General features: G+C 62.8%; 164 protein-coding genes, 4 tRNA genes and 2 pseudogenes. 78 read left to right on the forward strand and 92 right to left on the reverse strand.

Annotated elements, in window-relative coordinates:
- Position 1 precedes the first annotated feature (1 nt).
- The 5 genes from AC1RBA_RS22050 to AC1RBA_RS22070 form a co-directional block, all read right to left on the reverse strand.
- Positions 2 to 78: transfer RNA gene (locus AC1RBA_RS22050), tRNA-Met, on the reverse strand.
- A 59-nt stretch (positions 79 to 137) separates the two neighbouring features.
- Positions 138 to 214, reverse strand: a tRNA-Met gene (locus AC1RBA_RS22055).
- A 227-nt stretch (positions 215 to 441) separates the two neighbouring features.
- Positions 442 to 1,389, reverse strand: a complete 948-nt coding sequence (gene miaA / locus AC1RBA_RS22060; RefSeq protein ID WP_492419835.1) for a tRNA (adenosine(37)-N6)-dimethylallyltransferase MiaA — start codon at positions 1,387 to 1,389, stop codon at positions 442 to 444.
- Between the two features lie 98 nt (positions 1,390 to 1,487).
- Positions 1,488 to 3,401 (reverse strand): DNA mismatch repair endonuclease MutL, encoded by a 1,914-nt coding sequence (gene mutL / locus AC1RBA_RS22065; protein ID WP_230502188.1) that lies wholly within the window; start codon positions 3,399 to 3,401, stop codon positions 1,488 to 1,490.
- Positions 3,402 to 3,544: 143 nt separating this feature from the next.
- Complete coding sequence (locus AC1RBA_RS22070; RefSeq protein WP_070312284.1) at positions 3,545 to 4,483, reverse strand: peptidylprolyl isomerase; 939 nt, start codon at positions 4,481 to 4,483, stop codon at positions 3,545 to 3,547.
- Between the two features lie 248 nt (positions 4,484 to 4,731).
- On the opposite strand from AC1RBA_RS22070, the gene AC1RBA_RS22075 reads away from it, so the two are divergent.
- Positions 4,732 to 5,382 carry a VTT domain-containing protein gene (locus AC1RBA_RS22075; RefSeq protein WP_070223029.1) on the forward strand — a complete coding sequence of 217 codons (651 nt, stop codon included), beginning with the start codon at positions 4,732 to 4,734 and terminating at the stop codon, positions 5,380 to 5,382.
- 99 nt (positions 5,383 to 5,481) lie between these two features.
- On the opposite strand, the gene AC1RBA_RS22080 is transcribed toward AC1RBA_RS22075, so the two are convergent.
- A complete protein-coding gene (locus AC1RBA_RS22080) occupies positions 5,482 to 5,673 on the reverse strand; it encodes a hypothetical protein (protein WP_240453691.1) in 192 nt (63 codons plus the stop codon).
- On the opposite strand from AC1RBA_RS22080, the gene AC1RBA_RS22085 reads away from it, so the two are divergent.
- Positions 5,672 to 6,571 (forward strand): carbonic anhydrase, encoded by a 900-nt coding sequence (locus tag AC1RBA_RS22085; RefSeq protein ID WP_492419836.1) that lies wholly within the window; start codon positions 5,672 to 5,674, stop codon positions 6,569 to 6,571. The genes AC1RBA_RS22080 and AC1RBA_RS22085 overlap by 2 nt on opposite strands.
- A gap of 98 nt (positions 6,572 to 6,669) precedes the next feature.
- Here AC1RBA_RS22085 and AC1RBA_RS22090 read toward each other — a convergent pair whose 3' ends face one another.
- From AC1RBA_RS22090 to tsaE, 3 genes are read right to left on the reverse strand one after another with little or no spacing between them, the layout of a single operon-like run.
- Complete coding sequence (locus tag AC1RBA_RS22090; protein WP_492419838.1) at positions 6,670 to 7,506, reverse strand: D-hexose-6-phosphate mutarotase; 837 nt, start codon at positions 7,504 to 7,506, stop codon at positions 6,670 to 6,672.
- A 14-nt stretch (positions 7,507 to 7,520) separates the two neighbouring features.
- On the reverse strand, positions 7,521 to 8,918 hold the full coding sequence (locus AC1RBA_RS22095) for an N-acetylmuramoyl-L-alanine amidase (RefSeq protein WP_070223035.1): 1,398 nt from the start codon (positions 8,916 to 8,918) through the stop codon (positions 7,521 to 7,523).
- Complete coding sequence (tsaE, locus tag AC1RBA_RS22100) at positions 8,882 to 9,370, reverse strand: tRNA (adenosine(37)-N6)-threonylcarbamoyltransferase complex ATPase subunit type 1 TsaE (protein ID WP_070312279.1); 489 nt, start codon at positions 9,368 to 9,370, stop codon at positions 8,882 to 8,884. Before tsaE ends, AC1RBA_RS22095 begins: the two co-directional genes overlap by 37 nt.
- 78 nt (positions 9,371 to 9,448) lie before the next feature.
- Between tsaE and queG the strand changes: the two genes are divergently transcribed.
- A complete protein-coding gene (gene queG, locus AC1RBA_RS22105) occupies positions 9,449 to 10,540 on the forward strand; it encodes a tRNA epoxyqueuosine(34) reductase QueG (RefSeq protein WP_070223039.1) in 1,092 nt (363 codons plus the stop codon).
- 7 nt (positions 10,541 to 10,547) lie between these two features.
- On the opposite strand, the gene AC1RBA_RS22110 is transcribed toward queG, so the two are convergent.
- Entirely contained in the window at positions 10,548 to 10,892 is a 345-nt protein-coding gene (locus AC1RBA_RS22110) for a DUF3052 family protein (protein ID WP_492419840.1), read from the reverse strand.
- A 155-nt stretch (positions 10,893 to 11,047) separates the two neighbouring features.
- Positions 11,048 to 11,176, reverse strand: a complete 129-nt coding sequence (locus AC1RBA_RS22115; RefSeq protein ID WP_492419841.1) for a hypothetical protein — start codon at positions 11,174 to 11,176, stop codon at positions 11,048 to 11,050.
- On the opposite strand from AC1RBA_RS22115, the gene AC1RBA_RS22120 reads away from it, so the two are divergent.
- Both AC1RBA_RS22120 and AC1RBA_RS22125 read left to right on the forward strand, forming a co-directional pair.
- Complete coding sequence (locus AC1RBA_RS22120; RefSeq protein ID WP_492419842.1) at positions 11,171 to 11,722, forward strand: PadR family transcriptional regulator; 552 nt, start codon at positions 11,171 to 11,173, stop codon at positions 11,720 to 11,722. The genes AC1RBA_RS22115 and AC1RBA_RS22120 overlap by 6 nt on opposite strands.
- Positions 11,723 to 11,744: 22 nt before the next feature.
- On the forward strand, positions 11,745 to 12,572 hold the full coding sequence (locus tag AC1RBA_RS22125; RefSeq protein WP_492419843.1) for a siderophore-interacting protein: 828 nt from the start codon (positions 11,745 to 11,747) through the stop codon (positions 12,570 to 12,572).
- A gap of 98 nt (positions 12,573 to 12,670) precedes the next feature.
- On the opposite strand, the gene AC1RBA_RS22130 is transcribed toward AC1RBA_RS22125, so the two are convergent.
- Together AC1RBA_RS22130 and AC1RBA_RS22135 are read right to left on the reverse strand one after the other, a co-directional pair.
- The gene (locus tag AC1RBA_RS22130) at positions 12,671 to 13,255 is read right to left on the reverse strand and encodes a response regulator transcription factor (protein ID WP_070287725.1); all 585 of its coding nucleotides are present in this window, start codon (positions 13,253 to 13,255) and stop codon (positions 12,671 to 12,673) included.
- 26 nt (positions 13,256 to 13,281) lie between these two features.
- Positions 13,282 to 15,306 carry a sensor histidine kinase gene (locus AC1RBA_RS22135; RefSeq protein ID WP_492419844.1) on the reverse strand — a complete coding sequence of 675 codons (2,025 nt, stop codon included), beginning with the start codon at positions 15,304 to 15,306 and terminating at the stop codon, positions 13,282 to 13,284.
- 136 nt (positions 15,307 to 15,442) lie between these two features.
- Here AC1RBA_RS22135 and AC1RBA_RS22140 point away from each other — a divergent pair, with 136 nt between their 5' ends.
- From AC1RBA_RS22140 to AC1RBA_RS22165, 6 genes are all read left to right on the forward strand, one after another.
- A complete protein-coding gene (locus tag AC1RBA_RS22140) occupies positions 15,443 to 16,435 on the forward strand; it encodes a TRAP transporter substrate-binding protein (RefSeq protein ID WP_430886703.1) in 993 nt (330 codons plus the stop codon).
- 116 nt (positions 16,436 to 16,551) lie between these two features.
- Entirely contained in the window at positions 16,552 to 17,124 is a 573-nt protein-coding gene (locus tag AC1RBA_RS22145; RefSeq protein ID WP_034746865.1) for a TRAP transporter small permease, read from the forward strand.
- Entirely contained in the window at positions 17,121 to 18,401 is a 1,281-nt protein-coding gene (locus AC1RBA_RS22150) for a TRAP transporter large permease (RefSeq protein ID WP_070223052.1), read from the forward strand. Before AC1RBA_RS22145 ends, AC1RBA_RS22150 begins: the two co-directional genes overlap by 4 nt.
- A gap of 425 nt (positions 18,402 to 18,826) precedes the next feature.
- Positions 18,827 to 19,327: a methylated-DNA--[protein]-cysteine S-methyltransferase gene (locus AC1RBA_RS22155; protein ID WP_230502205.1), complete on the forward strand. Its 501-nt coding sequence runs from the start codon at positions 18,827 to 18,829 to the stop codon at positions 19,325 to 19,327.
- Positions 19,324 to 20,241, forward strand: a complete 918-nt coding sequence (xerD, locus tag AC1RBA_RS22160; RefSeq protein WP_257218035.1) for a site-specific tyrosine recombinase XerD — start codon at positions 19,324 to 19,326, stop codon at positions 20,239 to 20,241. The genes AC1RBA_RS22155 and xerD overlap by 4 nt, the downstream gene beginning before the upstream one ends.
- 80 nt (positions 20,242 to 20,321) lie before the next feature.
- Positions 20,322 to 20,528, forward strand: a complete 207-nt coding sequence (locus tag AC1RBA_RS22165) for a hypothetical protein (RefSeq protein WP_070223057.1) — start codon at positions 20,322 to 20,324, stop codon at positions 20,526 to 20,528.
- A 66-nt stretch (positions 20,529 to 20,594) separates the two neighbouring features.
- Here the strand turns inward: AC1RBA_RS22165 and AC1RBA_RS22170 are convergent, their stop codons facing one another.
- The 3 genes from AC1RBA_RS22170 to AC1RBA_RS22180 are packed head-to-tail and all read right to left on the reverse strand — an operon-like array spanning position 20,595 to position 26,080.
- Complete coding sequence (locus AC1RBA_RS22170; protein WP_492419845.1) at positions 20,595 to 21,872, reverse strand: TolC family protein; 1,278 nt, start codon at positions 21,870 to 21,872, stop codon at positions 20,595 to 20,597.
- Positions 21,859 to 24,963 (reverse strand): efflux RND transporter permease subunit, encoded by a 3,105-nt coding sequence (locus AC1RBA_RS22175; RefSeq protein WP_492419846.1) that lies wholly within the window; start codon positions 24,961 to 24,963, stop codon positions 21,859 to 21,861. The genes AC1RBA_RS22170 and AC1RBA_RS22175 overlap by 14 nt, the downstream gene beginning before the upstream one ends.
- A complete protein-coding gene (locus AC1RBA_RS22180; protein WP_492419847.1) occupies positions 24,956 to 26,080 on the reverse strand; it encodes an efflux RND transporter periplasmic adaptor subunit in 1,125 nt (374 codons plus the stop codon). Before AC1RBA_RS22180 ends, AC1RBA_RS22175 begins: the two co-directional genes overlap by 8 nt.
- 238 nt (positions 26,081 to 26,318) lie before the next feature.
- Between AC1RBA_RS22180 and AC1RBA_RS22185 the strand changes: the two genes are divergently transcribed.
- Both AC1RBA_RS22185 and AC1RBA_RS22190 read left to right on the forward strand, forming a co-directional pair.
- Entirely contained in the window at positions 26,319 to 26,999 is a 681-nt protein-coding gene (locus AC1RBA_RS22185) for a response regulator transcription factor (RefSeq protein WP_070287908.1), read from the forward strand.
- Positions 26,992 to 28,389, forward strand: coding sequence for a sensor histidine kinase (locus AC1RBA_RS22190; protein WP_492419848.1), 1,398 nt, complete (start codon positions 26,992 to 26,994; stop codon positions 28,387 to 28,389). Before AC1RBA_RS22185 ends, AC1RBA_RS22190 begins: the two co-directional genes overlap by 8 nt.
- On the opposite strand, the gene AC1RBA_RS22195 is transcribed toward AC1RBA_RS22190, so the two are convergent.
- The 4 genes from AC1RBA_RS22195 to AC1RBA_RS22210 form a co-directional block, all read right to left on the reverse strand.
- Entirely contained in the window at positions 28,381 to 28,692 is a 312-nt protein-coding gene (locus AC1RBA_RS22195) for a hypothetical protein (RefSeq protein WP_070287737.1), read from the reverse strand. The genes AC1RBA_RS22190 and AC1RBA_RS22195 overlap by 9 nt on opposite strands.
- Positions 28,692 to 29,411: an MgtC/SapB family protein gene (locus AC1RBA_RS22200; protein WP_205602420.1), complete on the reverse strand. Its 720-nt coding sequence runs from the start codon at positions 29,409 to 29,411 to the stop codon at positions 28,692 to 28,694. The genes AC1RBA_RS22195 and AC1RBA_RS22200 overlap by 1 nt, the downstream gene beginning before the upstream one ends.
- A gap of 361 nt (positions 29,412 to 29,772) precedes the next feature.
- Positions 29,773 to 32,892, reverse strand: a complete 3,120-nt coding sequence (locus tag AC1RBA_RS22205) for an efflux RND transporter permease subunit (RefSeq protein ID WP_492419849.1) — start codon at positions 32,890 to 32,892, stop codon at positions 29,773 to 29,775.
- A gap of 3 nt (positions 32,893 to 32,895) precedes the next feature.
- Entirely contained in the window at positions 32,896 to 34,134 is a 1,239-nt protein-coding gene (locus AC1RBA_RS22210; protein WP_492419850.1) for an efflux RND transporter periplasmic adaptor subunit, read from the reverse strand.
- A 391-nt stretch (positions 34,135 to 34,525) separates the two neighbouring features.
- Here AC1RBA_RS22210 and AC1RBA_RS22215 point away from each other — a divergent pair, with 391 nt between their 5' ends.
- Positions 34,526 to 37,060: a sensor domain-containing protein gene (locus AC1RBA_RS22215; protein WP_492419851.1), complete on the forward strand. Its 2,535-nt coding sequence runs from the start codon at positions 34,526 to 34,528 to the stop codon at positions 37,058 to 37,060.
- On the opposite strand, the gene AC1RBA_RS22220 is transcribed toward AC1RBA_RS22215, so the two are convergent.
- Positions 37,057 to 38,034 (reverse strand): endonuclease/exonuclease/phosphatase family protein, encoded by a 978-nt coding sequence (locus AC1RBA_RS22220; RefSeq protein WP_070287743.1) that lies wholly within the window; start codon positions 38,032 to 38,034, stop codon positions 37,057 to 37,059. The two genes, AC1RBA_RS22215 and AC1RBA_RS22220, sit on opposite strands and share 4 nt — an antisense overlap.
- Before the next feature lie 37 nt (positions 38,035 to 38,071).
- Between AC1RBA_RS22220 and ybaK the strand changes: the two genes are divergently transcribed.
- The 21 genes from ybaK to eutC all read left to right on the forward strand — a co-directional run bounded on the left by ybaK (position 38,072) and on the right by eutC (position 59,309).
- Positions 38,072 to 38,563 carry a Cys-tRNA(Pro) deacylase gene (gene ybaK, locus AC1RBA_RS22225; protein ID WP_070287745.1) on the forward strand — a complete coding sequence of 164 codons (492 nt, stop codon included), beginning with the start codon at positions 38,072 to 38,074 and terminating at the stop codon, positions 38,561 to 38,563.
- A 97-nt stretch (positions 38,564 to 38,660) separates the two neighbouring features.
- The gene (gene plsY, locus AC1RBA_RS22230; protein WP_254679406.1) at positions 38,661 to 39,305 is read left to right on the forward strand and encodes a glycerol-3-phosphate 1-O-acyltransferase PlsY; all 645 of its coding nucleotides are present in this window, start codon (positions 38,661 to 38,663) and stop codon (positions 39,303 to 39,305) included.
- A 90-nt stretch (positions 39,306 to 39,395) separates the two neighbouring features.
- On the forward strand, positions 39,396 to 40,067 hold the full coding sequence (locus AC1RBA_RS22235) for a DsbA family oxidoreductase (protein ID WP_070287748.1): 672 nt from the start codon (positions 39,396 to 39,398) through the stop codon (positions 40,065 to 40,067).
- 70 nt (positions 40,068 to 40,137) lie between these two features.
- Complete coding sequence (locus AC1RBA_RS22240) at positions 40,138 to 40,428, forward strand: DUF427 domain-containing protein (protein ID WP_070223083.1); 291 nt, start codon at positions 40,138 to 40,140, stop codon at positions 40,426 to 40,428.
- A gap of 48 nt (positions 40,429 to 40,476) precedes the next feature.
- Positions 40,477 to 41,436, forward strand: coding sequence for a DUF2157 domain-containing protein (locus tag AC1RBA_RS22245; protein WP_070223085.1), 960 nt, complete (start codon positions 40,477 to 40,479; stop codon positions 41,434 to 41,436).
- Positions 41,433 to 43,094 (forward strand): GDYXXLXY domain-containing protein, encoded by a 1,662-nt coding sequence (locus tag AC1RBA_RS22250; RefSeq protein ID WP_492419852.1) that lies wholly within the window; start codon positions 41,433 to 41,435, stop codon positions 43,092 to 43,094. Before AC1RBA_RS22245 ends, AC1RBA_RS22250 begins: the two co-directional genes overlap by 4 nt.
- Before the next feature lie 102 nt (positions 43,095 to 43,196).
- A complete protein-coding gene (locus AC1RBA_RS22255) occupies positions 43,197 to 44,441 on the forward strand; it encodes a metal-dependent hydrolase (RefSeq protein ID WP_070287750.1) in 1,245 nt (414 codons plus the stop codon).
- A 106-nt stretch (positions 44,442 to 44,547) separates the two neighbouring features.
- Complete coding sequence (locus AC1RBA_RS22260; protein ID WP_492419853.1) at positions 44,548 to 46,299, forward strand: cation:proton antiporter domain-containing protein; 1,752 nt, start codon at positions 44,548 to 44,550, stop codon at positions 46,297 to 46,299.
- A gap of 81 nt (positions 46,300 to 46,380) precedes the next feature.
- The gene (locus AC1RBA_RS22265; protein ID WP_070287754.1) at positions 46,381 to 47,289 is read left to right on the forward strand and encodes an ion transporter; all 909 of its coding nucleotides are present in this window, start codon (positions 46,381 to 46,383) and stop codon (positions 47,287 to 47,289) included.
- A gap of 37 nt (positions 47,290 to 47,326) precedes the next feature.
- On the forward strand, positions 47,327 to 48,307 hold the full coding sequence (locus AC1RBA_RS22270; RefSeq protein ID WP_492419854.1) for a 3-oxoacyl-[acyl-carrier-protein] synthase III C-terminal domain-containing protein: 981 nt from the start codon (positions 47,327 to 47,329) through the stop codon (positions 48,305 to 48,307).
- A gap of 10 nt (positions 48,308 to 48,317) precedes the next feature.
- The gene (locus AC1RBA_RS22275; protein WP_121670388.1) at positions 48,318 to 49,355 is read left to right on the forward strand and encodes an NAD-dependent epimerase/dehydratase family protein; all 1,038 of its coding nucleotides are present in this window, start codon (positions 48,318 to 48,320) and stop codon (positions 49,353 to 49,355) included.
- Entirely contained in the window at positions 49,348 to 50,178 is an 831-nt protein-coding gene (locus AC1RBA_RS22280; protein WP_492419855.1) for an MBL fold metallo-hydrolase, read from the forward strand. The genes AC1RBA_RS22275 and AC1RBA_RS22280 overlap by 8 nt, the downstream gene beginning before the upstream one ends.
- A complete protein-coding gene (locus tag AC1RBA_RS22285) occupies positions 50,175 to 51,470 on the forward strand; it encodes a F390 synthetase-related protein (RefSeq protein ID WP_492419856.1) in 1,296 nt (431 codons plus the stop codon). Before AC1RBA_RS22280 ends, AC1RBA_RS22285 begins: the two co-directional genes overlap by 4 nt.
- A complete protein-coding gene (locus AC1RBA_RS22290) occupies positions 51,467 to 52,105 on the forward strand; it encodes a phosphatase PAP2 family protein (RefSeq protein ID WP_492419857.1) in 639 nt (212 codons plus the stop codon). The genes AC1RBA_RS22285 and AC1RBA_RS22290 overlap by 4 nt, the downstream gene beginning before the upstream one ends.
- Positions 52,102 to 53,217 (forward strand): sterol desaturase family protein, encoded by a 1,116-nt coding sequence (locus AC1RBA_RS22295; protein ID WP_492419858.1) that lies wholly within the window; start codon positions 52,102 to 52,104, stop codon positions 53,215 to 53,217. Before AC1RBA_RS22290 ends, AC1RBA_RS22295 begins: the two co-directional genes overlap by 4 nt.
- Positions 53,214 to 54,329 (forward strand): fatty acid desaturase family protein, encoded by a 1,116-nt coding sequence (locus AC1RBA_RS22300; protein WP_492419859.1) that lies wholly within the window; start codon positions 53,214 to 53,216, stop codon positions 54,327 to 54,329. Before AC1RBA_RS22295 ends, AC1RBA_RS22300 begins: the two co-directional genes overlap by 4 nt.
- 67 nt (positions 54,330 to 54,396) lie before the next feature.
- Positions 54,397 to 54,951: a GbsR/MarR family transcriptional regulator gene (locus tag AC1RBA_RS22305; RefSeq protein ID WP_492419860.1), complete on the forward strand. Its 555-nt coding sequence runs from the start codon at positions 54,397 to 54,399 to the stop codon at positions 54,949 to 54,951.
- The gene (locus AC1RBA_RS22310; protein WP_099409669.1) at positions 54,948 to 55,589 is read left to right on the forward strand and encodes a DUF4166 domain-containing protein; all 642 of its coding nucleotides are present in this window, start codon (positions 54,948 to 54,950) and stop codon (positions 55,587 to 55,589) included. The genes AC1RBA_RS22305 and AC1RBA_RS22310 overlap by 4 nt, the downstream gene beginning before the upstream one ends.
- The gene (locus tag AC1RBA_RS22315) at positions 55,586 to 57,049 is read left to right on the forward strand and encodes a TIGR01777 family oxidoreductase (RefSeq protein WP_492419861.1); all 1,464 of its coding nucleotides are present in this window, start codon (positions 55,586 to 55,588) and stop codon (positions 57,047 to 57,049) included. Before AC1RBA_RS22310 ends, AC1RBA_RS22315 begins: the two co-directional genes overlap by 4 nt.
- Positions 57,050 to 57,137: 88 nt before the next feature.
- A complete protein-coding gene (locus AC1RBA_RS22320; RefSeq protein ID WP_492419862.1) occupies positions 57,138 to 58,526 on the forward strand; it encodes an ethanolamine ammonia-lyase subunit EutB in 1,389 nt (462 codons plus the stop codon).
- A 9-nt stretch (positions 58,527 to 58,535) separates the two neighbouring features.
- The gene (gene eutC / locus AC1RBA_RS22325; RefSeq protein ID WP_492419863.1) at positions 58,536 to 59,309 is read left to right on the forward strand and encodes an ethanolamine ammonia-lyase subunit EutC; all 774 of its coding nucleotides are present in this window, start codon (positions 58,536 to 58,538) and stop codon (positions 59,307 to 59,309) included.
- On the opposite strand, the gene tsaD is transcribed toward eutC, so the two are convergent.
- Positions 59,310 to 60,350 carry a tRNA (adenosine(37)-N6)-threonylcarbamoyltransferase complex transferase subunit TsaD gene (gene tsaD, locus AC1RBA_RS22330; RefSeq protein WP_070287772.1) on the reverse strand — a complete coding sequence of 347 codons (1,041 nt, stop codon included), beginning with the start codon at positions 60,348 to 60,350 and terminating at the stop codon, positions 59,310 to 59,312. It lies immediately after the preceding gene.
- Between the two features lie 210 nt (positions 60,351 to 60,560).
- Between tsaD and AC1RBA_RS22335 the strand changes: the two genes are divergently transcribed.
- A complete protein-coding gene (locus AC1RBA_RS22335) occupies positions 60,561 to 60,968 on the forward strand; it encodes a nitrite reductase (NAD(P)H) small subunit (RefSeq protein ID WP_070310537.1) in 408 nt (135 codons plus the stop codon).
- 169 nt (positions 60,969 to 61,137) lie between these two features.
- On the opposite strand, the gene AC1RBA_RS22340 is transcribed toward AC1RBA_RS22335, so the two are convergent.
- Positions 61,138 to 62,199: a 3-deoxy-7-phosphoheptulonate synthase gene (locus tag AC1RBA_RS22340; protein WP_070223112.1), complete on the reverse strand. Its 1,062-nt coding sequence runs from the start codon at positions 62,197 to 62,199 to the stop codon at positions 61,138 to 61,140.
- Positions 62,200 to 62,349: 150 nt separating this feature from the next.
- Positions 62,350 to 63,027: a hypothetical protein gene (locus AC1RBA_RS22345; RefSeq protein ID WP_141749880.1), complete on the reverse strand. Its 678-nt coding sequence runs from the start codon at positions 63,025 to 63,027 to the stop codon at positions 62,350 to 62,352.
- 159 nt (positions 63,028 to 63,186) lie between these two features.
- On the opposite strand from AC1RBA_RS22345, the gene ybiB reads away from it, so the two are divergent.
- The 10 genes and pseudogenes from ybiB to AC1RBA_RS22395 all read left to right on the forward strand — a co-directional run bounded on the left by ybiB (position 63,187) and on the right by AC1RBA_RS22395 (position 73,646).
- On the forward strand, positions 63,187 to 64,179 hold the full coding sequence (gene ybiB, locus AC1RBA_RS22350; RefSeq protein WP_492419864.1) for a DNA-binding protein YbiB: 993 nt from the start codon (positions 63,187 to 63,189) through the stop codon (positions 64,177 to 64,179).
- A gap of 56 nt (positions 64,180 to 64,235) precedes the next feature.
- Complete coding sequence (locus tag AC1RBA_RS22355) at positions 64,236 to 65,450, forward strand: BaiN/RdsA family NAD(P)/FAD-dependent oxidoreductase (protein ID WP_492419865.1); 1,215 nt, start codon at positions 64,236 to 64,238, stop codon at positions 65,448 to 65,450.
- Between the two features lie 183 nt (positions 65,451 to 65,633).
- Positions 65,634 to 65,846: a 30S ribosomal protein S21 gene (rpsU, locus tag AC1RBA_RS22360; protein ID WP_008451879.1), complete on the forward strand. Its 213-nt coding sequence runs from the start codon at positions 65,634 to 65,636 to the stop codon at positions 65,844 to 65,846.
- A gap of 195 nt (positions 65,847 to 66,041) precedes the next feature.
- Complete coding sequence (locus tag AC1RBA_RS22365) at positions 66,042 to 66,494, forward strand: GatB/YqeY domain-containing protein (RefSeq protein WP_070287781.1); 453 nt, start codon at positions 66,042 to 66,044, stop codon at positions 66,492 to 66,494.
- 129 nt (positions 66,495 to 66,623) lie between these two features.
- Complete coding sequence (gene dnaG / locus AC1RBA_RS22370; protein WP_070287782.1) at positions 66,624 to 68,420, forward strand: DNA primase; 1,797 nt, start codon at positions 66,624 to 66,626, stop codon at positions 68,418 to 68,420.
- Between the two features lie 464 nt (positions 68,421 to 68,884).
- Positions 68,885 to 71,125, forward strand: coding sequence for an RNA polymerase sigma factor RpoD (gene rpoD / locus AC1RBA_RS22375; RefSeq protein WP_070287785.1), 2,241 nt, complete (start codon positions 68,885 to 68,887; stop codon positions 71,123 to 71,125).
- Positions 71,126 to 71,235: 110 nt separating this feature from the next.
- A tRNA-Ile gene (locus AC1RBA_RS22380) sits at positions 71,236 to 71,314 on the forward strand.
- 329 nt (positions 71,315 to 71,643) lie between these two features.
- Positions 71,644 to 71,858: pseudogene (locus AC1RBA_RS22385) on the forward strand (tyrosine-type recombinase/integrase); the annotation flags it as partial.
- Positions 71,859 to 71,890: 32 nt separating this feature from the next.
- On the forward strand, positions 71,891 to 73,105 hold the full coding sequence (locus tag AC1RBA_RS22390) for a HEPN domain-containing protein (RefSeq protein ID WP_139142878.1): 1,215 nt from the start codon (positions 71,891 to 71,893) through the stop codon (positions 73,103 to 73,105).
- 205 nt (positions 73,106 to 73,310) lie between these two features.
- Positions 73,311 to 73,646, forward strand: coding sequence for an FKBP-type peptidyl-prolyl cis-trans isomerase (locus AC1RBA_RS22395; protein ID WP_070287787.1), 336 nt, complete (start codon positions 73,311 to 73,313; stop codon positions 73,644 to 73,646).
- A gap of 13 nt (positions 73,647 to 73,659) precedes the next feature.
- Here the strand turns inward: AC1RBA_RS22395 and AC1RBA_RS22400 are convergent, their stop codons facing one another.
- Complete coding sequence (locus AC1RBA_RS22400) at positions 73,660 to 74,139, reverse strand: DUF2726 domain-containing protein (protein WP_492419866.1); 480 nt, start codon at positions 74,137 to 74,139, stop codon at positions 73,660 to 73,662.
- A 97-nt stretch (positions 74,140 to 74,236) separates the two neighbouring features.
- Positions 74,237 to 74,950, reverse strand: coding sequence for a YjjG family noncanonical pyrimidine nucleotidase (locus AC1RBA_RS22405; protein ID WP_492419867.1), 714 nt, complete (start codon positions 74,948 to 74,950; stop codon positions 74,237 to 74,239).
- Positions 74,951 to 75,078: 128 nt separating this feature from the next.
- On the opposite strand from AC1RBA_RS22405, the gene AC1RBA_RS22410 reads away from it, so the two are divergent.
- Positions 75,079 to 75,804: a pyridoxine 5'-phosphate synthase gene (locus AC1RBA_RS22410; protein WP_492419868.1), complete on the forward strand. Its 726-nt coding sequence runs from the start codon at positions 75,079 to 75,081 to the stop codon at positions 75,802 to 75,804.
- A gap of 121 nt (positions 75,805 to 75,925) precedes the next feature.
- Here AC1RBA_RS22410 and AC1RBA_RS22415 read toward each other — a convergent pair whose 3' ends face one another.
- The 5 genes from AC1RBA_RS22415 to AC1RBA_RS22435 all read right to left on the reverse strand — a co-directional run bounded on the left by AC1RBA_RS22415 (position 75,926) and on the right by AC1RBA_RS22435 (position 79,026).
- Complete coding sequence (locus AC1RBA_RS22415) at positions 75,926 to 76,327, reverse strand: STY0301 family protein (protein ID WP_492419869.1); 402 nt, start codon at positions 76,325 to 76,327, stop codon at positions 75,926 to 75,928.
- Entirely contained in the window at positions 76,324 to 76,731 is a 408-nt protein-coding gene (locus AC1RBA_RS22420; RefSeq protein ID WP_492419870.1) for a BPSL0067 family protein, read from the reverse strand. The genes AC1RBA_RS22415 and AC1RBA_RS22420 overlap by 4 nt, the downstream gene beginning before the upstream one ends.
- Entirely contained in the window at positions 76,685 to 77,176 is a 492-nt protein-coding gene (locus tag AC1RBA_RS22425) for a DUF4265 domain-containing protein (protein WP_492419871.1), read from the reverse strand. The genes AC1RBA_RS22420 and AC1RBA_RS22425 overlap by 47 nt, the downstream gene beginning before the upstream one ends.
- Positions 77,177 to 77,464: 288 nt before the next feature.
- The gene (locus AC1RBA_RS22430; protein WP_175444717.1) at positions 77,465 to 78,127 is read right to left on the reverse strand and encodes a hypothetical protein; all 663 of its coding nucleotides are present in this window, start codon (positions 78,125 to 78,127) and stop codon (positions 77,465 to 77,467) included.
- A 179-nt stretch (positions 78,128 to 78,306) separates the two neighbouring features.
- Positions 78,307 to 79,026 (reverse strand): Crp/Fnr family transcriptional regulator, encoded by a 720-nt coding sequence (locus AC1RBA_RS22435; protein ID WP_035828139.1) that lies wholly within the window; start codon positions 79,024 to 79,026, stop codon positions 78,307 to 78,309.
- Between the two features lie 498 nt (positions 79,027 to 79,524).
- Between AC1RBA_RS22435 and AC1RBA_RS22440 the strand changes: the two genes are divergently transcribed.
- A complete protein-coding gene (locus tag AC1RBA_RS22440; protein WP_492419872.1) occupies positions 79,525 to 81,213 on the forward strand; it encodes a methyl-accepting chemotaxis protein in 1,689 nt (562 codons plus the stop codon).
- Between the two features lie 10 nt (positions 81,214 to 81,223).
- On the opposite strand, the gene AC1RBA_RS22445 is transcribed toward AC1RBA_RS22440, so the two are convergent.
- Positions 81,224 to 81,442, reverse strand: coding sequence for an oxidoreductase-like domain-containing protein (locus AC1RBA_RS22445; protein ID WP_492419873.1), 219 nt, complete (start codon positions 81,440 to 81,442; stop codon positions 81,224 to 81,226).
- Between the two features lie 375 nt (positions 81,443 to 81,817).
- Between AC1RBA_RS22445 and AC1RBA_RS22450 the strand changes: the two genes are divergently transcribed.
- Positions 81,818 to 83,362: a DEAD/DEAH box helicase gene (locus AC1RBA_RS22450; protein WP_492419874.1), complete on the forward strand. Its 1,545-nt coding sequence runs from the start codon at positions 81,818 to 81,820 to the stop codon at positions 83,360 to 83,362.
- Between the two features lie 316 nt (positions 83,363 to 83,678).
- On the opposite strand, the gene AC1RBA_RS22455 is transcribed toward AC1RBA_RS22450, so the two are convergent.
- The 20 genes from AC1RBA_RS22455 to pseB form a co-directional block, all read right to left on the reverse strand.
- Positions 83,679 to 84,920, reverse strand: a complete 1,242-nt coding sequence (locus AC1RBA_RS22455; RefSeq protein WP_070287804.1) for a GumC domain-containing protein — start codon at positions 84,918 to 84,920, stop codon at positions 83,679 to 83,681.
- 100 nt (positions 84,921 to 85,020) lie between these two features.
- On the reverse strand, positions 85,021 to 86,931 hold the full coding sequence (locus AC1RBA_RS22460; RefSeq protein ID WP_070287806.1) for a polysaccharide biosynthesis protein: 1,911 nt from the start codon (positions 86,929 to 86,931) through the stop codon (positions 85,021 to 85,023).
- 260 nt (positions 86,932 to 87,191) lie between these two features.
- The gene (locus tag AC1RBA_RS22465; protein WP_070287808.1) at positions 87,192 to 87,752 is read right to left on the reverse strand and encodes a sugar transferase; all 561 of its coding nucleotides are present in this window, start codon (positions 87,750 to 87,752) and stop codon (positions 87,192 to 87,194) included.
- 10 nt (positions 87,753 to 87,762) lie between these two features.
- Positions 87,763 to 88,701: a UDP-glucose 4-epimerase family protein gene (locus AC1RBA_RS22470; RefSeq protein WP_070287810.1), complete on the reverse strand. Its 939-nt coding sequence runs from the start codon at positions 88,699 to 88,701 to the stop codon at positions 87,763 to 87,765.
- 350 nt (positions 88,702 to 89,051) lie between these two features.
- Positions 89,052 to 90,746 carry a heparinase II/III family protein gene (locus AC1RBA_RS22475; protein ID WP_492419875.1) on the reverse strand — a complete coding sequence of 565 codons (1,695 nt, stop codon included), beginning with the start codon at positions 90,744 to 90,746 and terminating at the stop codon, positions 89,052 to 89,054.
- A 25-nt stretch (positions 90,747 to 90,771) separates the two neighbouring features.
- Positions 90,772 to 92,895 (reverse strand): bi-domain-containing oxidoreductase, encoded by a 2,124-nt coding sequence (locus tag AC1RBA_RS22480; RefSeq protein ID WP_070287812.1) that lies wholly within the window; start codon positions 92,893 to 92,895, stop codon positions 90,772 to 90,774.
- A 24-nt stretch (positions 92,896 to 92,919) separates the two neighbouring features.
- Entirely contained in the window at positions 92,920 to 93,714 is a 795-nt protein-coding gene (locus AC1RBA_RS22485; protein ID WP_492419876.1) for an AglZ/HisF2 family acetamidino modification protein, read from the reverse strand.
- A 1-nt stretch (position 93,715) separates the two neighbouring features.
- Complete coding sequence (gene hisH, locus AC1RBA_RS22490) at positions 93,716 to 94,330, reverse strand: imidazole glycerol phosphate synthase subunit HisH (RefSeq protein WP_070287815.1); 615 nt, start codon at positions 94,328 to 94,330, stop codon at positions 93,716 to 93,718.
- Complete coding sequence (locus AC1RBA_RS22495; protein WP_071654364.1) at positions 94,327 to 95,475, reverse strand: N-acetyl sugar amidotransferase; 1,149 nt, start codon at positions 95,473 to 95,475, stop codon at positions 94,327 to 94,329. Before AC1RBA_RS22495 ends, hisH begins: the two co-directional genes overlap by 4 nt.
- A gap of 43 nt (positions 95,476 to 95,518) precedes the next feature.
- Entirely contained in the window at positions 95,519 to 96,553 is a 1,035-nt protein-coding gene (locus AC1RBA_RS22500; RefSeq protein ID WP_070287819.1) for an acyltransferase family protein, read from the reverse strand.
- Positions 96,550 to 97,683 (reverse strand): hypothetical protein, encoded by a 1,134-nt coding sequence (locus AC1RBA_RS22505; protein WP_070287821.1) that lies wholly within the window; start codon positions 97,681 to 97,683, stop codon positions 96,550 to 96,552. Before AC1RBA_RS22505 ends, AC1RBA_RS22500 begins: the two co-directional genes overlap by 4 nt.
- A gap of 7 nt (positions 97,684 to 97,690) precedes the next feature.
- Complete coding sequence (locus tag AC1RBA_RS22510; RefSeq protein ID WP_070287823.1) at positions 97,691 to 98,935, reverse strand: hypothetical protein; 1,245 nt, start codon at positions 98,933 to 98,935, stop codon at positions 97,691 to 97,693.
- Positions 98,936 to 98,960: 25 nt separating this feature from the next.
- On the reverse strand, positions 98,961 to 100,352 hold the full coding sequence (locus AC1RBA_RS22515; protein ID WP_492419877.1) for a lipopolysaccharide biosynthesis protein: 1,392 nt from the start codon (positions 100,350 to 100,352) through the stop codon (positions 98,961 to 98,963).
- Positions 100,349 to 101,029 (reverse strand): glycosyltransferase family 2 protein, encoded by a 681-nt coding sequence (locus AC1RBA_RS22520; protein WP_070287828.1) that lies wholly within the window; start codon positions 101,027 to 101,029, stop codon positions 100,349 to 100,351. The genes AC1RBA_RS22515 and AC1RBA_RS22520 overlap by 4 nt, the downstream gene beginning before the upstream one ends.
- The gene (locus tag AC1RBA_RS22525) at positions 101,026 to 102,105 is read right to left on the reverse strand and encodes an N-acetylneuraminate synthase family protein (protein WP_254679409.1); all 1,080 of its coding nucleotides are present in this window, start codon (positions 102,103 to 102,105) and stop codon (positions 101,026 to 101,028) included. The genes AC1RBA_RS22520 and AC1RBA_RS22525 overlap by 4 nt, the downstream gene beginning before the upstream one ends.
- Positions 102,092 to 102,967, reverse strand: a complete 876-nt coding sequence (locus AC1RBA_RS22530; protein WP_492419878.1) for an SDR family oxidoreductase — start codon at positions 102,965 to 102,967, stop codon at positions 102,092 to 102,094. The genes AC1RBA_RS22525 and AC1RBA_RS22530 overlap by 14 nt, the downstream gene beginning before the upstream one ends.
- A complete protein-coding gene (locus AC1RBA_RS22535) occupies positions 102,964 to 104,184 on the reverse strand; it encodes a DegT/DnrJ/EryC1/StrS family aminotransferase (protein WP_070287833.1) in 1,221 nt (406 codons plus the stop codon). The genes AC1RBA_RS22530 and AC1RBA_RS22535 overlap by 4 nt, the downstream gene beginning before the upstream one ends.
- Positions 104,181 to 104,939 (reverse strand): cytidylyltransferase domain-containing protein, encoded by a 759-nt coding sequence (locus AC1RBA_RS22540; protein WP_070287835.1) that lies wholly within the window; start codon positions 104,937 to 104,939, stop codon positions 104,181 to 104,183. The genes AC1RBA_RS22535 and AC1RBA_RS22540 overlap by 4 nt, the downstream gene beginning before the upstream one ends.
- 52 nt (positions 104,940 to 104,991) lie before the next feature.
- A complete protein-coding gene (locus AC1RBA_RS22545; protein ID WP_175445133.1) occupies positions 104,992 to 105,924 on the reverse strand; it encodes an aldo/keto reductase in 933 nt (310 codons plus the stop codon).
- A gap of 85 nt (positions 105,925 to 106,009) precedes the next feature.
- The gene (gene pseB / locus AC1RBA_RS22550; RefSeq protein ID WP_070287837.1) at positions 106,010 to 107,008 is read right to left on the reverse strand and encodes a UDP-N-acetylglucosamine 4,6-dehydratase (inverting); all 999 of its coding nucleotides are present in this window, start codon (positions 107,006 to 107,008) and stop codon (positions 106,010 to 106,012) included.
- A gap of 1,074 nt (positions 107,009 to 108,082) precedes the next feature.
- Between pseB and wecB the strand changes: the two genes are divergently transcribed.
- Genes wecB through AC1RBA_RS22565 form a run of 3 tightly spaced genes read left to right on the forward strand, consistent with a single transcriptional unit; the run spans position 108,083 to position 111,776 of the window.
- Entirely contained in the window at positions 108,083 to 109,246 is a 1,164-nt protein-coding gene (wecB, locus tag AC1RBA_RS22555) for a non-hydrolyzing UDP-N-acetylglucosamine 2-epimerase (protein WP_070287838.1), read from the forward strand.
- Positions 109,247 to 109,265: 19 nt separating this feature from the next.
- Positions 109,266 to 110,534: a UDP-N-acetyl-D-mannosamine dehydrogenase gene (gene wecC, locus AC1RBA_RS22560; protein ID WP_071654365.1), complete on the forward strand. Its 1,269-nt coding sequence runs from the start codon at positions 109,266 to 109,268 to the stop codon at positions 110,532 to 110,534.
- A 57-nt stretch (positions 110,535 to 110,591) separates the two neighbouring features.
- Positions 110,592 to 111,776, forward strand: coding sequence for a glycosyltransferase family 4 protein (locus tag AC1RBA_RS22565; protein WP_070287840.1), 1,185 nt, complete (start codon positions 110,592 to 110,594; stop codon positions 111,774 to 111,776).
- Positions 111,777 to 111,837: 61 nt separating this feature from the next.
- Here AC1RBA_RS22565 and AC1RBA_RS22570 read toward each other — a convergent pair whose 3' ends face one another.
- Positions 111,838 to 112,734: a sulfurtransferase gene (locus AC1RBA_RS22570; protein WP_070287842.1), complete on the reverse strand. Its 897-nt coding sequence runs from the start codon at positions 112,732 to 112,734 to the stop codon at positions 111,838 to 111,840.
- 137 nt (positions 112,735 to 112,871) lie between these two features.
- On the opposite strand from AC1RBA_RS22570, the gene dnaE reads away from it, so the two are divergent.
- On the forward strand, positions 112,872 to 116,411 hold the full coding sequence (gene dnaE / locus AC1RBA_RS22575; RefSeq protein ID WP_230502684.1) for a DNA polymerase III subunit alpha: 3,540 nt from the start codon (positions 112,872 to 112,874) through the stop codon (positions 116,409 to 116,411).
- A 65-nt stretch (positions 116,412 to 116,476) separates the two neighbouring features.
- On the opposite strand, the gene AC1RBA_RS22580 is transcribed toward dnaE, so the two are convergent.
- From AC1RBA_RS22580 to AC1RBA_RS22595, 4 genes are all read right to left on the reverse strand, one after another.
- Positions 116,477 to 116,707, reverse strand: a complete 231-nt coding sequence (locus AC1RBA_RS22580; RefSeq protein WP_070224376.1) for a DUF6139 family protein — start codon at positions 116,705 to 116,707, stop codon at positions 116,477 to 116,479.
- Between the two features lie 117 nt (positions 116,708 to 116,824).
- The gene (locus AC1RBA_RS22585) at positions 116,825 to 117,823 is read right to left on the reverse strand and encodes a VirK/YbjX family protein (protein WP_175444718.1); all 999 of its coding nucleotides are present in this window, start codon (positions 117,821 to 117,823) and stop codon (positions 116,825 to 116,827) included.
- Positions 117,824 to 117,869: 46 nt separating this feature from the next.
- Positions 117,870 to 118,409, reverse strand: coding sequence for a universal stress protein (locus AC1RBA_RS22590; protein ID WP_492419879.1), 540 nt, complete (start codon positions 118,407 to 118,409; stop codon positions 117,870 to 117,872).
- A gap of 103 nt (positions 118,410 to 118,512) precedes the next feature.
- A complete protein-coding gene (locus AC1RBA_RS22595) occupies positions 118,513 to 119,334 on the reverse strand; it encodes a MipA/OmpV family protein (protein ID WP_070224379.1) in 822 nt (273 codons plus the stop codon).
- A 156-nt stretch (positions 119,335 to 119,490) separates the two neighbouring features.
- On the opposite strand from AC1RBA_RS22595, the gene AC1RBA_RS22600 reads away from it, so the two are divergent.
- The 4 genes from AC1RBA_RS22600 to AC1RBA_RS22615 all read left to right on the forward strand — a co-directional run bounded on the left by AC1RBA_RS22600 (position 119,491) and on the right by AC1RBA_RS22615 (position 123,875).
- Positions 119,491 to 120,177, forward strand: coding sequence for a response regulator (locus tag AC1RBA_RS22600; RefSeq protein ID WP_070310519.1), 687 nt, complete (start codon positions 119,491 to 119,493; stop codon positions 120,175 to 120,177).
- Complete coding sequence (locus tag AC1RBA_RS22605) at positions 120,174 to 121,562, forward strand: sensor histidine kinase (protein WP_083287510.1); 1,389 nt, start codon at positions 120,174 to 120,176, stop codon at positions 121,560 to 121,562. Before AC1RBA_RS22600 ends, AC1RBA_RS22605 begins: the two co-directional genes overlap by 4 nt.
- A 119-nt stretch (positions 121,563 to 121,681) precedes the next feature.
- On the forward strand, positions 121,682 to 123,277 hold the full coding sequence (locus AC1RBA_RS22610) for an ATP-binding protein (protein ID WP_070310518.1): 1,596 nt from the start codon (positions 121,682 to 121,684) through the stop codon (positions 123,275 to 123,277).
- On the forward strand, positions 123,264 to 123,875 hold the full coding sequence (locus tag AC1RBA_RS22615) for a response regulator transcription factor (RefSeq protein WP_492401795.1): 612 nt from the start codon (positions 123,264 to 123,266) through the stop codon (positions 123,873 to 123,875). Before AC1RBA_RS22610 ends, AC1RBA_RS22615 begins: the two co-directional genes overlap by 14 nt.
- Positions 123,876 to 123,890: 15 nt before the next feature.
- Here the strand turns inward: AC1RBA_RS22615 and AC1RBA_RS22620 are convergent, their stop codons facing one another.
- The 4 genes and pseudogenes from AC1RBA_RS22620 to AC1RBA_RS22635 form a co-directional block, all read right to left on the reverse strand.
- Entirely contained in the window at positions 123,891 to 124,991 is a 1,101-nt protein-coding gene (locus tag AC1RBA_RS22620; protein ID WP_070224383.1) for a glycosyltransferase family 9 protein, read from the reverse strand.
- A 58-nt stretch (positions 124,992 to 125,049) separates the two neighbouring features.
- Positions 125,050 to 126,783: a lipid A export permease/ATP-binding protein MsbA gene (msbA, locus tag AC1RBA_RS22625; protein ID WP_070287849.1), complete on the reverse strand. Its 1,734-nt coding sequence runs from the start codon at positions 126,781 to 126,783 to the stop codon at positions 125,050 to 125,052.
- A 51-nt stretch (positions 126,784 to 126,834) separates the two neighbouring features.
- Positions 126,835 to 128,046, reverse strand: a complete 1,212-nt coding sequence (locus tag AC1RBA_RS22630) for an O-antigen ligase family protein (protein ID WP_070287851.1) — start codon at positions 128,044 to 128,046, stop codon at positions 126,835 to 126,837.
- Positions 128,047 to 128,303: 257 nt separating this feature from the next.
- Positions 128,304 to 129,542: pseudogene (locus AC1RBA_RS22635) on the reverse strand (malic enzyme-like NAD(P)-binding protein); the annotation flags it as partial.
- A gap of 206 nt (positions 129,543 to 129,748) precedes the next feature.
- Between AC1RBA_RS22635 and AC1RBA_RS22640 the strand changes: the two are divergent.
- The 3 genes from AC1RBA_RS22640 (at position 129,749) to AC1RBA_RS22650 (ending at position 131,974) form a co-directional block, all read left to right on the forward strand.
- Positions 129,749 to 130,774, forward strand: coding sequence for a LacI family DNA-binding transcriptional regulator (locus AC1RBA_RS22640; protein WP_070224387.1), 1,026 nt, complete (start codon positions 129,749 to 129,751; stop codon positions 130,772 to 130,774).
- Positions 130,775 to 130,888: 114 nt separating this feature from the next.
- A complete protein-coding gene (locus AC1RBA_RS22645) occupies positions 130,889 to 131,368 on the forward strand; it encodes a hypothetical protein (protein ID WP_070224388.1) in 480 nt (159 codons plus the stop codon).
- Positions 131,369 to 131,434: 66 nt separating this feature from the next.
- A complete protein-coding gene (locus AC1RBA_RS22650; RefSeq protein WP_230502344.1) occupies positions 131,435 to 131,974 on the forward strand; it encodes a hypothetical protein in 540 nt (179 codons plus the stop codon).
- Between the two features lie 4 nt (positions 131,975 to 131,978).
- Here the strand turns inward: AC1RBA_RS22650 and AC1RBA_RS22655 are convergent, their stop codons facing one another.
- The 12 genes from AC1RBA_RS22655 to AC1RBA_RS22710 form a co-directional block, all read right to left on the reverse strand.
- Positions 131,979 to 132,608 carry a LysE family translocator gene (locus AC1RBA_RS22655; protein ID WP_070287857.1) on the reverse strand — a complete coding sequence of 210 codons (630 nt, stop codon included), beginning with the start codon at positions 132,606 to 132,608 and terminating at the stop codon, positions 131,979 to 131,981.
- A gap of 79 nt (positions 132,609 to 132,687) precedes the next feature.
- The gene (locus AC1RBA_RS22660) at positions 132,688 to 133,470 is read right to left on the reverse strand and encodes an AraC family transcriptional regulator (RefSeq protein WP_492419880.1); all 783 of its coding nucleotides are present in this window, start codon (positions 133,468 to 133,470) and stop codon (positions 132,688 to 132,690) included.
- A 2-nt stretch (positions 133,471 to 133,472) separates the two neighbouring features.
- Positions 133,473 to 134,936 carry a ribonuclease G gene (gene rng / locus AC1RBA_RS22665; RefSeq protein ID WP_492419881.1) on the reverse strand — a complete coding sequence of 488 codons (1,464 nt, stop codon included), beginning with the start codon at positions 134,934 to 134,936 and terminating at the stop codon, positions 133,473 to 133,475.
- Between the two features lie 43 nt (positions 134,937 to 134,979).
- Positions 134,980 to 135,600, reverse strand: coding sequence for a Maf family protein (locus AC1RBA_RS22670; RefSeq protein WP_070224393.1), 621 nt, complete (start codon positions 135,598 to 135,600; stop codon positions 134,980 to 134,982).
- Positions 135,601 to 135,608: 8 nt separating this feature from the next.
- Positions 135,609 to 136,079: a 23S rRNA (pseudouridine(1915)-N(3))-methyltransferase RlmH gene (rlmH, locus tag AC1RBA_RS22675; RefSeq protein WP_034747108.1), complete on the reverse strand. Its 471-nt coding sequence runs from the start codon at positions 136,077 to 136,079 to the stop codon at positions 135,609 to 135,611.
- Positions 136,080 to 136,085: 6 nt separating this feature from the next.
- On the reverse strand, positions 136,086 to 136,775 hold the full coding sequence (rsfS, locus tag AC1RBA_RS22680; protein ID WP_121670355.1) for a ribosome silencing factor: 690 nt from the start codon (positions 136,773 to 136,775) through the stop codon (positions 136,086 to 136,088).
- Positions 136,776 to 137,423, reverse strand: a complete 648-nt coding sequence (nadD, locus tag AC1RBA_RS22685; RefSeq protein WP_256267163.1) for a nicotinate-nucleotide adenylyltransferase — start codon at positions 137,421 to 137,423, stop codon at positions 136,776 to 136,778.
- A gap of 20 nt (positions 137,424 to 137,443) precedes the next feature.
- Positions 137,444 to 138,358 carry an oxygen-dependent coproporphyrinogen oxidase gene (hemF, locus tag AC1RBA_RS22690; protein ID WP_070310513.1) on the reverse strand — a complete coding sequence of 305 codons (915 nt, stop codon included), beginning with the start codon at positions 138,356 to 138,358 and terminating at the stop codon, positions 137,444 to 137,446.
- A 129-nt stretch (positions 138,359 to 138,487) separates the two neighbouring features.
- Positions 138,488 to 140,038, reverse strand: coding sequence for a class I SAM-dependent methyltransferase (locus tag AC1RBA_RS22695; RefSeq protein ID WP_492419882.1), 1,551 nt, complete (start codon positions 140,036 to 140,038; stop codon positions 138,488 to 138,490).
- Between the two features lie 70 nt (positions 140,039 to 140,108).
- On the reverse strand, positions 140,109 to 140,924 hold the full coding sequence (locus AC1RBA_RS22700; protein WP_492419883.1) for a hypothetical protein: 816 nt from the start codon (positions 140,922 to 140,924) through the stop codon (positions 140,109 to 140,111).
- Between the two features lie 113 nt (positions 140,925 to 141,037).
- Positions 141,038 to 142,306 (reverse strand): phosphoribosylamine--glycine ligase, encoded by a 1,269-nt coding sequence (gene purD / locus AC1RBA_RS22705; RefSeq protein WP_070287865.1) that lies wholly within the window; start codon positions 142,304 to 142,306, stop codon positions 141,038 to 141,040.
- A gap of 164 nt (positions 142,307 to 142,470) precedes the next feature.
- Positions 142,471 to 143,196, reverse strand: a complete 726-nt coding sequence (locus tag AC1RBA_RS22710; RefSeq protein ID WP_070224399.1) for a YebC/PmpR family DNA-binding transcriptional regulator — start codon at positions 143,194 to 143,196, stop codon at positions 142,471 to 142,473.
- Positions 143,197 to 143,339: 143 nt separating this feature from the next.
- Between AC1RBA_RS22710 and AC1RBA_RS22715 the strand changes: the two genes are divergently transcribed.
- From AC1RBA_RS22715 to AC1RBA_RS22730, 4 genes are all read left to right on the forward strand, one after another.
- Positions 143,340 to 145,823 carry an alkaline phosphatase D family protein gene (locus AC1RBA_RS22715; RefSeq protein ID WP_492419884.1) on the forward strand — a complete coding sequence of 828 codons (2,484 nt, stop codon included), beginning with the start codon at positions 143,340 to 143,342 and terminating at the stop codon, positions 145,821 to 145,823.
- 185 nt (positions 145,824 to 146,008) lie between these two features.
- Positions 146,009 to 146,929, forward strand: a complete 921-nt coding sequence (locus AC1RBA_RS22720) for a DMT family transporter (protein ID WP_070287867.1) — start codon at positions 146,009 to 146,011, stop codon at positions 146,927 to 146,929.
- A 29-nt stretch (positions 146,930 to 146,958) separates the two neighbouring features.
- Positions 146,959 to 147,348 (forward strand): methylglyoxal synthase, encoded by a 390-nt coding sequence (locus tag AC1RBA_RS22725; protein WP_034786684.1) that lies wholly within the window; start codon positions 146,959 to 146,961, stop codon positions 147,346 to 147,348.
- Between the two features lie 93 nt (positions 147,349 to 147,441).
- Positions 147,442 to 148,371, forward strand: coding sequence for a quinone oxidoreductase family protein (locus tag AC1RBA_RS22730; RefSeq protein ID WP_070224409.1), 930 nt, complete (start codon positions 147,442 to 147,444; stop codon positions 148,369 to 148,371).
- Between the two features lie 181 nt (positions 148,372 to 148,552).
- Here AC1RBA_RS22730 and AC1RBA_RS22735 read toward each other — a convergent pair whose 3' ends face one another.
- Positions 148,553 to 149,182: a DUF4136 domain-containing protein gene (locus AC1RBA_RS22735; RefSeq protein ID WP_230502363.1), complete on the reverse strand. Its 630-nt coding sequence runs from the start codon at positions 149,180 to 149,182 to the stop codon at positions 148,553 to 148,555.
- A 199-nt stretch (positions 149,183 to 149,381) separates the two neighbouring features.
- Between AC1RBA_RS22735 and pepN the strand changes: the two genes are divergently transcribed.
- The 3 genes from pepN (at position 149,382) to AC1RBA_RS22750 (ending at position 153,364) form a co-directional block, all read left to right on the forward strand.
- Entirely contained in the window at positions 149,382 to 152,036 is a 2,655-nt protein-coding gene (gene pepN, locus AC1RBA_RS22740) for an aminopeptidase N (protein WP_492419885.1), read from the forward strand.
- Between the two features lie 133 nt (positions 152,037 to 152,169).
- Complete coding sequence (locus tag AC1RBA_RS22745) at positions 152,170 to 153,171, forward strand: class 1 fructose-bisphosphatase (RefSeq protein ID WP_070287874.1); 1,002 nt, start codon at positions 152,170 to 152,172, stop codon at positions 153,169 to 153,171.
- Between the two features lie 117 nt (positions 153,172 to 153,288).
- Positions 153,289 to 153,364, forward strand: a tRNA-Thr gene (locus AC1RBA_RS22750).
- A 74-nt stretch (positions 153,365 to 153,438) separates the two neighbouring features.
- On the opposite strand, the gene AC1RBA_RS22755 is transcribed toward AC1RBA_RS22750, so the two are convergent.
- The 4 genes from AC1RBA_RS22755 to AC1RBA_RS22770 form a co-directional block, all read right to left on the reverse strand.
- Positions 153,439 to 153,849: a cupin domain-containing protein gene (locus AC1RBA_RS22755; protein ID WP_070310315.1), complete on the reverse strand. Its 411-nt coding sequence runs from the start codon at positions 153,847 to 153,849 to the stop codon at positions 153,439 to 153,441.
- Positions 153,850 to 153,926: 77 nt separating this feature from the next.
- Positions 153,927 to 154,748 carry an AraC family transcriptional regulator gene (locus AC1RBA_RS22760; protein WP_492419886.1) on the reverse strand — a complete coding sequence of 274 codons (822 nt, stop codon included), beginning with the start codon at positions 154,746 to 154,748 and terminating at the stop codon, positions 153,927 to 153,929.
- A gap of 98 nt (positions 154,749 to 154,846) precedes the next feature.
- Positions 154,847 to 155,935, reverse strand: a complete 1,089-nt coding sequence (locus AC1RBA_RS22765) for a porin (RefSeq protein WP_492419887.1) — start codon at positions 155,933 to 155,935, stop codon at positions 154,847 to 154,849.
- 9 nt (positions 155,936 to 155,944) lie between these two features.
- Complete coding sequence (locus AC1RBA_RS22770; RefSeq protein WP_492419888.1) at positions 155,945 to 157,819, reverse strand: amidohydrolase; 1,875 nt, start codon at positions 157,817 to 157,819, stop codon at positions 155,945 to 155,947.
- A gap of 245 nt (positions 157,820 to 158,064) precedes the next feature.
- Between AC1RBA_RS22770 and AC1RBA_RS22775 the strand changes: the two genes are divergently transcribed.
- Together AC1RBA_RS22775 and AC1RBA_RS22780 are read left to right on the forward strand one after the other, a co-directional pair.
- Positions 158,065 to 158,763, forward strand: coding sequence for a YoaK family protein (locus tag AC1RBA_RS22775; RefSeq protein WP_492419889.1), 699 nt, complete (start codon positions 158,065 to 158,067; stop codon positions 158,761 to 158,763).
- Between the two features lie 8 nt (positions 158,764 to 158,771).
- Positions 158,772 to 161,846 (forward strand): sensor histidine kinase, encoded by a 3,075-nt coding sequence (locus tag AC1RBA_RS22780; protein WP_492419890.1) that lies wholly within the window; start codon positions 158,772 to 158,774, stop codon positions 161,844 to 161,846.
- Here AC1RBA_RS22780 and AC1RBA_RS22785 read toward each other — a convergent pair.
- Positions 161,820 to 162,452, reverse strand: coding sequence for a response regulator transcription factor (locus AC1RBA_RS22785; RefSeq protein WP_070287889.1), 633 nt, complete (start codon positions 162,450 to 162,452; stop codon positions 161,820 to 161,822). The two genes, AC1RBA_RS22780 and AC1RBA_RS22785, sit on opposite strands and share 27 nt — an antisense overlap.
- Positions 162,453 to 162,650: 198 nt before the next feature.
- On the opposite strand from AC1RBA_RS22785, the gene AC1RBA_RS22790 reads away from it, so the two are divergent.
- Together AC1RBA_RS22790 and AC1RBA_RS22795 are read left to right on the forward strand one after the other, a co-directional pair.
- Positions 162,651 to 163,337 carry a hydrolase gene (locus tag AC1RBA_RS22790; RefSeq protein ID WP_035828118.1) on the forward strand — a complete coding sequence of 229 codons (687 nt, stop codon included), beginning with the start codon at positions 162,651 to 162,653 and terminating at the stop codon, positions 163,335 to 163,337.
- Positions 163,338 to 163,410: 73 nt separating this feature from the next.
- A complete protein-coding gene (locus AC1RBA_RS22795) occupies positions 163,411 to 163,689 on the forward strand; it encodes a XapX domain-containing protein (protein WP_121670343.1) in 279 nt (92 codons plus the stop codon).
- Between the two features lie 44 nt (positions 163,690 to 163,733).
- Here the strand turns inward: AC1RBA_RS22795 and AC1RBA_RS22800 are convergent, their stop codons facing one another.
- The 3 genes from AC1RBA_RS22800 to AC1RBA_RS22810 all read right to left on the reverse strand — a co-directional run bounded on the left by AC1RBA_RS22800 (position 163,734) and on the right by AC1RBA_RS22810 (position 166,274).
- Positions 163,734 to 164,378, reverse strand: coding sequence for a response regulator (locus tag AC1RBA_RS22800; RefSeq protein WP_121670342.1), 645 nt, complete (start codon positions 164,376 to 164,378; stop codon positions 163,734 to 163,736).
- An 8-nt stretch (positions 164,379 to 164,386) separates the two neighbouring features.
- A complete protein-coding gene (locus AC1RBA_RS22805; RefSeq protein ID WP_121670341.1) occupies positions 164,387 to 165,130 on the reverse strand; it encodes a sensor histidine kinase in 744 nt (247 codons plus the stop codon).
- 163 nt (positions 165,131 to 165,293) lie between these two features.
- Entirely contained in the window at positions 165,294 to 166,274 is a 981-nt protein-coding gene (locus tag AC1RBA_RS22810) for an alpha/beta fold hydrolase (RefSeq protein ID WP_492419891.1), read from the reverse strand.
- A gap of 184 nt (positions 166,275 to 166,458) precedes the next feature.
- Between AC1RBA_RS22810 and AC1RBA_RS22815 the strand changes: the two genes are divergently transcribed.
- From AC1RBA_RS22815 to AC1RBA_RS22845, 7 genes are all read left to right on the forward strand, one after another.
- The gene (locus tag AC1RBA_RS22815) at positions 166,459 to 166,872 is read left to right on the forward strand and encodes a DoxX family protein (protein WP_230502384.1); all 414 of its coding nucleotides are present in this window, start codon (positions 166,459 to 166,461) and stop codon (positions 166,870 to 166,872) included.
- 331 nt (positions 166,873 to 167,203) lie between these two features.
- Entirely contained in the window at positions 167,204 to 167,557 is a 354-nt protein-coding gene (locus AC1RBA_RS22820; protein ID WP_230502386.1) for an ElaB/YgaM/YqjD family protein, read from the forward strand.
- Positions 167,558 to 167,798: 241 nt separating this feature from the next.
- On the forward strand, positions 167,799 to 170,210 hold the full coding sequence (locus AC1RBA_RS22825; protein WP_492419892.1) for a catalase: 2,412 nt from the start codon (positions 167,799 to 167,801) through the stop codon (positions 170,208 to 170,210).
- A gap of 188 nt (positions 170,211 to 170,398) precedes the next feature.
- The gene (locus AC1RBA_RS22830; protein ID WP_070287897.1) at positions 170,399 to 172,093 is read left to right on the forward strand and encodes an MFS transporter; all 1,695 of its coding nucleotides are present in this window, start codon (positions 170,399 to 170,401) and stop codon (positions 172,091 to 172,093) included.
- Positions 172,080 to 173,279, forward strand: a complete 1,200-nt coding sequence (locus tag AC1RBA_RS22835) for an HlyD family secretion protein (protein WP_492419893.1) — start codon at positions 172,080 to 172,082, stop codon at positions 173,277 to 173,279. Before AC1RBA_RS22830 ends, AC1RBA_RS22835 begins: the two co-directional genes overlap by 14 nt.
- Entirely contained in the window at positions 173,276 to 174,670 is a 1,395-nt protein-coding gene (locus AC1RBA_RS22840; protein WP_492419894.1) for an efflux transporter outer membrane subunit, read from the forward strand. Before AC1RBA_RS22835 ends, AC1RBA_RS22840 begins: the two co-directional genes overlap by 4 nt.
- Before the next feature lie 95 nt (positions 174,671 to 174,765).
- The gene (locus AC1RBA_RS22845) at positions 174,766 to 175,506 is read left to right on the forward strand and encodes a hypothetical protein (protein WP_492419895.1); all 741 of its coding nucleotides are present in this window, start codon (positions 174,766 to 174,768) and stop codon (positions 175,504 to 175,506) included.
- A gap of 30 nt (positions 175,507 to 175,536) precedes the next feature.
- Here AC1RBA_RS22845 and AC1RBA_RS22850 read toward each other — a convergent pair whose 3' ends face one another.
- From AC1RBA_RS22850 to AC1RBA_RS22895, 10 genes are all read right to left on the reverse strand, one after another.
- Positions 175,537 to 176,508 (reverse strand): hypothetical protein, encoded by a 972-nt coding sequence (locus AC1RBA_RS22850; RefSeq protein WP_492419896.1) that lies wholly within the window; start codon positions 176,506 to 176,508, stop codon positions 175,537 to 175,539.
- A gap of 131 nt (positions 176,509 to 176,639) precedes the next feature.
- Entirely contained in the window at positions 176,640 to 179,756 is a 3,117-nt protein-coding gene (locus AC1RBA_RS22855; protein WP_121670336.1) for an efflux RND transporter permease subunit, read from the reverse strand.
- An 8-nt stretch (positions 179,757 to 179,764) separates the two neighbouring features.
- Entirely contained in the window at positions 179,765 to 180,934 is a 1,170-nt protein-coding gene (locus tag AC1RBA_RS22860; RefSeq protein WP_492419897.1) for an efflux RND transporter periplasmic adaptor subunit, read from the reverse strand.
- A 13-nt stretch (positions 180,935 to 180,947) separates the two neighbouring features.
- Complete coding sequence (locus tag AC1RBA_RS22865; RefSeq protein WP_492419898.1) at positions 180,948 to 182,363, reverse strand: efflux transporter outer membrane subunit; 1,416 nt, start codon at positions 182,361 to 182,363, stop codon at positions 180,948 to 180,950.
- Positions 182,360 to 183,082, reverse strand: a complete 723-nt coding sequence (locus AC1RBA_RS22870; RefSeq protein WP_070223491.1) for a CerR family C-terminal domain-containing protein — start codon at positions 183,080 to 183,082, stop codon at positions 182,360 to 182,362. Before AC1RBA_RS22870 ends, AC1RBA_RS22865 begins: the two co-directional genes overlap by 4 nt.
- Positions 183,083 to 183,344: 262 nt before the next feature.
- On the reverse strand, positions 183,345 to 184,706 hold the full coding sequence (locus AC1RBA_RS22875; RefSeq protein ID WP_070310347.1) for a hybrid sensor histidine kinase/response regulator: 1,362 nt from the start codon (positions 184,704 to 184,706) through the stop codon (positions 183,345 to 183,347).
- Positions 184,707 to 184,848: 142 nt separating this feature from the next.
- The gene (locus AC1RBA_RS22880) at positions 184,849 to 185,583 is read right to left on the reverse strand and encodes a 2OG-Fe dioxygenase family protein (protein ID WP_070223489.1); all 735 of its coding nucleotides are present in this window, start codon (positions 185,581 to 185,583) and stop codon (positions 184,849 to 184,851) included.
- A 103-nt stretch (positions 185,584 to 185,686) separates the two neighbouring features.
- The gene (locus AC1RBA_RS22885; protein WP_492419899.1) at positions 185,687 to 187,723 is read right to left on the reverse strand and encodes a TonB-dependent receptor; all 2,037 of its coding nucleotides are present in this window, start codon (positions 187,721 to 187,723) and stop codon (positions 185,687 to 185,689) included.
- 14 nt (positions 187,724 to 187,737) lie between these two features.
- On the reverse strand, positions 187,738 to 188,226 hold the full coding sequence (locus tag AC1RBA_RS22890; RefSeq protein ID WP_492419900.1) for a DUF6702 family protein: 489 nt from the start codon (positions 188,224 to 188,226) through the stop codon (positions 187,738 to 187,740).
- A gap of 263 nt (positions 188,227 to 188,489) precedes the next feature.
- Positions 188,490 to 189,065 (reverse strand): IS1595 family transposase (locus tag AC1RBA_RS22895; protein ID WP_492419901.1); only part of this gene is annotated, 576 nt, incomplete at its 5' end.

Below are 189,065 nucleotides of genomic sequence, written 5' to 3' on the forward strand. Positions count from 1 at the left end.
TTGGTGGTGATAGGTGGACTTGAACCACCGACCCCAGCATTATGAATGCTGTGCTCTAACCAACTGAGCTATATCACCAAACAGACCGGTCAGACCGGATGCTGGTTTTGACCAGGTGAAACCTGATCGATGTTCTTTGGTGGTGATAGGTGGACTTGAACCACCGACCCCAGCATTATGAATGCTGTGCTCTAACCAACTGAGCTATATCACCCAACAGCCGAGCATTATCCAGTCTTCCGATTTCCTTGTCAATGCTGGAGCAAAAAAATGTGCGGGTTTTTCGTGGTGGATTGTTGTATGGCTATTTCAGCAACGCTTGAATCTGCGCCAGCATGGCCGCGGCCGGGTCACGTCCCAGGCAATTGATGACGACGCGTTCCGGCATCGAGCGTAACCTAAGTCGAGCCTAGCGCTTGGCCAGTTGTTGTGTGGCGACGCTTATGTCAGCAAAGGGGCGATTTGTGCCAGCATGGCATTGGCCGGATCAGCTCCCAGGCAATCGATGACGATGCGCTCCGGCATCGAGCGCAGCCATGTCAGCTGCCGCTTGGCCAGCTGGCGCGTGGCGATGATGCCCGTCTCGCGCAGGGCGGCGCGGTCGATGCGGCCGTCGAGGTATTCCCAGGCCTGGCGGTAGCCCACGCAGCGCATCGAGGGCAGGCCCGGGTGCAGGTCGCCGCGCCGGCGCAGCTGCTCCACTTCATCGAGCAGGGCGTCGTTTTTCAGCATCAGGTCGAAGCGCGTGGCGATGCGCGCGTGCAGCACGGCGCGGTCGGACGGCTCCAGCGCGAACGATTGCAGCTGGAACGGCAGCACGGTCTTTTCGCGGCGGTCCAGCAGGGCCGACATGGGCTGGCCGGACAGGGCGATGATTTCCAGCGCGCGGCCGATGCGCTGCGCATCCTGCGGCGCCAGGCGCGCGGCCGTGACGGGGTCCTGCTCGGCCAGGCGCGCATGCATGGCGGGCCAGCCGATGGCGGCCGCGTCTTCTTCCAGCCGGGCGCGCAGCACCGGATCGGCGCCGGGCAAGTCGTCGAGGCCGTCGGCCAGGCCCTTGAAGTACAGCATGGTGCCGCCGACGAGCAGCGGCAGCTTGCCGCGCGCGGAGATGTCCGCCACCAGACGCAGGGTATCGTTGCGGAACTGGGCCACGGAATACGCATCGAGCGGGTCGATGATGTCGATCAGATGATGCGGTACCTGGGCCAGTTCATCTTGCGACGGCTTGGCCGTGCCGATATCCATGCCCCGGTAGACGAGGGCGGAATCGACGGAAATGATCTCGGACGGGATCGCTTGCGCGATGGCCAGCGCACTGGCCGTCTTGCCGCTGGCCGTGGGGCCCATGATGGCGACGGCCAGGGGGAGATGTGGGGTGTTTTGCATGTTGACTCGTGTAAGGTGGTGCGTAGGTCGGCTTAGCGCAAGCGTAAGCCGACGTGATGCCGCCGCTGCAGTGTCGGATTACGCTGCGCTAATCCGACCTACTGGCCGCGCAGGAATAGCTTGTCTAGCGCGTTGATCTCGACCTGCACCCAGGTGGGCCGGCCATGGTTGCACTGGTCGGCGCGTTCCGTGCTCTCCATCTGGCGCAGCAGGGCGTTCATCTCCTGCACCGACAAGATCCGGTTGGCGCGCACGGCTGTGTGGCAGGCCAGGGTGCCCAGCAATTCGTTCTGGCGCTCGATCAGCACGCGCGAGCCGCCGTATTCGCGCACGTCGCGCAGCACGTCGCGCGCCAGGGTTTGCGCGTCGGCGTTCTTGAGCAGGGTCGGCACGGAGCGCACGGCCAGGGTGGTGGGCGACAGGGCGGCGATGTCGAAGCCCAGCGCTTTCAAGGTGTCCTGGTTTTCATTCGCCGTCGACACTTCGATGGCGTCCGCATAGAACGTCACGGGGATCAGCAAGGATTGCACCTGCATGTCCTGGCCGGAGACCTGGGCCTGCAGCGCGTTTTTCAGCTGTTCGTACAGGATGCGCTCGTGCGCCGCGTGCATGTCGACCAGCACCAGGCCCTTGGTGTTTTGCGCCAGGATGTAGATGCCGTGCAGCTGGGCCAGGGCAAAGCCCAGCGGATATTCTTCGCGCGCCATCGCCTCGGGCGAGGCGATGTAGGGCTCCGCCTGCGTGACCGGCGAGTTGGCGGCACCTGCGCCGCCGCCGAACAGGGCGCCGTAGGCCGCCGTGTCCTGGGCCACGCCTGGCGCCTCGGCGAAGAAGGGGCGGGCCGCGCCGGGCGGGGCGGGCGCGAAGGTATTCGTAAATTGCGCGCCGAACGAGGTCTGCGTCTGCTCGCGGCGCCAGATGCCGGGGCCGCCGTTAGCTGAGCCGGCGTCGCCGCCGCCCAAGGTGGAGGCGGCAGGCAGCGGTGCCGGCACGCTGCCGAACGCCGTGGCCGATGTCTGCGCCAGCGCGCGCTGCACCGCGTGGAAGACGAACTGGTGCACGGAGCGGCTGTCGCGGAAGCGCACTTCGATCTTCGACGGGTGCACGTTGACGTCGACCAGGGCCGGGTCGAGGTCGAGCGCCAGCACGTACGACGGGAAGCGGTCGCCATGCAGCACGTCCTGGTAGGCCATGCGCACGGCGTGCACGAGCAGCTTGTCGCGCACGAAGCGCCCGTTGACGTAAAAGAACTGGCCGTCGGCGCGCGCCTTCGACGCCGTCGGCAAGCCGGCAAAGCCGTGAATGCGCAGGCTGCCGGCCGACTCGTCCAGCGCCAGGCGCGCTTCGGCGAAGTCGTTGCCCAGGATGTGGGCGCTGCGCTTGGCCAGTTCGCTGATATTCCACTGGTCGATGGTGCGGCCGTTGTGCGACAGCGAGAACGACACGTCGGGCCGCGCCAGCGCGATGCGGCGCACGACTTCGGCGCAGTGGCCGTACTCCGTCTGCTCGGATTTGAGGAATTTGCGCCGCGCGGGCGTGTTGAAATACAGGTCCTGCACGTCGACCGTGGTGCCGTGCGCGCCCGACGACGGCGACACGCTGCCGTTGTGCGAGCCGACGATTTCCCACGCATGGGCCGCATCCATCGTGCGCGAGGTCACGGTGACGGCGGCCACCGAGGCGATCGAGGCCAGTGCCTCGCCCCGGAAGCCCAGGGTGCCCACGTTTTCCAGGTCGTGCAGCGATGCGATCTTCGAGGTGGCGTGGCGCGCCAGGGCCAGCGGCAGCTGGTCTTTGTCGATGCCGCGCCCGTTGTCGGTGATCGCGATGCGTTTCACGCCCCCTTCTTCCAGCCGCACCGTGATCTGCGTGGCGCCCGAGTCGAGCGCGTTTTCCAGCAGCTCCTTGACCACGGCCGACGGCCGCTCGACCACCTCGCCGGCGGCGATTTGCGAAATCAACTGGTCAGGCAGGGCCTGGATCGGGCGGTGGGGCGTGATGGGAGCGTTCATGCGGTAATTATACCGGGGTCAGACCCGCAACGCCGCCTACGCAAAGCGTCGCGCCAACGTACTTGGGGTCAGACCCTCAACACCGTTAACACAAAATTTGGCGCCAACGTACCCGGGGGTCTGACCCCAGCCTTGGTCCCTATTTACTTCCCCACCTCCCGCACCGGTATCGGCGCATTGCACAGGTCGACGTGGCCGGCCGTGACCTTGCTCCACGGGCCGCCGCGGTGGCGCTGGGCTTCCAGCACGGCCTGGTAGGCGGCGCTGTCGGTGCGCATCACTTCCAGGTTCACGCGCTGTTCCGGTGGCACGCTGGCGGCCAGGCGGATGGACTTGATCGGCACGTTTTTCTCGGGGCTGTCGTAAAAGCCCATGGGCGCCGTGCCGCGCGGCAGGGTGGACAGCAATGGCATGCCGGAGACGACCCGGCCGACGACCGTGATGTCGCGGTCCAGGTGGCGCGGCGACTGGCCGATGACGGCGTACAGCTCGGTGCCGCCGCCGCTATCGCTGGCGCTGTCGCGGCCCACGCCCACGGTGGCATAGCAATGCGTGAGCCAGGCCGTGCCGGTTTTCGGGTCGCGCGCGGATGGGAAGCCGTTCGAATGGCCGACCTGCGGCGCATAGCCGTCAACGTCCGGCAGGCGCGTGAAGCTCTTGATGTTTTTCAATGGCACGGTGAATTCGCCGGGCAGGGTGCGCTGGGCGTGCTGGATGGGCTTGGGATTTTTCTCGTTCGGATCGCCCCACTGCGCCACCCAGTTGTCCTGCGCGCGCGTGATGGCCAGGCCGTCGTAATACTGTTCCGCCACCAGGGCCTTGATGTTGGCCACGTGCTTCGGTGCGAAGTCGGGCGCCAGTTCGATCACCACGCGGCCGGCGGGAATGTCCAGGTACAGGGTGTTGTCCGGGTCCAGCGCACGCCAGTCGGACGGTTTCGAGGCCTTGATCACGTCGGCCAAGGTTGCCTTGGCGGGCAGTTCGGCGGGCGCCTTGATCTGGACAGGGGCTGCGTGGGCCGTCAGATGTGCAAGGCCCAGTACGGTGGCCATGGTCAGGCCGCTCAATGGGTGTCGATACATGTTTTCTCCTGGTGGGCGCGGGTTGCGCCGTGGAGAAAGTGTATACCGGAATGGCAATATTTCGCTGTAAAAACATTGCAGATGGCAATCCTGGCAGTTGCCTGCCGATATGGCGTTTCCTTAACCTTTACTTAAAATGCCACATCGCCAAGGGCGCTGCCGAATTAATCACGAAATATCGGCCCGGGGACTGCCGTTGCGCTGGCCGGGTGGTGTATGATTCCGCCGCTACCTTTAGGGAAAAATATATGGATTTTGTGCAATTCCTCGACATGATCGTGCATGTCGACAAGACGCTGGGCCTCTTGATCGAGCAGTACGGTACCCTCGTGTATGCGGTGCTGTTTGCCATTATTTTTTGCGAGACAGGCCTTGTGGTGCTGTTTTTCTTCCCTGGGGATACCTTATTGTTTATCGCCGGCGCGTTTTGCGCGACGGGACAGATGCACCTGGGCTTGCTGATCGCCTTGCTGGTGACGGCCGCCGTCACAGGCAACACGCTCAATTACTGGATAGGCGAGGCCATCGGGCAAAGGGTGTTTACCCACGATTACCGCTGGATCAACAAGGATGCCATGCGCCGCACGCATGAATTTTTTGAAAAGCACGGCGGCAAGACCATCATCCTGGCCCGTTTCGTGCCGGTGGTGCGCACCTTCGCCCCGTTCGTGGCCGGCATTTCCGACATGACGCATGCGCGCTTCCAGATGTACAACGTGACGGGCGCCCTGTTGTGGGTGGTCGGTCTGGTGACGGCGGGCTACTTCTTCGGCAATATTCCGTGGATCCGCGACCACCTGACCTTGATCGTGCTGATCGGTGTCGGCGCCGCGGTCGTGCCGGTGGTACTGGGCGGCTTGTGGAAACTCTACAAGCGCATGGTCGGCAAGTCGGCCTAAGGCCGCATGGATCCGGGGCAAGCGCGCTGCGGCACAGCCCGCAGCCGGCCCCGGATCCCGTTTTTCTCTCCGTTGTTTCTGTATTACGCCTGCGCTGATTCAAGTTTTGTTGCTTTCCAGCCGTAAACCAGAAGGTATTCTCACTTTCTGGATTTCCATGCGACATTTGAGCGCCCTGTTAGCTTGCAGCCTTGCCGCGATGGCGGCCATGGCAAGCGCCAAAGATGCCCCCGCTTCGGCGAGCGCGGCCGCCTCCGCGCCGATGTCGGCGTCGGCGCGTGCGGCCGCCATGAAAACCCTGACCGAATCGGTGAAGGGCAAGGAGGCCAAGGCGCCTGTCGTCGTCGCGCCCACGGCGCGCGAGAAGGAAGAAGCGGCCGAAGTCGACCTGTCCGAACGCATCGCGGCGCGCCTGGCGGAAATGCGCGCCACCCAGGCGGCCCGCGCCGCCGCCCGCGCCAAGCGCGCCGCCGTGGTGAAGGCCGCGCCGCCGCCACCGCCGCCCGTGGCGCGCGGCACGCACTGGTCGTACGAGGGGGAGAGTGGTCCGGCCAACTGGAGCAAGATCAATGTCGACTGGGCCAAGTGCGGCAATGGCAACCGCCAGTCGCCGATCGATATCCGCGATGGCATGAAGGTGGAACTCGAGCAGATCAGCTTTGACTACCATCCGTCGTCGTTCAATGTGGTCGACAACGGCCACACGGTGCAGGTGGGCGTGAGCGGCGGCAATTACATCACGGTGCAGAATCGCATGTTCGAGCTGCAGCAATTCCATTTCCACCGTCCGTCCGAAGAGCGCATCAATGGCAAGGCATTCGAAATGGTGGTGCACCTGGTGCATCGCGATGCGGAAGGCCGGCTGGCGGTGCTGGCGCTGCTGCTGGAGCGGGGCGCGCCGCAAGCGACCATCCAGACCGTGTGGAACAACCTGCCGCTGGAAAAATTCGAGACCATGCAGCCGACCATTTTGCTCGACCCGGCCGAGATGCTGCCGGCGCGGCGCGACTACTACACGTATATGGGATCGCTGACTTCGCCGCCGTGCAGCGAGGGCGTGCTGTGGCTGGTGATGAAGCAGCCGGTGCAGGCGTCGCCGGCGCAGATGGCGCTGTTCAGCCGTTTGTATCCGCTCAATGCGCGCCCGGTGCAATCCGGTAATGGACGCATCATCAAGGAATCAAACTAAGAGCGCCTGAAAAAAGCCCATGGCGTTGTTGCCATGCCTCGTCGTACATGCGTACTGCCTTCGGCAAGGCGCCTAGCCCTGGACTTTTTCAGTCACTCTTACATAAATTCGAGGCGCTGGCGGCCGCTCCATGCGGCGCCGGCAGCCAGCGTATCGGGCTGGATCAGGGCAGGCTCGATGCAGATGAAGCGCTGGTACTCGTCGTCGCCCAGGTCGGGCAGGGCAGCCGCGTCCTGCGCGCCGGGGTTCCACACGACGGCATCCGTGAAGCCCTGCTGCTCCAGGCGCAAGGTGTGGCCGCCGGACTGCAGGGTCAGGGCGCCCGGCAACTGGTAATAGATGCGGTCCAGCTTGTCCGAAAATTGCAACTCCTCTTCCGCCTGCAAGGCATCTTGCGGCGTCTCATCCGAATAGCGCACGCGCTGCAGGCCGCCAACGCGGGCCTCGCTCAATCGATCGATCGCAAAATAGCTGTGCAGGGCGGCCGAGAACGGAAACGCCTGTTCGCCCGTGTTGTGCACGGACAGGTGCAGTTCCAGCGATTGGCCTTGCACCGCCACGCGCAGGCGCAGGGTGAAGGCCCATGGCCAGCTGGCGGCGATCGCCTCCGGCAGGTCCGTGTGCTGCAGGATGAATTGCGCCCATGCGGCCCCATCGGTCTCGCCCGTCGATTCCAGCTGCCAGGTCGCCACGCGCGCAAAGCCGTGGCGCATGCCCGTGCCGCGCGCGCCGAACTGGGGGAAGATCACGGGCACGCCGCCCCGGATGGCGCGGCTGCCGTCGAGGGCGGAATCGCGGCTGCAGAACAGGCGCTCCTGGCCATCGCTGGTTTGCCACGAGACCAGGTGGCCGCCGTACAGGGTGACGGTCGCCTGCGCGCCATCGGCGGCGCGGATGGTCACGGCCGGCAACTGGCCAAAGGTGCTGTTGCTCATGCTAGGCTTTCATGTCAGGTCAAACGGCTTTTCGCCAGCGGCGGATTCTTGGCAAAGTAATTCTTGATGCCCGTGACGATGGCGTCGGCCATCTGGTCCTGGTAGCCGTTGTCGGTCAGCTTGGCTTCTTCCTCCGGATTCGAGATGAAGGCCGTCTCGATCAGGATGGACGGGATGTCCGGCGCTTTCAGCACGGCGAAGCCGGCCTGCTCGACGGAACCCTTGTGCAGGCGGTTGATGCCGCCGATTTCGCGCAGCACGGCCTTGCCCAGCTTCATGCTGTCATTGATCTGCGCCGTCGTCGACAGGTCGAGCAGCACGCTGGCCAGCTGCTTGTCGTGGTTCTTCACGTTCACGCCGCCGATCAGGTCGGCCTGGTTTTCCTTGTTGGCCAGCCAGCGCGCGGCCGTCGAGGTGGCGCCTTTCTCGGACAGCACGAAGACGGACGAGCCGCGCGCCGTCGGCTGGATGAAGGCATCGGCGTGGATCGAGACGAACAGATCGGCCTGCACCTTGCGCGCCTTTTCCACGCGCATGCCCAGCGGGACGAAGAAGTCGGCGTCGCGCGTGAGCATGACGCGCATGTTCGGCTGCAATTCCAGCTTGGTCTTGAGGCGCTTGGCGATGGCCAGCACCACGTCTTTTTCGCGGCTGCCCCGGCTGCCCATGGCGCCCGGGTCTTCGCCGCCGTGGCCCGGATCGAGCGCGATGGTAATCATGCGCACCACTTTCTGGCCCGGCAGGGGGCGCGCTTCGGGGCGCTGTTCCGGACGCAGTTCGGGCACGGGCGGCACGGTGGGCGCCGGCGGCGTCACGGCGGCCACGGGCGGCTTGCCGCTCTCGGGCAGCGGCAGCGCGGGCGGCGGCGTATGCGTGTCGGCCATAGGCGGCTTGGCGGGGTCGCTCGACCAGTCGCCCTTTTCGATCATTTGCGCGATCAGGTCCGGCTCGCGCACGGGATACAGGTCGAAGATCAAACGGTGGTTGTAGGAGCCGGCCGGCGGCAGGGTAAACAGCTGCGGCGTGACTTCTTCCTTCAGGTCGAACACGAGGCGCACGACATTGGGCCGGTTCTGGCCCACGCGCACCTGCTTGATGTACGGGTCGTTCGACTGGATCTTCGCCACCAGGCCCTTCAAGGTGGGATTGAGTTCCAGCCCTTCGATGTCGACCACCAGCCGTTCCGGATCCTTGACGATGAAGTGGGTCGCCTTGAGGATGCTGTCGTTTTCCAGGGTGACGCGCGTGTAGTCCTCGGCCGGCCAGACGCGCACGGCGAGAATTTGCGCCGCCATCGCCGACATGGGCGCGAACACGGACAACAGCAGGGTGCCGCCGGCCTTGAGCACCGTGCGCCGGGTGATGGGCGAGGAGATCAAAGGTTCGGGGCGAATTTGAGACGGTGAAGGCATGACAGACCCAATTCAGAAGACGCTTGCAATTCTACATCACGTCCTGTACCCGCAACGTTCAAATAAATATTCAGGTCGGCCGGCGGCAGCACCGGTTCGGCTTTTTCCGGCCATTCGACGATGCAGATATTGCGCCCGTCGAAGTCTTCGCGGAAGCCCGCGTCGAGGAATTCCTCGGCGCTGCCCATGCGGTACAGGTCGAAGTGGATGACGTTGACGCTCTGGCCGTCGAGACGCACCGTGTACGGTTCGGACAAGGTATAGGTGGGGCTTTTGACGTGGCCCGCATGGCCGGCCGCGTGCAGCAGGGCGCGCGTGAGGGCCGTCTTGCCGGCGCCCAGGTCGCCGTGCAGGTAGATCGCCAGGCCGGGCGCCAGCGCGCGCGCCAGCGCGGCGCCCAGCGCGGCGGTGCCGGCTTCGTCGTGGAGGTGGGCTGTGAAGTGTTCGGTCATGATCTTCCGTATCGCATAAAATGGAGGCTGCTCTCATTGTAACCGCCCGCGCGCCTGCCGTTTTCCGTAAAGTCCCCTATGTCCGCCACCACCACCGATCTCGCCGTCCTGGCGCGCACCATCAAGGAATGGGGGCGCGAGCTGGGTTTTGCCGAGGTGCGCATCGCCGACGTGGACCTGTCGCACATGGAAGCGCCCTTGCAGGCCTGGCTCGATGCAGGGTATCACGGCGAAATGGATTACATGGCCAGCCACGGCATGAAGCGCGCCCGCCCGGCCGAACTGGTGCCGGGCACGGTGCGCGCCATCAGCGCGCGCATGAACTACCTGCCGCCGGCATTGGGCCCCGACTGGCGCGCGCACGAGGCGGCGCGCGACGCCGACCCCGCGGCGGCCGTGATCTCCGTGTATGCGCGGGGCCGCGACTATCACAAGGTGATGCGTTCGCGCCTGCAGCAGCTGGCAGACCGCATCAAGGGCGAGATCGGCGACTTCGGCTACCGCGTCTTCAGCGATTCGGCGCCCGTGATGGAAGTCGAGCTGGCGCAAAAGGGCGGCCTGGGCTGGCGCGGCAAGCACACTTTGCTGATCAACCGCCAGGGCGGTTCTTTCTTTTTCCTCGGCGAGATCCTCATCGACGTGCCGCTGCCCGTCGACCCGCCGGAGACCCCGCGCTGCGGCCAGTGCTCGGCGTGCATCACGGTGTGCCCGACGCAAGCCATCCTGGGGCCGTACCAGCTCGACGCGCGGCGCTGCATCTCCTACCTGACGATTGAGCTGAAGGGCGCGATTCCCGTCGAGATGCGTCCCCTGATCGGCAACAAGGTGTACGGCTGCGACGATTGCCAGACCGTCTGCCCGTGGAACAAGTTCGCCCAGCGCGCCGTCGTGCCCGACTTCGACGAGCGCCACAGCCTGGGCAGCGCCGGCATGGTGGAGCTGTTCGCCTGGACGGAAGAGGAATTCAACCGCCGCATGGAAGGCAGCGCGATCCGCCGCATCGGCCACGAACGCTGGCTGCGCAACCTGGCCGTCGGCATGGGCAACGCGGCCGCCAAGGCCCGGGGCCAGGCCGACATCGTCGCGGCCCTGCTGTCGCGCCGCGCGCATCCGTCGGCCATCGTGCGCGAACACGTCGAATGGGCACTGGCCTTGCACGGCATCGCTTGAGCTGCGTTTAAGTCTGCTTCAGGCGCAGCGCCGACCACTCGCTGTCGATGGCGATCATCGCCACGCTGTCGAGACCTGTTGCCTGCGCATACAGGCGAATATCGTCGCGGTGGATATCGCTGCCCGCCTTGATGCCACCCTTGCGGTACGCCACCCAGACCGCGCCGCCCGGCGCCAGGCGCGCCTGCGCCGCCGGCAGGAACTGCTCCAGTTCCGCGCGGCTGCGCGCGAACAGCAATATCCAGTCGGCGTTCTCTCCTTCGCTCACCCGCCGTTCGGCCGGCAACTGCGCCAGCAGGGCGGCATGCTCGCCGCCGTCATTGAGCACGGCCAGGGCTCTGGCATTTTTCACAACCATTTTTTCAGCAACGGTTTTGTCGGGCATGGCATTCACGCGTGGAGGGAGAAAAGACGAGCATAACAAATTTCTCCTTGACTTATCGATATATCGTTATAAAATAGCGATACCTACTAACGATATATCTTTAAAGAGAAAACATGAGAAACTCACACCACGCAGAACACGGCCATTGCGGCCAGCATCACCATCACCATCAAGGCGGGCATCGCCACGAACATCGCCACGAACATCGCCACGAACATCGCCACGAACACCGTCACGAATACTTCATGCACGGCCGCGGCCCGCGCGGCTTCGACGAGCGCGGCGACGGCATGGGCCATGGCGGCCCCGGTGGCCGGGGCGGGCGCGGCGAACGGGCCGAGCGCGTCTTCGGCCGCGGCGATCTGCCGCTGATCGTGCTGGCGCTGATCGAAATCAGCCCCCGTCACGGCTACGAAATCATCAAGGCCATCGAAGAGCGTTGCGGCGGCGCGTATGCCCCCAGCCCGGGCGCCGTGTATCCGACATTGACCTTGCTGGAAGAGCAGGATCATGTGACGTCCTCCGAAAGCGCCAGCGGCAAGAAGCTCTACACGATCACGGAGCTGGGGCGCGCCTATCTCGACGAGAACCGCGCCCAGGTGGACGGCATCCTGGCCCGCCTCGACATGTTTGCCCGCGTCCAGGCGCGCAACGCCTTGCCCGAGCGCGTGCGCCAGGCCATGCACACCCTCAAGCATGCGCTGTTGCTGAACAAGACCAACTGGAGCGAAGCGGAAGCCGAGCGCGTGTCCGCCGTGCTGGAACAGGCGGCGAACGCCGTCGTCGACGGCCACTGAGCCCACTTTACAAGGACAAGCAATGACTACTGCCTCACCTGCAACACCACGTCCGCATGCCATCGAGCGCGTGCGGCATGACTTGAAACTGCGCGTGCTCACCGTCGTGCGCACCGAACAGCTGACGCCGCACATGCGCCGCATCACGCTGGCGGGCGACGACCTGGACGGCTTCGTCTCGCCCGCGCACGACGACCACGTGAAACTGTTCTTCCCCGCGCCGGGTCAGACCACGCCCGTGTTCCCCGTACTAGGCAATGGCGCCAATCCCATCGAGTATGCGGAAGGGCCGCGCCCCATCGCCCGCAATTACACGCCGCGCCGCTACGACGCCGAACGGCGCGAGCTGGAAATCGACTTCGTGCTGCATGGCGACGGGCCTGCATCGTTGTGGGCGGCGCAAGCGGCGCCCGGCCAGACCCTGGGCGTGGGCGGGCCGCGCGGCTCGATGCTGGTGCCGCTCGACTTCGACTGGTATGTGCTGGTGGGCGACCAGACGGCCTTGCCGGCCATCGCCCGCCGCCTGGAGCAGCTGCCGGCCACGGCGCGGGCCATCGCCGTGATCGAGATCGTCGAAGACGGCGAACAGATCGCGCTCGATTGCGCGGCGCAGCTGGACGTGCGCTGGGTGGCGCGCAATGGCCGCCAGGGCCCGCTGCTGCTCGACGCCTTGCGCCAGATCGCGCTGCCGTCAGAGGGCGACGGCTACGTGTGGGTGGCGTGCGAGCATGCGCAGGTGCAGGGCTTGCGCGGGCATTTTATCGACGCCGGGGTGCCGAAGCAGCATCTGCATGTGGCCAGTTACTGGAAGCATGGGGCGGCGGAGCACCATGAGCATCACGATGCGTGATGGTGGTGATGGTGGTGGTGTCGGGTTACGCGCTTTGCGCTAACCCGACCTACGCCGACCTGCGTTGCAATATACGGCGTAATCCAACGTTACCGCCATTACTTCAACAACCCCGCCAGCTCCACCGCCGTCTTGACCTGCATCTTGTCGAAGATATGCGCGCGGTGGACTTCCACGGTGCGCATGCTGATGCCCAGCTTGTCGGCCACCACCTTGTTCATCTTGCCCGCCAAAATCAGGTCCAGCACTTCGCGTTCGCGCGTCGACAGGGTGGCCAGGCGCGCGTGCACGGCGGCCAGTTCGCCCGCCTGGCGCGAGTTGGCCAGGCCCTGCTGCACGCGGTCCATCAGGTCGTTGTCGTTGAACGGCTTTTCAAAGAAATCGAAGGCCCCCCGTTTCAGGCTGTCGACGGCCATCGGCACGTCGCCGTGGCCGGTGAGGAAAATCACGGGCAGGCGCGCCGTCAGGTCGCGCTTGACCAGCTGGTCGAACAGGGCGATGCCGTTCATGTCGGGCATGCGCACGTCGAGCAGCACGCAGTCGCCGGCGGCGTCGAAGCCGCCGTCTAGGCTATCGAGAAATTGCTGGGCGCTGGCGTAGCTGCGCGCCTCGATGCTGCGCGAGGCGGCCAGCCAGGAGAGGGAGTCGCGCACGACTTCTTCGTCGTCGATGATGTGTAGCATGGTGTCTCCGGCTTGTCGGTTATTCGTTATGCGTTATTGCCTGGTGCGGCGCGCGGCGCGGCCGGCACGCTGAAGGTAAAGATGGTACCGCCAGCGGGGTTGGCGCCGAAGGTCAGCGCGCCGCCGTGAAATTCGATGGCAGTGCGGCAGATGTTCAGGCCCATGCCCATGCCTTCGGACTTGGTCGAGAAAAACGGCGAAAACAGCCGCTCGGCCACGTCCACCGGGATGCCGTGGCCATGGTCGATCACGTCCACCGTCACTATGCCTTGCTGCGCGTCGTGGCTGGCCCGCAGACGCATGATACGCCGTCCGGGCGCCGCATCCTGCATGGCCTCGATGGCGTTGCGCGTCAGGTTCAGCAGCACTTGCTCGATCATCACGGGGTCGGCGCGCAGCAGCGGCAGGTCCGGCGGCAGCTCTTCCTGGATGGTGACATAGTATTTGCGCGCCTGCAGGTCGATCAGCGCGCGGATGCCGTCGATCAGGGTGCGCAGGGCGATATCCTGGCGCTGCGGTTCGCTCTTGCGCACGAAATCGTGCACGCTGCGGATGATCTGGCCGGCCCGCTGCGCCTGCGCGCTGGCCTGTTCCAGCGCCGGCTTCAGGGTGCCCGGATCGACGGGGGCGTCATGCTCGATGGCGCGGCGGATCAAATTCAAGGCCCCTGTCGTGTAGCTGGAAATGGCCGCCAGCGGCTGGTTCAGTTCATGCGCCAGCATCGACGCCAGCTCGCCCATGGTGGCCAGGCGCGAGCTCGTTTGCAGCTTTTCCTGCTGCTGGCGATTGAGTTCCTCGACGCGCTTGCGGTCCGAGATGTCGAGCACGGAACCCATCCAGCCCGTCTGCTGGCCGTTCTTGTCCACCAGCGGCGCTTCGAAGATCAGCACGGGCACGCGCGTGCCGTCCGGGCGCTGGAAATAGGTTTCGAACTGCGGCGTGGGATTGCCGGCCAGGGCCTTGACGAAGCGCTGCTGGTATTCCTCCAGCGCCTCCGGCACCCAGTAGGGCATGGGCGGCAAACGGCCCAGGATTTCCTCGGGCGGATAGCCGACGATCTGGCAAAACGCGGGATTCACGTAGGTGACCCTTCCTTCCAGGTCGCGCGCGCGCATGCCCGTCACCAAAGAATTTTCCATCGCCGTGCGGAACAGCATCTGCTGGCGCAGCGCGCCTTCGGCCACCAGGCGGCGCGAAATATGCCGCCACAGGGCCAGCAAGCTCCATAATAAACCCAGCGACAGGGCGATGACGGAGCCGACCAGCAGATTGGGCAGCAGCTTGGGCTGGCTTTTCACGCTGTCGGTAAACAGGGTGATGGTGGCGCCGGGCACGTCGAGTGCGCGCTTGTGCGTGTACACGCCGTGGCCGGGACCGGCGGCGGCGCGCCGCGCCAGCACCTTGTCGTCGCGGTCGATCAGCGAAATCTGGTTATCCTGCGCAAACCACCACGGCACCATTTCATCGAGCAGGCTGCTGATCTGATAGGTGGCCACCAGGCTGCCGACATAGCGCTGACCATCGAACAGGGGCTGGTGGTAATCCATCAGCATGGCGCCCGGCGGCGCGTCGGGAAAGCCCGTCTGCTGCGAAGGCTGGGCGTATTGGCCCCGGTGCAGGCGGCGCGCATTGTCGGCCGCCGTCAGCGAGGCCGGCGCAAACGCCAGGGCGTGCGGCAGATTGTTGTCGCTGGTGGCCAGCACCTTGCCGTTGGTATCGAGCCACAGCACGCGCTGCAGTTCGCGGCCATTGCGCAGCATCTGCTGCAGCCGTTCGTGCACTTTTTCCGCCGACAGGGAGCCGCTGGCGATGTCCACGCCCAGGTTGAACAGGCTTTCCTCGTTGCGCGCCAGCTGGAAGCGGATGGTCTGCTCCACCCACAGCGTATCGGCGATCAGCTGCTCCTGGCGCTCGTTGCTTTCCATCTGGCGTGCCTGCCAGGGTAGCCAGAACAGGATGGAGAGGAACAGCAGCAGCAGGATGACGGGCAGCAGCCAGCGCATCGGACTCGATAGCTTGAAGCGGCGCGCAAGGGTGGGGGGAGTCGGCATGGCTGGCAGGGTAGCGGCTTATCGGGAACCGGCTATTGTGGTTAACCACAATAGCCGAGGCAGTTTCTTTGGCACAATATTCAAGTAGACAAATAATAAAGTTTTTCTAAACACCATTCAGGAGACAAAAATGCAGATGAAAACCATGTTCGTCGCGCTGTGCGCGGCCATCGGCGCCACCGCCGGCGTCCACGCTTACGCGCAAGCCCCCATCGTCATCAAGTTCAGCCACGTCGTCGCCACGGACACGCCGAAAGGCCAGGCCGCCGAGCGCTTCAAGCAGCTGGCCGAAAAAGCCACGAATGGCAAGGTCAAGGTCGAACTGTACCCGAACAGCCAGCTGTACAAGGACAAGGAAGAACTCGAAGCGCTGCAGCTGGGCGCCGTGCAGATGCTGGCGCCATCGCTGGCCAAGTTCGGCCCGCTGGGCGTGAAGGAATTCGAAGCGTTCGACCTGCCCTACATCTTCCCCACCAAGACGGCGTTGTACAACGTCACCGAAGGCGAAATCGGCAAGAGCCTGCTGAAAAAGCTCGAGCCCAAGGGTATCACGGGCCTGGCCTACTGGGACAATGGCTTCAAGGTGATGTCGGCCAACAAGCCGCTGCATACCCCGGCCGACTTCAAGGGCCTGAAGATGCGCATCCAGTCGTCGAAGGTACTCGATGCGCAGATGCGCGCGCTGGGCGCCAACCCGCAGGTGCTGGCCTTCTCGGAAGTGTATCAGGCGCTGCAGACGGGCGTGGTCGACGGCACGGAAAATCCGCCATCGAATATGTACACGCAAAAGATGCATGAAGTGCAAAAGCACGTGACCGTGTCCAACCACGGCTACCTGGGCTATGCCGTCATCGTCAACAAGAAATTCTGGGACGGCTTGCCGCCCGATATCCGCACGCAGCTGGAAAAAGCCATGCGCGAGGCGACCACGTTTGAAAAAGCCATCGCCCAGCGCGACAACGATCAGGCCCTCGACGCCATCAAGAAAGCGGGCAAGACGCAGATCTACACGCTGACGGTGCAGGAACAGGCCGAATGGCGCAAGGCGCTGGCGCCTGTGCAGAAGGCCATGGAAGGGCGCATCGGCAAGGATCTGATCTCGGCCATCAACAAGGAAAGCGCGAAGTAAGCCGCGCTGGCCGCGCCGCCTGGCGCGGCAGGCAGGGCATCCCTGCCGGTCCGTTTGAACGACTCCCGCGCGTCCTGCGCGGGAGTGCGTGCACCCGCATTCTTTGAAAGTCCACCATGAAATTTCTGGATCACCTGGAAGAGTGGCTGATCGCGACCCTGATGGGCGCGGCCACCTTCATCATCTTCGTCGCGGTCGTGCACCGCTACCTGGCAGGCTTGCCGATTCCGGGCCTGCAAGACTTCCTGATTCAAATCAACACCAGCTGGGCCCAGGAACTGTGCATCTACATGTTCGTCTGGATGGCCAAGTTCGGCGCCGCGTATGGCGTGCGCACGGGCATCCACGTGGGCGTTGACGTGCTGATCAACCGCATGAACCCGCGCTGGCGCGACCGTTTCATCGTCTTCGGCCTGGGCGCCGGCGCCCTGTTTACGGGCATCGTCGGGACCCTGGGCGCCAGCTTCGTGTGGTCGATCGGCCACACGGACCAGACTTCGGCCGACATGGAAATACCGATGTGGCTGGTCTACCTGGCCGTGCCGCTCGGTTCCTACCTGATGTGCTTCCGCTTCCTGCAAGTGATGGTGCATTTCATCAAGACGGGCGCCCTGCCAAAACACGACCACTCGCACGTCGAGGGCCTGGAAGATGAACTGACGGCGGAAGAAAAAGGAGCCAAGGCATGAACGCGCTGATTATTTTTGTGCTGCTGCTGGCACTGATGCTGACCGGCATGCCGATCTCCATCTCGCTGGGCCTGACGGTATTGACGTTCCTGTTCACCATGACCAGCGTGCCCATCGAATCGGTGGCCCTGAAGATCTTCACGGGCATCGAGAAATTCGAGATCATGGCCATCCCCTTCTTCATTTTGGCGGGTAACTTCCTCACGCATGGCGGGGTGGCGCGGCGCATGATCAACTTCGCCAGCTCCATGGTGGGCCACTGGCACGGCGGCCTGGCACTGGCCGGCGTGATGGCGTGCGCGCTGTTTGCGGCCGTCTCCGGCTCCAGCCCCGCCACCGTGGTGGCGATCGGCTCCATCATCCTGCCGGCCATGGTCAAGCAGGGCTATCCGCGCGGTTTCGGCGCCGGCGTCATCACGACTTCGGGCGCGCTGGGCATCCTGATCCCGCCCTCGATCGTGATGGTGATGTATTCCGTCAGCACGAACACGTCCGTGGGCAAGCTGTTCATGGCGGGCGTGATTCCCGGCATGATGCTGGCCATGCTGCTGGGCCTGACCACGTGGTTTTTGGCGCGCAAGCACAATTATCCGCGCATGCAGAAGGCCAGCTGGGGCGAGCGCTTCGTCACGTTCAAGAAAAGCGCCTGGGGCCTGCTCTTGATCGTTATCGTCATGGGCGGCATCTATTCGGGCGCGTTCACGCCCACGGAAGCGGCCGCCATGGCTGCCGTGTACGCCTTCATCATTGCCGTCTTCGTCTACAAGGACTTGAAGATCAAGCAAGTGGGCAAGGTCTTGCTCGACTCGGCCGCCATGTCGGCGATGCTGTTGTACATCATCACGAATGCCGTGCTGTTCTCGTTCCTGATGACCAGCGAAAACATCCCGCAAGCGATGGCCGAATGGATCACGGGCAAGGGCCTGGGCGTGATCAGCTTCTTGCTGGTGGTCAACGTACTGTTGTTGTTGGCTGGTAACGTCATGGAGCCGTCGTCCATCGTGCTGATCATGGCGCCGATCCTGTTCCCCGTCGCCATGAAGCTGGGCATCGATCCCGTGCACTTCGGCATCCTGATCGTGGTCAACATGGAAGTGGGCATGTGCCATCCGCCCGTGGGCTTGAACCTGTACGTGGCGTCCGGCATCACCAAGATGGGCATCTCGGAGCTGACCGTGGCCGTGATGCCATGGCTGCTGACGATGCTGGCCTTCCTGGGCTTGATTACCTACGTACCACAAATCTCGCTGTGGTTGCCAAATTTAATTTACAACTAAAACAGTTGTCCCCTTCATGGTGCAAAAAAAGTCGATCCTGCCGAACAAATGCGCTATGATGGGCAGCCTTAAGGGGAAACACGTATATGCATATGCGCCCCGGTAGCAAGGCTGAAATACAGAATTGGCAACAAGGTTAGTGGGGGAGTGGTCTATAAAAACGGTATTGATACCGGGGATATATTGAGGAGACACACGTTTCACAGAAGTTGTTGAGTCATAGCTGTCTGCGGCCACAAGCCGGCACCGGCGGACCCAAACGACCGGGAACGTGAAGCAATATTTGAAGCGCACCGGCTGGTGCGCTTTTTTTTCGTGCGCGGGAAACGTCCGCCGGCACGCCCAAAGTCGGTGCATAATTCCCGTGGCGCGGTTTCCGGCGCCGGCAAGTTGCATATATGCCACACTTGAATAATGATCAGCAGATGAAAAAACAACAGGGCAGTGAACTGTTCAGCGCCATCGTGGCCGCGCCGTTCGGCGCCATGGGCGTGCGCGCGCAGGACGGCCAAGTATGCGAATTGGTCTACCTGCCGCCGCACTTTGCCGAGAAAGACGCGCAGGATGCCGTCTCCGAGCGGGCGTGCGAACAACTGGCGCGCTATTTCCGCGACCCCGATGCGCCGTTCGACCTGCCGCTGGCGGGCCTGGGCAGCGCTTACCAGCAACGGGTATGGGCGGCGATCGCCGGTATCCCGCGCGGCCAGGTGCGCACGTATGGCGACGTGGCGCGCCTGATCGGCTCGGCCCCGCGCGCCGTCGGCCAGGCCTGCGGCGCCAACTGGTTTCCCGTGGTGATCCCTTGCCACCGCGTGACGGCCGCCGGCGGCCTGGGCGGTTTTGCCCACCATGACGATGCGACCGGCTTCCACCTGGGCGTCAAGCGCTGGCTGCTGGCGCATGAAGGCGTGGAAGCTTACCGATGATGAACAGTCTGCTGGCGCCCGACAACGCCACCCTGATCGACGAATTCTGCGACAGCCTGTGGCTGGAAGACGGCCTGTCGAAAAACTCGCTCGATGCCTACCGGCGCGACATGCGGCTGTTCGCCCGCTGGCTGGAAGTGGCGCGGCCCGGGCGCGAGGGCCTGTACGAGGTATCCACGGCCGACATCGAGGCGTATTTCGCCGCCCGCCACGACGAAAGCAAGGCGACGTCGTCGAACCGGCGCCTCTCCGTGCTCAAGCGTTTTTACCAGTTGGCCTTGCGGCACAAGCATATCGCGGCCGACCCATGCCTGAAGATGGTGTCGGCCAAGCAGCCGGCGCGCTTCGTGCATACCCTGAGCGAAGCGCAGGTGGAAGCCTTGCTGGCGGCACCCGACGTGAGCACGCCGCTGGGCTTGCGCGAGCGCACGATGCTCGAACTCATGTATGCCAGCGGCTTGCGCGTGTCGGAACTGGTGGACTTGCAATCCGTGGAACTGAGCCTGAACGATGGCGTGCTGCGCATCACGGGCAAGGGCAGCAAGACGCGGCTGGTGCCGTTCGGCGAACAGGCGCGGCTGTGGATCGAGCGCTACCTGAAGGAGGCGCGCGGCGTGATTCTCGACGGGCAGATGGACGACGCGCTGTTCGTCACGCGGCGCGGCGGCGCCATGACGCGGCAAATGTTCTGGGTCATCATCAAGAAACACGCGCTGAACGCGGGCATCACGGCGCCGCTGTCACCGCATACCTTGCGCCACGCGTTCGCCACGCATTTGCTCAACCATGGTGCGGACTTGCGTGTTGTGCAATTGTTACTGGGGCACTCCGATATTTCCACCACGCAGATTTACACGCATGTGGCCCGTGAACGGCTGAAACTGCTGCATGCGCAGCATCATCCGCGAGGCTAAACATTTGGAGTTTGCTCCAACTACGTCATAATGTGCCTTATATGCTTATCTGTAACATCTAAAAACTAAAGAGGTAGTAAATGGCCAAGACAAATTTCCAATACGAAAAACGGCAAAAAGAGCTGGAAAAGAAGAAGAAAGCCGAGGAAAAAGCCAGGCGCAAGCTGGAAGCGAAGAACAATCCGAAGCCGGCCGACGGCAGCGAGGGCGATGAGCCGGAAGCGGACGACGCAGACGTCGACGCTGATCCAGCCGCCGCTGGCGACGCTCCTGCCCAGCCGCAGTAATTCCCCTGTTTCTGACGACCGGTGCGGCATGGCCGCGCCGGTCTCCCCGCGTTTTTCCTTCCCCCGCTACAAGCGCGGCCGCTGGCCGATCGCCAGTTGCAGCTGCGTGCTGGCGATGGCCGCATCGGCGCGCGCCTGCACATAACCCTGATATGCCTCATCGGCCGAACGCTGCGCCGCCAGCCATTCCAGCAGTGAGGCATTGCCACTGAAGTAGGACAGGCGCATGCCGTCGACCACCTTTTGCGCATCGACCAGCACGCCGTCGCGGTAGCGCGCCAGCCTGTCCTGCGCCGCACGCAGCTGCCGCTGCGCCGTGCGCACCTGCGTTTCCGCCGTCAGTTCCGTCTGGCGCAGGGCCAGCATCGCTTGCGTCACGCCCGCTTCGGCCTGCACCACGTCACCCTTGTCGCGCCGCGACAGGGGGATGGGGATGGCCAGCGATACGCTCAAGGCGCGCGAGCGCGGCGACCCGTCGACGGGATTGCCGCTGGCGTCAACGCCGTCATGGTAGCCGCGCGCGGCGGCCAGGCCCACGGTGACGGTCGGGTCGACCGAGCGGTTGGCGCGCACGAGCGCCGCGCCGTCGCGCAGATTGTCCACGGTGGCGCGGGCGATGCGCACGTCGCTGCGCTCGCGCAGCGCCTGCGGCACCAGGGTGCTGGCATCCTGGTCGGCATACGCGGCGAAGTCGCAGGCCAGCTGCGCGTCCGGAAACAGGCTGTCGAACTGGCGGCCCAAGGGGGGCGACAAATTCAACATGGCGCTGTCCGCCTCGCTGCGCGCCTGCGCCAGCTCGGCCTGGAACTGGTCGCGTTCCACGCGCGACTGCAGCAGCTCGATGCCGCCCACGTCGCCCGCCTTGCGCCGCACGGCATTCGCGTCGACGACTTTCGACAGGGCCGCCATGGTCTGCTCCTTGCGCGCGAGGACCTCGCGCGTGCGGCACGCTTCCGTGAACGCGGCGGCGGCCGTGCCATACAGTTCGCTTTTGAAGCCGGCCACCGCTTCCTCGGCCAGCGCGACATGGCTGTGCGCCGCCTTCAAGCGCGCGGCGCGCTTGCCGCCCGTCTCGATGGCCATGCTGATGGCCGGATTCCATGTAATTGGGCGGTGTTCGATGCTGCGCACGGTCTCGCGCGTGGCGCCCAGGGTGAATTCGGGATCGGGACGCAGGCCGGCGATGCCGATGCCGGCCTTGGCCGAGACGATGTCTTCCTGCTGCGCCTGCAATTCCAGGCTGTGGCTCTCCACGGCGGACAAATAGGTCTCGAAGGTCAACGGGGCGGCGCTGGCGCAGGGGGCGATCAGCCAGGCCGCCAGCAGGACTTTAAAACGTGTCATGGTTCACTCCTTCGGTATCGATCCGGCGTTGTTGTACATACGCCTCGATCAGGTAATACAGGGCAGGCAACAGCAGCAGGGTCAGCGCCGTCGCCGTCACCAGACCGCCCACCACGACGGTGGCCAGCGGGCGCTGCACGTCGCTGCCCAGGCCCGTCGCCAGCATGGCCGGCGTCAGGCCCAGGGCGGCCACGGTGGCCGTCATCAGCACGGGACGCATGCGGTCGCGCGCGCCTTCCAGCACGGCGTCGCGCAAGCTCATGCCTTCGTCCGCGCGCAAGCGGTTGATCTGCGCCAGCATCAGCACGGCATTGAGCACGGCCACGCCGAACAGGGCGATGAAGCCGACGGCGCTCGACACGTTCAGGGTCATGCCGCGCAGGTGCAGCGCGGCCAGGCCACCGAGCATGGCCAGCGGCACGGCCAGCAAGACCAGCGCGGGCTGGCGCAGGTTGCGGAACTGGCCAAACAGCAGCAGGAACATGGCGCCCAGGGTCATCGGCAGGATCAGGGCCAGGCGGCTTTGCGCGCGCTGCAGGTTTTCAAACTGGCCGCCCCACTCGACGCTGATGCGCTGGTGCTCGCCCGCCACGGCTTGCGCCACCAGCGGGCGCGCTTCGGCCAGGAAGCCGGCCAGGTCGCGTCCGCGGGCATTGAGGCGCACGATGATGTGGCGCCGCCCCATTTCGCGCACGATCACGCTTTCGCCCGAGGTGGTGCTGATGGTGGCGACCTGCGCCAGTGGCACCCTGGCACCGTTGGCGGCCGTGAGCTTCAGGCTGGCGATGGCGTCCGGGCTGGAGCGCGTGGCGGGCGGAAAGCGTACGGCGATGTCGTAGCTTTTCTCGCCCACGTAGACCTGGCCAATGGGCGCGCCGCCGATGCCGGTGGCAATCAGGTCGGCCACGTCGGCCGCGTTGATGCCGTAGCGGGCCGCCTTCGCGCGGTCCAGTTCCACCTTCAGGTTGGGCAGCGGCGGCTCCACGTCCACCGCCACGTCGGAGGCGCCGTGGACAGTCTTCAGCACATTGGCCACCTTGCCGGCGATGGCGCGCACCTCATCGAGGTCGTTGCCGAAGATTTTCACCGTCAGGTCGCTGTGCGCGCCCGACAATTTGTCCTGTACGCCATCGATCATCGGCTGCATGAAGGCGACTGTGACGCCGGGCATGCGCGCGAAGCGTGCGTTCATTTTCGCGATCAGCTGCTGCTTGCTCATGCCCGACTTCCAGCTTTTATAGGGATGCAGTCCCACGCTTGCCTCGATGTGCGACGGCGTCCAGTAATCGGTGCCGTCGTCGTTGCGTCCCGTCTGCGTGACGATGGTCGACACTTCCGGGAATTCCAGCGCGGCGCGGCGCAGTTCGCTGGCCATCTCCGACGCCTTGTCCAGGGTGATCCCGGGCGGCATCTGCACCTGCAGCCACAGCGAACCCTCATCGAGGTAGGGTAAAAAATCGCGGCCGATGCTGCCGCCCAGGATGGCAAGCGCTGCGAGCGATCCTGCGCACACCATCGCCACCCAGCGCTTCTTGCCCACCATGCGTTCGAGGAAGCGCCCGTACGCGGACGCCAGCTTGTCCAGCGCGCGGTTATGGAAGGTGCGGCGCGGCTTGCGCAGGGCCAGCCAGGCCAGGCCAGGGATCAGCACCAGCGCCACCACCAGCGCGCCCACGAGCGCCGCACCCACCGCATACGCCATCGGTGAGAACAGCTTGTACTCGATGCGCTGGAAGGCGAACAGGGGCAGGTAGGCGGCGATGATGACGGCCATGCCGAACATGATGGGCCGCGCCACCTGCAGGGTCGCCTCGATGGCGTCCTGCAGGGTCAGGGGACGGTCCTGCTCCCGTTCGCGGCGGCGCAGCATGTTTTCCAGCACCACCACGGAACCGTCGACGAGGATGCCGAAGTCGATCGCCCCCAGGGACAGCAAATTGGCGGGAATCTTAAAGTGGTGCATGAAGATAAAGGCGATCAGCAGGGCCAGCGGGATCGTCAGCGCGACGATGGCGGCCGCGCGCGGGCTGCCCAGATACAGCAGCAGCACGAGGGCGACGAGCAGCATGCCTTCGCCCAAGGTAAATCCCACCGTGTGCAGGGTGGCGTCGATCAGCGAACTGCGGTCCAGGTAGGGCACGACCTTGACGTCCTTCGGCAGCACATTCGCATTCAAATCGTCCACGGCCGCATGGATGCCGGCCAGCGCCTCGGACGGGTTGAAATCCTTCAGCAACAGGGTGATGCCTTCGATGGTGTCGGGGTTGTCATCCTTGCCGAGGATGCCGCGCCGCTCCACGTTGCCGTAGGCGAGCTTGCCCAGGTCCTTCACCAGCACGGGCACGCCGTCCTTGCTGCTGACGACGACATTGCCCATGTCGTCGAGCGAATGCAGCAGGCCCACGCCGCGCACCACGTACGATTGCTGGCCGCGGTCGATGACGCTGCCGCCGCCGCTGAGGTTGTTGGCGTTGATGGCGTCCTTCACCTGCGCCAGCGAGAAGCCGTAGCTGTCCAGTTTTGCGGGATCGAGTTCCAGCATGAACTGCGTCGTCAGGCCGCCGAAATTGCTGACGTCGGCCACGCCGCGCACTTGCTGCAGGCGCGGGATCACGGTCCAGAACTGCAGCTCGGACAGTTCGCGCAGGGAGCGCGTTTTCGATTCCAGCGTGTAGCGGTAGATTTCGCCCGTGGGCGAGGTGTAGGGATCGAGTCCCGGCTTGGCGTCGTACGGCAGGTTCACGCTGGCCAGGCGCTCCTGCAACCGTTCGCGCGTGAAGTAGCCGTCGCTGCCATCCTCGAACACCACCGTGATCAGCGACAGCGCGAACAGGCTGCGCGTGCGCAGCACGTGCATGCCGGGCGTGCCGAGCAGGGCGCGCTCGAGCGGGATGGTGATCTGCTGTTCGATTTCCTCGGCGCCCAGGCCCGGCACCTGCGTGACGATCTGCGAAGTGACGTCGGCGATGTCGGGATAGGCTTCGATGGGCAGCTGCTTCCAGCAGTAGACGCCGTAGACGGCGACGAACAGCAGCACCAGCCAGACGATGCCGCGCCGCTGGCAGCAGGTGGCGATGAAACGGTCAATCATTGAGCAGCACTCCTTCCTTGACGACGATGCGTTCGCCCGCTTTCAGGCCGGCGAGGATTTCCACCTGTTCTCCATGGCTGGCGCCCACTTCCACCGTGCGCGGCGTAAATACCAGCGGGCTGCGCTCGACCATCACGCGCGTCGATGGGCCGCTTTGCAGCACGGCGGCCGCGGGCACGAGGAGGGCGCGGCGGCTGGCGCCGGCGAACCCCGCGTGGGCGAACATGCCCGGCTTGAAGGTGCCGGCGCGGTTGTCGATGGCCACGCGCACTTTCACCGTGCGTGTCTCGGGATCGAGCACGGCGCCCACATACGCGACCTTGCCCTCGAAAGCCTTGCCGGGCCAGGCGTCGACGGTGATGCGGGCCGTCTGGCCCACGGCCACTTGCGCCAGGTCCCTTTCGGCCACGTTGGCCGACAGCCACACGGTGGAGAGATCCGCCACCGTCATGACGGGCGCGTTGATATCGTTCCAGTAGCCGCCCTGGGCGCCTTCCATGGCGATCACGGTGCCGGCGATGGGCGAACGCAGCACGTAGTCGCGGCGCGAACCGCGCGCGCCGGCGCCGTACTGGGCCAGCTTGTCGGCGCTGGCCTGCGCGTCGCTGCCGGCCTGCGCAAAGGCCGCCTGGGCCGCCTCGTATTCCTTGCGCGCGGCGATTTCCGCCTCGAACAGCGTTTTCTGGCGCTCCAGTTCCTGGCGCGCCTGCAGCAGGGCGGACTTCGCCTTGCTGTCGTCCGCGTAGGCGGCACTGAGTTCCGCCGAGTCGAGCGTGAACAGCGGGTCGCCCGCCTTCACGCTGTCGCCCAGGGCGCGCTGCAAGCGCGTGATGCGCCCGGCCAGGGGAGGCGTGATCTTCACCAGTTTTTCCGGCATCGCTTCGATGCTGCCCGGTGCCTCCGTCTGCGTGGCGATCTCCTGTTCCTGCACGGCGGCGATCTGCAGGCGCTGGCGCAGCGGCGACATCCTGTCGACGGCGATGCTGCCGTCGTCCAGATGCATCGATTGGACGGGCGGCGTGGCTGCCGCCGTCGGTTTGGCGCAGCCGGCCAGGGCCGAGCAGGCGAGAGCGAGGGCGCAGCTGGCGCCCAGGGCGTTGCGGGTGGTCGTGTTCATCCCGTGTTTCCTTGTTATTGATGGTGATGGGGCATGCGTGGATGCCGTGCCCAGGCGGTCAGTCAGAGGGGAGCGCGGGCAGCGGTATGACAGCGCCGGAAAAGCATAGCAATGTGCTCCTGAAGAAGCGCCCAAGAACGCCTGAATCATTCTTCAGGTTGCGTGCGCGCGCGGTGTGGCGCGGTAAAATGCAAGGATGGAAAATGCGGGAAAACACAGCACAATGGGAAAGGCAGGCATGAGAATCCTCCTGGTGGAAGACGACCGCAAGGCGGCACGCCTGCTGGCCCGTGGCTTGCAGGAAGAAGGCTTTGTCGTCGACGTGGCGCACAGCGCGGAAGAGGGCGAAGACGAAAGCTACGCCGTCGACTACGACGCGATCGTGCTGGACTGGATGTTGCCGGGCAAGCAGGGCATCGATTTTTGCCGCGATTTGCGCGCGCGCGGCATCCAGACGCCCGTGCTGATGCTCACGGCGCGCGACGCCACGGCCGACCGGGTGGCGGGCCTGAACACGGGCGCCGACGATTACCTGACCAAGCCGTTCGAATTTGAGGAGCTGCTGGCGCGCATCCGCGCCTTGCTGCGCCGCTCCGACATCAGCCGCCCGCTGGTGCTGGCGCTGGCCGACCTGACGCTCGATCCCGTCAGCCACCAGGCGACGCGGGCCGGCGCGCCGCTGGTGCTCACGCCCAAGGAATACGCGATTCTGCTGATCCTGCTGCGCCAGGCGGGCGAGGTGGTCAGCCGCGCGCGCCTGGCCGAGCAGATCTGGCAGGCGGATTTGATCGGCATCGACAACCTGATCGACGTCCACGTGCGCAACCTGCGGGGCAAGGTCGATGCGCCGGGTTTGCCGCCCCTGATCCACACGGTGCGCGGACGCGGCTTCCGCCTGGCGGAAAACCACGGTGGCTAGCTTTCGCAAGCGATTGCTGCTGGTGCACCTGGCCGTCATCCTCGCCATCGTCGCCTGCACGGCGCTGGCCGGCTACTGGGGCCTGTCGCGCGCCGTGCATGGCCAGCTCGATGCGGCCCTGCTGGCGCTGGCCGAGACGGAAATGGCCATGCTGCCGGCCGCGCCGCGCCAGCCCGTGCAGGTGCACGAGGTGGCGCCGGGCCTGGCGCCGCCGTCGTTGACGCGGCTGGACCGCCTGGTGCAGATCATCGATGGCGAAGGCCGCGTGCTGGCGCGCAGCCGCAACCTGGAGGCGGCGCAGCTGCCGGCGCCGCCCGCCCTGCTGGCGCGCCTGGCGGCCGGCGAGACCGTCTTCGAAACCTTGCCCAAGTTTGGCGAAGAGCCGCTGCGCATGGTCTCGATTTCCGTGCCCTCGTCCGGCGCGCGCCTGGCGGTGCAAGTGGCCGGTTCGCTCGACGACACGAATCACGTGCTGGCCGCGGCCACCGTGCTGTTTGGCGCCATGGCGCTGGCCTTGCTGGCGGCCGTGGGCCTGGCCGGCGAAATGCTCACGCGCCGCGTGCTGGGCGCCATCGACGACGTGGTGGACCAGGCGCATTCGATCGGCGAAGCCAGCCTGCACCAGCGCCTGCCCCATCCCGGCACGCAGGACGAGATCGGCCGCCTGGTCGATACCCTGAACGCCATGCTGGACCGCCTGGAACACGGCTACGATGCGCAGCGCCGCTTCACGGCCGATGCTTCGCACGAACTGCGCTCGCCCCTGTCGCGCCTGCGCACGGAAATCGAAATTACCCTGCGCCGTCCGCGCGAAGCGCCCGAGTATGTGGACGCGCTGGCGTCCTGCCTCGATGAAGTGCAGCGCCTGACGACCCTGGTGGAAGAACTGCTGATGCTCACGCGCCTGGACGTGGGGCAGGAGCGCAATGCCGTGGAAACCATCGCGCTCAATCCGCTCGTGCGGGCGGCCGCGCAGCGGCTGGAAAAGCCGGCAGCGCAGCGCGGCATCCGCATCGTCTTCGATGACAGTGTGGCCGTGCACGCGCGCGTGGCGGCCGGCCCCGTGGACCTGGTGCTGGCCAATCTGCTCGATAATGCCGTGAAGTTTTCGCCACCCGATAGTGTCATCAGCGTGCACGTGGCGCGCGAGGGTGAACATGCACTCGTCGGCGTGGCGGACGCGGGACCGGGCATCGGCGTGGAAGACTTGCCGCATCTGTTCGAGCGCTTTTACCGTGGCGCCCAGGCGCGCGCGGGCGAGGCGCCCGGCTTCGGCCTGGGCCTGGCCCTGTCGCAAGCGATCGTGCACGCGTACGGCGGCAGCATCGAGGCGCGCAACCGCCCGCAAGGCGGCGCGCTGTTCCTCATGCGCCTGCCCGCGTCAAGCTGAGGGGGCGACGCCTTCCCAGCGCACCTGCCGCACTTGCGGCCAGGCGCCCGCGCGGTTGACGAAGCGCACCAGCACGGCGCGCTGCACGGCCTGGCACAGCACCGTGGCGATCAGCCGCACCACTTGCCGGGCTTCGTCCCAGCTGCGCAGCATCTGCGACGGCGCCAGGCCCGCGTCTTGCAGTTCGGCCAGCAGCAGGCGCACCACGTGGTCGGCTTGCGCCGCGGGGCAGGTGACGGTCAGGCGGTAGGTGGCCATGACGGGACCGCGCCTGGCAAACCAATGGAAGAATTTTTTCATCATCACACTCCCCGTTCAGCGACAAATTCCGCGTTGTTCACGAGCGCCCAGCGCACGGCCGAGACGCTGCCTTCCAGGCTGACCTGGCTGACGATCTGCTCCAGCAATCCCAGGCTGGAGACGGGCGTGAGCAGGTCGGCCCGCACTTCGATGCGCCCGGCCTGCGCCGCGTCTTCGCTGTGCAAGGATTGCAGCATCAGCGCCGGCATGCCGCTGATCAAGCGCAGCATCAGCTTGCGCACTTGCACTTCCTGCTCCGCCTCGCACACGGCCGTCACGCGATAGATGCTTTCCGTCTCGATGCCCGCTTCGCTGCCGTGCGCGTTGATGCGTTGCGCCAGGTGGCGCAGCACCAGGTTGGCGATCAGCACGAAGCCCGTGCCGATGGCCGCTTCCAGGGCAAACCCCAGGCCGCACAGGATGCCGATGGCGGCCGAGCACCACAGGGTGGCGGCCGTGTTCAGGCCGCGCACCGTCATGCCTTCGCGCATGATGACGCCGGCACCGAGAAAGCCGATGCCCGACACCACCTGCGCGGCGATGCGCATATGACCGGAGGCATCGCCTTCGAGCACGGAAACCATCACGAACAGCGAGGCGCCGACGGACACCAGCGCATTCGTGCGCAGGCCCGCCATGCGCTGGCGCAGCTGGCGTTCGGCGCCGATCATGGCGCCCAGGGTCAATGCCGCGGCAACGCGCAGCGCAAAGTCAAATACCACCATCAGTTTCTCCCGGCTGGGGAGGAACAGGCGAGTGCAAGGGCGAAGACAATCCGCCCGCAAGGGGGCAGCAGACGATTACGGTGGAACGATGAGGGGGAAGTGGCGGCGAGAGAGTACTGCCGCTGGTAAAACCACACCTTGCCGAGGGCAGGGCGGGCGGAATGCGCGCGTCTTGCCTAAGGCCGATCGCCGATGGTCAATCGACTACTGTCACTGGAACAAGCACCCACGAGTCACTCCATATCATTGATAACGGGGACAGTCTAGCCAGTGGGGCTGCTTTGGTCAACTGAAGCTCTCTTCAGGCAGCCGCCGCGTCGTCCCCGCCAATGCGGGGACGGTGAAGGCGACCGGTCAATCAGTGGGCGTGTGCTTTGCCGTCGTCGGTGGATTCGGCATGCGCATGCTCGCCGCCGCCGAAGAAACGCGCGGCGCGCTTGCCCAGGCTGTCGAGGTAGGTGTAGGCGACGGGCACCACCACCAGCGTCAATAGCGTCGAGGTGATCACGCCGCCGATGACGGCGCGGCCCATCGGCGCCTGCGATTCGCCGCCGTCGCCCATGCCGATGGCCATCGGCAGCATGCCGAACACCATCGCCAGGGTCGTCATCAGGATAGGGCGCAGCCGCACTTGCCCCGCTTCCATCAGCGCCTCGAACTGCCCCAGGCCTTCGCGCTGGCGCTGGTTGGTGAAGTCGACCAGCAGAATCGCGTTCTTCGTCACTAAGCCCATGAGCATGATGAAGCCGATCACGGAGAAGATGTTCAGGGTGCTGCCCGTGATCAGCAGCGCGGCCAGCACGCCGATCAGCGACAGCGGCAAGGACACCATGATGGCGATCGGCTGCAGGAAGCTGCCGAACTGCGAGGCCAGCACCAGGTAGATGAAGATCACGGCGATCCCCAGCGCCATCATCGCGCCGCCCATGGTTTCAGCCATCTGCTGCGCATTGCCGGCCACGTCGAAGCGCACGCCCGGCGGCAGGTCGATGGACTTGATGGCCTTCTGCACGTCGGCGTCGACGTCGCCGGCAGGGCGGCCCTGCACGCCCGCATAGATCGCGACCCGGCGCTGCAAGGCCTGGCGTTTCAGTACTTGCGGGCTGGAGGACGGCACGAAGTCGACCACCTGGCGCAGCGGAATCATGACGGGCTTGCCGTTCGCATCAAGCTTGCTCGACGCCAGCGACAGGTCGGCCAGGTCGGCCACCTTTTGCCGGCCCGATTTGGGCAGCTGCACGTTGACGTCGTAGTTTTGCCCGTCGGACGCCAGCCAGTGGCTGACCGTGTCGCCCGCCACGAACGGCCGCAGGGCATTGCCGATCTGCTGCACCGACAATCCCAGGTCGCTGGCCAGTTCGTTGTTGATCTTTACGGTGGTCGACGGATTGGCGCCTTCCTGGCTGTATTCCATGTCGGCCAGGCCCTTGATGTCGCGCATCTTGTCCATCAGGGTGTGCGCCACGGCATCGAGCTTGCCTTCGTCCGTGCCGAGGATGGCGATGAAGATGGGACGCTGGCCGACGGACAGGGTGATGCCGGCAATCGGCGCCAGGCGTTCGCGGATCAGTTTTTCCAGCTCCTGCTGCGAGCGGCGCTTGTGCGTCTTGATGTCCGTCAGCTTGAGGTTCACCTCGGCCGCGTTGCGTCCATCGGGCGTGCCGATATTGGCCACCAGGCTGTCGATCTCGGGAAATTCCTTCAAGGCCGTTTCGATCTGGCGCACTTTGCTATCCGTGTATTCGAGGCTGGAGCCGACGGGCGTCTTGAAGCGCAGGTTGACCCAGCCCTGGTCCGTCTCGGGGAACATCTCGCCGCCGATCATGGGCACGAGCATCAGGCTGCCCGCGAACAGCGCCACGGCCGTGGCCAGCGTGGTCTTGCGCCAGCGCAGGGCCACTTTCAATACCTTGCCGTACCAGACATGCAGGCGGTCGATGCCCGTCTCGATCCAGGCCATGAAGCGGCCCAGCCACGGCGCATACTTGAAACGGTCCTTGACGGGATCGCGCCAGACGGACGACAGCATGGGGTCGAGCGTGAAGCTGACGAACAGGGAAACGAGCACGGCGACGGCCACGGTAATGCCGAACTGCAGGAAGAAGCGGCCGATGATGCCGTCCATGAAGGCGACGGGCACGAACACGGCGACGATGGCGAACGTGGTGGCCATCACGGCCAGGCCGATTTCATTGGTGCCGTCGTTGGCCGCCTGGTAGTGGTTCTTGCCCATGCCCAGGTGGCGCACGATGTTTTCGCGTACCACGATGGCGTCGTCTATCAACAGGCCGATGCACAAGGACAGCGCCATCAGGGTCAAAAAGTTCAGGGTGAAGCCGAAGGCCTTCATGGCGATGAAGCTGGCCAGCACGGAGATCGGCAGGGTCAATCCCGTGATGATGGTCGAGCGCCACGAGTGCAGGAACAGGAAGACGATCACCATGGTCAGCACGGCGCCTTCGATGATGGTGCGCTTGACGTTATTGAGCTGGCTTTGCACGCGCTCCGACTCGTCGTCGAGCACGCGCAGGGTGATATCGGGCGGCAGCGTCTTTTGCAGATCCGCCGCCACTTTCAGGATGCCGGTGCCCACTTCGACCACGTTGGCGTCCTGCACCTTGGTGATTTCCATGGTCACGGCTTGCTGGCCGTTCATGCGCGAAATCGACAGTTCTTCCTGCTCGCCGTCGACGACGGTGGCCACCTGGTCCAGGTACACGGGACCGACGGCGCGGCGCGCCACGATGATCTTGCCGAATTCGCGCGCATCCTTGATCTTGCCTTCCACGCGCACCAGCTGTTCGGCCGCACCATGGCTGATCGAGCCGGCCGGCAGGTTGGTATTCGTCGCCTGGATGGCGCGGATGACTTCATCGACGCCGATGCCCTGGGCATTGAGCTCGATCGGCTTCATGCTGATGAGGATCTGGCGCGCGCGCAGGCCGCGCAGCTTGACTTGTCCCACGCCAGCCACGCCCTGGAAGCGCTTGCTGATGATCTGCTCCGTCATGGTCGACAGCGCGCGCAGGTCATGCCCGGTCGAGGTCAGCACGATGGTGGCGATGGGGCGCTCGTTGTCGCCCTCGGCGCGCGCGATGAACGGGTCCTTGGCTTCCTTCGGGAAGCGCGGGCGCACCAGGGCCACCTTGTCGCGCAAGTCCTGCATGGCCTTGTCCATATTGGTCGACAGCTCGAATTCCAGGTAGACGCCGGCGCGTCCTTCCCACGAATTGGCGCGGATGGTCTTGATGCCGCTGACGGTGTTGACGGCGTCCTCGATGGGGCGCGTGATGTCGTTTTCCACGGCTTCGGGCGAGGCGCCCGGGTAGTTCACTTCAATGGCGGCGAACGGGAACTGCACGCTGGGCATGCTCTCCACGCCCAGGCCACGGTAGGAAAAGATGCCCAGCACCACCAGCGCCACCATGACCATGGTGGCGAAGACGGGGTTTTGAATGCTGACTTTGGTCATCCACATGGCTTAATCCTTCCGTGCCAGCACGGCTGCCGGCGCAGCGGGGGCGGGGCCGGTGGCGGGCGCGGCGAAGGTCACGCTGTGGCCCGGTTTCACGCCATCGAGCCTGGCGATGATGACTTTCGCGCCCGGCACCAGGCCCGACTTGACCTCGGCATAGCCTTCGTCCTCGTTGCGCAGTCCCAGGGTGACGGGCTGCGCGACGACCTTGTTATTCACCAGCGCATACACGACGGGGCCCTGCTTTTCGTTGCGCACGGCCGTCAACGGTACCAGCGGCGCGACGATTGATCGCTCGGTGACGATGCTGCCCTTGGCGAACATGCCGCCGCGCAGCGCGCCATCGCCATTGTCGACGGCGATGTAGACGAGCATGGCGCGCGAGCCGCTCTCGGTGGTGGGGTTGATGCGCGTGACCTTGCCGGCGAAGTCGCGCGCGCCGAAGCCGTCGACCTTGAAGCGCACGTCCTGGCCCAGCTTGATGCGGGGAATCTCCGCGCTGGGCACGGGCGCTTCCAGGGTCAGCTGGGCCAGGTTGACGATGGTGTAGACGGGCATGTCGGGCGAGACTTTTTCGCCCGCCTGCAGATGGCGCTTGCTGACGATGCCGGCCATCGGCGCGCGGATCACCGTGTCGGCCAGCGCGATGCGGGCGATGTCGACCATGGCGGCGGCGGACTTGACGTTGGCGCGCGCCAGGTCGACGGAATTCTGCGTCGTGTCGTAGGCCGTCTGCGAAATGTATTTTTGCTTGAGCAGCGCCTGGCTGTTCGCTTCATTCTTGGCCGCCATCGACAGGCGCGCCTGCGCTTCGTCCAGCATGGCCTGCTGCTGCGTCAGGCGGGCGCGCAGGTCGGCCGCGTCCAGGCGCACGAGGACTTGCCCGTTGGCTACTTGCTGGCCTTCCTGCAAGGTCGTTTCCTGGATCACGCCGGAAACCTTGGCCTTGATGGTGGCCTGGGTCACGGGGGCCAGCGAACCGGACAGGGGCAGGCTGATACTGAGGGCGCGCGCATCGATGGCGGCCACGTCGCCCTGCGCCAGTTCATGCACGGGCGTCTTTTCCTGTTCCTTCTTCTTGCTCGCTTGCTGTTCAGCAACTTTGGCTGCCTGCTGCTTCGATTGCATGACCGTCCAGCCGCCGCCGGCCAGGCCCAGCACGACGAGGATCAAGAGGGGCGTGCGCCAGCGCCGGCGGCGCGTGGCGGCAAGGGGAGAGGCGGGGGGCAGGGTCTCGTTTTTCATAGGTTTTTTTTCAGGAGCGGCGCAGGGCTTCGGCGCCAGGTCTCGGTGCGGCCGGCCTGCGGCAGGCCGGGGGAATTCGGGTAGCGCATCACTGTGGCGGCCGCAGACGACACGCCTGCCGCTGCGGCCGTTCACGGCGATGCGCATGTTGCCACTTTAGGAAGATTCAAGTCCGGCCGCCATCGCCGTGCGACAGATTGCACAAAATCGGGGCTGGAATGCAAAAAACGGCGACCAAAGACCATCGCCAGCATGCGCGCCGTCCACGTCACGATGCTTGCGCCTTCTCAAGAAGCCGATTCGCCGGCGCGCAAGAATGGTCGGGATGGTTGCGCTACCGGACAGGTCATTTGCCCGCCGGTTGCCGCGCGGCCGCGCCACGGGGGGGCTGATGTCTGATCGGATTGCCGGAGCCGCCCCGTCGCCGGGCCGTTTGCTGGCCGCGGCCGAACCGCAGGCGGGGCCGGTCGGCAAGGCGCTCGACTTGCTGTCCATCATCGTTGCCGCCGTCGAACAGGCGCCCGGCCTGGCCGTGCGCGGTATCGACCGCGACGGCATCGTGCGCTACTGGAGCGCGGGTGCGGCGCGCCTGTATGGCGTGGCGGCCGAGCTGGCGCTGGGCCAGCCGTGGGCCAGGGTGGCCGCTTCGCTGCCCGGTGCCGCCACCCTGGCCGAGGAAGTTAGCGGCGAACTGGCGGCCGTGTGGGAGAGCGGCAAGGCGCGCGGCATGCGCCTGTGGAAACTGGACGCCGACGGGGCCGCGCCGCGCTGCATCTGTTCCACCGTATTTCCGGTCATGCAGTCCGGAAGGGTGCGGCAAGTGGTCTGCATCGATGCCGACATCACGCCCAGCGGCCAGGATGACGCGGCGCAGGGCGCCCTGCTGCTGATGGGAGACAATTTCCGCCAGCTGTACGAGAAGTCGGCCGACGCCATCGTGCTGCTGCGCGACGAGCACATCGCCGAGGCGAATCCGGCCGCCATCGCCCTGTTTCAATGCGAAGACCGGACACGCCTGCTGGGGCGCCGCCTCAGCGACTTTTCGCCCTTGCGCCAGCCCGATGGCGCATTGTCCTCGTTGCGCGGCACGCAGCTGGCGGCGCAGGCCCATGCCGACGGCAACTGCCGCTACGATTGGCGTTACCAGACGTGCACGGGCCAGCTGTTCTGGGGCGAAGTGCTGCTTACGTCCGTCACGCTCGACCATAGCTATCTGTTTTACGCCGTGATCCGTGATATTTCCTCACGCAAACTGGCCGAGCGGGCCCTGTACCTGTCGGCGCAGGTGGTCGAGCATGCGCGCGAGGCCATCGTCGTGATGGACCCGCAGCAGCACGTCGTCAGCATGAATCCCGCGTACAGCGAGATCAGCGGCTACAGCCTCGACGACATGCTGGGCAAGCCCTTCGTCCCGCACGGCGTCGAGCCGGACGTGCCCGCATTTTTCGACCACGTGTGGGACGAAGTCGATGCCAACGGTTACTGGCAAGGCGACATCGTCGGCCAGCGCAAGGCGGGCGGGCGCTATCCGGCCTGGCTGTCGCTGACGGCCATCCGCGACCCGCAGGGGCAATTGAGCAATTATCTGGCCATCCTCAGCGACATCAGCGAGCGCAAGAAAAACGAGGAGCACACGCGCCACCTGGCCGAGCACGATTTCCTCACCGACTTGCCGAACCGCGTGCTGCTGCTCGACCGGCTGTCGCTGGGGCTGGCGGCCGCGCGGCGCAAGCTGAGCATGCTGGCCATCCTGTACCTGGACCTCGACCATTTCAAGCACATCAATGACAGCATGGGCCACCACGTGGGCGACTTGCTGCTCAAGGAAGTGGCGCGGCGCCTCGTGCGCTGCGTGCGCGGCGTCGATACGGTCAGCCGGCATGGCGGCGACGAGTTCGTCATCATCCTGGCCGAGGTGGGCGGCATCGACCAGGTGGCCCACGTGGCGGCCAGCCTGCTGCATGCCGTCACGCAACCCTATCAGCTGGGCGAGTACGAATTGCATGTGTCGACCTCGATCGGCGTGGCCATCTTTCCCAGCGACGGCGACAGCATCGATAGCCTCGTGCACAACGCCGACATCGCCATGTACCACGCCAAGGAAAGCGGGCGCAACAATTTCCAGTTTTTCAATGCCGAGATGAATGCGCAAATCGTCGAGCGGGCCAGCCTGGAGCAGGGCTTGCGCGAAGCGCTGGGGCGCGACGAGTTCGTGCTCGAATTCCAGCCCGCGCTCGATGTCGCCAGCGGGCAAATCCTCGGCGCCGAGGCGCTGTTGCGCTGGCGCCACCCGCAACTGGGCGTGCTGCCGCCCGAGCGTTTCATTGCCGTGGCCGAGGAATGCGGCTTGATGGTGTCGATCGGTAACTGGGTGCTGCAGCAAGCCTGCCGCCGCGCGCGCGCCTGGCACGATGCGGGCCATGCCTGGAGAGTGGCCGTGAATCTGTCGCCGGCGCAGTGCCTGCACAATAACTTATTGCTCAGCGTGCAAGAGGCGCTGGCCGTGTCGGGCTTGCCCGCCGCCTGCCTGGAACTGGAAGTGACGGAATCCTTGCTGATGAAAGGGGGCGCGCGCCTGGCCGGCGTGCTGGCGCAGCTGCGCGCGCTGGGCGCCAGGCTGGCCATCGACGACTTCGGCACCGGCTATTCGCGCCTGGCCAATCTGCGCCATTACCCGGTGGATCAACTCAAGATCGACCCGTCGTTCCTGCCGGCCGCGGCCGATGGCGCGGTCGGCGAGTCCGACACAGCCATCGCCGCCACCATCATCGCCATGGCGCGCGAGCTGCAATTGACGGTGATCGCCGAAGGCGTGGAAACGGCGCAGCAGCTGGCGTATCTGCGGGGGCAGGGCTGCCAGCAATACCAGGGGCGCTTTGCCAGCGCGCAAGTCGCGGGCAGCACGCTGGCGAAGTTATTGAATTAGTCAATGTTGCCCAGCAGCTTGATGCGTGCCAGCACCTGGCCATGGTCGGAGGCATGCGGCAAGCCCAGCAGCAAATGGTCGTTGAGATACGTCACTTCCTGCAGCACGCCGATGGCGCGCGGCGAGGCGGGATGAAAATGTTCGGACACGAGGATATGGTCGATCGTCATGTAGGTGCTGTCGTGAATATTCGTGTAGCCCGCGTGGCGCAGGGCGTCCTGGCGCAGCTGGATGGCGTTGGCGTCGTACAGGCGCGCGCGCATCTCGGCACCCGGTTCGCACGGCGCGCCGGCGCCCATGACGATGGCCGTCGTGACGGCATTGGCGATGTCGTTGAAGTCGCCCAGCACGATGCGGGGACGGCCAGTGTGGCCCAGTTCGCTTGCCAGCACGCGCAAGGCCACGGCTTCCGCACCGCGCCGCTGCAGCGAGCGCAGGTTGGCCAGCGCGTAGGCGATGGCATCGTTGCCGTCGCCATGGCGGTAGTCGGGCCGGCGCGATTTCAAATGCACGACGACCACGTCCGTGAGTTGTCCGCCCGGCAAGATGACCTGGACATGCAGGGGCGCGCGGGCGAAGCGGCAGGCGTTGTCGTCGGCGGGCTGCCTGTCGGCGGACACGGTCACGCCGGCGGGAAAATTCGCCCAGGCAACACCAGCGCCGGCCAGCGGCAGGCGCGACACGAGCGCCACCGTGGGCAGCATGCGTCCGGCAATATCCGTCGCATCGTAGCCGGCCAGCGTGGCTGCGCGGTAATGGCGCGTGCGCGACAGCACGTCGCGCAGGGCTGCCTGCGAGAAAATTTCCTGGAATCCGATCACGTCGGCGTCGAGCAGGTCGATCTGCCGCGCCGTCCATTCCGCCTTGGCCTCGTATTGCGCCGGGCTCAACGGTTCCAGGTTGTCATACAATTTCGCCCCGGCGGGGGCGAGGTTGCAGACATTGAATGTGGCAAAGCGGATTTCTTCCTGCATAATTAGCACTCCTCACTGAACGATCAGCGTATCACGCATGGCTAAAAAAGAGCATATTTCCGAAACCCAGGCGACGCAGCTGCTGCGCAAGCATCAAGTCTCCTTCGAAGAACACCCGTATCCTTACGAGGAGCACGGCGGCACCAGCGTCTCGGCGCGCGAATTGGGCGTGCCGGAACACGCGGTGATCAAGACCCTGGTGATGCAGGACGAGGCGGCCAAGCCGATGATCGTGCTCATGCATGGCGATTGCAAGGTGTCGACCAAGAACCTGGCGCGCGGCATCGGCTGCAAGTCCGTCGAGCCGTGCAAGCCCGAAGTGGCGCAGCGCCATTCCGGCTACATGATCGGCGGCACCTCGCCCTTCGGCACGAAGAAAGCCATGCCCGTCTACGTGGAAGCGTCGATCCTGGACTTGCCGCGCATTTACATCAATGGCGGGCGGCGCGGTTTCCTCGTCTCGCTGGCGCCGCAGGTCTTGCTCGACTTGCTCAAGGCCAAGCCGGTGCAGTGCGCGCTGCAAGATTAAGAAAACCAGACGCCGCCCTGTCCCTGGACTGGACGCTGGTGTATATTCTGCTGCGCCAGCCTCGATGCTGGTGTAATAAACACAATAAAGGGAAGAAATGAATCCAGTAATCACAACCGTGGCGATGACAGTGGCCGCTTACTTGCTCGGCTCGATATCGTTTGCCGTGGTGATGAGCAAGGTCTACGGCATTGCCGATCCGCGCACCTATGGCTCGAAAAACCCCGGCGCCACCAACGTGCTGCGCAGCGGCAACAAGGGCGCGGCCATCATGACCCTGCTGGGCGATGGCGCCAAGGGCTGGCTGGCCGTGTTCCTGGCCGACCATTTTGCCAGCACGCTGGGCGTGGGCGACACGGCCGTGGCCCTGGTGGCCATCGCCGTCTTCCTCGGCCATCTGTGGCCCGTGTTCTTCCGCTTCGTCGGCGGCAAGGGTGTGGCCACGGCCCTCGGTGTATTGCTTGGCATTAATCCCTGGCTGGGCCTGGCGACCCTGGCCACCTGGCTGATCATCGCCTACGCGTTTCGCTATTCCTCGCTGGCAGCGCTGGTGGCGGCCCTGTTCGCGCCGTTTTACTATGGCTTGCTGTTCGGCGTCGATCCCATCTTGCTGGCCGTCATCGTCATGAGCGTGCTGCTGGCCTACCGCCACAGCCAGAACATCGCGAACTTGCTCTCTGGTAAAGAAAGCAAGATCGGCGGCAAGAAGGATGGGGCCAAGGTGCCCGTGCAGAAAAAGTAAGCGCTTGATTTCCCGCGGCCCGCACGCATATGCTGTGCTTGCGGCGCCGCGCGGTGCGGCCGCCACCGACTCGCGCAAAGGCTGCCCACCATGACCGTTTCCACCACCTCCGCCACACCCACCCCTATCCGTATCGATTTCGTTTCCGACGTTTCCTGCCCCTGGTGCGTGGTGGGCCTGAAGTCGCTGGAGCAGGCGCTGGCCAAGCTGGACGGCACCGTCCAGGCCGACATCCACTTCCAGCCTTTCGAACTGAACGCCAATATGCCGCCCGAGGGCGAGGATATCGGCGAACACATCGCCCGCAAATACGGTTCCACGCCGGAACAGATGGCGCAGTCGCGCGAAGCGATCCGCGCGCGCGGCGAACAGCTGGGCTTTACGTTTGCCATGGACAAGCGCGGGCGCATCTACAACACCTTCGATGCGCACCGGCTGCTGCACTGGGCTGCTCTGGAAGGGCGCCAGAAGGAACTCAAGATGGCCTTGTTCGATGCCTACTTCACGCAGGGCCAGGATCCGTCCTCGCACGTGGTGCTGCTGAAAGTCGCGGGCAAGGTGGGCCTTGATACCGCGAAAGCGGCCGAAGTGCTGGCCTCCGATGCCTATGCGGACGAGGTGCGCGCGCAGGAGCGCTTCTATCAGCAGAACGGCATCAATTCCGTGCCCGCCGTCATCATCAACGAGCGCCACCTGATTTCCGGCGGCCAGCCGCCCGAAGTGTTTGAGCAAGCCTTGCGCCAGATCATCAGCGGCGCCTGAACGGGGCGCCAATGGCGCGCGCCAAGGCGGGCTTTTTCGGCTACACTCGGCAAAGAAGGAGGATAGTCAAATGCCAACAGCCAGCTGGAATGGCGCCGTCATCGCGCAAGCCACCGATGCGCAGGTGCAAGTCGTTGAAAACAATGTGTATTTTCCTTTGTCCAAGGTGACGCAGGAGTACTTGCGTCCCAGCAGCCACACGAGCGTCTGCCCGTGGAAAGGCACGGCCAGCTATTACGATGTCGTCGTCGATGGCCAGACGAATGCCAACGCCGCCTGGTATTACCCCCAGCCCAAGGATGCCGCCAAGCAAATTGCCGGCCACGTCGCCTTCTGGCGCGGCGTGAGCGTCGAGCGCTGACCTGACGCCCCCTATTTCCTGACAAAGCCCTGACAAAGAAAGCAGACGATGGATTTACGCCTCGCCGTGTACCAACTCGCCTCGGCCCATGCGCTCGATGCCCAACAAACCCGGCAGTTGCAGGAAGCGGCCGGCTTCCAGCGCGAACCGGCGCGCCTGGCCTACTGGCTGCCGCGCGGCGTGGCCGTGCTGGGCGCCGCGCTGCTGGGCATGGGCCTGATCTGCTGGGTCGCCGCCAACTGGGAAGACCTGGGCCGCATGGGCCGCTTCGCCCTGCTGCAAGGCGTGTTTGCCGCCGCCTGCGTGGGCGCCTTCGCCGTGCCCAAGGCGCGCATACCGCTGCTGCTGATGGCCTTGCTGGCCATCGGCGGCCTGTTCGCGTATTTCGGCCAGACCTACCAGACGGGCGCCGATCCGTGGCAGCTGTTCGCCCTGTGGGCCGTGCTGGCCTTGCCCCTGTGTTTAGTCGCGCGCAGCGACGTGCTGTGGACGCCTTGGATGCTGGTGCTGGCCACGGCCGCCGCCCTGTGGATGCAGGCGCATGCGCGCCACAGCTGGCGCATCGATTCGGCCGACCTGTCCATTTTCGTCAGCGGCTGGCTGGCCGTGCTGCTGGCCTGTGCGTTTGTCTCGCCCCTGCTGGCGCGCTGGACGGGCGCCGGTGTCTGGGCCTTGCGCCTGGGTCTGGTACTCGCCACCATCCTTATCACGGGCACGGCCGTCAGTGCCCTGTTCGGCAATGAGATCGAATCGCCGTACTGGGCCGGTCTCGGCTTGCTGGCCGTCGCCGCTGCCCTGCTGGCCACGCGCCGCTACTTTGACGTGTTCGGCCTGAGCGCCGTCGCGCTCGGTATCAATACCTTGCTGGTGGGAGGGCTGACGCACGTGCTGTTCAACGGTCATGGCGATGGCGTCGGCGCGCTGGCCACGCTGGGCTTGCTGGCAGCCGTGCTGCTGGCGCTGACCGTGCAAGGCATTCTGTGGCGCACGCGCCAGGAGGCGGCATGAGCAAGATGAACACTCAGCGCGACGATGCGCTCGGCACCCTGATCGACGATGCCACGCGCGCCGGCCTGTTGCCGCCCAACGCCAGCCGCCCCGTGCAGGATGTACGGCCGTGGCCGCTGGTGCTGATGACGGCCTTCGGCGCCTGGCTTGCCGCCATTCCCCTGATGATTGCGCTGGGCGTGGGCCTGGAAAGCGTCGTGCGCCACGGTCCCGGCGCGTATGTCGTGGCCGCCATCGTGCTGGTGGTGTCCGTGCTGCTGATCCGCACGCGCGGCGTGGCGCTGTTTGTCGAGCAGCTGGCCGTGCCCTGTCTGCTGGTGGGCGGCGGCTTGCTCGGCTACGCCTTGTACCGCGACTATTCCACGCAGACGGCGTCGCTGCTGCTGTGCCTGGCAACCCTGGTGGTGGCCGCCGCCTTGCCGCGCGACTGGCTGCGCGTGCTGCTGGGGCTGGTCGCCTGCGGCTTGCTGGGGCTGGGCATCGTCGACAGCACGCGCGACTGGATATTCGACAATGATCCGACGCAACTGTATCTGGCCTGGATGCTGGCCCTGGCATGCTGGCTGGCCGCCCACTGGCTGCAGAAGCAGGCCTTCAACGATGGCCGCGGCGCGCCCATCGCCGCCTTCCTGGAATCGCTGTCGACGGGGTGGGTCCTGGCCATCTTGCTGGGGCTGGTCTTCTGGTCCGGCATGACTTTCATGCTGGGCGGTGCCCTGGGTGGCGGCTTCACGGGCGAAGTGGCGCGCGAAGTGAGCAGGCACCATGCCGGCGCCTGGTATGCGCAAGCGTTGAACGGCGTCTCGCTCGTGCTGGCCACGGCGGCGGCCGCCTGGACGGGCTGGCGCTGGCCGGCGCTGCGCCAGTTGCCCGCCATCGGCGTGGCCCTGGTGCTGATCGTGCTGGCGTGGTTCATGCCGGCGCTGGGACCCGTGCTGCTGATCCTCGCGTATTGCGTGACGAGCGGGCGTACACGCGTGGCCGTCGCGGCCGCGCTGGCGGCGGCGTGGATCATCGGCAGCTTTTATTACCAGCTGGCCTGGCCGCTGGCCAGCAAGGCGGCGCTGCTGGCCGTGGCCGGCGCCGTGCTGTGCGCCCTGTCGTGGCTGGCCACGCGCGGCGCCGTGCTGCACCTGGTGGAAAGCAAACCGGCGGACGTGGCGGTCGAGCGCCGCTTCTTGCGCCTGGGTGCGCTGGGCGGCTTGCTGCTGGTGCTGCTGGTGGCCAATATCGGCATCTGGCAGAAGGAGCAGCTGATCGCCAAGGGCGAGGCCATCTTCGTGGCGCTGGAACCCGTCGATCCCCGCTCGCTGATGCAGGGCGATTACATGCGCCTCAATTTCGTCAACCTGGGTGTCCTCTCCACGTTGGCCAGCGTGGACAGGGCGCCGGGCCGGCCCCTCGTGGTGGCCCGGCGCGATGCGCGCGGCGTGGCCGAACTGCTGCGCCCGTACACCAAAGAGGCGCTGGCGCCCGGCGAATTCCTGCTCGAGCTGACGCCGAAGGATGGCAACTGGGTGCTGGTCAGCGATGCCTGGTTTTTCAAGGAAGGCGAGGCGGCGCGCTGGGAAAAGGCCCGTTACGGCGAGTTCCGCGTGCTGCCCGATGGCCGCGCCTTGCTGGTGGGCATGCGCGGGGAAGATTTACAGGCGCTGTAGCCGCTTGATTGAACAAACCCAATGGCAGAATCCGGGGGCGTACCCTGAGGGTTTGACCCCCGCCTTTGCTCCTGGGGTGGCCGCATCCTGTAAAATTGCCCGATGGATAATATTACGCATTCGGTCATCGGCCTCGGGGTCGGCGAACTGGTACACCGCAGCCTGCCGCCCGAGCCGCAAGCCCCCGCACAGCGCACCCGGCGTGCGCTATTTCTGTTTACGGCCTGGTTTGCCAGCAACGCGCCCGACCTGGACCTGGTCCTCACGAAACTGCTGCCGCGTCCGTTCGGCTACATGCTGCATCACCGTGGCCACACGCATACCTTGCTGTTGGCCTTGCCGCAGGCGCTGCTGTTGCTGGCCCTGCTGTGGCTGCTGTGGCCCGGCGCGCGCCGGCTGCTGAAGGAAAGCGTGCCGGCCCGCATCGGCCTGGCGGCTTGTCTGCTGCTGGGATTCTGCTTGCACATGGGCATGGATTTCCTCAATTCCTATGGCTTGCACCCGTTCTATCCGTTCGACAGCCGCTGGCTGTATGGCGACATGGTCTTCATCGTCGAACCCATGTTCTGGGTGCTGCTGGGCGTGCCCGTGATCATGTCCTTGCGCTACGGCATCGTCAAAAGCGTGCTGCTGGCGGGGCTGGCGGCGGCCCTGTGCTTCTTTACCTATAAAACCTATCTGGCGCCCTCCGCGCTGGCCGTCTTGCTGGCGCTGGGCGCGGTACTGGCCGTGCTGCAAGGGCGGGCCGGCGAGCGGGGGCGGGGACCGCTGCTGCTGGCCTTCGCGCTGGCGGTCACGTTTATCGGCACGCAGGGCGTGGCGTCGGCCATCGGCCGTACGCGCATCGAGGCGGCCGTGCAGCGGCTCGATCCGGGCACGCGCGTGTGGGACGTGGCGATGACGGCGTTTCCCAGCAATCCCCTGTGCTGGATCTATGTCTCGCTCGACAGCAAGACGGACGTGTACACCCTGCGGCGCGGCACCCTGAGCCTGCTGCCCGCATCGCTGGCGCCCGCCGCCTGCCCGGCCGGGCTGGCTGAAACCAGCAAGCAAGGCCGGCAACTGGCGCCCGGCATCGCCGTCTCCGCCCAGGCGGCGGGCAGCCTGGCCGCTCTGCGTGCGCTGCAGGAAGACAATTGCTATGTCGACGCCTGGTTCCGCTTTGCTCGCATGCCCCGATTGAATGCCGACATGCTGACGGACGTGCGTTTCAACCCCGGCATGTTGCCCAATTTCACGACCGTCGAGCTGCAGCAGTTCCGCGGCCGGCCATGTCCCGCCTACGTGCCGGGCTGGGACCGCCCCCGCGCCGACATGCTGGCGCCGCCGCAAGCGGCGCGCCCGTAGCGGATTTGTTGCCTTGTGGAAAAATATCATGTGTGCCCATACTTCTCTGTCGCCCAGCATGCGACAATTATCAATTCGGCATGCATATCATTGAGTTAGGATTATCTTGGAAGAGCAACACGCCTTACCGTATCTGCGGGAAACCCTGCTGTTTCTCGCCCTGGCCGGAATTTTTATTCCGCTATTGCAACGCCTGAAAGTCAACCAGGTGCTCGGCTTCCTGGCCGTCGGAGCCCTGTTCGGCCCGTTCGGCTTCGGCCTGTGGGCCGGCGACTTCCCATGGCTGACGTATTTTTCCTTCGTGCGCGCCGAGCAGGTCAGCGGCCTGGCCGAGCTGGGCGTGATGTTTCTGATGTTCATGATCGGCCTGGAACTGTCGACGGAACGGCTGTGGGCGCTGCGGCGCTGGGTGTTCGGCGCGGGCGTGGGGCAGGTGGCCGTCAGCGCCTGCCTGATCGGCGGCGTCGCGTATTACTTCGGCTTGTCGCTGGAAGCGTCCATCGTGCTGGGCCTGGTGCTGTCGCTGTCGTCGACGGCCGTGGTGATGCAGCTGCTCACGGACCAGCGCTCCCTGCAGACGCCGGCCGGCCAGGCGGGCTTTTCCATTCTGATGTTCCAGGATCTGATGGTGGTGCCGCTGTTCATCCTGATCGACGTGTTCGCCAGCGGGCGCAGCGACGACCTGGCCTATCTGCTCAGCTTTGCGGCCGTGAAATCGGCGGGGGCCATCCTGCTGATCTATCTGCTGGGCCGCCGCGTGATTCGCCCGCTGTTCCAGTTTTTCGTCAAGAAACGCCAGCCCGACGTGTTCATGGCATTGACCCTGCTCAGCACCCTCGGTATCGCGGGCCTGACGTATCTGGCGGGCTTGTCGATGGCGCTGGGCGCCTTGCTGGCCGGCCTGCTGCTGGCGGAAACGGAATTTCGCCATGAGGTGGAAGTGACGATCGAGCCCTTCAAAGGTTTGCTGATGGGCCTGTTCTTCATGTCGGTGGGCATGCAGATCGACGTGCGCGAAATCCTCAAGTCGCCCGTCTTGATTCCCCTAGCCGTGCTGAGCCTGTTTTTCCTGAAGACGCTGGTCATCAGCGTGATTTTCCGCATCGGCGGCTTTCACTGGGGGCGTGCCGTGGAAACGGGCGTGCTGCTGGGGCAGGGCGGCGAATTCGCCTTCATCGTCGTCGCGTATGCGCTCGGTACCAAGCTGATCGGCCCGCAGGTGGCGCAGTTCGTCATGCTGGTGGTGGGCCTGAGCCTGTTCGCCACGCCGGCGCTGGCCAAGGCGGCGCGCGCCTTCGGCAACTGGTGGGAACAGCGCCACCACCACCAGCTGGCCGACCTGGCGCACGGCGCGCTGCCGCCGCAGGGCAGCACCGTCATCATCGCCGGTTTCGGCCGGGTGGGGCAGTTGCTGGCCAAGGTGCTGACGGAGCAGGATATCGCCTATGTGGCGATTGAAAACGATGCGCGGCTGGTGACGACCCTGCATCCGCGCGGCTTTCCCGTGTATTTCGGCGATGCGTCGCGCGCGGAACTGTTGCAAAAGGTCAATGCCGATCGTGCCGCGGCCGTGGTGCTGACGATGGACCATGCGGCCTCCGTGCTGCATGCCGTCAAATCGATCCGCCGCGAATATCCGCTGCTGCCCGTGTATGCGCGCGCCCGCGACGAGGCGCATGCGGTGGCCCTGATCCAGGCGGGCGCCACCCTGGTCGTGCCCGAGGCGCTGGAATCGGCGCTGCAGCTGACGGCCACCGTGCTGCACACGGTGGGCCTGTCGGAAGCGCGCACGACGGACATCGTGCAGGCGGAGCGCGACCGGCGCAATGCCGTGCTGCTGGCGAAAAAATTGTCGTAGGGCAAGCCTTAGTGCAAACGTGCGTATCGCCGTGCTTTGTCAATTATCTATACAATAATAGTATATGAGCACACTACCCACATGAAAGCCGCGACGAAGAGCGGCGCGGCACCCCTGACGCCGCAGCAACTGGCGGCGCAGGAAACGCAACAGAAATACGGCAAGCCCGAGCGGGGCTGGCGCGAGCGGGTGTACACCGTCATTTTCGAGGCGGAAACGCGCACGGGCCGCGCTTTCGACCTGCTGCTGATCGCCGCCATCCTGATCAGCGTGACGGTGGTCGTGCTCAGCAGTGTCGCCTCCGTGGCCGAGCGCTATGGCACCTGGCTGACGGCGCTCGAATGGTTTTTTACCATTTTATTTACCATCGAATATTTCGCCCGCCTGTCGTGCCTGCAGCATCCGGTGCGCTACGCCAAGAGTTTTTTCGGCATTATCGACTTGCTGGCCATCGTGCCGACCTATATCGGCTTGCTGCTGCCGGGTGCGCACGTGCTGATCGACGTGCGCATTTTGCGGCTGCTGCGCATGTTCCGTATCCTCAAGCTCACCTCGTATGTGCATGAATACACGGTGCTGGGGCGGGCCTTGCTGGCCAGCCGGCGCAAGATCCTCATTTTCTTGTCTTTTGTCATGATGGTGGTCTTTCTGCTGGGTACCGTGATGTATGTCGTGGAAGGGCCCGATAACGGTTTCAGCAGTATTCCCACGTCGATTTATTGGGCCATCAGCACCATGACCACGGTCGGTTTCGGCGATATCACGCCGCGCACCGACATCGGGCGCACCATCGCTTCGCTGATGATGCTGCTCGGCTGGGGCATCCTGGCCGTGCCTACCGGCATTATCAGTGCCGAAATGACGGTGCAGCGCAGCTCCAAGCTGGTCACCACGCGTACCTGCCCCACGTGTCTGAAAGAAGGGCTCGATGACGATGCCAATTTCTGCAAGAACTGCGGGGTCGCATTGCCGCCGCTGGCACGTGATTAATTCATAACCCTATTTACTTTACTTTGTTAAGGCCAACATGATTCCAGTTCGCCTGATCGCGACGGGCAAAGCCGTGCCGTCGCATAGTGTGACTTCCGCCAGTCTGGACCTGAAATTGGGGCATCCGGCTGGCTATACCCTGCGCAAGAGCGGCGTGCTGTCGCGCTTTGTCGCCGCGCCCGATGAATCGCAAAGCCAGCTGGGCGCCGCCGCCCTGCTCGACGCGCTGAAGAATGCCAGCCTGCGTCCGGCCGACATCGACTTGCTGATCTGCGCCTGCGGCGTGCCCGAGCAAGCCTTGCCGAACACGGCCTGCTTCGTGGCCGAACATGCGGGCTTGCCGCCAGGCACGCAAAGCTTCGACGTCAACGCCAGTTGCCTCAGTTTCATGGCCGCTTTTCGCGTGGCCGCGTCCATGCTGGCCGGCGGCGCCTACCGCCGCATCGCCATCGTCTCGTCCGACCTGGCCTCGCGCGGCGTCGACTGGAGCGAGCCGGAAGCGTCGATGATCTTTGGCGACGGCGCCGCCGCTGTCATCGTCGAGCGCGGTGACGGCAGCGCCGGCATCCGCGCCTACAAGATGGGCACGTATCCGGAAGGGCGGCGCTACTGCGAAATCCGCGGCGGCGGTACCGAGCGCAACCCCCGCAACGGCTGCGAACCGGGCGACTACCTGTTCCGCATGGATGGCAAGGCCGTGTTCCGCCTGGCCGTCAAGGTGATGCCGGATTTCCTGACGGAACTCATGCAGGAATCGGGCGCGGGACTGGATAAAATCGACGTGGTAGTGCCGCACCAGGCCAGCCCGCTGGGCCTCGCGCATGCGGCGCGCATCCTCGACGTTCCCGATGCTAAAATCATCAAGATCTTTGAAACGCATGGCAACCAGGTGGCCGCGTCCCTGCCCACCGCCCTGCACGAGGCGGTGATGACGGGGCGGGCAGTGGCAGGCCAGCGTTTGCTGATGATGGGTACGGCCGCGGGCCTGACCATCGGCGGCATGATTCTTGACCTGTGAAGGTGGTGCGATGAGGCGGATACTGGTCACGGGAGCGACGGGCGGCTTGGGGCGCAATGCCGTGCGCACCCTGCTGGCGCAGGGCGTGGAAGTGCGCGCCACGGGCCGCAACGCCGCCGTGGGCCGCGAGCTCGAACGCATGGGCGCGCAATTCGTGGCGCTCGACCTGGCGCAAGCGACGCCGCGCCAGGTCGATGAACTGGTGCGCGGCATGGACACCGTCTGGCACTGTGCCGCGCTGTCCTCGCCGTGGGGCGCGGAACGCGACTTCATCGCCGCCAACGTCACGGCCACGGCCCAGCTGTTGCGCGCGGCCGCCAGCCTGCACGTGGCGCGCTTCGTGCACATCTCGACCCCGGCCATCTATTTCGACTACCGCAACCGCTACGAGGTGCCGGAAACCTTCCGCCCCGACGCTTTCGTCAACGCGTACGCGCGTTCGAAGGCGATGGCGGAAAAACTGGTGCAGGAGTGCGTCGACCGCCACCGCGGCATGACGTGCGTGATCCTGCGCCCGCGCGCCATCTTCGGCCCGCACGACCAGGTGCTGATCCCGCGCCTGGCGAGGGTGCTGCAGGAGCGCGGCGGCAAGCTGCCGCTGCCCAATGGCGGCGCGGCCACCATCGACGTCACCTATGTCGACAATGTCGTGCATGCGATGTGGCTGGCCACCGTGCACAAGACCATCGCTTCGGGCGCCGCCTTCAACATCACGAATGGCGAGCCGGCGCGCCTGTGCGACATTTTGCGCAGCCTGTTCTGCGACCATCTGCAGCAGCCGTTCGAAATCGTCAGCGTGCCTTACCGCGTGCTGGCGCTGGCGGCGCGCCTGATGCAGTTCGCCTCGCGCTTCACGCGCCGCGAGCCCTCATTGACGCCCTACAGCATCGGCGCGCTCAGTTTTGACATGACGCTCGATAACGCCAAGGCGCGCAAGGTGCTCGGCTACCGTCCCGTCGTCAGCCTGCAGGACGGCATCGCCCGCACGGCGCAGTGGATGCGCCAGGAAGCGGCGGCGCACAAGGTGGGCAAGGAGCGCAATGGCTAGCATCACCGCATTTCGCGTCGGCCACTGCACCCATCCGTCGTGCATGGTCTTGAAAGGCAGCGGGCTGGCCAGCCGTTGCTTCCCTTCGCGCGCCTACCTGATCGAAACGCGCGCGGGCCTGTACCTGTGGGACACGGGGTATGCCGAGCACTTCCGCGCCGCCACGTCGAAAGGCGTGTACCGCATGTATGCGTGGGTCACGCCCATCTCGTTCGACGAGAATGAGTCGTTGCACGGCCAGCTGCGCGCGCATGGCGTATCGCCCGGCGACATCCACACCTTGCTGCTGTCGCACTTCCACGCCGATCATATCGCCGGCCTGCGCGACTTTCCCGGCGCGCGGCTGATGGCCTCCAAAACGGGCTGGGACGCCGTGCGCGGCTTGTCCGGCGTGTCCGCCGTGCGCCATGCCTTCGTGCCCGAGCTGCTGCCGAACGATATCTCTGACCGCCTGGATTTCGTCGAAAGCGTGCCCGAGACGGCCTTGCCGGCCGCCCTGCTGCCGTTTACGCACGGGCGCGACGTCAGCGGCACGGGCGAGATCTACATCGTCGACTTGCCCGGCCACGCCATCGGCCACCTGGGCGCCTTCGTGCTGCAGGACGGCGGCTGGACCCTGCTGGCGTCGGACGCGGCCTGGGTGCCGGAAAGCTTCCAGCAGCTGCGCGGACCGTCCGAACTGTCGTTCCTCATCCAGCACAAGCGCGCGCCGTACTACGCCACCCTGAACCGCCTGCACCAGCTGCACCAGTCGGGCCAGGCGCAGATCCGCATCACGCATGAAGACAGCAACGATTATTTGCCAGTGGCGGGCCGCCCGTGAAGCGTATTGTCTGGCTGTTGCTGTCGTACTGGCGCACGCGCCGCCTGCGTTTCGCCAGCCGCGCGCAGCTCGACGCCTACCAGCGGAAGCAACTGGCCCGTTTCATCGACACCCTGTGCGCGCGCAGCGCTTACTTCGCCCCGTTCCGCGATCTGCCCCTGGCGCAGTGGCCGACGATGAACAAGGCGCTGATGCTCGAGCATTTCGACGCCATGAATACCGAGGGAATCACGTTGGCGCAGGCGATGGATGCGGCCATGGCGGCCGAGCATAGCCGCGACTTCACGCCCGCCGTCGGCGACATCACGGTGGGGTTATCCTCTGGCACGTCGTCGCGGCGCGCCGTGTTTACCGTCAGCCCCCGCGAAAAGGCCCAATGGGCGGGCGTGATGCTGGCCAAGGCGCTGCCCGACGGCCTGTTTTCCGGCGAAAAGGTGGCGCTGTTCCTGCGCGCGAACAGCAATCTGTACACGGCAGTGCGCTCGCCGTGGCTCACGTTTGCCTTTTACGACCTGTTCGCACCGTTCGACAGCCTGTGCGCGCAGCTGGCGCACTATCAACCGTCCGTCATCGTCGCGCCGGCCCAGGTGCTGCGCCAGCTGGCGCTGCGCGTCATCGACGGCAGCCTGGTGCTGGCGCCGAAAAAAGTCATCTCCGTGGCTGAAGTGCTGGAAGCGCAGGACCGCGCGCTGATCGTGCAGGCGTTCGGCGCCGTGCATGAAATCTATCAGGCGACCGAGGGTTTCCTCGCCAGCAGCTGCGAACACGGCGTGCTGCACCTGAACGAGGAATACGTGCACATCGAGCCGCAATGGCTCGATGCGGAACAGCGTCGTTTTGTGCCCGTGATTACGGATTTCACGCGCATCACGCAGCCCATCGTGCGCTATCGCCTGGACGATATCCTGGTCGCGCGCGCCACGCCATGCCCGTGCGGCCGCGCCACGCGCGCCATCGACGGCATCGAAGGGCGCTGCGACGACATGCTGCTGCTTCCGTCTGCACGCGGCGGCGCCGCCGTCGCCGTGTTTGCCGACGTCTTGACGCGCGCGTTCGCGCAAGCCTTGCCGGCGGACGCCGACTACCGCCTGCTGCAATCGGGCGACAGCGCCTTGCAGCTGCACGCGGCCCTCGACGACGCTGGCCTGGCTGCCTTGCGCGATCACCTGGCGGCGGTGCTGCGCGGCCTGGGCGTGGCCGTCGACAGCCTGGTCTGGACGACGAGCGGTGAATTGCCTCCCTTTGACCCCACCATGAAACGGCGCCGCATCCGGCGCCTTGCGACTGCATGAATCCTTCTTCCATGACTTTAGCTTGCCGCCTGCTGCACCTGCTGGCCGGCTGGGGCAGCGTCGGCCTCGTGTATTTTTCCAGCGATGTGCTGCAAGGGCAGGGGATACTCTTGCCGGAAACGGCGCTGGACCGCGCCATTCCCTACAGCGACTCTGCCATCTGGCTGTATCTGTCCTTCTTCATCCTGATCCCGTACGCCTACCTGGCGGCCGATGCGGCGAGGGTGCGCTGGCTGGCGCGCGCCATGGCGCTTTCCGCCGTCATGTGCGGCGTGGTCTTCCTGCTGTATCCGACGACGCTCGCGTATCCGCCCGTGGGCGAGGGCAGTGCCTGGAGCACGCAGGCGCTGCGCATGCTGCAGGCGGCGGATTCCGCGCAAAATTGCCTGCCCTCGCTGCATGGCGCCCTGACCTTGCTGTGCGTGTGGGCCCTGTGCGACAAGCGCCACCTGGTCCGCTCCGCGCTGGCCGTGGTGCTGGGCGTGGCCATTTGCTACGCCATCATCGCGCTGCGCCGGCACGTGAGCATCGACCTGGCCGCCGGCCTGGCTGTCGGCATCGCTGGCGGCATGCTGGCGAAAATGCAGGTATTCTGGACGGCTCACCGCGTCATTTCTACTGAAACCGCATCATGATGAACCCCTTTGCCCTCTCTTTCCTTGTCATGCTGGCCTTCGTGCTGGCCGAACTGCTGATCCTCAAATGGGTACGCAAGACCCCCGTGCCGTGGAAGGACGTGATCTTCAACCTCAATTCCGGCCACATATTGATGTGGGTGTTCCGCGGCGTGGAAGTGGCGGCCTTCGCCCTGCTGCTGCGCCATGTGAACCTGCACATCGTCGACCAGTGGCCCGTGGCCGCGCAGTGGGTGTTCGCATTCTTTGCCTGGGATTTGTGCTTTTACTGGATGCACCGGCTGCACCATAAGATCCCCTTGCTGTGGGCCGTGCACGTGGTGCACCACCAGGGCGAGCATTTCAACCTGTCGCTGGGCGTGCGCAATTCCTGGTATTCGTCGCTGACGAATTTCCCGTTCATCGCCATCCTGGCCGTGCTGGGCGTGCCGCTGGAAATCTTCCTCGTCGTCTCGTCCCTGCATTACACGGTGCAGTTCTATAACCACAATGCGCTGGTGAACAAGTCCGGCATCCTCGACAAGTTCATGGTCACGCCCTCGCACCACCGCGTGCACCACGGCACCGATAAACGCTACATCAACCGCAATTTCGGCGGTACCCTGCTGCTGTGGGACAGGCTGTTCGGCAGCTTCCAGCCCGAACTCGAAGGCGTGGAAATGCGCTATGGCGTGAAGGGCATGACGCAAACGCATAATCCGCTCCTGGCCAGCAACGGCAAGCTGTTCAAATGGCTGCGCGCGCGCTTTCCCCACTGGCAGTCGCGCGGCACTTTCGAGGTGCCCGAACTGTTCATCGGCATCGGCGGCGTGATCCTGTTTGGCCTCGTGATCTATTACGTCAACCACGAAGCGGTGCTGGCCGGCGCGCAGCAAGCCATCCTGTTCGCGCTGATTTTTGGCGGCACCCTGGCGCTGGGCGGCCTGTCGGATGCGCGCCGCTGGGGCGCCATTGCCTGGGTCGCCATCGCCGTGGCCATGCCGGCCCTGTATCTGGGCTGGTATGGCGCGCGCGACGTGTGGGGCATGGTGTTCCTGGCCGCGCTGCTGGCGCATGGCCTCGACGGCGCGCGCCGCCTGTGGTGGCCGGCGGCGGCGGGGACGCGCGCGTGACGCCTGTGCCTTCCCTGCCGCCGCTGCGCTTCCAGCCCGCCCGCGATTCCGCCTTCCGCCGCGAACTGCGCGCGCGCGCCGACGCCTACCTCGCCAGCGAGGGAAAGCACCGCTTCGGCGACTGGCGCCTGCACGCGAAAACCGTGTTCCTGGCCGCGCTGGCGGCGGGGCTGTATGCGCTGGCCTTGAGCGCCGGCAGCACCTGGCCGTTTGTCGCCAGCTATGTCGCCTGCCTGGTCGCGGCCATGGCGCTGGCCATGAATACCCTGCACGACGCGGCCCACAGCGCCGTCTTCCGCCAGGGACGCCTGAATCGCATCCTGATCCGCCTCGTGGGCTTGCCCGTAGGCGTGGACACGGATTTCTGGACCATCCGCCACGTGCATTTCCATCACACGTATGCGAACGTGGAAGGCTATGACCTCGATACGGAGCCGAACCCCTTCCTGCGCCAGACGCCGTTCCAACGCTGGGCGCCCCAGTACCGCTATCAATACCTGTATTGGCCCGTGGTGGCGGCCCTGTCGCTGCCGTATCTGAACTGGTATGGCGACTGGCTGGACCGCTTCGGCAAGACGCCCGTGGCCGAGCACAGCCGCTTGCAGGGCTGGCGCGGCTGGCTGTCGTTCCTGGGCTGGAAGCTCGGTCACGTGGCGCTGGTGCTGGCGCTGCCCATGTGGGTGCTGCAGCAGCACGGCATCGGCTGGGGCGTGGTGCTGGGCGCGTATTTCGTGGGCCAGATGCTCGCCTCGTGCGCGCTGGTGGCGCTGATCCTCGGCACGCACTGGGCTGAAGTGGAGTTTTTCCAGCCGGGCCAGGACGGCACCTTGCCGCACGACTGGTACCAGCACACGTTTTACACGGCCTGCGACTGGACGCCGAAGCCGCGCGCGTTGCGCTGGCTCGGTTACTGGCTCGGCGGATTGAATTTGCACCTGACGCACCATCTGTTCCCCACCTGGAGCCACCGCCACTACCCGGCGCTGGCGCGCATCCTGGCCGAACTGGCGCCGCGCCACGGCCTCGTGTACCGCGAACTCGGTTACGGCCAGCTGCACGCCTCGCAGCAGCAATTTCTGCGCGCCATGGGCCAGCCGCCCGCCCAGTCCTGACGAATCGCGCTTGACTGGACTTCTGTTTCATCTTACATTTCTGTAACGACAGAAATAAGAGAAAACCATGGAATTGAGTCCGACTACGCAGAAATATATTCTGCACTGGGGGGAGATGGGCACCCGCTGGGGCGTCAACCGCACGGTGGCGCAGATCCACGCGCTGCTGTTCCTGGCCAATGAACCGCTGACGGCGGAAGATATCGCGGCCAGCCTGAACGTGGCCCGCTCGAACGTCAGCAACAGCCTGAAGGAATTGCAAAGCTGGGGCCTGGTCCGCATCACGCACGTGATGGGGGACCGGCGCGACCATTTCGTCGCCTTGCAGGATGTGTGGGAAATCTTCCGCGTCATCATGGAAGAGCGCAAGCGGCGCGAGATCGACCCCACCCTGACGGTGCTGCGCGAATGCGCGATCGAGGGCGAACACGATGCGGCGATACCGCCTGAGACGCTGGCGCGCATGGGCGAAGTGCTGGCTTTCCTGGAAATGCTCAGCGCCACCTACAGCGACTACAAGAACCTGCCGCCGGCGACCCTGCAGCGCATGCTGTCGATGGGCGGCAAGGTGGCCAAGTTCCTCAGCCCGGACGATAAGCCTGGCAAGCCGGGAAAAGCATGAACGGCCCCTCGGAAGGAGAGCTGTTCAAGAAGGTCATGGGCGAGCGGTGGCTCACCCTGCACCCGGACATCCGGCGCCGCTTCGAGAAAAATCCCGCGCCGGGCCAGCCCCTGTACTACCGGGGCGAGCTCAGTGAGCTCACGAGCTCGCGCCTGGGCAAGGTGCTGGGCTGGCTCACGCGCCCCTTCATCGACGGCGCCCTGATCCCGCATGACGACCACGACTTCCCCGTCGATATCGAAGTGTATTCGCGCCCCGGCTGCCCCTTCATCTTCAAGCAGCGCACCTACCGCCTGCATGGCCGCGCGCCGATCCGCTTCACGTCCTACATGGCCGAAAGCGCAAAAGGCGAAGTGCTCGAATACGTTGGCATGGGCCTGGGCATGAAGCTGGTGCTGCACGTGGAAGATGGCAACCTGCATTTCACCAGCGATGGCTATTTTTGGGATCTTTTCGGCTGGCGCCTGCCGCTGCCCGGCGTGCTCACGCCCGGCAAGACCTATCTGTGCCACCGCAACGATACGCCGCAGCAGTTCAACATCCGCATCGAGATCCGCCACGCCCTGTTTGGCACCACATTCACCCAGGTCGGCGTGTTCCGCGAATCCGCCGCACCGGAAATGAAGGAGACACCATGAATACGCATCTGCTGGCCCTGCAACTGATGGCGGCGCAAGGCTGCCTGGGCGCCTTCGACACCATCTATCACCATGAAATCACGGAAGCGCTGCCGCAAAAGGCCTCGGCGCGCCTGGAACTGACCATCCATGCCACACGCGCGCTGATCTACAGCCTGCTGTTCGTGGGCCTGGCCGCCTGGGAGTGGCACGGCGCCTGGGCCTGGGTGCTGGTGATCGTGTTTGGCGTGGAAATCGTGCTCACCCTGTGGGATTTCGTCGTCGAAGACCAGACCCGCCTCTTGCCCGCCACGGAGCGGGTCACGCACACGGTGCTGGCGATCAATGCGGGCGCCTTCATCGCCCTGCTGGCCCTGAACAGCAGCGACTGGGCGACCTTGCCGACGGCCCTCGTATGGCAGCCATATGGCTGGCTCAGCGTCTTCCTCGCCCTGTGCGGCGCGGGCGTGGGCCTGTCCGGCCTGCGCGACGCGTACGCCGTGTGGCAGCTGGGCCGGCGCAAGGTGCAGGAGAAGCAGGAGCAGGAGGAGCACCTGCATTTTGCCGCCGCGCCGCAGTCCGTGCTGGTGACGGGCGCCACGGGTTTCATCGGCCAGCAGCTGGTCAGCGCCTTGCTGGCCGACGGCCATGCGGTGACGGTGCTGACGCGCCAGCCGAAACAGGCCGCGTGGACGTTTAACGGCCAGGTGCGCTGCATCCGGTCGTTCGACGAGCTGGCGGATGCACGGCGCATCGACATGGTGGTCAACCTGGCCGGCGCGCGCATCGTCGGCAAGCGCTGGACGGATGCGCGCAAGGCGGCCCTGCGCCGCAGCCGCGTGGCGCTGACGCAGGACCTGGTGGCGTGGATCGCCCGCGCCCAGCACAAGCCGAGGGTACTGCTGTCGGCGTCGGCCATCGGCTACTACGGCGTGCAGCCGCAGGGCGACGCGACTGAATTGACGGAGGACAGCGCGCCGCAAGCCATCTTCATGTCGCAGCTGTGCCAGGAATGGGAAGCGGCGGCGCGCGAGGCGGAAAAATTTGGCGTGCAGGTGGGCTGCATGCGCTTCGGTCTCGTCTTCGGCCACCAGGGTTCGCTGCCGCAGATGCTGCTGCCGGTCCGTTTCGGCGTGGGGGGCCCGCTGGGCAGCGGCAAGCAGTGGGTCACGTGGGTGCACGTGCGCGACGTCATCCGCGCCATCGCCCATCTGGCGCGCCGCAGCGAACAGGGCGCGGTGAGCGGCGCGTATAACTTCTGCGCGCCGGAAGCGATCGAGCAGCGCCGCTTTGCCCAGGTGGCGGGCACCGTGCTGCACCGCCCCAGCATCGTGCCCACGCCGGCCTTCGTCATGCGCGCCTTGCTGGGCGAGCAGGCAGACTTGCTGGTGGAAGGCCAGCGGGTCGCCCCGCGCCGGCTATTAGCCGACGGCTTTGTCTTCCGCTATCCGCAGCTGGAAGGGGCGCTGCGCAGTTTGTGACGTGGGGTGGTATCGCGTTGCTCCGGGCGTAGAATAGGCATGCTCCGGGGTCAGACCCGGCGGGTCTCTGACCCCACAGGAGAAGTCCATGCCCCGCTTCAGCCATACGATAGACAGCCATGTTTACCAGTTTGCCAGCCTGAAGGAGCTGCTGGCCAAGGCCACGCCGCCCCGTTCGGGCGACGTGCTGGCCGGGGTGGCGGCCGCCAGCGCGCGCGAGCGGGTGGCGGCGCAACTGGCGCTGGCCGAGGTGCCGCTGTCGGCCTTTCTCAATGAGGCGCTGGTGCCGTATGAGGACGATGAAGTCACGCGCCTGATCATCGACACCCACGCGCGCACCGCGTTTGCGCCGATTGCCCACCTGTGCGTGGGCGACTTTCGCGACTGGCTGCTCGATGACGCGACGGATACGCCAACGCTGGCACGCGTCGCCGCCGGCATCACGCCGGAAATGGCGGCCGCCGTCTCGAAAATCATGCGCCTGCAGGACCTGGTGCTGGTGGCCCGCAAGTGCCGTGTCGTCACGGCTTTCCGCAATACCCTGGGCCTGGAAGGGCGTCTGTCCGCGCGGCTGCAGCCGAACCACCCGACGGATGACGCCACGGGCATCGCGGCGTCGGTGCTCGATGGCCTGCTGCTGGGCAGCGGCGACGCCGTGATCGGCATCAATCCCGCCACCGACAATGTGGCGCAGGTGGTCTCGCTGCTGCAGCTGCTCGACGCCGTCATAGCTCAATATCAGATTCCCACGCAGTCCTGCGTGCTCACGCACATCACCAATACGCTCGAGGCGATACGCCGCGGCGCACCCGTCGACCTGGTGTTCCAGTCGGTGGCGGGCACGCAGGCGGCCAACCGCAGCTTCGGCATCGACCTGGCCCTGCTGGCCGAGGGACAGGCGGCGGCCCTGTCGCTGGGGCGCGGCAGGGTGGGCAGCAACGTCATGTATTTCGAGACGGGGCAGGGCAGCGCCCTGTCGGCCGGCGCCCACCACGGCATGGACCAGCAGACGTGCGAGGCGCGCGCGTATGCGGTGGCGCGCGCGTATCAGCCGCTGCTGGTCAATTCCGTGGTGGGCTTCATCGGCCCCGAATACCTGTACGACGGCAAGCAGATCATGCGCGCGGGGCTGGAAGACCATTTCTGCGCCAAGCTGCTTGGGCTGCCCATGGGCTGCGACGTGTGCTACACCAACCACGCGGAAGCGGACCAGGACGACATGGATGCCTTGCTGACCATGCTGGGTGTGGCCGGCTGCAATTTCATCATGGGCGTGCCGGGCGCGGACGACATCATGCTCGGCTACCAGAGCACCTCGTTCCACGACGCCCTGTATGCGCGTCGCGTGCTGGGCCTGCGTCCCGCGCCCGAATTCGCGGCCTGGCTGGCGCGCATGCAGATCACGGATGCGCAGGGAAATCTGAACACGGCGCTGGCGCCGGCCTTCCAGGCAGCCCTGCTGCGCCTGGATGCCTAGGGGATATGCATGGACGAAAACCATCTGTGGCAGGCGCTGCGCGCGCATACGGCGGCGCGCATCGCGCTGGGGCGCCGCGGCGTGAGCGTGCCGACCCGCGCGCAACTGGCGTTTCAGCTGGCCCACGCGCAGGCGCGCGACGCCGTGCACCTGGCGCTCGATGGCGAAGCCCTGGCAAGCACCCTGGCCGCGCAGGGGCAAGCCAGCGTGCATCTGCACAGCGCCGCCGCCACGCGTGCCGACTATCTGCAACGCCCCGACCTGGGGCGCCGGCTCGACGATGCTTCACGGGCGCGCCTGGCCGCTGGTACGACGGGAGTGGACCTGGCGCTGGCGGCGGCCGATGGCCTGTCGGCGCTGGCCGTGCAGCGCCACGCGGCGCCGTTCCTGGCCGCTTTGCGCGAACGGCTGGCGCTGGAAGCGTGGACGCTGTCGCCCGTGCACATTGTGGCGCAGGGGCGGGTGGCTATCGGCGACGAGGTAGGGGAATTGATAAAAGCGCGGGCCGTGCTGGTGCTGATCGGCGAGCGGCCTGGCTTGAGTTCCCCGGACAGCCTGGGCCTGTACCTGACGTGGGCGCCCAAGGCAGGTTTGCTGGACGAGCGCCGCAACTGCATCTCGAACGTGCGCCCCGAGGGGCTGGCGTATGCGCCAGCCGCGTACCGGCTGCACTATTTGCTGTCGCAGGCGTTCAGCCAGCAGTTGTCGGGCGTGGACTTGAAGGATGAAACGGTGGAAGAGGGCGCGGCCCTGGCGGGCGCGCGCAACTTCCTGCTGGCGTGATCAGACTTCGCGGATTTCGTCGAGCGGCCAGCGCGGGCGCACGTTGAACGAGTAATCGTGCTTGGCGGCGGCCGGGTTGATCTGCAGGCGCATGGCGCCGGCAAAGGCGATCATGGCGCCGTTGTCCGTACAGAATTCCAGCTCCGGGTAATACACTTTAAAACGCTTCTTGGCGGCGGCCGCATTGAGCGAGGCGCGCAGCTGCGCGTTGGCGCCCACGCCGCCGGCGATCACCAGGCGTTTCAAGCCCGTGTGCTTGAGGGCCGACACGCACTTGGCCGTCAGCACGTCGACGATGGCGTCGACGAAGCCCCGTGCGATGTTCGCCTTGTCCTGCTCGCAGATATTGGCGATGACTTTTTCTTCATGGTTTTTCACCACCGTCAGCACGGCCGTCTTCAGGCCGGAAAAGCTGAAGTTGAAATCCTTCGAGTGCAGCATGGGGCGCGGCAGTTTATATGCCAGCGGGTCGCCGAATTCGGCCAGGCGCGAAATGGCGGGGCCGCCCGGGTAACCGAGTCCCAGCAGCTTGGCCGACTTGTCGAACGCCTCGCCGGCCGCATCGTCGAGGGTTTCGCCCAGCATCGTGTACTGACCCACGCCATCGACGCGCATCAGCTGCGTGTGGCCGCCCGACACCAGCAGGGCGATGAAGGGGAATTCCGGCGGCTCGGACGCCAGCAGCGGCGACAGCAAATGGCCTTCCAGGTGGTGGATGCCCAGCACCGGCTTGTTGATGGCCAGGCCCAGGCTGCAGGCGACGGACGATCCCACCAGCAGCGCGCCGGCCAGTCCCGGACCCTGCGTGTAGGCGATGGCATCGATTTCGGACAGGCCGATGCCGGCCTTCGTCAGGGTCTCTTCGAGCAGCGGGATGGCGCGGCGGATATGGTCGCGCGACGCCAGTTCCGGCACCACGCCGCCGTACTGCTCGTGCATGGCGACTTGCGAATAGAGGGCGTGCGACAGCAGGCCGCGTTGCGTGTCGTACAAGGCCAGGCCGGTTTCGTCACAGGAGGATTCGACGCCAAGAACAATCATGAAGGTACTGAATAGGGAGGAGTAATCCGCCATTGTAAAGGAAAGCCGGGCAGTCCACCGTGCGGCCGGCGCACCATTTCGGCGGCAGTGTGCACTTGCGCAGTGCGGCGCGTGCCGGTTTTGCCCGCGATTCCGGCTGCTTTGCGCCTGTACCGGTACTGGCACCGCTCTTGCTTAGGCAAGCGTGTGCCTTTTTCAAGGGAGCTTGCGATGCCGGAACAATGGAAAATGATTTGCCGCCTGAAGGACATGCCGCTGGCGGGCGCGCGCATGGTACAGCGGGGGCTGGCGTGGCAGGATTTGCCCGGCGTGGCGCTGTTTCGCGCGGTGGATGATACGGTCTACGCGCTGCTCGACACGGTGCCCTGCCTGGGCGGCCCGCTGGCGCAGGGGGTGCTGATGGAGAAAAACCTGATGGGGCCGAAGAACGGCTGGATCATCGAGCTCGATTCGGGCCGCCTGGTGGCGCCCGTGCAGGGCATGGCGCGCATGTACGCCGTGCGCATCCTCGACGGGCGCATCTACCTGGACATCAATGAACTGAATATCCCGGCCAGCAAGGCGGAGCAGGCGCTGGCGGGATCGTTCGCCGTGCTGCCGCATGTGCAGATGGCGTGATGAAGGGAAAAGCAAAAACGGCGCACAGGGCGCCGTACTTTGTCTGCAGTGATGTGTCGGCTTACGCGCTACGCGCTAAGCCGACCTACGTATTGACGCGGCCGGCCGGCCGGGTAGGTCGGGTTAGGCCCACAGGGCCGTAATCCGACAACATTGTTGGCGGTATATTTTACGCAGGGCGATTGAGCAGGTGCGCATGCGCGTCGCGCAGCATGGTGGCCGTCGTGTCCCAGTCGATGCAGCCGTCCGTGACGGAGCAGCCGTAGGTCAGTTGCGACAGGTCTTGCGGGATCTTCTGGTTGCCGCCGACGATGTTCGATTCGATCATCACGCCCACCAGCGAGCGGTTGCCTTGGCGGATCTGGTTGACCACGTCGCCCATCACCAGCGGCTGCAGTTCCGGCTTTTTATAGCTGTTCGCGTGCGAGCAGTCGACCACCAGGTTGGCCGGCAGCTTGGCCTTGGCCAGCGCCTGTTCGGCGATGGCGATCGAGACGGAATCGTAGTTCGGGCGGCCGTCGCCGCCGCGCAGCACCACGTGGCCATACGCGTTGCCGCGCGTGCGCACGATGGCGACGTTGCCTTCGGCGTTAATGCCCAGGAAGGAGTGCGGGTGCGCCGACGACAGGATCGCGTTCACCGCGATGCTGATGTCGCCATCGGTGCCGTTCTTGAAGCCGACCGGTGTCGACAGGCCCGACGACATTTCGCGGTGCGTCTGCGATTCGGTCGTGCGCGCGCCGATGGCCGTCCAGGCGATCAAGTCGCCCAGGTATTGCGGCGAGATCGGGTCCAGCGCTTCGGTGGCGGTGGGCAGGCCCAGTTCGCACACGTCGAGCAGGAACTGGCGCGCCTTTTCCATGCCTTCGTTGACCTTGAACGAATCGTCCATGTACGGGTCGTTGATATAGCCCTTCCAGCCCGTGGTGGTACGCGGTTTCTCGAAATACACGCGCATCACCAGCAGCATCGTATCCTTGACTTCCTCTTGCAGCGCTTTCAGGCGGCGCGCGTAATCGAGGCCGGCGACGGGGTCGTGGATCGAGCACGGACCGACGACGACGAACAGGCGCTGGTCCTTGCGGTCGATGATGTTGCGCAGCGCTTCGCGGCCGCGGCTGACGGTGTCGAAGGCGCTTTCCGACAAGGGCAGCTTGGCGTGCAGTTCGGCCGGTGTCGGCATGGGCGCGAAAGAGGTGACGTTGATATTTTCGATGTCTGGCGTATTCATGATTCTGGCTCGGCTTTCGCTATTGCGTTCTTTAAGAGGCAATAGTGTAGCGGAAATGCGGCCTGGCAGCGGGGTTGGGGCCAAAACGGGAATGCATGAGTTGTTTTTATGGCAGGGCCGGCACGCCGCCGGCCCCATGCTCCCGGACGCTCAATGGCCGCCGGTCACGCTGGCGCCAACGCTGTAGCGGGCGATGCGCTGGTAGTTGCCGGCCAGCTCGGGCGGCCGGGGCAGGCCGGGATGGCGCCGCACGTGCGCGAGGATGGCAGTTTCATGCTGGCGTATCTGCGCGTCCAGGCAGGCGATTTGCTGGCGCAACAGGGCGTGCAGCGCATGCTGGCCAGCTCGCAGATAGACGTCGAGGCGCGCCGACTCCTGCTTGCGCACGCCTGCGATGGCATGCAGGCGGCGCAGCCACAAGCGCAGTTCCACATAGGCGGGCGAGGGCGGCGTCCAGCCAGCGGGGCGTTTGTCCTCGCAGTAATTGGCCAGCACCACGGCGCCGTGCGCCGCATCCTCGGGCAAACCTTGACTGCGCAGATAGTCTGCCAGCTGCGCGGGCTGGGCATCGCAGACCAGCATGCCCATGTCGGCCAGCATGCGTGCTGGCGTCTCGCTGTACGGGGCGTCGAGGCGCATGCAGACGCGCAAGCCCATGACGGGCACGTCGTTCCTTTGCAGCCAGCTGCGCAGCCAGCGGTAGCCGGCCATGTCGTTTTCCAGCACCTTGCACAGCACGTCGCCGCCCGAGCGCAGCACGGCTTTCAGCAGCAGTTTGCCCGTTTCGATGCCGACGAAGGCCGTTTCCTGTTTGATCGCGTGTTCCATGATGAGTTCCCCCTGTGCAGTCTTATACGCAGCGGCGGCGCGTTTGGATGCAGGCGCGAAGCACATTCATCAAAAAAATAGCTGGAAAGACTGTTGCATCGGCGCCTATGGCATCCTTCAGCCCGTCTGCAAGGGGAAAAATCCGTGTAAGCTGGCGCCATGACGACTGTTTCCATCCCCCATACCGATGTGGCCGGCGAGCCATTCCCTGCAGCACGTTTCATCAAAGAAATAGGACGCGGCAAGAACGGCGCGCGCAGCATGACGCGCGACGATGCTCGCGCCCTGTACCGTGCCATGCTCGAGGGCCGCGTGTCGGACCTGGAACTGGGCGGCATTTTGTTGTCGATGCGCATCAAGGGCGAGTCCGTGGACGAGATCGCCGGCTTCCTCGACGCTGCCGAAGCCTCGTTCGTCCCGCTGGCCGCGCCGGCAGGCGAATTCGCGCCCATCATCATTCCCAGCTACAACGGCGCGCGCAAGATGGCGAACCTGACGGCCTTGCTGGCGCTGCTGCTGGCGCGCGCGGGCGCACCCGTGCTCGTGCATGGCGTCACCAGCGACCCGGGCCGCATCACGACGGCCGAGGTACTGGCCGCGCTGGGTGTGCCCGCCTCGCCGGACCATGCGCAAGCCGAGGCCGCCATGGCGCGCGGCGAAGCGGCCTTCCTGCCCATCGAGGCGCTGGCGCCGCGCCTGGCGCACATGCTGTCGCTGCGGCGCGTGCTGGGCGTGCGCAATTCCACGCACACCCTCGTGAAAATCATGCAGCCGTTCGCCGGGCCCGCCCTGCGCCTGGTGTCGTACACGCATCCCGAGTACCTGGAAATGCTCGGTGAATATTTCCTGACTGCCTGCGATCCCGCGCGCGGCGACGCCTTCCTGATGCGCGGCACGGAAGGCGAAACGGTGGCCAACGCCAACAAGGCGCAGCAGATCGACTGGTTCCACGACGGCGAGCGCACGGTGCTGGTGGAAAAGCAGTTGCTGGTGGAAGAGTTGCCGCATTTGCCGGCCGAGCGCGACGCGGCCACCACGGCGGCCTGGATCGCGGCCGTGCTGCGCGGCGAGGTGCCCGTGCCGCCGTCGATCGCCGAACAGGTGGAGCAATGCTTGACGACATCGCGGCAGATTGCGGCACGGCCGCGCTAGCCGCGCCGCCGCAGTTTACAATGGCGTCTTTGTAATCAGCGGTGACCGGAATTCTTATGGCAAAACAATTTGATGTGGCAGTGATCGGCGCGGGCGCGGCCGGCATGATGTGTGCGGCTGTTGCCGCCCATCAAGGCAAGCGTGTGGTGTTGATCGATCACGCGGCCAAGCTGGCCGAAAAGATCCGCATCTCGGGTGGCGGACGGTGTAATTTCACCAATATTAACGCCACCCCACAAAATTTCCTCTCGGAAAACCCGCATTTCTGCAAGAGCGCGCTGTCGCGCTACACGCCGCAGGATTTCCTCGCCCTGGTGAAAAAATACCGGATCGGTTACCACGAAAAGCACAAGGGCCAGCAATTCTGTAATGAATCGGCCGAGCAGATCATCGACATGCTCAAGGACGAGTGCGCCACCGGCGGCGTGCACTGGCGCATGCCATGCAAGATCGACAATGTTGTCCAGCAAGACGACGGCGGCTTCGTGCTGCAGACGGACAGCGGCGACATCGAAACGGCCAGCATCGTCATCGCCACGGGCGGCCTGTCGATCCCGAAGATCGGCGCCACCGACTTTGCCTATCGCATCGCCAAGCAATTCGGTCTGGCAATGGTCGAGCCGCGTCCGGCCCTGGTGCCGCTGACGTTCGACCCGGCCAGCTGGGCGCCGTTCGCGGAATTGTCCGGCATCGCGCTGGAAGTGGATGTGGAAACGGGCAGCCTGAAAGGCCGCAAGGCCACGGGCGCGCGTTTTCGCGAAGATTTGCTGTTCACGCATCGCGGCCTGTCCGGTCCGGCGATTTTGCAGATTTCCAGCTACTGGCTGCCGGGCGAGCCCATCGTCATCAACCTGTTGCCGGAAGTCGATGTGGCGCAGACCTTGATCGAAGGCAAGGGCACACTGAAGAAGCAGTTGGGCAATATCGTTGCCCAATGGCTGCCGCAGCGCCTGGCCGACTGCCTGCTTGCCACGAACGGCCTGGCGCCGGACGCGCGCATCGCCGACATGCCCGACGCGCAGTTGCGCAAGCTGGGCCAGGCCATCAATGCCTGGTCCATCGTGCCGAACGGTTCCGAAGGCTACCGCAAGGCGGAAGTGACGCGCGGCGGCATCGACACGCGCGAACTGTCGCAGCAGACCATGATGGCCAATAAAGTGCCGGGCCTGTATTTCATCGGCGAGTCGGTCGACGTGACGGGCTGGCTGGGCGGCTACAACTTCCAGTGGGCCTGGGCTTCCGGCGTGGCGGCAGGTATTGCCTTGCAGTAAGCTACTCTGTAATATGGGGTTTTGGCGCCCGGTGCGCCGATCCCGGTGCGTGGTTTACGCCACATTCCGGCAGCGACCGCAGGCTGCATGCCGCACGCAAGTGGGGGAGGGGCTTCCCTTTCCGAATAAAAGCTGCTACTATCTATCTCTTCCTATACACCACCTCAACGGTTTGAATTTTACATGACCACTATTCGCCTTAAAGAAAACGAGCCGTTCGAAGTCGCAATGCGTCGCTTCAAACGCACCATCGAAAAAACGGGTCTGCTGACCGAATTGCGCGCTCGCGAATTCTACGAAAAGCCAACAGCTGAGCGCAAGCGCAAGCTGGCAGCTGCTGTCAAGCGTCATTACAAACGCATCCGCAGCCAACAACTGCCGAAAAAATTATTCTAAGACTGTTCAGTCAGAACCAACCCGGGTAGTTCGGCGCATTGTTCGCCACGGGTTTTGTTTTGATTCGCCTGGAGTGATACTTCAGATGAGTCGCATACCCGCTCCGGTTCGCCGCAGCGGGTTTTCGCTTTTGTGGCCGCCTGCTTGGAGTGCCTGCACGAGCATCGAACCCTACTTACCAACACGAGGATTGCCATGAGCTTGAAAGAACAAATTACCGAAGACATGAAAAACGCCATGCGCGCCAAGGAAGCGGGCAAGCTGGGCACGATTCGCCTGTTGCTGGCGGAAATCAAGCGCAAGGAAGTCGACGAGCGCATCGAATTGACGGATGCCCACGTGACGGCCATCGTGGAAAAAATGATCAAGCAGCGCAAGGATTCGATCACCCAGTTCGAAGCCGGTGGCCGTGCCGACCTGGCCGACATCGAAAAAGCCGAGCTGGTGCACCTGATCGGCTACATGCCTGCCGGTCTGTCGGATGAAGAAGTGGCGGCCGAAGTGGCTGCCGCCGTGGCCGCCTCGGGCGCCGCCGGTCCGCAAGACATGGGCAAGGTCATGGCCATCGTCAAGCCGAAGCTGGCTGGCCGCGCCGACATGACCGTGGTCTCCGCGCTGGTCAAGAAAGCCTTGACGCCGGCCGCGTAAGCAACAATAGTAGCAAGGGCTGCCAGCCGTCGCGCTGGCAGCCGCTCAATCGCCCACACGTTGACCTGGCTCAACCTCCGGCCACGTGCGGTAGTATAGTCTGACCTATAACAAGACCCGCCCTCGCCAGTGATACCTCAATCCTTCATTTCCGATTTGCTCAACCGCGTCGATATCGTCGACGTCGTGGGGCGCTATGTGCAGCTGAAAAAAGGCGGCGCCAATTTCATGGGCTTGTGCCCGTTCCACAGTGAAAAGTCGCCCAGCTTTACCGTCAGCCCCACCAAGCAGTTCTACCACTGCTTCGGCTGTGGCGCGCATGGCACCTCGATCGGCTTCCTGATCGAATACTCGGGGATGGGGTTTGTCGACGCCGTCAAGGACCTGGCGCAAAACGTGGGCATGGTCGTGCCGGAAGCGGACGACAAGATCCCGCCGGCCCAGCGCGCGCAGATCCAGGCACAAAGCCTGGCCCTGTCCGACGCCATGACGCAGGCGTGCGATTATTACCGGGGGCAATTGCGCCACGCGCCGGAAGCCATCGCCTACCTCAAAAACCGGGGCTTGACGGGCGAAGTGGCCGCTCGCTTCGGTATGGGTTTCGCGCCCGGCGGCTGGGACAATCTGCGTTCCGTCTTCCCCGATTACGACGTGGTGGCCCTGGCCGAGGCCGGTCTCGTGATCGACAAGGTCGATGAAGAGGGCAACAACCGCAAGCGCTACGACCGTTTCCGTGAACGCATCATGTTTCCGATTCGTAATACCAAGGGCCAGGTCATCGCCTTTGGCGGCCGCGTACTCGACCATGGCGAGCCGAAATACCTGAATTCGCCGGAAACCCCCTTGTTTTCCAAGGGATTCGAACTATATGGGCTGTTCGAGGCGCGCCAGGCCATCCGCGACGCCGGCTACGTGCTGGTGACGGAAGGGTATATGGACGTGGTGGCGCTGGCGCAGATGGGTTTCCCGCAAGCGGTGGCCACCCTGGGCACGGCGTGCACGCCCACCCACGTGCAGAAACTGCTGCGCCAGACCGATAACGTGATTTTCAGCTTCGATGGCGACAAGGCCGGCCGCCGCGCCGCGCGCCGCGCGCTGGAAGCGAGCCTGGCCCACGTGTCGGACAATAAAACGATCAAATTCCTGTTCTTGCCGTCGGAACACGATCCGGACAGCTATATCCGCGAATTCGGTGCCGAGGGTTTTGAGCAGCAGGTGCATGAAGCCATGCCGCTGTCGCAATTCTTGTTGAAAGAAGTGTCGGGCGAGCATGATCTGTCGGAACCGGAAGGGCGCGCCCGCGTGCAGTTCGACGCCAAGCCCCTGCTGCAGCTGATGGCGCCGTCGTCGCTGCGCCTGCAGATCGTGCGCGGCCTGGCGCAGTTGACGCAGTCCACGCCGGCCGAGATCGAAGCCCTGTTCGAGCTGGCCAAACCCGTTGCCGTGGCGCACCGCGCGCCGCCGAAATCGGGCCGTCCCGTGCCCGTGGGTCTTGAATTGAAGATCATGCGCATGCTGGTGGCACATCCGCCCTTGACCTTGCGCATCGATGAAGCGGCGCTGACCGCCTTCCAGCACCTGGGGCCGGATGCGGCGCACAGCCTGGGGCAGCTGGTGGCCGTGGGCCAGGCGCTGGGCGAGCACGGCAGTTTTGCCGCGCTGGCGCAGCAGTTGAAGGAGCTGGGCAGCGAATACGACGAGATCATCGGCGAGATCGCGGCCGGTACGGAATCCGACTACGACAGCGAATTGTCATGGCTGGTGAGCACCATCCGCGAGATCAAATTGAATGCCTTGAAGGCGGAATTGCAGCAATTGTTTGCGTCGGGTTTGCCATCGGAGAAAATTGGTGTACGCTACCGCGAAATCATGCAGGAGCAGGGCGAGCTGGAACGCGAACGCGATGCCGAGTTGGTGAATCGCTAACCTTGCCCTGAGGGTATGGCGCGCACTGGAAAAACATTTTTCGCGTGCTATAATTAAATGCTAAGTATTGTGTGCTTTGGCAAGCTAGTTCTGTTTCGTAAATAGTATTTGTTTTCAGTAAGTTAGGCTCTTGATCGGCGCGGTGGATCGTGTCGGCAGCCAGGGCCAACTGGCGCTTTCGGCGTTGCGGGCAAGGCTCGCGGACGCTTGCAAGCCGCGCCAGGCTCTCGCTCCCAACGCGGTCGATGCAGGAATTTTTGCCGAGACGGCTGGCAACAGCCGGTGGACAGGAATTGCTGCGCTTCCCGCGGATCGTGGCCGATGAGGTGTAAGTAACGTAACAGTGTCGAATTTGCGTAGTCGGCAGGTTCGAAGATGGTGGTTCCCGCAGGTAGACAGGGAACTGGCAGCAAACTTTATCCTAATCCACCGTAAAGCAAGTCGTTGTGTAATCGAAAGCGCCTGTGCCAATCAAGAAACCCGAATCCAAAGCGGCTGCAAAGCCCACTAAAGTTACCACGAAAGCCGAAAAGGCGCTCGACCGGCCAGAAGCGCGCGTGACCAGCGCGCCCGTGGTCAGCCAGACCACCGACGCCGCTACCCTGGCGGCCATCGATACGTCCGGTTATGTCTTGCCGTCGGTAAAAGTGCCAGGCCGCCGCGGCCGCAAGCCAAAAGAATTCCAGCCAGAAAATGATGAAGTCGCCGCCCTGAACGCCGTCGAGCGGGCCGAACTGAAGGCCGTCGACAAGGCCAAGGCCAAGGACCGCAAGGCGAAAGAGCGCGCGCTGCTGAAGGATGCGTTCTCGTCCGACACGGAAGCGAGCGAGGAAGAACTCGAGCGCCGGCGCCAGAAACTCAAGACCCTGATCAAGTTCGGCAAGGAACGCGGTTTCCTCACGTATGCGGAAATCAACGATCACTTGCCCGAAAACATCGTCGATCCGGAAGCCATCGAAGGCATCATCGGCACCTTCAATGACATGGGCATCGCCGTCTACGAACACGCGCCCGATGCGGAAACCTTGTTGTTGTCCGATAACGTTGCCGTCGTCACCAGCGACGACGAGGCGGAAGCGGCGGCCGAGGCCGCATTGTCGACCGTCGATTCCGACTTTGGCCGCACCACCGACCCCGTGCGCATGTACATGCGCGAGATGGGCTCGGTCGAGCTGCTGACGCGCGAAGGCGAGATCGAGATTGCCAAGCGCATCGAAGATGGCTTGAAAGACATGATCCAGGCCATTTCCGCCTGTCCCGTGACGATCGCCGAGATCATCGCCGCCGCCGACCGCATCGCCAACGAAGAGATCAAGATCGACGAAATCGTCGACGGTCTCGTCGATGAAAACGAACCGGTCGCTGCCGCTCCTGTCGTTTCCGCTCCCGTCGAAGAAGACGAGGAAGAAGGCGAAGCGGAAGAAGAGGAAGAGGAAGAAGAGGAAGAAGCGAGCGCTTCGGGCGCCGCCGGCTTCTCCGCCGAACAGCTGGAAACCCTGAAACGCACGGCGCTGGAAAAATTCGCCGTCATTTCGCAGCAATTCGACAAGATGCGCCGTGCCTTCGAGAAAGAAGGCTACAACTCGAAGCCGTACGCCAAGGCGCAGGAAGCCATTTCGCAAGAGTTGCTGGGCATCCGCTTCACGGCCAAGGTCGTGGAAAAGCTGTGCGACACCCTGCGCGGCCAGGTCGACGAAGTGCGCCATATCGAGAAGCAGATCCTCGACGTGGCCGTGAACCGCTGCGGCATGCCGCGCGCCCACTTCATCAAGGTCTTCCCGGGCAATGAAACCAACCTCGACTGGGTCGATGGCGAAGTCAACGCAGGACACGCGTACAGCGCCATCCTGGGCCGCAACATTCCGACCGTCAAGGAACTGCAGCAGCGCCTGATCGACCTGCAGGCGCGCGTCGTCTTGCCGCTGCCGGACTTGCGCAACATCAACCGTCAGATGGCGGCCGGTGAAATGAAGGCGCGCAAGGCCAAGCGCGAAATGACGGAGGCCAACTTACGCCTGGTCATTTCGATCGCCAAGAAATACACGAACCGGGGCCTGCAATTCCTCGACCTGATCCAGGAAGGCAATATCGGCCTGATGAAGGCCGTCGACAAGTTTGAATACCGCCGCGGCTACAAGTTCTCGACGTATGCGACTTGGTGGATCCGCCAGGCCATCACGCGCTCGATCGCCGACCAGGCGCGCACGATCCGCATTCCCGTGCACATGATCGAGACGATCAACAAGATGAACCGGATCTCGCGCCAGATCCTGCAGGAAACAGGCGCGGAGCCCGATCCGGCCACCCTGGCGATCAAGATGGAGATGCCCGAGGACAAGATCCGCAAGATCATGAAAATCGCCAAGGAACCGATCTCGATGGAAACACCGATCGGCGACGACGACGATTCGCACCTGGGCGACTTCATCGAGGACAACAACACCCTGGCCCCGGCCGACGCAGCGCTGCACGCCTCCATGCGGGGCGTGGTCAAGGACGTGCTCGATTCCCTGACGCCACGCGAAGCAAAAGTGCTGCGCATGCGTTTCGGCATCGAGATGTCCACCGACCACACGCTGGAAGAAGTGGGCAAGCAATTCGACGTGACGCGCGAGCGCATCCGCCAGATCGAAGCCAAGGCGCTGCGCAAGCTGCGCCACCCATCGCGCTCCGACAAGCTGAAAAGCTTCTTGGAAGGCAACTAGAAGCCAATAGGGCTTGACGTACGCCCCTGATACCCCTATCCTCGCGTGTCCGTTTCCAAAACGGCCGCGCGAGGCGGGTTTTCAACAGCGCCGCCACGCCGCAGTCCCTTGGGCCTCTAGCTCATGCTTGGTTAGAGCAGCGGACTCATAATCCGTTGGTGCCGTGTTCGACTCACGGGAGGCCCACCAGAATTAGCAGCAAAAAAATCCCCGGCGGGTGACTGCCGGGGATTTTTTTATGCGCGAGACAATCGTCGCAAGGTTTGGTCTTTTGGGCGTGATAGCTGCTGGTTTCGTCACCAATTCCATCTTTATGGCGGTATGGAACGGGTAAGAGGCATCGCGTAGTCTGCCAGTCGTTCGACCTTGTATTGGCAATTGAGCACGCTACGGGTCATGATCGTTGTTCAATGCGGCTATGGTTGGGCTTGTGTCTGAATGGCGGACCTGACCCTGCCACCCCTTTGACCCTGCCACCCCTTGTGTGTCTGAATGGCGGACCTGACCCTGCCACCCCTTGGTATAAACCGCTGAAACGTTGCGAAATTGATGATTTTCGTTGGCATGATTTGAGGCATACTTGAGCAAGTTGGCATGTGCAATATGTTACTCCTCTGAATGTGCTTCAGGAGTTTTTGGGGGGGAGAGTGCGCAGATGGTTCGCCGATACGCACACTTTTCAGCGGAGCATTTGGAAAAATATGTAAAGAGATTCCCTGCTTTTATGGTGTAGATTATTTTTCGAAAATTAAAAAATGAGGAAATATGGTTAGTGTAGAATATTTGGCTATTATGGATAAGCAAAGTACTTTTTGCGATTCAATTATTAGTTTTAATAAATTTTTGCAGGTTGATTCCTCAATTGTAATTAACGGAGGTAAAATTCACTTTAAAGAGAGTTTTGTTTGTGATTACAAGATTCATGATGGAGATGTGACTGGAAGAAATCAGCATTATTTTCACGTACTTTTCAAAATTGATAGCGATGCTGATGGTGATCTGATAAAATTTTCCGAATTTTTAAAAATTATTAGAGGACTATTTTCAAGAATAAATGCCGAGGTGGAAACATTGTGGGATGATATATCTTTTTGCTATTCTAAAAAAGCGTATACCATAATTCATCAGGTCGAAAATTTGATGAGGAAATTAATTTCAAATTTTATGTTGGTTAAAATTGGAACTGATTGGGTTGTTGAGACCTCTCCTCCAGAAATAAATGATGTTATAAATAAAGGTAAGCGATCCTCTAAAATAAATGTACTTCATAACCTTGATTTTATTCATTTGGCACATTTTTTAATTAAGCCATATACAAAAACTGGGATTGCGGAACTGTATAGTGGAATTAAAGCTGCGGAAAGTACAGAAGATTTAGAGAAATTAAAATCGTGCTTGCCTGAATCAAATTGGAATAGATATTTCTCATCCTTGGTAAGTTGTGATGATACTTTTTTGCAGAAGAGATGGGATGATTTGTATATTTATCGCTGCATTATTGCTCATAATGCAATATTAAATAAGAGTCAATTTGATAGAGTGTTAGAGATATCAAATGAATTGAATGAGACATTGATAAATGCTTTGAGTAAGCTTCCGCAGGTAACTGTGCCAGAGTCAGAAGTTAAAGATGTTGTTGAGCGTGTCAATGATAGGGATAAATTTGTAAGTGTAAGTTTCGAGGTGGCTTGGAGAAAAATGGAAGCTTTACTTGAGCTAATCTTGATTAAGTTTGAGCTTCCGATAAGTGATATATTAACTAATTGTCGAGTTTTGGAGCTGGAAGGTGTTTTCACGAACGAGGAAACTTCTATTGTTGAATACTTAATTGATTTCCGGGGGAGGTATTATTATGAACCTGATAATAATTTTGAAAAGCGATCTGTTGATAGAGCCATAAGATTTATTGGCGGCATCTGCGATTCTCTGGAGGCGACACTTAATTCCATCAATGAAAATGGTATGCGAGTAGAGAATTAATTTTAAGGAAACTATGTTCTGGTGATTTTCTTGGTTGATTTTTTAGGTAGAGCATGTGTCTCATAATCCATTGATGCCGTATTCGATTCACGGGAGGTCCACCAGAATTGAGCAACAATAGAACAAGCCCCGACAGGTGACTGCCGGGGCTTTTTTCGTGCTGTCGTACAATCGCGGCATAGCGATTGACGAAGGATGAAACGAGATGACTGCTGAAGTGAAGATTGACGATATCGTGGTAGGCGACGGCAAGGCGGCGGCGCGTGGCGCGCTGGTCACGGCACATTACCGGGGCTGGCTGGAAGATGGGACGGAGTTTGACTCGTCGCACAAACGGGGTGAGCCTTTCCGCTGCGTGTTGAGCAATAACAAGGTCATTCAGGGCTGGATTCTGGGTTTGCACGGCATGCAGGTCGGTGGCACGCGCAAGTTGTGGGTGCCCGCGCATCTGGCGTATGGCGAGCGGCAGGTGGGTTTGATACCGCCGCATTCCAATTTGATCTTCGAGATTGAGTTGCTGGAAGTGCTGACGCGCGATTGATGTCTGGATGGTGTCAGCAGGCAGATACGACGCCGGATTTTTTCAGCAGCAGTTGCTCGACATCGGCGCGCAGCGCCTGCTGGGTGGGGAAGTTGGCATAGCGCAAGGTGACGTAACCGGCCAGCCTGAGCATGGCGTCGCGCTCCTGATCCTGGCGTTCGCGGCCGGCGTGGCTGCGGTCGTTGAGTTCGATCACTGCGATGACGTTCAGTTGCTGGCTGCACAGGACAAAATCGGCCACCTTGCGGTCGAAACGGTTTCTGTTTGCCCGTCCCTGCGCCGTCACCAGTGCGGAAAACGCCACTTGCGCCAGCACCGTGCATTCCGGCAAGGCCGTTTGCAGCAGGTGGTACATCTGCTGTTCGCGTGTTGTCATGACGGGTTTTCTTTGCAGACGCAGCGGCCTGCGAGATTTCGCAGCCTGGCGCGTGGCCAGCATGGCAAGGAACAGGATCACTGCCGCGATGGCGATCAGGACGGTGTAGGAAGGCATGGGCTGGTACCAGAATGGACGAGCCCTGATGGTACGCGAACAGCGGCGTGTTTTCGTGCCGCCGCCAGCGTATTTCAGATGGTGCGCTTGTGGAAGATCAAGCCTGTTTCAGGTTGACCTGCATCATGCCCAGCAGCGGCGCGATCTCGTGCAGGCTGGCGACTTCACAGGTGGGGATGGCGGCCGAGGTGTTGGCCATGCCGTCCGGGTTGAACCAGCAGCTGGCTATGCCGTAGCGGTTGGCGCCCAGGATGTCGGCGTCTAGCCGGTCGCCGATGATGATGGTCGTTTCCTTGTTGAATGCGCGCGCCATGTTGGCCGCGTATTCGAAGAAGCGCACGTCTGGCTTGGCGTGGCCGCACGCTTCGGAGGTGGCGACGAAGGAAATGTAGTCGCTCAGGCCGGAGGCGGCGATGCGGCGGTTCTGGATGGATTCGACGCCGTTGGTGATGATGCCCACTTCGCCAATGCGCGACAGCGTTTCGCACACTTGCTTGGCGCCATCGATGAGCACGACCGTGTCCGGCAGCGATTCCAGATACAGGCGGCTGGCCAGTTCCGGGTCGATGGCGATGCCGTTCAGCGCAAACGTCTTGCGGAAGCGTTCCACCTTCAGGAAATCCTTGCTCACCTCACCCGTCTCGAAACGTTTCCACAGGTCGACGTTGATCGCCTGGTATTGGGTAAACAGCCCGTCGATGCCGTCGCGCAAGCCCAGTTCATGCATGGTGTGCAGGAAGGAGCGTTTTTCGGACGCGCGGAAGTCGAGCAGGGTATCGTCCAGGTCAAACAGGAATAGCTGGTAGGTCATGGTATGTATTGAAAGCGTGGAACTTGTCTTGCATCGTAGCACGTAGCGCTGAGTTCGGTTGGCCGTGCCCTGCGCGGGCGATCCGCTACAATCGCTGCCAGACCCGTCACTTTCACTTCATTCCTTTCATGACCCAGCTCTCCGTCAACGTCAATAAAATCGCCCTGCTGCGCAATTCGCGCGGCCGCAATTTCCCGGACCTGCTCGCGTTTTCCGCGCGCTTTCTCGACCTGGGCGCCGCCGGCATTACCCTGCACCCGCGCCCGGACCAGCGCCATGCGCGCTACGATGATGTTGCCCCGTTGCAGCGCCTGTGCGCGGAACGGGGACGCGAACTCAACGTGGAGGGCTATCCGGCGGCGGAATTTCTGCAGGTCGTGAAAGACGCGCGCCCGGCGCAATGCACCCTGGTGCCCGATATGCCGGGCCAGCTGACGTCCGATCACGGCTGGGACATCGAACGGCATGCGGCGCTGTTGCGTCCCGTCATTGCGGAATTGAACGACCTGGGCATCCGCGTCAGCCTGTTCGTCGATGCCGACTATCCGGCGCTGGAATGGGCGCGCGAGGTGGGCGCGGCGCGGGTCGAACTGTACACGGAACGGTTTGCCGAGAGTTATAGCTGCGGGCACGGCGATGCCGTATTCGATACCTATCTGCAGGCGGCGCAGCGGGCGCAGGCGCTGGGGCTGGGCGTGAATGCGGGGCACGACCTCGATTTGCACAACCTGGCGCGCTTCCTGGACATTCCCGGCATCCTGGAAGTGTCGATCGGCCACGCGCTGGTGGTTGAGTGTATCGAGCAGGGCATGGACAAGGTGCTGGGACGCTACCTTGAGATATGTCAATCGTAGGGCTGCCGCACATCGAACGCGCTTGCCGCTTGCTGACCTTGCTTAGCAGTCATTTCTGAATGGATTTTTGCATGTTTGACGCAATTGCGGGGGAGTGGCTTGAGGAGTGGTATTGAGCGCACTATTTGCACTGAAAACTGACTATTTTCGTTTGCTGTGTAATGGCTGCAACGCACTGTATGACGCCCGGCAAAGCCATGCGCAGGTAGCGTTCGGTACCGGCATACAGGCAGTCCACCTGAAACAGATACTCGGGTGCATCAAAATTGATGTCCCAGCGTTGATGCAAGGTGCCGTTGCGTGTCCATTCCTTGTCCGGGGCCAGGATAGGCAACGCTTCGCCAGCTGCTGGCGGCTGATCCGCCGGATAGGACAGCACGCGTACGCTGTCGAGCCTGGCGGCTGGCAGGTTCCAGCTTGAGGGAGGCGCTTGCGGGCAAGACACGGATGCAATGGGGGCCGCGGCAGCTGGCCGCATCGCTGCGGCAGCGATGGCCAATACCAACAGTGCGAGCGGCTTCATTCCACTACCGAATAGCGTTCGGGACGATTCGATGCCCCCGCCGCCGAACGGCCGAAGTAGATCACGCGGGCGCTGGGCTTGTGGTTACGCCACTGGTCGAAAATTTCTATGCCGCCAGGCACCTGGCGGATGAACAGCGCCGCATGATTGCCCTGCCGCAGACTCTGATAGCGGCCGTTGACGAAGGTGGCAATCACTGTACCTTTCGCGATACCGCCTTTTTGTAAGGCATAGCGTTTCTCTCTGTGGCCGACGATAGAGAGAGCGTACGCAAGGCGTGGGTTAGCATCTTGATGTGGGCCAGAGCAATACGGAGCATTGACGTAGGTCAGGTCCCCGTGTGTCACGTCAGCAACCTTACATATCCACCCACCAGTTGAGCAAGGTTTCATCATCGTCGTCATCAAGGTTGACGTAGATGTTGGCGAAGTACCATTCCACGCCCGTCGCCGTGCGGAAGGCGTCGAAGGGGCCGTTGACATTGTAGATGCCGTGGTGTCCCGGCACGCTGAAGGTGAGGTTGCCCTTGTACTGGCCGTCCATGGTGCCGCCCAGCTGGCTTTGCACGTCGCGTTCGAGCTGGTCCACTGCTGCTTGCGGCACATCGTCGGCGTAGATCTGGATGCAGAAGTTGCCACCGCGCTTTAAGACTTCGGCGGGGGCGAGCGGGTTGGCGATGTTGACGATGTCGCCGCGCGCCAGGTTCAGGGTCAGGCCGGGCGAGGCCAGCAGTTCGTAGACGTGTTCGTCGATCTGGCGCGCGGGCAGGGTTTCATACACGGGACCGCTGGTGTTTTCGCCTGCCAGTACGCGGATGTGCGGCAAGCCTTCGCAATTAATGTCTTCCATTTATTCTTTCATAGTGCCGGCGCAATGCGCCGCAGGACGCCAGGTAGGGGTATATGGCAATATTGTACCGGCTAGGTGTTTGCTGGCGGGGTATGCAACAGTGCAGACGGGGAGACGCAATCGGGAATGCCGTGCCGGCAGGTGGTTGTTTATGTGGCCTGTGCGGTTCGAAGTGCCAGTTATGCGCCCTTGTCGCAATGCTTGGCCTGCGGCGTTTCAAGAACACGGAATATGCAAAAGGCACGCCGCAGCGTGCCTCGATATCATGCCAGGCGGGTTGGCCTCAGCTTAGAAGCGGTAGCTGGCACTGATGCGCAGCACTGGATATGCCTTGAAATCCTTGACCTTGTCGGACAGTTTTTCGTTTTCAGCGGCAACGTCCGTTTTCAGGGCGGCACAGACCAGCGGGTCGCAGCCGGTATTGTGCAGCGAGGTTTTCGGCGAACCCTGGAACAATACGCCGATGTCGCTGGAAATGCTCCAGCCTGCCTCTTTCACCGGGTTGCCCCAGCCGATGCCGATGTAGGGGGCGACCTTGCGGAAATCGATGGTGCCGTCCAGCTGGCCAGCGCTGGCCGCCGTATAGGTGTTGCCGTTCAATGTGTAGCTGCCGCTTTTGTTCGGCTTGCCTTTGGCATCGATTTTATTGCCGTTGTACACGACGCCGGCGCTGACGCGGAAGGCGCCGTCCATGGGGAAGTAGTCGAGCAAGGCGTCGAAGGTGCGCAGTTTGAGTTTCAGCTTGTAGTCGACGTCTTCGGTGCTGGAGTCGTAGGAGTAATTCAGGAAGCCGACGCCAAAACGGGCATTCAGATTCGATTGCAGCGGCACGCTCAGGTGGGCGCCGACGCCAGTCGTACCCAGGTCGGCGGCGATGGCGATTTCTGCCTGGGCTTGGCTTGCGCAGAACATGCCTGCCAGTAGGGCGGCGATCAGGTATTGCTGTTTCATGCTTACTGACTCCAGTCGTTGGTCTAATTATGTACGCGATAAATTACCCAATTGAAACTAAAGTTTCTATTGGGTAATTTCAACGAGAATAATAGAGGCTGGATTGTTGCCAAGCAAGACGAAGTGGCAAATGGTGGTACAAGGTGTTGCTTTCCTGCCGCATCAGCTTGCGACGTGGCTTAATTGTGTGCGCTGATGCCGCTGCGGAATTGTTCGAAACCGGCGCGTGCGGCTTTATAGCAATTGCCGGCGGCCGCTTCCAGGCCTTCGCGGTCGAGCACTTCGACCGTGCCGCGACGGTACTGGATCAGGCCTTCGTCCTGCAGCTTGCGCGCCGTGACGGTGACGCTTTCGCGGCGCACGCCCAGCATGTTGGCCATGGTGTCTTGCGTGACCTTCAGTTCGTTCGACAGGGAACGGTCGAGGCGGTCCAGCAGCCAGCGGCACAGTTTTTGTTCGATGCTGCAATGACGGCCGCCCACCACGTTCTGCGCCATTTGCGCAAACATGGCGCTGGTGTAGCGCATCAGCAATTGCGCCAGCGCGCCGCCTTCATTGAACACTTCGCGCAGGAAGGCGGTTTTCAGGCGGTAGCCGTAGCCTGCCGTCTGCACGATGGCGGTGCAGGTGGCGCGCTCGGCTTCGTACAACACCACGCCAGCCACGCCTTCGCGGCCGATGACGGCGATCTCGGTGGTGGCGCCGTCTTCCATCACATACAGCAGGGAAACGATGGCGTTGGTGGGGAAGTACGTGTATTCAATCTTGCCGCCGCAATCGAACAGGTGCTTGCCGGCAGGCAAAGCGACCAATTCCAGCTGGCAAAACAGGCGCTCCAGATCGGCGCGCGACAAGGCGCGCAGCAATTCGTTCTGTTGGGCGCCCGTGATGCTGATCATGGGTGTGGCCGGAGCGGCTTGCCAGTTGTGCTGGGCGGCTGCGTGGCTATTCGTTGCTGGTGTCAGGTTGCTATAAGCTTTGTACATGGTAGGGCCTCGTCTTCTGATTTTGTTGGATGGCGCTGCTTTTCTGGCTTGCTAGCGTTGTGCTGAATCTTGTATCCACTATAGAACCAGGGGGCAATGACGGGCATCGGATGAGCCGACGTGCTTATGTAGGCTAGGAACATTGCCCCGTGTCATCCAACTCCTACGCCCGCTCTTCATTTTCCCGTTTGGAAACAACCGTGTTTGGACAAAAATGCGGCGCGCTGCCCGCTACACCTGAACTTTGGCCGCATGCCGCGATCAAACCACTCTGCGTTGCAGTGCGTCGGTGATAAAATGTTGCCTTACGGAAATTTAACCGGCGTTTCGGTATGAGCCGCCGCATTACCTGCGCCGTGTTGGTGCGCGCCTGTCTTGTCCCGTTTACCTGTTAATGAAGGAACGCAACGCATGAAATGGTTTTTTGATCTGAAAATTGCCACCAAGCTGATCTTGTCGTTTGGCGCCGTGCTGCTGCTGACGGCCGCGCTGGGCGTGTCGGCGATCTTTTCCATGGCGCGCATCAATACCGCGTCGACGGACCTGTCCGACAACTGGATGCCCAGCGTGCTGGCGGCCATGTCCATGCGCAGCGATGTCAGCGATTTCCGCCGCTGGGAACTGGCGCACATGCTGGCCGCGCAGGATGCCGACATGGCGCAGAACGAAACGCGCATGACGGAAACCCAGGCCAGGCTGAAGGCCGATGCCGACAAGTACCGCGGCCTGATTTCCGAACCGGGCGAGAAGGAAGTGTTCGAGCGCTTCCTGGCGCTCAACGATGAATTCATGCGCCTGCATGCAACCATGCTGAGCCTGTCGCGCGAGATGAAAAAGGAAGAGGCGCGCGCGCTGGCCGTGGGACCGTCGGCCCAGGTGATGACGGACATGATGGCGGCGCTCGATAAACTGGTGGCGATTAACACGGACGGCGGCGTGCGCTCGAGCGCCGGCGCGGACGCAACCTATGCGGCCTCGCGCGCCAGCCTGATCGGCTTGGTGGCGGGCATCGTCATCATCGGCATGCTGCTGGCGCTGTGGGTGGCGCGCAGCGTGGCGCGTCCGCTGATCGAGGCCGTCGGCGTGGCGCGCCGGGTGGCGGCTGGCGACTTGACGGCACATATCGTTGTGCGATCGCAAGACGAAACGGGACAATTGATGCAAGCCCTGAAAGACATGAATGCCAGCCTGCAAAACCTGGTGGGCCAGGTACGCGGCGGCACCGATACCATCGCCACGGCGTCGAGCCAGATCGCCGCCGGCAACCAGGATCTGTCGTCGCGCACGGAAGAGCAGGCCAGTTCGCTGGAAGAAACGGCTTCGTCGATGGAAGAGCTGACCTCGACCGTGAAGCAGAACGCGGACAATGCGCGCCAGGCCAACACCATGGCGCAGACCTCGTCGAGCATCGCCATCGAGGGCGGCAAGGTGGTCAGCGAAGTGGTGGGTACGATGGCGTCGATCAATGCCTCGTCGCGCAAGATCGTCGACATCATCGCCGTCATCGACGGGATTGCTTTCCAGACTAATATCCTGGCCCTGAATGCGGCCGTCGAGGCGGCGCGCGCAGGCGAGCAGGGGCGCGGCTTTGCCGTCGTCGCCACGGAAGTGCGCAACCTGGCGCAACGCTCGGCCGCAGCGGCCAAGGATATCAAGGTCCTGATCGGCGATTCGGTCGAGAAAGTCGAGGCGGGCTCGAAACTGGTGGACCAGGCGGGCCGCACGATGGATGACATCGTTGCCAGCATCACCCGCGTGACGGACATCATGAGCGAGATCACGGCCGCCAGCAGCGAGCAGAGCGCCGGTATCGAGCAGGTTAACCAGGCCATCACCCAGATGGACCAGGTGACGCAGCAAAATGCGGCCCTGGTGGAAGAGGCTGCCGCGGCGGCCGAGTCGATGCAGGAGCAGGCCGCCAGCCTGAGCGCCGTAGTCAGCATCTTCAAGCTCGATGCGGCCAGCGCCGCCGCAAACCGGCCGCGTGCGCCTGTCAAGGCTGTCAAGGCGTCGGCAGCCGTGACGCCGGCAGTTGCGCCTCGTCAACTGGCCAGCACGGCGCGCCGCACGGCACCAGTGGATGAGTGGGAAAGCTTTTAATTGAATTAAGTTAAGCGCGCTTGCGCGGCTTCCTGACGCTCTGGGCAGCGGGCGCGGCAGCGGCTTGCTGGCGCTGTTTCCACGCCCTCAGGGCTGCTTCGTAGGCGGCCAGGTCCTCCTGGTACATTTCCAGTACGCAAAAGGTGCAGCCGCTGTGGCAGCACTCGTCGTTGCCCGGTTTGCTGGGCGGCTGCGGTTGCGGATCGTGGGATAAAGGCGGGGTGGGCATGGTAAGGGCAGGGGACGGCGGAGCTGGCATCGGCGTTGGCATCGGAGCCGGCATGATACGGCATCCCGGAGGTCTATTGCTGGAACGCTTTTTGCTCAAAAATCACGGTTTCCGTGTACAGTTGCGGTGAATTAGGGTATCGTTTACAGCACTGATATTGTATCTTCTGCGCGCGATGTTCCGCCGGCGCGATCTCCGCCGCCATCGCAGCACATCTCTTCGACGCTCCCGCATACGCCCTACAGCATGTCCCGGAGCACGGAGGTGCCGCAAGAACAATGATCCATGGCTTGCAAGACGGAGCTGCCTGTGCCCCGAAATGTTGTTTATTGAGAAAGCATGGCTTCCGCAGTGCGGAGGCACACCAGAAAATTTATGTCTGAAACCGAATCGACTCCTAAGCCCAGCCCGGCGATTGCCCCTGAAGCGGCGCCCGCCGCCGCTGCGCCTGCACCTGCCGCATCCGCTGCTCCCAGCCTGACCTTTGCCGACTTTGGCCTCGCGCCTGAAATCCAGCGCGCATTGACCGACCAGGGTTACACCCATCCGACACCGATCCAGGAACAAGCGATCCCCGTGGTGCTGCAAGGCCGCGATGTGATGGGCGCCGCGCAAACGGGCACCGGCAAGACGGCCGGTTTTTCCTTGCCGATCATCCAGTTGCTGATGGCGCACGCCAGCAGCAGCATGTCGCCGGCGCGCCACCCGGTGCGCGCGCTGATCCTCACGCCGACGCGTGAGTTGGCGGTGCAGGTGGCCGAGAACGTCAAGGCCTACGCCAAGCACACGCCGCTGCGCTCGACCGTCGTCTTCGGCGGCATGGATATGAAGCCGCAAACCGTCATCCTGCGCGGCGGCGTGGAAATCGTCATCGCCACGCCGGGCCGCTTGCTCGACCATATCGAGCAAAAGAACATCAGCCTGAGCCAGGTGCAGATGCTGGTCATGGATGAGGCCGACCGCATGCTGGACATGGGTTTCCTGCCGGACTTGCAGCGCATCATCAACTTGTTGCCGAAACAGCGCCAGAACCTGATGTTCTCGGCCACGTTCTCGCCAGAAATCAAGAAACTGGCCGCCACCTTCCTCAACGATCCGCTGACGATCGAAGTGGCGCGCAGCAACCAGACGGCCGACAAGGTCACACAAGTGGTCTACAAGGTGACGGAAGACCAGAAGCATGCCCTGGTCGCCCATCTGCTGCGCCAGCGCGACTTGAAGCAGGTCATCGTATTCTCGAACACCAAGATCGGCGCTTCGCGCCTGGCCCGCGTGCTGGAACAGGAAGGCATGAGCGCCACGGCGATTCACGGCGACAAGAGCCAGCAGGAACGCATGGCGGCGCTGGAGGCGTTCAAGAAGGGCGAGATCGACGTGCTGGTGGCGACCGACGTGGCGGCGCGCGGCCTGGATATTTCCGACCTGCCTTGCGTCATCAACTTCGACTTGCCGTACAACGCGGAAGACTATGTGCACCGCATCGGCCGCACGGGCCGCGCCGGCGCCTCGGGCGACGCCATTTCGATCTACTCGGATAAGGACGAGCGCTTGCTGGCCGATATCGAGAAACTCATCAAGCAAAGCATCAAGCGCGGCGAATTGACGGGCTTCAACCCTGCTCCCGCCCGCAGCGGCGACAGCGAGCGCCGTCCGCCGCGCCGCAGCGAAGGTGGCGAGGCACGCCCCGCGCGTGCCCCCGAGAGCCGCCATGCCGGCGACAGCCGCGACAGCCGCTCCGCCGAGCGCGGTGCGCGTCCCGCTTTTGGTCCCGGCGCACGCCGCGAAAAGGCTGATCCCTGGTTCCTCAAGCCATATGAGCCGGCCAAGGCCGCAGCCCCGGCTGCCGCCAGCATGGCGCCTGCCGCAGTCAAGCCGAAGCAGAAAGTGGCGGCATTGCTGGGTGGTTTGTTGAAGCAATAAGGAGCAGTATCAGGATGCAGCGTCTGCCGTCTTGCCATGCATTTGCCGGAGATCCTTGCGGCGCCACTTTTTATTGAGGACAGTGGCGGCGTATGGATTCCCTGGCGACGCCATCGCCATGCGCGCCATCGTACCGGCTATTTTCATGCCGGACGATGGCGCGTTTTGCATTGTATCGTGCGTGGTATTGAAGCAGGGAGGGCGCATACGCTGCCAGCGTATGCGCGGATGAGGCTATGAAGGCGGTTGTCTGCCAGTTCGTGACCCGTGACTTGATGTCTCGGCAGATGAATCCTGCCCTGCCGAGAGCGTATTCTTAGTTGCTTAATTGCGTGCGATTTGCAACCCACCATTTACGCGAGAGCGCAATCAGGCAGGCAAGCACGAAGCCAAGCAAGGCACTCGCAACCAGCGCTGTCGAGAGACGGGTAGTGCGGTTCTCCGGCAAGCTCGGGCCGGCGATAAAGCGGCTCTTTTCCAGGTAAAGATTGATCGAATTTTGATTGTCGACCGTAATTTTGTTGTATACCTCTTTGACCAGTTCGTCATTCAGGTTTTTGTTCTTGAATGCGCGTTCTTTGCTGGCTTCCAATGCGCGCAGTACGGCTTCGCCGGATTTGTTGGCGTCGAGCTCAGCCTTGGCGAGATCGTAATAGTCACGCAGCAACAGATATTGTTGCTGTTCTCGTTTGGCCTGGTAAATGGCTTCTTCCGCCGCACTGGCCTCGATTTCGGCACTCATCAGTTGCGTCACTGGTGACAGGTAGCGTGAGTTCTCATCCGTTACGGTGACGACTTGAGATGCTGCCTGCACCTCGGACTTCGGGTAGCGGGAAACTATCTGCTTGAGGTTGCTGATGCGCCTGCCGTATTCTGCAAGTTTCTCCTTGCTGCCAATGATGTCATTGTCGAGCTTGGTGATTTTGGCGGTAATTTCCAGATGCTTGAAGCGCAGTGCATCGGTATAGATCAGGTAGACAATCGTGTCGACCGTGTAGCGCCCCAGCAGGGCCACGATACGTTGCGCCTCTTCTGGCGTGCTGGCTTCGTAACTGATGCGAAAACCGATCACATTGTTGCTGCTTTCCTTGGGCTGCTCCATTAAATCTTTGGCATCGAGTTTGGTGAAAGGGAAAATTGGCACGATGATGGTGTTCAGGCTCTTTTCACTGGTGATGTTGGCGCGCAGACTGGCAATGCTGGGAGTGTTATCGAGTTTGGTGGCGCGCACATAGTCGTCGAAGCGGCCACGGCTGCCAAAGGCTGCCGAATAGCGCTTGTAGTCACTGAGTTGAATGCCGGTGGCGGCTTCCTTGACGTCTTTCATCTTTGTCATTTTTTCTGCTGGCAAGGGGATGGGCCCGCCAAATTGCAGAAAGCCCTCACTTTTGTACTTGGCAAAAAACAGTGTACTACCCAGCCCCAGTGCGATACAGGCCACGGTGATTCCAGTAATCATGCGACGCGCATGCCACAGTGTACTCAGGAGATCGGTCAGGGAAATCAGACCTTCGTCGTATTCTGTGTTGTGTTGGGTGAACTCTTCCTGCTTTTTCATGTGATTTCTCAAATTATGTATAGATGAATAATATGTACAAGGAAAGACCTGCCGACAGTTGTGTTTTGTCAGCCTTGCGGTCTTTTCCTGGCTGCCGGCATCATCCGCGTAATGCCAGTGCCTTGTTTTTTTCGGACCAGATCAAGTCTTCAATGCCGCATTGTGGCGTGTATTCTTTCACTGCTTTCAACAATACGGTCCGCACATCCTCATAGGCGAAGCGCTTGCAGGCGTCGTCGAGCTCAGCCAGCAGCAGCTGTAATTCAGCGTGCGGTATCTCGGATTCCTGCGCGCGCATGATCAGCGGGTGTTCTGTCCCCTCGACATTGTCGCCGATGAGCAGTTCTTCGTATAGCTTCTCGCCGGGGCGCAACCCGACATGTTCGATTTCGATGCCGTCCGGGGCCGACTTGCTCTTTACTTCCAGCCCGCTCAGATGCACCATGCGTTCGGCCAGATCCATGATCTTCACCGGCGCCCCCATGTCGAGCACGAAAACATCGCCGCCTTCGCCCATTGCGCCGGCCTGCAGCACCAGTTGCGCGGCCTCGGGAATGGTCATGAAATAGCGCGTAATTTCGGGGTGCGTCAGTGTGATGGGACCACCGGCCATGATCTGTTTGCGAAAGAGGGGGACGACCGAGCCGGACGAGCCCAACACGTTGCCAAAGCGTACCATGCAAAAGCGCGTCTTGCCGCGTTCCTGTGCGAAAGCCTGCAGTATCAGTTCAGCCAGGCGTTTCGTCGAGCCCATCACATTTGTCGGGCGCACGGCCTTGTCGGTAGAAATCAGCACAAAGCATTTGACCCCTGTATCCATTGCCGCCTGCGCAATGCTGAGCGTGCCGAAGACGTTGTTGCGCACGCCTTCGACGGGATTGTACTCCACCAGTGGAACATGCTTATAGGCGGCCGCATGATAGACCGTTTCCACCGTGAAGGTACGCATGATCATCGTGCACTTCTCCGTGTCCAGCACAGAACCCAGGAAGGGCAGCAGTTCTAGCTCTTGCCCATGCGCGTGTTTAAATCCCTTCAGCTCCTGCTTGATCGAGTACAGCGCAAATTCAGACATTTCCAGAAGAATGAGTCTGGAAGGTTGCAGCCGAATGATCTGGCGGCACAGTTCGGAGCCAATCGAGCCGCCGGCACCGGTCACCATCACAGACTTGCCGGTGATGCAGCTTGCAACCAGATTCAAGTCCGGCGCTACCTGATCACGGCCCAGCAAGTCTTCGATTTCAATGTCGCGGACATCTTGCAGGCGTTGCTCGCCGCTGACCAGGCTTTCGACCGGTGGAGTTACCTTGATCTTTACCTTGAACACTTCGAGCTTGTCGAGAATGCGTTTTTTCTGACTTTTCGTCAACGACGGCATGGCGAGCAGCACTTCACTGATATTTCGCTTGGCTATCAGCTCCGCCAAGTCCGATGGGGCGTGCACCTTGATCCCGGCCATGGTCGTGCCTCTGAGTTCCTTCATGTCGTCGATAAAGGCCAGCGGCTGATACTCGTGTCCGGCGCGCAAGGCTGTGGCTAGCTGTGTTCCTGCCTTGCCCGCGCCGTAGATTGCAACCCGGACGGCCTTGTGTTCTGCATTGGCTTGCAGCAGGAAGCCGCGCGCCAGAAATCTGCTTGCCACCACATAGGTAATTGCACTGACCCAGTAAATACCAAAAACCCCGCGGGAAAGCCCTTGCATATGTGTCAGGAATGCACCCAAGGCGACCAGCAGCGCCACCGAAATCGTCACGCCCAATAAAATGACGTAGACGATTTTTTGGTCAATGAAGCGTATGACGGCGCGATACAAACCAAGCCGGATAAAAATGGGAATCGAAATGAGTGGCGTTGCCAGGATAAGCCACAAATATTGGCGGAATAAATTGGAATCGACGACGTCATATCGCAGAAGAATGGCAAGGGCGAATGTCAACGGTAAAAGAAATAAATCAGCCGTTGCCGCTATCATTTGTTTATGGAAACGCGATATATCAAGAAAGGATTTCATTTCACTATTCTAGCGTGATGGTGTTGTTGAGTAGTGGTATTGTTTATGATGCCCGCTCAACAATATGACGGCAGGAACCACATCAAGATAAAGTTAGTATCTAAGTAACCCTCAATAAATTCTTGTGATCTCTGACTTCCATAACCGGCGCTCTACTGCGTTGCCAACTGCTAGCAGTGCTCGCACTGCATCGCAGTCGGCGCCTTGTATAGCATCCGGTTCTGTTTGTCATAAATTCACAATAATTTCCTGGCGATTACTTAGTGCGTTACGCCATCTCTGCGCACGACCTTGAGGAAGGTCAGGAAGATAATCTTTATGTCGAAGAAAAGAGATTGCCGTTGCATATACTCGGCATCGAGCCTGACTTTTTCAGGGATTGCCAATTCATCACGTCCGCTGACCTGAGCCAGGCCGGTCAAGCCCGGCAAGATTGTGCTGACGCCCTGCTCGGTGCGCAGTTCGATGAGGTCTTGCTGATTGAACAGCGCTGGACGCGGGCCCACGAAACTCATGTCGCCGCAGAGAATGCTCCACAACTGAGGTAACTCGTCCAGGCTGGATTTGCGCAGAAAGGAACCTGCCGGGGTCAGGAATTGTTTCGGGTCGGTTAGCAAATGGGTCGCTACGGCGGGGGTTCCCGTGCGCATTGTGCGGAATTTCGGCATGCGGAAAATACGATTATGCCGCCCAACACGGTCTGACCAGTACAGCACCGGACCGGGTGAGGTTACTTTGACCAGTAGCGCGACCAGGATAATCGGTGGTAGCAGCATGATGAGCGCGGTCAGCGACAGAGTGAAATCGAAAAACTTTTTCATGTTAGAACCGTCAATGAAGGGATAGAAAAGCGGAGGCGGTTTTGCGCATCGCTTCAGGCAGACTCACCACCGGCAACCAGTCCAGAGTTTGCTTGGTATGCGAAATATCCACTTGCAGTGATTCCAGCAAGCGCCGTGCCTGCATCGATTGGCCCAGCAGTGTGGCGACGAAGGTCAGGCATGACGCAGGTACGGGAAGCAGGCAGGAGCGCTTGCCCATCGCCGTCGATAGCATCTTGAGCAATTCTCCAATGCTGACATCGTGGTCATCGGAGACCAGGAAGGTTTCACCTGCCGCTCTGGGGTGGGAACTGCAGAGTATGAGTAGATCGACAAGATTGTCCAGGGCCACCATGCTGCGGCGATTACGTACCGCTCCCAATGGCAGCGGCAGCCCGGTGTTGGCCAGCTGCATCAGGCGATGAAAATTGGCGCGCACGCCAGGACCGTACACCAGAGGTGGTCTCACGATCACCACTTCCATGCCGTTTTGCCGGGAGAATTCTCTCAACGCACATTCGGCTTCATGCTTGGACTGACCATAGGGGTCTTGTGGTGCGGCGATGTCTGACGCAGTGAAGGGTTTCGCCAAGGTGGACTCCCCGTTCACCTTCACGCTGCTGACGAAGATAAATCGCTTTACGCCATGTTGTGCAGCCTGTCGTGCGAGATTCATTGTTGCTGCAACGTTAATTTCCCGGTAAGCACCCAGCGCATCCGCAGCGTTTTCCTGCATGACGTGGACCCGGGCTGCCAAATGAATGACAACGGAACAAGATTCCAGTGCTTCTGTCCAATTCGTTGTCGCGCTCAAATCACCGATTGGAAACATGGATGGTGTCAGTTTCGTGCGTGCGGCCGCAGAAAACGGGACTTGGCGCCGCGTCAGTTCTTCGCACAGCGCGGCACCGACAAAGCCATTGGCGCCAGTAATCAGTATTTTTTGCATTGTTATAAGGTAAGATTCTTGCGGTATTTTATGCCGTCGATATAATTGATTTTGTAAGATAGAGTAAGTTTTGTATCTATTTGCAATAGAATCTCATAAAGCGCCGGCCATGCCGGGTGAACTATTTCATGCCTATCGGAGGCATATCTTTTACCTGGTTTGATCGCTGCTGCTGAAAATACCATGAACGCAAGCTATAGCTATATATATCAGCCAATGGCGTACTTGCTTCAGAAAAGGACTCGCAGCATACCATGCAACGATGGCCGCCGCTCCTGTTTCCTTGGCGTGCCCCCTTTTTCTGATACCGTTATTGCTATCGGTGCAGCGCTTCTTGATAGGAGGCGCTGTTAGCTACTTTCTGTCGCTGGGTGCCAGCCGATGGCGCTTGTCAGCGTCGCTCCGGTAAACCGCAACACCAGGCACTTTGTCGGCAGGGCTTGTCCGAACCGCGGGTGCCAGGTGCTTTCCAAGACTTTGAGCGTTCCTCCCGTGAGCCCGAAGTTGATTAGCTGGCCTTCCGGTAACTTCAACTGGCATTGCTGCTGCGAGAGTCCATCCATGACGCGGATATCGGGATGCAAGTGGAAGTGAGCTTCTGCCTGACCGAAGGTGCCGCTTACCGTATCGCTCAGTTCCAGGGAACCAGGCGAGAGGTGCCAAGTACGGGTGTGCCGGTTTTTTCCGGGAAGGCGATGATAGCCGTCATGCGCGCAAGAGACCGAGATCGCATCCTTGCCTGGATTGATCCGCAAGGCGGTGATGCGGGCACGGCGCGCAACACGAAACCCGCTCCATACTTCGGAGGAATCCTGCTGGTCGACGCAGACCGTGTTGTGGGCGCTGGTGCCGCGCTGGCGCAGGCGCTCAGTCCCAAGCCCATATTCCGACGTCCCGGAATTGACGAAGACGCGCTGTCCAAATAAAGACAGTTCGAATGACAGGGTATCGGCGTGGGCATGGCCAGGCAGGTAGTCCGGCCCGATGGGGCCTATATCGAGCAAGGCCACTGCTTCGTCTTGCTGAATGCGCAAGTAGCCGCTATCGGCCAGGTGATGGACACCGTCCGGCAGGGTCGGAACACAGGCATGGCCAAGCCGTGACGCGTACTTTTCCAGCTCCGGAGTCGGCACGGCAATGTCGAAAGCGGCGTCATTGAAGAAGCTGATCCGCCGGTCAGGGTGGCTCATTGCCAGCAGCCAGACGTGCATGGGGCCTGCCAAGGCACGCCAGCTAGCCGCCAGCGCGCGGGCACGTGCGTCGAGAGCCCCGCCGAACGCCTGCATCACATTGTCCAGGTCAAGGATGTCTTCCAGTGCGAGCGCATGGTACATCGTGCTGCGTTCGAACTGGCCCCCATCGGGCAGGATCTGCTCGGGAATTTCGCTGGCAAGTATTTGCATTCCCGTTGCCAGCCATTTCGCCGCCTCAGGGCCCGAAAAAAAGAGCCCGGCAAAAATCAATGCCTTTGCGTTTGCAAACAGGTGGTTGCCTAATAGATGGATCTCCAGTCGCTTCGACAGCCAGCGCACCTGAGTTGCAAGGCTGTCAAGTTCTGCTGGCGACAGCGGTGAGCCGTTCAGCGCCCATTTGATCCAATTGATGACTCGGAGCGAAGTAGGATAGGGTTCCCAGCCGCTACCTTGACCAGGCGGATTCTCGCGCATCCAGCGGTCCAGAAAACGGTGATGTTGCGCCCCGTGCATGGCTGCGTCAGCGCTGTGCAACGTGTCGAAATAGTGCAGATTGTAGCGCCACAGTTTGCCCACAGCGGGATCGTCCCAACCCTGCAGCGTATCCAGGTCATGTGTTTCATTCAGGAAGCAAAAAACCGCCTCTCCCGAAAGGCTGGCCGGGCGCGCCGCCGGTACCACCCACGTGCCGGACAGTGGCCGCAGCGGCGGCGCCGGACGCAGGTCGGCACTTACTGGCTTGTACTTGAACCAGATCCGGCCATAGAACTGAATGGGCTTCAGGTGCCGCAAGGTGTGCCAGTACTTGAGCGCCACGTCGTTCATCGCAGCACCCGCACGCAGGCGGCGCATTTTTCGCCTGTTCCGCTGTACTGGCTTAGCATTGCGCAGCTGCCGCGAGCGCGATCGTCACCCGGCTCACTTCCATGACTTCGTCATAGGGAATGGGGGCTTTGCCGCCGTCCTGCATTGCCACGACGAATGCCGCTGCGCATTGCTTTTGTCCCTTGTCCTGCCGCCAAAGATTCATTTTGGAAAAACCAGGCCAGCCGAAGGCCGTCAGTTTGCGGAAGTTGTCTAACTGCAATACTCGACCGCTGGCGAAGATTTCGAGTCGTTCTTTCGGGAAGGCTTTGCTGCCATTGGCCAGATAGTGAATGGTGCCGATCGATCCATCCGCGAAACCGAGCTGTAGCGCGACCGTGTCAGCGGTAGCCGCTTGCATCTTGTGTACGCGGTACTCGGTAATCTGTGAGCCGGCGAGAAAGCGTAGCAGATCAATGAAATGGCATCCTTCGCCCACGATGCGGCCTCCGCCCACCTCATTGTCCTGGGTCCAATGCTGTGCCGGAATGGCGCCGGCATTGACCGTCATGACGAAGGTCTTCGGCTCGTGCATACTGTTCAGCAAGGATTTGATCTTTTGAACATGCGGCGCAAAGCGGCGATTGAAACCGACCATAATCATGGCTGGATGGCCCGCCACGGCCGCAGCGCGGTAGGCCACGTCGATTTTGTCCAGCTCTTCCGCGTGCAAGGCCAAGGGTTTCTCAACAAATACATGTTTGCCGGCAGCGAGCGCCTGGCAAACGAGCTTGGCATGGCTATCATGGCGGGTACTGATGACGACTCCGTGAACCTGCGGATCGATGAATACAGAGTCGGTATCGGTAGTGGTGGCGTGGAAACCAAATTTGCGCCCTGCATGGACGCCGGAGACGCCATTGTTCGAAACCACCGTCTTCAGCGTCGCCGCTGCGCTCTTGAAGGCGGGAATCAAGACCGCCGTAGCATAGTTGCCCGATCCGATGAAGGCTAAACCTGCCCCGCGAGTCCCTCCTTCTGCCAGTTCAACCGTACGCTGGCGCAGTACCGTGTCGGGAATGGTCTCGTCGGATGGGTATTCGAGCAAAATGCCGAGCGCTGGCGCACTGCCAGACAACAGGGCATAGGCATTCTCCGCCTGGTCGATCGTGAAGCGATGCGAGATCAACGCGTCAACGTTGAGTCTGCCGTCGGCCATCATGTCGAGTACTGCCTCGAAATTGCGTTGTTCGGTCCAGCGTACCAGACCTACCGGATAGTCCTGGCCTTTTTCCTCGTAATTCGGGTCGTAGCGGCCTGGGCCATAGGAACAAGAGACCTGAAAGGTGAGTTCCTTTTCATAGAAATCGGCGCGTGACAGTTCCAGCCCGGTTACACCGACCAGCACGATGCGTCCGCGCTTGCGCGACATCAATGCCGCTTGATGCACCGGTTCGTTGCTGGTCGTCGAAGCTGTGATGAGTACGGCGTCGACACCGCGCCCGCGCGAGAAGGTATTCGCCGCCGCCAGGGGGTCTTCGCCGGCGCTCAGATCGACGACCTCGGCGCCATATTGTTTGGCTAACTGCAGCTTGGCAGGATCGTAATCGATGCCCAGTACGCGGCAGCCATGCGCACGCAACAGTTGCACTGTCATCAGCCCGATCAAGCCCAGACCCGTAACCACGACGGCTTCACCGAGAGTTGGTTGTGCCAAGCGGATACCTTGCAGACCGATCGACGCCAGTACTGTGAATGCGGCCTGCTCGTCGGAGACGCCTGGCGGAATGGTCGCGCACAGATTCATCGGTACGCTGACGACCGCTGCGTGTTTGCCGTTCGAGACTACTCGATCACCGAGCGTGATGCCGTTGACGCCCTGTCCGGTTTGCAGCACCGTGCCGACATTGCAATAACCCAGAGGCAATGGCTGATCGAGCTTGTTGAAGACCGCTTCGAGCGTTGGTGCCAGCCCGTCCGTCTTGATTTTGTCGAGTACCATGCGCACCTTGTCGGGTTGCTGGCGGGCTTTTTCGATCCAGCCCGCTTTGCCGAACTCGACCAACATACGTTCGGTGCCGACGGATACCAGCGTGCGCGATGAGCGTATCAATACGCCGCCTTTGCCCACTGTAGGACAGGGCACATCGGCCACGGTAGTAGCGCCTGTTTTCAGGCTTTGCAAAATTTGTTTCACTTGTTCTCCATGCCTCTGAGAGGATTAAATAGCGCTTTCGTTCCGTTGGCCCGCTTTCAGGACCAGCGCGTCCTTGTCTTGACGGTTGGGATAGTTGATCAGGACGGCGCGATAGGTCCCCTTAAAGACAAACAGGCTGCCGGCAGCGGCTCCAATGATGTCGAAGCGGCGAATCAGGTCGCTCACGTCCTGCAGGCTGCCGGCGCCGCCCAGGGCAGTCATGGGCAGCGTGATTGCGGCTCGCACGGTGTCGATCAGGTCGACATCGTAGCCCTTCATCTGTCCGTCGCGTTCGATGGAATTGATGACAATTTCGCCCGCGCCAAGTGCCTGCATTTTTTTTGCCAGTTCGGCCGGACCGACGCCACTTCCACGGCTGCCATTGTGGGTGAATACCTCGTACTTGCGAAATAGACCGCTCTTCTTGACGTCCAGGACGACGACGACGCTTTGGCTTCCAACTTTTTCGGCGGCCCGGGAAACCAGTTCCGGATCAGCCAAGGCCGCCGAGCTAAGGGCGACCTTCTCGACGCCAAGGCCAATGATTGTTTGTATCTGCTCGACCGTTTTTACCCCTCCGCCATAGCACAGGGGCATGCGGCACTCGGCCGCCAGCGACTTGATCAATGCATAGTCGGGTTCGCGTTTGTGCACGGTGGCATCAATATCGATGACGATCAGTTCGTCAACTTCCTTCTCATTGAAAATGCGAACGGCGTTCAGCGGGTCGCCGACATACTTTGGGCTGCCGAAGTTGACGGTCTTGACCAACCCGCCGTTCTGGATTAGCAGGCAGGGAATGATTCGTGGTCGTAACATCTTACAGCTCCGCAAAATTCTGTAACAATTGGATGCCCCATTGATGGCTCTTTTCGGGGTGGAATTGCACGCCAAAGACGTTGCCGGAGTTGACGCTGCAAGTGAATGGGCCGTTATAGTCGGCCACCGCCAGCACGTCTTCCTGCTTATGTGGGGAAAAATAATATGAATGCAAGAAATAGAAGCGCGCGCCGGCGTCCAGGTTCTTGAACAGGCTGTTGGGGCGCTGCGGCACGACGTCATTCCAGCCCATGTGCGGCAAATGGGTCTGTTGCAGCATGTGCGTGTCGTCAAAGCGCTTGACATCGGCGTCAATCCAGCCCAGGCCAGGCAAGCTACCCTCGTCGCTGCGTGTGGCCAGCATCTGCATGCCGACGCAGATGCCGATTACGTGGCTGTACTCACCCTGCACCAGTTGATCCAGGCATTCGCGCATGCCCGATTCCTGCAAGCGCGTCATCGCCCAGTCGAAGGCGCCCACGCCTGGCAAAACGATTTTTTTTGCACCGCGCAGCTCTGCTGCGTTGGTGGCGATGGTAACCGGAATGCCAAGACGTTTGTAGATGTTGGCGACGGCCAGTACGTTGCCCAGGCCATAGTCGACGATGGTAATCATCGTTTCCCGCCCAGCTCCAGGCCAAGGAATTTCATTACCTTGGCGCCAAACAGATAAAAACTTTCCTGCGACTTATAGTCTTTGTAGCTTTTGTTGGGGGCATCCATATAGCTTTGCAGTTCGGCAACAGTAATACCCAGCTTGGTCGCCACGTACTCGAATTCCTGGCGCGCCACGTCCTCGCTGAGGGCCGGCTGCTTCAAGTTTTCCAGCGCCTGCTCCCGCGTCATCTGATTGGTCACGATCAGGCTTGCATACTGAACGCGGCGGGTATCGTAGCCGAATTTCTTTGGCAGCCAATATCCCTCGTAGAAGCGCGTGAATCGTGATTCGAAGTGTTTTTGCGGATACGGTTGCCAGTCGAATTTCTGCTTGAGCAGTTCGACAGCCTCTTCCTTGATATACGGCCCGAAGTTGAGCGGGCGCACGATTTTGATCCCTTTGATGTAGGGCAAATAAATCTTGTGGCGCAAGATGGACGTTGTGGGGAAATTCTTCAGGGCCTTCTTGCCGAAGCGGCGATGAATGTCGTGCAGCTGGATGGAATCGGACTGGTAGTACATCCATTCGATGGGATTGCGGATGCACTCGGTCGACAGGTTGGCCCCGGTCAGAATATACTTGATGCCATGTTTTTCGGCGAACTTGTACATCGTCGCAAAGAAGGCATAGTCCTGCGGGGTGTCGATGTGCGAAACGCCTGATTTGAAGAAAGCGAGCTGCAGATCGCGCATTTCTTGCCAGTCGATTACTTCGGTGTACAGGTCGAGTTTCAGGCAGTCGACAATGCGTTCGATATTATTGACAGCCTCTTGCGAGTTCCAGCCTGCATCAACGTGAAATACCAGTGGTCGCAAGCCCAACTTTTCCTTCGCGATATACGTCAGATAGGAACTGTCGATACCGCCGCTCATACCAATGATGCAATCGAAATCCTTGCCTTTGCCAGCAACCTTGATGGCGGCGGCGAGTTTGTCCAGTTCCTGCTGGCCACGGGCGTCCGTGTGCCAGTTTGGAGCGATTTTTTCCTTGAAAGTGGTGCAGTGATCACAGACCCCGTTCGCGTCAAAGGTAATCTTTGAATCGGACGTGTCCATTACGCAATTGGTGCAAATTTGATAGTTTGACGTGGCAGCGGACGACATAATCGTTCTTATTCCCAGAAGTTGATGTTGCAATTATATTGGCTTAGTACTTATGTTTCAAAGCGGGGCGCTCGATGACATACCAGGAAAACATCGCGGCCACGACACTGACGATGATCGTGGCGAAGACGTTGATGCCCGCAGAAAACACGCCGGTGAACAACAGCACATTAATGACCGGCATATGGTAGAGATAGAGCCCGTAGGAGAAGTCCGTTTTACGGATAACGGCGGTTATTTTAGCAGGCAGCGCCAGTTGTGCCGTGCCAAACTTGAGCAGTAGCGCAACAAGCAACACGACGGCGACCGGATTGATGCCGTTTTCCGCATTGCGCTGATAACTGCCGATGAAGTTCATCGCCAGCAAGTAGGCGGGCAGCAGATATTTGTACTCGAGGCGCTGGATCTTGGTAATCCAGTTCTCGTTAAGTGCTATAAAGCAACCCAGCAGAAAGATATATATCCAGGGAGCGAATGACACATACAGCAATTTCATGTACATGATGCTCCAGTCCAAGTGTTGCCCAAGATAGACGTTGATTGCCATAGACAACAAGAATAGCAGTATGAGGAGCGCCTTGGCGCGCCGTGCAAGATAGTAGACGACAGGCATCAGCAGGTAAAACTGCAGTTCAATCGATACGGTCCACAGAGCGCCATTCAAGACACCGACACCAAAGCCGCGCATGAACTCGGGGTTGTAGAACTGCAGTATCGTCATTTGGCCGGTCAGCCACATGAAGAACGACGACAGGCTCAGGCCAGGAGTAGGCAGATAGCCCAGGATGAACACTGTGGCGGTCGACAGCAGTATGCACACCCATAATGCTGGATAGATGCGTAGTACGCGGTTCTTGAAGAAGGCCAGCAGCCCCTTTCCTTCCATGCGCTGGTAGGAGGAGCAGATCAGATAGCCGCTGAGGAAAAAAAACGTTGGTACGCCGGGGAAAACTTTTAAGATCTCGACGGCATATCCGCTAATGCCGAAATGGTTCAGCGCATGCACGCTCATGACCTGTAACGCGGCAAGCAAACGGATCAGATTGAAATTATTGTGGTGACGTGGCGGCGTGTTCATGAACTGGCGATCCTGTTTCTGGGCGGATGTGGCAGAAATTTTCCGCTGAGAGCGAAAAAGAAGGCGAAAAAATAGAAATCAAAAATCGTAGGGAACAGTACTGGTTCCGTCGCACAGCGAAACAGTACGATCAACAGCATGCTTCCGGAAAATGCCTTCACAGACGATGGCAGCCTTCTTCGCAGCAACGCCAGGGGAAAGGCGGCCAGCGACAGCAGGTACAGTGCACCGAAAATATGATGAGCGCGCACAAAGGAGTTATGGGGATTGCCGTTGAAGTCGGACTCGATGCTAGTGCCCTCGTAGTCGGCGCCTGTCAGCGCGCTCGCCCAGTTAATCTTGTTCATGTAGTCGGTCAGGATGCGCTGACGCGGTTCATCGACCAGCCCGGAACCGATTTTTGTATTGGACTCGACGAAATCGACGATATCGTCGGCAAAGTAAATCGACACCAGGAATACTGCTCCAAGACCTAGCACGATACTGCGTAGGCCGCGCAGGTCGCGTCTCCAGGACAGATAGGACAATAGATTTACTGCCAAAATAGCTGTGGAAGCAAGGATGGAGCCGCGGCCGTAGCCGATGATGCAAACAAATAGTGTTAGCGAAGCAGTGACAAGGCTGGCCTGGCGGTGGCGCAGGAATTTTAGTGTGGAATAGGTTGCCTGCAGCACGATGAGATAGGACGTGATGCCGTTGCTGCTGGAATCGGGAATCAGGTTTTCCAGTGGAAAATCGCTGAGTCCTGTGACAACCAGTGCGGCAAAGAGCGCTGCCAAAGCCGCCAATAGTGAATATTTGCAAGCGGCCAGCAGTGCATCCTTATCGCGGCTCAGGACGAATGCTGCACCCATGGACAGTAGTGAAATACCGTAGTGCATCGGGGCTGTCCAACTGCGCATTGTGCTCAACGGTAGCATCAATGTGAGAGTGCACAGGAGTAAGAGCATCATGTAGCGCTCGACGTTGTTAGCCAATCGAAACATATGGGCGTTTCGCAGCACGACGCACAAAGCGACGCCGAGATAAAGGCCAACCAGCCACTCGATGCGCAAGGCGAAGGCAGCGACCAGCAGCATCAGAAAGGCGGTGTACGCGAGGTGTTTCGCGTGCGCGGTGGTGAAGATCATCGCTGCCTTATTTCGCCAGAAAATCCAGTAACTGCACGTACCGCTCGTCAAAGGCGTCAAAGGATTCTGCTGGCCGCTTGCTATCGATATTGTCCGCGAGCCAGGCGGTCAGGCTGGCTTCCGATTCCGAGATGAGTTCGACCAGACCGGCCTGTTTATAGTAAGAGTAATAGTCACCCTTGGATTCATCCGCCCGCAAGTTCGGGTCGAGCAGCGCTGATTTAATACCCACCTGTGCCGCTTCTATGCATACAGAGCTATTCCATGATACGTGCAAGTCGATATCGCGGAGAACGACTGGTAACGGCGCCTGGGTGGCCAGCTCCCATTCTGCATAGCCGCGCAGCGATTGGTTGAAATATTTGATGAAGTTAGGGCCTTCATGCGTGGCGAAGCCCTGAATCTGATTCGGGTGCAGGCGTAGAAGCCAGCGATAGGTCGATGCAGTCTTGCGGATGACTTGTTCCAGTTCCTCGCCAATGAAGCCGTTCGGTATATTGGTGCACCCCCATGAAAGACTCATCATGACTGTTTTGCGTTCATCTCGTACAGTGCGCAACTGATAGTCGGCGGAAAGTTCCTGTACCAGGGCATCGTTAGCGGCTGGACGTGTAAAGCGCGCCAGCCAGCGGTTGCCGATGACATTGGTGACTACACCTTTCGGCGTGGCCCATTCGCGGATTACCTCGGCGCTTCCTTCATCCCAGCACAGGAAGGCGTTCGGCAGGTATTCGATCGGATCGGCGGCACGGAACGAGGCGCCATACCATGGGTGGGTTTCTGCAATGACGCCGTGTTGGACGTCTGCTACCCATACACCGCGTTTGTGGCAGGCCACGCAGAGTTCACGCGATGGCTGGATGCCAAAAACTTTCTTTGCCTTGGTCTGGTCGAGAATGTCACCCCAGATCCGCTCTTCCATCGCCGAATAGGGGTAGGCTGCGCGTGTGAATTTTGCCAGCAGGCGCTTTACCACCAAGGCGCGGGCAAAAGCACCTTCCGGCGAGTACACGCGTGCATAGCTCAACTCGCCCTTCACGGTAGAGATGATGCGTGCCACGCTGATGCAGGCCACGCCGCGTTGCGCCAGGTCGTCCTCCATGGTGTCGATCAATGGAGAATAGTATTTTCCTTTGTGTAAGAGGCTGCGGTCGTTATCGTGTGCGACAGTCAGTACTGGCACCTCGTCATAGCGAATTTTCTCGATTTTGAAACAGTCGAGCATAATTTTTTTTATAATTGTGTAGTCCATGCTTAATCAATCTAAAGTAGCTGGTTCAGGGAGCGTGGGCGAATTGGCTGGCAAGCAGCATACAGCCGCCGAGCATTAAGGTCGCCAATGCCGGTCCTTGCCATAACAGGCGAATTTGCCACCACTGGCGGGCGTGGAAAAATACGCCGATCGAGCGCAGCAGCATCATCGCGAAAAATCCGGCGTAGACGCCGAGCACGCCAAGCGCCAGCATCAATGCGGCCCAGGCGATCAGGCCAGCGATACTGGTGGCCAGTGTTACATTCATCAGCTGATGGCCCTTGCCATGCACCAGATAATAATTCTGGATGTGCCACCACGGAATCGACACGGCGTAGGCCGAGAACAGGAAAAACATTTCCAGTTCGAGATGCTGGTAGGGGCGCAAGGAAGGGCCGACTGCCTGGATCACCAGTGGCAGGATGAGCAGTACTGCACCGCCGAACAGACCGAGCGCCAGACCTTGCAGGCGGTAAAAATGGTGGTTCTTTGCTTCGACTTCGGTAATCGTCAATTCATGCACCAATTGGAAGAAGCGCGGACTCCACACTTGATTGAGCGAGGTGGCCACCAATTGCATGATTGACGAGATTGAATAGGCGAAGGTGAAGCGGGCCACATCATTGGGATTGAAAAAGTACTGAACGAGATAGGTGTTGCCATAGCCGCTCAGCCATCCGAGCAGGACAATCAGAACGAAGGGCGCGATACGCGCCAGTATCAGTCTGACGTCGCTGCCCTGCCGTGCAAAACCATACGAGGGTACTTTTTTCCACGTCAGCGCAGGCAGCGACAATAGCAGGCCCAGCGCAGTGCCGGCAAAAAAAGCGGGCACGGTGCGGATGGCTGCGAAGGCGAGAAAACCGGCCAGCAGGCCGGCCAGTGCGGGCAGCGAATTCAGGCACAGGGATGCCAGATGTTTTTCTTCGAGGCGTGTAAGCAGGGCCTGCAGGGTAAAAAATGCCGTGATGACGCCCGTTGCGGCGACCAACAGCAGTTCCGCCCATGATGCTGGCGTGTTGGAAACTATGAGGCGGTAGCTGAGCACGGTCAACATGGTCGACAGCGCGGCCAGCAGCAGGAATACCGTATTGGCGGCACTGAACAGACTGGTTCGTGCCTTTCCAGCGGGACGGTCTTTCAGCATGCCCACCACCGACTCCATGATGCCGGCGATAGCGAACGCGGTAATACCTGTTTGCAGCGCATAAAACAGGCCAAATTGCGCATACGCGTCTACCGGTAGCGAGTGAGCCAGCCACAGGAAAAGCAACAGTCCCAGGCCTTTTTGCACGCCAGCACTGCCCGCGTAAGCGATGGCAAATACGGCGCGCGAATTGAGGGCGGGGAGGGACTGTAGTGCGGTGCGTGCCCGCTCCTTGAGCGGAGCTTGCGAACCGGTGCGCGGTTCACTCATGTGCGCACGACGTACCGATGGCGGATGGTTCTGCAGATACCAATGGCAAGGGCGCGTACAATTTTCAGATTCGCGCTCAAGGTGGTCCCAAAACGGGGCTGGCCCAGGCGCTCCCTGGTCTTCAGTGGAAACTGGACGACAGGCGTGCCGGTCAGGACGCTATGGATCGCCAATTGCGTGCCAACCGACCGGTAGGTGTCGAATGCCCCCAGCTTTCGATATAGATCGATGTGATAACCTTTAACGCCGCATAATGGATCATCCATCCCCCACATGCGCTTGCCGACCAGGCAGAACAGGGTTTCGCCGAGCCGCTGCTGCACGTCGCGCACACCTACGGTGAGCCGGGCGCCAGCCTGCAATATGCCAACTGCGGCGACCAAGGCGGCAGTGTCATGCTGACCGTCGGCATCGATGGTAATCACATATTCACAACCGAGACGCGCCGCTTCTGCGAAGCCGCTGTCAATGGCCGCATCGTAGCCGCGGTTGATGCCGTGGCGCACGACCACTGCGCCGCCTTGCAGCGCCAGCGCGGCGGTGTCATCCGATGAGCCGTCATCGACAACAATTGGCAAGGCGATACCTTGCAGACCGCTGACGACCTGGGCAATCGTTGCGGCCTCGTTCCATGCTGGAATGACGGCCGCGATTTTTCCGCCGTGCTGCTGCCTCACGCCAGAGATCCGATGCTGATATGCTGGCCGGCGACGCCATTGACCGACAAGGTTTTTCCAACTACCTGGGTGATGCAGTATGGTGGCAACGCGTCTGCTGGGCAGGGACGCAGAAAATTCAGATGCTCGGCGCGTAGCACCGTGCCTGCTGGCAAGTCAGTGGCCAGGCGAATGGCGCGGCGTTGCAGAACCACGGTTTTGCTTTCGTTTTCTTCCACGCGTTTGATGCCCGTTCCCAGGGCAAATTCCAGTTCGCGCGTGCGCTCGACCATGTCGCGCCAAGAGGCAGGATCCATGGAGAAGGCATGATCAGGTCCGACTCGCTTGGTGTCGTCGGTGAAGTGTTTCTCGATCATGCGAGCACCAAGAGCAACTGCGCCGAGTACGGTTGCGTGACCTGGAGTGTGATCACTGAGGCCCAGCACCATGTGCGGGAACATTTCCCGATAGCATTTCAGTACGTTGAGCTGGATGTACTTGAAATTTTCAAGTTCTGCGGTGTAATTGGTGTTGCATTGCATCAAAGCGAGGTTCGGATTGATCGCCAGGCCTGCTGTAACGGCACGCAGCACATCGTCCATTGTCGAGGCACCTGTCGCCAAGATATAGGGCTTCTGCTTGGCAGCGATGTACTCGATGATTTCCACCCATGTGATGTCGCCAGAGCCCACCTTATACGCAGGAACGAACGGATCGATAGCATCAACCAGGTCGAGTGCGTAGGGGCTGGTGAAGAAGGTAATCCCCGCTTTTTTGCAGGTGTCAACCAGCGTTGGTGTCCACCCCAGGCCGACGGAGGCATCCTGGTAGACGTCGAACACGGACTTCTTCCATTTAGACTGGTGCGACTGGTCACCGCTAAGGGCCTTGAAGCCATGGTCGCTGACGATAGTGTCCGCCTTGAAATGCTGGAACTTGGCTGCATCGGCACCGGCTTCAGCAGCCATATAAATAAGGTCCTTGGCGCGTTCCAGGTCGCCGTCGTGGTTAGCGGCAATATCGGCGATGAAATACGTCGGACTATCATTGCTGATGGTCTTGTTATCAATCTTTAATTCGGAATTAACGCGCAGCATTTTCATATTCCTTACAAACGCTATAAATTTCTTTTTGTAAAATAGGCATTGGCATACCCATGGCTGCTTCAAACTTTGCCACATCAAGCCGCATATCTTTCGGGCGGTAGGCTGTCAGGGGGCTGCTACTGGAGCTGCCGCGGCGCATGTTTGCGCAGGACAGATTCAATTGCTGCGCCAACGCGAAGGCGAAATCGGCTTTTGACAAACCCTCTCTGCTGCCGACGTTGAAGACGCCCTGTATTGGGTGCGCGAGCACCTGCTCGATGAGCGAAACCAGCGTCCCGAGAGACAAGGGGCTGAATAGGACATCATCGAACACGGTGATGGATTCGCCCTGGCGCAGGGCTCGCACGAGCCAGTCGCTAAAGCTGGTGCGGCCCGGGCACTGGCTGACACCGAAGAAATTCGTGCGCAGAATCGTATGCGGCACGGTTGCAGCGGCCAGTTCACCTGCATATTTTGAAAAGCCGTAGTAGTTCGACAGCGCAACCTGATCTTCCCGGTGCGGGCCGGCCGCATTGTACACTTGATCGCTAGAAATATGGATCAGATGGACATGCCGGTCAGTGTCGCGCATCCACGCGGCAATATTCTCGACGATCCTGGTATTCACGAGGTAGGCTTGCTGCGGCGACCTCTCGCACTCGTCCACATTGGTCAGGGCGATCAGATTGATGATAGCATCCGGCATTACCTGGTCCAGGCAGGCGCGCATGGCATCGTCTTGCGTCAGATCAACCCGCGCGCCCGCAGCGGACGCGTTGGTGAAGACCGCATGACCGCACTGGCGCAGGTATGGCACGAGCGTGCTGCCCATTAACCCTGTTGCTCCCAGTACCATTACACGCATCGGTGTCATTTCTCGAAACTTTGCAGCGTGGCGCGCAGGATTTCAGCCTGGCGTTCAGCATCAGCCAAGTTCCAGTAATTCGTCTTGAACTGCAGCAGACGCGGCGCGATGCGTTCGGCAACCGGGCACAGGCCAGGTTTGTATTGTGCGCGATTTTCCGCAGAGATGAAATCTTCACGGCCCAGCAGGTTCATGGTTTCGAACATCGGCTCCAGATACGTCAGCTTCCATGCCGCGTATACGCCGTCGCCACCCAACTCCACGAAACGATCGCGGAACTCATGCCAGGTAATATCCGTGTGGTCAAGGCGCGCCACCCAAGTCCAGTAGGTGTTGACGTATTCAGGGCCGACGAATTGCGGTTTGAACCAGTCAAAACCCTTGGCTGCATTCGTAAACAGTGCCGCAGCATCTACCCGTGTTTGCACCAGTGGCTCGATATTTTCGACCTGAGCCAGCGCTACTGCTGCGCACAGTTCGGGGATGCGGTAATTCCAGCCCATCGTCACGTGGCGCGAGTAGTATGGGTCTTGAATATCTTTCTTGGTAATCTTTGCCTTGGTTGCGCCGACACCAGCGTAGCCGAGCGACTGGACCTTGCGGATCTTCTCGGCCAGTTCAATGTCATCGGTGATAATCATGCCGCCTTCACCACTGCTCAGATGCTTCGAACTCTGGAAGCTGAAGCTGGCGCAATGGCCGAGCGTGCCGACGATTTTACCTTTGTATTTGCCGAGGAAGCACTGAGCATTGTCTTCAATGACGAACAAGTTGTGTTGCTTGGCCAATGCCATGATCGCATCCATGTCCGGCGACATGCCATACAGGGCCACGGTGATGATTGCGCGGGTTTTGGGCGTGATGCGTGCGGCGATCGACTCGGCACTGATCTGGAAGGTGTCGGCATCGACATCGGCAAATACTGGCGTTGCGTTTGCCTGCAGGACGGCAAAGGTTGTCGCGGACATCGTCAGTGGCGGTACAATGACCTCATCGCCTGGGCCGATGCCATACGCCTCCAGTGCCGCGTGCATGGTCGCCGTGCCGTTGACGAAGGAAATCGCATACTTGGCGTCGAAACGTTCGGCAAAGGCTTCCTCCAGGCGACGCATCATGCCCGAACCCTTCGAGCTTCGGAACTCCGAATCTATCACCTCGGTGACATATTTCAGTTCATTGCCATACAGTCTGGCGGCGGTCGCGGATGCTTGCTTTGTGGTCGTCATTTTTCCTCTGATTTCAAAGATTTAAAGTATCCCTCGTTGCGGATGGTGTCGGCATTGAGAAGACGAATGTGCGGATTCGATTCAAGCCACTTGATCACGGCCTGATATGGAACCAGCGGCTGGTCCTGAAACTGCGTATAGACATGCTGCATGAATTCGAGGTCCTGCGGCTTGTCCACAGTCCAGCGCCAATCCTGCAGTTCTGTATCATGGACAAAATTCAACGCCTTGAATAGGGCGCTGTTTTTCCAGATATATGGAGTCACGTGTTCGCGCTCGGAAGGTAGCTGCGCTTCGCGGTGCGCTGTTTCCAGCGCCGTGAAGGTGAATGCTTCGACGTCAAGACCCTCGGGGAAGGTCGGTGTAATTGTATTCGAACAGTAAGCGAGGCTGGTGTCTTCAAGCAGCAGTCGCACTGCACGGTCAATAATCTGCGGGTCCTTTAGCGGGTCGTCCGCCGTGATGCGGACAATGTGCGTAGCTCCATGCAGGCGCGCAGATTCATAATAGCGTGACAACACGTCATCCATTGAGCCACGGAATACGCGTGCAGCGCCACCCGCCAGCACATGTTCGACGAGGACGTCGTCGTCTTCGCTGAGCGACGTCGCCACGACGATTTCGTTGATCAGGCTGGCTGCAGAGACGCGTTCGATAATGCGATCGATCATGGTGCGGCCGGCAATATCCGACAAGACCTTGCGTGGCAAGCGGCTCGATCCCATTCGAGCTTGAATAATTGCAACAATTTTCATTTTTACTGTGTTCCTTGCATCGATGATTGCACGTGTTGCCGCGCACGCATGCTTACGCGTTCCATAATACGGGATTCAGGATGCGGACATCGTTGCAGCTGAAGTCGGCGAAATGAATCGGCGGAGGGGGCGGGAAATTGCCGAACAATTCATTCAATTGTTCAATGGACTCGACCCCTACAATAATACGCGCGATTTCCGGCGTTCCCAGCAAGTGATGCAGCGCTGCGTGCGCAGGACTGACGCCCGCCTGCGTGCAACTGTCGCGAAACGCCGTCAGCACTGGCCGAACGCTGTCAAAGTTAGGTGCCAGCGTGGCAGGATCGGCCAGTAGCAAGCCTTGCAAAAATGCTGATCTGGCATGGATCTCGATGCCTTTTTCGTTCAGGCGACGCAGCGTTCCCGACTCGATGAGCCGTCGGTCCAGCCAGTTTATTGGCAATTGCACAAGATCAATGGGGAACCGGTCTGCGATCTTTTCGGCTACTTCTCCGGTATAGGCGGATATGCCGATTTTTCGCACCAGTCCGGCCTCTTTCAGAGCCAACAGCTGCTCATAGACGTAGCCCCCGCCAGGTGCCAGCAGTTCGTCGGAGTTGTGAACCATCAAGCCATCGACTGAGGCACGTCGCAGCGTCCCCAGTGCGGCGCGCAAGGCTTCGGCCAGGGTTTGCGCATCAGCTGCCGTGAAGTCGGCTGGCAGGCGCGGCGTCTTGGTGATCATGGCAAAATGCCGGGCTTCTTCGGCGCACTGGCCGAGTACACTTTGCGAGGCGCCGTATTCATGCGCGGTATCGATGACCGAGAGGCCAAAGTTGCGGGCCGCGATCAGTATATTGCGTACCGCATCCTGCGAAGGCATGCCTTGGGTATTGAACCGGCCGTAGGACATGCCAAACTGGGCGGCACCTATGCCAAAACGCGCCAGCACTCCGGCGTTGAAAGGGAGGGGGGACTCGATCTTTCCTGGCGGGACTGGATTCAAATTTAACTCCTTACTTGCTTGCACAGTACCCGGCATTATATGCCGGGGTGTTTCGTTCGACAGTACAATGGGTGCGGCGTGACAATTAAACCTTGTCGATTTCGTTGGTGTGCTGTTCGATCCACGAGCGCAATTCAGGAATGCTCATCCATTCGCGGTTGTTGTCGCTGGAATAAACGAAGTTTTCTGGCACTTTGACGCCATCCTTGATGCGGAACGGATCTTCGCTCCAATTGTGAATCGCAGGCAGAATCTTGAAATGTTCCGCATATTCGTAGGTCAGCAAAGCATCTTCGGCGCTAATCATCTGCTCATGCAGTTTTTCGCCGGCACGAATGCCGATGGTTTCTTGCGTGCAGGTATCGTCGACGGCATTGGCAACATCGGTCACCTTCATTGATGGGATTTTCTTGACGTAGATTTCGCCGCCCTGCATATCTTCAAAGGCGTGCCACACTAGTTCGACGCCTTGTTCGAGCGTAATCATGAAGCGGGTCATGCGTGGGTCGGTAATAGGCAGTACGCCTTTATCCTTAATCGACAGGAAGAATGGGATGACCGAACCGCGCGAACCCATCACATTGCCATAGCGGACAACACCAAAGCGGCAGCCATCTGCGCCAGCATATGAGTTTCCTGCTACAAACAATTTATCCGATGCCAGTTTCGTCGCACCGTACAGATTCACCGGGCTACTTGCCTTATCCGTCGACAAGGCGACGACGCGGCGGACCTTCTTGTCTATGCACGCATCGATAAGATTCATCGCGCCGTTGATATTGGTTTTCACGCATTCAAACGGATTATATTCGGCAGTTGGGACAATTTTGGTGGCCGCAGCATGCACTACATAATCGACGCCATCCAATGCCCGGTACAGACGTTCACGATCACGTACATCGCCGATGAAGAAACGGATACGTGGATCGCCTTGAAAACGTTTTGCCATTTCCCATTGTTTCATTTCATCACGGGAATAAATAATGATTTTTTTGGGATTATATTTGGCGAGTGTCATTGGCACAAATTTATTGCCAAAGGAACCGGTCCCGCCCGTTACCAGAATGGTGGAATTTGTAAACATATTCGTTATGCCCTTAAGTTATTAAAATCCGATAATATCGCAGCCTACTTTTTGGCATGACGATTGCAGGGTAATATTGAGCCGGCGGCCATTCTTCTCGCAGTGACGAAGTCATATCCGCATGATTGAGAGAGGGCAACTGTCCGGATTGCCCGGTCGCGCAGCCCATTGTCACTGGCCTTGTGCAGATGGCAATCAGGAAAATGGTGTGTCGTGAACAGGGCTGATGTCAAGAACGACGTTGCTGAAGAACAGCACGCTAGCAATAGCGGTGTGCGCCATGGCAAGATCGTTGCACACTTCAGTGCATATTGCATATCCATGCCGCGCAACACAGTCTGCAAGCTTGCAGCCAGGATGAAGCGCACGATCTTATTGTATTAACTATAATAATTTCATGCTGGCAAGTTTCCTTTGCTTGTAGTGTCGGGACATAGCGTTAGTGGTGCCAACTTAGTTCGAATATGCTAGAGAAATGTGTGCGGCAATACTAGTGCTCGCAGGAATGACGGCTAACTTTACTTGATATGTTACTCGAAATTGTAGCAGGAACGAAGTACTTTTCGTGTTTCCCTTTCGCGTAAAGTCAACCTTTGCTTGGTATTCTTTCACGCTGCAGCGTATTGTCTTTAATGCATTGCATTGAAAATGCCCAGGTCCAAATGCCTTCCTCCGAGGTAGTATGTGTCAGCCAGCTGACTTCCGGCATCAAAGAATCGGGGACCAAGTTTCAAATCTCAATTGATTATTCGCGAAGTAAACGGTTATCATCTCAGACTCATGATTGTGGGGGGGCGCCAAATGGTGTATCTCGCACGTATCTGATTCGGGCGAGTGCGCTTGCCCGCCGCAGACCGGCAGCATGTCCCCGGAACGTATATATATGGCATGCGGTGTCCCGCTCTTGCAGGGCGTGGAACGGAGGGGCCGCCCAAGTGCGGCGGCGTCGACAGTTAATTTTCCTGCATCGTATCGCTCCAGCCGCCGGTATACGGGATACCGGTGGTTGTTGACGCTGCATTTTTTAGACGGTTTGACAAGGCTGAGGCTGATATAGCCCGGTCGGGAGATGCAATGAAGAAACAATTGAAAGTACTGACTGTATTCGGGACCCGTCCTGAAGCGATTAAAATGTCGCCTTTGGTGCGCCAACTGGCCCTGCATCCGGACATCGATAGCAAGGTTTGCGTCACGGCGCAGCACCGGCAAATGCTCGATCAAGTACTTGATCTGTTCGATATCAAGCCAGATTTTGACCTAGATATCATGCGCCCCGACCAGAATCTGTATACCGTCACGACCGATATTTTGCAAAATATTGCTGAAGTATTCGCCGAATTTCGTCCTGACTACGTGCTGGTGCATGGCGATACGTCAACGACATTCTGCGCCTCGCTGGCTGCGTTTTACCAGCGTATTCCAGTGGGCCATGTCGAAGCTGGGTTGCGCACGGGAAATTTGTATTCGCCCTGGCCGGAGGAGGCCAACCGACGGCTGACCAGCGTGCTCGCCGAGATGCATTTTGCTCCGACCACCGAGTCGAGTGCTAACCTGCTGAGGGAAAACGTCGACGCCGCTCGTATTGTCGTCACTGGCAATACGGTCATTGACGCCCTTGTCATGGTGTGTGACAAGTTGCGGGCCTCGCCACAGTTGTACCAAGAACAGGCCGCACTTTTTCCGTTCCTGCGCGAAGATGCGCGTGTCGTGCTCATTACTGGCCACCGCCGGGAAAATTTTGGCGGCGGTTTTGAACGTATCTGCGTCGCGCTGCAACGCCTGGCACAGCAATTCCCGGCCGTTGACTTCGTCTATCCCGTGCATTTGAATCCACATGTCCAGGAACCCGTAAATCGATTGCTGAGCGGTGTCTCGAATGTGCATCTGGTCGCTCCGCAGGAGTACTTGCCATTCGTCTTCCTGATGATGCGTTCCTATCTGATATTGACCGATTCTGGCGGTATCCAGGAAGAGGCACCTTCACTGGGCAAGCCGGTGCTGGTCATGCGCGACACTACCGAGCGGCCCGAAGCGCTGGCCGCTGGAACGGTGCGTTTGGTCGGCACCGATGTCGAACGTATCGTTGCCAATGTCACCGAGTTGCTCAGTGACGAGCAGGCATACGGAATGATGAGTTTTGCCCATAATCCTTACGGTGATGGAGCTGCGAGTGTCCGTATCATTGACGCGCTTCTAGCACATCATGTGCAGCAGACGGCCAAGCTGGCGGCACTTTAAATTCAACAGGAGTTATCAAGTGAATCAAAAATTCAATTCAATTTCAGTCATCGGTTTGGGGTACATCGGTCTGCCCACTGCAGCCATGTTTGCATCGCGAGGTGTCAAGGTGATTGGCGTTGATATTAGCCAGCACGCAGTCGATACCATCAATGCCGGCAAGATTCATATTGTTGAACCTGAACTGGACATGCTGGTACATGCCGCTGTCACCGAGGGCTGCCTGCGTGCAACTACCCGCCCGGAAGCAGCCGATGCCTTCCTGATCGCCGTGCCGACACCGTTCAAGGGTGTGCATGAACCAGACTTGAGCTACGTGCGGGCAGCGGCCGAATCGATCGCACCTGTGCTAAAAAAGGGCAACATCATTATTCTCGAGTCAACCTCGCCGGTTGGCACGACCGAGCAGATGCTGCAATGGATGCAGCTTGCGCGTCCCGACCTGCGTTTCCCGCTCAGTGCGGCTGACGCAGACGTCGATGTACACGTGGCATACTGTCCGGAGCGCGTACTTCCAGGTAATGTGGTGCATGAACTGGTGGCCAACGACCGCATCATCGGTGGTGTGACGGCGCGGTGTGCGGCGCTGGCCGCCGATGTGTACCGCATTTTCGTACGGGGAGAGTTGCTGCATACCAATGTTCGCACGGCGGAAATGAGTAAATTGGCTGAAAACGCCTTCCGTGATGTGAATATTGCTTTCGCCAATGAACTCTCTCTGATCAGCGATAAGCTTGATATTAATGTATGGGAGTTGATATCTCTCGCGAATCGCCATCCACGCGTCAATATTCTGCAGCCGGGCTGCGGGGTGGGTGGGCATTGTATTGCTGTCGATCCATGGTTTATTGTTGATAAAACGCCGGAGCAAGCACGTTTGATCCGCACTGCCCGCGAGGTCAACGATCACAAGCCGGAATGGGTGCTGACTCAGGTGCAAGAGGCGGTTGACGCACGGGTTGCGGCCGGGCAGGCCGAATCGACGCTGACGGTAGCCATGCTCGGTTTGGCATTCAAGCCCAACATTGATGACCTGCGAGAAAGTCCTGCCCTGAGCATTGCAGAAAAATTTGCTGCAACCACCGGCGCCCGCCTGTTATTGGTGGAGCCCAATATTGATGCCTTGGCTGGCTCGCTTGCGAAGCATGCGCTCGTCTCTGTCGATGACGCGGTTGCCCAGGCTGATATTCTCGTGTTGTTGGTTCGCCACAGCGACTTCAAGGGTATTGACGCCAAGCTGGCGCCTGGCGCCATGCTGTTGGATATCGTCGGCAACTCCTACGCCTGAGTATCGTTGGGTGGGCACTGTGTCAGGCGCTATTGCAGTAGAACAGAAGGAAAATGAATGAGAGTTTTGCTGTTAAGTTTTTATTACACGCCTGATCTGTGTCCGGGTTCGTTTCGCGCCGCGTCCCTGGCAGACGCCCTGCTGGCAACCTTGCCTGCCGGCTCCCATGTCGATGTAATCACGACCATGCCCAACCGTTACAGTAAATTTGCGGCTGTGGCGCCGGAAGTTGAGGAGCACGCAGGCCTGACGATTCGGCGTATTGGCTTGCCTGCGCATCAAAGCGGCATGGTCGATCAGTCGAAGGCTTTCCTTGCCTTTGCCCGCAGCGCAATCAAGCTGGCCAAATCAGCCCAATACGATCTGGTCTGCGCCACTTCCTCGCGCCTGATGACTGCTGTACTGGGTGCGTGGATCGCGAGGAACCGTTGCGCTGGACTGCATCTTGACATCCGCGACATCTTTGTCGACACGATCAAGGATGTGTTGCCCAAACATATGGCCGGAATCTTCAAGCCGGTGTTTTCCCTATTGGAAAGGTGGGCAATTCGCCGAGCCGACAAGGTCAACCTGATTTCCGCAGGGTTTGCCGGCTATTTCTCAAGTCGTTATCCGGATCAGAAATTTTCGTATTTCACCAATGGTATCGACGACGAGTTCTTGTATATCGGAACGGCCGAGCGGCCCGTTTCTGCTCCAGCGGCATCGCTGATTTCGATCGTCTATGCTGGAAATGTCGGTGAAGGACAGGGTTTGCATCTGATTTTGCCCACGCTTGCCAAGCGCTTGCGTGGTCGCGCACGGTTTACCGTGATCGGCGATGGCGGGCGGCGGGCGGCGCTGGAAAATGCGCTGAAGGAGGCTGGCAGCGACAATGTCGCCTTCCTGCCACCGATGAAACGACATGAATTGATCGCTGCATACCAGGCTGCGGATGTGCTGTTTGTGCACTTGAATGATTATGATGCGTTCAAGAAAGTGCTACCCTCGAAATTGTTCGAGTATGGGGCCAGCGGTAAGCCGATCTTGGCAGGGGTCGATGGCTATGCGGCGAAATTTGTTGCTGAGGAAATACCGAATGCGGCCGTCTTTTATCCCTGCGACGCAGATGCTGCCGTCACCGCTTTTGACCGTCTCTTGATCCGGGACACGCGCCGTGAGCAATTCGTGGCCAAGTTTTCCCGCGTAAACATCGCCAGGGAATTGGCCCGCGATATCATCGCCTCCTGCGGGAAGCCTTGAGTCATTGTGGAGGTTGCAATGTAGGGCAGCCTCTCTCCCCATGCGCGGTACGCCCGGATGCTTAATTTCCGCCCTTGCCGTAGCAATGCGGGCACGACACCTCATACACATATTCCGGCGCCAGTTGCTGGCGCGGCGTAACGACGGCGCGGCAGACGAAACACTGCACGGTTTCCGTCGGTTCCAGTTTCGGGTTCAGGGCCGTGCGGTAGTCGAACACGAAGCAGTCGCCCGTGTAGTGCTCGCCGCCCACTTCTTCAAAATATTTCAGGATGCCGCCGTCGAGCTGGTACACGCTGTCGTAGCCGATTTCCTTCATGTGGATGGCGGCCTTTTCGCAGCGGATGCCGCCCGTGCAGAAAGTGACGACGGTCTTGCCTTCCAGTTCGTCCTTGTGGGCGGCGGCGACGGCCGGAAATTCCGTGAACTTGTCGATCCGGTAATCGAGCGTGTTGTTGAACGTGCCCACGTCCACTTCAAAGGCGTTGCGCGTTTCCATCATGACCACGGGTTTGCCCGCATCGTCGACGCCGGCATCTAACCAGCGCTTGAGCGTATGCGCGTCGACGGACGGGGCGCGGCCCAGTTCCGGCTTGATCAGCGGCATGCGCATGGTGATGATCTCCTTTTTCAGCTTGACCAGCATGCGTTTGTGCGATTGCTCGTTCGACAAGCTTTCCTTCCATTCCAGATCGGCCAGGCGCACATCGCTGCGCACCCAGGCGAGGAAGCTGTCGATATGCTCGCGTGTGCCCGACAGGAACATGTTGATGCCTTCGGGCGTCAGCAGGATCGTGCCTTTCAGGTCCAGCGCCAGGCATTGCTCCTGATACAAGGGACGCATGGCTTCCGTATCGTCCAGCGTGATGAATTTATACGCGGCGATATTGACAAACGTGGCGGCGGGCTGGCTGGCGGCGGCGGAAACGGCGGGTGTTGCTGGGGTGATGGCTTGCATGATGGCGATCGGTTTAGACTGAACAGCCGATATTATAAGCCCGACAGGCCAGGCAGGATACCCGGTCCGCGGCCGCGACGCGGTAGAATAGACCCCATTGAATTTTGCACGAAACGGTACACAGGATGGAAATGGTAATGCAAGAGGCCGGCGCTCCGGCAGGTTCACAGCAAGCGATGCAGCCCGGTCCGGCTTTCGTCCACTTGCGCGTGCACTCGGAGTACTCGATCGTCGACGGCCTCGTGCGCATCGACGATGTGGTCAAAGCGGCGGCAAAGGACAAGCAGGTGGCGCTGGCCGTCACCGACCTGTCGAACCTGTTTGGCATGGTCAAGTTCTACAAGGAAGCGCGCGGCAAGGGCATCAAGCCCATCGTTGGCGTCGACGTGTGGATCACGAATGACGACAACCGCGAAAAACCGTCGCGCCTGCTATTGCTGGCGAAGAACCGCATGGGCTATCTGCAGCTGTGCGAACTGCTGTCGACGGCCTGGCTGACGAACCAGTACAAGGGCCGCGCCGAGCTGCGCATCGAGTGGCTGCAAGCGCTGGCGACGAATACCTACGACCTGTACCCGGGCGAAAGCGCGGCCAATGGCCTGATCGTGCTGTCGGGCGCGCATTTCGGCGACGTCGGTATCGCCATCGAGAATGGCAACCTGGCCCTGGCCGAACGCAATGCGCAGCGCTGGGCCGAGATTTTCCCCGGCCATTTCTATATCGAAATCCAGCGCGGTGGCCAGGCCAACCAGGAAGCGCAGGTACGCCATGCGGTGGCGCTGGCGGCCAAGCTGGGCTTGCCCGTGGTGGCCACGCATCCCGTGCAATTTATTTCTCCTGAGGAATTCATCGCCCACGAAGCCCGCACCTGTATCGCCGAAGGCGAAATGCTGGCCAACGCCAAGCGGGTGAAACGCTTCAATGACAGCCAGCGCTTCCTGTCGCAGGCCGACATGGCGGAACTGTTCGCCGACCTGCCGGCCGCGCTGGCCAATTCCGTGGAAATTGCCAAGCGCTGCAATCTGACCTTGACCCTGGGCAAGCCGCAATTGCCGAACTTCCCCACGCCGCCGGGCATGACGATCGACCAGTTCCTCGTGGCCGAATCGCAGGCGGGCCTGGAAAAGCGTTTGATCCAGCTGTATCCCGATCCCGAGCGCCGCGAAAAGGAACGTCCGCGCTACGAATCGCGTTTGAAATTCGAGACAGACACGATTTGCAACATGAAGTTCCCCGGCTACTTCCTCATCGTGGCCGAGTTTATCCAGTGGGCCAAGGAAAACGGCGTGCCCGTCGGTCCGGGCCGCGGTTCGGGCGCCGGTTCGCTGGTGGCGTATTCGCTGCTCATTACCGACCTCGATCCGTTGCAGTACAACCTGCTGTTCGAGCGCTTTTTGAATCCCGAACGCGTTTCGATGCCCGACTTCGATATCGACTTTTGCCAGGAAGGGCGCGACAGAGTCATTCAGCACGTCAAGGATTTGTACGGCAAGGAGGCGGTCTCGCAGATCGCCACCTTCGGTACCATGGCGGCCAAGGGCGCGATCCGCGACGTGGGCCGCGTGATGGATTTCGGCTACAACTTCTGCGACGGCATCTCGAAGCTGATTCCGTTCAAGCCCGGTAAACCCGTGTCGATCGCCGATGCCATCGAGGAAGAGCCGCTGCTCAAGGAGCGCCTGGAAAACGAGGAAGAGGTCAAGCAGCTGCTGGACCTGGCGCAGCAGGTCGAAGGCATCACGCGCAATATCGGCATGCACGCGGGGGGCGTGCTGATCGCCCCGGGCAAGCTGACGGACTTCTGTCCGCTGTACACGCAGGGCGGCGATTCGGGCGTCGTGTCGCAGTACGACAAGGATGACGTGGAGGCCGTCGGCCTCGTGAAGTTCGACTTCTTGGGTCTGACCACGCTGACCATCCTCGACCGCGCCGTGCGCTACATCAAGCAGCTCGATCCCGCGCAGGCGAACTTCGACCTGGCGACCTTGCCGCTGAACGACAAGCCGTCGTACGACTTGCTGACCAAGGCCAAGACCGTGGCCGTGTTCCAGCTCGAGTCGCGCGGCATGCAGGGCATGCTGAAAGACGCGCGTCCCGACCGTTTTGAAGACATTATCGCGCTCGTGGCGCTGTACCGCCCGGGCCCGATGGACCTGATTCCGGATTTTTGCAAGCGCAAGCACGGTGAACGTTTCGATTATCCCGATCCGCGCACGGAATCGATTCTGTCCGAAACCTACGGCATCATGGTGTATCAGGAGCAGGTGATGCAGATGGCGCAGATCGTCGGCGGCTACTCGCTGGGCGGCGCCGACATGCTGCGGCGCGCCATGGGCAAGAAGAAGGCCGAAGAGATGGCCGAGCACCGCGAGATCTTCCGCGCCGGTGCGGCGAAAGACGGCTTGACGGCGGAAAAGGCCGACGAGATCTTCGATTTGATGGAAAAGTTCGCCGGCTACGGTTTCAATAAATCGCACGCCGCCGCCTACGCCCTGCTGTCGTACCACACGGCGTATCTGAAAGCGCACCACACGGCCGCCTTCATGGCCGCCAACTTGTCGCTGGCCATGGACGACACGGACAAGATCAAGATCCTGGTGGAAGACTCGCTGGAAATCTGCAAGCTGACCTTGTTGCCGCCCGATATCAACGAATCGGACTACCGCTTCACGCCGAGCGGCGCGCCGCCGTCCGTGAGCGGCAAGAAAGTCACGCAGATCCGTTACGGCCTGGGCGCCGTGAAGGGCTCGGGCCAGAATGCCATCGAAGCCATCATCGCCGCGCGCGAGGCGGGCGGGCCATTCACGAGCCTGTTCGATTTCTGCAAGCGCGTGGATAAAAAACAGATCAACCGCCGCACCATCGAGTCGCTGATCCGCAGCGGCGCGTTCGACTGCCTGAAGGTCGACCGCGCCATCCTGCTCGCTTCCGTGGCGTTCGCCATGGAATGCGCCGACCAGGCGGCCAAGGCGGCCAACCAGGTGAGCCTGTTCGGCGGCGACGACAGCGACATGGTGGCGCCGCCCGAGTACGTCAAGGTGCCCGTGTGGACAGATAAACAGCGCCTGACGGAAGAAAAGATCGCGCTGGGCTTCTACCTGTCCGGCCACCTGTTCGATTCGTATGCGCCCGAGGCGCGCCGTTTCGCGCGCACGAAATTGTCGGAACTGTCGCCGTCGCGCGAGCCGCGCATGATGGCCGGCGTCATCACGGGCTTGCGCACGCAGATGACGCAGCGCGGCAAGATCCTCATCGTCACGCTCGATGACAAGAGCGGCACGGTGGAAGTGACGGTGTATGGCGAACTGTTCGACGCCAACCGGAAAATCTTCAAGGAAGACGAATTCCTGGCCGTCGTGGGCAAGGTATCGGAAGACCGTTTTTCGGGCGGCTTGCGGATCACGGCCGAGAGCGCTTTCGACATCATCGCCGCGCGCGTGCAATATGGCCGCCAGCTGGGCCTGACCTTGCCGGCCACCCTGGACGCCAAGCGCATCCGAGACGTGATCATGCCGCACCGGGCCGAGACGGGCTTGCCGATCGCCGCGCGGGTCAGCCCGCAAGGCGTCAGCTGCGTGCTGCAGTTTGGCGATGAGTGGAAAGTGGCGCCATCGGATGAATTGCAGATGGCGCTGGAGCAAATGCTGGGTGCGCAAGAGGTGGCGGTCGAATACTGACCGGCACCGCCCGGCGCAGACAACAAAGCCAAACCGCAGACATGCTGGTTTGGCTTTTTTTACGTTTACATGTCTTTCAGGCCCGTGATCGCATAGCCCTTGGCGGCGATCTGCTGGTGCGGCTGTTCGATATGGTAGTCCGGCAATATCTGGGCATCGTCGGCCACTTCGCTGGCGCGTACTTCGAGCTGCCAGTCGGTATTGGTCACTTCTTCCGGAATGAGTTTTCCTTCCGGCACGGCGAGGTAGGAAAAAATGCCGTCGTGCTCGGCCCGGCGGTAGATGTCTACGCGCATGAATGCCTCCTAGTAAGCGTTGGGGGAACCGGCGCACCGTAATGCGACCGATAGCGCTAGCGTAACAGGATTGCGCCGTGCACGGGTTGTAGCGTGTGCCGCAGGTGGGGGCGGCGCTCAGGCGACAACGGAAGCGTAGTCGTCGTCATCGAGCATGGCCGCTTGCCGCGCCTCGCTGGCGGCGGCCGCAGCACCTGCCGTGGCGGCTTGCATCGGGCTGCGATGGGTGTCGAGGCCGCTGCGCAGGCTGGCGATCATGGCCAGCGTCAATTCGTGGCGCTTGCGTGCTTCCGAGCGTTTTTTGGAAGGAATGTCTTGCAGCGCCGGCAAGGGCAGGTTTTCGCACGCTAACTCAAAATCGCCATCCTGGCGCACTTGCGCACCCAGTTCTTGCCATAGCGCATTGTAGTCGGCGAACAAACGGCCTTTCTTGGCGGAATGGTGCACGGCGCGGTTGATGTTGCCGACAAGAAGCATCTTGCGGCAGCCATGTTCGTACCCCAGCTGGCGCACCAGGCGCACCATCAGGGTCTTGGGACGCATGCCGTGCAAGTCGCGCGTTGCCTCGCGCACGCGGTGTGCGCTTTCCTCGCCCTTCGGGCCTTGCAGGCAGCCGATGCGCATGCCCAGGGTGGCGCGCAACTGGCTGCCGAAGAAGGAAAAGGCGATCGAATAGAGGACGTCGTCGTCATCCATCAGTTGCAGCACCATCTCGCCTTCGCGGTCCATCGGATGCAGCGAACACAGTTGCAGGTGGTAGGACGCGCCCGACTTGCCCGCCACTGTGCCCAGGCGTACGGGCCCGTGCGCCGCTTGAGCCATCAGCTTGCCCCAGCCTTGCTGCAAGATGAAATGGTAGTGTTCGGCCAGCAATTCCACGCGCTGGTGGCAATTCAAGGTCAGGCTCAGGTAAGGCCGGTAGACCTTGTGGATCATGTGCGGATAGGCGTGTACCAGATCATGAAACACCGGATGCGAGTTCAGCAGTTGCAGCCATAGTCGGGTTTGGCGCTGTTGCACGCGGGCGCGCAGATGCAGCTTGAGCAGTTCACGCCAGCGGCGCATGCCGCTCGGCATCGCCATCAAGCCGTCAGACAGGGTAATAGTTGGCATCATCGTGCGCATGTCCATGATAAAGGAGGAGCGTCGAAGCCGTTCCGGCTCAGACGGGTACAGGGCTGCTGACGCCCTCGTGGTTTGCCAGCAGGATGGTGGTGCCGCGGCTGCCCCGCGCCAGCTTGCCGGCCAGTCCGCCTGAAAACCGGCGCGGCCAGCCGCCTTGCTTGTGTGCTGGCAAGACGACTTCGTGGCAACCCAATAGCTCAGCCGTATCGAGGATCGTAAACAGCGGCTCGCCGGCGAAAATGTGGGTGCTGAAATCGATATGAGAGCGGCTCAGGTAGAGTCCCGCCTCGTGCATCATGTGCTGCGTGGCCAGGTCAAGGGCATCGCATTCATTGGCGCTGTGCCGGGGCAGGCCATCGGCGCAGCGTCGCGGCGCCGGTGTCACGTGCAACAGGCTGACGCACACTTTGATGCCCCATTCCTGCAGGCGCCTGGCGTAGCGCGCACCATAGATGATGTCGCTGGCGCGCTTGACGGGCAAGAGCAGCAGCAAGGTATCCTGGCCCGGCTTGTCGCAGGCACCCGCGGCGCTTTCCGGGGCGCGGGGGCGTTGCGGGGCAAGGCGCGATGCATGCATGGAAAAGATGGCCGTGGTGGAAAAACCGTGTCATCTTATCCATGCCCGTATCCGCTGTAAATTGGCGAAACAGCGTACGGGTTTCCCTTATGTTCGCGTGTTGTTAATAGCGGTAAGTGACATACACGGCGCCGATCGGCGATGTCTTGCGCTGCACGATGGGGCTCTTGGCCGCGTCGCCCAGACGGCTCTCGACGCCGATCAGCGTATTGATGCCCCAGCGTGCATCGAAGCGGTGTTCCCAGTTGACGGTGGCTTGCGCTTCATAGAAACCGCCCTTGGGCGTGTATTGCTTGAACGAGGTATTGGCGGCCTGGGTGGCCGTCACGCCATACATGGTCTGCACGTACTTGCGCTCGCCCCAGCCCAGCTGGCCGCCGATGGTCACGCTGTCTTGCTGCACGCCCTTGGCATCGGCCCGGCCGTAGATCTGTCCTGTGGCGCCGAAATGCACGTTCGCGCCATTTTCGCGGTTCGACAGGGGAATGTCGCTCGTGACGCTCAGCGACAGGCCCGGCAAAGGCGAATAACCGGCACTGAGCAGGGCGCTGGCGTTGCCCTTGACTTCGCCCATGCCCTTCAGGTAATCGCTGCCGCCCCAGCCGTTGGCGCCCGTGCGCTTGTGGTCTTCGCGGTTGCCGCGGTAGCCCAGTGCGGCGCTGTAGCTGAAGGCGCCTGCCTGGCCGCCATAGCCGATGCCGCGCGACGTGCTGAAGAACAGGCCATTGGCCATGGCGTAATCGAGGATGATCAGCGGCGAGGCCGACAACTTGTCGGCGCCGGAATAGCTGGAGACGGCGGCGACGCCGCCGCCGATGGTGAAGACATTTTCCGCCGGCGGTTCGGCCGCCGCGGCGGCCAGCGGGTTGAGGATCATGCCGCTGGCAAGTGCCAGCGAGGTCAGCAGGGTTGTGGGTGCGTGCATGGAGTTTTCCGTCAGATGAGAACCGAGTCCGGAGTGGCTCGATTGACTGCCGGTAGTATCTGTCCTTGCCATGAAGGAAAAATGAGCCTTTTATTAAGATTGCATGAAGAGCGCTTCTTTACCCTTTCTTCAGCTTGCGGTGGTTTAATACCCACCATGAAGATATTGCTGATTGAAGATGATATGGACCTGGGCAACGGCGTGCGGATCGCCTTGCGCGACCAGGGCATGCAAGTGGTCTGGGTCCGCAGCCTGGAGGATGCGGCGCGCAGCATCGAGCACGACAGTTGCGAGCTGGTGCTGCTGGACCTGGGCTTGCCCGATGGCGATGGCCTCGATTTGCTGGCCCGGCTGCGCGCGGCCCGCTTGCCGGTGCTGATCCTCAGCGCCCGCGACACGCTGGAGCAGCGCTTGCGGGGCCTCGATGGCGGCGCCGACGATTACCTGGTGAAGCCCTTCGTGCTGGCCGAGCTGCTGTCGCGCGTGCGCGCCCTGGCGCGCCGCAGCTATGGCTTCGACGGCGACACCATCGAGTTGCGCGGCCTGCTGCTGCAGGTGCCCACGCGCCGTGTCAGCGTGCATGGCCGGCCCGTGGAGCTTACGGCCAGTGAATATGCCTTGCTGAAGACCTTGCTGATGCGCGCCAACCGGGTCATCACGCGCCGCGTGCTGGAAGAACATATCCTGCCCGGCGGGCTTGCCAATGCCAGCAATACCCTTGACGTGCATATGGGCAACCTGCGCCGCAAGATAGGCGAAGGCTATATCCGTACCGTGCGCGGCGTCGGCTATGTCATCGACCAGCAGGGCGAATCATCCACCCAATCGGGTGCCGGCGCATGATGGGGCGTTTCTGGGCCATGCTGCGCCAGCCTACCCTGGTACGCCGCCTGATGATGGCGCAAATGCTGATGCTGACCATGGTGTGGAGCCTGGCCGTGGCGTATGTGCTGGTCGAGGGCGCGGATGAAGCGAGCACTGTCAGCCGCGGCGTCCTGCATGCCATTATCAGCGTGGCCGATAACCTGGCCGAGCAGCCGCAGCGCCAGGAACAAAGCTTGCGCGCCATCGACGAAGCCCTGCGCGAGGAGTTTGAAACGGGGCAGGTGCCGGAACTGGCGCCGCGCATCCTGGTCTGGCGCGAAGGCAAGCTGGTCTACAAGTCGCCCGATGCGCCCAGCGGGATCCGCAGCGCCGGCCCGGAACAGATGGAAGTCGTGTACATCAAGGGGCAGGCCTGGCGCAGCCGCAGCCTGGCCGAGGGCGGCACGCGCGTGACGGTGCTGGAAGCGGGAGGCGCCTGGCAATTGTTCATCACCATCAATTCACGCGGTTACTACCTGCTGCCGTTGCTGATCAGCTTGCCGTTCCTGCTGGTGCCGGCCTGGCTGTCGATCCGCCTTGCCATGCGCCCGTGGCGCAAGCTGGCGCAGGAGGTGGCGGCGCGCGGGCCGCAGGATTTGCGTCCGCTGACCTTCAAGCCGCCGCATGGCGAACTGGCGGCACTGGTTGACAATATCAATGCGCTGCTGCAGCGGGTCGATGCCAGCGCTGCGCGCGAACGCAGCTTCATCGCCGATGCCACGCATGAGCTGCGCACGCCGCTGGCGGCCATGCGTGTCAATGTCGAGGCCTTGCAGGGCCAGGTACATGATGCGCGCCAGCAAGAGCTGCTGGACGGTATCTTGAACAGCGGCAACCGGGCCGCGCGTCTGGTGGGCCAGCTGCTGCAGCTGACGCGCAGTGAAGTGCAGGCGGGCGCGGGCGAGTTGCCGCGGCGCCAGGCGCTCGATACCTTGCTGCAAGATCGTCTGGCGGCCCTGTCCGGCCTGGCCCAGGCGGGCGAGATCGAGCTTGAATTGCAAGCCAGCGTCTCGCTCAGCGTGCCCGGACAGCGCGAAAGCCTGGTGTCGCTGATCGACAACCTGGTGGAAAACGCCATCAAGTACAGTCCGCGCGGCAGCAGCGTGACGGTGTCGCTGCATGCGGAGCGGGGCCAGGCCGTGTTGCATGTGGCCGATCAGGGACCGGGCATCGCGCCGGCACTGTATGACCGCGTGTTCGACCGCTTTTTCCGCGCGCCGCAGCAGGCGCAGCCAGGCAGCGGCCTGGGCTTGTCCATCGTCGCTTCCGTCGTACGCCAGCATGGCGGCACGATTCAGTTGCACAGCGGTAACGGTGGCCTGGGTTTGCTGGTGGAGGTGCGCTTGCCCCTGGCCGTAGCCTGACCGCGCTGGCGTGCCTTGCGATATTGCATGAAGATTATTTCATGTGCCTATAACGCAAGATGGCATGGCGTGGCGCACGCTTGCGATGCATAATGCGGAACAGTTTAAAAAACACCGTTATGCGCCCCTTCCTGTCCCGCTACCTGCCGTATCCCGCCTTTGTCGGCCTGTACCTGCTGTTTGACTGGGCCACGTATATTGACCCGATGTACGGGCTGAACATCACCCCGTGGAATCCCGACCCCGCGCTGGGTCTGGTATTTTGGCTGATCCACGGCCGCAAGGCGGCGCTGCCATGGTTCATCGCCCTGGTGGCCGGCGAGGTGCTGGTGCGCGGCATGCCGGCTGGCCTGCCCCTGACCTTGCTCTGTTCGGCGTGGCTGGTGCTCGGCTATGGCGGTATCGGCGTAGTCTTGCGCCGCAGTTTCAGCAGCAGCGACATCTTCGACAACCGGCGCCGCCTGAGCGCCTGGGTTCTCATCGTGCTGCTTGGCACCGCGCTCAATGCAATCGGCTATATTTCATTGCTGTCGCTCACGGGGCGCATACCGTCCGCCGAATGGGGCACGGCCGTCTGGCGTTTCGGCATCGGCGACACGGTCGGCATGCTGGTGTCGATGCCGCTGATCTGGGTGCTGTTCAGCGAGCGCGGGCGTGAGCGCCTGCATGCCGCCGTCTGGCGCTGGGAAACCCTGGCGTACCTGGCCCTGGCCTGCTTCGTGCTGTGGAGCGTTTTCGGTTCCATCGTGCGTTCCGAATACAAGCATTTCTATTTTTTGTTTCTCCCCGTCATCTGGGCCGCCTCGCGCCAGGGCTTGCATGGCGCCGTGCTGGCCGTGTTTGTATTGCAGCTATGCATCATCACCCTGGTGAAATGGACGCATGCCGTCGATATCCAGTTTTATGAATTGCAACTGCTCGACGCCGTGCTGGCGCTGGTGGGCTTTTTTATCGGCATCGTCGTCGATGAAATGCGCCAGGTGGCCGACGAACTGAAGCACACGATGCGCCTGGCGGCGGCCGGCGAAATGGCGGCCGCCCTGGCGCACGAACTGAACCAGCCGCTGACGGCCTTGTCGACCTATGGCAAGGCGTGCGAATACCTGCTGGAACGGGGCGAGAACGGCGCCTTGCTGCAGGGCGCCATCGGGCACATGATCGTTGAATCGGGACGCGCCGCGGACGTGGTGCGCCGCCTGCGCGACTTTTTCCGTACCGGCGCGATGCAGCTCGAGGCGGTGCAGGCGAGCGCCTTGATCGAGGGCCTGGCGCGCCAGTTCGCGCCGCTGTTCCATGAGCATGGCATCGAGCTGGCACTGGCGCCTCCGTCGCCGCTGGCCGTCAATGCGGACCGCCTGCAAATCGAACTGGTATTGCGTAACTTGCTGGCCAATGCACAGGATGCGGTGATGGCCCAGCCGCGCGGCCAGCGCCGCATCACGGTGTCGGCCGAGCCGCTCGAGGGCGGGCGGCTGCGCCTGTCCGTGGAAGACAGCGGGCCCGGCATTTCCAACAGCCTGGCCGCGCGCCTGTTCGAACCGTTCGTCTCGACCAAGGCCAGCGGCCTGGGGCTGGGGCTGGTACTCAGCCGCAGCATCGTCGAAGCGCATGGCGGCCAGCTATGGGCCGAAGTGGGCAAGCATGGTATGTTTCGTTTTATCCTGCCTCTGGCGCACGCCAGTGCAGCCGCCAGGGGAGAGTATGGTGACAAGTAATTTGACGGTGTTTATCGTGGACGACGATCCCGCCGTGCGCGATGCGCTGGGTTTGCTGTTGGGCATACGCGGCTACCGCACGGCGCTGTTTTCCTGCGGCGAGGATTTCCTGCACAGCTGGCGGCCCGAGTGGGCCGGTTGTCTGCTGATCGATATCCGCATGTCGGGCATGGATGGCCTGAGCCTGCAGCGCCGCTTGCTGGAGCTCAAATGCATGCTGCCCATCATCATCATCACGGGGCACGGCGACGTGGCCCTGGCACGCCAGGCATTCAAGGCGCAGGCCAGCGATTTCCTGGAAAAACCATTTGACCACGACAAGCTGCTGACCGCCATCGATGAAGCATTTTCACGCGAGGCGCATGCGCGCGGCCAGTTGCAGCGCCAGGTGGATGGGCTCGCCTTGCTGCGCGCCTTGACGCCGCGCGAGCGCGAAGTGATGCAGTTGGTGGTGACGGGCCAGCACAACCGCGATATCGCCCCGGCGCTCGGTATTTCCGTACGCACGGTGGAAGTGCACAAGGCGCGCCTGATGGACAAGCTGGGCGTCGATAATGTGGCCGACCTGGTGCGCATCAGCATGCTGGGCACCGGCTAGCCGAGGAAGAGTTCTCTAGGCGATCGCCTTCAATACCTGATCGCTTGAAATCGCCTTGACCCAGTCGCTGCGCCGCGCCACCGTGATGACGGTGCTGTTGGCGCTGTCGAAGGGGGCCCATTCAGGATTCTTCTTGCGCATCAATGCCACTACGGGCACATGCACGGCGTTTGCCAGATGCATGATCGATGTTTCCACCGAAATAATCAGGTCGCATTGCGCCAGCATGGCCGGCAGTTGGAAAAAGTTGTCGACGGCACTGAAGGCCTGCGTACGCGGCAAGTTGTGCGCCTGCACGACGGCATCCACCTTGGCCAGTTCCTGCGGCATGGCATTGATCAGGAAGCAGGCATGCTGCCATTTCGGCATCGCTTGCATGCGCGTGATCAGCTCGGCAATGCGCTCCAGGGGCCAGCCGCGCTTGTGCGACTTGGCAAACGGGTTCAATAGCACGAGCGGACCCTGGCGCGGGGCAAAGCCCCAGGCGGCCAGCTGCTCTTGCGCCTGCTGCAATGCGTGCTCGGGAATGTGCACGAAGGGATAGCGTTCGGCCACGGGAATGTCGAGTCCCGTCAATTGATGGAACCAGTCCGCATACACGCTGCTGATATGGTGTTCGCCGGCATCCTGTCCCGCATACGAGGCCAGCACGGCATCGATCTTGCGGTAGGCCAGGTAATGCCAGGGGCGCAAGGGGCTGAACGGCTTGCGCGTGCCGATCACCAGCCCGTGCGGGCTGATGGCCCGGGCGAGGTCCGCATATTGCTGTGGCCGTACGTGGGCCAGCGACACGACGACAGGATAGTGCTCCGCCTTGGCTTCGCGCAGCGACTCTTCGTACAGCGCGGGGCTGTAAGTCTTGCGGTACACCTTGGAAAACAGGCCCGACTGTTCCACCCAGTCATACAGCGAATAGGTGCGCAAGCTTTCCCATTGTTTGGCGTCGGACGTGCGTCGGACTTCATCGACCCACAGGTGGATCTGGATATGCGGGTAGGCCGCGGCAAAGGCGCGGAAGCCGTTTTGCAGGTAGGTGAAGTCTCCCAGCGCCAGATGGGCGATGAACAGAATTTTGTCCGACTTTTGTAGCAGTTCGGCGGGAATCAAGGGCGTCATGTATCAGTACGATTTCAGGTATTCATTCGATGGTGTCATACCACTGGGTGGGATGGTGTCATGCCACTTGCTGGGAAAATTGCAGGCGGTGCAGATTGGCATAGGCGCCGTTGGCGTCCAATAATTGCTGGTGACTGCCGGTTTCCATTATTTTCCCATGTGACAATACCACGATACGGTCCGCCCGTTCAATTGTTGATAGGCGATGAGCAATAACTAAGGTGGTTTTTCCTTGCATTAGGTGTTCCAGTGCCGCTTGCACGGCCCGTTCCGCCTCCGTATCCAGTGCCGAGGTGGCTTCATCGAGAATCAGGATGGGCGCATCCTTGTAGATCGCGCGGGCAATGGCCACGCGCTGGCGCTGGCCGCCGGACAGGCGCGAGCCATTGTCGCCCAGGCGCGTTTCCAGGCCGTCGGGCAAGCCGTCGATGACGTCCGACAGGAAGGCTGCCGCGGCGGCCGCCTCAATGCGCTGCCGGTCCGGGGCCGCATCGCCATACGCGATATTGGCGGCCAGGGTATCGTCGAACAGCACCACCTGCTGGCTGACCATGGCGATCTGGCTGCGCAGGCTGGTCAAGGCGATGGCATCGATATTCTGTCCATCGAGCAAGATTTCACCGCTGCTGACCGAGTAAAAGCCGGGCAGCAGGCTGACCAGGGTCGATTTGCCGCCGCCGGACATGCCGACAAAGGCGACCGTTTGTCCCGGCGCGATGTTCAGGTCGATGTGTCGCAGGGCCGGTTCCGGATGTCCGGGGTAGGCAAAGCTCACGTCCTTGAACTCGATGCGGCCTTTGCTGCGGCCGGCCAGCGGCTTGCCGCCCGTGCGTTCCGGTGTCTTGTCGATCAGCAAAAAGACTTCTTCGGCGGCGGCCATGCCGCGTTGCAGGGGACCGTTGACTTCGGCCAGTTGCTTCAACGGCGTCAGCAGCATCAGCATGGCCGTGATGAAGGATACAAAGCCGCCGACCGTGATCTGCCCCTGCTCCGACTGGAACAGGGCCATCACGATGACCAGGGCCACGGCGGCGGCCGTGATCACCTGCGTGATGGGCACGGTGGCGGAAAAGGTCGTGGTCATGCGCATGCTGTAGCGGCGCAATTGTTCGGCGCGCTCTTCGAAGCGCGCTTTCTCGTAGGCCTGGCCGCCGAAGATCTTGATCACTTGCTGCGCGCGCGTGGTTTCTTCGATGACCTGGGTCAGCTCGGCATTGACGGCCAGCGAGTCGCGGTTGAGTTTTTTCAGGCGCTTGCCCGTGGTGCGCACGACGATGGTCAGCACGGGCAGCAGCACCAGGGTCACCAGGGTCAGTGCCCAGTTCAGGTACAGCAGCCATGCCAGCAAGCCCAGCACGGTCAGCGAGGAGCGCACGATCGAGGTAAACACCTTGGTCACCATCTCGATGATCTGCTGCACCTCGAACATGATGGAGTTGATGACCTTGCCCACCGTGTGCGTGTTGTAGAAGTCGATGGGCAAGTTCAGCATGCTGGCAAACATCCGGCGCCGCAATTCGTTGAGGATGCGCGTGGAGACATAGCTCATCAGGTAGCTGCTGGCAAACGTCGACGCGCCGCGGATGGCAAAGATGCCGATGACGATCAGCGGCACCAGCCAGAAGGAAAAACGCACTTTGCCGCCAAAACCATTGTCGAGCAGCAGCTTGAGCGCATACGGCAGCAGCGGTTCCGTGCCCGCCGTGACGACCATCGCCAGCAGGGCCAGGGCCAGGTGTTTCTTATAGGGCGCGTGCAGCGCGGTAAGGCGCTTCAGGTCGGGCGTGAGCATCGGTATGATTCCTTGCAGGGGACAGCAAAAACGGTCAGGCGAAAAACGAGCTCAAGCGGTGCGCTCTTGCTGGCGCAACAGGGCCCACAATATCACCATCGGGAAGACCAGCATGATGATGCCGATATTCAGGGTGAGCGAGCTCGTCGTAAGGCCAAAAATCAGGTAGCAGGTGCATAGCACCACGCCGGCCAGCGCGAACGGCCTGGCGCTGCCAGGGCCGTGACGCAGTGCTCGCACAAACAGAGCCAACGGCACGAGGAAGAGCGCCAATAAGGCCAGTACGCCGACGATGCCGCGTTTGACGAGTGCATCGAGGTAATCATTGTGGGCGTTGGTGTAGTCTTTGATGCTGGCGTCCATTTTGCCCCCCTCCGCAAGCGTTTGCTTGGCGGCAAGGTAGCCGCTGCGCCCCATGCCAAGCCAGATATGCTCATCGGAAAGAGCCCATGCGGTACGCCACATTTCGATGCGCTGGCCGATGGATGTGGTCACCGTGTCGCTGTCCTGAAACTGTTCTATTTCACTCATCGCTATTGCTATGCGTTCAGGTACGCGCGAGTTCGGAAGCGTATAAGCCAGTGTGGACACGGCCAGGAGTGCGCTCAGCAGGGCGGCCACGTAGCGTGCTCCGCGGCCTTTCGAGTAGTGGTATAGAAAAAGACAGGCGCAGACGGGAAGTGCCAGCCAACCTCCGCGGCTGACGCTGATGATGGATCCCACGATGCCAGTCAGTCCACCGGCCAGCAATAACATGCTCCATGCCAGGTGACGGCTCTGCGTGCGTGCCCAGTCCAGGCCGCACAACGATAGCATGCCAAGCAGTATGCTGACGTTGCCATAGTGAATGGCATTGCTGGTGGCCGCTTGTGGACGGTACATCTCCAGCACGAGAATTTGCCAGGAAGCTAAAGCGGCACCGCAGATGGCGCCGATGGCAACGCCACCCCACCACGCTGCGGGGCGAGGTGGATAGGCAAGTAGTAACAGCAGTACCGGTGTGGCCAGTAGCGCACGTAGTGGCATGTCGAGTTCGCGCGTTGGATCAGCGTGATACAGCATGTTCGCCGTGAAAACGAAGAAATACAATAGCAGCGTGCCCAGCAGCAGATAATCCCGGCGCTGCAGGTTCAGGCGGGGGCGTTTCCATAGCAGACAGGTACTCGCAAGCAGAAGGGCCACGGCGCCCCATGAATATCCGCTGGTCACAGCCAATGACAATGCAGAAAAAAGAAAAACACAAACAGAAGTCAGGCCGAGCATGAATATCCTTGGTAATGCGTATTATCGCCATACTGGCAACTGTAGCAACATAAAGTAGTCGCCATTGTAATCGAAGGTTCATGCAAGAATGCCCGCATAGTATCTGCTTATTAAATAAGGATTTGAGTGTCTCCACGGGCAGAAACGAAAAAACCATGGTTTTTTTGGCCATGGTTTTTTTGTAAGCAATGGTAACTTGCTGTAATTTTGTCAAGGCAAGGCGGGCCTTGCCTTGCGCATCAGGCGGTAGCCGGCACGCGCGTGGCTACGCCGGTAGCGATGGCCGCTTGGGACACGGCAGGCGCGACCCAGCTGCGCAGACGCTCGTCGAACGGTGACGGGATCAGTTGCAACGGCGTCAGGGCGCTGCTCTCGTGGCCTGGCAACGGCTCCTTGGCCAGCGCGGCAATGGCGCGCACGCAGGCCAGCTTCATCTCTTCATTGATGGTGGTGGCGCCCACGTCGAGCGCGCCGCGGAAGATGTACGGGAAGCACAGCACATTGTTGATCTGGTTCGGATAATCCGAGCGGCCCGTCGCCACGATGGCGTCGTCGCGCACGGCGTGCACTTTCTCCGGGGCAATTTCCGGATGCGGATTGGCCAGGGCGAAGATCAAAGGCTTGGCGGCCATCGATTCGACCATCTGTGCGCTGACCACGCCGCCCTTCGAGACGCCGATGAAGATGTCGGCGCCGACCATGGCGTCGGCCAGGTCGCGGTCGCTCGTATCGTTCGCGTAGCGCGCCTTGTTCTCTTCCATGTTGGCATCGCGGCCCGGGTAGATCACGCCCTGGCTGTCGCACACTTTCAGCAGCGACTTGTTCAGGCCCAGCGAGACGAGCAAGTCCAGGCAGGCGATCGAGGCCGCGCCGGCGCCCGAGACGGCCACTTTCACATTGCCGATATCCTTGCCCACCAGCTCCAGGCCGTTCAGGATGCCGGCCGCGACGATGATGGCCGTGCCGTGCTGGTCGTCGTGGAAGACGGGAATGTTCATGCGCTTGCGCAATTGCTGTTCGATGTAGAAGCAGTCGGGCGCCTTGATGTCTTCCAGGTTGATGCCGCCGAAGGTCGGCTCCATGCGCACCACAGTGTCGATGAACAGGTCGGGGTCGTTCTCGGCCAGCTCGATGTCGAACACATCGACATCGGCGAACTGCTTGAACAGGCAAGCTTTGCCTTCCATCACCGGTTTGCTGGCCAGCGGGCCGATATCGCCCAGGCCCAGTACGGCCGTGCCATTGGTGATCACGGCCACCAGGTTGCTGCGCGACGTGTAGGTGCCGGCCGTGCGCGGATCTTCCACGATGGCTTCGCAGGCGAAGGCCACGCCCGGCGAGTACGCCAGGGTCAGGGCGCGGGCGTCGCCCAGTGGTTTGGTGGGCGTGACGGAAATCTTGCCTGCGCGGGGTTGTGCGTGATAGGCGAGGGCGGCTTCTTTCAGGTTGAAGGTTTCGCCGTTCTGTTCGGCATGCTTGCTGTGCGAAGTAGACATAGGAATTCTGGGAGGGGCAACCAGGCCCGAGTGGTAAGTCCGAGCCATGGTATGCAAGCGTTTGCACGCTGTCAAGGCTGGAATGTACTTAAGCGTACCAAAACCGCTTTGGGCAACGGCTTTATTTCAATGCAAGCGTTTGCTCGGTTTTTGACGAAATGGGGAATTTTTACGATAAAATCACAGTATTGCGATCCGGGAAGCCCATGACAAACAAGAACCCCACCTTAAGCGACGTTGCGCGGGCCAGCGGCGTGCACTTTTCCACCGTGTCGCGCGTGATGAACCCGGCAACGCGGCAAATGGTCAGCGCCGAGGTGGCCGCGCGCGTGCTGGCCGAAGCGGGCCGCCTCGGCTACCGGCCGAACCGCGCCGCCTCGACCCTCGTCACGCGCAAGTCGCGCATCATCGGCGTGGTCTTGCCCGACATCACCAACGCTGTTTTCCCGCCGATTTTGCTGGGCATCGAAGAGGGCTTGCGCAAGCATGGCTACCTGGCCATCGTCGCCAATGTGGGCGCCGACGAGGAAGAGCAGCTGTTCGTCATCAACCGCCTGCTGGGGCAGCAGGTCGATGGCCTGATTTTGGCTACCGCACGGCGCGACGATCCCGTCATCAAGATGTGCATCGACCAGAATGTGCCCGTCGTCACCGTCAACCGCAGCGACGAGACGGGTGTCGCTTCCTGCGTCGTCAGCGACGACGTGGTCGGCATGCGCCTGGCCGTGGAACACTTGCTGGCGCTCGGTCACCGCCATATCGCGCACATTGCCGGCCCGGAAAACCTGTCCACGGGCCACGTGCGCCGTCTCGGTTTCCTGGCCGCCATCCAGGCCAGCGAACTCGACCCCTCGCAAGCGTTCGTCTTTGAAAGCAGCGGCTATTCGCGCGAATGCGGCAAGGCGGCCCTGCTGGAACTGCTGCGCCAGTCGCCGCAAACGACGGCCGTGGTGACGGGCAGCGACCTGGTGGCCCTCGGCTGCTACGACGCCATCCGCGAACTGGGCTTGAGCTGTCCCGAAGATATTTCCGTGGTGGGCCACAACGACATGCCCTACATGGATATGATCCGTCCGCCTTTGAGCACCATCCGCATCCGCCACCACGGCATCGGCACGGAAGCGGCCCGGCTGATCCTGCAAACCATCGCCTCGCCCGACTCCCCGGTGATCGACGTGCGCCTGAAGCCCGAGCTGGTGGTGCGCGAGTCGACGGCGCCGCCGCGCGCCTGAGCCTGCCACTTGTTGCCCTTCTTTTGCCAGAGTATGTTTAAATCTTGATATTGATATTAATCAAGACAACGCCATGCAGACGACGGAAAAGCATGCACAGCAGGGAGGCCGCTGATGCCGAAGAATTTCGGCATGCCCGGCAGCGCCTGGCGCTATGCACTGGGCAGTGACTATGGTTATTGCTCGCCGCTACTCGAAGGCATTGAATTTGAAAACGAGTGGGTGACGATACGCGAATCGGCGATCCGCATCCGTGCCGGTTATGCCTGGGATGGCTGTTCGCCCTGTATCAGCGTGCTCGGCCTGTTTTATGTGGGCACGCCCGATGGCGCGCAGCACCTAGGCTTGCCCGCCACCTACCATGCCAGCCTCGTGCATGACGTGCTGTGCCAGTGGCGCGCCGAGATGCCCGTCACCCGCGCGCAGTCGATCGCCATTTTCCACCAGTTGCTCAGGGAGGTGCGCTTCCCCCTGGCGGGACTGTATGCCGGCGCCGTCTTCCTGTTCGGGCCACGGCGTGGCTTCATGCGGCCCGGTGCGCGCGCCGTAGTGGCCGCCCCGCACCCGCCAGGCGCAACATTAAAGCGGCGCTAACGCCGCCGCCGACGCGCCATGATGTTAAACTGGCGCCCCTCATCGTTTCTCTTGCCCTCTACCGCCATGACCAAAACCAACACGCCTTCCCCGAAACGCCGCGAAGAGGGCGTCGCCAAACTGACCGTCAATCCCTTCCTCGATGCCGAGTTTTACGCGCGCATGCGCGACTACACGGAGCGCGACGCAGCCATCATCAAGGAATTGAAGGCAATCGCCGAGATCCGCGCCGGCAACAAGCAGCCCGATCCCCGCCTGGCGCCGTCGCTGGCCGCCTTGCGCAGCACCGTCAAGAAAGGCTTGAGCTTTGGCGACATGCTCGAGCGCATGGCGGCCGGCAAGGAAAAGGGCTTGTGGGAACCGTGGATGACAACCTTCGGCATCGAGATCCGCGCCGTCAACTACGGCGCCGGCCCGCGCAACGCCTGCCTGGTGCTGGACTTGGCCGCGAATGCCCCCGCGCACGCGATGTTCGCCAAGGCCGGCATCCAGAACTGGCGCAGCCTGGCTGCCGACGACTGCTCCGTCGTGCGCTCGGAAAAAGCGACGGAAACCACGCCGTTGAAAGTGTACGCCGTCTTTTACCTGGATCCGCTGCCGGCCTGATCCGTCAGACACTGCTGCTGGCGACATTTACCAGCAGCAGCACCGCCAGCACGATCAGCATCACGCCCGACAGCCGTTCCAGCAATGGCAGGGCGCGCGCGAGGCGCTGCCGCAGCGCGCCATTGCCGATGGCCAGCGCCACCGCCATGTCCCACGCCAGCACCGCACACACCATCCACACGCCATACAGCACGACCGAGCCGCTGCCCGTTTGCCGGCTGGCGACGACGGACGCTAGACTCACGTAGAACAGCGCATTCTTCGGATTCAGGATGGCAGACAGGAAACCCATGCCCAGGCCGTTGCGCCAGTGCGCCTTGCCGGGCGTGGCGGCCGGCGCTGCCGTCAGCGTCGTGGTGCCCGCATGGCGCAGGAATAGGCCGCCCAGGTACAGCAGATAAGCGCAGCCCGCCAATTGCACGGCGATAAACAGGGGACTGCCTGGATGCAGCACGGCGACGCCGCCAAACGCCGCCACGATGAACACGCCATTGGCCAGTGCGATGCCGATGCACGCTGGCATGGCGCCGCGCCAGCCGTGCGCCAGCGCGCTGCGGGCGACGAGGAAAAAATCGGGCCCCGGCGACAGCAGCGCGAGGAAGTGGGCAGCGGCGATAAGGAGAAAATCCTGCATGAAACGCGACTCCGGCAATGGCGATGCGCGAGTATGCGGGGGGACGCTCCGGTCTGTATTGAAGAAAATTGCAGGCACTTCAGCCGCGATAGCGTCCCGGCGTGATGCCGGCATGCGCCTTGAAGACGCGCTGCAGGTGGCTCTGGTCGGCAAACCCCAGCGCGCAGGCGATGTCGGCCAGGGCGTTGCCCGCCTGCAAGTCGCTGCGCGCGCGGTTGACGCCCAGATTCAGCTGGTACGCATGCGGCGTCATGCCGGTGGCGGCACGGAAGGCGCGGATCAGCTGGTAGCGGCTCATGCCGGCCATTTCGGCCAGTTGCGCCAGGCTGGCCAGCGGTTGAGACTGCAGCTGCTGCACTACCGGGCGCAGTTGCATCGGGATGCGGGCAGCTTGCGAGGGGAGGGGGATTGCCGCGCCGGCATCGGCACAGGCGTGTAGCAAGGCCAGCAGGGCCTCTTGCTTGGCGGCCGCGGCTGCGGGCGAGAACAGCAGCGCATTCATCGCACAGAACTGCGCATACAGGACAGGTTCGTGCAGTACGCTGGCGCTGCTTGCATCCAGCCGCGGCACGTGGATATGCAGCCATTGCACATCGAGATGCAGCATCTGGTAGCTCCAGACGGCGTCAGGCAGGGGATTGCAGGCGTGCACGCAGCCGGCCGGCACCAGCACCAGGCTGCCATTGCCAAGAGCCACCTTGCCCTCTTTGCTGCCCGTAAAGATGCTGCCGCCCGAATCGACGGCGCCGATGGAAAACGTGGGATGGCTGTGCGGTTTGTAGCACGCGCGGCTGTGGCAGGCGCGCCGGCTCTCCACGTGGGGTAGCGCCGGGTCGCGCCAGAAAGCGGTGGTGCCGGGCATGGCTACATCAGAATGACGTCGTACTGCTCCTGGTGGTAGGCGTTCTCCACCTGCAGCGAGATTTTCTTGCCGATGAAGTCGCCCAGCATGGCCAGGTGCTGCGATTCCTCTTCCAAAAACAGATCGACCACTTCCTGCGAGGCGAGAATGCGGAATTCGCGCGGGTTGAACTGTTTTGCCTCGCGCAGCAGTTCGCGCAGAATTTCATAGCAGATCGTGCGCGAGGTTTTCACCTGGCCCTTGCCGGCGCAGGCGGGGCACGGTTCGCACAGGATGTGGGCCAGCGATTCGCGCGTGCGCTTGCGCGTCATTTCCACCAGGCCCAGTGGCGAGAAGTTGCTCACCGACACCTTGGTACGGTCGCGCGACAAGGTGCGTTTCAGTTCGGCCAGCACGGCGTTGCGGTGCTCGGCGTTGTCCATGTCGATGAAGTCGAGGATGATGATGCCGCCCAGGTTGCGCAGGCGCAGCTGGCGCGCGATGGCGTGCGCCGCCTCCAGGTTGGTCTTGAAAATCGTGTCGGCGAAATTGCGCCCGCCGACAAAACCGCCCGTGTTGACGTCGATGGTGGTCATCGCTTCCGTCTGGTCGACGATCAGGTAGCCGCCCGATTTCAGGTCGACGCGGCGGCCCAGCGCGCGCAAAATCTCTTCTTCCACGCCGTACAGGTCGAACAGGGGGCGCTCGCCCGTGTAGTGCTGCAGGCGCGTCAGTTCGCTGGGCGTGTAGATTTCCGCGAATTCGCGCAGTTTTACATAGTTTTCGCGCGAATCGACCTGGATGGTGGCCGTTTCATCGCCGACGAAGTCGCGCAGCACGCGCTGCGCCAGGCTCAAGTCCTGGTGCAGCAGGCTGGTGGCGGGACGCGTGCGCGCGCCGTGCGTGATCGTGCTCCAGGTTTTTCTCAGGTAGTCGACGTCAGCCTTCAGGTCCGCGTCGGACGCGTCTTCGGCCATGGTGCGCACGATGTAACCGCCTTTTTCATCGGGCGGCAGCAGGCTTTGCAGGCGCATGCGCAGCTGTTCGCGCTCCGCTTCCTTTTCGATTTTCTGCGAGATGCCGATGTGCTTGTCTTGCGGCAGATAGACCAGCATGCGCCCGGCGATGGAAATCTGCGTCGACAGGCGCGCGCCCTTGGTGCCGATCGGGTCCTTGATCACCTGCACCGTCAGCACCTGGCCGTCAAACAGGATTTTTTCGATCGGCGCCGGCGTCGCGTTCTGGCCGTCGTGGCCGCGCGCTTCCCAGATGTCGGCCACGTGCAGGAAGGCGGCGCGCTCCAGGCCGATGTCGATGAACGCCGACTGCATGCCCGGCAACACTCGCACCACTTTGCCGGAGTACACATTGCCGGCCAGGCCGCGCGTGAGCGTGCGCTCGATGTGCAATTCCTGCACGGCGCCCTGCAGGATGAGGGCGACGCGCGTTTCTTGCGGCGTGATATTGATCAGGATGTCTTCGTTCATGGGGGCGCGGGAGTGGAGGCAACGAATGACATCATACCCGGGATCAGGGCAGGGGCAAACCTGCCAGCCGTAGCAACTGTGCGGTTTCGTACAGGGGCAGGCCCATGATGCCGGAATGGCTGCCTTCGATATGCTCGACGAACAGCGCGGCGCTGCCCTGGATGCCGTAGCCGCCGGCCTTGTCGTAGGGTTCCGGCGTGGCGCAATAGGCGGCGATCGAGGCGGGCGAGAGCACGCCGAAGCGCACTTGCGATACCTGCGTGCGCTGTTCGGCGAAATCCTTGTAGTGCACGGCGATCGAGGTCAGCACCTCGTGCGTGCGGCCCGACAGCTGCTGCAGCATCGCCACAGCTTCCGCCCGGTCGGCCGGCTTGCCGAGGATGACGCCGTCGATGGTGACGGTGGTGTCGGCCGCCAGCACGGGGCGCGGGGTCAGGTGGCGGCGGCGCACCAGGTCCCAGGCGAAGGCGGCTTTTTCATTCGACACGCGGGCGACATAGTCGAGCGCCGATTCGCCGGGGAGGACTTCCTCGGTGACGTCGGCGCCGCGCGGGCCGTCGCTGCGCAGCAGCAGCAATTCGAAATCGATGCCGATCTGGCGCAGCAGTTCGCGCCGGCGCGGGCTTTTGGAGGCGAGGTAGATCTTGTGATCAGCCGTTTTCATGGGGGAGTTCAGACACGGTGGTAGGGGTGGTTTTGCGTGATCGACCAGGCACGATAGAGCTGCTCGGCGAGGATCACGCGCACCACGCCGTGCGGCAGGGTCATGCTGGAAATGCGCAGCATGCCTTCGGCACGCGCCTTGAGTTGCGGATCGAGGCCGTCGGCCCCGCCGATCAGGAAAGCCGTGTCGCGGCCATCCTGCTGCCACGCCATCAATTGCTGCGACAGGCCGACGCTGGTCAGATCCTTGCCGCGTTCGTCGAGGGCGATGATGCGCACGCCCTTGGGCAGGACGGCTTCGATGCGCTCGCGTTCGAGCGCCATCGCCGTGGCGGCGGTCTTGCTGCCGGAGCGCTCCACCGGCTTGATTTCTTTCAGCACGATGCGCAATTCCGGCGGCATGCGCTTCGCGTATTCCGCGAAGCCCGTCTCTATCCAGGCCGGCATTTTATGGCCGACCGCAGCGATGATGAGCTGCATCGAGGCTTACGCTTCGACTTTTTTGATACGCTTGATCACGGTTTTTGCCGGTGCAGCATCGGCTGCCGGCTTGGCCGCGCGTGGGGCGCGCACTTTTTTCTCCGGCAGCGCTTTCAGCGCTTTCACGGCAGCTGCTTCGGTCTTGGTAGGCGCGACTTTCACGGTCTTGCCGACGGCTTTGGAAGCGGTGGTTTTTTTCGCCGGGGCTTTCTTGGCGGCGGTGGCAGCGGTGGCTTTCTTCGCTGGCGCTTTCTTTTCGATCACGGGCGAAGCTTCCACATTGGCCTTGCTTGCCGCCAGATGGCCGCTGACCTTTTTCGGCTCGTCGCCGGCCGCTTTTTTCGGCGCGCGCTTGGCGGCGCCCAGCTTGACCGGAGTGTCGCCCCAGATTTCTTCCAGGCGGTAGTAGGCGCGGATAGGTGCTTGCATGATGTGGACGATCATGTCGCCCAGATCGACCAGCACCCATTCACCGGTTTCCTCGCCTTCCATGCCGATGATTTGACCGCCGGCGTCCTTGACCTTGTCGCGCACCGAGGCGGCCAGCGCCTTGGTTTGACGGTTCGAGGTACCGGAGACGATCGCGATGCGGTCGAACAGGCTGGTCAGATGACTCGTTTCGAAGACGGCGATGTCTTGGCCTTTGACGTCTTCCAGGGCGTCAACGACGAGGGTTTGCAGTTTTTTGATGTCCATTTAGCTTTTGTATAAATTATGTTGTTCAATATAGTCTAGCACTAGCGGGGAAAGAAGCGAGTTTGCCCGATTTCCCCGTTGTAATGCCGCACGTATTTCGGTGGCGGAGATATCCACCGCGAAGTCCTGTGCCAGATAAGTCAGACCGTGCGGCGTGTTGCGGATGCTTTTCAGAGACCCCAGGCGGCGCGAAAACTCGTCGGCGACCACTTGCGGTACTGCTGTGTCATTCAGCGCGAAGCCGGGGCGGGCCGCGACGCAGATATGCGCGTATTCAAATAATTGCTGCCATTCGCGCCATGTCGCGAGCCGCTGCAGCTGGTCGGCGCCCATCAGGAAAACGATGGAAGCGCGCGGTCCCAGCTCGGCGCGTACCTGGCGCAAGGTATCGATGGTGTAGCTGGCCTGGCCATGTTCGCTGCGCTCGATTTCCTGGCGGTCGATCACCACGGGCAGGGGCAGGCCGGCAAAGGCCAGGCTGGCCATCTCGGCGCGCTGCTGGCCGGTGGCGCCCAGCTTGCTCTTTTGCCAGGGCGCGCCGGCCGGAATCACGCGCAGTTCGTCGGCGTGCAGCAGGCTGGAAAAATGCGTGCCCAGCGCGACGTGGCCCATGTGCACCGGATCGTAGCTGCCACCGAGTAGCGCCACGCATGCCGTACCACTTTCCTTCACGCCTGCAGCCAGTCGCGATGCACGAGGAAGTCAGTATACAACGCCGCTTCGGGACTGCCCGCTTCCGGGTGCCAGTCGTAGCGCCACTTGACCAGGGGCGGCATCGACATCAGGATCGCCTCGGTGCGTCCACCCGATTGCAGGCCGAACAGGGTGCCGCGGTCGAACACCAGGTTGAACTCGACATAGCGTCCGCGCCGGTAGCACTGGAAATCGCGTTCGCGTTCGCCGTACGGCGTGTCCTTGCGGCGCGCCAGGATCGGCACATAGGCGTCGATGAAGGCGTCGCCTGCGCTGCGCAGCATGGCAAAGCTGTCGTCAAAGCCCAGGGCGTTGAAGTCGTCGAAGAAGATCCCGCCGGCGCCGCGCGCTTCGCGCCGGTGCTTCAGGTAGAAATAATCGTCGCACCACTGCTTGAACTTCGGATGCAGTTCGCCGCCGAACGGCGCCAGCGCGTCATGGCACACCTGGTGAAAGTGCTTCACGTCGCCCGCGTCGCCGTAGTACGGCGTCAGGTCCATGCCGCCGCCGAACCACCATACGGGTTCGCCATCGGTATTCACGGTGCTGAAAAAGCGCACATTCATGTGCACCGTGGGCGCGTAGGGATTGCGCGGATGCAGCACCAGCGACACGCCCATCGCTTCCCATGCCTTGCCACCGAGTTCAGGGCGCGCGGCCGCGGCCGATGGCGGCAATGCGGCGCCGGTGACGTGCGAAAAATTCACGCCGCCCCGCTCGAACACATTGCCTTCCTCGATCAGCCGCGAAATGCCGCCGCCGCCCTCGGGGCGCTGCCAGGCATCGGTCAGGAAGGGCTTGCCGTCCTGCGCTTCGAGCGCCTGCACGATACGGCTTTGCAAATCGAGCAAATAAGCCTTGACGGCCGAAGGAGAGGGAGTTGACGACATCGCGTGGGCCGACGAGGCCGAAATAAAAAAGTAAGGACGGATTGTACCCTGTTACGCGTTTTTGTGATAGGGCGGCGCTTGCGCTGTGGTTTTGGGCTGGCCGCGCACACCGTCCGCGGCCAGCGCCTTCTACAGCACGCGCAATTGCTGCAGCACGGGCAGCGTGTCCCGCATGAATTCCTCGATGGCCGCGTTGAGCAACTGCTGGTGCGCCGCCTCGTCGGCGCATGCAGCGCCATCCTTGAGCAGGCGGCGCCCGCAGCGCGCCATGGCGGTGGCCGCCTGCGCCTGCAGGGTGGCCAGGTCCGGCTGCTCCCGCTCCTGGGTCAGCAGCGAAAACAGCAGCCGGTCGATGAATTCCGTATCGATACCGCTGCCTGTCAATGGCGAGCACAGGATGCGGTAATCGTCGCCGTAGCGCAGCTGCGCGCCGACGGTCTGGTTCAGGCGGCGCGCGGCAGCATCGCCGCTGTCGGCGTGCGCCTGACTCGGGAAATACATCACGACCTGGCCGCCGGTGACGAGCATGGCCGCCACCTCCGCCAGGCTTTGCACGCTCTGTCCGGGCAAGGAGGGCAGTGCGGCCAATTCGGCCAGGCTATGCGGGCCGTTGGCCAGCGCGTCGCAGACGGCGCCGTAGACCTGCTCGTTGCCTGTCACGACGCCCGCCTTGGTCTGGAAGGTAAAGGTCATTTTTGCGCGCGGTACCAGCATGGCCAGGTGCACGTCGGCGTAACATTCGGCCTGGCGCACGGCCCCCATGCGGCGCGCGCCCCGTACCAGCACGTCCTTGCGGAAGCTGGTATTGAGAAAATAATCCTTCATCGTTTCGCGCCTGGCCGCATCGGGCAGCAAGTCGATGGTGGCTTGCTGGTCGGCGTTCAGGTACAGCTCCGGAAAGGCCAAAGGCAGGTCGGCGGAGCCGGCAAAATCGAGCTTGGCGCGCGCCACATCGCGCATCACGTCGGCGTGGTACAGCGGTTCCCAGTCCTGGTTCAGATACTCATGCACGCTGTAATGGGGATCGCTGTTGATGAGCGCATTGAGGCGCGGCGCGAGTGCGGGATTGTCCGCGATGTAGCCAGCCTGCAGATTCTGCAACTGTTGCACATAGGCGATGCCAGCCTGCATTTGCATGTCGCTGCGGCCGGGGAAGCTGGCGGCAAACTCCAGCAGCAGGCGTTGCAGCGGCAGGGCGGAACTCCATCCCGGCATGGCGTTATAGCTGAGCGAAACGATGCCGCCCGGTTTCAGGTAGCGCGCGATGAAGTCGACGATGTGCTGGCGGTTCTCCCGGTTGACCCAGGTGTAGATGCCATGCAGGGTAATGAAGTCGAACTGCGGCAGATCGGCCACGCGGCCCTGCGCCAATTCTTCAAAGCTGTTCTCCAGCAGGGTCAGATTGCCCAACTGTGCCTTTGCCGCCAGGGCGCGTGCGCCGGCGACATGGGCCGGATTGAAATCGTTGCCGTAGAACTGGCCGTTAGGGTTGGCCGCGGCCAGCACGTTGAGCGTCTGGCCGCGCCCGAAGCCCAGTTCAAAGTATGTGTAGGGCTGGTCCAGGGGGACCGGTTCGATGCCGTTGAGGATGCAGCTGAAATTGAGGTGATGCGGACTCAGGTCGCTGTAAAAACCGTTGGTGTACTCGATATCCGACACGTATCCTTCATTCCAGGCCATGGTTTCCCCGCATTGGTGGCAAAACGGCAGTATGCCATCATCACCGCCGGCGCGGGAAGTGCGCCGTGGTTCAGCGCGCCGGCGGCGCGGCGCCGTCCTGCTCCACGGTGATGGACAGGTCCGGTCCGGCGCCGGGCAGGCGCGCACTTTCCACGGCCTGCGCGGCGCGCTGCTGCAGATCATGCCGTTCGGCGCCCTGCTCAGCGGTGGCGGCGGCGGGAGTGGGCACTTGCTTGCTGATCATGGCGCTGGCCGCAAAGGCCAGTACCAGCAGTATCAGCGCGGCCTTCACCCACGTTCCAGGGCGCGCATGGGCGGGCAGCTCGCGGCGGGTCTGGCGCGCGGCGGCGTCGACGATGATGACGGCCAGTTCCGAGCCGCGCTGGCGGGCGCGCAGGCGCAGCGCTTCAAATTGGGGCGCGGACAAGGTGCCTTGCCGGAGCATGTCGCACAGGGCGGCAACCGGCGAGGCGAGCAGGCGGTCCGCAGGCAAGCTGGCGTGCGCGGCGTCGCGCTGCCACTGGTCGATCAGGTCCTCGTCGTACAGGGTGTCGATGGCCTGGCGGTTGACTTGCCGCAGCGCGTCGGCGGCCAGTTGCTGGCGCTCGAGCAGGGCCGCGCCGTCATGCTGGCGCGGCAGGTCGCGCACCCGCTGCAGGAAGCCGTGCTGCGGCAGCAGGTCCGTGAGCAGCAGCCATGCCAGTGTGTCGACCAGCCCCGCGTCAGCGGCCAGTTCCGGCACGTCGATATCCTCTTCTTCGTTATGGCTGCGTTGCAGTTCGATAATGTCCAGTTCGGCGATGGCGTCGTCGAGTTCATCGTCCGTGATCAGGCCGAGCTGGCGCACCTGGGCGAGGGCGGGGTGGAGTTGGCTGGGGCTGGACATGGGCTGTATCTTAGCGCAACGCCGGTTTTCCCGGCGCGCCAATACGAACGGGGCCGGGGCGGATGACTTCCGCGCCGGCCCCGCCGTTTGCCGCAAAGCGGCGTGCTGGGTGCTTAGTGCTTCAGGCCGCGCCAGCCGATGTCGCGGCGGTACTGCGCGCCGTCGAAATGGATTTTTTCCACGGTTTCATATGCCTGCTTCTGCGCCATCTTGATGCTGTCGCCCAGGCCCACCACGCACAGCACGCGCCCGCCGTTGGTGACCAGGCGTTCGCCGTCGATGCGGGTGCCCGCATGGAAGGTGACGGCGTCCGGCGTTTCGGCCGGGATGTCGCCGATCGGCGTGCCCTTGACGGGATCGTCAGGGTAGCCGGCGGCGGCCATCACGACGCCAACGGCCGTGCGGCGGTCCCATTCCAGTTCCACGGCGTCCAGCGTGCCGTTGACGGCGTGTTCCATGACGGTGACCAGGTCGGTCTTCAGGCGCGCCATGATGGGTTGCGTTTCCGGGTCGCCCATGCGGCAGTTGAATTCCAGCGTCTTCGGCGTGCCCTTGTCGTCGATCATCAGGCCCGCGTACAGGAAGCCCGTGAACGTGATGCCGTCCTTGGCCATGCCCTGGATGGTCGGATTGATGATTTCGCGCATGACGCGCGCATGCATGGCCGGCGTGACGATCGGCGCTGGCGAATACGCGCCCATGCCGCCCGTGTTCGGGCCCTGGTCGTGATCCTTCAGACGCTTGTGATCCTGGCTGGTGGCCAGCGGCAGGATGTTCTTGCCGTCGCACATGACGATGAAGCTCGCTTCTTCGCCGGCGAGGAATTCCTCGATGACGATGCGCGCGCCGGCGTCGCCGAACTGGTTATCGGACAGCATCATGTCGACCGCCTGGTGCGCTTCTTCCAGGGTCATGGCAACGACGACGCCCTTGCCGGCGGCCAGGCCGTCGGCCTTGATGACGATCGGCGCGCCCATGGCGTCGACGTAGGCATGCGCGGGAGCGACGTCGGAAAACGTCTGGTAGGCGGCCGTCGGGATGCCGTGGCGCTGCATGAAGGCCTTGGCGAAGTCCTTCGACGACTCCAGCTGTGCCGCTTCCTTGGTCGGGCCGAAGATTTTCAGGCCGCGCGAGCGGAACAGGTTGACGATGCCGGCCGCCAGCGGCACTTCCGGGCCGACGACGGTCAGGCCGATGTGTTCCTGCTGAACGAAGTCGGCCAGCAATTGTGGGTCGCTGATGTCGAGATTGACCAGGCGCGCATCGCGCGCGGTGCCGCCGTTGCCCGGTGCGACATACACCATCTGTATGCGTTCGGACTGGGCCAGTTTCCAGGCCAGGGCGTGTTCGCGGCCGCCAGAGCCGACTACCAGAATTTTCATAGGGACCGTTCGTTCAGTGTGGGTTGCAGGGCGGCGGTGCCGCCCTTGTTTAACATATTGCCTGGCACGCGGTAAAAATGTTCAGGGCAAGGCGCATGGCCGAAGACAGTACGGCTAGTACGGCGAGGCCATGCAACGCCGCCATGGACTTTTTTACCCCGTGCCTAGTTTTCGATGAGGGCGTTGGTGAAGACTTCCTGGACATCGTCCAGCAGTTCCAGCGCATCGATCAGTTTTTGCATCTTGACGGCGTCGTCGCCCGCGTAGACGGTTTCCGTCGCCGGCTTCATGATGACTTCGGCCACTTCGGCCTTGAAGCCGGCCGCTTCCAGCGCTTCCTTGACGGCGGCGAAATCGTGCACGGGCGTGACCACTTCGAAGCCGCCTTCTTCATCGGCGATGACGTCGTCGGCACCCGCTTCCAGGGCCGCTTCCATCAGCTTGTCTTCGTCGGTGCCCGGCGCGAACAGCAGCTGGCCGCAATGCTGGAACATGAAGGCGACGGAGCCTTCGTTGCCCATGTTGCCGCCATTCTTGTTGAAGGCGTTGCGTACCTCGGCCACCGTGCGGACCTTGTTGTCGGTCATGCATTCGACGATGACGGCCGCGCCGCCCACGCCGTAGCCTTCGTAGCGCACTTCTTCATAGTTGGCGCCATCGACGCCGCCGCTGCCGCGGTTGATCGCGCGCTGGACGTTGTCTTTCGGCATATTGGCGTCAGCCGCCTTGTCGACGGCCAGGCGCAGGCGCGGATTGGTGATGGCGTCGGCGCCGCCCATGCGGGCCGCGACCGTGATTTCCTTGATCAGGCGCGTCCAGATTTTGCCGCGCTTGGCATCGGTGGCAGCCTTTTTATGCTTGATATTGGCCCATTTGCTATGTCCTGCCATGTCGAATCTTCCTTAGACGGGTGTTCAATTGTGGCCGACATTTTAGCATATCGGCCCCCTGCGAAGCGGCATGGCTCCGTCATCAGGATGACACAATCTGTTGCTAAAGTGACGCGCTTTCACCATATCGAGGGCGCGACATCATGGCAAGTCAAATGGACAGGCGGCAATTTCTGAAATTGGGCGGCTTTATTACGGTTTCCGTGGCCACCGTCGGCCTTGCCGCCTGCGGCAGCACCGATCACAGCGATCCTGGCGTGCCGCTGGCCTCGGGCAGCGACTGGAAATTCCCGCAAAGCGTGGCCTCGGGCGACCCGCGTGCCGACAGCGCCATGCTGTGGACGCGCGTCGTGCCAGCCAGTTTCGACGCCGTCGCGCCCGCCGTGGCCGGCAAGTCGGACGTGGCCGTGCGCCTGATCGTCAGCGCCAGCGACAATACGGCCGCCCTGGGCGGCAATACGGCCCTGGCCGGCACGCCCATCGTCGACGCCAAGCTGCCCCTGAAAGCCGATTTCGACAATACGCTGCGCCACAAGGTGACGGGTCTGCAGCCGGGCCAGGTGTATTTTTACCAGTTCATCGCCGGCGACGTGCGCTCCAACGTGGGCCGCTTCAAGACGGCGCCCGCCGCGACCAGCGACGTGTCGCAGCTGCAGTTCGCCTACCTGACGTGCCAGGACTGGAGCATCAACCATTGGGGCGCGCTGTCGCACATCGCCGCCAACGAATCGCTCGATTTCATCGTCCACCTGGGCGATTACATCTATGAAACGGTGGGCGAGGCCTTCCAGAGCGGCGCCGTGGAAAGCCGCCACGACCAACTGAAATTGCCCGACGGCACGTATAAAAGCGGCACCTCCGGCGCGAAATACGCGACCACGGTGGCCGATTACCGCTACCTGTACAAGAAATACCGCACCGATACGCGCCTGCAAGCTGTGCACGAGCGCTTTGCCTTCATCGCCATCTGGGACGACCATGAATTCACGGACGACGCCTGGCAGGATGCCTCCACCTACGAAGGCATCGTGGCGCTTGATGGCAGCGATCTGCACCAGCCGGCCCGCCGCCGCAGCGCCAACCAGGCATGGTTCGAATACATGCCGGCCGACGTCACGTTCGATGCCGCCGCGACAACGTTCCAGAACATCCAGATCTACCGCGATTTCCAGTTCGGCAAACTGATGCAGCTGGTGATGACGGACGAGCGCCTGTACCGCGCCGACCATGCGATCGCCGAGTCGACGATCAACCCGGCCACGGGCAAGCCGCTGGGCAGCATCGGCAGCCGCTACCTGGTGCCGCAAGCGCTGTTCGACAGCGTGGAAGGGCAGAAAATGGCGGCCGCCACCAAAGCCGGTGCCGACTCGCTGGCCTTTGTTGCCATGCTGGGCAGCACGCAGCGCGACTGGTGGAAAAGCAAGATGAAGGCGGCCACCTCGACCTGGAAGCTGTGGGGCAATGAAGTGTCCCTGCTGCGCATGGGCTTGAATGGCACGGATGCGATTGCCACTTTGCTGGCCCTGAGCGCGATGTCGAACGTGGGCCAGGCCATCGCCGGCACCTTGCCGCTGGTGGGCGGCAGCGTGCCGCTGGCCTGCGCCATCGTGGCCGCCTCGACGGCCGGTGCATCGCAGTCCGTGGCGCAGGCGGCGGCCATGGCCATTGCCGGCGCGGCAGCCAATGCCGGCGCGCAGGGCGCCGCTGCCGTCGGAGCCGGCTTGAGCGCGGCCCAGGCCGGCATCACGGTAGCCGCCTACAACAGCGGCTCGCCTGCGGCCGCCGCGCAAGTGATCGCCTTCGGCTGGATCAAGCCCGACGTGCAGGCCAAGGGCGCGGCGTCCAGCTTTGTCGCCGCGTCGGGCCAGCAAGCGGCGCTGGCGCCGTTCTTCACGCGCTTTCTGCTCAATTGCGACCAGTGGGATGGCTACAACAGCGAGCGCAAGAATTTGATGGCGCACCTGAAAAACAACGCCATCGGCAATGTGGTCGCCATTACCGGCGATATCCACTCGTTTTTTGCCGGCACGGTCAGCGACGACTTCGACGCGGCCGGCGGCGGCACGCCCGTCATGGTGGACCTGGTCTCGGCGGGCGTCAGCTCGGATTCCTTCTTCAGCTATCTGAAGTCGGCCGCTGGCGCCTTGGGCGACATCGGCACTCTCGTCAGTTATCCGTTGGCCATTCCCGTCACGGGCCTGGGCACGGTCAACCTCGACGTCAACCTGCTCGACTACACCATGGGCAAGACGGCGCCCACCGTCGACAGCCTGCTGGAGCAGTTGCGCGTGCAACTGCGCGGCGCCCTGGCCGCCAAGGGCGTGCCGGAAGCCCAGCTGGACGCGACCGTATCAGCCGTGCAGGCTGGCTTGAAAGTGAGCACTGACTTCAGCGTGACCCTGCTGGGCCTGGCGCAGCAATTATCGGGCCTTGGCAACAATCCGTGGATCAAGCATTTGAATACGGATGCGCAGGGCTACACGGTGGTGACCTTGACGCCAGGCAAGCTGGTGGCGCAGTTCAAGCAGGTGAATAAACTGATCGGCACGGCGGCGCCGTCGAACGTGATTGCGCGCGTGACGACGGCCACAGTGACGGCGGGCGCGGCGGCGGTGGTGGTGGCGTAAAGGGTAGGTCGGATTAGCGCGGCCATGCCGCGCGTAATCCGACAACATGGTTGGCGGGGATGGGGGGCGGGTTACGTTGCGGTGGTGTCGGGTTACATTGCGGTGGTGTCGGGTTACGCCCTTTGGGCTAACCCGACCTACGCCCCACCCACGCCGCCTTTGGCTTTTGCCATTACAATCTGGGCATGAGCTCCAGTTCCCCGCAAGCAACCCCTCCATCTATTCCCCGTTCCGTCTATCTCGGTGGCCTGGCCATCGCCGTGGGCGGGGCGGTGCTGTTTTCCACCAAGGCCATCGTCGCCAAGCTGCTGTACCGCTACCAGATCGACGCCGTCACCCTGATCGCCTTCAGGATGATCTTCTCGCTGCCCGTGTTCGCCGTCATCGCCTGGTGGAAGATGCGCACGGAGCCGCCGTTATCAAACAGCGACCGCTGGCGCCTCGTCGGGCTGGGCCTGGTCGGCTATTACCTGTCCAGCTATCTGGACTTCCTGGGCCTGCAATACATTTCCGTGGGGCTCGAGCGCCTGATCCTGTTTCTCACGCCCACCTTCGTGCTGCTGATTACCACCGTGTACTTCAAGCAGCGCATCAGCCGCCTGCAGTGGCTGGCCTTGCTCACTTCGTATTGCGGCATCGTGCTGGTGTTCGTGCACGACTTGCAGGGCGGCGCCAGCAATGTGGCGCTCGGTTCCACCCTCGTGCTGGGCTCGGCCTGTTCGTATGCCGTGTATCTGCTGGGCTCGGGCGAGCTGGTGAAACGTATCGGCTCCATGCGCCTGGTCAGCTACGCGATGTGCGTGGCCAGCTTTGCCTGCATCGCCCAGTTTTTCATTTTGCGCCCCGTCGAATTGCTGATCCAGCCCATGCCCGTGTATGGCTTGTCTTTGCTCAATGGCATCTTTTGCACGGTGATGCCCGTCTTTATGACGATGATCGCCGTCGAACGCATCGGCGCGCCCGTCGCTTCGCAGGCGGGCATGATCGGCCCCGTGTCGACCTTGTTCCTCGGTGCCATGATCCTCGACGAACCGATCACCAACTGGCAACTGGCTGGCACCAGCCTGGTATTGGCCGGTATTTACTTGCTGTCGAAAAAGAAATAATTCCTTCACTCACTGAAATGGTCCGCACCATGAAAACACGCATCGCCCTGATTGCCCACGACAAGAAAAAAGATGACATGATTACCCTGGCGGGCGAATACCTGGATTTCCTCAAGGGCTGCGAACTGTCGGCCACGGGCACGACGGGCGGCCGCCTGATCAACGAGCTGGGCCTGGCCGTCGAGCGCAAGCATTCGGGCCCGTTCGGCGGTGACTTGCAGATCGGCTCGCTGCTGGTGGAAGGCTTGATCGATTGCGTGATTTTCCTGCGCGACCCGATGACGCCGCAGCCGCACGAGCCGGACATCAACGCCCTGGTGCGCGCCTGCGACGTGCACAACGTGGCGTGCGCAACGAATCTGTCGTCGGCGCACCTGGTGCTGTCGCAACTGCAGGCGCGGGCCAGCGCGGCCGCCTGACGTTTTTCCCGATTCTTCTTCAAGGAGCATATTGTGAGCGCAACGATTACCACCAAAGCCATCCGCGTACAGCGCGTGGGCGGCCCTGAAGTGATGGAATACGTGGACGTGGAACTGCCGCCGCCCGGCCCCGGCGAGGCGCGTGTGAAACACGAGGCCATCGGCCTCAATTTCATCGACGTGTATTTCCGCACGGGCTTGTATCCGCAGCCGCTGCCGAATGGCTTGGGCGTGGAAGGCGCGGGCATCGTCGAGGCGGTGGGCGAGGGCGTCACGGAAGTGAAGGTCGGCGACCGGGTGGCCTATGCGGCGCGCATCAATGGCGCGTACGCGCAGCAGCGCAACCTGCCGGCGGCCCTGCTGCTGGTGCTGCCCGAGCGCATCGGTTTCGATACGGCCGCCGCCATGATGCTGCAAGGCTTGACGGTGCAATACCTGTTCCACCGCACTGTGGCGCTGAAGGCGGGCGATACCGTCCTGTTCCACGCGGCCGCGGGCGGCGTGGGCCTGATCGCCTGCCAATGGGCCAAGGTGCTGGGCGTGAATCTGATCGGCACGGCCGGTTCCGATGAAAAGGCGGCGCTGGCCAAGGCGCACGGCGCGGCCCACGTCATCAACTACAACACGGAAAACTTCGTCGAGCGCGTGCGCGAGATCACGGGCGGCAAGGGCGTCTCCGTGGTCTACGATTCCATCGGCAAGGATACCTTTACGGGTTCGCTCGACTGCCTGGCGCCGCTGGGCATGATGGTCAGCTTCGGCAACGCTTCCGGTCCCGTGCCGGCATTTACGCTGAGCGAACTGGCGTCGCGCGGTTCGCTCTTCATCACGCGCCCGGCCCTGTTCAGCTATGCCTCGAACCGCGCCAACCTGGAAGAGATGGCCACTTCGCTGTTCGGCGTCGTCAGCAGCGGCGAAGTGCAGATCGAGATCAACCAGCGCTACAGCCTGGCCAATATCGCCCAGGCGCACACGGACCTGGAAGGGCGCAAGACGACCGGTTCGACCATCATCGTGCCATGAGCGGCGGCAGTGACGGCACGCCGAAATTCGGCCGCCTGCTGCTCGTGCTGTTATTGGCCGTGGCGCTGATCGGCGCGCTCACCTTTGCCGCCGAGGCGTATTACTCATAGGCATAAAACAGGCATGAAAAAACCGGCTGGCGCATCGCTGCACCAGCCGGTTTTTTTGTCTTGCCACGAAATTATTCTATTTTCACTTCGACCTTGCGGGGCACGCCACTCTGGCCGGGAAAGTCGGCAAAGGCGCTCGCTACCATGGCTGGCATCACTTGCGAGGTGGCGCGCTTGTTGCTGGTCGATTGCACGGTCACGTCGTAGAGTTTCTTGCCGTTGCGGTCATTGATCGTGATGCGCAATTCGCGCTCGTATTTGTGGCGCACGCTTTCCTCGACATCCATCGGGCCATACCAGTAGGGGTTGTAGCCGAAGCGGCCATAGCCTGGCCATGCGCCGTAGCGGTAGCCGTAGCGGCCAGGCCAGTAGCCAGGACCATACCAGAATGGGTCGGTGGCTTGCAGCACGCGCTCAGGATAGTCGACGGTGGAAAAATGCATTGCCACGCGCAAATTGGCTGCCGCAGGGCCGGAAGCTTCGCCGAAACCGTGCTTGGCCAGTTCCGCGCGCACCAGGTTCTGGTAGCTGCGGTATTCCAGCGTGTCATTTTCGGCATCTGGCGTTTCAAACGCATACGATTTGTCCTGCAATTGCGCAGGCCACTCATGGAAGACGGTCACATCGCTGCGTATGGTGGTGGCGCATCCGGTCAGCAACACGGTCAATGCGGCCATCATGATGGTGAGATATCGTTTCATTGCATGACCTCCTGATTAGTAGACGCAATTCATCGCTTAGTATTATAAGAATAGTTCTATTTGTTTCTATTCATTATTACAGAATGTTACCTGGTATGTCGGCGTGTAAGGGAATCCAACATTCCTGAGCTGAATCGCGACTATCGGGGGGCTGGTGTTGGTAAAATAGGCTTTTGCCTCCGCTCCCACCCAAATCCCTATGCGCACAGACAGCCCTCAGACGATTTACCGCAAAGATTACACGCCGCCCAGCTTCCTGGTCGACAGCGTCGAACTTGGTTTCGATCTTGATCCCGCCCGCACAGTGGTGGCGAGCCGGATCCGCATGCGCCACAACCCGGCCAGCTCCAGCCGCAGCATCGAATTGCATGGCGAACACATCGAGCTGGTGATGGTGCGCCTGAACGGCAAGCAGCTGAAACCGTCGCAATACAAGCTGACGGCCGGCATGCTGACCATCCCCAAGGCCCCGGACGATGTTACGCTCGATATCGAGACCGTGCTGGCGCCGCAGGACAATACTTCGCTGTCCGGCCTGTACGTGTCGAACCATAATTTCTTCACGCAGTGCGAAGCGGAAGGCTTCCGCCGCATCACCTTCTTCCCGGACCGCCCGGACGTGATGGCCAAGTACACGGTCATGCTGCGCGCCGACAAGGAACACTATCCGGTGCTGTTGTCGAACGGCAACCTGATCGAAGAGGGCGACCTGGGCGACGGCCGCCATTACGCCAAGTGGGAAGACCCGTTCAAGAAGCCGTCCTACCTGTTCGCCCTGGTCGCCGCGCGCCTGGTATGCCAGGAAGAGCGCTACACGCTCCAGTCCGGCCGCGAAGTGCTGCTGCAGGTGTGGGTGGAAGAGGGCAACCTCGATAAGACCGATTACGCCATGCAGTCGCTGAAAAACTCGATCCGCTGGGACGAGGAGCGCTTCGGCCTGGAGCTGGACCTCGATCGCTTCATGATCGTCGCCGTGGGCGACTTCAACATGGGCGCCATGGAAAACAAGGGCCTGAACATCTTCAACACCAAGTATGTGCTGGCCAATCCGCGCGTGGCGACCGACGTCGATTACGCAGGCATCGAAGCGGTGGTGGGCCATGAATACTTCCATAACTGGACCGGCAACAGGGTGACGTGCCGCGACTGGTTCCAGCTGTCGCTGAAGGAAGGCTTGACCGTGTTCCGCGACCAGGAATTCTCGGCCGACATGATCGGCACGGACACGGGCCGCGCCGTCACGCGCATCGACCAGGTGCGCACCCTGCGCCAGGCGCAGTTCCCCGAAGACGCGGGCCCTATGGCGCATCCCGTGCGTCCCGACTCTTTCGTCGAGATCAATAACTTTTATACGGTCACCATCTACGAAAAGGGCGCCGAAGTGGTGCGCATGTACCAGACCCTGGTCGGCCGCGACGGTTTCCGCAAGGGCATGGACCTGTATTTCGAACGCCACGATGGCCAGGCCGTGCAGTGCGACGACTTCCGCGCCGCCATGGCGGACGCGAATGGCCGCGACTTCAGCCAGTTCGAACGCTGGTACAGCCAGGCCGGCACGCCCGTCGTCACCGCTTCCACGCGCTACGACGCCGCCAGCCGGACGTTCGAGCTGACCCTGGCGCAAAGCTGCCCCGCCACGCCGGGCCAGCCGAAAAAACTGCCTTTCCACATTCCCGTCACCGTCGGCTTGCTGGCTGCCGATGGCAGCGACCTGCCGCTGCACGTGGATGGCGTGGCGTCGAACGGCGCGGCCAGCGTCGTGCTGGAATTGACGCAGGCGTCGCAGACCTTCCGCTTCACGCAGGTGACGGAAGAACCCGTGCCATCGCTGCTGCGCGATTTTTCCGCGCCCGTGGTGCTCGAATACGGCTATACCGACGCGGAGCTGCTGCACCTGTTCCGCCACGACAGCGATCCCGTGAACCGCTGGGAAGCGGGCCAGCGCCTGGCCATGGAGCGCCTGCTGAAACTGACCGCCGCCGTCGCCGCCGGCGAGACCCTGGCGCTGGACGACACCTTCATCGCCGCGCAGCGCGCCTTGCTGGCCGACGACACCCTCGATCCTGCCTTCCGCGAGCTGGCCCTGATCCTGCCGTCGGAAACCATCATCGCCGAGCGCATGGCGCAAGTCGACCCGCAGGCGATCCATGCGGCGCGCCAGTTCATGCGCCGCACCATCGCGGCAGCCCTGAAACCTGAATTGCTGGCGCAATACCACGCCAACCAGACGCCGGGCGACTACAGCCCCGACGCCCTGTCGGCCGGCAAGCGCGCGCTGAAAAACCTGGCCCTGTCGTATCTGCTGATCGCGCCCGAAGCTGCGGAGCTGGACCTGGCGCGGCTGCAGTTCGACAATGCCGGCAACATGACGGACCGCGCCGCGGCGCTGGCGGCGCTGATTCATTCCGGCTCGCAGCCGCATGCGCAGGCGGCCTTGACCAGCTTCTATGCCGACTTCGAGAACGAGGCGCTGGTGGTCGACAAGTGGTTCGCCATGCAGGCGGCCGCGCCGACGACCGACGTGCAAGCCGTGCGCCAGCTGATGACGCATCCGGCCTTCACCTTGAAGAATCCGAACCGCGCGCGCAGCCTGATCTTCAATTTCACCAACGGCAATCCATCGCAATTCCATGTGTCCGACGGCAGCGGCTACGTCTTCTGGGCCGAGCAGGTCATCGCGCTCGACGCCCTGAACCCGCAAGTGGCCGCGCGCCTGGCGCGCTCCATGGACCGCTGGCGCCGTTACGTGCCGGCGCTGCAAAACCACATGCGCACGGCGCTGGAGCAAGTCGCCGGCCAGGCCAGTTTGTCGAACGACGTGATGGAAGTCGTTTCCAAGGCATTGGCCAATTGACGGCTGTCGGATGACGCCCTGCGGGCTGATCCGACCTACACGGCGTCATGATTTCGTAGGTCGGCTTAGCGCCAGGGGCGCGTAAGCCGACAGGTACCGAACGAGACGTATTTAAAACTAACGAAGGGGTTTCATGAAACGCATCAGTCTTACGCAATACCTGGTTGAAGAGCAGCGCTCGAACAACAGCATTCCGGCCGAACTGCGCCTGCTGATCGAAGTCGTCGCGCGCGCCTGCAAAACCATCAGCCACGCCGTCGGCAAGGGCGCCCTCGGTGAAGTGCTGGGCACGGCCGACACGGAAAACGTGCAGGGCGAAGTACAGAAAAAACTCGACATCATCTCCAACGAGATTTTGCTCGAAGCGAATGAATGGGGCGGCCACCTGGCGGCCATGGCGTCGGAAGAAATGGAATCGATCCACCCGATCCCGAACCGCTATCCGAAGGGCGAATACATGCTGCTGTTCGACCCGTTGGACGGCTCGTCGAACATCGACGTCAACGTCTCGATCGGCACCATCTTCTCCGTGCTGAAGGCGCCGGACGGCATGGGGCAGCCGACGGAGAAGGATTTCATGCAGGCGGGCAGCAAGCAAGTGGCGGCCGGTTACGCCGTGTACGGCCCGCAAACCATGCTGGTGCTGACCTTCGGCAATGGCGTGAATTGCTTCACCCTGGACCGCGAAATGGGTTCGTGGGTGCTCACGCAAAGCAATATGCAGATTCCGCCGACGACGAAGGAATTCGCCATCAATATGTCGAACGCGCGCCACTGGCATCCGCCCGTGAAGCGCTATGTCGACGAACTGCTGGCCGGCGACACGGGCCCGCGCGGCACCAATTTCAACATGCGCTGGATCGCCTCGATGGTGGCCGACGTGCACCGCATCCTGAACCGCGGCGGCATCTTCATGTACCCGGCCGACCTGCGCGACACCTCGATGCCGGGCAAGCTGCGCCTGATGTACGAAGCGAACCCGATGGCCTTCATCGTCGAGCAAGCGGGCGGCGCGGCCACCGACGGCCAGCAGCGCATCATGGACATCGCCCCGCACAAGCTGCACCAGCGCGTGCCCGTTTTCCTCGGCTCGAAGGACGAAGTGGCCCGCGTCACCGCGTATCACGCCGAGTAAAAAAGCCGCACTTTTCCACGATTTTCAGCGGCCCGCAGCCGGGCTGCTAAAAAAATGCAAAAAAGTTCGCGTTGACACTAGCAAATTTTGTGCATTGTTTGTAGAATGTGGGTCTTCGCCGTTGTAGCTCAGTTGGTAGAGCAGCACATTCGTAATGTGAAGGTCGCCAGTTCGATTCCGGCCAACGGCACCAGGTTTCATCAGAAAGCCCGCTGACTTGCAAAAGTCAGCGGGTTTTTTGTTTTTGTCACTGTTATCTTTCCTGCTTCAGATCCACTGATCGTTCTCCACAGTGCGCTCGCCCGCGTCGCCGTCGCCCGTGTTGACCACGCCGCGCGGCTCGATCAGCAGCAGCCTGGTTTCGGCGAGGGCGCACGGTTTATGTTCGACACCCTTGGGCACCACGGCCATCTGGCCGGCAGTGAGCACGATGGCGTGTCCTTCCGCGTAGCCAGGGCCGCGCAGGGCGATGCGCAATTCGCCGTCCAGCACGATAAAGGTTTCATCCGTATCGGCGTGCCGGTGCCATTGGAATTGGCCCAGTACCTTGACGACCTTGAATTGGTAGTCATTCATTTCGGCGATGACGCGCGGCTGCCAGTGCCCCTCTAACAGGGAGACCTTGCCTGCCAGGTCGATGGATCGGCCCTGGCCGCGCGTGGTGGTGGTGATAGTCATGCTGTGCTCCGTTCAAGTGGCGATACAGCCAGAATACGCAGGCGCCTGCCGGCCGTATTGAACGATCGTGGGTGTTTTCAGCCTTGGCCGCTGGCGTAGCGTAGCCAGCGGCCAGGCGTCAGTCCATGGGTCTTCAGGAAATGTCTCGTCATGTGGCTCTGGTCGGCAAAGCCCGCGGCCATGGCGGCCGAGGCGAGCGTGCTGCCTGCCAGCAGCAGGCGCCGCACCATTTCCAGGCGCCGCATCGTCAGATAGCGGTACGGGCTGGTGCCGTAGAAGACGCGAAAGTCGTGCGACAGGCTCCAGCGGTCGCGTCCCGTTGCCGCTTCAAGTTCCGCCAGGGTGACGGCGTGGGTGCAGTGCGCCTGCAAGTAGTCGCGCGCGCGCCGCGCCGCCAGGAAGTCGCCTTTTGGACGTTGCGCCGGCGTGCCGGCCGCCGCCGCCAGCGCATGCGCCAGCTCGGCCAGCGCCTCGCTCTGTTCCAGCGCTTCGAGCGGGTGGCCGTCGTGCGGCAGCAAGGCGGACGTGGCCGCCGCCAGGCGGGGATCGGTCGACACGCCGCCTTCAATGAAGGGCAGCGCGCGTCCGCCCAGCACATCCTGGAGCAGCGCCGGTTCGATATACAGCATGCGGTAGCGGAAGCCTGCGTCGGTGCCCGCCTGGCCATCGTGCGCCTCGTCGGGATGCAGGATCATGGTATTGCCGGGCAGGCTGTCGCGCTGGCCGCGGCGGTAGCTGAAACGCTGCACGCCCGCCAGCGTGCGGCCGATGGCGTAAGTGTCGTGGCGGTGCATGGCATAGGCCTTGCCCTTGAACCATGCCTCGATGCGTTCGACCCCTTGTACCGGTTCGGCGCACTTGACCCAGTCGCTGCGCGCTGGAGCTGATGCTCGCTTCATGGTGTTTGTCTGTGGATGCCCGCCCTGGTTGCCGATTGCTGACTGTACCCGCCGCGCGCGGGGCTGTCCACGAAAACCGCCGTATTGGAAATCGTGGCTCAGAAATTGTGCCGGATTCCCAGCGCCACGCCCGACAAGGTGGCGCCCTTGGTTGCTGCGTCGCGTCCCAGGCTGTTGATGGCAAAGTCGGCGACGCCGTTGCTGCCGTTGGCCAGGCGCGTGTAATAGGCATACAGGCTGCTGCGTTTCGACAGCTGGTAGTCGTAGCCGGCGGTGGCGTGGGTGGCGCCCGTACCGGTTCCCGCGCGCACCGTGCCGATGGTTTCCAGCGCGCCGCCGCTGGCGCTTTGGGCATGCGCCAGGCCGAAACGCAAGCCGTGGGGACCGAACTGGCGCGTGGCGGAAAAGTAGGCCGTGCGGCGGCGCAGCTCACCCGTGGGCGTCGCATAGCGCAGGCTTTCCACTGCCACCGCCAGCTGCGTGGCACTGTCGATCCGCCAGGCGATCGCCAGCTTGCTGCCACGGTCGGTCAGCCCGCGTCCCTGGTAGTCGTGATGGTCTTCCTGCGCCAGGGTGGCGTACAGGGCGCCGCCGTCGTAGATCAATGCGGCCGAAGTCAGTGCCGGATGCGCGCCGCTGGCGGGCCGCTCTTCCCCCATGCCGCGCGCCACGCGCAGCGACCAGCCCTGCCATGGCGGCGACCAGTAATGCAGGCTGTTCTGCTGGCGCCGGTCGAACGAGTAGGTGTTGCTGGTATTGCTATCGTTCGAGGCGGAGCCATTGCCCATCAAGCTCATGTAGCCGGCCGTGGTGGAATAGAACGGGTCGAGCGCGGACGTGGCGCTGTTGTAGGGCAGGGTCCAGTTGCCGCCAAATAGCGTGCCCCACGGTCCGGCAATGCCGACGCGCGTGTCGCGCGCGGCCAGGCTGCCGGCGCCCGAGTCGGGTGCCAGGGTGCCCTCGACCTGGAACAGCGCCTGCCAGCCGCCGCCCAGGTCTTCCGTGCCGCGAAAACCGAGCACGGAGCGGTTGTTTGACAGCCGCTGCACGCTGTCGCCGCTGCCGGACGAGTGCAGCGCTTCGAGCGCCACGTTCAGGCGGCCGTACAGCTGCACGTTTTCCTGCGCCTGGCTGGGCAGGGCGGCCGCCAGCGCAAGGGCGCCGGCAGCGCATGAGAATGCACGCATCACCATGCCTCAAAACGCAAAGCAGCTGCACCCCAGCGCGCCCCAGAATCCGGAATGGCTGGAGACGGGCACGGAACTCTTGCGCGCCACGTCGTGGGCGTGGGCGTGCACGCCGCAGGCGCCTTGGCACTGGTGCTGTTGCATGGCGCTGGTCTTTTGCGGCGGCGCGGCGCGGTAGTGGCCGGCCACGTTTTTCACGGGCGACCAGTCGGGCAGCACGGGGATGGCTGGCGGCGCCAGATGGGAAAATTCCGCCTGGCCGTAGACGATCTTGCCGCCGACGATGGTGAGCACCGATTCGATCGACTTGATCTCCTCTTCATCGATGCTGAAAAAATCCGCGCTCAGCACGGCCAGGTCGGCCAGCATGCCTTCCTGGATGCGGCCCTTCTTGCCTTGCTCGCTCGAGAACCAGGCGCTGCCCGCCGTCCACAGTTCCAGCGCCGTGTCGCGCGACAAACGGCTGCCCGCGTCGTACAGGCGCAAGCCGCCCACGGTGCGGCCCGATACCAGCCAGTACAGCGCCGTCCACGGGTTGTAGCTGGCGACCCGGGTGGCATCCGTGCCGCCGCCCACCGGTACGCCCGAGGCCAGCATGCGGGCGATCGGCGGCGTGGCCTTGGCCGCTTCCGCGCCGTAGCGGTCGACGAAGTATTCGCCCTGGAAGGCCATGCGGTGCTGGATGGCGATGCCGCCACCCAGCGCCTTGACCCGGTCGATGTTTTTCGGCGTGATGGTTTCGCAGTGGTCGAACATCCAGTGCAGGCCGTCGAACGGGATATCGCGGTTGACCTTTTCAAAGACCGTCAGCATGCGGTCGATCGATTCGTCGTAGGTGGCGTGCAGGCGGAAGGGCCAGCGTTTGGAGACCAGGTGGCGCACCACCTTTTCCAGTTCGTCGTCCATGCCGGGCGCCAGGTCCGGGCGCGGCTCGAGGAAATCCTCGAAGTCGGCGGCGGAAAACACCAGCATTTCGCCGGCGCCGTTATGGCGGTAGTAATCGTCGCCCTGGCCAGGCGTGACCATCTCCGTCCATTTTTCAAAATCCTCCAGTTCGCGGCCCTTGTTTTGCGTGAACAGGTTGTAGGCGATGCGGATGGTCAGCTGCTCTTTTTGCGCCAGTTCCTCGACCACCGCGTAGTCTTCCGGATAATTCTGGAAGCCGCCGCCCGCATCGATGGCGCTGGTCAGCCCCAAGCGGTTGAGTTCGCGCATGAACTGGCGCGTGGAATTGACTTGCAGTTCGCGCGGCAAGGTCGGGCCCTTGGCCAGGGTCGCATACAGTATCATCGCGTTCGGCCGCGCGATTAGCATGCCCGTCGGGTTGCCGGCCGCATCGCGCACGATCTCGCCGCCGGGCGGGTTCGGCGTATTTTTGTCGTAGCCGACCACGCGCAGGGCGGCGCGGTTCAAGAGGGCGCGGTCGTACAGGTGCAGGATGAAGACGGGGGTGTCGGGCGCGGCCGCGTTGATTTCATCCAAGGTCGGCATGCGCTTTTCGGCGAACTGGAATTCGTTCCAGCCGCCGACCACGCGCACCCATTGCGGGTTCGGCGTGCGCAAGGCCTGATCCTTGAGCATGCGCAGGGCGTCGGCCAGCGAGGGCACGCCTTCCCAGCGCAGTTCCAGATTGTAGTTCAAGCCGCCGCGGATCAGGTGCAGGTGCGAGTCGTTCAGGCCGGGAATGACGGTGCGGCCACCGAGGTCGATCACGCGGCTGTCCGGCTTGCGGTGGCGCATGACGTCGTCGGCATCGCCGACAGCGAGGAATTTGCCGTCGGCGATGGCCACGGCGCTCGCCTGCGGGCACGACTTGTCGACGGTGTGGAAGCAGCCGTTGATCAGTATCAGCGGCGCGGCGGAGGAAAGGGTCGGTTCGGTCATGATGCGGCTCCATGGTGGCAATGCGGGGGGAGGCCGGGGCGCGGCCAGGATCTGCGGTCAGTGTAGCCCAGGGCCCGGGAGCGGACACGGGTCAAAAGATCAGGTATGGCAGGTATGACGGCGCGCCGACTGGTCTAAGGGCGGGTGCGGCGGTGCGCGACATGGATTACCATGCCGGCAGTAGCGGCTGGGCATGCGTCCGGATGCATTGTTTATCGCGGTTTACCACATCGCAGGGAGTCCTCATGGATCAAGCACCACACAGCCGTTTATACGGCACCAGCCTGGGCTTTTTGGCCGGGTATGTCGATACGCTGGGCTTCATCGCCCTGTTCGGCCTGTTTACCGCCCATGTCACGGGCAACTTCGTGCTGATCGGCGCCGCGCTGGCCGAACCGACGCGCATCCCCATCCTGCTGAAAATCCTCGCCTTTCCCGCCTTTATCGCCGGTATCGTCGTCACGCGCCTGATGGTGCTGGCCATCGAGCGCCGTGGCGGTCCGGCGCTGACCTTGGCCTTCCTGCTGCAATGGATCTTGCTGGCCGGTTTCATGGTGTTCGGCGTGCTGGCCGAGCCGCTCGGCAAGGAAGTGAGCACGCTGGCGATGCTGGCCGGCTTGCTGGGCACGGCCGCCATGGGCGTGCACAGCGCCACCAGCCGTCTGCTGCTGGCGCATCTGGCGCCCACCTCCATGATGACGGGGAACGTGACGCAGATCGTGCTCGACACCGTCGACGTGCTGCGCGGCGCGGCCGATGGGGGCACGCGCGCGCGCTGCGGGAAGTTCTTCTGGCCGCTGCTGGCCTTTGCGCTGGGCGCCATCGCTGCCGGCTTTGGCTACCTGGTCTTCGGTTTCGCGGCGCTGGCCGTGCCGCTGGTGCTGCTGGGCGGCCTGATCGTGGTGGAGCAGCGTAGCGGACGGACCGCCGTGCCCGTGTCCTGACAGCCGCCATGCGCGCCTTCCTGCTGTGGCTGATACTCATGCTGGCCAGTCCTTGCGGGCTGGCAATCGATGCCGCACGCGGCATCCATCAGCTGCAGCACACGCGCTGGACGGCCAGCGACGGCGCGCCCGACGATATCATCGTCATGACACAGGGCAATGACGGCTTCCTGTGGCTGGGCACGCATGCGGGCGTGCGCCGTTTCGACGGCTTGCGCTTCGAGCCCGTGCGCGCGCGCCAGGGCAGCTTTCCCGACACGGTGGCGCTGGCGCTCAAGCGCGCCACCGACGGCGGCATGTGGATAGGCTGGCAAGTGGGCGGCATCAGCCACGTCAAGGATGGCGTGGTGCGCAATTACGCCGAGCCGCAGGGCGTGCAGGCGGGCGCCATCTGGGGCTTTGCCATCGGCGGCGACGGCGCCGTGTGGGCGGCCGGCGTGTCCGGCATTTCGCGCTTCGATGGCCGGCGCTGGCAGGCGATGGGACCGGCGCAGGGCTACACGGCGCAAAAGGCGTCCGCCGTGTTTGCCGACCGCGATGGCCGCATCGCCGTGTTCAGTGAAAACGGCCTGTTTATATGGCAGGCGACGCAGTCGCGCTTCGCGCCGCCCATCGGCCGGCTCGACCTGCGCGCGCCGCCGCAGCAAGGACCCGACGGCCGCATCTATTTGCTGGAGATGCGCGGCATCCGCATCATCGAGTCGCTGGAACGCTACGAGCAGCTCGATCATCGGTGGATTTACCGCGATACCAGCGGCACCAGCGGCAGCATGCTGGTCGACCGCGCGGGCACCTTGTGGTTCGACAGCCAGTACGGCTTGCACCGCACGCGCAGCGGCGGCGCGCTGGCGCCGGGGCAGCTGGGCATCAGCAGCGACACGGAATCGTTCCTGCCGCGCGATGGCTTGAGCAATGTCCTCGTCGGCTCCATGTGCGACGACAATGAAGGCAATGTCTGGGTTTCCACGTACGGCGGCCTGGACCGTTTCCGCCAGGCCGCGCCCGTGGTCCTGCGCACGCGTGCCGCGCCCGATGTGGCCGAAGTGTTCCGTACCCAGGAAATGCTGGCCGGGCCGGCAGGCGCGATGTGGCTGTCGCGCGACGACGTCCTGGGGCCGCTGCTGCTGGCGCGGGCCGACGGCACGGTGCTGCGCGCGCCGCGCCTGGGGCCCGTCAGCGCTATCCTGGAAGCGCCGGGCGGCCTGTGGGTGGCGGCCCGCGCCGGCCTGCAGCAGCTGGCCGGCGAGGATGGGCGCGTGCTGCGTACGATCGCCTATCCCTCGGGCGCGGCCGCGGTCAAGCGCATGCGCGCCGGCGTGCTCGCGCCCGATGGCAGCATCTGGGGCGTGTTCAGCGGCGCCGGGGTTTTCCAGTACCGCGACGGGGCCTGGCGGCGCGAACCGCTGCTGCCCGATGGCGGCGCGAAAGTGCCGCTGGCGCTGCTGGCCGACGCGGCCGGGCGCCTGTGGCTGTCGTATGCCGATGGCAGCGTCGCCATGCTGGAAAAGGGGCGGCTGCACGCCTTCGGTCCCGCGCAGGGCCTGGATCTGGGCAAGATTCCCATGCTGATCGAATACCACGGGCAGGTGTGGGCGGGCGGGCAGCGTGGCGTGGCGCTGTGGCGCGGCGGCCGCTTCGTCGCCCTGCGCAGCGAGCCGGCCAGCGCCACCGAGGGCGTGGTGGGCCTGCTGCGCGCGCGCGACGGCAGCCTGTGGCTCAATCATGGCAGCGGCGCCGCGCACATCTCCGCCGCGCAAGTGGAACTGGCGCTGCGCGACGCCGCCCATGCCATGCGCGCCACCTCGTACGACGCCGTCGATGGCTTGAACGGCAGCATCGGCATGCTGCACAACCGCTCGGTGGCCGAAGCGGACGATGGCAGGATCTGGTTTTCGCGCCAGAGCGCGACGTTCTGGATCGATCCGCGCCAGGCGCTTGCGGCCTTGCCGGCGCCGCGCGTGGAAATCGGCGCGCTGCTGGCGGACGGCCGGCGCGTCGATCCGCCCGCAAGCGCCGGCCTGCAGCTGGCGGCCGGCACGCGCGACGTGCAATTCCATTACAACGCCGCCAGTCTGGGCACGCCGGAGCGTTTGCAGTTCCGCTACCGGCTCGACGGCTACGATACGCAGTGGCAGCAGGCGGGCGGCCGGCGCCTGGCGCAGTACACGGGCCTGGGTCCGGGCAGCTACCGCTTCGAGCTAATCGCGGCGAATGGCGATGGCGTGAACAGCGCTGTGGCGCAGCTGCCGTTCCGCGTGCTGCCCGCCTTTTACCAGACCTGGTGGTTCCGCAGCCTGTGCGCGGCGCTGCTGCTGGCCGCCGCGTACGGCGCCTACCGCTGGCGGCTGCGCCAGCACGCCGCGCGCCTGCAGGTGCGGATGGAGGCGCAGCAGGCCGAGCGCGAACGCATCGCGCGCGAGCTGCACGATACCCTGCTGCAGGGCACGCAGGCGATGATCCTGCACTTTCACAATGCCAGCATGGCCATCGCCGAGGATGATCCCGCGCGCGCCGCCATGCTGCGCGCGCTCGACGATGCCGACCGCATGCTGGGCGAGGGGCGCGACCATGTGCACGACCTGCGCGCCGGCGACGATGGCGGCGCGCGCTGGAGCGCCATCCTGCGGCGCGAAGGCGAACGGCTGGCGGCGCAGCACGGCATCGTGTTCCGCTATGCGGAGGAGGGCGAGGCGCGCATGCTGCATGCGCGCGCCGCGCACGAAATCTACCGCATCGCCAGCGAAGCGCTGCGCAATGCCTTCCAGCACGCGCGTGCGCAGGTGGTCGAGGTGGCGGTGCGCTATGCGCGCGGCGGCATCGAACTGGTCGTGCGCGACGATGGCCAGGGCTTGCCGCCGGTGGTCGCGGCGAACGGACAGATTCCCGGACACTGGGGCATGCCCGGCATGCGCGAGCGCGCCGCCAGGCTCGGTGCGCGCCTGTCCGTGGACGGGCGCGACGGGGGCGGCACGCAGTGGCGCCTGCGGGTACCGGCGCGGCGCGCCTGGCCTGCGGCGCACGGGCCCTTGCGACGCTGGTGGCAGCGCTGGCGCCGTTCAGGCGTCGAGGATGCCGCGCCGTAGCGCGATGGTGACGGCATGGGTGCGGTCCCTGGCGCCCAGCTTGGCCAGGATGGTGCTCATGTGCGCTTTGACGGTTTCTTCCTTGATCTGCAGCAGGGCGCCCGTCTCGCGGTTGGAATTGCCTTGCGCGACCTGCTTGAGCACGTCCAGTTCGCGGTTCGACAGCACGTCGCTGCAGGCATACAGGGCCAGCTCCGCCTCGATCTCGGGCGTGATGTGGCGCCGCCCCGCATGCACGTTCTGTATCGCCGCCAGCAATTCGTGGCGCAGCGCGCTTTTCAGCACATAGCCGCACGCGCCCGCGCGGATGGCGCGCAGCACCTGCGTATCGCCCTTGTAGGTGGTCAGCACGATGATGCGCGCCTGCGGATGGCGCGCGCGGATGGCGCCGATGGCATCGAGGCCGCTCATGCGCGGCATCTGCAAATCCATCAGCGTGACATCGGGCTGCAGCGCGTCAAATTGCTGCACCGCCTGCTGGCCATCGGTGGCCTGGCCCACCAGCGCCACGCCGGGAAAGGCGCGCAGCAGGGCCGCGATGCCATCGAGCAGCAACTGGTGGTCGTCGGCGATGAGCACGCGTATCGCTGCCGTATCGCTGCGCATGACGTTGCCTGGCAAAGAGGAGTGATCGATCAAGAGTCGTCGGAAGATGGTAAGCAAAAGGTATTTTACCGCAGCGCCCGCCAGCCTGCAGAGGGGGATTGCTCGGGGGGAGCCTATATTTAGATAGTGGTGCGGGCACGCCGCCAGGCATACGATGCACGGCAGTACCCACTCAACCCTTTCTTCATGGATGACATCATGACCAATCCGAAACTGGAAGTCCTTACCCCCGACAATTGCCAGATCATCTTCATCGACCAGCAGCCGCAAATGGCGTTCGGCGTGCAGTCGATGGATCGCCAGGCGCTGAAAAACAATACCGTGGGCCTGGCCAAGGCCGCCAAGGTGTTCAACATCCCCACCATCATCACCACGGTGGAAACGGAAAGCTTCTCCGGCCACACCTATCCGGAACTGCTGGACGTCTTCCCCGGCAAGGATATCCTCGAGCGCAGCTCGATGAATTCGTGGGATGACCAGAAGGTGCGCGATGCGCTGGCCGCCAACGGCAAGAAAAAAGTCGTCGTTTCGGGCCTGTGGACGGAAGTGTGCAACAACAGCTTCGCCCTGTGCGCGATGCTCGAAGGCGATTACGAGATCTACATGGTGGCCGATGCATCGGGCGGCACTTCGAAGGAAGCGCACGACTACGCCATGCAGCGCATGATCCAGGCCGGCGTGGTGCCCGTGACGTGGCAGCAGGTGCTGCTGGAATGGCAGCGCGACTGGGCCCACAAGGCGACCTATGACGCCGTCATGGCCATCGTGCGCGAACATTCGGGCGCCTACGGCATGGGGGTCGATTATGCCTACACGATGGTGCACAAGGCGCCGCAGCGCATCCATGGCGAACACGCCACCCTGGCGCCGGTGCCGGCCAAGTAAACGCCGCGCGGCCATGCCATGCGCCGCGCGCCTGACCGCGCGCGGCGTTTTTTTTCATCGAAAGGAATGCGCCATGAAGTTATATGTGATTTCGCTGGCCGTGGGCTTGCTGGTTGGCATCATCTATGCCGTCCTGCAGGTACGCTCGCCGGCGCCGCCAGCCATTGCCCTGATCGGCCTGCTGGGCATGCTGATCGGCGAACAGATCGTCCCCAGCGTCAAGCGCCTGATGGCGGGCGAAGCCGTGACGGTATCGTGGCTGCGCAGCGAATGCGTGCCGAAGATCAGCGGCGTGGAAGCGAAGCCAGCGCTGGCCAAGGCCGCGGCAAAGTTGGATGATGATGCAGCGTAAATGCCGGGGTCAGACCCGGCGGGTCTGACCCCGGTTCCCGGCAGCTAGAACGCGCCCAGCAAGCCGCGCCGGGCGGCCACCGTGGCCGCCTCGGTGCGGCTTGATACGTTGAGCTTGGTCAAAATATTATTTACGTGAAATTTGACGGTGCCCACCTCGATGCCGGCGCTGCGCGCGATCATCTTGTTGCTCTTGCCCGCAGACAGGTGCAGCAGGATGTCGTGCTCGCGTTTCGACAGGCGGTTCGCCTCGATGCGGCCGGCCTGCTGCGCCGCCAGTTCCGGCGGCAGATAGTGCCTGCCGGCGGCCACCTGGCCGATGCATTGCGTCAGTTGCAGGAAGCCGGAATCCTTCAGCAGGTAGCCGCGCGCGCCGGCGCGCAGGGCCCGGTGCACGCTGTCTTCGCCCTGGTAGGTGGTGAGGATGACGATCTTCGCTTGCGCGTCGTCCGCGCAGATACGCTCGATCGCCTCGACGCCATGCATTTCCGGCATGTTCAAATCCATCAGCACCACGTCGGGACGCAGCTCCCGGTACAACGCCACGGCGGCGCTGCCCGTGCCGGCCTGGCCCAGCAGGCGTAAACCCGGCAGCGATGCGATCAGCGAGGCCAGGCCGGCCAGGATCAGCGGGTGGTCGTCGGCGATCAGCAGCGAGATAGGGGTGTCGTTGTCGCGGGGCGTGTGCATGCTTGTGCTCATGGTGCTGGCAGGGTGAAGTGGAAGACTGTGCCATGGGGCGCGCCGGGCGCATGCCACAGGCGGCCGCCATGCGCGTCGAGGATGCGGCGGCAGATGGCCAGGCCCATGCCCATGCCGTCCGGCTTGCTGGAATACAGGGCGTGGTACAGGCGGCCGGCTGCCTGCGGCGCGATGCCGGCGCCATTGTCGGCGATGCTGAAATGCTGCACGCCCTCATCGAGGCGCGAGGACAGCAGCACCGTGCGCGGCCGGCCACGGGTGCCCTGCAGGGCTTCGATGGCGTTCATCAGCAGGTTCAGGAGGACTTGCCGGAATTGCACCGGGTCGGCATGCAGCAGCGGGCGGCCCGGCGCCAGCCGCGTTTGCAGGTCGATGGCGTGGCGTTGCAGCGGCGCGCGCAGCAGCGGCAGCAGCTCCTGTACGGCGTCGTCGGCGACAAACTGCACATGGCTGCCCGGCGCATGGCAGGCCAGGCCATGCACGCTGCGCAGCACGGCGCTGGCATGGCTACCGGCGCTGGCGACCAGGGCCAGCGCCGCGCGCGCCTCGTCGAGGCGGGGCGGATCGTGGTCGAGCCAGCGCAAGGCGGCATCGGCATTGAGCGCGATAGCCGCCAGCGGCTGGCGCACCTCGTGCGCGACCGATGCGGCAAATTCGCCCATGCCGCCCATGCCGCCCATGCGCTGGGCCGGTGCCAGGCCGGGGTCTTGCTGCTGAGGTAAATAATGCATGCTGGCCATCGCCGTGCTCCTGTCGCTGTCGCGGCGTATGCCGCATTGCAACAAGTATGCATGGCATCGTCGCCGGGGCACTTATACGAATGGGGGAGGCGGACGGTTTTTTTGCAAGGCAGGGGCGGGAAACACCGCCGGGCGGGCCGACGGTGCGCGGAGCGGATGAGGGTCAGGACTTGATAAAGGCCAGCAAGTCTTCGTTCAGGCGGTCCTTGTGGGTGGCCGGCAAGCCGTGCGGCGCGCCTTCATAGATGACCAGCTTGGCGTTCTTGATGAGCTTGGCCGCAGCCTTGCCGGAAGCGTCGATCGGCACGATCTGGTCGTCGCCGCCGTGCACGACCAGGGTCGGCACGGAGATTTTCTTCAGGTCGGCAGTGAAATCCGTCTCGGAAAACTGCTTGATGCAATCGTAGGCGTTCTTGATGCCGCACTGCATGCCCTGCAGCCAGAAGGTGTCGCGCATGCCTTGCGACACCTTGTTGCCGGGACGGTTGGCGCCGAAGAAGGGCACGGTCAGATCCTTGAAGAATTGCGAACGGTCGGCCAGCACGCCGGCGCGGATGCCGTCGAAGACGGACATCGGCAAGCCGCCGGGATTGGTGTCCGACTTGACCATCTGCGGCGGCACGGCGCCCACCAGCACGGCCTTGGCCACGCGCTTTTCGCCATGGCGGCCGATATAGCGCGCCACTTCGCCGCCGCCCGTCGAATGGCCGACCAGGGTCGCGCCCTTGATGTCGAGCGCGTCGAGCAGGGTGGCCAGGTCGTCGGCGTAGGTATCCATGTCATTGCCCTGCCATGGCTGGCTCGACAGGCCGTGGCCGCGGCGGTCGTGCGCGATCACGCGGTAGCCGTGGCTGGCCAGGAACATCATCTGGTCTTCCCAGGCGTCGCCCTGCAATGGCCAGCCGTGGCTGAAGACGACGGGCGTGCCCGTGCCCCAGTCCTTGAAATGGATGACGGTGCCGTCCTTGACGGTGACCTTGTTGACGGTGAGCTTGCCCGGCGCGGCGGCGGCAGCAGCGGCAGGCTTGGCGGCGGCGCTGGCGCCACCGGCGGCCAGCAGGCCCGCACCGGCGGCGACACCGGCGACGCTGACGAGCAGCTTGCGGCGGGAATTGACTTCTTCGGCTTCGATTTTCTTCGACATGATGCTTTCCTTCGGGGATGGGGGATGGGCCGCTTACGGCCTGGACCAGTGATGGCAGCGGCCAGTCTAGGCCTTCGCGCGCGCCGGCGCCTCTGCCAAAAGACCAGTCGCGCCGGGTCTTCCGCCTGCCTATGATGGCTGGCGGCGGCGCGCCGCGCCGCTTGCCTTTTCCACTGGAGCGAAGATGAAGAAACACTGGATGGCGGCGCTGGCCGGCCCCTTTTTACCCGATGCCGGCTTGCTGTTTGCGCGCGTGGCGGGCGCGCTGCTGGTGCTGCACGTGCACGGTTTGCCCAAGCTGCTGCATTTTTCCGAGGAACTGGCGCACATCGACGACCCGCTGCACCTGGGCCGCGCCGTCACCCTGTACTGCGCGCTGTTCGCGGAAATCGTCTGCCCGCTGCTGGTCGCCGCCGGCCTGCTGACGCGCCTGGCCTGCCTGCCCCTGCTGTTCCTGCTGGGCGTGTCGATGCTGCTCGTGCATCCGGACTGGAGCATCGCCGACGGGCAGTTCGGCTGGCTGCTGATCATCGTCTTCGGCACCATTGCCATCAGTGGCGCGGGACGCTATTCGCTCGATGCGCGGTTGCGGGCGTAAGCGGTGATGTCAACGATGTGTCGGTTACGCTCCGCTAACCCGACCTACGCCTAAATAACACCATTTCACCCCGATCCCCGTCCGCCCCACCAGGCCGGCGGGGATTGTTATTTCCATCAGGAATTTAAGTCTGTGCCTCAAGGTGTGGCAGCGCACGGTGGCGCGCGGCGGGCGCGGTTAAGGTAGTGCCAACAGCTTGCTGCTGATCCAGTGTTTGATATGGCTCAGCCCGGCAGCGTTTAGCCGCTTCTTTTTCCCAGAAGCGAGGAGAATCATGATTCGGTCACGGCATCGAGCATGGTTGATTTATTCACTATTAAAGGAAACCATCATGAACGCGATTGAAAAAACCAGCTCCGAGATGAACGGCACCGCCCAGGATACCCGCCAGGATTTGCACCGCACCATCGACAAGGTGGCTAGCCAGGCACAGCCTCTGGCCGACAAGGTCGCCACGCGCGCCCATGACAGCGTGGACCAGGTGGGCGACCGCATCGAGCAAGTCAGCGACACCGTCAGCAAGGCCTCGGAGCGCCTGATGGCGCGCGGCAAGCAACTGGGCGTCGCCTGCCAGCGCGCTGGCGAAACGGGCCGCGATTATGTGCGCGAGCGCCCGGCCATGTCCCTGCTGATTGCGGCCGCGGCCGGCTATGGCCTGTCGAAATTGCTGGGTTCGCGTAAATAAGTTTTACGCCTTCCTGGAAGCATTTGTCGTGGGCGCTGTTCCCTTCGCCGTCATGGCGGAGAGGGCCAGCGCCCACGCACACAAGGTAGTAGCAAGCAGTAAAGGAGAGTGATGATGCGCTCCATTTTGTTGTGGTTGATTGGCATACCTATTCCCATCATTATTTTGATTGCCCTGTTCGTGCGCTGAATGAGGGAGTTGTAGCGTTACTTCCCGGGGCAAACTACTCACAGGAGATGTAATGGCTACCACCAAGAAAACGCCGTCCACGGACGGTGCGGGTTCCGTATTGAGCAGCATGTCCGGCCCATCCGACAGCAATGCGCCAAACAGCCTGGGCACGGACAATGACGTGACCCGCGCGCTGCTGCAAAAGACGGCCGCCAGCCAGCAGCTGTCCGCCGCCATGGCCGACAATCCCAAGGAAGATGGCCAGTATGGCGAGGCGGCGCGCACGCCGATCGAAGGCGTGCATGTGGCGGCCGGCGAACCGCTGGCCACGGCCAGCACCACGGGCGAAACGCTAGCGTCGCCGAAGACGGGCGATGGCCAGCCCGCGTTGGGCGAGAATGCGCTGAATAGCTCGCTCGATGGCGCCCGCAGCGACGACAGCGGCTGCGTGCTGACGACCAACCAGGGCGTGCCCGTGGGCGACAACCAGAACTCGCTGAAGGCGGGCCTGCGCGGCCCCACGCTGATGGAAGATTTCATCCTGCGTGAAAAGCTCACGCATTTCGACCATGAGCGCATCCCCGAGCGCGTCGTGCATGCGCGCGGTTCGGCCGCCCACGGCTATTTCGAATGCTACAAGGAACAAAGCAAGCTGACGCGCGCCGCGCCGTTCGCCAAGGCGGGCAAGCGCACGCCCGTCTTCGTGCGCTTTTCCACCGTGGCCGGCGAGCGCGGCTCGACCGACACGGCGCGCGACGTGCGCGGCTTTGCCGTGAAGTTTTATACGGACGAGGGCAACTGGGACCTGGTCGGCAACAACATCCCCGTCTTCTTCATCCAGGATGCGATGAAATTTCCCGACGTGGTCCATGCGGTCAAGCCCGAGCCGCACAACGGCATGCCGCAGGCGGCCAGCGCGCACGACACCTTCTGGGATTTCGCCTCGCTGTCGCCGGAAATCACGCACATGCTGATGTGGGTCATGTCCGACCGCGCCATCCCGCGCAGCTACCGCATGATGCAGGGCTTCGGCGTGCACACCTTCCGTCTCGTGAACGCCAAGGGCCAGTCCGTGTTCTGCAAATTCCACTGGTCGCCCATGGCCGGCACGCACTCGCTCGTGTGGGACGAAGCCGTCAAGATCAGCGGCGCCGATTCCGATTTCCACCGGCGCGACCTGTGGGAATCGATCGAATGCGGCGAGTATCCCGAATACGAGCTGTCGTTCCAGGTCTTCACGGAAGCGCAGGCCGAAGCGTTTCCCTTCGACGTGCTCGACCCCACCAAGCTGATTCCCGAAGAGGTGGTGCCGCTGATACCCGTCGGGAAAATGGTCTTGAACCGCAATCCCGACAATTTTTTCGCCGAGACGGAGCAGGTGGCCTTTTGCACGGCGCACATCGTGCCCGGCATCGATTTCAGCAATGATCCGCTGCTGCAGGGCCGCATCCACTCGTATATCGACACGCAGATCACGCGCCTGGGCGGCGCCAACTTCCATGAAATCCCCATCAACTCGCCGCTGGCACCCGTGCACAACAACCAGCGCGACGGCATCCACCGCCAGGCCATCAACCGGGGCCGGGTCGCGTACGAGCCCAATTCGCTGGCCGGCGGCTGCCCGTTCCAGGCCGGCGCCAGGGGCTTCAACAGTTTTCCCGCCTCCGCCGAGGGCGACAAGGTGCGCGGCAAGCCCGAGAAATTCGCCGAGCACTATGGCCAGGCGCGGCTGTTCTGGATCAGCCAGACGCCGGTCGAGCAAGACCATATCGTGCATGCGTTCCGCTTTGAACTGAGCAAGGTGCAGACGGTGGCGATTCGCAAGCGCATCGTCGCCATGCTGCGCAATGTCGACGAGACCCTGGCGCAGCGCCTGGCCGATGCGCTTGGCCTGGCGCTGCCGCCCGTCATGCCGCCCGTGTCCATGCTGCCGATTCCTGCGTATCCGCCGTCGCCGGCCCTGTCGCTCTTTTTCCGCCCCGGCAAGACGGGCATCCATACCCTGCGCGTGGCCATCCTCGTCGGGCCGGGCAGCGATGGGGCGCAGGTGCGCAACATCTATGCATCCTTGCTGGCCGAGGGCGCCGTGCCGCGCCTCGTGGGCAGCCATCTGGGGAAAGTCGACACGAGCGGCGGCGCGCCGCTCGACGTGGAAATCTCGCTCGAAACGGGACCGTCCGTGCTGTTCGACGCCGTCGTGATACCGGATGGCCAGGGCGCCGTGCAGCAGCTGGGCAGCGACGCGAACGCGCTCGACTTCCTGCGCCTGCAATACCGGCACTGCAAGCCGATGCTGGCCATCGGTGCGGGCAAGGGCTTGCTGGACAAGGCTGGCGTGCCGGTGACCCTGCCCGACGGCAAGCCGGACCCCGCCATCATCGTCGTGCCGGCGGGCGACGTGGCGAAAGGCGTGGCGGCCTTTAAAAAGGCGCTGGCCGCGCACCGGGCGTTTGCGCGCGAAACGGATCCGCCCCGCGTGTGATGCCCGCATGAGCGTCAGCGGGGCAGGCCTGGCTTGCCCCGTTGGCGTAACCGTGCGCAACAGTGCGCAACAATGTAAACAAGAAAAACGTCCTGCGATGATATGCTGCTGACTAGAACTGTTCATTTGCAACTATTTCTATCACTGCAGCAAAGAACGGCTTCAGCAAACCGGATCGCGATTACCGCATGGACAAGTACACACCTCGCACCTGGGGGCCGGGCGAACGCCCGACCTTGCCCGGGTCGCCATCGATGCCCGAACATTCGACGCCCAAGCGTGTCGCGTATTTCATCGTCGGCCTGATCGTCGCGCTGACGGGGGGACTCGGTAACGGCCTGGTGACGGCCAATTTGCTGAACCTGCAAGGATCGCTGGCCGCCTATGCCTACCAGATGCAGTGGCTGCCGGCCGCCTACGTGATGACCATCGTGTCCATGAATCTGCTGCTGGTGAAGTTCCGCCAGCAGTTCGGCCTGCGCCTGTTTACGGAAGCGTTCCTGGTGCTGTATGCGCTGGTGACGTTCGCCCACTTGTATGCCAATACCTTGCCGTCGGCCATCGCCGTGCGCGCCGCGCATGGCATGGTGGGCGGCGCGCTGGGCGTGCTGGGGCTGTACTACACCTTGCAGGCGTTTCCCGCGCGGCACCGGCTGAAAGGCGTGGTGCTGGGCCTGGGCTTTGCCCAGCTGGCGCTGCCGCTGGCGCGCATCTTCACGTCCGAACTGCTGCAGATCGGCGAATGGCACGGCCTGTACCTGTTCGAGCTGGGACTGGCCCTGCTGGCGCTGGGCTGCGTGCTGGCCCTGAAGCTGCCGCCCGGCGACCGCGTGCAGACGTTCGAGCCGCTCGATTTCCTCACCTTTATTCTGTTCGCGCCCGGCGTGGCCCTGCTGTGCGCCGTGCTGGCGCAGGGACGCACGGCGTGGTGGATGGAATCGGAGTGGGTGGGCGTGTGCCTGGCGGGCTCCATCGTGCTGATCGCCGCCTCGCTGGCCATCGAGCATAACCGCGCGCGCCCGCTGCTCAACACGCGCTGGCTCACCACGGGCAAGATCGCCAAGCTGTTTTTATCGGTGCTGCTGTTTCGCATCGTGCTGTCCGAATCGACGGGCGCCGTGGGCTTTTTGCAGGCGCTGGGGCTGAACACGGACCAGATGCAGAACCTGTTCATCGTGGTCCTGCTGGGCAGCGTGGCGGGCCTGGTGGTCAGCGCGCTGACGATCAATCCGGCCACCCTGAACCGCTCGCTGATGTTCGCGCTGCTTCTGATCGCAGCCGGCGCCCTGATCGACGCGCACGCCACCAGCCAGACGCGCCCCGTCAACATGTATGTCAGCCAGTTCCTGCTGGCCTTTGGCGGCACGTATTTCCTCGGTCCCACCATGGTGGCCGGCATGGGCGCCGTGATCGCCGAACCGCGCAACCTGGTGAGTTTTTCCGTGATGTTTACCATGACGCAGAACCTGGGCGGCTTGCTCGGGTCGGCCATCGTCGGCACCATCCAGACGGCGCGCGAAAAATACCATTCCAGCTATCTGGTCGAGCACCTCACCATGCTCGACCCGCAGGTGGCCGCGCGCGTACAGTCCGGTGCCGCAAGCTATGGCGGCGTGCTGACGGACCCGGCGCTGCGCAGCGCCCAGGGCGTGGCCCGCCTGGGCGCCGTCGCCACGCGCGAAGCCAATGTCCTCGCCTACAACGACGTCTTTTTGATGATCGCCGGCGTCGCCGTCGCCACCCTGATCTGGATGCTGGTCAGCCAGTTCTGGACCCGCATCACCACCGGCGCGCGCCGCCTGGTCGGCCCCGTGCGCGATGCGCAGACGGCCATGGCCATCGTCCCCATTACCAATTCGGAACCGAGCAATGACAGAAAATAACATCCCGCCGCCGCCAGTACCGACGCCTGCACTGCCATCCGCACCCGCAGCGCCACCCGCGCCCGCGGCCAGCAGCACGCCGCCGCAGCCGGACCGGCGCCACCAGTGGCTGTCCGCGCTGGCCTTTGCGGCCGTGGCCCTGGTGGGCGTGCTGATCGTGCTGTATGCGTGGCGTTTGCCGCCGTTCACCAGTCCCATCGTGACGACGGAAAACGCCACCGTGCGGGGGCAGGTGACCATCATCGGCACGCAGCTGTCGGGCTATGTGGTGGAAGTGACGGTGCAGGACTTCATGGATGTGAAGGAAGGCCAGCTGCTGGTGCGCATCGACGACCGCATCTACCAGCAGCGCTACGAGCAGGCGCAGGCCCAGCTGGCCGCGCAGCAGGCGGCGCTGTCGAACTGGGCGCAGCAGAAGGCCAGCGCGCAGGCGGGCATTTCCGTCAGCGAGGCGGCGCTGGCCAACGCGGAAGCGCAGGCGCGCAAGGCCAGCGCGGACTTGAGCCGGGTGGAGCAGCTGGTGGCCGACGGTTCGCTGTCGCAGCGCGAACACGACCAGTCGCGCGCCACGCAGGCGCAGATGGCGGCCGCGCTGGCGCAAGCCCGCGCCAATCTCGATATCGCCCAGCAAAGCGTGCATTCCGTGGTGGTCAACAAGCAGGCGCTGGAGGCTGCCGTGGCCAACGCGCAGGCGGCCGTCAAGGCGGCGAAGATCGACCTCGATAACACGCGCATCGTGGCGCCCTCCGACGGCCAGCTGGGCCAGGTGACGGTGCGCCAGGGTGCCTACGTGAATTCGGGCGCGCAGCTGATGGCGCTGGTGCCGCGCCAGATGTGGGTCATCGCCAATTTCAAGGAAACGCAGATGAACGGCGTGCAGGAAGGGCAAAGCGCCACCTTCCACGTCGACGCGCTCGACGGCGCCGTGCTGACGGGCCAGGTGGAGCGCATCTCGCCGGCCACCGGGTCCGAGTTTTCCGTGCTGCCGGCCGATAACGCGACGGGCAACTACCTCAAAATTGCCCAGCGCATTCCCGTGCGCATCCGCATCGATCCGGGCCAGGCGAATGCGCGCCGCCTCGTGCCGGGCATGTCGGTGGTGGTCAGCGTCGACACGTCGGCCGTGCTGAACGACTCGGCGGACAACCCGGCGCCCCCGCCTGCACCGAAGAAGGCCAAGCCATGAAGCGCCGTCACCTGCTGATGGCCGGTGCGCTGGCGCTGGCCGGCTGCGCCGCCAACGCGCCGCCGCAGCCCGCATCGGCACTGCAGCTGCCGTCCGGCTGGCGCGCGCAAGCGATCGGCGCACCTGCGGCGCCGGGTGCCCATGTCGAGCAACTGTGGTGGCAAGCCTTCGGCGATCCGGTCTTGAGCGACCTGGTGGGCGAGGCGCTGGCGCGCAATGGCGACTTGCGCGTGGCGCGCGCCCGGGTGCAGGAATACCGCGCACGCCTGGCGCAGGCCGACGCGAACCGCGCGCCCAATCTGGCCTTCGACGGTTCGCCCACGCGCACGCGCACCCTGGCGTCCAGCGGCAAGCCGTATGTGACGAATGTCTTCCAGGCCGAATTGCAGGCCAGCTATGAAATCGACGTGTGGGGCCGGCTGGCCAGTCTGAGCGACGCGGCCGGCGAGAGTTACCGCGCCGAGCAGGCCAGCCTCGATGCGGCGGCCCTGTCGATCGCCGCCAGCGTGGCGACCAGTTACCTGAATCTGCGGGGCCTCGACGCGCAGCTGGAGTTGACGCAATCGACCCTGCAGCTGCGCGAACAGTCGCGCGAGCTGGCGCGCAAGCAGTTCGAGGTGGGCTACAGCTCGCGCCTGGAATGGCTGCAGGCGCAATCGGAATACCATGCGGCGGCCGAGCAGGTGCCGCAGCTGCAGCGGCAGATCTTCGAACAGGAAAACGCGCTGGCCATCCTCGTCGGCGGCAATCCCGGCCCCATCGCGCGCGGCTTGCCGCTGGCCGGGCTGGCGGCGCCTGGCGTGCCGGCCGGTCTGCCGTCCGAACTGCTGCGCCGGCGGCCCGACATCGCGCGCGCGGAACACAACCTGGCGGCCGCCAACGCCAGCCTGGCCGCCACGCGCGACCAGCTGCTGCCCTCGTTCAAGCTGACGGCCGTGGGCGGCGGGCAGGCGACCACGCTCACCGATTTCCTGCATGCGCCCGCCGCCCTGTGGCGTCTGACGGCGCTGGCGGCCGGCCCCCTGTTCGATGGCGGGCGCGTGCAGGCGCAGACGGATGCGGCCGGCGCGCAGCGCGACCAGCTCGTGTACGCATATGAAAACGTGGTGCGCAACGCCTTCGCCGAAACGGAGAACAGCCTGGGCGCCCTCTACCGCCTCCAGCAGCAAGCCGTGGAAAACGACGCGCGCCGCGCCGCGGCGGCAGACACCCTGCGCATCGCGCATAACCGCTACCGCAATGGCTACGCCTCGTACCTGGAGGAACTCGACGCCCAGCGCACCCTGTACAGCGCCGACGTGGGGCTGCTGCAGCTGAAGACGCGCATCCTCGTCGCTTCCGTCGACTTGTATCGGGCCATGGGCGGCGGCTGGTCGGCCCAGACGCAATAGATGCGTGTGCACGGTGCGGCCAGTGTAATATTCTGAGCAGGGAAAGCGGCGGCGCCGTGCCAGCTGCTCCCGTCACGAACGAACGAGGTCGCAGCATGACGATTTTTGGCATAGGCATCCACATCCTGATCGCGGTATTTTTTGCGATCCACGTGGTGCGCAACGGGCAGCAGCTGTACTGGCTGCTTATTTTATTCATGTTCCCGCTGCTGGGCAGCGTGGTGTATTTTTTCGCCATCTACCTGCCCAATTCGCGCCTGCCGCAAGGCGCGCGCAAGGTCGCTTCGGTGGCCGTGCAGGTGCTCGATCCGAACCGCGAATTGCGCGAGGCGAAAGCGGCTTTCGAGTACACGCCGACGGCGCAAAACCAGATGCGCCTGGCCAGCGCGCAGCTGGAGGCGGGCGATGCGCAGGAAGCGGCATCGACGTACGAAGCCTGCCTGCGGGGTGCGTTTTCATCGGACCTGGAAATTCGCCTGGGCGCGGCGCGCGCCTATCTGGAATGCGCGCGCGGCGCCGAAGCGCTGACGCACCTGGAATTCATCCGCCGCACGGATATCCATTTCCGTCCCGAGATGGTGTCCCTGCTGACGGCGCGCGCGCTGGCGCAAAGCGGGCGCCAGGTGGAAGCGAAGGCGGAATTCGACGATGCGCTGACGCGCTACAACAGCTTCGAGTGCCGTGCCGAGTGCGCGATCTGGGCGCTGCAGCAGGGCGACAAGGTGCTGTCGGAACGCCTGCTGCTCGATATCGACAGCGCCATGGCCCGTTGGAGCAGCCATACGCGTTCGATGTATGCGCCGCTGCTGGCGCGCCTGGAGGCCGCACGCCGCTAGCTGGCTTGCCGGTGCCTGGCGCGGATACGCTTACACGCCAGGCACTGGATTCTTCCCTTCAAGCAGTTTGTACCCCTTGCCGTCGAAGCCATAGCGCGCGTGGCCGTTCAGTGGCGTGGCGATGCGCGGCGGGTCTTCGTCCGGCTTGACCTTGACGCCCGGCTTGATCTTTTCGGAGGCGCCCTTGAAGTCGATCAGCAAGTCATCGTAGGCGGCGCCATTGCGCGCCGGCGCGAAGCGCCAGTTCCCCTTGACCATCCAGCACTCGTCCGTTTCAGGACCGCAGGCCCCCATATTGTCCGAGTACAGATCGATGGCGCCATCGAGTGAGGTGACCTTGCCGTCGCCGATTTCAAACAGGGCCAGTTGCGTGATGGTGTAGCCCTGGCCCGTATAACCGTAGCGGATCGCCAGTCCCGGCTTGTTCGCGCCCAGCATGACCCAGTGGACTTCGCCGAGCTGCCCCGACGAGCCCAGGGCGGCGATGTTTTCCAGGCGTTTCACGACTTGCCACTGGCCGTCTTCCGGCGTGCCCTTGGGCGCCAGGAAAAAGACATTCAGCAGCCCCGGCGAGGCATGCGCCGATTCGGCCGTGCCTTCCGTGTTGGCCGTTTCCGCATTCGCCACCAGGATGGCGCTGCCATCGGGCAGCAGCTTGTGGCTGACGGCGCTGACCACGTAACTGAGCTTGTCGACGTGGTTGTCCGGATCGGGCAGGTCGGCCAGCGCATCGTCGCTGTCGTCGCGGTAGGCCTTGCCGAAGACGGCGCGCATCATGGTCGCTTCGCGCTCGCGCGCCTGCGGCGTGTTCATCGCTTCCGTCCTGGGCGCGGTGGCGGACGGCGGCGGCACGTGTTCGGCCGATGCCGTTGCATCGGCGGCGGCGGGGACGGCGGCTGCCACGTCGGCTGCCAGGCCGGCGTTGGCGGGGGTGGTCTTGTCCGAGCAGGCGCCGAGCAGTGCGGAGACCATCAGCAGGACGAGCGGGGTGCGGTAATTCATAGGCAGGGCAGATTGCGGTCATGGAGAATGGGCGCAGTATGCCAGATAGATGAAAGCGAGGGAGCGCGGCCTGGCGGCCCGTCCCTCGCTTCCTTGCCCGCAGGGGGCGTTTTTGCAATCAGCCTTGGCGCTTATTTTTCCAGCGCCACCCTGTCATCGCGCCGCAGCGGCGCCTTCTGGCGGCGCAGTTTCGCCATGCCGCGCTTGAGCAGGTGCTCCAGGTCGTCGATGTAGGTGAACACGGCCGGCACCACCAGCAGGCTCAATAAGGTCGAGGTGATCAGGCCGCCGATGACGGTAATGGCCATCGGCGAACGGAAGCTGGGGTCGGCGCCCCAGCCCAGCGCCAGCGGCATCATGCCGGCGCCCATGGCGATCGTCGTCATCAGGATGGGCCGGCTGCGCTTGTGGCAGGCGTCGACCAGCGCGTCGAAGCGGTTCATGCCGGCCTGGCGCGCCAGGATCGCATAGTCGACCAGCAGGATGGAGTTCTTCGTGACGATCCCCATCAGCATGATCAGGCCGATCATCGATGGCATCGACAGGGCGCTGCCCGTGATCAGCAGCGCCACGAAGGCGCCGCCGATCGACAGCGGCAGCGCCGCCAGGATGGTTACCGGCTGCATGAAGTCCTTGAACAGCAGCACCAGCACGCAGTAGATGCACAGCACGCCGATCAGCATGGCCAGGCCGAAGCTGGCGAACAGCGAGGCCATTTCCTGCGCGTCGCCCAGTTCGGCGATCTTCACGGACGGCGGCAGATTCTTCATCGACGGCAGCGCGCGCGCTTCTTCATTCAGTTCGCCGAGCGTGCGCGAACCGAGTTCCACGTCGAGGGTGACGTTGCGGCTGCGGTTCAACCGGTCGATCTGCGCCGGGCCGCTTTCCATCGTCACCGTGGCCACGTTCGCCAGGCGCACGGGGCCATTCTTGCCGGGCACGGTCAGGCGCTCGATGGCGGCCAGGTCGGCGCGCACGCTGTTGGGCAGCTTGACGCGGATCGGCACCTGCCGCTCGGGCAGGTTCATTTTTGTCAGGTCCGTGTCGTAGTCGCCGGCCGTGGCCACGCGCACGGTCTCGCCGATGGCTGCCGCCGTCACGCCCAGGTCGGCCGCCTTGGCGAAATCGGGGCGCACGATGATTTCCGGACGCACCAGCGAGGCGCTGGAATTGACGTTGCCGATGCCTTTCAGGCCGCGCAGTTCACGCTCGACCTTTTGCGCCGCGGCCATCAGCGCCACCGGGTCTTCCGAGCGCAGCACCAGCTGCATCTTGACGCCCGTGTCGGGTGGCCCCACCGTGAAGCGGGCGCCGGGGATCGTATCGAGCTTGTGGCGCAGCTGCGTTTCCAGGTCCGCCATCGATTCCTTGCGCTCCGTGCGATGCACGGTGGTCAGGGTCAGCACGGCGCGGCGCGCCTCGGCCGCCGCGCCGGGGGCGAAGGCGTCGCCGCTGGAGCCGCCGCCGATCGAACTGAAGACGCCCTGGATGCCTTGTGTGCGCATGGCCGCGTCGCGCGCCAGCGCTGCCACGGCCTGCGTTTCGCCGAGGGTGGAGCCGGGCGGCAGTTCCAGGTTGATCTGCGTCTGCGCGCGGTCGGCGGCCGGCACGAAACCGGTCGGCAGCAGCGGCACGAGCGCGATGGCGCCGACAAAGAACAGGGCCGCGGCGATGGCCGTGATGCCGCGGTGGTTCAGGCACCAGCGCATGACCGTCAGATAGCGCGTCATCAGCCAGCCGTCCTGTTCTTCCTTGTGCGGCAGCGGTTTCAATATGTAGGCCGCCATCATCGGCGTGAGCAGCCGCGCCACCACCAGCGAGGCCAGCACGGCCAGCACGGCCGTCCAGCCGAACTGCTTGAAGAACAGGCCGGGAATGCCGCTCATGAAGGCCGTCGGCAGGAACACGGCCACCAGCGCGAAGGTGGTGGCGATCACCGCCATGCCGATTTCGTCGGCCGCTTCCATGGCCGCTTCCATGGGCGACTTGCCCATGCGCAGATGGCGCTCGATGTTTTCGATTTCCACGATGGCGTCGTCGACCAGCACGCCGACGACCAGCGCCAGCGACAGCAGCGTGACGGTATTGAGCGTGTAGCCGAACCAGTAGATGCCGAGGAAGGCCGGCATCACGGACAGGGGCAGGGCGGCGGCGGCCACCAGGGTGGCGCGCCAGTCGCGCAGGAACCACCACACCACCAGCACGGCCAGCAGCGCGCCTTCGTACAGCAGTTCCATCGAACCGTCGAAGTTTTCCTCGACGGGGAAGGCATTGTCGATCGACTGCTGCAGCACCACATTCGGGTTTTCCTTTTGCAGGTCGGCGATGGCGTCGCGCGCGCCCTTGGCGACGGCCACTTCGCTGGCACCCTTGGTGCGGAATACCTCGAAGGCGACCACGGTCTTGCCATCCTGCTCGGCCAGCGCGCGCGGTTCGGCAATGGTGTCGCGCACGGTGGCCACCTGGTCCAGGCGCACATGGCGGCCGTCCGGCAGCGGCACTTCCACGCGCGACAGTTCATCGGCCGTCTTGACGGTGGCGATGGTGCGCACCGACTGCTCGGCGCCGCTGACGTCGCCGCGGCCGCCCGGCGCTTCGCGCTGCACCAGGCGCAGCTGGCGCGAGACGTCGAGCGCGGACACTTTCAAGGCCGCCATGCGCGCCTCGTCGAGTTCCACCTGGATCTCGCGGTAGACGCCGCCCACGCGGGTGACGGCGCCCACGCCGGGCACGGTCAGGAGGCGCTTGGCGACCGTGTTGTCGACGAACCACGACAGGTCGGGAGAGTCGAGCGGGTTGTCCACGCCGGGTTTTGCCGTGGCGATAAAGGTCAGCACCACGCGCCCGGCCGTGGACGCCTTGGTGACGGTGGGATCGCGCAGCTCGGCCGGCATGTCCGCCTTGACCCGCGCGACGGCGTCGCGCACGTCGTTGACGGCTTCGGCGATCTGCTTTTCCAGGATGAATTCGACGGTCACCGTGACGACGCCATCGAGCACCTTGGTGTAGATGTTTTTCACGCCTTGTAGGGTGGCGACGGAGTCTTCGATCTTGCGCGCCACTTCCGTTTCCAGCTGGGCCGGCGCGGCGCCGGGCAGCACCGCGCTGACGGTGACGATGGGCAGTTCGATGTCGGGGAAATCCTGCACCGGATTGGCCTTGTAGGCCAGCAGGCCTGCCAAAGTCAGCAGCGCGAACAGCATGATGGCCGGGATCGGATTCTTGATCGAGAGGGAGGAAAAATTCATGGCTTGCCTTACTTTTTCGCTGCGGCAGGCTTGGCTGCTGTTGATGCCGCTACCGGGGTGGCGACATTGCGTACCAGGTCGCCGTCATTGAGGAAGCCGGCGCCGCTGACGACGATGGTCGTGTCGGCCGTGATGCCGCCTAAAATCTCGATGCGGTCGCTCAGGCGCCGTCCGGCCTGCACCTTGATCTGGCTGACCCGCTGGTCGGGATTGAGGCGGAAGACATAGCTGAAACCATCGCGCACGGCAATCGCCTGCTGCGGCACCGTCAGCGCGCCCGAGGTGCCCAGTTCAAATTCGCCGCTGGCGTACATGCCGGCCTTGAACGGCGCATGGTTGCCCGTGCTGGCCGGCAGGTCCACGTACACGAGGGCGGAACGCGTCTGCGGGTCGACCGTGGGGGCGATCATGCGCACCTTGCCCGTCAATACGCTGCCATTGGCCGCCTTCACTTGCGCCAGCGTCCCTGGTTTCAAATTGAGCAGCTCGGTGGCCGTCACTTCGGCGCGCCATTCGAGGCGGCCCTGGCGGATCATGCGGAACAATTCCGTGCCGGCGCCCACCACCGAGCCGACGGTGGCCGAGCGCGAGGAAATGATGCCGCTGTCGGGCGCCACCACCTGCGTGTATTTCAGGCGCAGCTGCTGCGACGCCAGCTGCGCCCTGGCGGACGCGATGCGCGCGTTGGCCGTCTGTTCTGCCGTCAGGTACTGGCTGATCTGCTGCGCGCTGATGGCGCTCGTGCTTTGCAGCGAGCGGGCGCGCTGCGCGTTGGCTGCCGCCTCAAGGGCATTGGCTTCCGCTTCCAGCACGGCGGCCCTGGCCTGCGCCACGTCGGCGTTCACCGTGTCGTTCGAGAACACGGCCAGCACCTGGCCGGCGCGCACGACGTCGCCGACATTCACGCGCACGTCGGTGAGGCGCAAGCCGTTCGACTCGCTGCCGATGACGGCTTCCTGCCAGGCGGCGACGTTGCCGTTGGCGCTCAGCTTGATGGGCAGGCTGGCCGTCTGCGGCTTGGCCGTGGTGACGGTCAGCGCGGGTTTTTGCGCCGCCTTCTTGTCCTTCGCCTCGTCGGCTGCCGTGGAAGCCGATGGGTACAGGGCCACGCCCGCGCCCAGCATTACGCAAAGGGCGGCCAGGGCGAATGCCGTGGGTGTCAAAATCAGTTTTTTCATGTTGTCGTATCCGTCAAGGTGCGTTGTTGGCGATGGCGCTGCTGCCGTTCCAGCCGCCGCCGGCGGCGCGGTACAGCGCCACCCAGGCGGCGCTGCGTTCGCGCTCGAGGTTGACCACCGTGTTTTCGGCGGCCAGGCGCGTGCGGCGGGCGTCTTCCAGTTCGATCAGGCTGGCCAGGCCGTTCCTGTAGCGGTCTTCGGTGGCGACAAACGACACGCGGTAGCCTTCCAGCGCGGTTTTGGCATGCGCGCTGCGCGCGTCCGTGCTGGCCAGGTTGACCAGCGCCTCTTCCACTTCGCGCACGGCCTGGCGCACGCCGGCGCGGTATTTCACCACGGCTTCGTCGTAGCGCGCCGTGGCCGCATCGACCTGGGCGCGGCGGGTGCCGCCGTCGAAGATGGGCAGGCTGACGGCCAGCGGGCCGATGCTCCAGGTGCTGGCCGTGATGCTGGTGCCGCCGGCGCGGATATTGCCCTTGCCGATCGAGCCTGCCAGGCTCAGACGGGGATAGCGCTGCGCCTGCGCGCCGCGTACTTCGAAGCTGGCGGCGGCCACTTCGCGTTCGGCGCTGTAGATGTCGGGACGCTGGGCCAGGGTTTGCGCCGGCAGTTCCGCTATCGCCAAGGGCGAGGGCAGGATGGCAGGGCTGGCCGCCAGCTTCTGGCGCAGCGACGCTTCCGGCATGGCCGACAGGGCCACCAGCGCCTTGATGTTCACGTCGCAGGCGGCGCGCTGTTCGATGGCGCGGCTGGCGCCTTCGGCGGCGCTGGCGCGGGCCAGGGCGGCGTTGGCGGGCGGCTGGAAACCGGCGCCGGCGCTCAGTTCCGTCAGGCGTGCCGAGTCGCGGCGCGAGGCCGCATCCTGTTCGGCCACGGCCTGCAATTGCTGACAGGTGCGCAAGGCGTAGTACTGGTTCGCCACTTCGGCGGCCACCGAGACGCGGGCTTCATGCCAGAGCGCGCGGGCGCTGCCGTAGCGCTCCTGCGCCGCGTCGCGTGTGGCGCGGTTGGCCCCAAACACGTCGATTTCCCACGACGCCTGCAAGGCCGCCTGCGAGGTGGTGCCGCTGGGCTGGGCCGATTGCTGGCTGGTGCGCACCACGCTGCCCGTCGCGTCGAGCTTGGGCGCCAGCGCGGCGCCGCTGGCGATGCTGTCCGCGCGCGCCTGCACGATGCGCGTGCCGGCGGCGGCGATGGTGGGGCTGACCTGTTGCGCCTCGGTGATCAATTCCACCAGCAGGCTGTCGCCCTGGCCCTGCCACCAGCTGGCCAGGTCCGTCAGCTTGCCGTTGTGCGGCAGCGGCGCCTGCCACTGCGCGGGTGCGCTGGCGGCCACCGCGGCGGGCGGCCCTTGCAGGGCGCAACCGCCCAGCGCCAGCACGATGCCGGCGGCCAGGGCGCGTTGAACGGTGCATCGAATAATCGTCATGCTGGTCCTTCTGCTTGTCGTTGAGTGGTAGAGGGGGGAGTGGCCAGGCGCCGGCGTTCCACGTCGGCCATGGCCAGCGCGTAGTCGGTCAAGCGCGCCAGCCAGGTGTCGATCGCGTGCGGCGATTCCAGCAGTTGCGGGCGCAAGGTGTGCAGCACGTCGGCGCCCACCATGTGCTGCAGGGCCAGCGAGGCGATGGAAAACGCCAGCCGGTGCATGTCGTCGCTGTTGGCTGGCGCGCCCAGGTGGCGCGCCAGCACGCGCGTGAGCGCCTCGTGTTCGGCACGGATGTTCTGGTCGACCTCGCGCGCCCACAGGCCCGTCGGTTCGAGCATCTCGCGGCACCACAGGCGCATGCAGTCGCGCGCGATTTCTCCCTGCTGCATGGGGGCGAGCAATTGCGCATAAAAGCCTTCCAGACTTTGGCGCAGGGTGAAATGCGGTTGCTCGTACAGGGCGATATTGTCTTGTGGATTCGATAGTTGATGGGAGAAGGCGGCGCGGTACAGGCCCGCCTTGTCGCCAAAATAATAGCGGATGGCCGCCGCGTTGGTGCCGGCCGCCTGCGCCAGTTCGCGCGTGGAGGTCTTGGCGTAGCCCTGCCCGGCAAACAGGCGGATGGCGCTATGCAGCAGGCGCTCGCGCGACTGCTCGCCATCGGAGCGGGGCTTGCGCCCGTCGTCGGCGCTTGGTGTTGGGGAAATGTTTTTTTCAATCATGTCGGAGATTTAATCATATATCTCAAACGATTGATATAACTAAATCGCTTGATTTAGTTAAGGAAAGATGAAGATGCGGTAAAACGCGGGCAAAAAAAAGCCCGCGAACTGGCGCGGGCTGAATCCAATGTTCAGGGAACGAATTGGAGGAGACAGTTCCACTATAGCGCTGAAAATGGTGCGGTGCAATACCGTAGAACTACTGTATTCATCTCTTGCTGATGGCAAAAAAACAGCATTTCATGCTGCGGCGCACAGAAGCTCAGGCCTTGCTGCGCAGCGCCAGCGTGAAGGTGCTGCCGGAGCCGTAGTCGCTGTTGAAGAACAAGGCGCCGCCGATGGCGTTGGCCAGGTTCTGGCACAGGTACAGGCCCAGTCCCGCGCCTTCCACGTGGCGCGTGGAAGTGGAATCGAGTTGCGAGAAGGCCTGGAACAGCTTGGCCTGGTCTTCTTCCTTGATGCCGGCGCCGCTGTCGGCGATGCTCATTTCCGTCACCAGCACGCCGTCTTCCTCGCGCTGGGCCAGGCTGATGCGCACCGTGCCCTGTTCCGTGAACTTGATGGCGTTGTTGAGCAGGTTGATGAGGATTTGCGTCAGTGCGCGGCGGTCCGTCTCGATGATGGCGGGCGGCCGGCCCGCTTCGCCCAGCGCCATTTCCAGCGCCAGGCCCTTTTGCTGGGCCAGCGGGCGCAGGGTGTCGGCCACTTCGGCCATCAGGTCCTGGCAGTGCACGGGTTCGATCGACAGGGTCAGTTTGCCCGCCTCGATCTTGGCCACGTCGAGAATGTCGTTGATCAGCGAGAGCAGGTGACGCGCGCTGGCGCGGATGGTGTTGAGCTGCTTGTCCTGGTCCGACGTCAGGGGGCCGGGCAGTTTCATCAGCAGCGCGCCCGTGAATCCAATGATGGCGTTGAGCGGCGTGCGCAGTTCATGCGACATGTTGGCGATGAAGGCGGACTTCATGCGGCTCGCCTCGGCCAGTTCCAGGTTTTTCAGGGCGATTTCGCGGTTGATGGTTTCCAGTTCGGCCGCATGGTGCGCCAGGCGCATGTTCAGCTCGATCACCTGGCGTTCGCGCGCCTGCAGTTCGCCGTTGACCTGCACCGCCTGTTCATATGTGGAAATGAGCAAATCGAGGATTTGCTGGCGCTCCGCATTGATGAAGTGCTTCTGGTCGCCCAGGTACAGGGCGATGCCGATTTCCACATTCTGGTTCTTGCGCAGCTTCTGGTTCATCAGCATGTGGCTGATGCGGTTGAGCAGGTAGTCTTCCGCGTAAGGCTTGCGGATGAAATTGTCGGCGCCGCACTCGATGCCGCGGATGATGTCCTTCGGGTCGTTGAGCGAGGTGACGAGGATCACGGGGATGTCGCGCAGGGTCGGGTCGGACTTGATGGCGCGGCACAGGTCGTAGCCATTCATTTCAGGCATGACGATATCGGACAGCACCAGGTGCGGCTTGCGCTCGCGGATGGCGGCCAGGGCCAGCTGGCCATTCGCCGCCACGCGCGCGTTATAGTGCAGCGACTGGATCAGGCGGCGCAAGCGCTCCGCCTGGGTCGGGCTGTCCTCGACGATCAGGATCTCGATTTCGTCAGGCTTGATTTGGTTGTTGGAGTCCACAGACCTCTCCTAGGATTTCAGTGTGGTGATGCTGGGCGCGGTGAGCGCGCAATATCGACATCGTATGACTATATCGGATTTAGGTCTGTAAAAGTAACTTCCAAGTAACTATTTTGCCCACAGGGAATGCTGTGGCCGCCTGTCAGTTTTCGCCCTGGAACTGGCCGGCGCGATAGGTCAGCACGAGGGTGTCGCGGTGGCCGTGTTCGCCGATGGGCTGGATCGGCGTCGATTCGTGGATCACGGCAGCGTCGTCGAGCAGCAGCAGCGACCATGGCTCGGTCAGGGTAAAGCGCTTGCCGTTGGGGCCCTCCGCTTCGAAGATGCGCGTCTCGCCGCCCTTGACCTGTTCGCGCCCGATCAGCAGCACGGCGACGAAATCGACGCCGTCGCGGTGCGCGCCTTCCGGCGTGGGGCGGCCGATGCCGTCGGTCGTATCGATGCGGAACTGGTGCGCCTCGATGAACCACGGCTGGCGGCCCTTGACCTGCGAGCAGGCGTCGCCCAGTGCGCGAATCAGCTGCTGCCAGGCCGCTTGCGCGACGATGGCCGGGTCGACCGGTTCGAACAGGCGGTGCATGCCGCCGTGCAGGGCGTTGTATTCCACCGGCTGCCAGTGCGGACGGTGCGCCGTCTGCGTCAGGCGCTCGCCATCCTGCACGAAGCACGAATGGCGCCGGCGCCGATAGCGGCCGCCATCCTTCAGGTAATTGTCCAGCGCCAGGGTATCCCAGCTTGGTTCCAGCGCGCGCAGCGCGTCCAGCGGGCAGCCGGCCAGCGCGGCCACGTCCTGCGGGCGCAGGACGGCATAGCCGTCATCGCGCAAGGCTTCCTTGACGTGGGACGGGGCGGTAAAGATCGGTGCGGAAGTGCTCATGGCGGTGCCGGCCGCAATGCGGCCTGTCTCAGTTTATCCAGCCTGGCATTCTACGACTTCGCGGCGTTTCCTGTGCAGTACGACAGGAATTATTCTTGTTTACTTAAAAATTCTTTACCAGGGTCAGACGCAGCGAGCGCGATTCCACCGGATGGAAGTGGATATCGTCCACGGGCTGCGCTTCGCCGGGCAGGCGCGAGGCATAGTAGTAATCGATGGCCGCGTCGCGCCGGTTGGCCAGGTTGTAGCCTTCCACTTCCATGTGCAGGGTCTTGTCGATCCGGTAGGCGATGCGCCCGTTCAAGCCCACGCTGGCGACGGAGCGTACGCTGTTGTCTTCCACCAGGGGGCGCGGACCGAAGTAGCGCAGGCGCAAGGAGCCCGACCACGGTCCCGGCGGCGTCACCGTCATGGCCAGCTGGGCCACGCCTTCGATGGCGCCGGGGATGAAGTCGCCCGCCGGGTCGCTGCCGCGCGAGCGTGCGCGCGCATACGCGAGGTCCAGGTCCAGCGACAGCCAGCGGGCCGCCTTGTAGTAGCTGGAAAACTCGATGCCGTAGCGGCGGCTGGGGCGGCCCGCCTGCGTGGCGCCCGCGTCGCCGATGAACAGCAGCTCGGAATCGAAGTCCAGGCGGTACAGCGACAGCGAGGTTTGCAGGCCGGTGATGGCGGCGCTGCGCAAGCCCAGTTCCAGGCCGCGCGAGCGCACCAGGGGCGTGACCTTGCCAGCCGCCTCGCCCGTCTTCGGATCGACCGTGATGGTCGTGCCGCGCGCGTCGTTGCTGTGAAAACCGTTGCCGATGTTGACATATGCTTCCGTCTCGCGCCACGGTCCCGCGATCACGCTCAGGCTGGGGCTGAACAAATGGTCGCTGGCCGTGCCCGAATTGACGGCGCGGTCGCTGCGCACGTCGAAGCGGTAGGCATCCGCGCGCAGGCCGGCCACGGTGCGCAGCGATCGCGACCAGCGCGTGCTGTTTTCGCCATACACGCCGATGCTCGTTTCGACGAGATGGTCTTGTCGCGTGGTCGACAGGACCTGGCGCTGGCGCGTGTTGTATAAGCCATTGTGGATATTGTCGTTCTGCAGTTGCAGGCCGATGGTGGTGTCGCTGCTGCCCCTGTCCGTGTGGCGGTGCCAGGTGTGGCTGGCATCGAGGCCGGCCGTCACGCGCCGGTCGGGCTGGGCGAACTGGTCGCCGTTGAGCGGGTCGTCCATCGCATACGTAAAATTCGAGAACAGGGCCAGGCGGTTGGCGATCACGTACGCGCTGACCTTGGACGACACGTCGTCCGTCGTCTGGCGCCAGGCGCCCGACAGGCTGTAGCGCTGCGCCTTGCCGCCGTCGCTGGCATCGACGGCGTCGAAGCGGCCCAAGCTGCCGTCGCGCACGGCGCGCAGCGGAATCTGGTCGGTGGCGTTCCAGCTTGCGTCGTATGCCATGGCCGTGACGTTGAAGCCGTTGTTGGCATAGCCTTCGCTGTAGCGCAGCACGCCATTGCGCTTGCGGTAGCGGTCCGGCTGCGTGAACGGGCCATCGTTATGCTGCGCTTCGAGCGCGTACAGCAGGCTGCCGTCGCCCGCATCGATGGAGTCGGCCAGCAGGGCGTGGCGAAAGCCGTTTTGCCCGATGCCCGCGCTGGCGATGCCTTGCGTCAGGCGGTTCGCGTAGACGACGGACGCCGCGCCCGCCGAGGAAAAATCGCCTTGCGCCGCCGAATACGGTCCCTTCTTGTAATCGAGGCGCATGGCCAGTTCGGGGATCAAAAAGTTCAGGTCCGTCCAGCCTTGGCCGTGGCCATGGCTGCGCTGGTTGACAGGCATCTCGTCGACCGTGGTGCGCAAGTCCGTGCCGTGATCGAGGTTGAAGCCGCGCAGGCAGAACTGGTTGGCCTTGCCCTCGCCGCTATGCTGGCTGACGATCAGCCCCGGCACGGCTTCGAGCAATTCGCCGGGCCGGTAGCTGGTGCGCGCGTCGAGCTGCTGTTGCGTGATGCTGCCCGCGTTGGCCGAATTGGCCACGCCCAGCTGGTTCAGGCGCGAACCGTCGACCAGCACGCGCTGGAAGAGGTCGTCGGCGTGGGCGGCGGTGGCGGAAAACAGGGCCGCGAGGAGGAGGGGAAGGGAGCGTGACGTCATGGGTATGCCGGGGATTAGCGGATCGGCCATTCCGTGTTCTGGCGGTCGAAAATCAGCGTCTGGATGCTGCCGCTGTCCTGCACGTTGAGGGTATTGCGCTGGCTGGGCAGGAAGTCGGTCAGCAACTGGTTATGAATGCGCGTGGCGGGGGCCAGGCGCGTGCCTTCGATCTCCTGGAAGATCACCACGTTGTCGGCATCGACCTTCATGCCGACCCAGTTCAGGCGCAATCGCCTGCCGTCCGGCCCCAAGAGGTAAAACTGTTTTTCGACATAGCGGCGCAGCGCCGCTTCGCTGTCTTCCTGGCCCAGGTCGAACCGGCGCTGGTACAGATTCGTCAGCAGCGCCTCGACGTCGTGGCCCGTGTAGGTGTGGACCACTTCCGTGCTGCCGCTGGCCGCGTTATAGCTGATGTCGGCGATGCCCATGTGGAAGTTATGGGCGGCGGCGGCCATGCTGATGCAGGCCAGCGTGACGGCCGTCAGCGCACGCCAGCGCTTCATGCCGCGTCGCCCTTGGCCGGGCCATTGCTCTTGCCTTTCAACGGTGGATGAAAATCGCGCATCAGCTTCTCCTTGGGTGATTTTTCGCTCCTGAACAGTTCCACACGCGAAGGCGTGACCTTGCGCGCAGGAGGCGGTGCGGTAGGTCTTCGGGGGAGCAGAAAGGTATGCGCATGGTCACCCTGACGTTGTTGTAAGGAAATAGTGGCAACTATTCTATACGCAGGGTGGGCCATTCTTGTTTTGATCTGCAATAAAGAAGGCTATGTCACCATCAGATGTGGGAATGCTCCCAGTGTTGCCTTCAATAATGTTTCCGGGGAGCGGATGCGCCCGGCGTCCAGTATCCAGCGCCAGCCCAGGTAATTCGGCAGATAGCGCGTCGCCACGCCGTGAAAGGAGCGTAGCCATGCCCGCAGGCGGCTGTGATATGCATTGACGTTCTGTACATGCGCGGCGCCCTGCACGCGGATGCCGGCACGCACATTGACGGCCTGGTGGCTGATCCCCGCTTCCTTGGCAAAGGCGCGATAGGCGGCATGGCCATCGGTGAGCAACAGGATATCCTTGTCGATCATGGGCAATAAATAATGGTGCACCTGCGCCTTCGTCAGCGCCCCTTTTCCGGTGACGAAATCGAGGGTTTGTCCCGTACGGTCGCGCGCCATCAGGATGCAGACCTGCTCATTGGAAATGCCACGCCGGCGGGCATGGCCGCCACGGCGGCGCGCCGGACGCGTCAGATGCCGCGCGCCCTTTTCTGACTCCAGCACATACAGCTCGTCCGCTTCGGCGATGCCATGCAGGCAATGGGGCCGGTCCGTCTTGGCCAGGCTTAA

The organism is Janthinobacterium sp. GW823-FHT03B06, assembly GCF_058796955.1.

Bases quoted from the DNA above. Each gene is read 5' to 3' on its own strand.
- purD (WP_070287865.1), bottom strand. From the start codon at position 142,306: ATGAAAATTCTGGTAGTCGGCTCTGGCGGCCGCGAACACGCCCTGGCC.
- AC1RBA_RS22135 (WP_492419844.1), bottom strand. From the start codon at position 15,306: ATGCCGACTCCCCCCACCCTTGCGCGCCGCTTCAAGCTATCGAGTCCG.
- AC1RBA_RS22700 (WP_492419883.1), bottom strand. From the start codon at position 140,924: ATGTCCAGCCCCAGCCAACTCCACCCCGCCCTCGCCCAGGTGCGCCAG.
- AC1RBA_RS22510 (WP_070287823.1), bottom strand. From the start codon at position 98,935: ATGGACTACACAATTATAAAAAAAATTATGCTCGACTGTTTCAAAATC.
- AC1RBA_RS22715 (WP_492419884.1), top strand. From the start codon at position 143,340: ATGGCAAGTCAAATGGACAGGCGGCAATTTCTGAAATTGGGCGGCTTT.
- AC1RBA_RS22890 (WP_492419900.1), bottom strand. From the start codon at position 188,226: ATGAAGCGCTGGCGTGCGCTGACGGCCGTCACGCTGGCCTGCATCAGC.
- AC1RBA_RS22530 (WP_492419878.1), bottom strand. From the start codon at position 102,967: ATGACACCGATGCGTGTAATGGTACTGGGAGCAACAGGGTTAATGGGC.
- AC1RBA_RS22175 (WP_492419846.1), bottom strand. From the start codon at position 24,963: ATGATTGACCGTTTCATCGCCACCTGCTGCCAGCGGCGCGGCATCGTC.
- AC1RBA_RS22130 (WP_070287725.1), bottom strand. From the start codon at position 13,255: ATGCTACACATCATCGACGACGAAGAAGTCGTGCGCGACTCCCTCTCC.
- ybaK (WP_070287745.1), top strand. From the start codon at position 38,072: ATGGCTAAAAAAGAGCATATTTCCGAAACCCAGGCGACGCAGCTGCTG.
- AC1RBA_RS22585 (WP_175444718.1), bottom strand. From the start codon at position 117,823: ATGATGCCAACTATTACCCTGTCTGACGGCTTGATGGCGATGCCGAGC.
- AC1RBA_RS22540 (WP_070287835.1), bottom strand. From the start codon at position 104,939: ATGAAAATTGTTGCAATTATTCAAGCTCGAATGGGATCGAGCCGCTTG.
- AC1RBA_RS22255 (WP_070287750.1), top strand. From the start codon at position 43,197: ATGGATAATATTACGCATTCGGTCATCGGCCTCGGGGTCGGCGAACTG.
- AC1RBA_RS22870 (WP_070223491.1), bottom strand. From the start codon at position 183,082: ATGATTGAAAAAAACATTTCCCCAACACCAAGCGCCGACGACGGGCGC.
- AC1RBA_RS22695 (WP_492419882.1), bottom strand. From the start codon at position 140,038: ATGGCCTGGAATGAAGGATACGTGTCGGATATCGAGTACACCAACGGT.
- AC1RBA_RS22450 (WP_492419874.1), top strand. From the start codon at position 81,818: ATGTCTGAAACCGAATCGACTCCTAAGCCCAGCCCGGCGATTGCCCCT.
- AC1RBA_RS22430 (WP_175444717.1), bottom strand. From the start codon at position 78,127: ATGAAACAGCAATACCTGATCGCCGCCCTACTGGCAGGCATGTTCTGC.
- AC1RBA_RS22815 (WP_230502384.1), top strand. From the start codon at position 166,459: ATGAAGAAACACTGGATGGCGGCGCTGGCCGGCCCCTTTTTACCCGAT.
- AC1RBA_RS22650 (WP_230502344.1), top strand. From the start codon at position 131,435: ATGACCAAAACCAACACGCCTTCCCCGAAACGCCGCGAAGAGGGCGTC.
- AC1RBA_RS22240 (WP_070223083.1), top strand. From the start codon at position 40,138: ATGCCAACAGCCAGCTGGAATGGCGCCGTCATCGCGCAAGCCACCGAT.
- rpsU (WP_008451879.1), top strand. From the start codon at position 65,634: ATGACCACTATTCGCCTTAAAGAAAACGAGCCGTTCGAAGTCGCAATG.
- AC1RBA_RS22365 (WP_070287781.1), top strand. From the start codon at position 66,042: ATGAGCTTGAAAGAACAAATTACCGAAGACATGAAAAACGCCATGCGC.
- AC1RBA_RS22340 (WP_070223112.1), bottom strand. From the start codon at position 62,199: ATGAATACGCCAGACATCGAAAATATCAACGTCACCTCTTTCGCGCCC.
- AC1RBA_RS22785 (WP_070287889.1), bottom strand. From the start codon at position 162,452: ATGCGCAGCGATACGGCAGCGATACGCGTGCTCATCGCCGACGACCAC.
- AC1RBA_RS22095 (WP_070223035.1), bottom strand. From the start codon at position 8,918: ATGCCTTCACCGTCTCAAATTCGCCCCGAACCTTTGATCTCCTCGCCC.
- AC1RBA_RS22620 (WP_070224383.1), bottom strand. From the start codon at position 124,991: ATGACGCCCTTGATTCCCGCCGAACTGCTACAAAAGTCGGACAAAATT.
- AC1RBA_RS22735 (WP_230502363.1), bottom strand. From the start codon at position 149,182: ATGAAACGATATCTCACCATCATGATGGCCGCATTGACCGTGTTGCTG.
- wecB (WP_070287838.1), top strand. From the start codon at position 108,083: ATGAAGAAACAATTGAAAGTACTGACTGTATTCGGGACCCGTCCTGAA.
- AC1RBA_RS22485 (WP_492419876.1), bottom strand. From the start codon at position 93,714: ATGTTACGACCACGAATCATTCCCTGCCTGCTAATCCAGAACGGCGGG.
- AC1RBA_RS22180 (WP_492419847.1), bottom strand. From the start codon at position 26,080: ATGAACACGACCACCCGCAACGCCCTGGGCGCCAGCTGCGCCCTCGCT.
- AC1RBA_RS22835 (WP_492419893.1), top strand. From the start codon at position 172,080: ATGACAGAAAATAACATCCCGCCGCCGCCAGTACCGACGCCTGCACTG.
- AC1RBA_RS22320 (WP_492419862.1), top strand. From the start codon at position 57,138: ATGCCCCGCTTCAGCCATACGATAGACAGCCATGTTTACCAGTTTGCC.
- AC1RBA_RS22425 (WP_492419871.1), bottom strand. From the start codon at position 77,176: ATGGAAGACATTAATTGCGAAGGCTTGCCGCACATCCGCGTACTGGCA.
- AC1RBA_RS22410 (WP_492419868.1), top strand. From the start codon at position 75,079: ATGACCCAGCTCTCCGTCAACGTCAATAAAATCGCCCTGCTGCGCAAT.
- AC1RBA_RS22445 (WP_492419873.1), bottom strand. From the start codon at position 81,442: ATGCCCACCCCGCCTTTATCCCACGATCCGCAACCGCAGCCGCCCAGC.
- AC1RBA_RS22565 (WP_070287840.1), top strand. From the start codon at position 110,592: ATGAGAGTTTTGCTGTTAAGTTTTTATTACACGCCTGATCTGTGTCCG.
- AC1RBA_RS22270 (WP_492419854.1), top strand. From the start codon at position 47,327: ATGATTCCAGTTCGCCTGATCGCGACGGGCAAAGCCGTGCCGTCGCAT.
- miaA (WP_492419835.1), bottom strand. From the start codon at position 1,389: ATGCAAAACACCCCACATCTCCCCCTGGCCGTCGCCATCATGGGCCCC.
- AC1RBA_RS22415 (WP_492419869.1), bottom strand. From the start codon at position 76,327: ATGAAGCCGCTCGCACTGTTGGTATTGGCCATCGCTGCCGCAGCGATG.
- AC1RBA_RS22615 (WP_492401795.1), top strand. From the start codon at position 123,264: ATGGTGACAAGTAATTTGACGGTGTTTATCGTGGACGACGATCCCGCC.
- AC1RBA_RS22775 (WP_492419889.1), top strand. From the start codon at position 158,065: ATGGATCAAGCACCACACAGCCGTTTATACGGCACCAGCCTGGGCTTT.
- AC1RBA_RS22395 (WP_070287787.1), top strand. From the start codon at position 73,311: ATGACTGCTGAAGTGAAGATTGACGATATCGTGGTAGGCGACGGCAAG.
- AC1RBA_RS22295 (WP_492419858.1), top strand. From the start codon at position 52,102: ATGATGAACCCCTTTGCCCTCTCTTTCCTTGTCATGCTGGCCTTCGTG.
- AC1RBA_RS22460 (WP_070287806.1), bottom strand. From the start codon at position 86,931: ATGAAATCCTTTCTTGATATATCGCGTTTCCATAAACAAATGATAGCG.
- AC1RBA_RS22215 (WP_492419851.1), top strand. From the start codon at position 34,526: ATGTCTGATCGGATTGCCGGAGCCGCCCCGTCGCCGGGCCGTTTGCTG.
- AC1RBA_RS22205 (WP_492419849.1), bottom strand. From the start codon at position 32,892: ATGTGGATGACCAAAGTCAGCATTCAAAACCCCGTCTTCGCCACCATG.
- AC1RBA_RS22640 (WP_070224387.1), top strand. From the start codon at position 129,749: ATGACAAACAAGAACCCCACCTTAAGCGACGTTGCGCGGGCCAGCGGC.
- AC1RBA_RS22825 (WP_492419892.1), top strand. From the start codon at position 167,799: ATGGCTACCACCAAGAAAACGCCGTCCACGGACGGTGCGGGTTCCGTA.
- AC1RBA_RS22850 (WP_492419896.1), bottom strand. From the start codon at position 176,508: ATGAATTACCGCACCCCGCTCGTCCTGCTGATGGTCTCCGCACTGCTC.
- AC1RBA_RS22610 (WP_070310518.1), top strand. From the start codon at position 121,682: ATGCGCCCCTTCCTGTCCCGCTACCTGCCGTATCCCGCCTTTGTCGGC.
- AC1RBA_RS22725 (WP_034786684.1), top strand. From the start codon at position 146,959: ATGAAAACACGCATCGCCCTGATTGCCCACGACAAGAAAAAAGATGAC.
- AC1RBA_RS22660 (WP_492419880.1), bottom strand. From the start codon at position 133,470: ATGCCCGGCACCACCGCTTTCTGGCGCGACCCGGCGCTACCCCACGTG.
- AC1RBA_RS22195 (WP_070287737.1), bottom strand. From the start codon at position 28,692: ATGATGAAAAAATTCTTCCATTGGTTTGCCAGGCGCGGTCCCGTCATG.
- AC1RBA_RS22455 (WP_070287804.1), bottom strand. From the start codon at position 84,920: ATGAAAAAGCAGGAAGAGTTCACCCAACACAACACAGAATACGACGAA.
- AC1RBA_RS22070 (WP_070312284.1), bottom strand. From the start codon at position 4,483: ATGTATCGACACCCATTGAGCGGCCTGACCATGGCCACCGTACTGGGC.
- dnaE (WP_230502684.1), top strand. From the start codon at position 112,872: ATGCAAGAGGCCGGCGCTCCGGCAGGTTCACAGCAAGCGATGCAGCCC.
- AC1RBA_RS22305 (WP_492419860.1), top strand. From the start codon at position 54,397: ATGGAATTGAGTCCGACTACGCAGAAATATATTCTGCACTGGGGGGAG.
- mutL (WP_230502188.1), bottom strand. From the start codon at position 3,401: ATGAACGCTCCCATCACGCCCCACCGCCCGATCCAGGCCCTGCCTGAC.
- AC1RBA_RS22465 (WP_070287808.1), bottom strand. From the start codon at position 87,752: ATGAAAAAGTTTTTCGATTTCACTCTGTCGCTGACCGCGCTCATCATG.
- AC1RBA_RS22830 (WP_070287897.1), top strand. From the start codon at position 170,399: ATGGACAAGTACACACCTCGCACCTGGGGGCCGGGCGAACGCCCGACC.
- AC1RBA_RS22275 (WP_121670388.1), top strand. From the start codon at position 48,318: ATGAGGCGGATACTGGTCACGGGAGCGACGGGCGGCTTGGGGCGCAAT.
- tsaE (WP_070312279.1), bottom strand. From the start codon at position 9,370: ATGACCGAACACTTCACAGCCCACCTCCACGACGAAGCCGGCACCGCC.
- AC1RBA_RS22345 (WP_141749880.1), bottom strand. From the start codon at position 63,027: ATGGAACACGCGATCAAACAGGAAACGGCCTTCGTCGGCATCGAAACG.
- AC1RBA_RS22580 (WP_070224376.1), bottom strand. From the start codon at position 116,707: ATGCGCGTAGACATCTACCGCCGGGCCGAGCACGACGGCATTTTTTCC.
- AC1RBA_RS22355 (WP_492419865.1), top strand. From the start codon at position 64,236: ATGGCAAAACAATTTGATGTGGCAGTGATCGGCGCGGGCGCGGCCGGC.
- AC1RBA_RS22420 (WP_492419870.1), bottom strand. From the start codon at position 76,731: ATGACGACGATGATGAAACCTTGCTCAACTGGTGGGTGGATATGTAAG.
- AC1RBA_RS22525 (WP_254679409.1), bottom strand. From the start codon at position 102,105: ATGCTGCGCGTTAATTCCGAATTAAAGATTGATAACAAGACCATCAGC.
- AC1RBA_RS22335 (WP_070310537.1), top strand. From the start codon at position 60,561: ATGCCGGAACAATGGAAAATGATTTGCCGCCTGAAGGACATGCCGCTG.
- rng (WP_492419881.1), bottom strand. From the start codon at position 134,936: ATGAACGAAGACATCCTGATCAATATCACGCCGCAAGAAACGCGCGTC.
- AC1RBA_RS22860 (WP_492419897.1), bottom strand. From the start codon at position 180,934: ATGAAAAAACTGATTTTGACACCCACGGCATTCGCCCTGGCCGCCCTT.
- AC1RBA_RS22280 (WP_492419855.1), top strand. From the start codon at position 49,348: ATGGCTAGCATCACCGCATTTCGCGTCGGCCACTGCACCCATCCGTCG.
- AC1RBA_RS22140 (WP_430886703.1), top strand. From the start codon at position 15,443: ATGAAAACCATGTTCGTCGCGCTGTGCGCGGCCATCGGCGCCACCGCC.
- hemF (WP_070310513.1), bottom strand. From the start codon at position 138,358: ATGTCGTCAACTCCCTCTCCTTCGGCCGTCAAGGCTTATTTGCTCGAT.
- AC1RBA_RS22840 (WP_492419894.1), top strand. From the start codon at position 173,276: ATGAAGCGCCGTCACCTGCTGATGGCCGGTGCGCTGGCGCTGGCCGGC.
- AC1RBA_RS22435 (WP_035828139.1), bottom strand. From the start codon at position 79,026: ATGATCAGCATCACGGGCGCCCAACAGAACGAATTGCTGCGCGCCTTG.
- AC1RBA_RS22820 (WP_230502386.1), top strand. From the start codon at position 167,204: ATGAACGCGATTGAAAAAACCAGCTCCGAGATGAACGGCACCGCCCAG.
- pepN (WP_492419885.1), top strand. From the start codon at position 149,382: ATGCGCACAGACAGCCCTCAGACGATTTACCGCAAAGATTACACGCCG.
- tsaD (WP_070287772.1), bottom strand. From the start codon at position 60,350: ATGATTGTTCTTGGCGTCGAATCCTCCTGTGACGAAACCGGCCTGGCC.
- AC1RBA_RS22755 (WP_070310315.1), bottom strand. From the start codon at position 153,849: ATGACTATCACCACCACCACGCGCGGCCAGGGCCGATCCATCGACCTG.
- AC1RBA_RS22800 (WP_121670342.1), bottom strand. From the start codon at position 164,378: ATGCACACGCCCCGCGACAACGACACCCCTATCTCGCTGCTGATCGCC.
- AC1RBA_RS22595 (WP_070224379.1), bottom strand. From the start codon at position 119,334: ATGCACGCACCCACAACCCTGCTGACCTCGCTGGCACTTGCCAGCGGC.
- AC1RBA_RS22655 (WP_070287857.1), bottom strand. From the start codon at position 132,608: ATGCAGGATTTTCTCCTTATCGCCGCTGCCCACTTCCTCGCGCTGCTG.
- AC1RBA_RS22500 (WP_070287819.1), bottom strand. From the start codon at position 96,553: ATGAACACGCCGCCACGTCACCACAATAATTTCAATCTGATCCGTTTG.
- AC1RBA_RS22390 (WP_139142878.1), top strand. From the start codon at position 71,891: ATGGTTAGTGTAGAATATTTGGCTATTATGGATAAGCAAAGTACTTTT.
- AC1RBA_RS22405 (WP_492419867.1), bottom strand. From the start codon at position 74,950: ATGACCTACCAGCTATTCCTGTTTGACCTGGACGATACCCTGCTCGAC.
- AC1RBA_RS22570 (WP_070287842.1), bottom strand. From the start codon at position 112,734: ATGCAAGCCATCACCCCAGCAACACCCGCCGTTTCCGCCGCCGCCAGC.
- AC1RBA_RS22475 (WP_492419875.1), bottom strand. From the start codon at position 90,746: ATGCGCCGCCTGCGTGCGGGTGCTGCGATGAACGACGTGGCGCTCAAG.
- AC1RBA_RS22720 (WP_070287867.1), top strand. From the start codon at position 146,009: ATGAGCTCCAGTTCCCCGCAAGCAACCCCTCCATCTATTCCCCGTTCC.
- AC1RBA_RS22865 (WP_492419898.1), bottom strand. From the start codon at position 182,363: ATGACGATTATTCGATGCACCGTTCAACGCGCCCTGGCCGCCGGCATC.
- AC1RBA_RS22245 (WP_070223085.1), top strand. From the start codon at position 40,477: ATGGATTTACGCCTCGCCGTGTACCAACTCGCCTCGGCCCATGCGCTC.
- AC1RBA_RS22290 (WP_492419857.1), top strand. From the start codon at position 51,467: ATGAATCCTTCTTCCATGACTTTAGCTTGCCGCCTGCTGCACCTGCTG.
- AC1RBA_RS22790 (WP_035828118.1), top strand. From the start codon at position 162,651: ATGACCAATCCGAAACTGGAAGTCCTTACCCCCGACAATTGCCAGATC.
- AC1RBA_RS22535 (WP_070287833.1), bottom strand. From the start codon at position 104,184: ATGACGACCACAAAGCAAGCATCCGCGACCGCCGCCAGACTGTATGGC.
- AC1RBA_RS22845 (WP_492419895.1), top strand. From the start codon at position 174,766: ATGACGATTTTTGGCATAGGCATCCACATCCTGATCGCGGTATTTTTT.
- AC1RBA_RS22710 (WP_070224399.1), bottom strand. From the start codon at position 143,196: ATGGCAGGACATAGCAAATGGGCCAATATCAAGCATAAAAAGGCTGCC.
- AC1RBA_RS22855 (WP_121670336.1), bottom strand. From the start codon at position 179,756: ATGAATTTTTCCTCCCTCTCGATCAAGAATCCGATCCCGGCCATCATG.
- AC1RBA_RS22185 (WP_070287908.1), top strand. From the start codon at position 26,319: ATGAGAATCCTCCTGGTGGAAGACGACCGCAAGGCGGCACGCCTGCTG.
- rlmH (WP_034747108.1), bottom strand. From the start codon at position 136,079: ATGCAGCTCATCATCGCTGCGGTCGGCCATAAAATGCCGGCCTGGATA.
- AC1RBA_RS22760 (WP_492419886.1), bottom strand. From the start codon at position 154,748: ATGAAGCGAGCATCAGCTCCAGCGCGCAGCGACTGGGTCAAGTGCGCC.
- AC1RBA_RS22120 (WP_492419842.1), top strand. From the start codon at position 11,171: ATGCACGGCCGCGGCCCGCGCGGCTTCGACGAGCGCGGCGACGGCATG.
- AC1RBA_RS22670 (WP_070224393.1), bottom strand. From the start codon at position 135,600: ATGAAAACGGCTGATCACAAGATCTACCTCGCCTCCAAAAGCCCGCGC.
- AC1RBA_RS22600 (WP_070310519.1), top strand. From the start codon at position 119,491: ATGAAGATATTGCTGATTGAAGATGATATGGACCTGGGCAACGGCGTG.
- AC1RBA_RS22470 (WP_070287810.1), bottom strand. From the start codon at position 88,701: ATGCAAAAAATACTGATTACTGGCGCCAATGGCTTTGTCGGTGCCGCG.
- AC1RBA_RS22235 (WP_070287748.1), top strand. From the start codon at position 39,396: ATGACCGTTTCCACCACCTCCGCCACACCCACCCCTATCCGTATCGAT.
- AC1RBA_RS22440 (WP_492419872.1), top strand. From the start codon at position 79,525: ATGAAATGGTTTTTTGATCTGAAAATTGCCACCAAGCTGATCTTGTCG.
- AC1RBA_RS22150 (WP_070223052.1), top strand. From the start codon at position 17,121: ATGAACGCGCTGATTATTTTTGTGCTGCTGCTGGCACTGATGCTGACC.
- AC1RBA_RS22495 (WP_071654364.1), bottom strand. From the start codon at position 95,475: ATGTCGTCCGCTGCCACGTCAAACTATCAAATTTGCACCAATTGCGTA.
- AC1RBA_RS22210 (WP_492419850.1), bottom strand. From the start codon at position 34,134: ATGAAAAACGAGACCCTGCCCCCCGCCTCTCCCCTTGCCGCCACGCGC.
- AC1RBA_RS22080 (WP_240453691.1), bottom strand. From the start codon at position 5,673: ATGGCGGCCGCACGCGCCGACGCCGACATCGGCGCGGAGGCGGCCGCG.
- AC1RBA_RS22795 (WP_121670343.1), top strand. From the start codon at position 163,411: ATGAAGTTATATGTGATTTCGCTGGCCGTGGGCTTGCTGGTTGGCATC.
- AC1RBA_RS22745 (WP_070287874.1), top strand. From the start codon at position 152,170: ATGAAACGCATCAGTCTTACGCAATACCTGGTTGAAGAGCAGCGCTCG.
- plsY (WP_254679406.1), top strand. From the start codon at position 38,661: ATGAATCCAGTAATCACAACCGTGGCGATGACAGTGGCCGCTTACTTG.
- AC1RBA_RS22400 (WP_492419866.1), bottom strand. From the start codon at position 74,139: ATGCCTTCCTACACCGTCCTGATCGCCATCGCGGCAGTGATCCTGTTC.
- AC1RBA_RS22220 (WP_070287743.1), bottom strand. From the start codon at position 38,034: ATGCAGGAAGAAATCCGCTTTGCCACATTCAATGTCTGCAACCTCGCC.
- AC1RBA_RS22630 (WP_070287851.1), bottom strand. From the start codon at position 128,046: ATGCTCGGCCTGACTTCTGTTTGTGTTTTTCTTTTTTCTGCATTGTCA.
- eutC (WP_492419863.1), top strand. From the start codon at position 58,536: ATGGACGAAAACCATCTGTGGCAGGCGCTGCGCGCGCATACGGCGGCG.
- AC1RBA_RS22085 (WP_492419836.1), top strand. From the start codon at position 5,672: ATGAAAACCCTGACCGAATCGGTGAAGGGCAAGGAGGCCAAGGCGCCT.
- AC1RBA_RS22075 (WP_070223029.1), top strand. From the start codon at position 4,732: ATGGATTTTGTGCAATTCCTCGACATGATCGTGCATGTCGACAAGACG.
- xerD (WP_257218035.1), top strand. From the start codon at position 19,324: ATGATGAACAGTCTGCTGGCGCCCGACAACGCCACCCTGATCGACGAA.
- AC1RBA_RS22880 (WP_070223489.1), bottom strand. From the start codon at position 185,583: ATGAGCACTTCCGCACCGATCTTTACCGCCCCGTCCCACGTCAAGGAA.
- AC1RBA_RS22730 (WP_070224409.1), top strand. From the start codon at position 147,442: ATGGAATACGTGGACGTGGAACTGCCGCCGCCCGGCCCCGGCGAGGCG.
- AC1RBA_RS22310 (WP_099409669.1), top strand. From the start codon at position 54,948: ATGAACGGCCCCTCGGAAGGAGAGCTGTTCAAGAAGGTCATGGGCGAG.
- AC1RBA_RS22170 (WP_492419845.1), bottom strand. From the start codon at position 21,872: ATGACACGTTTTAAAGTCCTGCTGGCGGCCTGGCTGATCGCCCCCTGC.
- AC1RBA_RS22250 (WP_492419852.1), top strand. From the start codon at position 41,433: ATGAGCAAGATGAACACTCAGCGCGACGATGCGCTCGGCACCCTGATC.
- msbA (WP_070287849.1), bottom strand. From the start codon at position 126,783: ATGCTCACGCCCGACCTGAAGCGCCTTACCGCGCTGCACGCGCCCTAT.
- AC1RBA_RS22885 (WP_492419899.1), bottom strand. From the start codon at position 187,723: ATGACGTCACGCTCCCTTCCCCTCCTCCTCGCGGCCCTGTTTTCCGCC.
- AC1RBA_RS22125 (WP_492419843.1), top strand. From the start codon at position 11,745: ATGACTACTGCCTCACCTGCAACACCACGTCCGCATGCCATCGAGCGC.
- AC1RBA_RS22810 (WP_492419891.1), bottom strand. From the start codon at position 166,274: ATGTCGAAGAAAATCGAAGCCGAAGAAGTCAATTCCCGCCGCAAGCTG.
- AC1RBA_RS22645 (WP_070224388.1), top strand. From the start codon at position 130,889: ATGCCGAAGAATTTCGGCATGCCCGGCAGCGCCTGGCGCTATGCACTG.
- AC1RBA_RS22265 (WP_070287754.1), top strand. From the start codon at position 46,381: ATGAAAGCCGCGACGAAGAGCGGCGCGGCACCCCTGACGCCGCAGCAA.
- AC1RBA_RS22145 (WP_034746865.1), top strand. From the start codon at position 16,552: ATGAAATTTCTGGATCACCTGGAAGAGTGGCTGATCGCGACCCTGATG.
- AC1RBA_RS22505 (WP_070287821.1), bottom strand. From the start codon at position 97,683: ATGATCTTCACCACCGCGCACGCGAAACACCTCGCGTACACCGCCTTT.
- AC1RBA_RS22770 (WP_492419888.1), bottom strand. From the start codon at position 157,819: ATGACCGAACCGACCCTTTCCTCCGCCGCGCCGCTGATACTGATCAAC.
- AC1RBA_RS22155 (WP_230502205.1), top strand. From the start codon at position 18,827: ATGAAAAAACAACAGGGCAGTGAACTGTTCAGCGCCATCGTGGCCGCG.
- rsfS (WP_121670355.1), bottom strand. From the start codon at position 136,775: ATGGACATCAAAAAACTGCAAACCCTCGTCGTTGACGCCCTGGAAGAC.
- queG (WP_070223039.1), top strand. From the start codon at position 9,449: ATGTCCGCCACCACCACCGATCTCGCCGTCCTGGCGCGCACCATCAAG.
- AC1RBA_RS22765 (WP_492419887.1), bottom strand. From the start codon at position 155,935: ATGCGTGCATTCTCATGCGCTGCCGGCGCCCTTGCGCTGGCGGCCGCC.
- AC1RBA_RS22315 (WP_492419861.1), top strand. From the start codon at position 55,586: ATGAATACGCATCTGCTGGCCCTGCAACTGATGGCGGCGCAAGGCTGC.
- AC1RBA_RS22515 (WP_492419877.1), bottom strand. From the start codon at position 100,352: ATGAGTGAACCGCGCACCGGTTCGCAAGCTCCGCTCAAGGAGCGGGCA.
- AC1RBA_RS22590 (WP_492419879.1), bottom strand. From the start codon at position 118,409: ATGCATGCATCGCGCCTTGCCCCGCAACGCCCCCGCGCCCCGGAAAGC.
- AC1RBA_RS22780 (WP_492419890.1), top strand. From the start codon at position 158,772: ATGCGCGCCTTCCTGCTGTGGCTGATACTCATGCTGGCCAGTCCTTGC.
- AC1RBA_RS22605 (WP_083287510.1), top strand. From the start codon at position 120,174: ATGATGGGGCGTTTCTGGGCCATGCTGCGCCAGCCTACCCTGGTACGC.
- ybiB (WP_492419864.1), top strand. From the start codon at position 63,187: ATGACGACTGTTTCCATCCCCCATACCGATGTGGCCGGCGAGCCATTC.
- AC1RBA_RS22090 (WP_492419838.1), bottom strand. From the start codon at position 7,506: ATGAGCAACAGCACCTTTGGCCAGTTGCCGGCCGTGACCATCCGCGCC.
- pseB (WP_070287837.1), bottom strand. From the start codon at position 107,008: ATGTTTACAAATTCCACCATTCTGGTAACGGGCGGGACCGGTTCCTTT.
- AC1RBA_RS22805 (WP_121670341.1), bottom strand. From the start codon at position 165,130: ATGGCCAGCATGCATTATTTACCTCAGCAGCAAGACCCCGGCCTGGCA.
- hisH (WP_070287815.1), bottom strand. From the start codon at position 94,330: ATGATTACCATCGTCGACTATGGCCTGGGCAACGTACTGGCCGTCGCC.
- AC1RBA_RS22165 (WP_070223057.1), top strand. From the start codon at position 20,322: ATGGCCAAGACAAATTTCCAATACGAAAAACGGCAAAAAGAGCTGGAA.